Source organism: Streptomyces sp. NPDC041135 (assembly GCF_055592085.1).
Genome location: NZ_JBVIYZ010000004.1, coordinates 168,117 through 389,126, shown reverse-complemented (window position 1 = coordinate 389,126; position 221,010 = coordinate 168,117). Strand labels below are relative to the sequence as shown.

Genomic DNA, 221,010 nt, shown 5'->3' with positions numbered 1-221,010 from the left:
TGTCGCTGCGCGGCAACGCCGAGGAGATCACCGAGAAGCTGGCCGTCGAACTGCACGCGCGCGTGGAGGCGGCCGGGGTGCGGATCATCGAGTCGCGCTTCACCCACCTCGCCTACGCGCCGGAGATCGCCTCGGCGATGCTCCAGCGGCAGCAGGCCGGCGCGGTGGTCGCCGCCCGGCGGCAGATCGTGGACGGTGCGGTCGGCATGGTGGAGGCGGCGCTCGCCCGGATCGCGGAGCGGGACATCGTGGAGCTGGACGACGAGCGGAAGGCGGCGATGGTGTCGAACCTGATGGTCGTGCTGTGCGGGGACCGGGCACCCCAGCCCGTGCTCAACACCGGGACCCTGTACCAGTGACCGACCCGGACCCGGCGCGGGACCCGGACCCGGCCGAGGAGACCGCGCGGCGCCGGCCGCGGCAGCGCAAGCAGGTGCTGCTGCGGCTGGACCCGGCGGTGCACGACGCCCTGGCGCGCTGGGCCGGGGACGAGCTGCGCTCGGCCAACGCGCAGATCGAGTTCCTGCTGCGCAAGGCGCTGGCGGAGGCGGGCCGGCTGCCGAAGGACACCGGACCGCTGCCCCGGCGCGGCCGGCCGCCTGTTTCGGAACCGTGACAATCGCCCCCGACCTGCGGGGGCGCACCCGGCGGCACGGACTGGACACTCGACGTATACACACCGCGTATACACGGTGTGTAGAGTGCGGAGCATGTCCATCGGTCACACCCTTCTAGGACTCCTGGAGTCCGGCCCCCGACACGGTTACGACCTGAAGCGGGCCTTCGACGACAAGTTCGGTCACGACCGGCCGCTGCACTACGGCCAGGTCTACTCGACGATGTCCCGCCTGCTGAAGAACGGGCTGGTCGAGGTCGACGGCATCGAGGCGGGAGGCGGCCCGGAGCGCAAGCGGTACGCCATCACGGATGCCGGGATCACCGACGTCGAGCGCTGGCTGGCGACACCGGAGAAGCCGGAGCCGTACCTTCAGTCGACGCTCTACACCAAGGTCGTCCTGGCCCTGCTCACCCGGCGCGACGCGGCCGACATCCTCGACACCCAGCGCGCCGAGCACCTGCGCAGCATGCGCATCCTGACCGACCGCAAGCGCAAGGGCGACCTGGCGGACCAGCTGATCTGCGATCACGCGCTGTTCCACCTGGAGGCGGACCTGCGCTGGCTGGAGCTGACGGCCGCGCGGCTGGAGAAGCTGCGGGCGGTGGTGTCCGCATGACCGGCACCCCGCCCCCCGGCTCCCTGCTCACCGCCCGCGACCTGCGCAAGGCCTACGGCCCGACGCTCGCCCTGGACGGCGCCGACTTCTCCATCCACCCCGGCGAGGTCGTCGCCGTCATGGGGCCCTCGGGATCCGGCAAGTCGACGCTGCTGCACTGCCTGGCCGGCATCGTGCCGCCCGACTCCGGCTCCATCACCTACGCCGGCCGCGAGCTGGCCACCCTCGGCGACACCGGGCGCAGCGCGCTGCGCCGCACCGAGTTCGGGTTCGTCTTCCAGTTCGGTCAGCTGGTCCCGGAGCTGACCTGTGTGGAGAACGTCGCCCTGCCGATGCGGCTGAACGGCACCTCCCGCAAGGAGGCCGAGCGGGCCGCGCTGTCCTGGATGGAGCGGCTGGAGGTGGACGACCTCGCGGGCAAGCGACCCGGTGAGGTCTCCGGCGGCCAGGGTCAGCGCGTCGCGGTGGCGCGGGCGCTGGTCACCGGCCCCCGGGTGCTGTTCGCCGACGAGCCGACCGGCGCGCTGGACTCCTACAACGGCGAGCGCGTGATGGAGCTGCTGACCGACGCGGCCCGCTCGACCAACGCGGCCGTCGTGCTGGTCACGCACGAGGCCCGGGTGGCCGCCTACTCCGACCGCGAGATCGTCGTGCGTGACGGCCGGTCCCGGGACATGGAGCGGGTCGTATGAGGGTCCGGCAGTGGGCCAGGGACCTGGGTCTGGGGGCCCGGTTCGCCTTCACCGGCGGGCGCGAGGGCTGGGTCCGGATGCTGTTGACGGCGGTCGGCGTCGGCCTCGGCGTGGCGCTGCTGCTGCTGACGACCGCACTGCCCACCGCGATGTCGGCGCGGCACCAGCGCGACGACGCCCGGCTGGACTACACCTACGGCCCGCCGCGGGCGAAGGCCGCCGACACCCTGGTGATCTCGGACGTGGACACCACGTTCCGGGGCAAGGACGTGCGCGGCCGGCTGGTCGAACCCGAAGGGCCCAGGGCCCCGCTGGCACCGGGCCTCTCCGCCTACCCGGCGCCCGGCGACATGGTCGTCTCCCCCGCGCTGAAGGAGCTGCTCGGCTCGGCCGGCGGCCGGCTGCTGCGCGAGCGGCTGCCGTACCGGGTGACCGGCACGATCGCCGAGGAGGGCCTCATCGGCTCGCGGGAGCTGGCCTACTACGCCGGCGCCGAGCACCTCGCCGCACGCGTCAACGGCTCGCAGACGGCCCGGATCACCGCGTTCGGGCGTCCGCAGGCGACCCCGCCGGACAGCGCCGACCCGGTGCTGATCCTGCTGGTGCTGATCGTGTTCGTGGTGCTGCTGATGCCGGTCGCGGTGTTCATCGCCGCGGCCGTGCGGTTCGGCGGCGAACGGCGCGACCGCAGGCTGGCGGCGCTGCGGCTGGTGGGCTCCGACAGCCGCATGACCCGGCGGATAGCGGCCGGCGAGGCGGTCACCGGCTCGCTGCTCGGGCTGGTCTTCGGCACCGGCTTCTTCCTGCTGGGCCGTCAGGTGGCCGGTTCCGTCGAGGTTCTCGGCATCAGCGTGTTCCCCAGCTACCTCGACCCCACCCCCGCACTGGCGCTCCTGGTCGCGGTCGCCGTCCCGGCGGCGGCGGTGCTGGTGACGCTGTTCGCGCTGCGCGGGGTGGTCATCGAACCGCTGGGCGTGGTGCGGACGGCCCGGCCCGCGCGCCGGCGGCTGTGGTGGCGGCTGCTGCTGCCGGTGGGCGGCCTCGCCCTGCTGGCCCCGATGATCGGCCACGGCCGGACGAACGGCGCCTTCAACGAGTACCTGGTCATCGGCGGTGTCCTGCTGCTGCTGGTCGGTGTGACCGCGCTGCTGCCCTGGGCCGTCGAGGCGTTCGTGGCCCGGCTCGGCGCGGGCGGGGTCGCCTGGCAGCTGGCGGTACGGCGGCTCCAGCTGAGCAGCGGTACGGCGGCCCGGATGGTGAACGGCATCGCCGTCGCCGTGGCCGGGGCGATCGCCCTGCAGATGGTGTTCGCCGGGGTCGAGGGCTCGTACTCCAAGTCCACCGGCGAGGACACCGCCCGGGCCCAGATGCAGGTCGACCTCTCGCGCGGGGCGGCGCTGCGGCCGGCCGCCGAGCGGTTCACCGCGACCGAGGGCGTGCGCCGGGCCACCGCGCTGGCGAGGATCACGCTCGGCGCGCACCGCTGGAGCGACGAGCAGACGGAGAACACCTCGACCAGTGTCACCGTCGGCGACTGCGCCTCCCTGCGCGAGGTGGCCCGGCTGGACTCGTGCCGCGACGGGGACGTCTTCACCGCGACGGGCGGTGACTCCGACGCCGACGTGACCGCGCTCGCCCGTCCGGGCCGCAGGCTGCACTTCGACACCAGCTACGGCGCCGCGCAGGGCCCGGACCTCACCTGGACCGTCCCCGGCGGCCTGAAGGACGCCCGGGTGATCGAGGCACCCGACGGGAGCCGGGGCAGCGGCCTGCTGATGACACCGGCCGCCGTGCCCGCCCGGGTGACGCCGCTGCTCAGCCCCGCGGTCTACGTCTCGCTGCGGCCGTCGGTGCCGGACGCGCACGAGCACGTGCGCAACACCGCCGCCGCGATCGACCCGCTGGCGCACGCCTGGGTGTGGTCGGAGACCGAGAGCGCGCGGAAGTTCACCTCCATCCGCACCGGTCTGTTCGTCGGCGCGGTGTGTGTGCTGGCGCTGATCGGGGCGAGCCTGCTGGTCTCCCAGCTGGAGCAGTTGCGCGAGCGGCGCAAGCTGCTGTCGGCGCTGGTCGCCTTCGGCACCCGGCGCCGCACCCTGGGCCTGTCGGTGCTGTGGCAGACGGCGGTCCCGATCGCCCTCGGCCTGCTGCTGGCCTCGGTGGTGGGCCTCACCCTCGGCGTGGTGCTGCTGAAGATGACGGCCACCCCGGTCACCGTCGACTGGGCGAGCGTGCTGTCGATGACCGGCGCCGGCGCGGGAGTGGTGCTCGCCGTCACTCTGCTCAGCCTGCCGCCGCTGATGCGGCTGATGCGCCCGGAGGGGCTGCGGACCGAGTAGGCACCGGCCGCCGGCCGCTCCCACGGGGCGCCGGCTCGGCGGGGCGGGCTCGGCGGGACGGCGCCCCGGCCGGGCCGCTCAGTCCTCCGGGTCGACGACCCGGACCGGCAGCGGGCGCAGGGCCTCGCGGAGGGCGGCGGCCAGTTCCTCGTACTCCGCGCCCCGGGCCGCCCCCGCCCGCATCGCCAGCGCGACCCGGCGGCTGGGCGCGGGCTCGGCGAAGCCGCCCGTCAGGAGCCGGCTGCTGCGGGTCGTCTCCACCTTCAGGGCGGTGCGCGGCAGCAGGGTGCAGCCGAGCCCGCCCGCGACGAGCTGGACCAGCGTGGACAGGCCGGCGGCCGTGGTGGTGACCGGCGCGTCCTCCCGCCCCGCCTCCCGGCAGATGTCCAGGGCCTGGTCGCGCAGGCAGTGCCCTTCGTCCAGGAGCAGCAGGTGCAGCTCCCGCAGGGCCTCGCGCGGGATGCCCTCGCGTCCGCCGAGCCGGTGGTCGAGCGGTGTGACGAGCACGAAGTCCTCGTCGAACAGCGGGAGCTCCACCACCCCGGGGACACCGAGCGGCACGGCGAGCAGCAGCAGGTCGAGGCGGCCGGAGGTCAGCCCGTCGAGGAGGCTGGCGGTCTGCTCCTCGTGCACCTGGAGGTCGAGGTGCGGGTAGCGTTCGTGGATCAGGCGCAGCACCGTCGGCAGCAGGTACGGCGCGACGGTCGGGATGACCCCGAGGCGCAGCGCGCCGGTGAAGGGCGCCCGTACCGCCTCGGCCTCCTCCAGCAGCGCGCCGACCTCGTCCAGCACGGCCTTCGCCCGCACCGCCAGCCGCTCCCCGGCGGGCGAGAGCAGTACCTTGCGCGTCGTACGCTCGAGGAGGGTCACGCCCAGGGTCTCCTCCAGCGCCGAGACCGCTCCGGACAGCGCGGGCTGGCTCATCCCGATCGCGGCCGCCGCGTCCCTGAAGTGCAGGTGCTCCGCGACGGCGGCGAAGGCCCGCAGCTGCGCGAGACTCGGCTGCCTGCGCTTGCCGCCGTTACTGAACGTCACTAATAGCCACCTCCGATCAACACGACCGAGTGTAGCTATTTCTGCAATCAATGCACCCTGTGCCAACATCGACTACGTCCAACCCATGGGAAAGACCCTCAAAAGGGGCTCTTCCTCGCTGCAAGGAGAGCGTGTGCTCACTGTCGGTGACAAGTTCCCCGAGTTCGAACTGACCGCCTGCGTCTCGCTGGAGAAGGGCAAGGAGTTCGAGGCGATCAACCACAAGACCTACGAGGGCAAGTGGAAGGTCATCTTCGCCTGGCCCAAGGACTTCACCTTCGTGTGCCCGACCGAGATCGCCGCCTTCGGCAAGCTGAACGACGAGTTCGCCGACCGCGACGCCCAGGTCCTCGGCTTCTCCGGCGACTCCGAGTTCGTCCACCACGCCTGGCGCAAGGACCACGACGACCTGCGCGACCTGCCGTTCCCGATGATGGCCGACTCCAAGCACGAGCTGATGCGCGCCCTCGGCATCGAGGGCGAGGACGGCTTCGCCAAGCGCGCGGTCTTCGTCGTGGACCAGAACAACGAGATCCAGTTCTCCATGGTGACCGCCGGTTCCGTCGGCCGTAACCCCAAGGAGGTCCTGCGGGTCCTGGACGCGCTGCAGACGGACGAGCTGTGCCCGTGCAACTGGAGCAAGGGCGACGAGACGCTCGACCCGGTCGCGCTGCTGGCCGGTGAGTGACCCATGTCGCTCGACTCGCTGAAGTCCCGCGTCCCTGACTACGCCAAGGACCTGAAGCTCAACCTGGGCTCGGTCATCGGCAACTCCGACCTGCCGGCGCAGCAGCTGTGGGGCACGGTGCTGGCGACCGCGATCGCCTCGCGGTCCCCGATCGTGCTGCGCGAGCTGGAGCCGGAGGCGAAGGCGAACCTGTCGCCCGAGGCGTACACGGCCGCCAAGGCCGCCGCCGCGGTGATGGCGATGAACAACGTCTTCTACCGCACCCGGCACCTGCTGTCCGACCACGAGTACGGCACCCTGCGCGCCGGTCTGCGGATGAACGTCATCGGCAACCCCGGTGTCGACAAGGCCGACTTCGAACTGTGGTCGTTCGCGGTCTCCGCGATCAACGGCTGCGGGATGTGCCTGGACTCGCACGAGCAGGTGCTGCGCAAGGCCGGCGTGGAGCGCGAGGTGATCCAGGAGGCGTTCAAGATCGCCTCCGTGGTCCAGGCCGTGGGCGTCACCCTCGACGCCGAGGCCGTCCTGGCCGAGTAAGGCCCTTCAGGACCCGCCCGGGACCCCGCTCACTGACCGTGGGCGGGGTTCTCGGCGTTCACCGGGGCCTTCGGCTGTTCGGGCACGGCGTCCTCCGGGGCGTCGCCCGGCGCGTCCTCCACCGGCGCCGGTCCCGCGCTCTCTCCGCCGGCCGGCGCCGCCCCGTTCCCGGACCCGGGCGCGCCGGCGGGCGGCGTCCCCGGCCGGGCGGGTGGGTGCGACGCCTGTTCCAGCGAGTACTTCCGCAGATACGTCACCACCGTGTTCGTCACCGCCACCAGCGGTACGGCCACCACCGCGCCGCCGATGCCGGCCACCATGCCGCCGGCCGCCACCGCCAGGACGACGGCCAGCGGGTGCACCCGGACCGCGCGGCCGAGGATGAACGGCTGCAGGACGTGTCCCTCGATCTGCTGGACGGCGAGGACCACCGCGAGGGTCATCACGGCGGTGAACACACCCTGCGTCACCAGGGCCACGACCACCGCCAACGCGCCGGAGGCCACCGCTCCGACGAGCGGGATGAAGGAGAACAGGAAGATGAACACGGCCAGCGGCACGGCCATGGGCACGTCGAGGAAGTAGATGCCGAGGCCGATGAAGATGGCGTCGATCAGGGCGACGATCACCGTGCCGCGCACGTACGCGGTCAGCGTGGACCAGGCCCGCGGGCCGGCGCCGGCCATCGCCGGGCGGGCGGGGGCGGGCACCAGCTTCAGCGACCACTCCCAGATGCGGCGGCCGTCGTAGAGCAGGAACAGCGTGGAGAAGACCGTCAGCAGGATGCCGGTCAGCGCCTCGACGACGACCTGGACGCCCTCCAGGCCCACGGACGTGATCGCGTCGGTGTTGGCGCCGATCGCCTCCCGCAGGTTCTTGGCGATCTGGTTGATCTGCTTGTCGGTGACGTGGAAGGGGCTGTGCAGCAGCCACTTGCGCAGTTCGTCGATGCCGTCCTGTATCTGGGTGGAGAGCGTGTCGATGTTCTCCATGACCTGCCAGGTCACGAACCAGCCCATCAGCCCCATGATGACGAAGCCGAGGACCGCGGTGAGCGCGGTGGCCGGGCCGCGCGGCAGCCCCCAGGACCGCAGCCGGGCGACGGTCGGCTGGAGCAGCGCGGTGATGAGCAGCGCCGCGACGAAGGCCAGCACGACCAGCTGGACGGCGCTGATGACCCGCATCAGCACCCACAGGGTGCCCGCCAGGACCAGCAGCCGCCAGCCCGCCTCGGCCGCGACCCGCATGCCCCAGGGCACCGCCTGGGTGGGGTCGGGGCGGGTGACCGGGACGACGGCCATCGCCACCGCGTGATCGGCGGGCGAGGAGACGCGGTCGGGCGCGGGCGAGGTGACGGAGTGTTCCTTCTCCACCTCGGCACGGCGCTCGTCGAGTCTTTCGCTCATCTCGGTCAACCCGGCACCGATACGGCCGAGCCACCCTGGCACTCGCGACATGATCCGTCCTCTTCCCCCGCGTCCCCGGGTGTACGCCACCACTCCCCCCTGGAGTCGTTCGCGTCCGACCGTACAGGGCGACAGCCCCTCCCCCTAGGACGGGGAGGGGCTGCGCGAGGTTGAGCGGGGGCGGAGACCCGGCCGCCGCGGCCGGATCATCCGCACGGCGGCACCGGGGCCGGGGAGCCCGGCAGGGCCTAGTACCAGTGGTTGGCCTGCCAGAACGTCCAGGCCTGGCAGGGGCTGCCGTACCGGCTGTTCATGTAGTTCAGGCCCCACTTGATCTGGGTGGCCGGGTTGGTCTGCCAGTCGGCGCCGACGGACGACATCTTGGAGCCGGGCAGGGCCTGGAAGAGACCGTAGGCACCGGAGGAGGCGTTCACCGCCCGGTAGTTCCAGCTCGACTCGTGGTCGACGATGTTGCTGAAGCACTGGAACTGCCCGCCCGCCACCATCTGACGCGCCATCGCCTGGATCTGCGCGACGGAGTACGAGCTCTGGACGGGGAAGCTGGAGGAGTCGCGGGCCGCGTCGCGGCTGGCGGCCTGCTTCGCCGCGGCGCGCTCCTTGGCCGCCTTGACCGCCTTCTCGGCCGCCGCCTTCTTGGCGACGGCGGTCTCGGCGGCCGCCTTGCGCGCGGCTGCCTCGGCGTCCTTCTTGGCGCTCGCGTCCGCGGCGATGGCCTGGGTGTCGGCCTGCTGCGTCAGGGACGCGGTCTGCACCTGCGCCTGCTGACCCGCGGGGATGTCCGCGAGGAGCGTCGCGTCGGCTGCCGTCGCCTCGGCGTCGTTGTTCTGCGCCACGCTGCCCGAGGCAACTCCGACGACGCTTCCGACGGCGGTGACCGCGGTGGCCGAGGCCACTGCGAATCCCCGGACCGAAATCCGGCTCACTCGGTTTCCTTCCAGCATCGCCCGCTTCGGTGACCCTGGCGGACGCAATCGTGCCCCTGGCGCTGCCTCCCAACTGAAGGGTCACGGGAGGAACGGGCCCGGTGGGCAACTCCCGCGAGGGGAGCGCCGCGTGGTGCTCGGGCGGCATACGACGACGCTATGGAGTTTGCGGTGGTGCTGCTGTGGTGCCGTACCCCTGCGGGTACAGGTGTGTCGTATGCGGGGCCTGACAGGAAGGAGACTCTGCCGTAACCCGGCGCCGGGTGGCAATCTCGGCTTGCGTGGGAAACGTCACATCCGGTTTGTCCCCCGCACTTTCTGGAAAGCCCCACACACGAAGACGCCGCCCGGCTAGGCTCATGGCCTTTGCCGGACGGCGCCCACAGGGTGTCAGATGTGGCCGTCCTCCAGCATTTCGGTCACCAGGGCCGCGATCTGCGACCGCTCCGAACGCGTCAGCGTGACGTGCGCGAAGAGCGGATGCCCCTTCAGCTTCTCCACGACGGCGACCACGCCGTCGTACCGGCCGACCCGCAGATTGTCCCGTTGTGCGACGTCGTGGGTGAGGACGACCCGTGAGTTCGCCCCGATCCGGGACAGCACGGTGAGCAGCACGTTGCGTTCCAGTGACTGCGCCTCGTCCACGATCACGAAGGCGTCGTGCAGCGAGCGGCCGCGGATGTGGGTGAGCGGGAGCACCTCCAGCATCCCGCGCGCGGTGACCTCCTCGATGACCTCCCGGCCGGCGACCGAGGAGAGCGTGTCGAAGACGGCCTGTGCCCAGGGGCTCATCTTCTCCGCCTCGGTGCCGGGCAGATAGCCCAGCTCCTGCCCGCCGACCGCGTACAGCGGGCGGAAGACCATCACCTTCTGGTGCTGGCGGCGCTCCAGGACCGCCTCCAGGCCGGCGCACAGCGCCAGCGCCGACTTGCCGGTGCCGGCCCGGCCGCCCATCGAGACGATGCCGACGTCCGGGTCGAGCAGCAGGTCGAGCGCGATGCGCTGCTCGGCGCTGCGGCCCTTGATGCCGAACGCCTCCCGGTCGCCCCGCACCAGCCGGACGTTGCCGTCGGCGGTCACCCGGCCGAGCGCCTTGCCGCGCTCGGACTGGATGGTCAGGCCGGTGTGCACGGGGAGGTCGGCGGCCTCCGGGACGTACACGTGCCCCTCCTCGAAGAGGATGTCCACCTGTTCGCCGGGCAGCGTCAGTTCGGACATGCCGGTCCAGCCGGAGGAGTCCGTGATGGCCAGCTCGGCGCGGTACTCCTCGGCGAGCAGGCCCACCGAGGAGGCCTTGATCCGCAGCGGCAGATCCTTCGAGACGACGGTGACGTCGTACCCCTCGGCCTGCAGGTTCCGGGCCACCGCGAGGATGCGGGAGTCGTTGTCCCCCAAGCGGTAGCCGGTCGGCAGCACACTGGGGTCCGAGTGGTTGAGCTCGACACGCACGGTGCCGCCCAGGTCCCCGATCGGGATGGGGGCGTCGAGGCGACCGAACTGCACCCGGTAGTCGTCCAGCAGCCGCAGGGCCTGCCGGGCGAAGTACCCGAGTTCGGGATGGTGCCGCTTGGCCTCCAGCTCGGTGACCACCACGATGGGGAGCACGACCTCGTGCTCGTCGAAGCGGGTCAGGGCACTGGGATCGGCCAGCAGGACGCTGGTGTCGAGAACATAGGTGCGCCGGTCTGGCGTGTGGCGCTTAGTGCTGGTCACCACGGAAGGACGTACCCCCTCGGATGAGGTCGGGGAGCGACGAGAAGGAGACTGGACCGGACAGGCGCGAACCAGTACGCCGGACGGGCGGAAACCGGTGCGGCCGGTCGACGGCCGCACCGCTGCACGGTGGGCCGGGAACCGGCCCTCGCGGCTGCTTCCGTGCAGTGACCACACGGTCGGGCTGGTGCAAAGGGCCTCCCGGGCGGACGGCCCCGTGCCGTCCGCTGAGATCCGACACCCGTGGTTCGGGCGTCGACCTGCATGGGTTATGCCCTCGAACACCCGCCGCCATGCAACGGCATGGCACAGCGAGCCGGTGAACTCCTTGTTACCTCGGGCGCAACCGGGGTATACGGGCGCCTTTCGCCGCGTTGGAGCGGCGGCCTCCCGGGTGGCGTCGCTCAGCCGCCGTAACGCCGGTGACGTGCGGCGTAGTCGCGCAGGGCGCGCAGGAAGTCGACCTTGCGGAAGGCCGGCCAGAAGACGTCGCAGAAGTAGTACTCGGAGTGGGCGGTCTGCCAGAGCATGAATCCGGACAGCCGCTGTTCGCCGCTGGTGCGGATGACCAGGTCGGGGTCGGGCTGGGCGCCGGTGTACAGGTGACGGCCGATCATGTCGATGTCGACGGAGTCGGCGAGGTCCTCCATGGACACGCCCTTGTCGCGGGCGTCGAGCAGCATGGAGCGGACGGCGTCGGCGATCTCCTGGCGGCCGCCGTAGCCGATGGCCACGTTGACCAGTATCCCGTCGACGTGCGCGGTGGCCTCCTCGGCCTCCTTCAGCGTGTGCTGCATCCCGGCGGGCAGCAGGTCGGGGGTGCCGACGTGGTGCACCCGCCAGCGGCCGTCGGCGGCGAGGGTGCGCACGACGTCCTCGATGATGCCGAGGAGCGGGACCAGCTCGTCCTCGGCGCGGTCGAAGTTGTCCGTGGACAGCAGCCAGAGGGTGACGACCCCGACGTCGGTCTCGGAGCACCAGCCGAGGAACTCCTCGATCTTCTCGGCCCCCGCCCGGTGTCCGTGGACGGTGCTGGAGCCGGCGGCCTTCGCCCAGCGGCGGTTGCCGTCCATGATGACGCCGATGTGCTTGGGCACCTGAGCGTGGTCCAGGTGGCCTTCCACCCGGCGTGCGTAGAGCCTGACGAGCAGGCCGCGCAGCTTGTCGCGCAGGTTCACGTGAAGTCAGCCCCTCCGTATGGCGCGGATGCGGGTCCCCGCGAGGGCTGAGCCTACCGCCGCTGGGCTGCGCCGTGCGGTCCGGGTGCGGTCGTGGACGCGCGGGGCGGGAGCGCGCGGGCGCACTGGGCGGGGGCGCACGGCGCACTGGGCCGGGGCGCACGGGCGTGGGGTGGGGACAAAAAAACGGGCCGGTCCGTGGGGGGGGAGACGGACCGGCCCGAGGGGGGGTTTCCACCATAACCCTTTGTGAGGGACGGTGGGTGCATCAGCGCGACACAACTACGCTCCGCAGTCGCCCGGCGACACCGAGGTGGTCGCGGAACACTGGGTTCAGGGGGGTGGAATGGCCGATTCGCAGCGCTTTCCCAGGACACGGGGGCGTATTCGCCAGAGATCATGAGGGTTTGGGCCGTCTTGGGGAACGCTCGGCGAGTTGTCCGCGCGTCCCTCCGATGGGCTACTCCGACCGCGAACGGCCGCTTGACGCCTCCTGAAAGGCGTTCCGGCACCGCGCAGCCCCCTCCACTGCGCGGTACCGCCCGCGCAGCTTTGCTCACGCGAATTCCTCTGGTCCGAACTTACGTGACGGACAGGGCCGCCGAGGGCCACCGCCGATAACGATGTGGAAACCCTGTGAAAATCACGGGAGGCCGCCCGGGCGGGGGTCCACGGCGTCGGTTGTCGCCGCCCGCAGCCGCGTCCTGGGCGCGACGGCGGGTCGGCGGTACGGTCTCGGCATGGGGCGGCGCTGGAGTGACGGACCGGGCAGGCTGATCGTGCACACCGGGGGCGGCGGGGCGGCGGTGAGCGTCCCGCTGGAGATCGCCACGTCGTACCGGGCGCGGACGAGAGGGCTGCTGGGGCGGGACTCGGTGGCGGGGGCGATGCTGCTCAGCCCGGCCGGCGGGGTGCACACCTTCCGCATGCGCATCCCGATCGACGTCGCCTATCTCGACCGGCGCCTCACCGTCATCGCCGTACGCACCATGCCGCCCGGACGCCTGGGCCTGCCCCGGCCGCGGTCCCGGCACGTGCTGGAGGCCGGGGCGGGGGCGATGGCCGGGTGGGGGCTGGTGGCCGGGGCGCGGGTGGAGATCGAACCGGACTCCCTCAGCCGGTGCGGGGGAAGGTGACCTCCACCCTCCGGTTCTTCCTGCGGCCCTCCTCCGACGCGTTGTCGGCGATCGGGTACTGCTCGCCGTAGCCGCGCACGTCGAAGACGATGTCCGGGCTGTTCAGGTCCTGGTCGAGCACCGCCTGTACGGCGTTGGCCCGCTGCCTGGACAGGACGTCGCCGTGCGCGGAGCTGCCGAGGTTGTCCGTGAAGCCGAAGACGCGGACCTGGGTCGCGTGCTGCTTGTCGATCTCCGCGGCGATCTCGGCGATCCGCGACTTGGCCTCGGCGCCCAGCTTGGCGCTGTCCTTGCCGAACAGCACCTCTGCCTGCAGGGCGAACTTCACGTCCGCGTTGGTGTCCTCGCGGCGCTCGTCCCCGCTCTGGTCCTCCACCACCGACTTGATGTCCAGCACCTTGGCCTCGGCGAGGGTGGCGCCCTCGGGAAGCTTGAGGTCCGGGTCGGTGGGGTCGACCCGCACGGGGGCGGCCGCGGAGGGCTCGGTGCCCGGGGGCACGCTCGGGCCACCGTCGTCGGCCCGTGCCGCGGAGGCGCCGCTCAGGTGCGCGGCGAGCAGCAGGGCGGCGGCGGAGAGGGTCAGGGAGAGACGCGGAGTGGTGGTGACGGTCACTGTGGCCTCACCCGGAGATCTGGATCGTGCCGCTGGAGAACGTGGGGAGCTGCAGGGTCACCTCGGCGGTGCCGGCGGGAGGGGCGGGGAACTGCATGAAGACGGGCAGCGACTGACCTCCCTGGAGCGTGCCGAGGCCCGTCGTGGTGAGCGGACGGCCCTCCGTGTCACGCAGGACGTAGTAGCGCTTCTTGCCCTTGGAATCGACGAGGGTGGCGCCACCGAGCGAGAGGCCGTGCTTGATGATCTCCGTCTCGTCCCCGCTCAACTGCGGCGGCACCACCGTGGATTTGGCTCCGTCGTTCTTCAAGTTGCCGTTCACGGTGACGAACCCTCCGGAGTCCCGCTGGGCGGAGGTGATCTGGAGCAGCAGCCCCTCGGTTCCCCTGAGTTCGGCCATGGGAGTGTCGGACTGGCCCTCCTGAGCACTCGGATCGGACCCGTCGGACTTGGTGACCGAGGCTGACGCCTGCGGCTTCTCATCCTTTCCGACGTCGCCACCGCTTCCGCAGCCGGCCACGCCTACGGCCAGGCCGGCCGCGACGGCCAGCGCGACCACGCCCCTGCGAGCTTTCGCAGTGAACCGAATGCTCATCGCTCCGCTTCCTTCATCGCTCATCGTTCGGTGATCAGTCGTCGGCCAGGTGGACGTCGAAGAGGTCCTCGGGCTCCGGGAGACCAGTCAGGTCATCGGGGTCGAGGGTCCAGACCTTGTCGTCCTTGCAGGTGAGTTCCGGCAGTGTGTCGCCCTTGGCGGCGGAGAGGTCGAAGGAGCAGAGCGACTCGATCACAGCCGTGGCGGACGCGTGCGACTTGATGGACTCGGTTCCGGGGACGACCGAATCGCCGACCGGCTTCTTCGCCTGAACCTCGACCTGATAACCCAGCGGCTTCGCTGGTATGAGTACGCAACCCTCCACGTCGGCGTCGTTCTGCGCCGCCAGTTCCCCTGCGCGCCCGCACGAGGGCGCGACCGGCGACTTCTCGTCGAAGATGTCCTGCCACTTCGTCGGGTCGAGCACGTCCTGAACCCACAGTTCGGCGAGCTGGTCCCGGGTGTCCTGGGCCGCCGCGAGCGCGGCCGCGTCCGCCGCGGTCTGGGCGCCGTTCCGGTTGGCCGCGGCCTGGCCGACCGCGAGGTAGGCGAGCGCAAGAAAGAGCAGGCCCGCCACCACCGTGATGTAGATGGGGAAGGCCTGCCCTGCGTCGAAGTGCCTGCGCGGAAGCGTCAGGTGATCTCGTTGATCTTGGTGAGGATCTTCTGCATGATCGTCTGCCCGATGCTCGTACCCGTCACCGCCAGCACGATCGCCACCACCACCGCGATGATCCCCAGGTACTCGACCGCGGTCTGCCCCTTGTCGTTCGCACGGCGCTGCATCGCGACGATCATCTTCAGCATCAGGTCGCTCATGGTGCTCCCCTCGGGGTTCGCTTACGACGACCGAACCGTAGGGCCGGGTGCCGCGGTCCGGGAAGGGTCCCTGGGCCCAACGGTGGGCCCGTGACGGGCCCGGGGCGGGCTGTCGCGGGGCCATCTCACGCCACCCCCAGCCACTTCGCGGCCGCCTGTGAGCGGCTGGTGCTGTGGAGCTTGGCGAAGATGCGGTTGATGTGGTTCTTGACCGTCTTCTCGCTGATGAAGCAGGTGGCGGCGATCTGCTGGTTGGTCATGCCGGTCGCGATGAGGTCCATGATCTCCGCCTCCCTCGTGCTGAGTTGGCACCGCACACGGTACGACTGTCCCACATCGGGTTGCAGTTGCGAAAGGTTTTGGCGGGGAATTCCCGGTAAAGCACGGGGGCGTTGGGTGGGCGGATGTGCAGTTGCATGCTCTCGGTGATGGCTGCGCAACGCTTTCGCCGCCGTCGGTGTGACGTGCGGCCGGCCCTCCCTGACGTCTCGTACCGCGCGGATCAGCTGGTCGGTGGTGAACTCGCCGTGCACCAGGTAGCCCCCCGCTCCCAGGCGGAGCGCCTCCCGCACGGTCTCCGTCTCGTGGCTGTAGGTCAGCATCATGACGGGTGCCAGCCGTACGAGGTGGGGAAGTGCCGAGATGCCGTCCACACCGGGCATCCGGACGTCGAGCAGGATGACGTCGGGACGGTGCCGTTCGGCCGCCTCGCAGGCCTCCCGGCCGTCCGCGGCCTCCGCCACCACCGTCAGGTCGTCGCGGCCGCTCAGCAGGGCCGTGAGGCCCGCCCGGACGACCGGGTTGTCGTCGGCCACCACGATCCGCACGGGTGCGGACGGGGCGTCCCGGTAAGGGTTCTCGTGCGTGGTGCGCGTGGCGTGCTGCATCGGGTGCCTCCTCTCATGCCTCTGGGGTCAGTGCGGTCAGGGGGAGTTCCACACGTACCTCCGTCCCCTTGGCGCCGCCGCGTCCGATGCGGATGCGGGCGCCCAGGGACGTGGCCCGTTCCACCATGCCGAGCAGGCCGAAGTGGCCGGAGCGGCGCAGGTCTTCGAGGGTGAGGTCGGCCGGGACGCCGCGGCCGTCGTCGTGGACGGTCAGCAGCAGCCGGTCGCCGTCCGTGCCGACGCTCACGTCCACCCGGGTGGCGTGGGCGTGGCGGTGGGCGTTCTCCATCGCCTCGGTGGTGATGGACAGCAGGTGCCGGGACACGTGCGGCGGCAGCGGCGGCAGCGGCGTGGCCCAGGTGCTGCCGCAGGTGGCGCGCAGGCCGGTGCGGGCCGTGAAGTCGGCCGCCCGGGCCTGTAGCTGACGCACCAGGTCGGACTCGCCGGTCTCGCGTCTGAGGTCGGTCAGCAGTTCCCGTGACTCCGCCGCCGCCCGGCGGGCCGAGCGGGCCACCAGTTCCGCCTGGCGCCGGATCAGGGCCGGGTCGGGACGGGCGGCCGACGCGGAGGCCGCCAGGCCGTCGGCCGCGAGGGCCACCCCGTGCAGGGTCTTGGCCACCGAGTCGTGCATCTCCCGGGCGAGCCTGGCCCGCTCCGCGTCCACCGCCTCCGTCGCCGCCAGCCGGGCCTGCACCGCGGTCAGGGCCGCCGTCGCGGTGCCGAAGCGGAGCAGCAGGTTGCGCAGGGTGGAGCCCATGGCGCCCGCGATGACGCACAGGCCGGGCAGGAACAGCGTCTCCGCCACGCCGGCGCCGTGGTCCGCCTTCAGGGTGGCGTGGACCAGGAGCAGGATCAGGGACTGCAGGCAGGCGAAGCAGGCCGCGCCGCGCCAGCTGTAGAGGAGGCCGGCCAGCAGCGGGGTGCAGACGCTGACGTAGGCGAGGGTGGTGTCCGGGCCCGCCGAGATCAGCAGCAGGGACGCGCACAGGGTGTCCGCGGCGAGCAGCACGGGGTGGCGCAGCAGGAGGGCGCCGAAGCGCTCCCAGTCGCGGAAGAGAACGTAGGAGACCATGAAGGTGACGACCACGGCCGCGCCGACCAGCCGGACGCCGAGGCCGGGGGCGGCGTTGAGCAGGGCGGCGGGGGCGGCCAGCACGATCATGGCCAGCCGGAAGCCGAAGACCTGCCGGCACATCGCCTGCAACGCGCGGAGCTGGAGCTTCTCGGGGTCGGGCACGTTCGGCTGCCCGGGGTCCAGGGGTGCCTGCGGACCGGGGCCGTGAGCCGGAGCCTGAGCCGGGCCGTAGGACGGGCCGCGGGACGGGCCGTGAGCCGGGTACGCGGTTCCGTCCACTCCGCCGGCTCCGCCCACTCCGCCGGCCCCGTCCACTCCTCCGGTACCGCCCGCTCCGCCGCCACCGCGGACCCCACCGGCTCCGCGCGCCCCGAGCCCGCCGGGGCCGCCCGTACCGCCGTCGCCGGCCGCGGTGGGCGGTGCGCCGGTCGTGGCGTCCGGTGGTGGCCGGCGCCGGCCGCGGCCCGCGCCCTGTCCCGCCCGTACCCTCGCTGTCGTCATCGCCGTCACCCCGCCCGCGCTCCCGTTGCCGTCATCGCCGTCACCTCGTCCGCCTACTCCCCCGTGATCGAGCCGAAGTCCACGCCGGAGCCCAGCAGCAGGCCCGCGCCGAGGAGCAGCATCGTGGCCGGGACCATGAAGGTGGTGATCATCAAGGTGGCCTTGGGGACCGCGCGGGCCGCCTTGCGGCGGGCGTTCTGGGCGTCGGTGCGGCGCATGTCCTTGGCCAGGGCGACCAGGGTGTCGACGATCGGGGCGCCCAGTTCCTCGCCCTGCTGCAACGCCGTGACGAACATCGCCACCTGTTCGGAGTCGTTGCGGCGGCGCAGCTCCGCGAAGGCCTGGCGGCGGCTCATGCCGAGGTCCATCTGGCGCAGGGTGATGCGCAGTTCGTCGGCCCAGGGGCCCTCGTAGCGGGTGGCCACGCGGTCCAGGGCCTGGCGGAAGCCGAGCCCGGCGCTGACGACGACCGCGAGGACGTCCAGGAAGTCGGGCAGCGTCCGCTCGATGACGTCCCTGCGGATGCGGATCGCCGACCAGATGCCGACCTCCGTCCAGAAGGCGCCGAACGCCAGCAGGAGCAGGGCCACGAACCAGTTGCCGCGCGCCAGCATCACCAGGCAGCCGACGCCGCCGAGGGCGCCGTAGACGGCGCGGCGGGCCGCGTAGCGGTCGATGGTGAGGCCGCCGGGGTTGCCGGCCAGGTCGATCCTGCGGCGGTAGCGGGCGACCCGCTTGGGGCCCATCAGGCGCAGCACCGCGGGCGCGTAGCGCATGCCCATGCGGTCGATCAGGGAGTTGGCGGCGCCGGTGCGGGTCGCGCCGACCTCCAGGGCCAGCGTGAGGTCGCCGGGGAGCCTGGCGTCCGCGCGGTACATGCGCAGGCCGGCGAAGGCTCCCCAGACGCTCGCGCCCATCAGCAGGGCCAGCAGCAGTCCCATGTCCGTCCCCCTCACACGTCGATCCGGCTCATGCGGCGGATGAGGACGAAGCCGACCGCGTACAGCGCGAAGGCGATGACCACGCAGGCCTGTCCGACGGGTGAGCCGGTCATCCGGTCCAGCGCGCCCGCCTTGACGCCGTTCATCAGGAACAGGGCGCCGATGCCCAGGACGGGGACGGCGTACGACGTCATCGTGACCTGGGAGAGCTGGGTGCGGATCTCGCGCCGGGTCTCCTTGCGTTCCTCCAGCGTCTCGGTGAGGTTGCGCAGCGCGCTGACGACCTGGCCGCCGGCCCGGTTGGACAGCACGAGGGTGGTGACCAGGACGACGAGTTCGCGGGAGGGCAGGCGGTCGGCCAGCTCGCCGAGGGCGTCGTCCATCGAGTGGCCGACGGCCAGCTGGTCGGCGACCTTGGCCAGTTCCTCGCCCGCGGGGGCCTCCAGTTCCTCCGCCGCCATGCCGATCGCGGTGCGCAGGGCGAGGCCGGCCTGGGTGGCGTTGGCGAGGATGCGGGCGAGTTCGGGCAGCTGGTTGATGAAGCGCTCGATGCGTTTCTGGCGCTGCCAGTTGAGGAACTGCCAGGCCGCCCAGACGCCGAGCAGTCCGGCGATGGGGCCGAAGAAGGGCGCCAGGGTGGCCTGGCCGACGAGCCAGAGGACGGCGACCGCGGCGAGCATGCCGGCGAAGAACTCGCCCGGGGTGACGTCGAGGCCGGTGGCGGCCAGGCGCAGTTCCAGCCTGCGGCCGGGGCGGGTGGCGCGCAGCCGCCGGTCGAGGGTCGGGAAGCGGCGCCGGCGGCCGGTGTGCGGGAGCGGGCCGGTGTGGGTGAGCCGGTCGACCAGTTCCGCCCGCCGGGCCCGGCCGCCGGCGTACACGTGCAGGCCGAGCACGGCCAGGGCGCAGGTCAGCAGGGTGACCGCGGTGGTGAGGGTGACGAGGTGGTCGAGTTCCATCGGGCCTACCTGGCTTCTCGGGTGGTGAGCTGGTCCGCGTGCCGGGCGACGCCGAAGGCCTGGGGCAGGGGCTGGCTCGCCAGGTAGAGGCGGTCGGCGGTGCGGCGGGGCAGCGGGAAGTGCTGGAAGGCGCCGTACACGCGGCCGTCCGGGGTCATGGGCTGCGCGTCGAAGCGGGCCACCGTCGCCAGCCGGTAGGGCTCGCCGCCGTGGCTGTCGAGCAGGGCGATCTCGGTGATGCGGCGGGCGCCGTCGGCGAACCGGGTGAGCTGGACGATGACGTCGACGGCGCTGTTGATCTGGTCGTGCAGCGCGGCGAAGGGGATCTCGACGTCGGACATGGAGGCGAGGGTCTGCAACCGGGTCAGCGCGTCCTCGGCGCTGTTGGCGTGCACGGTGGCGAGGGAGCCGTCGTGGCCGGTGGACATGGCCTGGAGCATGTCGAGTGACTCGCCGCCGCGGACCTCGCCGACGACGATCCGGTCGGGGCGCATGCGCAGCGAGTTGCGGACCAGGTCGCGGATGCTGACCTGGCCCTTGCCCTCGACGTTCGGCGGGCGGGACTCCAGGCGGACCACGTGGGACTGCTGGAGCTGGAGTTCGGCGGAGTCCTCGATGGTGATGATCCGCTCGTGGGCCGGGATCAGCCCGGACAGGGCGTTGAGCAGGGTGGTCTTGCCGGTGCCGGTGGCGCCGGAGACGATGACGTTGAACTTCGCCTGCACCAGGGCGGCCAGCAGGTACACCATGTGCTCGTCGAGGGAGCCGAAGCCGATCAGCTCCTGGAGGGTGAAGGAGCGCGGGAAGCGGCGGATGGTGAGGATGGGGCCGGTGAGGGACAGCGGCGGGATGATGACGTTGACCCGTTCGCCCGAGGGCAGGCGCGCGTCCACCATCGGGTTGGACTCGTCCACCCGGCGGTTGACCGTGGAGACGATCCGCTCGATGGTCTGCATCAGCTGGTCGGCGGAGACGAACCGCAGCGGCAGCTGTTCGACGCGGCCGCCGCGCTCCACGAAGATCGCGTCGGGGCCGTTGACCATGATCTCGGTGATCGAGGCGTCCTCCAGCAGCGGTTCGAGGATGCCCAGGCCGAGGGCCTCGTCCACCACCCGGCGGATCAGCTGGGAGCGCTCGAGCGTCGACAGGACCGGGCCCTCGCGGCTGATGATGTGCCCGAGCACCCGCTCCAGCCGTGCCCGGCGGTCGGCGGCGGCCAGCGAACTCATCTCCGCGAGGTCGATCTCCTCCAGCAGCTTGGCCCGGTAGGAGGCGACCAGGTGGCCGTCCTCGCCCCGGTTGCCGTGCTCCTCGGGGGCGTTGATGCGTGCCCGCAGACTCATGGGTCGGCTGCTCCTCGCTAGTGGTCGAGCGGCATGGTGGCGGTGCGGTGGGCGTCGCCGAGGTCCCACAGGATCCGGGGGATGTGGACGGTCGCGGTGACGGTGACCTCCTTGTCGCCGTACGCCGGTCCGGAGCAGCTGGTGCCGCCCGCCAGGGAGGCGCTCACCGCGCCCGCGCAGGCCTGTGCGACGTCCTGGCGCAGGGAGGCGGCCCGGGCGCCCGCACGGGCCGCCGTGCCGGCCTGCTGGACGGCGTAGGCGACGACGCCGATCTGGATGCCGGCCAGCGCGACGATGAGCAGGACGGGGATGAACCCCAGGTACTCGATGGCTACTTGGCCGCGGTCGCGGCGGCCGCTGCGGTCACGGGACATCTCACTCCTTCACCTCCTCGACGGCACCGGCGTGGCCGTGCACGGTGACGGGGAACGCGACGAAGCCGGGGAACAGGACGGGGACCTTGAGGGAGACGTCCGCCGTGACGTAGCCGGCGCCGCCGCACGTCACCGAGGCGCCGCTTCGCCACGCCGCGGACAGGTGCTCCAGCCCCGCCTGCTCGCAGGCGCCCTGGCGTGCCCCGCGCGGTACGGCGGTGCCCGCCCGTACCGCCTCGTCGGCGGCGTTCCCGGCGAGCGTGCAGGTGTATCCCGCGAGGACGCACTGCCACATCAGTACGAGGGTCAGGGCGATCAGCGGTGTCATGCCGAGGAACTCGATCGTGACCTGTCCCCGGTCGCCGTGCGGACGTCTCACCGGTCTCACTCCTTCCGCCGCCGCAGACCGGCGGGCCCCCGGCCGCCGCCCCGGTGGGTGGTTTCGGGCGCCCGGGCCAGGCCCAGTTCCCCGGCGAGGGCCCACAGCGCCTGCTTGACCGTGCTGCGGCCGTCCAGTTCGTGGACGCGTCCGGCGTCCACGACGGCCTGGAGTTCCTTGAAGTTGGCGGGGACGGTGGTGCGGGCCAGCGCGGTGCCGGTGATGCGCTGGACGAGGGCGGGCTGGATCTCGGTGGAGCGGGTGTGGCGGTTGACGACGACGGTGGTCTCCTCGGCCTTGCGGATCTGCAACCGGTCCCACATCCGTACGGTGCGCCGGGCGGCCCGTACGGCGACCACGTCCGGGGTGGTGAGCAGCAGGGCGGTGTCGGCCATCTCCACGGCGGCGGCGCTCGCCGAGCTGAGCTGGGCGCCGCAGTCGACGACGACCAGTTCGTAGCGGGAGCGGGCGGCGCGCACGATCTGGCGGGCGGCGCGGTCGGTGACCTCCTCGCCGCGTTCGCCCTCGGCGGGGGCGAGCAGCAGGGCGAGGCCGCTGTCGTGGCGGAAGACGGCGTCGGCGAGGACGCGGGGCGAGAGGTCGGTGATGCCGGCCAGGTCGACGACCGAGCGGCGGAACTGCACGTCCAGGTAGGAGGCGACGTCGCCGGTCTGGAGGTCGAGGTCGATCAGGGCGGTGGCGCGGCCCGAGGCCTGGGCGGCGAGGGCCAGCTGGACGGCGGTGAAGGTGGTGCCGACGCCGCCCTTGGCGCCGCTGACCGTGACGACGCTGCCGCCGGCGCCGCTGAACACGTCGGCGCCGTGCCCGAGGTGGCGCCGTACGCCCAGCGACCACTGGGCGACGGCCTGGACGCGGTGGGTGAGTTCCTCGTAGCCCAGCGGCAGGGAGACCAGGCCGCGGGCGCCGGCGTCCATCGCGGCGGCGAACAGGCCGGGGCCGGTGTCGCTGCTGACCAGGATGACGCCGGCGGCGGGGAAGCGCAGGGCGACCTCGCGGATCAGCTCCAGGGCGGGGACGGGGCCGATGCGCTCGTGGACGATGACCACTTCGGGCAGTTCGTCGACCGACTCGGCGGCGAGGCGGGCCAGGGTGTCGACGAGCTGGGTGGAGTCGGCCACGGGGGCGCCGGGTTCGGCGTCGGGCAGCTGGCTGAGCAGGGTGGTCAGCGAGCGGGCCGCGTCCGGGTCCGCGACGGCGGGGAGGATCCTGATGGGCATGGGGGCCGCCTCTACTTGTCCGTCGCGAGTTCGTAGGTGCGGTCCTTGTCCGGGACGGCCGTCTCGCCGCCGGGCGCGACCAGCGCCAGCCGGACCCGCTGGGCGAAGGACTCGGCGTAGGTGATGCGCTGGGCGTCCAGGGTGGACAGCGCGAAGGTGATGGGGACGGCCTCGGTGGGCTGCCGGCGGTCGCGGGTGTCGGGGTCGAGGGGGGTGAGCCGGCCGACGGCGAGGACCCGGGCGTCGGTGACGATGATCTTCGACTGGTCGGGGTCCTCCTGCTTCTTGCCCTGGAAGGTGGCGTAGACGTTGACGCGGGAGCCCGGGGTGATCTTGCCGGCCACGCCGGTGGCCGCGTCGATCATGATGGCGACCTCCTGCTGCCCGGGCTGGAGCGCGGGCTGGTCGACGATCATGTCGGTCTGGAGCAGGGAGCCCTTGTGCAGGGTGGTGACCGCGATCTTGCCCCGGATCTGCCGGAGGTCGGTGACGGCGTTGTCGGACAGCCACCGCTCGGGCATCTTGATCTTCTCGAACTGGCCCGTGCTCAGGGCGGTGTAGGGCGCCACCTCGGAGCCGATCCGGTAGGCGGTGACCTCGGGACCGACCTCGGACCGCACGTCGTCGATGACGGAGAGCACGCCGGCGAACGCGCCGAGCGCGCACAGGACCGACAGGATCAGGAGTATCACGCCGCGGCGCTGACGGGAGTTCATGGACCGTGCAACCTCATTGGGGGAATCGGTCGAGCGGGATGTGAGCGGGTGCGGGCGGGGCGGGTCAGGCGGGGGTGCGCTGTTCCAGGACGCGCGGGGTGTCGGGCTCGTGGTCCGGCGGAGTGGCGGAGCAGAAGACGCAGCGGTCGCCGATGACGGCCAGGCCGCACCAGTGGCACCGGCTCTGCCGTACGGAGGTGACCAGTTGGTACAGCACGGACAGGTCGGCGAGATAGCTGCAGAACTCGGTGATCCGGTCGGTGCCCCACCAGCGGGCGGACTCCTCCGGCAGCGGGGTCTCGCGCAGTCCGTGCACGTCCCAGGACGTGGCCAGGGTGGTGGTCCACTCGGACTGGAGCCGGCCCTTGGCGACCAGCATCCAGGTGCTGAACTCCGGCCCCGTGAGGACGGCTTCGGGGCCGATGCGGACCAGCTGGGGTTCGGGGTGGGCGACGACGCCGAACTGGCTGCCCGGCATCCACGACTTGGCGTGCGCCTTCAGTCCGACGGGCACCCGGTCCAGCTTGGTGACGGAGCCCAGTACGGCGCCGCAGTGGACGTAGTGGGTGAGCAGCCGTCCGGCCGAGGCGAGGACGCCGGGGCTGAGGTCGCAGGAGGCGAGCTGCCGCAACTGCCGGGCCAGCACGGCGATCCCCAGCGGTGGCAGGGCGGGCCGGAAGACGGCGATGCGGTCGCTCTCCATCAGCCGGCGCAGGGTGTAGATCCGCCGCAGGACCGTCTCGGGCACCGCCTCGGAGCAGACGACGACGAGGTATCCGTGCTGTTCGAGGAGGAGGTGGAGGTCGGCGAGGGCGTGCTCCAGCGGGCGCCGGTCGAGGTCGCGCAGGACGGCCGCGGGCATGGTCCGTTCGTCCTGCGCCGGCAGTGCCAGGTCGGCACTGGTCACGGCAATGGCAGTTGGCACGCGCAGCTCCCCGCTCTTCACACCCGCCGGCCCACCGGGGTCACTCCCATGCGCCAGGACGACTTCATTGCGTGACTACCCGAGCACTGTATCCACGCCCCTGTGACCGGAGAACAGCGTTTGTGTAGCTCGTAGGGAACTGGCTCTGCGCACAACGCGCCAAAACAGGACAGGTTGAGCATCCGGGCTCCGGCATATTTGGTCTGGACCTCTTGACAGTGGGATTGGTCTGGACCAACTTGGTGGCGAGCGGTGGCCACCGTCCTCTCCCCCTCTCCCCGCCAACTCCCCTCCCCGGAGGTCCCAGTGGACCGCGCACCAGGCATACCCGGACGCAGACGGCTGCGCACATGGTCGGCCACGGCCGTGCTCGCCCTCTCGGTGGCCGGCCTCGCCGCCACCCCCGCGTCCGCCGCGGACGTCAACAACGTCAAGAACGCCGGCTTCGAGTCGGGCCTCGCCAACTGGACCTGCTCCGCGGGCAGCGGCACGACGACCGCCTCCCCGGTGCACACGGGCACGGCCGCCCTCAAGGCCACCCCCGCCGGGCAGGACAACGCCCAGTGCACCCAGACGGTGGCGGTCAGGCCCAACTCCACCTACTCCCTCGGCGCCTGGGTCCAGGGCGGCTACGCCTACCTGGGCGTGACCGGCACGGGCACCACCGACGTGTCGACGTGGACCCCGGACACGGCCGCCTGGAAGCAGCTGACCACCACCTTCACCACCGGCGCCGCGACCACGTCCGTCACCGTGTACACCCACGGCTGGTACGGCCAGCAGCCCTACTACGCCGACGACATCACCGTCCAGGGCCCCGACGGCGGCGGGGGCGGCGACCCGGCCCCCACGGTCCCGGCCGCGCCCTCCGGTCTCGCGGTCTCCGGCACGACGTCGTCCTCGGCGTCCCTGTCCTGGTCGGCGGTGTCCGGCGCGACCGGCTACAACGTCTACCGGGGCGGCACCAAGGTGACCTCGGTGACGGGCACCTCGGCGACGGTGACCGGCCTGTCGGCCTCGACGTCGTACTCCTTCCAGGTCACCGCCACCAACGCGGCCGGGGAGTCGGCGAAGTCGGCGGCGGTGACGGCCACCACGGCGGCGACCGGTGGCGGCGGAGGCGGAGGCGGCGGCACGCTGCCCAAGCACGCCGTGACGGGCTACTGGCAGAACTTCAACAACGGGGCGAAGGTCCAGAAGATCTCCGACGTCCCGGCCGCCTACGACATCATCGCGGTGGCCTTCGCCGACGCGACGTCCACGCCGGGCGCGGTCTCCTTCAGCCTCGACTCCGCCGGGCTCGGCGGCTACACGGCCGACCAGTTCAAGGCCGACATCAAGGCCAAGCAGGCGGCCGGCAAGAAGGTCATCATCTCGATCGGCGGCCAGAACGGCACCGTGTCGATCAGCGACGCGACGTCCGCGGCCAACTTCGCGAACTCCGTCTACGCGCTGATGCAGACCTACGGCTTCGACGGCGTCGACATCGACCTGGAGAACGGCCTCAACGCCACCTACATGACGCAGGCGCTGCGCTCGCTGTCGGCGAAGGCGGGCTCCTCGCTGATCATCACCATGGCCCCGCAGACGATCGACATGCAGTCGACCTCGAACTCCTACTTCCAGACGGCCCTGAACATCAAGGACATCCTCACGGTCGTCAACATGCAGTACTACAACAGCGGTTCGATGCTGGGCTGCGACGGCAAGGTCTACAGCCAGGGGTCGGTGGACTTCCTGACGGCCCTGGCCTGCATCCAGCTGGAGGGCGGACTCGCCCCGTCCCAGGTGGGCCTGGGCCTGCCCGCCTCGACCAGCGGCGCCGGCAGCGGCTACGTCTCCCCGACCGTGGTGAACAACGCCCTGGACTGCCTGACCAAGGCCACCGGCTGCGGCACCTTCAAGCCGTCGCGGACCTACCCGGACCTGCGCGGCGCGATGACCTGGTCGACGAACTGGGACGCGTCGGCCGGCAACGCCTGGTCCAACGCGGTGGGAGCGCACGTGCACGCGCTGGGCTGACCTGACGTACGCGCACGACGCGGTGACGCCCGGGCCCCCTGGGTCCGGGCGTCACCGCGTTCCCGGCCGTCCCGCCGGTCGACGCCGGGCGGCCGCCGCCCAGGGCCTGGGCCAGGGCCCACTACGACGGCTGGTCCGCGGCCGCCTCGCTCGCGGCCGGGGCCACGGTGTCGGCGTCACCGGCGTCGGTGGTGGCGGCCTCGTCGTCGAAGTAGGCGTCGAGCACCGCGTCCAACTGCGCCTCCCACTCCGCGAAGCGGCTCCTGGCCGGTGCCTCGATCTCGATGGGGTACCAGCGGCGGTCGGGGGTGTGCACCGTGACGGTGAACCGCTTGCCGAAGCGGGCCGACTCGGTCTCGACGGCCCCGATCTCGTCCCAGCGGAACTCGCAGGCCTCCTCGTCGAGGCTGAGGCGCACGCCCCGGCCGTCGGCGACGATCCGCGCCCGGCGGTCACCGGCCTCGAAGACCGGGCCCTCCGGCACCGCGTCGGAGTCCTCCGCCTCCGCGGCGGCGGGCTCCGCCGCCGGCGCGCCCTCGGCGGCCTCGGCGTCCTTGTCGTCCCCGGGTACGGCGTCCTCCGGCTGGGCCGTCGCCGGGGCGGTGATCCCGGGGATGAAGGCCGGGTCGAATCCGGCGCCCAGCACGGGCTCGCCCTTGAGGGGCTGGCTGTTCGATCCTATGCGCTGCTCCACGGCGGCAGTATGGACGACTTCCCTGTGCCGTAACCAGTCAGCCCGCGTTTCTCCCGGTTCCCGCGGGTCACTCGCGCGGCTCGTCCGTCCGGCACGGAGTGCTCCCTGACGGGAGGTGACGGCAGGTCACGGGAGCCGCGGGCCTACACGAACACGCTCACCACCGCCGCGACCGCGAACCCCGCCACCGACAGCACGGACTCCAGCACCGTCCAGGTCCGCAGGGTGTCCCGCTCGCTGATGCCGAAGTACTTGGCGACCATCCAGAAGCCGCCGTCGTTGACATGCGAGGCGAAGATGGACCCGGCCGAGATCGCCATGATGACGAGGGCCGTGAAGGCCTGGGAGTGGTGGCCGTCGGTGAGCAGCGGGGCGACGATGCCGGCCGTGGTGACGATGGCGACCGTCGCCGAGCCCTGGGCGACGCGCAGCACGAGGGAGAGCAGGTAGGCGAGCACCAGCACCGGCAGGCCGACGTCGTGGAAGGTGTCGGACAGCGCCTGGGCGACCCCGCCGGCCTTGAGGACGGCGCCGAAGACACCGCCGGCGCCGACGACGAGCAGGATGTTGCCGACCGGCTTCAGCGAGGCGGTCGACACCCGCTCCAGGGACGTGCGGGACCAGCCGCGCCGGATGCCGAGCAGCCAGTAGGCGAGGAACAGGGCGAGGGTGAGGGCGACGAAGGGGTGGCCGAAGAACTCCAGCACCGAGCGGAGGGTGGAGGGGTCCAGGGCGATCGAGGAGAAGGTCGCGGCGAGGATCAGCACCAGCGGTGTGCCGATGATGGCGAGGACCGTGCCGAGCGGCACCGGGTTCTCGCGCGGCTCGCCGCCCTGCGCGCGCTGCTCGTCCAGGACGGCCTGCCGGGCCTCCTGCGCGGCCTCGGCCATGTCCTGCGGTACGGGAACGAAGATCCGCCGGCCGATCCAGGCGGCGTACGCCCAGGCGGCGAGCACGGCGGGCAGGCCGCAGACGGCGCCCATGAGGATGATCCAGCCGAGCTGGACGTGCAGCAGTCCGGCGGCGGCGACCGGGCCGGGGTGCGGCGGCAGGAAGGCGTGGGTCATCGACAGGCCGGCCAGCAGCGGCAGGCAGTAGAGCAGGATCGACTTGCCGCGGGGGGCGCCGCCGGGACCGTCCTCGCCGGAGTTCCGGGGAAGCCCGGCGGCCGCGTAGACGATCGGGGCGAGGACGAAGATGCCGACGTCGAAGAAGACCGGGATGCCGAAGATCAGGCCGGTCAGGCCCATGGCGAGCGGGGCGCGCCGCTCGCCGAAGAGGCCGAGCAGCCGGGCCGCCAGCACCTCGGCGCCGCCGCTGACCTGGAGGATCGCGCCGAGCATGGTGCCCAGGCCGATGATGATCGCGACATGGCCGAGGATGCCGCCCATGCCGGACTCGACGGTCGACACGGCGTCCGACCGCTGGACGGTGCCGAACAGTTCGGTGACCGGCAGCCCGGCCAGCAGGCCGACGGCTATGGAGACGGCCAGCAGGGCCACGAAGGGCTGGAGCTTGACCTTGATGATCAGGCAGAGCAGGAGGGCGATGCCGAGCGCGGCGACGAGGAGCAGTCCGGCGGTGCCGTCGACGAGGAGGAGCAGGCCTCCGGTGTGGGGTGGCGCGGCGGGGGCGGGGGCGGCGAGCGGGAGGGGCATAAGGGGTCCTCTGGCTGAATGCAGGGTGCTTCCGGGCAGGGGGGATCGCGGCACGGCGGCCCGGGATACGGGGCGCCGCCGTGCCGTGAAGGGCGTACGGGTGCGGGAGTCGACGTGCGTGCGGGGTGCGGGGTGCGGCGCGCGGGCGGCCCCGGTCAGCCGCTCAGCGCCGGCTCAGCGGCGGCTCAGCCGAGGACGGCGAGGGCGTCGATCTCGATGAGGAGGCCGGCCGGCAGACCGACGTAGACGGTGGTGCGGGCGGCGGGCGGCTGGGTGAGGCCCTGCTCGTCGAAGTAGGCGTTGTAGATCTCGTTCATCTCCGCGAAGTGGTCCACGTCGGTGAGGTAGACGCGGATCATCATCACGTCGTCCCAGCTCGCGCCGCCCTCCTCCAGGATCGCCCTGACGTTGGCGAGGGTCTGCAGGGTCTGCTCGCGCAGGGTGGGACCGGCGGGCGTGGGGGGCTTGCCGTCCTCGGCGGGCAGGAAGCCGACCTGGCCGGCGACCTGGAGGATGTTGCCCTTGCGCACGCCGTGCGAGAACCGCGCGGGCGGGGTGGTGTGCGTCTTCGGGGTGAGCGCGGTCTTCTCGGTCATTCGGCGGACCCTTTCGCGGTCGTTCTTCCGGAGTACTCGCCGCTGATGGCGTCCGCGGTACGGCGCACCTGCGGGAGCAGGGTGAGCAGTTCGTCGGCGGTGACGACGACGTTGGGCGCGGAGACCGACATCGCGGCGACGACGCGGCCGTCGGCGCCCCGGACCGGTGCGGCCACGCAGTTGATGGACTCCTCGTGGCCGCCGAGGTCGGTGGCCCAGCCCTGTTCGCGCACCTGGGCCAGCTCGCGCGCGAACGCGGCGGCGTTGGGGGTGGAACGGGCCGTGTAGAGGGGGTAGTCGAGCTTCTCGGCCAGTGCCCGGCGCTCGGGCTCGGGCAGGTCGGCCAGCAGCAGCTTGGCGACGGCGGCGACGGTGATGGCGACGGGCCGGCCGATGCGCGAGTACATGCGCACGGGGTAACGGCTGTCCACCTTGTCGATGTAGAGGACCTCGCCGTCCTCGTACACGGCGAGGTGCACGGTGTGCCCGCACTGCTCGTTCAGCCGGACCAGGTGGGGGTGGGCGATCTCCCGGACGTCGAGGTTCTCCATCGCCTCCTGGGCGAGCGCGAACAGCCGGGCGCCGAGGCGGTAGCGCTGGTCTGACTGGCGGTAGACCAGACCGTGCTCGTGCAGGGTGCGCAGCAGCCGCAGCGCGGTGGACTTGTGCACGCCGAGCCGGTCGGCGACCTGGCCGAGGTCGGCGGGGCCCTCGGCGAGCAGCGGCAGGATGCTCAGGGCGCGGTCGACGGTCTGGCTCATGGCGTACGTACCTCCTCCTCGGCCCGATCGACGGCTCGGTCGGCGGCGCGCGTCCAGCCGGGGCCGAGTCGCAGTCTCCCCCACGCGTCCTCGTCCAGGGCGGCCAGCCGGTCGGCGTGGTCCCGGGCCGGGGGCGGGGCGAGGTCGCCGGGGACGGTGAGGGCGGCGGCGGCCATGAGGTGCCCGTGCCGCAACCGGTCCCGGACGGGCAGTGCGCGCAGGGTCGCGGAGAGGAACCCGGCGGCGAAGGCGTCCCCGGCCCCGACGGGGGCGACGACGGCGACCCGGAGCGCGGGCACGAAGGTGACGCGGTCGGCGGACCGGAGGCCGCCCCCGGACTCCCGGGAACCGGACTCGCGGCAACCGGACTCGCGGCAACCAGACTCGCGAAGGCCGGGCTCACCGGATCCGGGACCACGGGCACCGGGCTCACCGGGACCGGGCTCCCGGGGACCGGACTCGCGAAGGCCGGGCCCGTCGGAGACGGCGGCCGGGGCGGGCGCGTCGCCGTCCGCCGGTGGGTGTTCGAAGACCGTGGCCCCGCGCCCGCCCTGCTTGACGACGAGCACCGGCGGCTCCGGCAGGACCTCGCGGACGGCGCTCGGGCCGCCGGTGACGCCCCAGGCGGCCTCCGCCTCGTCCTCGCCGACGAACACGATGTCGGCCGAGCGGGCGAGGTCCAGCAGGACCCCGGTCCCGGCCGGGTCGGGCCACAGGCCGGGGCGGTGGTTGACGTCGAAGGAGACGAGCGGCCGCCCGGGGCGGGGCGCGGTCAGTTCGCGCAGCAGGTCCCGGCACTGCGGCGACAGCGCGGCCGTGATCCCGGACAGGTGCAGCACCCGCCCGGCCCGCACGGCCGCCAGGTCCACCGAGCCGGTGCTCATCGCGGAGGCCGCGGAACCGGCCCGGTAGTACGCCACTTCGTGCGCGTCGGTGGCCCGGTCCCCGGCCGTGCGGAAGTAGACGCCGGTGGGGCGCTCCGGGTCCCGCCGGACCGCGCCGACGTCGACGCCGTAGGCCGCGATCGCCGCCACCAGGTGGTCGCCGAAGCCGTCCGCGCCGACCCGGCCGACCCAGCGGGCCGAGTGGCCGGCCGCCGCGAGCACGCAGGCCACGTTGGACTCGGCGCCGCCGATGGACCGGTCGAAGGAGGGGACGTCGGCGAGGCGGCCGGGCCGGCCGGGCAGGAAGGCGACCATGGACTCGCCGAGCGTGACGACGTCCACGACCTCGGGGGCGCCGGGGGCGTTGCGGGGTCCGCTGACGGTCACGATCGTCGTACTCCTCGGCCGGGTGCGGGTCTCGGGTGGTTTCCGTTGACCCCGCGTCGGCCGAGATGTTAGACAGCGGTCAGCGACATACGCAATGGTCGTTGCATATCGTGCAACGGACCGGATCAGGAGGCTTCCATGGCCCGCGACACCGGCGCCGAGGCGCTCGCCCGGCTCGCCGAGGAACGCGTCGACCACCGTTTCAAGGGTCTCCCGCCGGACGCCGAGGGCCTCACGGTCGGCGAGCTGGCGGCCCAGCGCCGCAACCTGTTCACCGGCGGCTTCACCACGCCCGTGCTCGCCCTGTCGGCCGAGCGCCTGGAGCACAACCTGGCGCTGATGGACACGTACGCCGCCCGGCACGGTCTCGCCTTCGCCCCGCACGGCAAGACCTCCATGGCGCCGCAGCTCTTCCGGCGCCAGCTCGAGCGCGGCGCCTGGGGCATCACCCTCGCGGTGCCGCACCAGGTGCGGGTGGCCCGCGCGTACGGCGTCCGGCGCGTCTTCCTCGCCAACGAGCTGGTGGACCCGGCCGCCCTGCGCTGGATCTCCGCCGCGCTCGACGCCGACGACGGCTTCCGCCTCGTCTGCTACGTCGACTCGGTCGCCGGGGTGAAGCTGATGGACCTGGCCCTGCGCACCGCCCGCCGCCCGGTGGACGTGGTGGTGGAGCTGGCCGCCGGCGAGGACGCCCGCACCGGGGTGCGCACGGAGGCGGAGTGCGCCGAGGTCGCCGACGCGGTGGCCGCGGCCCCGGCCCTGCGGCTGGTCGGCGTGGCCGGGTACGAGGGCGAGGTACCGCGGGCCACGCCGGAGCGGGTGCGGGACTGGCTGCGGCGGCTGGTCGCGCTGGCCGCGGACCTCGACCGGGCCGGGCGGTTCGCCAGGACGGAGGAGATCGTCGTCAGCGCCGGCGGCAGCGCCTGGTTCGACGCGGTCGCCGACGTCTTCGCGGAGATCCCGCCGCTGAGCCGCCCCGTGCTGAAGCTGCTGCGCTCGGGCGCCTACGTCTCGCACGACGACGGCCACTACCGCAGGCTCACCCCCTTCAACCGGGTCCCGGCGGAGGGCGGACTGGAGCCGGCCTTCCGGCTGTGGGCGCAGGTGGTCTCCCGCCCGAACGCCGGGCAGGCCTTCGCCAACGCGGGCAAGCGGGACGCGGCACACGACCTCGACCTGCCCGTCGCCCAGGTGGTGCGCCGGGGCGACGGCGAACGCCCGGCCACCGGCATCTCGGTCACCGGCCTGTCCGATCAGCACACCTGGCTGCGCACGGACGCCGGGGCCGACCTCAGGGTGGGCGACTGGGTGGGCCTGGGGCTCTCCCACCCCTGCACGTCCTTCGACAAGTGGCAGCTGATCCCGGTGGCCGAGGCGGACGGCACGGTCGTGGACTACGTCCGCACGTTCTTCTGAGCCCCACCGGGACCCACCGAGCCCCACCGGGACCCATCGAGTCCCGCCAAGACCCCTGGAAGGAGCCCCGCCGTGGAAGAGCTGGTCATCCGGGACGCGGACGTCGTCGACGGCAGCGGCGAGCCCGCGTACCGGGCCGACGTGGTGGTCGGCGGCGGCCGCGTCGTGTCGATCGTCAAGGAGGCGGCGGCCGCGGGCTGCCAGCGCCCCACCGCCCGGCGCGAACTGGACGCCGAGGGGCTGGTCCTCGCGCCCGGCTTCATCGACATGCACGCCCACTCCGACCTGGCGCTGCTGCGCGACCCCGACCACAGCGCCAAGGCCGCCCAGGGCGTCACCCTGGAGGTCGTGGGCCAGGACGGGCTGTCGTACGCGCCGGTCGACGACCGCACCCGGGAGGAGGTGCGGCGGGCGATCACCGGCTGGAACGGCTACGGCGACGACCTCGACTGGGACTGGCGCTCGGTCGGTGAGTACCTGGACCGCCTCGACCGCGGGATCGCCGTGAACGCGGCCTACCTCGTCCCCCAGGGCACGGTCCGCGCGCTCGTCGTCGGCTGGGAGGACCGCGAGGCCACGCCCGCCGAGCTGGAGCGGATGCGCCGGCTGGTCGCGGAGGGCCTGGAACAGGGCGCGGTCGGCATGTCCTCCGGGCTGACCTACACGCCCGGCATGTACGCCGAGGACGCCGAACTCACCGAGCTGTGCCGGGTGGTGGCGTCGTACGGCGGCTACTACTGCCCGCACCACCGCTCCTACGGCGCCGGCGCCCTCGCGGCGTACGCGGAGATGGTGGAGCTGGCCCGGGAGGCGGGCTGCCCGCTGCACCTGGCGCACGCCACCATGAACTTCCGGGTCAACGAGGGCCGCGCGCCCGAGCTGCTGGCCCTGCTGGACGAGGCGCTGGAGCGGGGCGCCGACATCACCCTGGACACCTACCCCTACACGCCCGGCTGCACGACGCTGGCCGCGCTGCTGCCGAGCTGGGCGAGCGAGGGCGGCCCGGAGGCGGTGCTGGCCCGGCTCACCGACCCGGCCACCGCGGCCCGCGTCCGGCACGCCATGGAGGTGACCGGCTCCGACGGCTGCCACGGGGTGCCCGTGGAGTGGGACACGGTCGAGATCTCCGGCGTGCACGACCCGGCGCTCGCCGGACACGTGGGCCGTACCGTCCAGGAGTCGGCCGACCTGCGCGGCGAGGAGCCGTGGGAGACCGCCCGCCGGCTGCTGGTCGGCGACCGGCTCGGCTCGACCGTCCTCCAGCACGTCGGCCACGAGGAGAACGTCCGCGCGATCATGCGCCACCGCGCGCACACCGGCGGCTCGGACGGCATCCTCCAGGGCGCCAAACCGCATCCGCGCGCCTACGGCACCTTCCCGCACTACCTGGGCCGCTACGTGCGGGAGCTGGGCGTGCTCTCGCTGGAGGAGTGCGTCGCGCACCTCACCGCGCGGCCCGCGGCCCGGCTGCGCCTGCCGGACCGCGGGCTGGTGCGCGAGGGGTACCGCGCCGACCTGGTCCTGTTCGACCCGGGGACGGTCGCGGCGGGGTCCACCTTCGAGCAGCCGCGCGCGCTGCCCGTCGGCATCCCCCACGTCCTGGTGGACGGCCGCTTCGTGATCGAGGACGGCCGCCGCACGGACGTCCTGGCGGGGCGGGCGGTGCGCCGCACTCCGGTGTGAGCGCCCGCCCCGCCGGTGCCGCTACGGCCGGGGCAGGGTGCAGCCGCTGCGGGTGAGGTCGAGCCGGTTGCCGGTGGTGAAGCAGGCCGGGATGGTGTAGGTCTCCTCGGCGTAGTTGATGCCCTGGCGGACGGTGACGGTGCCGTTGGCGTCGACCTCGCACGGGTTGTTCTCCGTGCAGGTCTCGCCGTCCTCGTTGCCGGTGTTGTTGACGGCGACGACCCGGCCGGTGGCCGTGTCGACGACCGGCGAGCCGGAGGTGCCGCCGATGGTGTTGCAGGCGGAGGTGTAGCGGACCGAGTCCTTCCAGGTCCAGCCGCCCTCCTTCAGGCGGTACACGAACCCGTCGACGTTGCAGCTGTAGATCCGCTTCCAGTAGCCGGAGACAACCTTGATGGCGGTGCCGGCCACCGGGTGGGTGTCGTTGACGGTGAGCGCGCTGATGCCGTAGCTGCTCTTGATGGCCGCGTACGTGGTGGTGGTGCGGTAGATCGTGACGTCCGTGTCGGTCATGGTCGAGTACACGACCTGGTTGGCGCGGAGCGTGGCGACCCTGGTGCCGGCGGAGTTGAGCAGGCCGAAGGAGCGGCTGGAGGACTGGCCGGTGATGACCTCACCGGGGTCCGGGAAGCCCGTCTCCAGGCAGTGGCCGTTGGTGAGCACCAGCGCCGGGTCGGTGTCGGCGGAGGCGGGGAAGCGGATCACGGAGCCGGAACAGTTGCTGAGCGAGACGGTGCCGGCGTAGTTGACGGTCACCGCGGCGGCCGCCTTGGCCTGCGGCACGGCGACCGCCGGGACCGCGCCGAGCCCGGCGATGGCCAGGCCCGAGAACGCGGCAAGGAGAGGCTTCTTCATGTGGGGGTCCCCTCGTCAGACGTGAGCGACCGGAGATCTTCCGGTCGCCGCCTGAACTTGTCATGTGCATTCTGATGTGCACAAGGGGGCGCGGCAAGAAGCCCGCCGCCGGCGGAGCGCGGCCGACTCCCGCCGCGCTGGGCCTACTTGGGACGCTTCGCGCTCCCCCGGCCGTGCCCCCGGCCGGGAGAACCGGTCGGCGCCGGGCTGGTGGGAGCGGGAGCCGGGGCCGTCACGGAGGATGTGGTCGTGGCGGAGGCCGTGGCCGGGGCGGACGGGTCCGCGGAGGCCCCGGCGCTCCCGGACGGGCCGGTCGCGGCGGCACCCGGGGGCGCGTCCGCCTCCGTCGCCGCGGGCGCGCCCGCCCCCGCCGCCGGGACGCCCGGCTCCGTGGTGCGCACCCCGGTGCCCCCCGAGGAGGACGAGGCCCGCGCGGAACCCGGCCGGTCCGGCGCGGCGGAGGCGTCCTTCCCGGCCGCCGGCCCGGTGCGGTCCGCTCCGGCCGGCGGGGCGGAGGACGACCCCGACACGGCGACGCCGACGAGCACGGCGGCGAGGGACACCGCGCCCACCGCCCCGGCGACGGCCACCGCACGGCGCGGGCCCCGGCCGGCGGACCGCCCGCGCGCGGCACGTGCCGCGTCCCGGCGCCGCTCGGCCCGCCCGCCACCGAAACCGTCCGCGCCGGAGGCCTCGTATCCGTCCACCATCACGGCGGGCAGCCGCCGCGTGTCGCCGTAGGCGTCCTGCCAGCCGTGGGCGGCGGCCGGATCGGTGTACTCGTCGTACACCGGAGCGGCCCCGGCGGACGGGTGGTACACGCTGGGCACCGGACGGGACTCGGCTCCCGGCGGATACGGGGGAGGGCTCGACATGGCGAGCGATTCTAGGGACGGGAGAGGCTGTTGGGACAGTTACCGGCGATAAGGGAGCAAAGCGACTCGTCTCACGTGGCGGGAAACACGGCGCGCGGGGCGTTACCGGGCCGTAAGCTCGCGGGCATGCAGGTGATCCAGTCGACGAAGCTCGCCAACGTCTGTTACGAGATCCGCGGCCCGGTGCTCGAGGAGGCCATGCGGCTGGAGGCGGCCGGTCACCGCATCCTGAAGCTGAACACCGGCAACCCGGCCGCCTTCGGCTTCGAGTGCCCCCCGGAGATCCTGGAGGACATCCTCCGCAACGTCTCCACCGCCCACGGCTACGGCGACGCCAAGGGCCTGCTGGCGGCCCGGCGGGCGGTCGTCATGCACAACCAGACCATCGGCATCGAGACGGACGTCGAGCACGTCTTCATCGGCAACGGCGTCTCCGAGCTGATCGTGATGGCGATGCAGGGCCTGCTGGACGACGGCGACGAGGTGCTCGTCCCGGCCCCCGACTACCCCCTGTGGACGGCGGCCGTCTCCCTGTCCGGCGGCACCGCGGTGCACTACCGCTGCGACGAGCAGGCCGACTGGATGCCCGACCTCGCCGACATCGAGCGCAAGGTCACCGACCGCACCAAGGCCCTCGTCATCATCAACCCGAACAACCCCACGGGCGCGGTGTACGACGAGGCGATGCTCAAGGGCCTGACCGACATCGCCCGCCGCCACAACCTGCTGGTCTGCTCGGACGAGATCTACGACAAGATCCTCTACGACGGCGCCACCCACACGCCCACCGCCTCGGTCGCCCCCGACCTGCTGACCCTCACCTTCAACGGCATGTCGAAGGCGTACCGGGTGGCCGGCTACCGCGTCGGCTGGATGTCGATCTCCGGGCCGCGCGCCCACGCCGACTCCTACATCGAGGGCCTGACGATCCTGGCGAACATGCGCCTGTGCGCGAACATGCCGGGCCAGCACGGGGTGGTCGCCGCGCTCAGCGGGCGCCAGACCATCAAGGACCTGGTGCTGCCGGGCGGCCGGCTCAAGGAGCAGCGCGACGTGGCGTACGAGCTGCTGACCCAGATCCCGGGGGTGACGTGCGTGAAGCCGAAGGGGGCGCTGTACCTCTTCCCGCGGCTCGACCCGCAGGTGTTCAAGATCAAGGACGACCGCCGGATGGTCCTGGACCTGCTGCGCCAGGAGAAGATCATGGTGGTGCAGGGCACCGGCTTCAACTGGCCGGAGCCGGACCACTTCCGGGTGGTGACGCTGCCGACGGCCGGGGACCTGCGGGACGCGGTGACCCGGATCGGCACCTTCCTGGACGGCTACAGCCAGCCCTGACCTCACCGTCCGTGGGCAGCGGGGGCCAATCTGTGATCGGGTCAACTTTAGACGAGATCTAAGCTAGGATGGTTTCCTGTCAGAGCACAGGAGGCCTCCCCCATGTACGAACCGATCCGCACCAAGTCGGTCCACAGCACGAGGGCCGGCGCCGCCTCCGACTTCCCCCACCGCTCGCGCGAGGAGGAGCTGGACATCCAGCTCGCCGGGCATCTCGCGGCGCTGCTCGCGGTCACCGACGAGCTGCGCTCCCGCACGCCGTCCGCGGATCTGGACGCCGCCGCCGAGCGCCTCGCCTGCCAGGTGACCCGCCTGCGCGGCGGCCGCGCGCCGGTGCGTACGGCGTCGCCCTCGGCCGTCCTGCCCGACGCGCTGCACCGGCGGGCGCACGCGCTCGCGGGCCGGGCCCTCGTCGTCGCCGCCTCCCGCGCGGACACCGCGGCGGCCATCCTCGCGGCCGAGCGCATGGACGCCCACACCGCCGCGCTGGCGGAGCCGAAGCAGCTCAGCTCCGCCCGCTGACCCGCCCGAGGGTCCCCCGGTCGGCCCCGGTCCGCGTGCACCCACAGCGACGCGCGGACCGGGCGCCACGAACGCCGCGCCCGGCGGAGTGTGCCCGCGGCCGGCCGTGACGATCGCTGGTCAGGGCGTGACCGGCCGCGGAGTCGGTGCGGGGACGGCTCAGCCCAGGCGCTCCACCAGCGCGCGGTACTCGTCCCACAGCTCCTTCGGGGTGTGCTCGCCGAAGGTGTTGAGGTGCTCGGGGACCAGGGCGGCCTCCTCGCGCCAGACCTCCTTGTCGACCGTCAGGAGGAAGTCGAGGTCGGAGTCGGCCAGTCCGAGACCCTCGGTGTCCAGGGCGTCCCGGGTCGGCAGGATGCCGATGGGGGTCTCCACACCCTCGGCCGTGCCGTCCAGGCGCTCCACGATCCACTTCAGCACGCGGCTGTTCTCGCCGAAGCCCGGCCAGACGAAGGCGCCCTCGTCGTTCTTGCGGAACCAGTTGACGTAGTAGATCTTCGGCAGCCTGGACTGGTCCTTGTCCTTGGCCACGTCGACCCAGTGACCCATGTAGTCGCCCATGTTGTAGCCGCAGAACGGCAGCATGGCGAACGGGTCGCGGCGCAGCTCACCGACCTTGCCCTCGGCGGCGGCGGTCTTCTCGGAGGCCACGTTGGCGCCGAGGAAGACGCCGTGGTTCCAGTCGAAGGACTCGGTCACCAGCGGCACCGCGGTGGCGCGGCGGCCGCCGAAGAGGATCGCCGAGATCGGCACGCCCTTGGGGTCCTCCCACTCGGGAGCGATGATCGGGCACTGCGACGCGGGCACGGTGAAGCGGGCGTTGGGGTGGGCGGCGGGCGTGCCGGAGGCCGGCGTCCAGTCGTTGCCCTTCCAGTCGGTCAGGTGGGCGGGCGGCTCCTCGGTCATGCCCTCCCACCACACGTCGCCGTCGTCGGTCAGCGCGACGTTGGTGAAGACCGCGTTGCCCCAGAGCGTCTTCATCGCGTTGGCGTTGGTGTGCTCACCCGTGCCGGGCGCGACGCCGAAGAAGCCGGCCTCGGGGTTGATGGCGTACAGCCGGCCGTCCTCGCCGAAGCGCATCCAGGCGATGTCGTCGCCGATGGTCTCCACCGTCCAGCCGGAGACCGTGGGCTCCAGCATGGCGAGGTTGGTCTTGCCGCAGGCGCTCGGGAAGGCCGCGGCCACGTACTTGGACTCGCCGTGCGGCGGGGTCAGCTTCAGGATCAGCATGTGCTCGGCGAGCCAGCCCTCGTCGCGGGCCATGACCGAGGCGATGCGCAGGGCGTAGCACTTCTTGCCGAGCAGGGCGTTGCCGCCGTACCCGGAGCCGTAGGACCAGATCTCGCGGCTCTCGGGGAAGTGCGAGATGTACTTGGTGGAGTTGCAGGGCCAGGGCACGTCCTGCTGCCCGGGCTCCAGCGGGGCGCCCAGGGTGTGCACGGCCTTGACGAAGAAGCCCTCGTCGCCGAGTTCGTCCAGCACCGCCTGTCCCATGCGGGTCATCGTGCGCATCGACACCGCGACGTACGCCGAGTCGGTGATCTCCACGCCGAGCGCGGAGAGCGGGGAGCCCAGCGGGCCCATGCAGAACGGCACGACGTACATCGTGCGGCCGCGCATCGAGCCGCGGAACAGGCCGCCCCGGCCGTCGCCCGAGCCCTGGAAGATCTCCCGCATCTCCGCGGGCGCCTTCCAGTGGTTGGTCGGGCCGGCGTCCTCCTCCTTCTCGGAGCAGATGAACGTCCGGTCCTCGACGCGGGCGACGTCGGTGGGGTCGGACGCCGCGTAGTAGGAGTGCGGGCGCTTGATCGGGTCGAGCCTGCGGAAGGTGCCCTTGCCGACGAGCTCCTCGCACAGGCGCTCGTACTCGGCTTCGGAGCCGTCACACCAGACGACGTTGTCCGGTTGCGTCAGTTCGGTGATCTCCTGGACCCAGGACACGAGTTCCTGGTGACGGGTGGGGACGACGGTGGGAGCCGCGATGTCGCGCGCCACGATTGCTCCTAAGTGAGGGATTTTGTCCTGTTAAGGCCCCGTGGGGGCTGCGACCCGGATGCCTTCGTAGCCCGCTCATCCGGTGTCGACCGCACTCATTTGATCATCCGATGGTAGTGCCCATCTGTCCAGAGGGCATCACAGGTGAGCGGCGTGAGGTAGGCCACGGTTTGTCCGCATCCCCGCGCTCCCCTGCTGTTTCGCCCCGCCCGCCGCTGCCGCACCGCTCGCAGTCTTTGCGGAGCCATGGAGTCCGGCTGACGGACTCTTTGCGCGGGCGCCCCCGTCCGGGCCCGCCGCGTCCGGCGTGGGATCATGGCCGCGACCGGGCGGTCACCGACCCGCCCTCATCCGTGACTTACGGTTCCGTAGGTACCATTCGGGGCATGACTGCGCCCGTTCCCGACGCGCCCACGGACACGCCGGCCGCCGGTGCCGGTCCCGTCGCGCTCTCCCTGCCGCACCCGGTCAAGCCCAAGCTGCGCGGCTGGCTGCACCTCGGTATGTTCCCGGCCGCACTCATCGCCGGCCTGGTGCTCACCGCCCTCGCCGACTCCAGCCGCGGCCGCCTGGCCTGCGGCATCTACGCCCTGACGGCCTGCCTGCTCTTCGGTGTCAGCGCCCTCTACCACCGGGGCGACTGGAGCCCGCGCATGGACCGCCTGCTGCGCAGGCTCGACCACGCCAACATCTTCCTGATCATCGCCGGGACCTACACCCCGCTGGCCCTCCTGCTCCTGCCCGCCTCCACGGGGCGGTGGCTGCTGAGGGGCATCTGGTCGGCGGCCGCGGCCGGCATCGTCTTCCGGGTCTTCTGGGTCGGCGCCCCGCGCTGGCTGTACACGCCCTGCTACATCGCGATGGGCTGGGCGGCCGTCTTCTTCCTGCCGGACTTCCTGCACGCCGGCGGCGTCGCCGTCCTGGTCCTGGTGATCCTCGGCGGCCTCCTCTACAGCGCCGGCGGCGTCATCTACGGCATCAAGCGCCCCAACCCCTCACCGCGCTGGTTCGGCTTCCACGAGGTCTTCCACTCCCTGACCCTGGCGGCGTTCATCGCCCACTACGTCGGCATCTCGCTGGTGGCGTACCAGCACACGTAGGGCCTCTCGTCCGGATCGGGCCGGGCGCGGACCCAGCGGCCGGGACCGCGCCCCGCATGCCATCCTGACCAGGTGAACGGTCCCGAGATCCTCCTCGAAGTCGCCCCCGAGCTGCGGCTGTTCGTCCCGCACGCCCGGCGCCTCGGCGTCACCGCGCTGGCCACCGACGGCGTCTCGACGCTCGGTCACGCCGTCGAGTCCCTCGGCGTGCCGCTGACCGAGGTCGGCGCCCTGGTCGTCGATGGCCGCGAGGTGCCGGTCTCGCACGTCCCGGCGGCCGGCGAGCGGGTGTCGGTCCGGGCGGTCACCCGGCCCCAGCGCGTTCCCGGCGCCCCGCCGCGCTTCCTCCTCGACGTCCACCTCGGCACCCTGGCCCGGCGGCTGCGTCTGCTCGGCGTCGACACGGCGTACGAGTCGACCGACATCGGCGACCCCGCCCTGGCGGCCCGCTCGGCGGCCGAGCGGCGGGTCCTGCTCAGCCGCGACCGGGGCCTGCTGCGCCGCCGCGAACTCTTCGCGGGCGCCTACGTCTACAGCACCCGCCCCGACGACCAGCTCGACGACGTCCTCGGCCGGTTCGCCCCCGTCCTGGCGCCCTGGACCCGCTGCACCGCCTGCAACGGCCCGCTGAAGGAGGCCACCAAGGACGAGGTCGCCGACCAGCTCAAGGGCGGCACCCAGCGCTCCTACGACGTCTTCGCGCAGTGCACGGAGTGCGGCCGGGCGTACTGGAGGGGCGCGCACCACGAGCAGCTGGAGGCCATCGTCGAGCGCGCCCTCGCCGAGCACACCCGGCCCGCCTGACCCCGCCGCGGGTCAGCCGTTCAGGGCCGCGGTCAGCCGCTGCGGATCGGTCGTCGGGGCGTCGCAGGTGAAGTGCCGGCAGACGTACGCGGTCGGCTCGCCGCCCAGCAGCGGCCGGTCCGCGAGCAGCGGGAACTCCTCGCTGTCCGCGGTGCCCACGGCGACGACCGCGCCGGGAGCGGTGCCGAGCAGCGCCGTGCGGTGCAGGACGGCCGTCCGCTCGTCCGCGGGACCGGGGCCGACGACCGCGACCTCGCGCGGCCCGTCGAGCAGGGCCTCCGCGACGGCCAGCCCCCAGCCGACGAACCGCGGCACCCGCGGCCCGAGCGTCCGGACGATCCCCAGCGCCCGCTCGGCGGCGCTGCGGTGGGCGTCGGACCCGGTGTGCGCGGCGTAGCTCAGCAGGGCGCCGGCCGCGGCGGTCCAGCCCGAGGGGGTGGCGTTGTCGGTGGGGTCCTGCGGGCGCCGGATGAGCTGCTCGGCGTCGGCCGCCGTGTCGTACAGGGTGCCGTCCTCGGGGTCGGTGAACCGCCTGAGCACGTGGTCGAGGAGCAGCCCGGCGAAATCCAGCCAGACGCCCTCGCCGGTGACGGAGGCCAGCGCCAGGAAGCCCTCGGAGACGTCGGCGTAGTCCTCCAGCACGCCCGCGTGGGCGCCGGCCCGGCCGTCGCGGCTGGTGCGGGCCAGCCGGCCGTGCTCGTCCAGGTGCAGCCGGACCAGCAGGTCGGCGGCGCCGACGGCCGCCTCGACCAGGTCGGGGCGGTCGAAGTAGGCGCCGGTCTCGGCGAGCGCGGCCACGGCGAGGCCGTTCCAGGCGGCGACGACCTTGTCGTCCCGGCCGGGGGCGGGCCGCTCCCGGCGCGCGTCCAGCAGACGCCGGCGGACGGAGGCGATCCGCTCGGCGTCCACCACCTCGTCGCGCTGCGGGAGCTGCAGGACGGACTGGCCCTCCTCGAAGGTGCCCTCCTCGGTCACGCCGAAGTACCGGGCGGCGAGCTGTGCGTCGTCCTCCCCGAGCACCTCGCGCAGCTGCCCGGGCGTCCAGACGTAGTACGCGCCCTCGACGTGCCGCCCGCTGCCGTCGTCGCTGTCGGCGTCGAGCGCGGAGGCGAACCCGCCCTCGGCGGTGCGCAGCTCGCGGACCAGGAAGTCCGCGGTCTCCAGGGCGACCCGGCGGGCCAGGTCGGAGCCCGTGGAGCGCCACAGGTGCGCGTAGACCCGGCACAGCAGGGCGTTGTCGTACAGCATCTTCTCGAAGTGCGGCACGATCCAGTCGCGGTCCACGGAGTAGCGGGCGAAGCCGCCGCCGAGCTGGTCGTAGATACCGCCCCGGGCCATCCGCTCGCAGGTGTCCTGGGCCATCTGCAGCGCGCCCTCGGCGCCGGTGCGGGCGTGGTGGCGCAGCAGGAACTCCACGACCATGGACGGCGGGAACTTGGGCGCGCCGCCGAATCCGCCGCGCTGGGGGTCGTACTCCCGGGTGAGGCCCAGCAGGGCCTGGGACAGCTCCTGCTCGCCGGGGGCCTCGGCGGCGTGGCTGCCGATCTGGCGCTGGGAGAGGTCGCGGACGATCTTCCCGGCGACCTCGGTGACCTCCTCGCGGCGGTCCCCCCAGGCCTGCCGCACGCCCTCCAGGACCTGGCGGAAGGAGGGCATGCCGTGCCGGGGGGCGGGCGGGAAGTAGGTGCCGAAGTAGAACGGCTCGGCGTCCGGGGTGAGGAACACCGTCATCGGCCAGCCGCCCTGCCCGGTGGCCGCCTGCACCGCCTCCATGTAGACGGCGTCCACGTCCGGCCGCTCCTCGCGGTCGACCTTGACGCTGACGAAGTGCTCGTTGAGGTAGTCGGCGGTCTCCCGGTCCTCGAAGGACTCGTGGGCCATGACGTGGCACCAGTGGCAGCTGCTGTACCCGACGCTCAGCAGGACCGGCCGGTCCGTCGCTCGGGCCGCCTCGAAGGCCTCGGGCGACCACGGCCACCAGTCGACGGGGTTGTCGGCGTGCTGGAGCAGATACGGGGACGTCTCATGGGCCAGTCGGTTCACCGTTCCACTCTGCCACGCGAGCGGGCCCGGCGGAGCGGCGCACGGACCCCGGGCGCGCCCCGCACCGGGCGGCGCCCGTTCGCACCGGGCACCCTCGCTGCCGCCGGGCCCGGGAACACCTCAGGGCGCCCGGGCGGGGGCACGGGGGCGCGGGTACGTACGTGCGGACGCGCCGGCCGCCGCGCCACTCGGCGCGGCGGACCTCCGCGCGGCCCGCCGCTGCGCGGAGCGCCGGCGGGCGGAGCGCCGGCGGGGCTCAGCCCTGCCGGGGTTCGGTCCGGCTCGCGGTCGCCTTGCCGGCCTTCTTCCCGGCGGGCTCCGCGGGCTCCCCTTCCTTGAAGTCGACCTTCTGCATGTGCTTGCTCATGGACTTCATCAGTCCCCACACCGCCAGGGCCATCACCGCGAACACGATGAAGCCGAGGATGCCGGGGGTGACCTTGTTCTCGTCCACCTCCTTGGCCAGAGGGACGAGGTGCGTCAGTGCCAGGCTTGCGCTCATGTCAGGCATTGTCGCGGATGCCCGCAAAGAGGTCGTCCTCGGGGAGGGAGGTATCGACGAGCGACTTCGCCAGCTCGTACTCCTCCGTCGGCCAGACCTCCTTCTGGAGCTCCAGCGGCACCTTGAACCAGCCGCCGTCCGGGTCGATCTGCGTGGCGTGCGCGATCAGCGCCTTGTCACGGATCTCGAAGAACTCGGCACACGGAACGTGCGTGGTCAGCGTGCGCTCGACGCGCTCGAACGTCGTCCAGCGCTCCAGCCACTCCCCGTAGGGCGACTCCAGGCCGCGCGCCAGCATCGCGTGGTGCAGCGCCTCGGTGCGGGGCCGGTTGAACCCCTGGTTGTAGTACAGCTTGAGCGGCTGGTGGGCGGGGCCGAACTCGCTCTCGGGGTACTTCTCGGTGTCCGCCGCGCCCTCGAACGCCACCATCGAGATCTTGTGCGTCATGATGTGGTCGGGGTGCGGGTAGCCGCCGTTCTCGTCGTAGGTGGTGATCACCTGGGGGCGGAACGAGCGGATCTGCCGCACCAGCTCACCGGCCGCCTTGTCGACGTCCTCCAGGGCGAAGCAGCCCTCCGGCAGCGGGGGCAGCGGGTCGCCCTCGGGCAGCCCCGAGTCCACGAACCCGAGCCACTCCTGGCTGACGCCGAGGATCTCGCGGGCCTCGTCCATCTCCTTCTTGCGCACCTCGTGGATGTGCTCCTCGATGTACGCGTCGCCCTGCAGCTTGGGGTTGAGGATGGAGCCGCGCTCCCCACCGGTGCAGGTCACCACCAGCACGTCCACCCCCTCGGAAACGTACTTCGCCATGGTGGCCGCCCCCTTGCTCGACTCGTCGTCGGGGTGCGCGTGGACGGCCATCAGTCGCAGCTGGTCAGTCAAGACTCAATCCTCAGTAAGTCGGCGCCCGGTGTGCGTCGGCGCGATCGGCGGCTTCTATAGTGACCGAATCGGGGGGCGAAAAATTCCGGGGTCCGGCCCCGGAGCCCCTTGCCGGGACCGCGGTCCCGGCCCCTGCCGAGAGGACGATCATGAGCACGGCGAGCACGCGGCTGCCCGAGGGCCGCTACGGCCGTTCCTCGGACGGGCGTGCCGACCGCCGGCTCAAGGCCGCCGCGGCCGCCTTCGGCGCGGTCCTGCTCGCGCTGCTCGGCTACTTCGGGTACCACTATGTGGTCCAGAGCCGCATCAGCGCCACGGTGATCGCCTTCCAGGCCTCCGACGACGCCGTGCGGGTGCATCTGGAGGTGCGCAAGGACTCCGGTGCCTCCGGCTACTGCACGCTGCGCTCCCAGTCGGCCGACGGCGCCGAGGTGGGCCGGGCGGACTTCCGGTTCGGCGCGGGCGCCGGCCGCATCGACAAGGTCGTCACCCTGCGGACGACGGCCCGGGGCTCGACGGCCGAGCTGCTCGGCTGCCACGCCGACTGAGGCTCCGGGCGGTCGCCGTTTCGGTCCCGCGGGGGCTGACACGGGGGGCATGACCCGGAATAGGGAGTGCCTGAGCTGGGTTGACGCGAGTCTGGTGGCTTATGTCCTCCCCCTTCAGCCGCGGAATTGTTAGGCTCGTGGTTTCGCCCTTCCATCAAGGAACATGCTTCTGGTAGGGCGATGCTTTGTATTCCCTGTACCGACGAGGAGCACCCTGTGACCCAGACCAGCGAGAACGTCACCTGGCTGACCCAGGAGGCGTACAACAAGCTCAAGGACGAGCTTGAGTACCTTACTGGTCCCGCGCGCACCGAGATCGCCGCCAAGATCGCGGCCGCGCGCGAGGAGGGCGACCTGCGTGAGAACGGCGGGTACCACGCCGCCAAGGAGGAGCAGGGCAAGCAGGAGCTGCGGGTGCGCCAGCTGACCCAGCTCCTGGAGAACGCCAAGGTCGGCGAGGCCCCGGTCTCCACGGACGGTACGGTCGCCCCCGGCATGGTCGTCACGATCGCCTTCGACGGCGACGAGGACGACACGATGACCTTCCTGCTGGCCTCCCGCGAGTACGCCAGCTCCGACATCGAGACCTACTCGCCGCAGTCCCCGCTGGGCTCCGGCGTCATCGGCCACAAGGTCGGCGAGGACGCCGAGTACGAGCTGCCCAACGGCAAGAAGGCCTCGGTCAGGATCCTCAAGGCCGACCCCTACTCGGGCTGATCCCGCCGGCCGCGCATGTTCCCGGCGCGCCCCCGGTGCCGACTCGGCACCGGGGGCGTCGTCATGTCCGGGGGCTCAGGCGGTGGCCGAGCGGTACTTGCGCACCGCCAGGGTGCGGAAGAGCAGGACGATCGCCACGGACCAGATCAGCGAGGCCCACACGGGGTGCTGCATGGGCCAGGCGTCGGGCGTCTTGAACCCCGGGGGCAGGTTGCCGAACAGCTCGCGGCACGCCTGCACGGTGGCGCTGAAGGGGTTCCACTCCGCGATGTGCCGCAGGAAGGTCGGCATCTGGTTGGCGTCCACGAAGGCGTTCGAGATGAACGTCAGCGGGAACAGCCAGATCAGGCCGCCCGAGGTCGCCGCTTCGGGGGTGCGCACGGACAGGCCGATGAGCGCGCCGATCCACGAGAACGCGTAGCCCAGCAGCAGCAGGAGACCGAATCCGGCGAGCACCTTGCCGATGTTCTCGTGCGTGCGCCAGCCGACGAGCAGGGCGACGATCGCGAGGACGACCAGGGTCAGCGCCGTCTGGACCAGATCGGCGAGGGTGCGCCCGGTGAGGACCGCGCCGCGTGCCATGGGCAGGGAGCGGAAGCGGTCGATGAGTCCCTTGTGCATGTCGTCGGCGATGCCCGCGCCGGCGCCCGCCGTGGCGAACGTGACGGTCTGGGCGAAGATGCCGGCCATCAGGAACTCGCGGTAGGCCTGGGTGGAGCTGGACGCGCCGACCTGGATCGAGCCGCCGAACACGTAGGTGAACAGCACCACGAACATGATCGGCTGGATCAGTCCGAAGATCAGCATCTCCGGGATGCGGCCCATGCGGATCAGGTTGCGCCGGGCGACGATCAGCGAGTCGCGGATCGAGCGGCCGACGGGGTTGCCGGGCGCGGTGACGCGCGGGGCGTCGGTGACGGTGGTCATTTCACGGCCTCCTTGCCGCTCGTGCCGCTCTGTACGGCCGTGTCGTCGTCCGCCGCCTCGGCCGCGTGGCCGGTCAGGGAGAGGAAGACGTCGTCGAGGGTGGGGCGGCGCAGCCCGATGTCGTCGATCTCGATGCCGCGGCCGTCCAGTTCCCGGATGACCTCGGCGAGCAGCTTGGCGCCGCCGGTGACGGGGACGGTGAGCCTGCGGGTGTGCTCCTCGACCGCGGGCTCGCCCTTGCCGAAGCCGCGCAGCACCTCGACGGCCGTGGCGATGCGCTCGCGCTCGTGCACCACGACCTCGACGCGCTCGCCGCCGGTGCGGGCCTTGAGCTGGTCGGAGGTGCCCTGGGCGATGACGCGGCCCTGGTCGACGACCGCGATGTCGTGCGCCAGGTGGTCGGCCTCCTCCAGGTACTGGGTGGTGAGCAGCAGCGTCGTACCGCCGGAGACGAGCTGTTTGATGACCTCCCACAGCTGCTGCCGGTTGCGCGGGTCGAGACCGGTGGTGGGCTCGTCCATGAACATCACGGGCGGCGAGACCACCAGCGCGGCCGCGAGGTCGAGGCGGCGGCGCATGCCCCCGGAGTAGGTCTTGGCGGGCCGGTCGGCGGCGTCGGCGAGGTGGAACTGCTCCAGCAGCTCCGCGGCGCGGGCCTTGGCCGCCTTCGCGCGCATCTGGTAGAGCTGGCCGACCATCTGGAGGTTCTCGCGGCCGGTGAGGTATTCGTCGACGGCCGCGAACTGGCCGGACAGGCCGATCGAGCGGCGCACGGCGTCGGGATGGCGCAGCACGTCCACGCCCGCGACGACGGCCCGGCCGCTGTCCGGGCGCAGCAGCGTCGTCAGGCAGCGCACGGCCGTCGTCTTGCCGGCGCCGTTCGGCCCGAGGAGGCCGAGCACCGTGCCCTCGGGGACGTCGAGGTCGACGCCGTCCAGTGCTCTCACGTCGCCGAAGGTCTTCACCAGGCCTTCGGCATGGATGGCGCCTGGCATATCAGTTCTCCGCGTCTCGGGGATCGTCAGGGATGCGTGGGGGGGCGGCGCCGTCGGCGGGGTGTGGCGCGACCCGCACGAGCGGCACCGGCACACCATAACGCGATGTATCGCGTCTCTCAACGGATTTTCCCAGGAACGCCCGAACGGATGACGGGGAGTGCGGCGAGGCCGTCCGAGGGGCCCGCCCAGCCGGTGACCGGGTGGCCCGCGCGGGTCAGTCGATGACCGTGTAGCCCGCCTCGCGCAGGGCCCGGCCGACCTCGGCGCAGTGCACCGGGCCCTTGGTCTCCAGGTGCAGCTCCACCTCCGCCTCCGTCAGGCCCAGCCGGGGATCGGTCCGTACGTGGCTCACGTCGAGGACGTTGGCGTCGGCCGCCGACGTCACCCCCAGCAGCGTCGCCAGCGCGCCCGGCCGGTCCGTCAGCCGCAGCCGTACCGCCAGGTAGCGGCCCTGCGCGGCCATGCCGTGCCGCAGCACGCGCTGCATCAGCACCGGGTCGACGTTGCCGCCGGACAGCACCGCCACCACCGGGCCGGGGAAGGTGGCGGGCTCGCCCAGCAGGGCCGCGACGGGGCTCGCGCCGGCCGGTTCGACGACCAGCTTGGCGCGCTCCAGGCACAGCAGCAGCGCGGCGGACAGCTGGTCCTCGGTGACCGTGCGGACCTCGTCGACCAGCTCGCCGACGATCCCGAACGGCACCCGGCCGGGCCGCCCGACCTTGATGCCGTCGGCCATCGTCGCCGGGTTCTCGATCGACACCGGGCGCCCGGCCGCGAGCGAGGGCGGATAGGCCGCCGCGCCCTCCGCCTGCACCCCGACGATCCGCACGTCGGGCCGCAGCGCCTTCACCGCGACCGCGATGCCGGCCGCGAGACCGCCGCCGCCGATGCCGACGACGATCGTGCGCACCTCGGGGCACTGCTCCAGGATCTCCAGGCCGACCGTGCCCTGGCCCGCGATGACGTCGGCGTGGTCGAAGGGGTGGATGAACACCGCTCCGGTCCGCTCCGCGTAACTCTGCGCCGCGGCCAGCGTCTCGTCGACCACCTGGCCGTGCAGGCGCACCTCGGCGCCGTACTCCCGGGTGGCGCTGATCTTCGGCAGCGGGGCGCCCTTCGGCATGAACACCGTCGCCCGCACGCCGAGCAGCGACGAGGCCAGCGCCACGCCCTGCGCGTGGTTGCCGGCGCTGGCGGCCACCACCCCGGCGGCCCGCTCCTCCGGCAGCAGCCCGGCGATGCGCACGTACGCGCCGCGCAGCTTGAAGGAGCCGGTCCGCTGGAGGTTCTCGCACTTGAGGTACACCGGCCGGCCGACCAGCTGGGACAGGTGCCTGCTGCTCTCCATCGCGGTCGTCCGCGCCACGCCCGAGAGCATCTTCTGGGCGCCGCGCACATCGTCGAGGGTGACGGAGCGCAAGGAGTCAGCCGTGCCGTAGCTCATGACCCAAGTCTCGCAGTTCAGCGTCCCCCGTGAGCGGTGTGACCAAGCTCCGAGACCGGTTTGCGCAGCGCCGGTACGACCCGCCCCCCGGCCGCGTACCCTGTCCCCCAACCCAGCACCCCTCATGAAGCGAGCCCCCGGCCATGCCCACAACACCTGAAATGTCGATGGACATGACGACCGTCGGTGACACCGGTCTCCTCGACACCCTCCAGCACGAGGTGGCGGTGTTCGCCCGCCGTGCCGAACAGACCCGGCTCGGCGGCGTCGGGCAGGTGCGCAACTCCATGGACCGCGCCGCGTATCTGCTGCTCAACCGCCTCGACAACGAGGGTCCGATGGGCGTCAAGGCACTGGCCGCGAGCATGGGCATCGACTCCTCCACGGTCACCCGGCAGGTGGCACCGCTGGTCGACACGGGCCTGGTCAAGCGCACCTCGCACCCGGAGGACGGACGGGCGGTGGTGCTCCAGCTGTCGCCGCGCGGGGCCGCCCGGCTGGAGGAAGTGCGCTCCTCGAGGCGTCAGTTGATGGCCGAGCTGACCCACGACTGGGCACCGGGGGAGCGCGAGGCGTTCTGCGCGCTCCTGACGCGCTTCAACGGCGCGCTCTCCGCCCGGATGAGCGTCCAGCCGGTGTCGCCCGCGGAGTCCTCCCCCGCTTCCTGAACCCCGCTCCGCACGGCTCTTGACCGCGGGCCCGCCGCTGGCCTCAGATGAGACGCGGGCCCCGGGGGCCCGGTCGGGCGGGGAGGCGCGGTGCGGGAACGGCAGGCCGGTCGGGACGCCCGCGGCGCACGGGAGTTCGAGGCGTTCGTCGCGGGCGCCGGAGGACGGCTGCTGCACACCGCCACCCTGCTGACGGCGGAGGCGCCGGACGCCAACCCGCGCGCGCGGCGGCTGCTGACGCTCGCCCTGGCCCGCACCTACGCCGGCTGGGACCGGCTGCGCGGCGAGGACCCCTACGACCACGCCCGCCGCTGCCTGACCACCCGCTTCGCGCACGGGCTCTGGCACCACTACGGCGCCCCCGGCCGCGCCCGCCCGCACCCCGGCAGCCCGCTGGCCGCCCTCTCCCCGCTCGAACGCCTCGTGCTGGTGCTCCGGCTCTACGAGGGCGTCGCCGAGGAGCAGACGGCGGCCCTGCTGGGACTGCCCGCCGAGCAGGTGCACACCGTGTGCGACCGGGCGACGGCCACGCTGCTGCACCCGCGCCGGGAACTGCCGGGAGCGCAGGCGCGGGTGGCCCGGCCGTGAACCGGCCCCAGCGCGAGGCGGCCGCACGGCGGATCATGGAACGGACGCCGGTGCCGGTCCCGGCGGAGCTGTACGCCGAGGCGGTCCGGCGCGGCGGCCGCATGCTGCGTCGCCGCAGGGCGCTGCGCCGGGTGCTGTGGCTGCTGCTGTGCGCCGCCGCCGTCGCGCTCACCGTGTGGGCGGTGACGGCCCGGCCGTGGGTGGAGCCGCCGTCCCGGACGACCCCGCCGGTGACCGGCTGGTGAGCCCCGGCCGGGGACGGGCGGCCTCCCGGCCCGGGACGCTTTCCGGCCCGTCCGGGCCGGGAGGGCCGCCCCGCGCCCGGTGCGCCGGCTCAGCCCAGGGCCTGCTGGAGGTCCTCCAGGAGGTCGTCGGCGTTCTCGATGCCCACGGAGAGGCGCACCAGGTCGCCCGGGACCTCCAGCAGCGAGCCCGCCGCCGAGGCGTGCGTCATCCGGCCCGGGTGCTCGATCAGCGACTCGACGCCGCCCAGCGACTCGCCCAGCGTGAACACCTGCGCGCGGTTGCAGACCTCGACGGCCGCCTCCTCGCCGCCCTGCACCCGGAAGGAGATCATGCCGCCGAACGCCCTCATCTGCTTGGCGGCGACCTCGTGCCCCGGGTGCTCGGGCAGCCCCGGGTAGAGCACGCTGGTCACGCGCGCGTGCCGGCTCAGCATGTCGGCGACCTTGGCCGCGTTCTCGCTGTGCCGGTCCATGCGCACCGCGAGCGTCTTGGTGCCCCGCAGCACCAGCCAGGAGTCGAAGGGCCCGGCGACCGCGCCCATCGCGTTCTGGTGGTAGGTCAGCTCCTCGGCCAGCCCCTGGTCGGAGACGATCAGCGCGCCGCCGACCACGTCCGAGTGACCGCCCATGTACTTGGTCAGGGAGTGCACGACGACGTCCGCGCCGAGGGACAGCGGCTGCTGGAGGTAGGGCGTGGCGAAGGTGTTGTCGACGACCAGCCGCGCGCCCGCGTCGTGGGCGACCTGGGCGACGGCGGCGATGTCGGTGATGCCGAGCAGCGGGTTGGAGGGGGTCTCCACCCACACGGCCTTGGTCTTGGGGGTGATCGCCTCCCGCACGGCCGCCGGGTCGCCGGTGTCGGCGACCGACCACTCCACGCCCCACCGGGTGGCGACCTTCGCGAACAGCCGGAACGTGCCGCCGTAGGCGTCGTTCGGGATGACCACGTGGTCGCCGGGGGTGAGCAGGGTGCGCAGCAGGGTGTCCTCGGCCGCCAGGCCGGACGCGAACGCCAGGCCGCGGCGGCCGCCCTCCAGCGCGGCGAGGTTCTCCTCCAGGGCGGCCCTGGTCGGGTTGGCGCTGCGGCTGTACTCGTAGCCGCCGCGCAGCCCGCCGACGCCGTCCTGCTTGTAGGTCGAGACCTGGTAGATCGGCGGGACGACCGCGCCGGTGAGGGGATCGGCGGTGTTGCCCGCGTGGATCGCCAGGGTCTCGAAGTGCTGACTGATGTGCCTGTCGCTCATGAGCACCGAGCGTAGTGCGCCCGCCGCCCTGCTGCCGTACGGCGGGACTGCCGCCGCCGGTGAGCAGGGTTTTCCCTCGATGCACGGCACCCCGGCCGAGCGGGGCCCGGGAGTTTTCCACAGGCCGGCGGACGGGGTTGGCCAAGTGTCGGCGGTGTCTGGTTCGCTGGAGGCATGCAGATTCTCTGGGTCCTGATGGCGCTGGTCATGCTGGTCTTCGTGCTGCGCCCGCTGCTGCGCTCGCGGCTGCGGCGGACGTCCGTCGCGCCGGCCCCGCTGGTGCCCCGGCTGCGCCGGAACGCCCGGCTTGAGCTGGTCTCCCCGGACCACCCGGACGCCGCGGACCCGGCGGACTACGGCTTCGTGCGCCAGGAGGAGCTGGACGTCCGCATGCCCGGCCCGGACCAGGACCTGCTGGACGTCCTGGAGCTGGTGCAGCGCACCCAGGACTACCGCGCGGCGGCTCAGCTGCTGGCGGGCACCGCCGCCGAGGGCGAGGTGCGCTGGCAGCGGGTGCAGGCCTTCGCGGGCGCGGCGGCCCTGGAGCTGCAGCAGCGGCCCGGCGGAGTCTCCGAGACACCCGGCGGGCAGTGGCTGCGGGTGTGGCGGGCCGAGCAGCCCAAGGACGCGGGCGGCGCGGCCGTGCACGCGGAGTTCCTGGTGCAGCAGGCGTGGCGCACGTCGGTGCCGGGGACGGACGACTTCCGCATCATCATGGAGGAGGCTCTCGACGCCTGCGAGCAGGCGGCGCTGCTGGCCCCGGACGATCCGGTGCCGCACATCGTCGAGCTGTCCGTGGCCCGCGGCCTCGGCTACCCGCGTCCGGACTTCGAGAAGCTCTGGCTGCGCATCCTCGACCGCGCTCCGGCCCACATGGGCGCGCACCTGGCCGCGCTGCACTACTGGTGCGAGAAGTGGCACGGCTCGCGCGCCCTCGCCCAGGAGTTCGCGGAGGCCGCCGCCGCCCGCGCGCCGCGTGGCTCGCTGCTCGCCGCGATGCCGCTCTTCGCGGTCTTCGAGCACCTCCCCGAGGTCAACCTGGTGCACGGCTTCTACCAGAGCGAGGTCGTCACCAAGGCGATGCACGGCGCGCTGCACGCGGTGCACGCCGCCCGCGCGGACGACCCGATGCTGGCCCACGTGCGCCATCTGCTGGTCTTCTTCCTGGTCAGCGCCGAACGCTGGACCGAGGCCATGCACCAGCTGGTCCACGTCGACGGGCACGTCGGCGCCCTGCCCTGGACGCTGTCCGCGGACCCGGCGGCCGAGTTCGCGGTCTTCCGCGCCCTGGCAGTGGCGGGGTACGAGGCCAACGGCGGCAGCCCGGCGACCCTGCCCGGTTGACCACCGCCCCGGCCGGCACCGGCCCGGCACGTCCACCGGGCGCGCCAACCGACCGCCGTTGCATCGGGATTGCCGTCCTGACCTGGGGTAGGGCATACTCCCCATCCCCCCACATGCCCTTTCTTGCCGCTTTCTTTGCTGTCCGTTGCCTCGTTGTCTCGACGTTTGTGATGCCCGGAAAAGCCCGGATTCTCCGGAGTCCGCCGGGTCGTGTGGGGGGATCCGCCCGATGGGCACCACTCTGCGCGCGCTGCGCGCCCTCGTCCTGCTGTCCGGTTTCTATCTGCTGAGCCTCGCGCTGCTGGCCGCGCTCGCCGCTGTCGACGCGGCGGCGATCGCCTGGGCGCACGGCGCCGTCGCCGTCAAGATCCTCATCGTCTCCGTGCTGCTCGGCCTGCCCATCGTCCGCGGCGTGTTCATGCTGCGCACCCCGCGCGGGGAGGAGCCGCCCGGCATCTCCGTCACCGAGGCCGACGAACCCCGGCTGTGGGCGCTGGTCCGTGAGCTGGCGCGGGCCACCGGCACCCGCGCCCCCGACCGCATCGTGCTCACCGGCGACGTCAACGCCGCCGTCTCCGAGCGGCCCCGGCTGCTCGGCCTGCTCCCCGGCCCGCGCCGCCTCTACCTGGGCGTGCCGCTGCTGACCGGGCTCACCGAGGGTCAGCTGCGGGCCGTCCTGGCCCACGAGTACGGCCACTTCACCGGCGGCGACACCCGGCTGGCCGCGCTCGTCGTCCGCGGCCGGGTGCAGATCGCCCGCGTCGTCGGCCACTTCCACGCCAAGGCCGACGGCAAGGCCGCGGCCGAGCGCGCCAAGCAGGAGCAGGCCGCCGCCAGGCGGCTGGCGAAGGGCAAGAAGGCCAAGCAGATCGACACCGCCGGCGCCGGCATCACGTACCGGATGATGGCGGCGGTCTACACCCGCTACGGCCACCTCTACCTGCGCGCCTCCCTGTCCACCGCGCGCGGCCAGGAGTACACCGCCGACCTGACCGCCGCCCGGATCGCCGGGCGCGAGGCGACCGCCTCGGCGCTGCGCGAGATACCCGCGCTCGCCTCGGCCCACGACTACTACCTCGACTCCTACGCCACCCTCGGCGTCCAGGCCGGTCTGCTGCCGCCGCGCGGGGAGTTCTTCGGCGGATTCGGCCGGATGCTCGCCGCCCGGCAGGACGAGCTGGCCGGGCTGCGCGCGAAGCTGCCCACCGAGCCGGAGTCGCCGTACGACTCGCACCCGCCGATCGCCGACCGGGTGCGCCGGATCGAGGCGCTGCCCGCCGACGGCCGCGCCGACGAGGCCCGGGGTGCCGCGCTGGACCTGCTCGCCGACCCGGAGCGCACCCTGGCCGCGCTGGAGCGGGCGGTGCTGACGCACCAGGTGGCGGCGATGCGGCACACCGAGGGGTGGCAGGACCTGCTGGACACCGCCATGGCGCGGAATCTCACCGGCATGGAGACCCCGCTCCACCGGGCGCTGGCCGCGTACACCGGGCAGCCGGCGACACTGCCGGCGCTGCTGCGGCTGATCGACGACGGCCTGCTGTGGCAGCTGGCGCGGCGGCTGCCGCTGTCCGAGCAGGCGGCGGCCGCCACGGGCCGGGTCTTCCGCGAGTTCGCCCGTCCCGTGCTGCGCTCGTCCCTGCGCAGCATGGTGCTGGCGGAGTTCAGCGCCCGTTCGCTGCTGCGGTGGGAGTTCTCGTGGGCGCGGCCGGCCACGATCCGGCTGCCCGGCCCGGAGCCGCGGGACGGCTCGGACGCGAGTCCCGAGCAGACGCTGGAGGCCGCCGTGGACGCCGCGCTGGCCGACCGCCCCGACACGGCCCCGCTGCGGGCCCTGCTGCCGCCGGACCGGCAGCCGGCGTGACCCCGCGACGGGCGCGCCCCCGCCCCTCGGCGCCCCCGGCGTCACGGCACCCGACCTCTCGACGAACGGATCGCACCCCCCATGACCGTCCTGCTGTGGATCCTCGGCATCCTGGCCCTCCCCGTGGTGATCGCCGCGGTGTGGTTCACCGGTGTGTTCGTGAAGGAGCTGTTCTCGCCCAGTCCGCCGGACCCCGACAAGGGTGCGGAGGCCGCCGAGCGGCTGGGTCTGCTGCCCGCCGAGCGGCAGAACACCGAGCTGTCCGCGGCGCTGCCCGGGGAGTGGGCGGCCGCGCTCACCGCGGTGCGCGGCGGTGACTGGCAGCCCGCCGCCGAGCTGCTGCGCGGCATCGGCCGGGACTGGGAGCGCCGGACGACGGTCACCGGACTGCTGGCCGAGCTGGCCGCCAAGGAGGACGACTGGCTGCTGGCGTGGGAGGCCGCGCGCCCCGAGGACCCGGACGCGGCCCTGGTCAGGGCGCAGAGCACGGTGAACCTCGCCTGGGAGCTGCGGGGCGCGAAGAAGGCGCAGTACACGACGCGCGAGCAGTTCGAGGGCTTCCACCGGACGCTGAAGGGCGCCCGCGACGACATCGCGCGGGCGGCCGCCCTCAATCCGGACGACCCCACGCCGTACATCACGGAGATCTGGGTGGCGCTGGGCCTGGGCTACCCGCAGGCCGAGATGGACAGGCTGTGGGCGCAGATCGTCACGCGCGCCCCGCACCACTTCGGCGCCCACTACTCGGCGCTGCAGTACTGGTGCGCGAAGTGGCGCGGTTCTAAGGAGCTGGCGTTCGCCTTCGCCGAGAGCGCGGCCGCCGCGGCACCGCCGGGCAGCCTGCTGACGATGCTGCCGCTCGTCGCGCACTTCGAGCACGACGACTCCGACGACGCCGCGGTCGACAACACGCCCGAGATGGTGGCCCGGGTGGACGCGGGCCTCGCCGACGCGGCCGCCGCGGACCCCACGCACCCGGGGCTGGCGGGCCTGCGCCACCTGCTGGCGTTCTACCTCCACCTCCAGGACCGGCACGAGACGGCGCTGGAGCAGTTCACCCTGGTCGACGGCTACGTCGACGCGCTGCCGTGGAACTACCGGGCCGACCCGGCCGCGTACTACTGCCGGGTCCGCAACGAGACGGTGCTGGCGGCCGCGCCCACGGCCTGACCGGGACGCGGGAGGCCACCTCTGTTCCCGCGGCCGCGATCACGGCCGCGGGCACGAACCGGCGGCGGTCAGCTCTGCGCGCGGGCGGGCAGCCGCCATCCCGGGCGCGGGAAGTGGCAGGTGTAGCCGTCCGGGTAGCGCACCAGGTAGTCCTGGTGCTCCGGCTCGGCCTCCCAGAAGGGGCCGGCCGGCTCCACCTCGGTGACGACCTTGCCCGGCCACAGGCCGGAGGCGTCGACGTCCGCGATGGTGTCCTCGGCGATCCGCTTCTGCTCGTCGTCCACGTAGTAGATCGCCGAGCGGTAGCTGAGGCCGATGTCGTTGCCCTGGCGGTTCTTCGTGCTCGGGTCGTGGATCTGGAAGAAGAACTCCAGCAGGGCGCGGTAGCTGGTCTCCTCCGGGTCGAAGAGGATCTCGATGGCCTCGGCGTGCGTGCCGTGGTTGCGGTACGTCGCGTTCGGCACGTCACCGCCGGTGTAGCCGACCCGGGTCGCCGTCACGCCCGGGAGCCGGCGGATCAACTCCTGCATCCCCCAGAAACATCCGCCCGCCAGCACGGCCCTCTGCGTCTGCGCAGCCATTCCGGCCCCTCCTAGAACTCGTCGGCTTGATCACTCGGGCCGCCCGGCTCACCACCACCGGCCTGCGCCGCCCACCACCTCAACGCGCGAGGTCCCCGAGCGATTCCACACCCGCCCGGTGGGCCCCTTCGCGGAGGCTGCAACGTCTCGGCGCAACAAATTCCGAATGCCCGCAGACGTCGGACGCGCTTACCAGCAGCAGTCACCTCCACGCCTCGCGCCCCGGTTCGGCGGCCCGGCGGCGCGCGAGGCCTTCCGGCTCGGGCCGGGCCCGTAATCCGGTCGACGGGAGCCCCGTCGGGGCGTATCTTCGCCGGTCACGACGGGACAGGGGAGGGTGCCGGTGGCCGGGAGGACGTTTTTGCTGGGCGGGGGGTGGGGCTTCGCCGGGATGTACGAGGGGTTCGTGCGGGCGGCGGGCCGGGGCGGGAGCGTGGCGCCGCGGATCGGGTGCGTGATCGTCGACGAGGGGGACGGCGCGGAGCAGTTCGCCCGGTACGCCGGTGCGCTGGCGGCGGCCGGTGACTGCACGGCGGTGCCGCTGCTGGTGCCGCTCGGCGGGCGGTTCGCGGTGGGGGCGGTGGCGGACGTGGACGGGCTGCTGGTGTGCGGCGGGCTGACGCCCGCCTACCAGGAGGCGTTCGCCCCGTGTCTGGACCGGCTGCCGCGTCTGCTGGGCGAGCGCGGGGTGCCGTACGCCGGGTTCTCCGCGGGCGCGGCCCTCGCGGCGCGGCGGGCCGTGGTCGGCGGGTGGACGCTGGACGGGGCGCCGGTCTGCCCGGCGGACGCCGGGGAGGACCTGGAGGAGATCGAGGTCCGGCCAGGTCTGGGCCTGGTGCCGTTCGCGGTGGACGCGCACGCCGCCCAGTGGGGGACGCTGCCGCGGATCGTCGCCGCCGTGGCCCACGGGTACGTCAGCCACGGCGTGGCCGTCGACGAGCACACCGTGCTGGAGGTGTCCGGGGACGGGCGGGCCCGGGTGAGCGGCCGGGGGCGGGTGCACGTGGTGCGGCCGTCGCGGCCCCGGGACGGGGACGGTCCCGGGGCCGGTGCCGCGGTGCGGGTGCACCGGGCCGGGGAGTCGTTCGCGGTGGCGTGACGCCCGCCCGGCCCGGAGCGGCTCAGATGGTGGCGTTGTCGATGACGAACCGGTACCGGACGTCGCTCGCCAGCACCCGCTCGTACGCCTCGTTGATCTGGTTGGCGTCGATCAGCTCGATCTCGGCGCCGATGCCGTGCGCGGCGCAGAAGTCCAGCATCTCCTGGGTCTCCCGGATGCCGCCGATGCCGGAGCCGGCCAGCGTCTTGCGGCCGCCGATCACCGAGAACAGGTTGAGCGACACGGGCTCCTCGGGGGCGCCCACGTTCACCAGCGCGCCGTCCGTCTTCAGCAGCGACAGGAACGCGCCGAGGTCCAGCGGCGCCGACACGGTCGAGATGATCAGGTCGAACGTGCCGCGCAGCTGCTCGAAGGTCGCCGGGTCGCTGGTGGCGAAGTAGTGGTCGGCGCCCAGCTTCAGACCGTCGTCCTTCTTGCGCAGCGACTGCGACAGCACCGTCACCTCGGCGCCCATGGCGTGCGCGAGCTTGACGCCCATGTGGCCGAGGCCGCCAAGACCGACGATCGCGACCTTCTTGCCGGGACCGGCGTTCCAGTGCCGCAGCGGGGAGTAGGTGGTGATGCCGGCGCAGAGCAGCGGGGCGGCCACGTCGAGGGCGAGACCGTCGGGGATGCGGACGACGAAGTCCTGGTCGACGACTATCTGCTCGGAGTAGCCGCCGTAGGTGACCTCCCCGTCCTTGCCGACGGCGTTGTAGGTGCCGACGTTGCCCTCGAGGCAGTACTGCTCCAGACCCTTGCGGCAGTTCTCGCACTCGCGGCAGGAGTCCACCATGCAGCCGACGCCCACCCGGTCGCCGACGGCGTACTCGGTGACGCCGGGGCCGACGGCGGAGACGACGCCCGCGATCTCGTGGCCGGGGACCATCGGGAAGATCGCGGTGCCCCAGCCCTCGCGGGCCTGGTGGATGTCGGAGTGGCAGATGCCGGCGAACTTGATGTCGATCAGGACGTCGTGCTCGCGGACCTCACGACGCTCGATGGTGGTCCGCTCGAGCGGAGCCTTCGCGGCGGGGGCGGCGTACGCAGCGACAGTGGTCATGCCTGGGGTTCTCCTAGCAGAGGGGTCGCGCCCGGCCGGCTTGTGACCGGGTACGGGTTCCAGCCTGCCCCGATCGGCCCGGATCACCCAGACCACGGCTCTGCGTACGTCCGCCGTGCCTACCACTGGCGGGGACAGGCTGGCCGGCGTACGACCACCGCGGGCGTCCGATACTGGGCGCATGGACGAACAGCCCGAGGTGTCGGGACGCCCGCTGGACCGGCGGGCCGAGCTGAGCGAGTTCCTGCGCACCCGGCGGGCGCGGCTGAAGCCCCACGACGTGGGCCTGCCCGACGTCGGCCGGCACCGCAGGGTACCGGGGCTGCGCCGGGAGGAGCTGGCGCAGCTGGCGGGGGTGTCGGTGGCGTACTACACGCGGCTGGAGCAGGGCAACGGGCGCAACGTGTCGGCGGAGGTGCTGGACGCGATCGCGCGGGCGCTGCGGCTGACGGACGCCGAGCACGCGCACCTGACGCACCTGGCCAAGCCGAAGGCGCACAAGAAGCGGCCGGCGGGGCGGGCGCAGCAGACCCGGGCGTCCATCGGCCGGCTGCTGGACACGATGGAGGGCGTCCCGGCGTACGTCGTCGGGCGGCGCGCGGAGATCCTGGCGTGGAACCGGATGGCGGCGGCCGTCTTCGGCGACTGGGCGGAGCTGCCCGCGGCGGAGCGGAACTGGGCGCGGCTGGTGTTCCTGGAGCCCGCCTACCACGACCTGTTCGTCGACTGGGAGCAGAAGGCGATCGACCTGGTGTGCGCGCTGCGCATGGACGCCGGCTGCTACCCGGACGATCCCCGGCTGTCCGCGCTCGTGGGCGAACTCTCGGTCAAGAGCGAGGAGTTCCGGCGGCTGTGGGCGACGCACGACGTGAAGGAGAAGAGTCACGGCGTGAAGCGGCTGCACCATCCGCTGGTGGGTGAGCTGTCGCTGAACTTCGAGTCGTTCAAGGTGATGGACGACGCCGACCAGAGCCTGGTCGTGTACCACGCGGAGGCGGGTTCGCCGTCGGCGGAGGCGCTGCGGCTGCTGGCCAGCTGGGGCGCGGACGCGACGCGGGTGGCGCTGCGCCCCGCCCAGCCCTGACCGGGGCGCGGCCGGGCCCCGTACCGCCACGAAGGGCCCGTCGGAAGCAACCTTCCGACGGGCCCTTCGCTCTCCGCCCGCGAGCTGAGCCGCTCAGCCTCTCAGCCTCTCAGCCGCTCACGCGCCCGGGCGGTGCGGCGCTCACTTGCCGTAGTAGGCGTTGTAGATGGTGAGGGCCGACTTGTTGTTCTTCTTGTCGGTGATGTGGGCGCGGAACGAGATGCTCTTGCCCTTCGCCGGGTTCTTCACGGTGATCTTGCCGTGCGAGACGGTGACCTTCTTCCAGGTCTTGCCGCCGTCGTAGGACACGTCCACGGAGAGGGACTTGAGGTTGCCGCCCGCGGCCGCGCCCTCCACGGTGACCGGGAAGGTCACCTTCTGGCCGGCCGTGACCTTGCTGTCGAGGCCGGTCTTGGCCCCGAAGCGCAGGCTGGAGGCCGGGAGCTTGCCGATGTCGCCGCCGGCCGGCTTCTTCGAGCGGAAGGTCCAGCTCGCGTCGATCCGGGAGGAGGCGGCGGCGACCTTGGCCGAGCGCTTGACCGAGGTGGTCAGCTTGTAGGCGGCGTCGCCGGCGGGCACCTTGAAGGACTCCTCGCCGAACAGCGGGTCCTTGTTGGAGCCGACCTTGGTGCCGTTGCGGTACAGGGTGGTGTTCACCGAGCTGAAGACCGAGGAACCGGCGTGCGTGGCGCCGTCGGCGAACAGCGGCAGGCTGCCGTAGATGTCGTTGCCGTCCCGGAACAGACCGAAGTAGCTGTTCAGGTGCGGGCCGAAGACCGCGGTGTTGAAGGTCTTCGTGTACGTCTTGCCCGCCGCGAAGGACTGCGAGTCACCGAGGGTGTAGTACGCCTCGGAGATCGGGAAGCCGTCCGCGTCGACGCCGCCGGACTGCTCGAAGTCCAGGCCCCAGCGCACGCCGCCCTGCGTGGACAGGTGCAGGGTGCGGGTGCCGGGCAGGTTCTGCGGGATGCCGACGGAGGAGCCGCTGGAGCTGCCCGGGAGCCAGCCGACGGCGTTGACGGCGCCCTTCTTGCCGCTCGCGGAGGCGCCGAGCCGGGCCTTCACGGTGGCCAGGTCGCCCGCCTTGTAGTGCTTGGTGTAGCCGGTGGCGAGCTGCTTGACCCCGGCGCCGCTCACGACGTCGTACTGCTGGGTGTCACCCTTGGTCCAGTGCCCGTCCCACTGCTGGTAGAGCGAACCGTCGGTGAGCTTCGGGCCGAGGCCCGCGGTGTGGAAGTTGGCGTACGTGTCGAGGAACCAGCCGAAGCCGTACTGGCCGTCCGCCACCGCGACGTCGAACTCGGGCGAGGCGAAGACCGACGTGGCGCCGGTGTCGGGGACGGTGATGTCCACCGGCTTGGCCTTGCGGGCGTCCAGCGTGATCGTCTGGTTCTTGGTGACGTTCAGCTTGGGCTGGGCGATCCAGTCGATGCCCTTGGTGGCGTCCTCCGGGTCCGCGAACAGCGAGGTGTTGAGGATGTACGTGCCCTTGGGCGCGCGCACCTTCACCGTGCCGGACGGGTCGTAGGGGTTCAGCCACCTGCCGTTGGCCAGACCGGCGACGCCGGCCAGGTCGACGTTGTAGTAGGGCGCCGGCTTGCCGTCACGGCCGACGGCCTTCAGCGTGACGTCGTAGGACTCCACCTCGCGCTGCACCGCGGCGGCCGTGCGGACGCTCTGCCCGCCGCCGGTCGCGGTGACGTAGGCCGAGTAGGCGCCGTCGAGGGTGCCGCCGGGCTTGGTGTTCACGGTGAAGCCGACGGAGGCCGTGCCGTGCGCCGGGACGGTCACCTTGGTCTTCGCCAGCTTGAAGAAGCCCGCCGGGGCCGCCTGGCCCTTGGGGTTGCTGGTGGTGGCGGCGAGGTCGAGCGTGACGTCCTTGGCGCTGAGGTTGCGGTACGTCAGCTGCTTGGTGACCGGCTTGTCGTCGGTGTGCGGCCACTGCTGGGTGCCGAAGCTCACCGACACCGGGTCGGCGATCACGGCCTGCTTGATGGCCTTGTCGACCTGGATACGGCCCGAACCCTGCTGGAACGGCGTGTACTTGCCGCCCTTGGCGGAGCCGGTCAGGGCCCCCTTCAGCTCGGCGTAGCCCCAGTCGGGGTGCTCCTGCTTCAGGATGGCGGCGGCGCCCGCGACGTGCGGGGTCGCCATCGAGGTACCGGAGATCGTCAGGTAGCCCTCGGGCTTCTCGCCGACCTCCTCGTCGATGACGCTGCCCTTGGCCGCAGCGGCGGTGATGTCGACGCCGGGCGCGGTGACGTCCGGCTTGATCGCGCCGTCACCGGCGCGCGGGCCGGTCGAGGAGAAGTCGGCCAGCTTGTCCTTGCCGTCGACGGCGCCGACGGTGAGCGCGGCGTCCGCGCTGCCGGGCGAACCGACCGACTCGGGGCCCTCGTTGCCCGCGGCGATCGCGAACAGCACGCCCTTGTCGGCGGAGAGCTTGTTGACCTCGGCCTCGAGCGGGTCGATCTCGGGCGTGTCGTAGCCGCCCAGGCTCAGGTTGATGACGGAGGCGCCCTGCGCGGCCGCCCACTCCATGCCCGCGAGGATGCCGGAGTCGTCACCGGAGCCGGTGTCGTCGAGGACCTTGCCGTTGAGCAGCTTGGCGTCGGGTGCGACGCCCTTGTACTTGCCGCCCGACTTGGCGCCGGTGCCCGCCACGATGGAGGCGACGTGCGTGCCGTGGCCGAAGTGGTCGGTGGCGTCGGCGGCCGAGGTGAAGTTCTTGGCCGCGATCACCTGGGTCTTCAGGTCCGGGTGGGTGGCGTCCACACCGGTGTCGAGGACGGCGACCTTCACGCCCTTGCCGGTGAAGCCGGCCGCCCACGCCACCGGGGCGCCGATCTGCGGCACGGACTTGTCGAGGCTGGCCTTGCGGACGCCGTCGAGCCACACGTGGGCGATGCCGGAGGCCGACCGGTCGCCGTTGGTGACCGCCTTCCACAGCTCGGACGTGTCCGTGGCCGGGGTCTGCACGGCGTCGGCGTTCAGCGTCTTCAGGGCGCGGCGCAGGGTGCCGGCGTCGCGGACGTCCGCCTTGGCGGCGGACGCGGTGCCCCGGTAGCCGACGATGACCTTCAGGCCGTGCTGCTGGGCCTTGCGGGTGGCGGCCTTGTTCAGCTCGGTGACGTCGAACAGGCGCTGGTCGAGCGTGCCGGAGGCGACCAGGTGGGCCGCGTCGGCGGGTATGACGAGCGTGTGCCCCTCGGCCTTGCGGACCTGGAAGGGTATGTGCTCCCGCCCCTTGGCCCGGTTCAGGCCGACGACGCGGCCCTTGGCGTCCAGGGCGACACGGTCGCCGGTGATCAGGGTGACGTGGTGCTTGGCGGTGAGCGAGGCGGCAGCGGCCGGGGCACGCTGCTCCGACTTCGCCGACGCCGGGCTGGTCATGCCGGCGGCGAGGGCGACGGTCGCGGCAGTGGCCACGGTGGCCGCGGCCGCTCTTTTCACTTGTGTGCGCAAGACTCCCCCTGCTGATGGAGTACCGGGCGAATTCCCCGTTCACCCGGCCGGGGGCAGTCTCGTACGCATGCACGTCATCCCCCCGGATTCCGCAGTATGCCGGGGGGCGATCGGGCGGCTCAAGGGATGTCGGGGCGGGATGGAGCAGGTCCGGAAACTGTTACGCCTCAGGGGGGACATCGTTACGTAACCGCGAAGTCGGAAGGGAACCTTCGGTGTTAAGGGCCGCTCAGGCCCCGGCGTTCTCCTTGACGGTGATCCTGCCCTTGCGGATGGTCGCCACGCGCGGTGCCTTCCGCGCGATCGCGGAGTCGTGGGTGACCATGATGAAGGTCAGCCCGTGCTCCTTCCACATGCTCTCCAGTACGTCCATGATCTCGTCGCGCATGCTCTCGTCGAGGTTGCCGGTCGGCTCGTCGGCGAGCAGCACCGTGGGCTGCTTCACCAGCGCCCGGGCGATGGCGACGCGTTGCTGCTGGCCGCCCGACATCTCCGACGGCAGGTGCGCGAGCCGCTCGCCGAGACCGACCGACCGCAGCGCCTCCGCGGCCCGTTCGCGCCGCTGACGTCCCTTCACGCCGAGCGGCACGAGGGCGGTCTCGACGTTCTCCTGCGCGGTGAGCGTCGGGATGAGGTTGAAGGACTGGAAGACGAAGCCGATGTTCGCGCTGCGCACCCCGGTCAGCCGGGCCTCCGACAGCCTGGCCAGGTCGGTGCCGTCGAGCACGACCTCCCCGGAGGTGGGGCGGTCGAGGCCGCCGAGCATCTGCAGCAGCGTGGACTTGCCGCCGCCCGTGGGGCCCTGGATGACCAGCCGGTCGCCGTCGCCGATGGTCAGGTCGACGCCGTCGAGGGCGTGCACGGTGTCCTTGCCCCGGGTGTAGCGCTTGGTGACGTTTCTCAGTTCGTACATGGTGGCTCCTGGGTGGGTTCGGGGTTGGTCCGCGCCGGACCGGGCCGCGGGCGGGCGGGGGCCGGCGGCGCGGTCGTCCGCGGGCGGGCGGCCGGCGCCGGCGGGTCGTCGGAAGGCGTCACTCGACGCGGCGCAGGGCGTCCGCCGGGCGCAGGCGCGAGGCGCGCCAGCCGCCGAAGGCGCCCGCGACCAGGCCGCCGGCCACGGCGAGGGCCACCGCCAGGACGATCGTGGTGACGCTGACCGGCGCGGTGAGCGCGACCTCCAGGGTCTTCGCGGCCGCCTGCCGGCCGGGCCCGCCGAAGCCGCCGGGGCCGCCGCCCGGGCCCCCGGTGCCCGAGCCGGTGGCGCCCAGCTGTGCCTGGAGGGTGGGGCTGACGGAGGTGACGGCGTACGCGCCGGCCAGGCCGATCGCGATGCCGAGGGCGCCGCCGACCAGGCCGTTGACCATGGCCTCGCCGGCCACCTGCCGGGTCACCCGGCCGGACTTCCAGCCCAGTGCCTTGAGCGTGCCGAACTCGCGCACCCGGCGGGAGACGGCGGAGGAGGTGAGCAGGCCCGCGACCAGGAACGCGGCCACCAGCACGACGACCGACAGCCACCGGCCGACCTTGGTGGCGAGGCTGGAGGCGGTGGACAGCGAACCGGAGACGGTCTTGGCGAGGTCGGAGGAGGTGGTGACGGTGGTGCCCGGGACGTTCGCGCGGATCGTGCTCTTGACGTCGTCGATGCGCTGCGAGTCGGTCGCCTTGACGTAGATCGTGGTGACCTTGTCCTTCTCACCGGCCAGGGTCTGCGCCCGCTTCAGCGGGACGTAGAGGTCGGCGGCCGCGTCCCCGCTGCTGGCGGTGGCGATGCCGATCACCGTGAACGTCACGCCCTTGACGGTGACGGTGGAGCCCACCTTGTACTTCTTCTCCTTGGCGTAGGCGGAGTCGGCGACGGCCACCTTCGCGTTCGTCTCGGTCGCCTCGAAGGCACGGCCACTGGTGATCTTCGACGAGGTCAGCGGGCCGAGCGTGCCGTGGGTGACGTCGGTGCCGAAGACGCTGTACTGGTTGACGTCGAAGTCGGCGCCGCCGCCGCGCACCTCGCCCTGCGGCTGCCCGGTGCCGCCGCCCGGACCGCCCTGCCGCCCGGTGGAACCGCCCTCCTGCTGGAACTGGCCCCGGGTGAACTGGCCGCTGACCTTGATGACGTTGAGGCTCAGCCCGCCGACCGCCGACGACACGCCCCGCTGGCCGGCGACCTTGGTGACGGTGGAGGCGGCGAGGGTGGTGAAGCCCTGCACCCGGACCCGGTCGCTGCTCTGGCTGCCGGCGTCGTCGTCACCCCGGGCGTCGAACTGGAAGCGGGGCTGCTGCGCGCTGCCGGCGGTGGGGGTGGCCGCCTTGGTGACGGTCATGTCCGTGCCCAGTCCGTACAGCGACTGGAGGACCTTGTCCTGCGCCTTCCCCATGCCGCTGGACACGGAGCTGACCACGATGACGAGCGCGATGCCCAGGGCGAGGCCGGAGGCGACGACGAGGGCCGCCTTTCTGCGGCGGCGCAGTTCGCGCCTCAGGTAGGTGAAGAACATGCGCCGCAAGCTAGGTACGGCGCGTGATGACTCGATAAGGCCGAAATAAGAGAAGCATGAGAAGGCTGTGGCGGGGCCCGGAAAGACCGGTGCCGCCCCTGGGGGCGGCACCGGTCGGCAGTCTGGCAGGTCGAAAAGGTGTCAGACGGCGGAGCCGGCCTTCCACTGCGCCCAGTTCATGTTCCAGCCGTTGAGGCCGTTGTCGGGGGCGACGGTCTTGTCACCGGTGTTCCGCACGACCACCACGTCACCGACGATGGAGTTGTCGTACATCCACGCGGCCGGCGTGTTGGGGTCGCCCGCGCCCTTGGTGTCGGACAGGCCCACGCAGCCGTGGCTGGTGTTGACGCTGCCGAAGATGGACTTCGCGGCCCAGTAGTTGCCGTGCAGGAAGGTGCCGGAGCTGGTGAGCCGGATGGCGTGCGGCACGTCCTTGATGTCGTACTCGCCCTTGCCGTCGTCGTCGGTGAAGCCGACCGTCGCCCCGTTCATCCGGGTCTGCTTGAACTTCTCGGACATCACCATGACGCCCTCGTAGGTCGTGTTGTCGGGCGAACCGGCGGATATCGGTATGGTCTTGACGGTCTTGCCGTCCCGCGTGACCTTCATCTGCTTGGTCTTGGCGTCGACGTAGGAGACCTGGTTGCGGCCGATGTGGAAGGTGACCGTCTTCTGCTGCACGCCGTAGACGCCGCTCGCGCCCTCGACACCGTCCAGGGCCAGCTTCAGCGTGACGGTGGAGTTCTCCTGCCAGTACTGCTCGGGGCGGCAGTCCATGCGGTTGGCGCTGAACCAGTGGCAGACGACCTCCTGGCCGCTGCTGGAGGTGACCGTGACGCCCTTCTGGACGGCGGCCTTGTTGGTGATCGCCTTGTCGAAGGTGATCGACACGGGCATGCCGACGCCGACCGTGGAGCCGTTCTCCGGCGTGAAGTTGCCTATGAAGCTGTTGGCCGGGGAGACCGTGGTGAAGGAGGCGTTCTCGTGGGCCACGCGGCCGTCGGAGTCCTTGGCCTCGGCGGCGACCTTGTAGGTGGTCGAGCGCTCCAGCTGGGCGGTGGGCTTCCAGCTGGTCCGGTCGGCGGACAGCTCGCCGGTGACGGCCTTGCCGTCGGCGGTGGTCATCGTGACGCCGGTCAGCGTGCCCTCGGCGACCTTGACGGTGGCGGAGTTGTTGATGGAGGCGTTGGCGGAACCGTCCTTGGGCGTGATGGTGATCTGCGCCTCGGAGGACTTCTGGGCCGCCGCCTCGTCCGTCCGCGTCTGCGAGGTGTCGCCGCCGCCGGAGGAGGCGTCGCTGTCGCCGCCGGAACAGGCCGTGAGCACCAGCACACCGCCGAGCAGCGCGGTCGCGGCCCGCAGGCCCCTGAGCCGCTTACTGTCCGTCATCACACGCTTCTCCATCTTGCCGAGTCCGCACATAACCGCGAGATTCCCCGTCGACAGTCCTCAACGCCCGGACCGGTGGGTGCCGTTCCGGATGCTTCGGATGTGTGGGGTACACCACGTCCGCCGCGGCGGGTGGCCACGGCGGGTGGTGCGAGGCGGGCTCGCGCGTCCTTGAGACGCCGAGACCCCGGACGGCGGTCGCCGTCCGGGGTCTCACGTTCCCCGGGCCGCTCAGCCGATGCCGTCCTCTTCCTCGTCCTCGTCGCGGCCATCATCCTCGTCGAGATCCCACTCGGGCGAGTCAGGGTCGTAGTCGATCCGCTCACTCGACCAGGAAGCCTGCTGGAGCTCCACTCCGGGCACCTCACTGACCAGGTCGAACGGGTCGACGAGATAGGCCAGCGCCTCCGCGGTGTCTTCCGTCACAGCGCCCTCGGCATGGGCCCGCTCAGCCTCGGGCAGCTCCGGGTCGCCGGCCAGCCGGCGCAGCGCCGCCTTGGTGACCGCGTCCTCGTCGCCGACCTCGATGACCAACTCCACCCGAAGTCGCACAAAACGTGATGTCTCTGAAGTGCTCATGCGGGGAGCGTACGGCCGAAACCTCCCGTGACTTTCCCGTGACCCGCGAATTTCACTAACATCGCCCCACACGGCCAATTCGCCAGCGTCACAAGGGGATCGATATTCCGTGTCATCCGCTCGCCGCTCGTTGCTGACCGCCACCGCCGCGGGCACCCTCCTGGGCGCCCTGTGGTTCGTCCCGTCCGCGAACGCCTCCTCACAGACCTCCGCGGACACCCCGGCGTCGGCACAGGTCTCCCACCACGTCACGCGGCAGGCGAAGGCGGCGCCGGGGACGGCCACCGCGGTCACCACCGAGATCACCGCCCGCTCCGCCGCCGGTACCCCGGCCGACGCCGCCGGCGCGGCGACCGCGGTCGCCGCGCGGGACGCGGCCGGCCTGTCCGCGGCCGACGGCACGCGCCTCGCCGACACCGGCAGCTTCGACACCACGCCCTACGTCGTCGGCGGGACGCTCTTCCTCGCCCTGGGCGCCGGATTCGTGGTGTATTCGGTGCGCCGGGAGCGCCTTGGCTTTTAATAGATTTGACGTGCCCTTGACGTTTCTCTCATAGTCCGCTCATGAAGAGATCATCGGGCGTGCGGTTGTGCGCCACCGCCGCAGTGAGCGTGCTGTCGCTCGCCCTTGTCACGGGCTGTTCCGATTCCGGCTCGGACGCCGGATCCGACGGCGGGTCGAAGGGGGCCAAGGAGTCCGCCGCGGCGTCGTCGGTCAAGGCGCTGAGCGTCGCCGAGCTGAAGCAGCTGATCGTCGCCCCGGGCGAGGTCAAGGGCTACAAGGTCACCTCGGCCGGCAAGACCGTGCCGGCCAAGAGCGCGGTGAAGGCCGACAAGGCCGCGTGCGAGCCGCTGTTGTACGCCATGAGCGGCGTCGCCCCGGGTGACGCGGGGAGCGAGACCAACCGCCTGGTCACCGAGGACAAGAAGGACCCCACGGACGACGCGACGTCCATGGACGACCTCGCCGACGGCAAGTTCGAGGACGCGCTGAAGGAGTCCATGGACCGGGACACCACGGTGGTGGGCCTGTCCTCGTACGACGGTGACGGCGCCCAGCGGGCGGTGCGGTCGGTCTCCGACGGGATCGGCGCCTGCAAGGGCGGCTTCACCGGCACGAGCGGCAGCGAGAAGCAGAAGATCACCGCCGTCGCCGCGGAGAAGCCGGCCACCTCGGGTGACGAGGCGGTGGCGTTCGCCGCGACCGCCGACCTGGAGGACGGGGACACCGCCCCGGTGCACGTCGTGGTGGCGCGGCACGGCAACACGGTCGCCACGTACTACACGATGAACATCGGCGCGATGATGGCCAAGAAGGCCTACGCGGTGCCCTCCGCGGTCGTCGACGCCCAGGCGGCCAAGCTGAAGTGACGCCGTGACGGGACGGAGGTCCGGCCACGCGGTGGCCGGACCCCCGTCCCGTCTTTCGGGGCAGGTCCAGGGCCTGCCGTTCGGATCATGTCGGCGTCGCGGGGCTCGGGTCGGCCGAAAGGCGCAGTTCCTCTCAGCCGACCTGATCCAGACGACAGGCCCTAGCGCAGCGGGCCGGTGACCGTCTCGGCGGCGGCGACCAGTGCGCCCTCGCGCACGAAGGCGTCGGCGGCCGCGAGGTCGGGCGCGAGGAACCGGTCCGGGCCGGGGCCCTGGACGCCGGCGGCGCGGACGGCGTCGATGACGGCGCGCGAGGCGGGCGCGGGCTCCAGGCCGTCGCGCAGCTCGATGGCGCGGGTGGCGGCGTACAGCTCGACGGCGACGATCCGGGTGAGGTTGTCGACGGCGGTGCGCAGCTTGCGCGCGGCCGACCAGCCCATGGACACGTGGTCCTCCTGCATCGCGGAGGACGGGATGGAGTCCGCGGAGGCCGGCACGGCGAGCCGCTTCATCTCGCTGACCAGCGCGGCCTGCGTGTACTGGGCGATCATCAGCCCGGAGTCCACACCGGCGTCGTCCGCGAGGAACGGCGGCAGGCCGTGGCTGCGGTTCTTGTCCAGCAGCCGGTCGGTGCGGCGCTCGGCGATGGAGCCGAGGTCGGCGGCGGCGATGGCGAGGAAGTCCAGGACGTAGGCCACGGGCGCGCCGTGGAAGTTGCCGTTGGACTCCACCCGTCCGTCGGGCAGCACGACCGGGTTGTCGACGGCCGAGGCCAGCTCGCGCTCGGCGACCAGGCGGGCGTGGGCGAGGGTGTCGCGCCCGGCGCCGGCGACCTGCGGGGCGCAGCGCACCGAGTAGGCGTCCTGGACGCGGGGGGCGCCGTCCTGGTGGTGGCCGGTGAGCTGGGAGCCCTGGAGCACGGCGAGCATGTTGGCGGCGGCGGCGCCCTGTCCCGGGTGCGGGCGGATGGCGTGCAGCTCGGGCGCGAGGACCTTCTCGGTGCCGAGCAGCGCCTCCAGGCTGAGGGCGGCGGTGATGTCGGCGGACTTGTAGAGGGTGTCCAGGTCGGCCAGGGCCATGATCAGCATGCCGAGCATGCCGTCGGTGCCGTTGAGGAGGGCCAGGCCCTCCTTCTCGCGCAGTTCGACGGGGGCGATGCCGTGCTCGGCGAGCAGCTCGCCGGCCGGGCGCACCGCGCCGTCGGGGCCCTCGGCGTCGCCCTCCCCCATCAGGGTCAGCGCGCAGTGGGACAGCGGGGCGAGGTCGCCGGAGCAGCCGAGGGAGCCGTACTCGTGCACGACCGGGGTGATCCCGGCGTTGAGCACGTCGGCCATGGTCTGGGCGACCTGGGGCCGTACGCCGGTGTGCCCGGAGCAGACGGTCTTCAGGCGCAGGAACATCAGGGCCCGCACGACCTCGCGCTCCACCCGCGGGCCCATGCCGGCGGCGTGCGAGCGGACGATGTTGCGCTGCAGCTGGGCGCGGAGTTCCTGGCTGATGTGCCGGGTCGCCAGGGCTCCGAAGCCGGTGCTGACGCCGTAGACCGGGTCGGGCTTGGCCGCGAGCGCGTCCACGATCTCGCGGGCGGCCGCGAGGGCCGCCACGGCCTCGGCGGAGAGTTCGACCCGGGCGCCGCCGCGCGCCACGGCGAGGACGTCGGACGCGGTGACCCCGGACGTCCCCACCACCACAGTGTGCATATCCATATTCAGGAGCGTACGCATTGAATGCGGCGGTGTCACTAGTGGGGACCCCTGTTGCCCCTTACGCCGCCTGTGGTCCGCGCCACCTCACCGGGCGCCGCACCCGCGGTTCCTCACGGGTGGCGGCCGCGGAAGCGGCGCCGGTCGGCCCGCTCGGGCGCGGGCTCGTCGGCGAGCCGGACGACCGGGTCGTCGGGGCCCGCCCGCCCGGCCACCACCGGCCGGTCCGCGCGCACCGCCTTGGCCCGGTACTGCGCCGCGTCGGCCAGCCGGAACAGCCGGCGGGCGTCACCGACCGGGCCGATCGGGTCGTCGGTCGAGGCGACCCCGCAGGCGACGCCCTCGCCCAGCTCCAGCTCGGCCGCGCGGCGGCACAGCTCGTCGGCCGCCTTCACCACCTCGTCCGCGGGCGCCCCCACCGCCAGCAGGCAGAACTCGTCCCCGCCCAGCCGCGCCGCGAGCGCGCCGGGCAGCATCGCCCCGCACAGCGACAGCACCGAGCCGAACCGTTCCAGCAGCCGGTCGCCGACCGCGTGCCCCTGGGTGTCGTTGACCCGCTTGAGCCCGTTGAGGTCGCAGACGACGAGGCTGACCGGGGCGCCGTCCCGGCGGTGGCGGTCGATCGCGGCGTCCAGCCGGGCGTCGACGGCGCGGCGGTTGGCCAGGCCGGTGAGGGCGTCGGTGAACGCCAGCCGGCGGGCCTCCTCCAGCCGCTCGGTCTGCGCGAGGCCCGCGGCGACGACGGCCGCGAGGACGGTGGCGAAGTCGGCGTCGGAGCCGTCGAAGACGGGTGTACCGGTCGCCCGGGCGACGTACAGCTCCCCCCAGGCGCGGCCGTGCAGCACCACCGGCGCGACCACGCAGCAGCCGCGTCCGCGGCGGCGCAGGGCGGCGACGCGCTGGTGGAAATAGCCGGGGGTGCCGGCCGCGGTGCCCTCGGCGGTCTCCACCCAGGCGTTGGGGCCGCCGCCGCCCGCCCACCGCTCGTGCAGGAACTCGGTGATCTCCGGGAACTGGTGCACCGGGTAGGCCTCGGACTCCGGGAACTCGTCCTCGTCCGACGCCCGGTCCCCCACGTTGACCAGCACGCGCAGCCGTCCCAGGCCCCGCTCCCACACCGACAGCGCGGCGAAGCTGCCGTCCAGCGCCCGGCACGCCCCCCGGGCGGCGGCGTGCCACGACTCCCGGGGGGTGTGCGCCGCCGCCATCCCCTGAGCCAGCGCCACCACGGCGGCAAGCCGCTTGTCGTCACCCATCACCCCAGATTAAGGACGATCGGAACGAACGGGGACATCGGGGCGGGATCGGCCCGGGGGTCGGTCAGGCGGGCCGCACCGCCCCGGGGCCGCCCCCGCTCACTCGCCCGGCCACTGCGGCCGGCGCTTGTCGTTGAACGCCGCGACGCCCTCCGCCCGGTCCCCCGAGAACGCCACCGACCGCCAGGCCGCGTCCTCGACCTCCAGACCCGCCCGCAGGTCGAGGCCGTGCCCGAGCCGCAGCGCCCGCTTGGCCGCCCGCAGGCCCACCGGCGAGTTCCCGGCGATCCGCGCGGCCAGCGCCAGCGCCTCCTCGCGGTCCCGGCCCTCCTCCACCAGCTGGTCGACGAGCCCCAGCTCACGGGCCTCGGCCGCCGCCACCCGCCGCGCCGAGAAGATCAGCTCGGCGGCCCGCGCCGCCCCGACCCGCCGGGGCAGCAGCTGGGTGCCGCCGCCGCCCGGGATCACGCCCACCGACACCTCGGGCAGCCCCACCACCGCCGTGGGATCGGCCACGATCAGGTCGCAGGACAGCGCCAGCTCGAACCCGCCGCCCAGCGCGAACCCGTGCACCGCGGCGATCGTCGGCATCGGCAGCTCCAGCACGCCCGTGTACGCCCCCCGCGCCACCGGGCGCTGGCGCACCAGGTCGGCGTCGCTGAAGGAGTTGCGCTCCTTCAGGTCGGCGCCGACGCAGAACGCCCGCTCGTGCGAGGAGGTCAGCACGACCACCCGGGCGTCCCGGTCGGCGGCGAGCGCGGCGCAGGCCCCGGCGAGGGAGCGGGCCATCCCGGTCGACACGGCGTTCATCGCCTTGGGCCGGTCCAGCACCAGTTCCGCGACGTACTCGTGCCGCCGCACCAGCACGAACTCCCCGAACCGCTCCTCGCTCATGACATCCTCCGGTTAACGCGGGTTAACTCACTGTCGGGCCGATCATCGCAGCCCCGGTCCGGCCGGGAAAGAGGCGCCCCCCAGACCCCCGTTCGGGTGACATCCGGACCGTCCGGCCGCGGCCCGCCCGTCACGGCGCATAGCGTGCGCTCTCGCCCCGGCGCGTGCGGGGCGCACCGCGGAAGGATCGCCATGACGGCACAGACGCGCACCGGGACCCGTACGGACATACCCGCCGGGGCGGCCGCCGGACCGCCCGCCGTACGGCGCGGCCGGCACCGCAGGCGGCGCCCGCGCGGGATGCTGCTGGCCGCCGGGGGCCTGGCGCTGGCGGCCGGGGTGCTGAGCCTGGTCCGGGTGGCACCGGAGTCCGGGGTGGGCACGGCGGAGGCCGAGCCCCGCCCCGGCGCGGCCGGCGGCCCCGGCGACCGCGCCGCGCACACCGCCGCCACCGCCGGTACGGCCGAGGCGGCCCGGCCGTCGGCGACCTCCGTCATGGGCGGCGCGAGCGGCCCGGCGGACCCCGGCGCCGGCGGCCCGGCGCACCCGGCCGGGCCGGCCTCGCTCCCCGGGTCCGTCTCCGCCCGGGGCACGGCCCCGGGCACCGTCCCGGCCCCGCTTCCCGGGCCGGCGCGCACCCCGGCGGCGCCCGGCACCCCGCCCGCCGCCACGGCCACCCCGACGGCCGCCCCGCGCCCGACCCCCACGGCCGGCCCGGCCACGACCGCACCGGCGCCGGGCCGCAGCGACCGCCCGGGCGGGGGCGGCACAGGCGGCGGTGGCGGGGCCATCTGCGTGCCGGTGATCGGGCTGTGCGTGGACCCGCTGGAGGCGAGGCACAGCGCCCCCGTACGTCCGTAGCCCTGCCGTGCGGGGTGTGTCAGGACTCGCTGTCGCGGCGGGAGAGCAGCCAGGGCTCGACCACGCCGAGCCCGCGCACCGGCCGCTGCCACATCGGCTGGAGCGCGAAGCGGTACACCGGCGGCTCCTCGCCCTCCTTCTCCGCGGCGGCCGCGGCCTCGGCCGCCTCCGCCTCCGAGGCGGGGGCCTCGCCGGTGCGGATCAGCTCCTCGGCGAACGCGCTGTCCACCAGCACGGCGTCGCGCGGGGCTATCGAGGTCAGCCGGGAGGCGAGGTTGACGGTGGTGCCGAAGACATCGCCCATCCGGGTGGTGACCGTGCCGAACGCCATGCCGACGCGCAGCTCGGGCATCGTCTCGTCGTTGCTCATCGTCTCGACCAGGCGCAGCGCGATGTCGGCGGCGATCCCGGCGTCGTCGGCGGCGTAGAGGACCTCGTCGCCGAGGGTCTTGATGAGGCGGCCGCCGCGCGCGGCCACCAGGTCGGCGGCGGTGGTCTCGAACGCCTCCACCAGCTCGCCCAGCTCCTCCTCCTCCATGCGGCGGGTCAGCCGCGTGAAGCCGACGAGGTCGGCGAAGCCGACGGCGAGCCGCCGGTCGACCATCTCCTCGTCGTCGGCGGCCTGCACGACCCGGCCGGCCGAGGCGGCGAGCTGGCGGCGCCACACGTAGACGAGGAACTCCTCCAGCTCGGGCAGGAGCAGCTCGACGATCGGGTACGTCACCTCGGTGCGGGTCATGCCCGGCTCGGGCGGCTCGGTCAGCCCCTCCAGGAAGGAATCGATCTGCCACTCCGCCAGCCGGGCGGTGGTCTGCCCGGTGGAGCGCGCCACCTGCACCGCCATGGCCTCGCTGAGCAGCCCCGCCTCCACCAGACCGGCGAGGCGGCGCAGCGCCAGGACGTCCGCCTCGGTCAGCGCCTTGGCCTGCCCTATGTCGGCGAAGCCCATCGCGCGCCAGAAGCGGGACGCCAGCTCCATGGAGACGCCCGCGCTGCGGGCGGCCTGGAAGGGGGTGTAGCGGCGCTCGGCGCCCAGGATGAGCTGCTCCAGGCGCAGGGCCAGCGGGTCGTCGCCGGGGTCGGCGGCAAGGGGATCCTCCCGCTCGAGCGGAGCCGAGCGTGGAGGAGGGTTCACCCGGCCGTCCGCGTCCGCGCCGGAGCCCGTGTCGTCGACGGTCACGCCTGCTGCCCTTCCGATCTGCCACGGTCAGGTATCGACCGGCCTCAACTCTACGGCAGGTGTGCGCCAGCTCACTCCGCGAGCCGGACCGGGCCGGGCGCGGCGCCACCGCCCGCGCACGCCGCCCGGCACCCGCCCCGGCCTGCTCTCACGCGGGCCGCAGATGGACGATGTCCCCCGCGCCCACCGGCTCGGTGACCCCTTCGCCGGTGGCCAGGACCAGCCGTCCGTCGCCGTCGACGGCGACCGCCTCGCCCACCACCGACCGGTCCCCCGGCAGCTCCGCCCGCACCGTGCGGCCGAGCGTGGCGCAGCCCGCGGTGTACGCCTCCTGGAGGCGGCTGGCGGCCGGGTCGCCGCCCGCCTCGCGCCAGCGGCCGTACCAGTCCTCGATCGAGCGCAGCACCGCCCGCAGCAGCGGGTCCCGGTCGGTGCCGGCGGCCCCGGCCAGGGCCAGCGACCCGGCCTGGGGCACCGGCAGCTCGTCCTCGCGCAGGGTGACGTTGAGGCCGGCGCCGATGACGACGCCGTCGGGGCCGGCCCGCTCCGCGAGGATGCCGCCGGCCTTGCGCTCCTCGCCGCCGACGGTCACCAGCAGGTCGTTGGGCCACTTCAGGGCCGTGTCGACGCCCGCCGCCCGGGCCAGGCCCGTCGCCACGGCCACGCCGGTGAGCAGCGGCAGCCAGCCCCAGCGCGCCACCGGCACCTCGGTGGGGCGCAGCAGGACGGAGAAGAACAGCCCGGAGCGCGGCGGCGCCGTCCACTGCCGGTCCAGGCGACCCCGGCCGGCCGTCTGCTCCTCCGCCACCAGGACCGCGCCCTCGGCCGCCCGCCCGGCCTCCGCGCGGGCCACCAGGTCGCTGTTGGTGGAGCCGGTGCGCTGCACCACGTCCACCTCCGTCCACAGGCCGCCGGACCGGACCAGGGCCCGCCGCAGCGCCGCGGCGTTGAGGGGCGGCCGGTCCAGGTCGGACCACCGGCTGTCGTTCGGGTCTGAGGCATCTCGCGGCGTCATGCAAGCCACCCTAGGTGTGGTAAACGCCGCAGTGCTGATCGCTGGGCGCGCCACTACGCTACGGATGAGTAACCGTCCCCCCTTTTGAGCAGGCAGGGAGCCGCATCCCGATGTCCGAGCCGGAAGAGATCGACATTCACACGACCGCGGGCAAACTCGCGGATCTTCAGCGCCGTATCCAGGAAGCGACGCACGCCGGTTCGGAACGCGCCGTCGAGAAGCAGCACGCCAAGGGCAAACTGACGGCCCGTGAGCGGATCGAGCTGCTGCTCGACGAGGAGTCCTTCGTCGAGCTCGACGAGTTCGCCCGGCACCGCTCCAGCAACTTCGGCCTGGACACCAACCGCCCCTACGGCGACGGCGTCGTCACCGGGTACGGCACCGTCGACGGCCGTCCCGTCGCCGTCTTCTCGCAGGACTTCACCGTCTTCGGCGGGGCGCTCGGCGAGGTCTACGGGCAGAAGATCGTCAAGGTCATGGACTTCGCGCTGAAGACGGGCTGCCCCGTCATCGGTATCAACGACTCCGGCGGCGCGCGCATCCAGGAGGGCGTCGCCTCGCTCGGCGCCTACGGCGAGATCTTCCGCCGCAACACCCACGCCTCCGGCGTGATCCCGCAGATCAGCCTGGTCGTCGGCCCCTGCGCCGGCGGCGCGGTGTACTCGCCGGCCATCACCGACTTCACCGTCATGGTCGACCAGACCTCGCACATGTTCATCACCGGCCCCGACGTCATCAAGACGGTCACCGGCGAGGACGTCGGCTTCGAGGAGCTGGGCGGCGCGCGCACCCACAACTCCGCCTCGGGCGTGGCCCACCACATGGCCGGGGACGAGAAGGACGCCATCGAGTACGTCAAGCAGCTGCTGTCGTACCTGCCGTCCAACAACCTCAGCGAGCCCCCGGCCTACCCGGAGGAGGCGGACCTGTCCGTCACCGCCGAGGACCGCGAGCTGGACACGGTCGTGCCGGACAGCGCGAACCAGCCGTACGACATGCACACGGTGATCGAGCACGTCCTGGACGACGCCGAGTTCTTCGAGACCCAGCCGCTGTTCGCGCCGAACATCCTCACCGGGTTCGGCCGGGTCGAGGGGCGCCCGGTCGGTGTCGTCGCCAACCAGCCGATGCAGTTCGCCGGCTGCCTGGACATCGACGCCAGCGAGAAGGCGGCCCGGTTCGTGCGGACCTGCGACGCCTTCAACGTCCCGGTCCTCACCTTCGTGGACGTGCCCGGCTTCCTGCCCGGCGTCGACCAGGAGCACACCGGCATCATCCGGCGCGGCGCCAAGCTGATCTACGCCTACGCCGAGGCGACCGTCCCGCTCATCACCGTCATCACCCGCAAGGCCTTCGGCGGCGCATACGACGTCATGGGCTCCAAGCACCTGGGCGCCGACCTCAACCTGGCCTGGCCCACCGCGCAGATCGCGGTCATGGGCGCGCAGGGCGCCGTCAACATCCTGCACCGCCGCACCATCGCCGAGGCGGCCGAGACGGGCGAGGACGCGGAGGCGGTGCGCGCCCGGTTGATCCGGGAGTACGAGGACACCCTGCTCAACCCCTACGTCGCGGCCGAGCGCGGTTACGTCGACGCCGTGATCATGCCCTCCGACACCCGCGCCCACGTCGTACGCGGCCTGCGTCAGCTGCGCACCAAGCGGGAATCCCTGCCTCCGAAGAAGCACGGCAACATCCCCCTCTAGGCCTGCTGGGAGCCGGCATGAACATCAAGGTCGTACGGGGCAACCCGACCCCGGAGGAGCTGGCCGCCGCCCTGGCGGTGGTCCGCGTCCGCGCCGCGGCGGCGGCAGCCGCGCCGCCCGGCGCGCCCGGCCCCCGGGACACCTGGGCGGACCCCGCCCGTATCGCGGCCCACCGCCTGCCCGCGCCGGGCCCGGCGTCCTGGTCGCGCACCTACTGGCCGGGCTGAGCAAACCGGCGCGCCGGGCCGGGCGCGAAAAGCTGAGTACGTGTACTCAGGCGCCCGGCCCCGGCCTGCGGCACGCTGGAGCCATGCTGTGGTCCGACCCGGAGAACGAGCCGCCCGAGGAACTGCGCGAGATGCAGGCGATGTTGCGGCGGCTCGGCCTCCTCATGTCCCTGGCCATGGTGGCGATCATGATCGTGATCGGGCTGAGGTGAGCGCGGTGCGCCCCGCGGCTACGCTGACCGCATGACCGCTCAGCCGCGCCGCCGCCTCGTCCTCGCCTCCCAGTCCCCCGCCCGGCTCGGGCTGCTCCGCCAGGCCGGACTGTCCCCCGACGTGATCGTCAGCGGCGTCGACGAGGACGCCGTCAGCGCCCCCACGCCCGCCGAGCTGGCCTTGGCGCTGGCCGAGGCCAAGGCGTCCGTCGTGGCGGCCCGGCCGGACGTGCGGGGCGCCCTGGTGATCGGCTGCGACTCCGTGCTGGAGCTGGACGGGCAGGCGCTGGGCAAGCCCGCCGACGGCGAGGAGGCCACCGCCCGCTGGAAGGCGATGCGCGGGCGCGCCGGTGTCCTCCAGACGGGCCACTGCGTGTGGGACACCGAGCGCGAGCGCCACGTGTCCGCGACCGCCTCCACCGTCGTGCGGTTCGGCGAGCCCACCGACGACGAGATCAGCGCCTACGTCGCCTCCGGCGAGCCCCTCCACGTCGCGGGCGCCTTCACCCTGGACGGCCGGTCGGCGCCGTTCATCGAGGGCATCGACGGCGACCACGGCAACGTCATCGGCCTCAGCCTGCCCCTGCTGCGGCGGCTGCTGGCGCGACTGGGCGTCGGGATCACGGAGTTGTGGGCGCCGCCGGCGGTATGACCGGCTTGGCGGGCGGCCCGGCCGGGGCGGGGCCGGGCACGGCGTCCTGCGGCTCCTCCCGGGGCCCCTCCGGCGCGCTCCCGGGCAGCTCCCGGTCCTGCGGCCCCGCGCCGGTGCCGGCACCGGGCGCCGCCCGCCGCGCGCCCTCCACGCGGTCGTAGGTCATCAGCAGCAGCACGATCAGCGCGAGCACCACCACCATGAACAGGAACGCCGTCCAGCCGACCAGGCCCCACGCGAAGGCGCCCAGCAGGCCGTGCACCACGGCCACGCTGATCAGCAGGATGCGGCCGAGGCCCGCGGGGGCGCGGTCGCGGACCGCCACCAGCAGGGCCACCAGGGCGCACAGCGCGAAGTAGAGCCCGAAGACCACTCCACCGATCTTCGAGGACGTCGACATGACGTCCGGGTCCAGGCCGGCCAGGGACATCTTCTGGCGGTCGACCACGATCCCCAGGAACCAGTTCAGCGCCGCGATGACGAACGCCTCGGCGAAGAGGACGAACGCCACGATCCACGCCACCGGTCTGCGCACCACCGGTCCCCACCCACTTTCGACCGCAACCCGAGCCGAGCTGCTGTTACCTGAAGTACGTTCCAGTCATCGCGAACGCTACTAACGGGTAAACCTCGGGACAAGGGTTCGGGCCGCGGCAAAGATTCGTTGGGCCATTCGTAGGGACTCGACAAAGAATCAGAGTGGGCCGCAGCACCCCCTCACAGAGACCTTGACCACATGACAGGGCTAGGGTTTCCCGGAGGAGTTCCTGCCTACCGAGGTACGACAAGGGCTTTCGCGGGTCGAGCGAGCCTCGAATCACGCTCCGTGTGGGCAAGCTCACCATTGGGGACGGGTCGAAGTGCCGTGTCGGCAGTCCCTAAACTCGGCTTGTTTCAAGGAGGGAGCCTCAATCGTGCGCAAGGTGCTCATCGCCAACCGTGGCGAAATCGCTGTCCGCGTGGCCCGGGCCTGCCGGGACGCCGGGATCGCGAGCGTGGCCGTATACGCCGACCCGGACCGGGACGCTCTGCATGTCCGCGCCGCGGATGAGGCGTTCGCCCTGGGCGGTGACACCCCGGCGAGCAGCTACCTGGACATCCAGAAAGTGCTGAACGCCGCCAGGGAGTCCGGCGCGGACGCCGTCCATCCCGGCTACGGCTTTCTCTCCGAGAACGCCGAGTTCGCCCAGGCCGTGCTCGACGCGGACCTCATCTGGATCGGCCCGCCCCCGCAGGCCATCCGCGACCTCGGCGACAAGGTCGCCGCCCGGCACATCGCCCAGCGGGCCGGCGCGCCCCTGGTCGCCGGCACCCCCGACCCCGTCTCGGGAGCCGAGGAGGTCGTCGCCTTCGCCAAGGAGCACGGCCTGCCCATCGCCATCAAGGCCGCCTTCGGCGGCGGCGGCCGCGGCCTGAAGGTCGCCCGCACCCTCGAAGAAGTACCCGAGCTGTACGACTCCGCCGTCCGTGAGGCCGTCGCCGCCTTCGGACGCGGCGAGTGCTTCGTCGAGCGCTACCTCGACCAGCCCCGCCACGTGGAGACCCAGTGCCTGGCCGACACCCACGGCAACGTGGTCGTCGTCTCCACCCGCGACTGCTCCCTCCAGCGCCGCCACCAGAAGCTGGTGGAGGAGGCCCCGGCGCCGTTCCTGTCCGAGGCACAGGTCCAGGAGCTGTACGCCTCCTCCAAGGCGATCCTGAAGGAGGCCGGCTACGTCGGCGCCGGCACGGTGGAGTTCCTCGTCGGCGCGGACGGCACGATCTCCTTCCTGGAGGTCAACACCCGCCTCCAGGTCGAACACCCGGTCACCGAGGAGGTCGCGGGGATCGACCTGGTGCGCGAGATGTTCCGCATCGCCGACGGCGAGGAACTCGGCTACGGCGACCCCGAGCTGCGCGGCCACTCCTTCGAGTTCCGCATCAACGGCGAGGACCCGGGCCGCAACTTCCTGCCCGCCCCCGGCACCGTCACCCGTTTCGACCCGCCCTCGGGCCCCGGCGTCCGCCTGGACGCGGGCGTGGAGTCGGGCAGCGTCATCGGCCCCGCCTGGGACTCCCTGCTGGCCAAGCTCATCGTCACCGGCCGCACCCGCAAGGAGGCCCTCCAGCGCGCCGCCCGCGCCCTGGAGGAGTTCCAGGTCGAGGGCATGGCCACCGCCATCCCCTTCCACCGCGCGGTCGTGAAGGACCCCGCCTTCGCCCCCGAGCTGACCGGCTCGGACGAGCCCTTCACCGTCCACACCCGCTGGATCGAGACCGGCTTCGTCAACGAGATCAAGCCGTTCGCGGCTCCCGCGGACACCGAGGCGGACGAGGAGACGGGCCGCGAGACGGTCGTCGTCGAGGTCGGCGGCAAGCGCCTCGAGGTCTCCCTGCCGTCGTCGCTGGGCATGTCCCTGGCCCGCACCGGCCTCGCGGCCGGCGCCAAGCCCAAGCGCCGCGCGGCCAAGAAGTCCGGCCCCGTGGCCTCCGGTGACACCCTCGCCTCACCCATGCAGGGCACCATCGTCAAGATCGCCGTCGAGGAAGGCCAGGAGGTCAAGGAGGGCGACCTGGTCGTCGTCCTGGAGGCCATGAAGATGGAACAGCCCCTCAACGCCCACAAGGCCGGCACCATCAAGGGCCTCACCGCCGACATCGGCGCCTCCATCACCTCGGGCGCCCCCATCTGCGAGATCAAGGACTGACCCCACCCCACCCACGACCGAGCCCGGTGGCCCAGCCACCGGGCTCAGTCGTACCCCGCCCACCAGGGGCGCGAGGAACTGCGCGACCAGCGCACGCGGCCCCGCACCCACAAACGACCGCCACCCCCACCCCCTCAGGGGCGCGGGGAACTGCGCGACCAGCCCGAGCGGACCCGCACCCAAGAACTACCGCCGCCGCAGATCAGCGACGCGCCCCCGTTCGGCCCCGGCCCCCGCCTCGAGCACGGACGCCGCCCGCAGCCCACCCCCCGCCACCTGCCCCGGCCCGGACCCCGGCCCCCTCCGCGGCCCCGGCAGCGGAGCACGCCGCGCCGGGACCTGGTCACCCCCCGGGCTCCCCGCCGCCCCGGCCACGGCGATCTGCACCCCCTGATCGGCAAGGGCCTGCAGCTCGGTCCCGGCACGGTCGTCGTGCGCCGGAGGTTCGTCCGTGACGAGCCGGGTGATGAGGTCCGTGGGGACGGTCTGGAACATGGTGTCCGTGCCCAGCTTGGTGTGGTCGGCGAGGACCACGACCTCCGCGGCCGCCTGCACCAGCGCACGGTCGACGGACGCCGACAGCATGTTGGACGTGGACAGCCCGCGCTCGGCGGTCAGACCGCTGCCGGAGAGGAAGGCCCGGGAGACCCGCAGCCCCTGGAGGGACTGTTCGGCGCCGGAGCCGACCAGGGCGTAGTTGGAACCGCGCAGGGTGCCGCCGGTCATCACGACCTCGACCCGGTTGGCGTGCGCCAGGGCCTGGGCGACCAGGAGCGAGTTGGTGACGACGGTCAGACCGGGCACCCGGGCGAGCCGGCGGGCCAGCTCCTGGGTGGTGGTCCCCGCCCCGACGACGATGGCCTCGCCCTCTTCGACGAGTCCCGCGGCGAGGTCGGCGATGGCCGTCTTCTCGGCGGTCGCGAGATGCGACTTCTGCGGAAAGCCGGATTCTCGCGTGAACCCGCCCGGCAGTACCGCACCGCCGTGCCGGCGGTCGAGGAGTCCTTCTGCCTCCAGTGCGCGCACGTCCCGCCGTACGGTCACTTCGGAGGTCTGGACGACGCGGGCGAGTTCACGGAGCGACACGGCCCCATTCGCTCGCACCATTTCGAGGATCAATTGGCGACGTTCTGCAGCGAACACGAAACTGACAGTAACCCCAACGACCGTCTGGTTTCAGCAGTTTGCGCCGAATAACAGAAGTTGTTCGTACGGCAGAGACGCAAGTGGTATAGGGCCTACGCCCGGCGCCTATGCCGCACGCATGCTCGACAACTCCGCGTGACCAGCGGGGACGCGGTCGCGGCCGTCAGGCCTCGCCGGTCGCCTTGCGGTTGTGCAGCTGGCGGGCGACCTCCGCGATCGACCCCGAGAGGGACGGGTACACGGTGAAGGCGTTCGCGATCTGTTCCACCGTCAGATTGTTGTCGACGGCGATCGAGATCGGGTGGATGAGTTCCGAGGCGCGCGGCGCCACGACCACGCCGCCGACCACGATCCCGGTGCCCGGGCGGCAGAAGATCTTCACGAAGCCGTCCCGGATGCCCTGCATCTTCGCGCGCGGGTTGCGCAGCAGGGGCAGTTTGACCGCCCGGGCGTCGATCTTGCCCGCGTCGACGTCGGCCTGGCTGTAGCCGACGGTGGCGATCTCGGGGTCGGTGAAGACGTTGGAGGAGACGGTCTTGAGGTTCAGCGGGGTCACCGCGTCGCCGAGGAAGTGGTAGACGGCGATGCGCCCCTGCATCGCGGCGACGGACGCCAGGGCGAAGACGCCGGTGACGTCACCGGCCGCGTAGACGCCGGGCGCGGTCGTGCGGGAGACCTTGTCGGTCCAGATGTGCCCGGACTCGCGGACCTTGACGCCCGCCTCCTCGAGGCCGAGGCCGGCGCTGTTGGGGATGGCGCCGACCGCCATCAGGCAGTGCGAGCCGGTGATGACCCGGCCGTCGGCGAGGGTGACCTCGACGCGGTCGCCGACCCGCTTGGCGGACTCGGCGCGGGAGCGGGCCATGACGTTCATGCCGCGGCGGCGGAAGACGTCCTCCAGGACGGCGGCCGCGTCCGGGTCCTCGCCGGGCAGCACGCGGTCGCGGGAGGAGACCAGGGTGACCTTGGAGCCCAGGGCCTGGTAGGCGCCGGCGAACTCGGCGCCGGTGACGCCGGAGCCGACCACGATGAGTTCCTCGGGCAGCTCGGTGAGGTCGTAGACCTGGGTCCAGTTCAGGATGCGCTCGCCGTCGGGCTGCGCGTCGGGCAGCTCGCGGGGGTGGCCGCCGGTCGCGATCAGGACGGCGTCGGCGGTGAGGGTCTCCGCGGTGCCGTCGGCGGCGGTGACGACGACCTTGCGGGAGCCGTCCAGGGCCTGCATGCCCTCGAGCCGGCCGCGGCCGCGCATGACGCGGGCGCCGGCGCGGGTCACGGAGGCGGTGATGTCGTGGGACTGGGCGAGCGCCAGGCGCTTCACCCGCCGGTTGACCTTGCCCAGGTCCACGCCGACCACCCGGGCCGCCTGCTCCAGCGGCGGGGTGTCGTCGGCGACGATGATGCCCAGCTCCTCGTAGGAGGAGTCGAAGGTGGTCATCACCTCGGCCGTGGCGATCAGGGTCTTCGACGGCACGCAGTCGGTGAGCACCGACGCCCCGCCCAGGCCGTCGCTGTCGACGACGGTCACCTCCGCGCCGAGCTGCGCGGCCACCAGCGCCGCTTCGTATCCGCCGGGTCCGCCACCGATGATCACGATCCGAGTCACGTACTCCATTCTCCCGCACGCCGCGCCGTGCTTCCGCCCGGGGCCGGTCCGGCGGGCCCCCGGGCCGGTGCCACCGGCCCCGGAGGGGGACTCCCGGGTGGCGGGCGGGACGTCCGGGGGCCCTGTTCTCCGCGTGGCGCGGGGGCGCCCTGCCGTAGTCTCGTCGCATGTCGCTCTATGCCGCGTACGCCGGCAACCTGGACGCGCGGCTGATGTCCCGCCGCGCCCCCCACTCGCCACTGCGCGCCACCGGCTGGCTGAACGGGTGGCGGCTGACGTTCGGGGGCGAGCAGCTGGGCTGGGACGGCTCCCTGGCGACGATCGTCGAGCACCCCGGCGGCCAGGTCTTCGTCGGCCTGTACGACCTGTCGCCGCCCGACGAGGAGTCCCTGGACCGCTGGGAGGGTGTCGCGCTCGGCATCTACCGGCGTGCGCGGGTGCGGGTGCACACGCTGGAGGGCGAGGAGTCCGCGTGGCTGTACGTGCTCAACGGCTACGAGGGCGGCCTGCCCTCGGCCCGGTACCTGGGCGAGGTCGCGGACGCCGCGGAGTCCGCGGGGGCGCCGCACGACTACGTGATGGAACTGCGCAAGCGGCCCTGCTGACCGGGCGCGCCTTGGTCGGAAACGACAAGACAACGATCGCGATCCCGTGGGCTCCGTCATCTACGCGCGTAGGCGAAGACCGGCTACGCTCATGCGCGTGAACGCATCTCTTCTTCCGGACGACACCCAGGGCGACCCCTACGCCGCCGCCGACGCGGCCGCCGCGCGGCTGCGCGCACTCACGGGCGCCGAGACCCACGACGTCGCCCTCGTGATGGGCTCCGGCTGGGCGCCGGCCGTCGACGCCCTGGGCGCACCCGACGCCGAGTTCCGGGTCACCGAGCTGCCCGGTTTCCCGCCGCCGGCCGTCGAGGGACACGGCGGCACGGTCCGCTCGTACGCCACGGGTGACAAGCGCGCGCTGGTCTTCCTCGGCCGCACCCACTACTACGAGGGCCGCGGCGTCGCCGCCGTCGCGCACGGCGTCCGCACGGCCGTCGCCGCCGGCTGCAAGACCATCGTGCTGACCAACGGCTGCGGCGGTCTGCGCGAGGGCATGCGTCCCGGCCAGCCGGTGCTGATCAGCGACCACATCAACCTCACGGCGACCTCCCCGATCGTCGGCGCGAACTTCGTCGACCTCACCGACCTGTACTCGCCGCGGCTGCGCACCCTCTGCAAGGAGATCGACCCCAGCCTGGAGGAGGGCGTCTACGCCCAGTTCCCCGGCCCGCACTACGAGACGCCGGCGGAGATCCGCATGGCCCGGGTGATCGGCGCCGACCTGGTGGGCATGTCGACGGTCCTGGAGGCGATCGCCGCCCGTGAGGCCGGCGCCGAGGTGCTGGGCATCTCGCTGGTCACCAACCTCGCCGCGGGCATGACCGGCGAGCCGCTGAACCACGAGGAGGTCCTCCAGGCCGGCCGCGACTCGGCCGCCCGGATGGGCTCGCTGCTGGCCCAGGTGCTCGGCCGGCTGTAGGACCCGCCGGCCGGGCCCGGGGGCCCGGCGCCACGGCGACGCGACAGGTACGACGAACGAGAGGTTGACCCCACCGTGCACGACGATCTCATCGCCCGGGCCCAGGCGTGGCTGGCCGAGGACCCCGACGCGGAGACCCGTGAGGAACTCGCGAAGCTGATCGACGCCGGGGACGTCACGGAGCTGTCCGCGCGCTTCGCCGGCACGCTCCAGTTCGGTACGGCGGGGCTGCGCGGCGAGCTGGGCGCCGGGCCCATGCGGATGAACCGCTCGGTCGTGATCCGTGCCGCCGCCGGACTCGCCGCCTATCTGAAGCGGCACGGCCACGGCGCGGGCGAGGGGGAGCCCGGGCTCGTCGTCATCGGCTACGACGCCCGGCACAAGTCCGCCGACTTCGCGCGGGACACCGCCGCCGTGATGGTGGGCGCCGGGCTGCGCGCCGCGGTGCTGCCCCGGCCCCTGCCGACCCCGGTGCTGGCGTTCGCGATCCGGCATCTCGGCGCGGTCGCGGGCGTGGAGGTCACCGCCAGCCACAACCCGCCCCGGGACAACGGGTACAAGGTCTACCTGGGCGACGGCTCGCAGATCGTCCCGCCCGCCGACGCCGGTATCGCCGCCGAGATCGACGCGGTCGCCTCGCTGCACGACGTCCCGCGCCCGGACGCGGGCTGGCAGATCCTCGACGACTCGGTCCTGGACGCCTATCTGGCCCGTACCGACGCCGTCCTCGAGGCCGGCTCCCCGCGTACCGCCCGCACGGTGTACACGGCCCTGCACGGCGTCGGCCAGGACGTGCTGCTCGCCGCGTTCGCCCGGGCCGGCTTCCCGGCGCCGGTTCCGGTGGCCGCGCAGGCCGAGCCGGACCCGGACTTCCCGACCGTCTCCTTCCCCAACCCGGAGGAGCCCGGCGCGATGGACCTGGCGTTCGCGCAGGCCCGGGAGAGCGACCCGGACCTGGTCGTCGCCAACGACCCGGACGCCGACCGCTGTGCCGTCGCCGTCCGGGACGGCGCCGACTGGCGGATGCTGCGCGGGGACGAGGTCGGCGCGCTGCTCGCCGCCCACCTGGTGCGGCGCGGCGTGCGGGGCACCTTCGCCGAGTCGATCGTCTCCTCCTCCCTGCTCGGCCGGATCGCCGAGCGGGCGGGGCTGCCGTTCGAGGAGACCCTCACCGGGTTCAAGTGGATCGCCCGCGTGGAGGGGCTGCGCTACGGCTACGAGGAGGCCCTCGGCTACTGCGTCGACCCGGACGGCGTACGCGACAAGGACGGCATCACCGCGGCGCTGCTGATCACCGAGCTGGCCTCGGAGCTCAAGGAGCAGGGCCGCACCCTCCTGGACCTGCTGGACGACCTCGCCGTCGAGCACGGGCTGCACGCCACCGACCAGCTGTCGGTGCGCGTCCAGGACCTGTCGGTGATCTCCGACGCCATGCGCCGGCTGCGGGAGCGGCCGCCGGCCGAGCTGGCCGGCCTCGCCGTCACCCGGGCCGAGGACCTGGCCCTGGGCACGGACCGGCTGCCGCCCACCGACGGCCTGCGCTACACCCTGGACGGCGCCCGGGTCGTCGTCCGGCCCAGCGGCACCGAGCCCAAACTGAAGTGCTACCTGGAGGTCGTCGTGCCGGTCGCCACGCACGCCGGCCTGCCCGCGGCCCGCGCCCGCGCCACCGAGCTGCTCTCGGCCGTCAAGCGCGACCTGTCCGCGGCCGCGGGTATCTGACGCGGCCTGGGCGCCCCGGACCGGGGCGCCCAGGACCCTCCCCGGCTCGTCTCAGCCCGTCGCGAGCAGGACCGCCAGCAGGACCGCCCCGGCCAGCGCCGGTGCCACGACCTCGTAGGCCCAGCGGACCGTGACCTGTCCCTGGGCGCTCTTCTCGGCGCCCCGGGTCTCCAGCAGCTCGCGCAGGTCGTCCATGATCTTGTCGGTCTCGGCGCGCGTGGGGCCGTCGGTCTCGACCGTCCCGCCCGGCGTGCCGCCGAAGCCGAACCCGCCGCCGAGGCCGAACCCGCCGCCGGCCCCGCGGGCCGGGCGGCCGCCGCCGCGTGCCTCGGCCGCCGCCCGCGCCTGTCTGTGGGCGGCCTTCTTGCGGGCGCGCAGGGAGACCGGGATGGCCCACAACTGGTAGCGGGCGCCGGACGTGAGGACGACCTCGTTGGAGTAGCCGGAGCGCAGGGCGGCGACCTCGCCCCAGGGCAGGGTGATCACCCGGAACGGGTTGCGCACGCGCAGCCGGTCGGGGTCGACGAAGACGGCCGGGCGCAGGGTGAAGGCGACCACCAGCGGCACCAGCAGGATCAGCCCGGCCAGCGCCAGCCACGGCGTCCGGTCGTGTCCGCTGACGATCGCGTCGACGCCGAGCCACCCGACGATCACGAGCAGCAGCACGCCACCCGCCAGCGCCATGGGCGAGCGGTAGATGCGGTCCCTGGCGGCAGGGGGCGGCGGTGGCGCGGGTGACTGGTGGTCCGGGGTCGTCATGGTCCGATTCTGCCCGACGCCGCCGGCGACGCCCGTCCCCGGTGCCGGAGCGGGAGCCGGGCCCGGGGCTGTACAGCCGCTACGCGCGTAGATATGCTCGTCTGGTGACCATGCCCACCACTGCACCCGCTGCATCCACAGCTCATGCTCTCGTCGGCGTCACCGCGTCCGACAGCACGCTGCGCCGCTTCCTCCACGGGCTGCCCGGCGTCGACGCGGTCGGCCTGGAGGCGCGCGCCGCCTCTCTCGGCACCCGTTCCATCAAGACGACCGCGAAGGCGTACGCCATCGACCTGGCCATCTCGATGGTCGACCTGACGACGCTCGAAGGCGCGGACACCCCCGGCAAGGTCCGGGCGCTCGGCGCCAAGGCGGTCCGCCCCGACCCCACGGACCGCACGACGCCCGCCACCGCCGCGGTCTGCGTCTACCCCGACATGGTGCCCGCGGCCCGGGAGGCCGTCGCCGGCTCGGACGTGAAGGTCGCCTCGGTCGCCACCGCCTTCCCGGCCGGCCGCGCGGCCCTCGCCGTGAAGCTGGCCGACGTCCGCGACGCCGTGGCCGCGGGTGCCGACGAGATCGACATGGTCATCGACCGCGGCGCGTTCCTGGCGGGCAAGTACCTGAAGGTGTACGACGAGATCGTCGCCGTGAAGGAGGCCTGCGGGGCGAGCGCCCGTCTGAAGGTCATCTTCGAGACGGGCGAGCTGTCGACGTACGACAACATCCGCCGGGCCAGCTGGCTGGGCATGCTGGCGGGCGCCGACTTCATCAAGACGTCGACCGGCAAGGTGGCGGTGAACGCCACACCCGCCAACACCCTGCTGATGCTGGAGGCCGTGCGCGACTTCCGCGCCCAGACCGGCGTCCAGGTCGGTGTGAAGCCGGCCGGCGGCATCCGCACCTCCAAGGACGCCGTCAAGTTCCTGGTCCTGGTCAACGAGACCGCCGGCGCGGACTGGCTGGACAACCACTGGTTCCGCTTCGGCGCCTCCTCGCTGCTGAACGACCTGCTGATGCAGCGCCAGAAGCTGGCCACCGGCCGCTACTCCGGCCCCGACTACGTGACGGTGGACTGATCCCCCATGGTTTTCGAGTACGCACCCGCGCCCGAGTCGCGCGCGATCGTCGACATCGCCCCCTCCTACGGCCTGTTCATCGACGGCGAGTTCACCGACGCGGCCGACGGCAAGGTCTTCAAGACGGTCTCCCCGAGCACCGAGGAGGTGCTGTCGGAGGTCGCCCGGGCCGGTTCCGAGGACGTCGACCGGGCCGTGCGGGCCGCCCGCACGGCGTTCGGCACCTGGTCCGCGCTGCCCGGTGCGGAGCGCGCCAAGTACCTCTTCCGCATCGCCCGTGTCATCCAGGAGCGCAGCCGCGAGCTGGCGGTCCTGGAGACGCTGGACAACGGCAAGCCGATCCGGGAGACCCGCGACGCCGACCTGCCCCTGGTCGCCGCGCACTTCTTCTACTACGCGGGCTGGGCCGACAAGCTGGACCACGCCGGGTTCGGCCCCTCGCCGAAGCCGCTGGGCGTGGCCGGCCAGGTCATCCCGTGGAACTTCCCGCTGCTGATGCTGGCGTGGAAGATCGCCCCGGCGCTGGCCACCGGCAACACGGTCGTGCTGAAGCCGGCCGAGACGACCCCGCTGTCGGCGCTGTTCTTCGCGGACGTCTGCCGCCAGGCGGGCCTGCCCCGCGGCGTCGTCAACATCCTGCCCGGGTACGGTGACGCGGGCGCCGCCCTGGTCGCCCACCCGGACGTGAACAAGGTGGCCTTCACCGGTTCCACGGCCGTCGGCAAGGAGATCGCCCGCACGGTCGCCGGCACCCGCAAGAAGCTCACCCTGGAACTCGGCGGCAAGGGCGCCAACATCGTCTTCGACGACGCCCCCCTCGACCAGGCCGTCGAGGGCATCGTGAACGGCATCTTCTTCAACCAGGGCCAGGTCTGCTGCGCGGGCAGCCGGCTGCTGGTCCAGGAGTCGGTGCAGGACGAGCTGCTGGACGCGCTCAAGCGGCGCCTGTCGACCCTGCGGCTGGGCGATCCCCTCGACAAGAACACGGACATCGGGGCGATCAACTCCGCCGAGCAGCTGGCGCGCATCTCCACGCTCGTCGAGCAGGGCGAGGCGGAGGGCGCCGAGCGCTGGTCCCCGCCCTGCGAACTGCCGTCCTCCGGGTACTGGTTCGCGCCGACGCTGTTCACCGGCGTCACGCAGGCGCACACCGTCGCCCGCGACGAGATCTTCGGCCCGGTGCTGTCGGTCCTCACCTTCCGCACCCCGGAGGAGGCCGTCGCCAAGGCCAACAACACCCCCTACGGCCTGTCCGCGGGCATCTGGACGGAGAAGGGCTCCCGCATGCTGGCGGTGGCGGGCCGGCTCCGCGCGGGCGTGATCTGGTCCAACACGTTCAACAAGTTCGACCCCACCTCGCCGTTCGGCGGTTACAAGGAGTCGGGCTTCGGCCGCGAGGGCGGCCGCCACGGCCTGGAGGCGTACCTCGATGTCTGATCGGCTTTCCGTACTGAAGACCTACAAGCTGTACGTCGGCGGGAAGTTCCCGCGTTCCGAGAGCGGCCGGGTGTACGAGGTGACGGCGAAGAGTTCGGCGGCTGACGCGGCGGACGGGGGCAGGTGGCTGGCCAATGCGCCGCTGTCGTCCCGCAAGGACGCCCGGGACGCGGTGGTCGCCGCGCGCAAGGCGTTCGGCGCCTGGTCCGGGGCCACGGCGTACAACCGGGGCCAGGTCCTCTACCGCGTCGCGGAGATGCTGGAGGGCCGCCGCGGCCAGTTCGTCCGCGAGGTCGCCGACGCCGAGGGCCTGTCGAAGTCGAAGGCCGCCGCCCAGGTGGAGGCCACGATCGACCGCTGGGTCTGGTACGCGGGCTGGACCGACAAGATCGCCCAGGTGACCGGCGGCGGCAACCCGGTCGCGGGCCCGTACTTCAACCTGTCCTCCCCCGAGCCGACGGGCGTGGTCGCGGTCCTGGCGCCGCAGGAGTCGTCCTTCCTCGGCCTGGTCTCCGTGCTCGCCCCGGTGATCGCCACCGGCAACACGGCCGTGGTGGTCGCGGGCGAGCGGGTCCCGCTGCCCGCGCTCTCCCTGGGCGAGGTGCTGGCCACCTCCGACGTGCCCGGCGGCGTGGTCAACATCCTCTCCGGCCGTACGGCGGAGCTGGCGGCGCCGCTGGCCGCCCACCAGGACGTCAACGCCATCGACCTCGCGGGGGCCGACGAGGCGCTGGCGAAGGAGCTGGAGATCGCGGCGGCGGACAACCTCAAGCGCGTCCTTCGTCCACAGCCTGTGGACGACTGGACGGCGACGCCCGGCACCGACCGCCTGACGGCGTTCCTGGAGACCAAGACCGTCTGGCACCCCACGGGCTCGCTGGGCGCCTCGGGCTCGGCCTACTGAGCCACGCCCACCTGAACGAGCCGCGCCGCCCCTCCGTCCGGGGGCGGCGCGGCTTCTCGTTCGCCGGGTGCGCTCAGCCCAGCGGGGCGGCGGCGCCGCGGAGCCCGGTGACCTGTCCCACCACCGGTACCGCGCCGAGCGACGGGGCCTGCGCCACCGGAGCGGTCACCATCTGCGTCGTCAGCGGCTTGAAGTCGGCCACCTGGGTGCCGACGCCGTTGTCGAGGGGGTCGACGCCGGTGCCCGCGAGCGGGTTGGGCTTGAGGCCGGCGATCGGGCCGGTGGCGTAGCCGACCGTGCCGGTGAGGACCGTGAGGCCGGCCTGCGGGTCGGTCCGGCCGAGCGAGCTGGGGCGCCACGGCGCGTCCACCACCGGGGCGGTGGCCGCCTCGGCGGCGCCGGCGCCGGCACCGAGGGCGGCGCCCGCGGTGGCGAGGGCGATCAGGGCGCGCTGCGCGGTGGAGTTCCGGGGGGAGGCGAATCGTGCCATGTGCTGATGCCACCTTCGGGGCGCGGAGTAATCGGGTCGACACGAAGGGTAGTTGACGTGTGACGCGTGCTCCAAAGCCGACCCGCGGGGTCGGCAGGAGGCGCTCCATGCCTCAAACTGGTGTCCCGTGAGCATCCATCCACCGTCACCTGCCCGGGTCGTGCTGCTGAGCGGCCCCTCGGGCTCGGGCAAGTCCCTCGTCGCCGCCCGTTCCGGGCTCCCCGTGCTGCGCCTCGACGACTTCTACAAGGAGGGCGACGACCCGACGCTGCCCCTGGTGGACGGGAGTTCCGACATCGACTGGGACCACCCGCTGTCCTGGGACGCGGACGTCGCGGTCGAGGCGATCACCCGGCTGTGCGCCACGGGCGCCACGCCCGTCCCGGTGTACGACATCTCGCTGAGCGCCCGTACCGGCGAGGAGACGCTGCACCTGGGCGGTGCCCCGGTGTTCATCGCGGAGGGCATCTTCGCCGCCGAGATCGTCGGGCGCTGCCGGGAGCTGGGCGTGCTGGCGGACGCGCTGTGCCTGACCCGGGGCGCGGTCACCACCTTCCGGCGGCGCTTCCTGCGCGATCTGAGGGAGGGCCGCAAGTCGGTGCCGTTCCTGCTGCGGCGCGGCTGGCGGCTGATGCGCGCGGAGCGGTCGATCGTCGCCCGCCAGGTCGCGCTGGGCGCCCGTGCCTGCGGCCGCGAGGAGGCCCTGGGGCGGCTGGCGACCGCCGCGGACGGGAACCGGCCCCGGGCCCGTTCAGCGGCCTAGCGCTTGCGTCAAGGCCCTGCCGGATATCACCCGGAGGGCGTACACACGAACGGGACCGGACGGACCCCCCGGCCCTCCGGTCCCGCTTCCCCCGTGTTTCCCCGTGTTTCCCCCGTGCTCCCCGGGTGACCCCCGTCACCTGCTTCCCCCGGGGTACCGCTCCCCCCGTACCTTCAGGCGACCAGCTCCCCGAAGGCGTGCTCCTCGTCACGGCCGAAGCTGAGGACCTCGTCCTCGCGCAGCCGGCGCAGCGAGCGCCAGATGCTGGACTTCACCGTGCCGACACTGATGCCGAGTATCTCCGCGATCTCCGGGTCGGTGCGGCCCTCGTAGTAGCGCAGGACCAGCATCGTCCGCTGGAGTTCGGGCAGCCGGGCCAGCGCCTGCCACAGGACCGCGCGCAGCTCGGTGCCGCGCATCGCGTCCGTGTCGCCGGCCGTCTCCGGCAGTTCCTCGGTCGGGTACTCGTTGAGCTTGCGGCGCCGCCAGGCGCTGATGTGCAGGTTGGTCATGGTGCGGCGCAGGTAGCCGCCGACCGCGGCCTTGTCGCTGATCCGCTCCCACGCCCGGTAGGTCGAGAACAGCGCGCTCTGCAGCAGGTCCTCGGCCTCGAAGCGGTCACCGGTCAGGTGGTAGGCGGTGGCGTACAGGGAGGCGCGGCGCTCCTTGACGTAGGCGGTGAACTCCGCCTCCGTCAGGGAACGGCGCTCCCCCGTGCCCTCCCCGTACGTGCCTCCCCCGTGCGTGCCCGGCGCCGCGGGCTCCCCCGTACACGCGTCAACCACCGTCAGGTACACGGTCTGCTGACGCCCGGCGCCGCGAGCGCACCCCCGTCCGATCACGGCGCCGGACTTCTCCGCTCCCCGCCCCCCGTGCACGTCGTGCAGCCGCGTGATCACTGCGCTGGTGGTGGTGCCGTGCAGCGTGTTCATCTCGCGCCCCCCGTCGTGGACTTACCGGTGGTCCGGCTTGCCGGTCGTGCCAGGCGATCGCTTCCCCGCCTGTGCCGAGAAGCTTGCCGAGAGCACTTCATGGCCGTGTCCGCCGACTGTCACAGACCTGTCACAGGGACCGGGCACGGCGCGGTCACCGGCCGGCACAGGCGGTGGCGGTGGAAGGGTTCCACGGGCGACGGGCCGCACAGGTCGTACGGAAGCCCCTCCATGGGCCAGAATGAGCCCCGTGCCTTCCCTGTTGCTGATCGAGGACGACGACGCCATCCGTACGGCCCTGGAGCTCTCACTGACGCGCCAGGGGCACCGGGTGTCCACCGCTGCCACCGGTGAGGACGGCCTGAAGCTGCTCCGCGAGCAGCGGCCGGACCTGATCGTGCTGGACGTGATGCTGCCCGGCATCGACGGCTTCGAGGTGTGCCGCCGCATCCGGCGCACGGACCAGCTGCCGATCATCCTGCTCACCGCGCGCAGCGACGACATCGACGTGGTGGTGGGCCTGGAGTCCGGCGCCGACGACTACGTCGTCAAGCCGGTGCAGGGGCGGGTGCTGGACGCCCGCATCCGGGCCGTGCTGCGGCGCGGCGAGCGCGAGTCCAGCGACTCGGCCACCTTCGGCAGCGTCGTCATCGACCGCTCGGCGATGACCGTGACGAAGAACGGCGAGGACCTCCAGCTGACGCCGACCGAGCTGCGGCTGCTGCTGGAGCTGAGCCGGCGCCCCGGCCAGGCGCTGTCCCGGCAGCAGCTGCTGCGACTGGTGTGGGAGCACGACTACCTGGGTGACTCCCGGCTGGTGGACGCGTGCGTGCAGCGGTTGCGCGCCAAGGTGGAGGACGTGCCGTCCTCGCCGACCCTGATCCGTACCGTGCGTGGTGTCGGCTACCGCCTGGACGTCCCTCAGTGACCGAACGGCACAGGGGGGTCCGCGGCTGGGCCGCGGGGCGCGGCGGAAGCCTGTCGCGGCTGCGTTTCACCAGTCTGCGACTGCGGCTGGTCGTGGTGTTCGCCCTGGTGGCGCTCACCGCGGCGGTGTCCGCCTCGGCCATCGCGTACTGGCTGAACCGGGAGGCGGTGCTCACCCGCACCCAGGACGCGGTGCTGCGCGACTTCCGGCAGGAGATGCAGAACAGGGCGGGCGCGCTGCCCGTGCACCCCACCCAGGACGAAGTGCAGCGCACCGCGGGCCAGATGGCGAACAGCAGCCAGCGCTTCAGCGTGCTGCTGGTCGCGCAGGACACCGGCGGCAAGACGGTCTACGGCAGTTCGGGCGGCCTGAACGGGTTCTCCCTGGAGGACGTGCCCGCCTCGCTGCGGGCCGCGGTGGACAAGCAGCAGAAGACCGGCGACGGCGACCGGTCCCCGTACCACCTGTACTGGCAGCGGGTCGTCGACCGGGGCACCCCGTACCTGGTGGCGGGGACGAGGGTGATCGGCGGCGGGCCGACCGGGTACATGGTCAAGTCCCTGGAGCCGGAGGCGAAGGACCTCAACTCGCTGGCCTGGTCGCTGGGGATCGCCACCGGGCTGGCGCTGATCGGCTCGGCGCTGCTGGCGCAGGCCGCGGCCACCACCGTGCTGAAGCCGGTGCACCGCCTCGGGGTGGCCGCCCGGCGGCTGGGCGAGGGCCGGCTGGACACCCGGCTGGAGGTGTCCGGCACGGACGAACTGGCCGATCTGTCACGGACGTTCAACAAGGCGGCCGAGGCGCTGGAGAAGCGGGTCGCGGACATGGCCGCCCGCGACGACGCCTCCCGCAGGTTCGTCGCCGACATGTCGCACGAGCTGCGGACACCGCTGACCGCCATCACCGCCGTGACGGAGGTGCTGGAGGAGGAGCTGGACTCGGAGGCCGGCGGGATGGACCCGATGATCGAGCCGGCGGTACGGCTCGTGGTCAGCGAGACGCGGCGGCTGAACTCCCTGGTGGAGAACCTGATGGAGGTCACCCGCTTCGACGCGGGCACCGCCCGCCTGGTCCTGGACGACGTCGACATCGCCGACCAGATCACCGCCTGCATCGACGCCCGCGCCTGGCTGGACGCGGTGGACCTGGACGCCGAGCGCGGCGTGCACGCCCGGCTGGACCCGCGCCGCCTGGACGTCATCCTCGCCAACCTGATCGGCAACGCGCTCAAGCACGGCGGTTCGCCGGTGCGGGTGGCCGTGCGCATCGACGGCGACGAACTCGTCGTCGGCGTCCGCGATCACGGTCCCGGCATCCCCGAGGACGTCCTGCCGCACGTCTTCGACCGCTTCTTCAAGGCCAGCGCCTCCCGGCCGCGCTCCGAGGGCAGCGGCCTCGGGCTCTCCATCGCCATGGAGAACGCCCACATCCACGGCGGTGCCATCACCGCCGCCAACTCACCCGACGGCGGCGCGGTGTTCACGCTGCGGCTGCCCCGGGACGCCTCGTCGCTGACCGAGGAGAGCGGCCCCGGCGGGCCGGGCGGCGCGGACCCCGCCGGCGGTACCCGGAAGGAGGGGGCATGAGGACCGGCCGCCGCCTCTGGGCGCTGCCGCTGCTCGCGGTGGTGCTGACCGGCTGCGGCATCCGGGCCACCGAGGTCCCGACGGACTTCGGCGGGGCGCCCTCCCGGGTGCCGTGCTCGCTGACCGGTCCCGACCCGTCGGCGAGCGCGCACGGGGTGCCGGTGCAGGTGTTCCTGCTGTGCGGGGCGTCGCTGGTGGCCGTCGACCGGACGGTGCGCGTCCCCGAGGGCACGCCGGACGCGCGGCGCCGGGTGATCGTCGCGCAGGGGCTGCTGGACCAGCTCGCCGCGGCGCCGTCGCCGACCGAGAAGGGCGCCGGCTACACCACGTACGTCCCCGGCGGGGTGGGCGTGAGCGGGCCGCGCCCCGGCGACCCGGAGGAGACCCTGCGGCTGAGCACCGCGCCGGAGCGGCTCACCTCCTACGCCCTCGCGCAGGTGGTGTGCACCCTGTCGGACTCGGCGGCCGCCGAGGGCGACGGCTCGGTCGTCCTGGGCGGCACGGGCGCCGGGGCACTGCGCCGTTACGAGTGCACCGACGAGGTCCGCTCCCGGCCCGGCACCACCGAGCCGCCGTCCGGCGAGGTGGCCCGGCACTGACGCGGTCCGGTGCCGAGGCGGCGCCCTGCGTACGCGCGCGTGCCGCGGGCGGAACCGATCGCGCACGGGGGCGCGTCTAGGGGGGCGTGCAGCGTCAAGGCTCCATCGGCGGCAGCGCCGCGATCAGCGTCCGGGCGACAGGGGGTGTCCTCCTGGTCGCGCACCTCGCGTTCGTCGCCTGGCTGATGCTGCGGCCGCTGGACGTGCCGTGGGTGATGCCCGCCAATCTGCGCCCGTTCGCCGGCATCCGCGCGGACCTGGCGCTGGGCGGGACGCGGGCGGCCGTCCGGATCGGCGAGGGGCTGGCCCTGCTGGCGCCGCTCGGCGTGCTGCTGCCGACGGCCCACGGCAGGCTCGACGTCTCCCCGCTGGCCTCGCTGCTGCGGACGGCGGCCGCCGGCGCCCTGTTGTCGCTGGGCATCGCCCTGCTGCAGACCGGGGTGCCCGGCCGGGTCGTGGACGTCGACTCGCTGCTGCTGAACACGGCCGGTGTGGCGCTGGCCCACCTCGCCGTCGTACCGGCCGGACGGGCGCTGCTGCGCCGCCGGGGGGCGCGCGGGGGCGTGCCGGCACTGCCGCCGGAGGAGGCGGCTCAGGGTCGGACCCCGACGATTCCCAGGGTCGGGATCGCCCCGTGGAGCGACGCTTCGTCCCACCCTGTTCCCTAGTGTGGAGGTCAGACGGGCACACCGGCCCGCCCGCCCGGGCACCGGCCGGACCCGAGACAAGGAGCGTCGACATGACCGCCCTCGCCCGCCCCACCGACGGCCGCGTGATCGGCGGAGTGTGTGCCGCGCTGGCACGGCGCTTCGGCACCTCCGCGACGACGATGCGGGTCGTCTTCCTGCTGTCCTGCCTGCTGCCGGGCCCGCAGTTCCTGCTCTACATCGCCCTGTGGATCTTCCTGCCGGCGGAGGACCGGGCGCGTACCTGGTGACCGGCGCCGACGGGGCGCGCCCGGAGATCCGGGGCGCCTCGGCGGGGTGGGCCGGCCTCAGCCGATCGCGATGCCGTTGACCGGGATGCCGTGCGTGGGCGCGCCCTTGACGGGCAGTCCGCCGAGCAGTCGGGCGAGCGGGGCTGCCGGGCCGTCGGCGAGCACCTCGCGCCCGGCCGGCTGCGCGGCGGTGAGCCCGGCACCGAGGGCGCCCTGACCCTGGGTCAGCGCCTCACCGGCACCCGGCAGCGCGTTGCCTGCGTTCGCGGCCGGCAGCGTCCGGGTGGCGGTGTCCAGGGCGTGGGCGGCGTCCGGGACGGCCGGGGCGGCGCTGGCGGCGCCCGCGCCGACGGCGGCGAAGGCGGCACCGAGGGCGGCGACACCGAGGGTCTTGGCGGCAGACTGCTTCATGGTGAGTGCGTCCTTGAGAGCGGAGACGGGAGTCGGAACGGTCCGAGCGGTTTCCGACCGTAAACATGCCGGACCACCGGCCGCAAACACCGAAATACGGACGGCCGACGGCGGGCCGTCCGCACTCCGCCGCCCCCTCCGGGGCGCCGCTAGCCCTCGGACCGGGCAGATCCGCTGGTGGAGGCGGTCTGCCGGAACAGCCATTCGGACTTCAGTTCCGCGTATCCCGGCTTGATCACGTCATTGATCATGGCCAGTCGTTCATCGAAAGGAATGAACGCTGATTTCATCGCATTGACGGAGAACCACTGCATGTCGTCGAGCGTGTAGGCGAATGCCTCGACGAGGTGCTCGAATTCCCGGCTCATGGTGGTGTGCGACATCAGGCGGTTGTCCGTGTTCACGGTGGCGCGGAAGTGGAGCCGGCGCAGCAGCCCGATCGGGTGCTCGGCGTAGGAGGTGGCGGCCCCGGTCTGCAGGTTGGAGCTGGGGCACAGCTCCAGCGGGATGCGCTTGTCGCGGACGTAGGAGGCGAGCCGGCCGAGGGTGACCGAGCCGTCCTCGCGCACCTGGATGTCGTCGATGATCCGCACCCCGTGGCCGAGCCGGTCGGCGCCGCACCACTGCAGGGCCTGCCAGATGGACGGCAGCCCGAAGGCCTCGCCCGCGTGGATGGTGAAGTGGTTGTTCTCCCGCTTCAGGTACTCGAAGGCGTCCAGGTGCCGGGTGGGCGGGTAGCCGGCCTCGGCGCCGGCGATGTCGAAGCCGACGACGCCCAGGTCCCGGTAGCGGTTGGCGAGTTCGGCGATCTCCAGGGAGCGGGCCGCGTGCCGCATGGCGGTCAGCAGGGCGCCGACGCGGATGCGGTGGCCGGTGTCCCGGGCGAGCCGCTCGCCCTGCCGGAAGCCCTCGTTGACCGCCTCGACGACGTCCTCCAGGCTCAGCCCGTCCGCCAGGTGCTGCTCCGGCGCGTAGCGCACCTCGGCGTACACGACGCCGTCCCGCGCGAGGTCCTCGGCGCACTCCCGGGCCACCCGGACCAGCGCCTCACGGGTCTGCATCACCGCGACGGTGTGCGAGAACGTCTCCAGGTACCGCTCCAGCGAGCCGGAGTCGGCGGCCTCGGCGAACCAGGTGCCGAGCTTGCCGGGGTCGGTCTCGGGGAGGTGGGAGTAGCCCGTCTCCCGGGCCAGTTCGACGACGGTCGCGGGGCGGAGCCCGCCGTCGAGGTGGTCGTGCAGCACGACCTTGGGGGCGCGGCGGATCTGGTCCGGCGTCGGAACGTTCCCGCTGGGTGCGGTGTGGCGCGGTGCGGTCTGGCTCGTCATCTGCGCACCCTAACTCCTACGCGCGTAGATGGCGCGGTGTACGAATCCGTCGATACGTAACGGTGACCGCACGGACGGGTTTCGTACACCGTGGCTTCTGACACTGTTCTGTCATGGGACAGCAAACGGCGCCGGCCCGAACGGCCAGGCTGGGAAGGGCAGTCGGCCAGGCGCCGGCAGCGGTGAGCGGGGCGGTGCTGCTGCTCCCCGGCGGCGAGGAGGTGTCCGCCCGCAGACCCTCCGCCGTCCGGGGGACGGGCTTCGTCCGCTCCCTGGCCCGCCGGCTGGCCCGCGTGGCACGCGAGGAGGAGCTGGCCGTCCACACGGTGCACTACCGCTACCGGGGCTGGAACGGCGGCGAGGCGCACCTGGCGGGCGACGCGTCCTGGGCCGCGGACGAGATCGTACGGCGGTACGGGGACGTGCCCGTGTGCCTGGTGGGCGTGGACATGGGCGGCCGGGCGGCGCTGCGGGCGGGCGGCCACGAGGCGGTCAACTCCGTGGTGGCCATCGCCCCCTGGCTGCCCCCGGAGGACGTGGCGCTGCCGCCGGAACCGGTGAAGCAGCTGGTGGGGCGCCGGGTGCTGGTCGTGCACGGCACCAACGACGAGCGGGCCGACCCCGAGCTGTCCTTCCGGCTCGCGGCGCGGGCGAAGAAGGCGAACCGCGAGGTGTGCCGGTTCGAGGTGCACTCGGACGGGCACGGGCTGCACCAGCACCGCGACGAGGTGTGCGGCCTGGCCGCGGACTTCGCGCTGGGCGCGCTGTTCGGGCACCCGGTCGCGCGGCCGGTGGAGGACGCGCTGGCCGCGCCGCCGCCCATCGGGCTGCGCATGCCGCTGGCCGCCGGGTTCGGCTCCGGGCGGCGGCGGTAGGACCGGTCCCGGCACGGCCGGCGCGGGCCGCAGGGGTCCGCGCGGGTCGCGCCGGGCGCGGCTTCGTCAGCCGGAGAAGCCCGGCGGGTAGCCCTCGGGGCCCAGGCCCAGGTAGAGGTCGTTGAGGCGGGTGTGGGCGGGTGTGTCGAGCGCGGTGAGGATCAGGCCGGCCACGAGGTCGGGCTGGTTGAGGTGCTGCGGCTCGTAGGGGAAGCCGAAGCCCTCGCGCACGGCCCGCTGCATGCCGGTGGCCACGCACGCGGGGAAGACGGAGGTGACGCGTACGCCGTTGCCCGCCTCCTCCCCGCGCAGCGACTCCGCCAGCGCCTTGAGCCCGAACTTGCTCGCCGCGTACGCCGACCAGTACGGCTTGGCGGTCGGGCCGGCGTTGAAGTTGATGAAGACGACGTGGCCGCGCGCGGCGCGCAGGGCGGGCAGCACGGTACGGGTCAGCTCGGCGGGGCCGGTCAGGTTGACGGCGAGCTGGCGGGCCCAGGAGTCGGGCGTGGCGTGCTCCAGGCCGGCGAGGTGGATGACGCCGGCCGCGTGGACCACCGCGTCGAGCCGGTCGACGCCGGCCGTGCGCACCGCCGCCTCGATGCCCGCGGGGTCGGTGAGGTCCAGCACCAGCGGGCGGGCGTCGAGCCGCTTGAGGCGCTCGGCGTCGCGGCCCACCGCGATCACCTCGTCACCGCGCTCCCGCAGCAGCCGTACCACCTCGGAACCGATGCCGCCGGTCGCGCCGGTGACCATGATCGATGCCATGCCTGACTCCTCGGGGTCGCTCAGACGAAGCGGGGGAAGGTGTTCAGCTCGAAGACGTTCAGCGCGTCCGCGCAGGCGTTGTAGGTCCCCTCGGTCAGCAGCTCGCGGGTGGCCCGGTCGGCGGCGGTGTAGGCCGCCTGCGCCAGTGCCGTGCCGACGCTGATCCGGCGTACGCCGGTCTCCCGCAGCTGGGCGACGGTGGGGCCGCCGGGCAGCGCCATGACGCTGATGGGCAGCGGTGCCTCGGCCACCAGCCGGGTCAGCGCCGCGGGGTCGAGCAGCAGCGGCACGAACAGCAGGTCCGCGCCGGCCTGGGCGTAGACCTTGGCCCGCTCCAGCACCAGGTCGAACCGCTCGCCGGGCTCCCCGGCCTGGGCCATGTACACATCGGTGCGGGCGTTGATCACGAGGTCCGGGACACCGGCGGCGACGGCCGCCTCCCGGGCCGCGGCCAGGCGCCCGGCCTGCTCGTCCGGTGCGAGCAGCGGGGCGCCGCCGGTGCCCGGGGCGTCCTCCAGGTTGATCCCGGCCGCCCCGGCGCCGGCGACCTCGGTGACGGTCCGGGCCACGTCGGCGGCGGCGGGGCCGTAGCCGCTCTCGACGTCCGCGGTGACCGGGATGTCGACGGCGGCGGCGATCCGGGCGACCGCGGCCGTCATCTCCTGCCGGGTCAGGTGCTGGCCGTCGGGACGGCCCAGGGACCAGGAGACGCCGGCGCTGGTGGTGCCGACGGCGCGGGCGCCGGCGCGCTCGATCACGACGGCACTGCACGCGTCCCAGGCGTTGGGCAGCACGAGCAGCTCGCCGTCGGCGTGGAGGGAACGCAGCAGCGCGGCCCTGGAGTTGTCGGGGTGTGCCATGGGATACGGCCTCTGCAATCCGTCTCGGTGTGCGGGGCTGCGGGGCTGCGGGACGCTGATCGGGGTGGGTCAGGCGGGCGTGTCGGCGTCCGTGGAGAGCGCGGTCTCCCGCTGCTCCTCCAGTTCGTCCAGCCGCCGGCGCAGCGCGTCGTGGGTGAGCGCGTACGCGTCGCTGCCCAGGACCAGGCGCAGCGGGGGCTTCTCCAGTCCGGCGACGTCCGCCACGGCCAGGGCGACCTTGCGGGGGTCGCCCGGCGCGGGGACGGCTCCCTGCTCGAACACCCGGCGGACGAACCCGGCGGGCGTGTCCGCGTAGGCGTCCAGGGCGGGGGCGGTGTCGCCGCTGCGGCCGGTGAAGTCGGTGCGCACGGAACCGGGTTCGACCAGCGTGACCCGTACGCCGAAGGCTTCCACCTCCGAGCGCAGGGACTCGAAGAAACCCTCCACGCCCCACTTGGTGGCGTGGTAGACGCTGAGGTGCGGCAGGGTGGTCAGCCCGCCGACGCTGGAGATCTGCACGAAGTGGCCGCCGCCCTGTTCCCGCAGCAGCGGCAGCACCGCCCGGGCCAGCCGGATCGGGCCGAGCAGGTTGGTGGCCAGCTGCCGCTCGATCTGCTCGTCGGTGACCTCCTCGGCGGCGCCGAACAGGCCGTACCCGGCGTTGCTGACCACCACGTCGATCCGGCCGAAGGCGCGGTGGGCCGCCGCCACGGCGTCGGTGACGGCGGCGGGGTCGGTCACGTCCAGGGTGACCGGCAGCAGCCGGTCACCCGCGGACGCGGTGAGCGCGGCCAGCGCCGCGGGGTCGCGGACGGTGGCCGCCACCCGGTCGCCGCGCTCCAGCAGCACTTCGGTCAGGGCCCGTCCGATGCCGGTCGACGTGCCCGTGACCAGCCAGGTGCGTTGCGACATCGTGACGTCTCCCTAGGTCGGGACCCTGGCGGCAGGGCCTGGAACCGGTGGTGCCGGACGGCGTTCGGCCGGGTGGCGGCCGGGTGGCGGCCGGGTGGCGGCCGGTCGGTAACTGTACGTACGATCGTGCTTTTAGTCTACACGCCGGCCTCCCGTCCGGCGCCGACGCGTACCGGCAGCGCCGGGCGTCGGCGCGGCGAGCGCAGGGCCCGCAGCAGGACCGAGGGACGCATCAGCTCCTGCGGCCGCGCCCGCATGTTGACCACGTCGAGGAACGCGCGGTGCACCGCCACGTCCGTGATGGCGCCGTCGATCAGCCGGTCCCGCAGGCGCAGCCGCAGGCCCTGAAGCGGCGTCAGCCGCTGGGTGACGTGCGGCAGCAACAGGTCCTGGAGCGCGGAGGTCGCCCAGGCGTCGTCGACGACGGCGGCGACCCGCCGGAAGTACCCGGCCGCGGGCCGGTCCGGGTCCGGCCCGGTCTCCAGCCACCGGCCCAGCGCATCGGCGTGCAGGGCCGCCGACGTCATGCCCTGGCCGTAGACGGGGTTGAAGGAGGCCACCGCGTCGCCGAGTGCGACGAGTCCGGCCGGGAACCGCTCCAGCCGGTGGAAGTCCCGGCGGACACTGGCCGGGAAGCGGTACACCGCCACCTCGCCCAGCGGCTCGCAGGTGTCCACCAGCTCCCGCATCGGCGGCGCGTCCGCACGGCAGCGCGCGGCGAACTCGTCGTGCCCCCGGCCGGGCCGGTCGGCGGCGAAGCCGGTGATCAGCGCCATCCACCGGCCGTCCTCGACCGGGTTGAGCGACGCGGCACCCGGCCGCCCGGAGCGCAGGGTGCGCATCGAGTGCGCGGCGCGCACCCCGGCCAGCCGCTGTCCCGGCTCGCGTCGGAAGAAGCAGGTCGCGTAGCCGATGTCGGTGTCCACCCGGTGCTGCGCCGGGGCCGGGAAGCCGGCCTCGCGCAGCCAGTCGCCGAGCCGGCTCGCGCGCCCGGTGGCGTCGACGACCAGGTCGGCGGCGATCCGCTCCGACCGGTCGGGACCGGCCGCCCCGGTGGCGTCCACCCGGGCGATCCGCACCCCGTCCACCCGGTCCCCGGTGAGGGTCAGCGCGGCTGTGCGGGCGCGCACGGCGCGGACGTTCGCCAGCGCGAGCACGGAGCGGCGCAGGTGCCACTCCAGGAACGGCCGGGTCATGCTGAGCATGTCGTCGCCCGGTACGGCGACGCGCCGCAGCCCGTCGGCGTACCAGCCGCCGTCCCGCTCGAAGTCGAGCAGTTCGGCGCCGGCCTCGGCCATCTCCCGGCACAGGCCGGGAAAGAGGCCGTCGAATATCTGCCGGCCCTTGCCGAGCAGGATGTGTGAGTGCGCGCCCTGCGGCACCCCCCGCCGGTGCCGGGGACGCGCGTCGGTCAGGTCGTCGGGTTCGATGATGACGACGTCGTCGGCGTGGTCGCTGAGGACCCGGGCCGCGAGCAGGCCCGCGATCCCGCCGCCGAGAACCAGAGATGTGTGCATGGGACTCCTTCCGCCGTCCCTCGGTCCCGCCGGGGACGGACGTGGCGTTCCCCCCCTCGTCTGGCGCTTGTCTGGACCTCCTTCTCCGTCAGCTGTCCGTCCGGTGTCCCGCCGGGTCCCGCGGTGCGGGGACCTCAGCCCCCGGCGCCGGGCGTCTTCTCCCCCAGTGCCCGGTCGACGAGGGCCCCGGCGGCCCCGGTGTAGTGCGCGGGGTCCAGCAGGTCGGCGACCTGCTCCGCGGTCAGGGCCCCGGTCAGCTCCGGCGCCTCGCCCAGGACCTCGGCGAACGGCCGCCCCTGGTCGGCGGCGCGCAGCGCGGCCCGGCTCACCACGTCCTTGGCCGCCGCCTTGCCCAGCACCGGGGCGAGCACGACCGCCAGCCGCTCGGAGACGACGAGTCCGCCGGTGAGGCCGAGGTTGTCCCGCATCCGGCGCGGGAAGACCCGCAGCCCCTCGGCCAGTTCGCGGGCGGTGGCGGCGGCGCCGCCGGTCAGCCGCAGGCACTCGCGCAGCGGCAGCCACTCGGCGTGCCAGGCGCCGGCCGACCGCTCGTCCTCCGAGAGCATGGCGTGGGTGAGCACCGAGGCCAGGGCCGGCACCTGGAGCGCGGCGGAGCGCACCAGGGTGGCCAGCGCGGGGTTGCGTTTGTGCGGCATGGCCGAGGACACGCCCCGCCCGTCCGCGGCGGGCTCGGCGACCTCCGCCGTCTCGGTGCGCGACAGGCTCTGCACGTCCACCGCCATCTTGCCCAGCACGCCCGCGGTGAGGGCGAGTTCGGCGGCGAGGGCGGCGACGGGGGTGCGCTCGGTGTGCCAGGGCAGCACCGGCTCGGCGAGCCCGGTCTGGCGGGCGTACTCGGCGATCAGCCGCTCGGCGAACGGCCCCGCGGCGAACGGCGGGGCGCCCGGCTCCCCGGGGCCGTCCAGGCGGGCGTACTCGAGGTAGCCGGCCAGGGTGCCGGCCGCGCCGCCGAGCTGGACCGGGAGGCGGGTGCGGCGCAGGGTGCGCAGCCGGTCCGACGCGTCGGTGACGCCGCGCAGCCAGCCGGCCGCCTTGAGCCCGAAGGTGACCGGTACGGCGTGCAGCGCCAGGGTCCGTCCCGGCATCACCGTGTCGCGGTGGGCGGCGGCCAGGGTGCGCAGGGCGGCCGCGGTGGAGTCCAGGTCGGCGATCAGCGGGCCCAGGGTGCGGTGGGCGACCAGCATGGCGGCGGTGTCCATGATGTCCTGGCTGGTGGAGCCGCGGTGCACGTACTCCGCCGCGGCCGCGTCGCGGGCGGCGACCACCTGGGTGAACGCCCGCACCAGGGCGACCACCGGGTTGGCGGCGCCGCGGGCCCGCCGGGCCAGCTCCACCGGGTCCAGCAGCTCGGCCCGCGCCAGTTCGGTGATGGTCCGGGCGGCGGGGCCGGGGACCACACCGAGCGCCGCCTGGGCCCGTACCAGCGCGGCCTCCGCGTCCAGCAGGGCCTGCAGCCAGGCCTCGTCGGTCGTCGCGGCCGCCGCGGCGGTCCCGGCCGACACCGGGCTGAGCAGCCCGGCGTCGGTGGCGGCGCGGGCGGGCGGCCCGCCCGCCGTGCTCACGGCGCCACCGCCCCGGCCGCCTCGGGGCTGCGGCCGTCGCGGCCGTCCCGGCCGGCGTCCGCCTCCGGCAGCGCGAGCAGCCCGCGGGCGATGGCGTCGGCGTCGGCGAGCGTCACCGAGTTGACGCCGGGGCGTATCCCCGCGGCGGTCGCCCAGTGGACGGCCTCCGTGGGCACGCCGTAGGCGAAGCGCCGGGGGTGCGGGCGGCCGGCCGCGTCCAGCAGGTTGAAGGGGCGCGCGGACACCGCGAGCCCGCCCGTCTCGTGGCGCAGCCCGTCGGGGCCGGTGACCACGTGCGGGCGGCACTGGCCCTGCTCCAGGAGGGAGATGAGCAGCGGGTCGGCGGTGGTGCGCAGGTCGACGGCCGGCAGGCGGGCGTCGATCAGGACGCCGGCCGCGGTCCGGGTGCCCGGTACGCGCGCCGACTCCAGGACGAACGCCCCCGCGGCCTCGTCGGCGCGGGCGGTGGTGTCGGGGCCGAGGACCCGCAGGACGCCCGCCTCGATCAGCGCGACGGCCTCCTCGATCCGGCGGGCGGGCGGGCCGATGGAGAGGAACGCGTTGAGCGGCGTGTACCAGCCGTCGAGGTCGTCGCGGTGGGAGGTGCCGGTCAGCCCGTCGTGGTCCACCAGCAGCCGCACCTCGTTGCGCAGGTCGCGCAGCACGTCCAGGGCGGCCTTCAGCGGCCCCTCGACGTTGCCGGCGTGCGCCGCGGCCACGTCGGCGCGCAGGTGGCCGAGGAGCCAGTCGTGGAACTCGGCGTGCGAGGCGAAGTCCCGGCCGGCGTCGGGCCGGGCGATGCGCTCCCAGTCCCAGCGCTCGGCCGGGGCGATGCCGGCCGCGGTCAGCAGCCGGGCCTCCTCGGCGGAGCCGGCCGGGGCGGCCGGGTAGGCGGCGCGCAGCGACTCGGCCTCCCCGGTGCGGCCGCGGGAGGTGAGCAGGGCCGTGTAGTAGACGGTCTCCACCTCCTTGGCCACCAGTGGCCACACGGCGGTGCGGAAGTCCAGGCCGCCGTGCGCCGCGGCGCGGTCCCGCAGCGCGGCGATGGTCCGCTCGGTCAGCAGCAGCGGGGTGTGCCGGCCGTGCGGGCCCTTCTGGTTCTCACCGCGCGCGTGGAAGGGCAGGCCGCGGCGGGACCCGGCGGTCAGCCGCGGTTCCAGGCCGGAGGGGACGTAGACGAGCCGTCCGTCCTCGCGCCGGTAACTGCCGCCGCGGCCCTCGGTGAGCAGCGCCATGTGGTCGAAGAAGTTCAGGCCCAGGCCCAGCAGCGCCACCTCCTCGCCGGAGCGGATGCCGGACAGGTCGACGTCGGCCGGGTTGGCCGGGGCGACGTAGCGCAGGCCGTGCCGGTCGGCGAAGGCGGCGAGCCGGCGCTCGCGCGGTGAGCGGCGCAGCGGCAGGTGGCCCTGGGCCATCACCACGGCGTGCAGTCCGGTCAGGACGACGCCGTTGTCCAGGCGCACCCACTGGCTGTCGCCGGGGCTCTCGTCGCGCAGCGCGACCGCCCGGGCCCGGTGGACGACGATGTCCACCGAGTGCGGGGCGGTGGAGCGCACCCGCCGGAACACCCACTGGAGGTAGTGCCCGCAGAAGGCGCGGGTGGGGTAGGAGTCGGGGGTCAGCGCGCGGGCCTCGGCGAGCACCGGGGCGGGCAGCGCCGGGCCCTCGTCCTCCAGGCCCAGGGCGCTGAAGCGCGCCCATTCGTAGAGGCTGGGCCCCTTGACCAGGGGTCCCTCCAGGTCCACGCTCTCGTCGGTGAACACGGTCGTCTGGGACGCCACGGTGTTGGTGAGCAGCCGCCGGGGCTGAGCGGTGCGCCAGACCCGTCCGGCGCCCGGCGGGTAGGGGTCGATGACGTGCACCGTCACCGCCGCGCCGGGGGCGACCTGGGCCGCGTTGGCGCAGATCCGTTCCAGCACCGCCAGTCCGCGGGGGCCCGCGCCGATCAGGCAGACGGTCAGCCGTCGGGTGTTCATGGGTCGCTCCTGGGTTGGGGAGTGTGCCGGTCTGCCCGGCGGTGCTCTGCCGTGGTGCGGGCGGGCCGGATCTCAGCCGCCGGTCACCGTGCCACGCCGCCGGGTACGGCGGTCCCGGCCACCTCCCGGCCGGTGGCGCCGGGCAGGCCGGCCGCGGCGTCCGCCGGCCGGGCGGCGGGTGCGGGTGCGGGGCGCGGGGTGTCCGCGGGGCCGGGGACGATCCGCTCGCGGCCGGTGACGCCCCGGGCGAGGACGGACCGCAGCACGGCCAGGCCGTCCTCCGGTGCCGTGCCGCCGGGCCGCAGCCGGTGCAGCGCCGCGACCACCTCGGTGAGGTCGTCGGCGAGTCCGGCCAGCACCGCGTGCACGGCCTCGGCGTTGCTGCCGAGGATGTCCGTCCACAGCCCGGGGTCGCCCGCGGCGATCCGGGTGGTGTCCCGCAGCCCCTGCCCGGCCAGCTGGAGCCGCTCCGGCGCGACGTCGGCGAGCCGGGCGGCCAGCAGGCTGGACAGCAGGTGCGGGGCGTGCGAGACGAGGGCCACCGCGCGGTCGTGCTCGGCCTGGTCCATCAGCACCGGCCGGGCCCCGCACAGTTCCACCAGCTGCCGGGTGCGGCGCAGCGCGTCGGCGCCGGAGAACCGGGACGGGGTGAGCACCCAGGTCCGGTCGTGGAAGAGGTCGGTGCGGGCGGCCAGCGGCCCGGACCGTTCGCTGCCGGCCATCGGGTGTCCCCCGACGAACCGGGTCAGGTCGCAGCCGCCGGCGGTCATGTCGCGGTGCGGGCCGGCCTTGACGCTCGCCACGTCGGTGTAGCTCTCCGCCAGGCCGCGCCCCTGCCATTCGGCGAGCGCGTCCGCCGTACGGCTCGGCGGTACCGCGATGACCGCGAGGTCGACCGGGCCGCGCGGCACGCCCGCGATGCCCGCGCCGATGCGCTCCGCGGCGCGGGCCGCCTCCGCCGTCCGGTCCACCAGGTAGGTGGTCACTCCCCGCGACCGCAGGGCCAGCGCCACCGACGTGCCGATCATGCCGGTACCCACCACGGCGACGGAGCGCAGCGCGGTCCGCTCGCGGCACCCCCCGGTCAGGAGTGCCACAGCACCGGGCAGTAGTCGGGATCGGCGTAGTCGGGGGTGCCGGCGGGGGTGCGGCGCACCAGCGTGTCGTGGTTGTAGGACACCTGCGAGCCGTCCGAGCGGCGGAACTCCCGGTAGCGGTTGGCGCCGTCCTGGAGGTGCAGGGAGACGGCCCGGCGCGGACGGTCGGCCCGGTTGGCGCCGCTGCCGTGGTACGTGCGGCAGTGGTGGAAGCTCATGTGGCCGCGCGGGATCTCCATCGGGATCTTGCGGACGTCGGTGTTGTTGAACGCCGCGTTCTCCTCGAGCATCACCTCCAGCTGGCCGCGGTCGCGTTCGGCGAAGTGCAGCGAGGTCTGGTCGTTGACCGCGGTCTCCTTCCAGCGGTGGCTGCCGTCGACCATGGTGATGGTGCCCAGCTGCTCGTCGCAGTCGTGGAAGGGGATGAACGCGGTGAGCATGCTCTCCGAGGTGCACGTGGCCCAGTAGTGCTTGTCGAAGTGCCACGGCACGAGGTTGCTCTCCTCCTCGGGCCGCGGCGGCTTGTAGATGAGGGTCGACTGGAAGACGCGTATCTCCTCGGCCTGCGCCAGCCGGGCGGCCACCGCGCCGATCAGCGGTTTGCGCAGGATGCGGCCGATGGTGTCGTCCTCGTAGTGGATGTAGTCGTTGTGCCGCTGGACCGGTCCGGCCGCGGGCTCCCAGTAGGCGAGCTTGGGCGGGCGGGCGGGCAGGGTGCGGTCGCGGTGGCCGGCGTAGAACCGCTCGCTGGCCTCGAGGAGCTGGTCCGTCTCCTCGTCGGTGAGCAGCTTCTGCGACAGGTACCAGCCGTGCTCCAGGTAGTGGTCGATGTCGGCTTCGGTGGGCAGCAGTGCGCGTTCCGCCTCGGTCAGGTCGAAGCGGAGCGGGTCCGGTGCAGTCACGGAGTTCCTTTGCGGTGTGGGGGGGGTGCGGGTGTCGCCGTGCCGGTCCGTCAGACGCGTGCGTTGTCCTCGCGGGCGACGGCCTCGTAGAGCGCCTTGATGTTGCCGCTGCCGAAGGTGCGGGCGCCGTGGCGGTCGATGATCTCCCAGAAGTACGTCTGGCGGACGTGCATCGAGCTGGTGAAGATCTGGAAGACCTCGCCCCAGTGGTCGCGGTCGACCAGGACGTTGGTGCGGCGCAGGTCGTCCAGGACCAGGTCGGTGCGGCCCAGGCGCTTCTCCAGCTCGTCGTAGTAGGTGCCGGGCGTGTCCAGGAACCGCACGCCGCGGTCCTGGAGCGTCTCCACGGTGGCGACGATGTCGTCGGTGAGCAGCGCGAGGTGCTGCACGCCGGCGCCGCCGTGCCGGGCGAGGAAGCCATCGATCTGGCCGGGGCGGCGGCCGGCCACGGGCTGGATCAGGGTGAAGGTGACCTTGCCGGAGGGGCTCTGGACCACCTTGGAGTCCATGGCCTGCTCGCCGACCTCGATGAACTCCTCGAAGATCTGGGTGAAGCCGAAGGCCTTCTCGTAGAAGGCGACCGTCTCGTCGAGCTGTCCGGCGGGCAGGCACACCGCGGCGTGGTCGACGACGCTGACCAGCGCCTCCGGGCCGTCGGGGTCGGGGGCGAACATGTCGAACACGCCCGGCAGGAACTCGTCGCCGGCGCCGACGCGCTGGACGAGGGTGTGGGCGACGTCGCCGAAGGCCCGTATGGACGCGGTGACCACCTCGGCGCCGCAGCGGGCGTGGGTCACCGGCTCCGCCAGGGAGACGCCCCCGGCCCGGACGGCCGCGGCGTGCGCGGCGGCCGCGTCGTTCACCTCGAAGGCTATGCGCGCGACGCCGTCACCGTGCTCGCTGACGTAGTCGGCGACCGGGTCGGCGGCGGTCAGCGCGGAGGTGAGCACGATACGGGTGCCGCCCTGGGTCAGCAGCAGCGAGCGCCGCCCCTCCAGACCGGTCTCCGGGCCGGCCTGGCCGACCAGGCGGAAGCCGAAGGCGGTGCACAGGGAGAAGGCCCACTGCTGGGCGTCCCCGACGTAGAACTCGACATGGTCGATCCCGTCGATGTTCACGGAGTTCACGGAAGATCCTTTCCCATCACTGGTGGTGCGTTCGGCGGCGGTGGCGCCGCGGGCCGCGCGGCCGGCGCACGCGGTGTCACCGGCCGGCGGGTCACCGTGCGCGGCGCGAGCCGGCCCGGCCGAGCAGCAGGCTCACGTTGTGGCCGCCGAAGGCGAAGGAGTTCGACAGCGCGGCCTCGACGCGTGCGGGCCGGGCGCCGCCGCGCACGTGGTCGAGTTCGCAGTCGGGGGCGATGTCCTCGAGGTTGTGGGTGGGCGGCAGCTGCCCGCCGCTGAGGGCGAGCGCGCACACCACCGCCTCCACGGCACCGGCGCCGCCGAGCAGGTGCCCGGTCATCGACTTGGTGCTGCTGACCGCGGGACCGTCGTCGGCGCCGAAGACCGCGCGCACGGCGCGGGCCTCGGCGATGTCGCCCAGCCGGGTGGCGGTGCCGTGGGCGTTGACGTAGCCGACGTCGTCGGGGGTCAGGCCGCCCGAGGCCAGGGCGGAGCGCATGGCCTGGGCCGCGCCCTCGCCGTCCGGCCGCGGCGCGGTCGGCTTGTAGGCGTCGGTGGACACGCCCCAGCCGAGCAGGTCGGCGTAGCCGGCGGCGCCGCGCGCGTCGGCGTGGTCGGTGCGCTCCACCACCAGCACCCCGGCGCCCTCGGCGAGGACGAAGCCGTTGCGCCGCCGGTCGAACGGGCGGCTGGCCGCCGTCGGGTCCTCCCAGCCGTGCGCGAGGGCCCTGGCGTGCTTGAAGGCGAGGGCGGAGGTCGGGTTGAGCGGGGCCTCGGTGCCCCCGCAGACCACCACGTCGGCCTCGCCGTGGCGGATCAGCCGGGCCGCCTCCACCACCGCGTGCGCACCGGCGGAGCAGGCGGTGGCCATGGCCGAACTCCAGCCGCGGATGCCGTACTTGATGGCGACCCGGGCGGCGGCCATGTTGGGCAGCATGCCCGGCAGCAGATAGGGGCTGACGGCCGTGGGGCCGCGTTCGCGGCGGGCGTGCGCCTGCTCCTCGTAGGTGGTCAGGCCCCCGGCGCCGCTGGAGAGCACGACGGCCACCCGGGTCGGGTCGACGTCCGTGCCGACCCGCAGTCCGGCGTCGGTCATGGCCTCGTCGGCGGCGGCCAGCGCCATCAGCGCGTACCGGTCCACCATCCGCTCGCCGGGGGGCAGCACCTCGGCCGGGTCCAGCTCCGGGGCGATGCCCGCGACGTCCAGCGATCCGGCCAGCAGATGGCCCTCGGGCGGCCGGCTCAGCCCCGACTTGCCGCTGCACAGCGCGTCGAACAGCTCCGCCGCGCCGCGGCCGAGCGAGGTGAAGGTGCCCAGGCCCGTGACGGTCGCCCCGGGCCCGGTGGCGGCGGGGCTCATGAGGCGAGCACCGTCCCGTCGGTGGCCGGCGGTTCGGGGGCGAACCGCTCGCCCGCCAGGAACCGCTCGCGCAGCAGGACCTTGCGGACCTTGCCGGTGGGACCGAGCGGGATGCGGTCCTGGTCGACGACGACGACCCGCTCCACGGTGGCGGCCACGTGCTCCTCCAGCGCGGCCAGCACCTCCTCGCGGCGGTCGCGTTCGCGGTCGGCCTTGTCGCCCACGATGAGCAGCACGGTGGTGGTGACCCGGTCGTCCTCCCGGACGGCGACGACCGTGCACTCCAGGACGTCGTCGCAGGCGGCGAGGACACGTTCCTCGCTCTGCGCGGTGAACAGCCGCTTCCCGCCGGGCAGTTCGACGGCGTCCACGGCACGGTCGACGTGGTAGAAGTAGCCGTCCTCGTCGTGGTGGACGAGGTCGCCGGTGAGGAAGAAGCCGTTCCGGCGGGTCCGGTACGTGGTGACGGAGTCGTTCCAGTAGCCGAGGGCCAGCGTGGGCGCCTTGATGCCGAGCTGTCCCACCTCGCCGGGGCCGAGCGGTTCGCCGTCGTCGTCGAGCACGGCCACGGTGGAGAACGCGTGCGGCCGGCCGATGCACCGGCCGTAGCGCTCGGTGGTGGGTCCGTGCGTGATGAAGAACTGCGAGTGCCCCATCTCGGTGGAGCCGAGGCCGTCCACGAAGTGCGAGCCCTTGGTACGGCGGATGCCCTGCGGGGTCAGCGACTTGCGGCTGCCGACCGCGACCAGCCTCCGGATGTGCGCCTCGTGGGCGCAGTCACCGGTGTTCCACCACACGCCGACGGAGTCCAGGTCCCACTGGGACAGGTCCTCGGCGGCCAGTTCCGACCAGGTGGCCGCGAAGCCGAGCACGCTCTGCGGCTTCCAGCGCTCGATGCCCTCCAGCACGGTGGTGCCGTTCTGCTCGGAGAGCACGGCGAGTTCCACCCGGTTGCACAGCGCGAGGTTGACCGCGATCACGGTGGCCGCGTGGGCGCTGGGCAGGGCGCTCAGCATGCGGTCCAGCCCCTGGCCCTTGGGCAGGGAGAGCCGGTGGCGCACGGAGGCGAAGAGGCCGTGGTGGGAGTGGGCGACGGCCTTGGGCAGGCCGGTGGTGCCGGAGGAGTGGGTGATGACCACGGGCTCGTCGGCGTGGTGCCGGTAGAGCTTCGGGGCCCGGGCGGGGTCGCCGGCGCCGAGGTCCGCGACGTCCGCGAGATGCGGTGTCTCGAGCCCGTGCGGGGCCAGCTCGGCCCGGTGGGCCGCGTCGGTGAGCACACCGGTGGCGCGCAGCCGGCGGATGTACTCGGCCGCCGTCGCGCCCGGCACCCGGGCGTTGAGCAGGGCCGGGATCGCGCCGATGCGGGCCAGGGCGAGGTAGCTGAGGACCATGTCGGCGCCGCTGCTGACGTACACCGCGACGCAGTCGCGCGGGGCGACGCCGAGGACGTGCAGGGCGGCGGCGCGGGCCGCCACCCGCTGGTCCAGCTCGTGCAGCGTGAGGGCCTGCCAGGCGGGGTGGCCGTCGACGTCGGTGTCGAAGGTCAGGGTGGGCCGGTCGAGTCCGGTCCCCCTGCCGGCGAGGGACGTCAGGACGTTGCCTACGCCGAGTTCCTGATCGACCGCCAGCTGGGCGCGGTCGTTGACGGGTTTCATTGCGCGGGGCTCCTCGTGGGCCGGGTTTCGGGTGGGGGGAGGAGCCGGGCTCAGTCGGTCAGGGCGGCGGAGGCGGAGGCGCGCTTGATGATCTCGTCGACGAGGCCGGAGATGGTGAACAGGGCCACGTTCTCCATCTCGTCCTCCTCGAAGCGCACGCCGTAGGTGTCCTCGACCTGGATCGCGATTTCGGCCACGGAGAGAGACTCCAAGTCCAGTCCGGCGGGGCCCAGCGGGGTGTCGGGGGTGACGTCCGACACGTCGTAGTTCATGTTCGTCAGGGCGTCGAAGATGAACTTGGTGACGTCGTCCTTCTGCATGTGTTTGACTCCCAATTCATGTGGGGTGGACCGGGATCGGACCCGGGTGGTGTGGTCGTCCGGTGGTCTGGGGCCGACGGTGACGCACGGCGTGCGGCACGTCGGCTGGCACTGCGCACCGCGGCCGAGGTGCTCGGTGTGGAGCCGGCGGCGGTGTGGATCTCGCACGCGGCGAGCGGCCGGCCGCTGCTGGAGGGGGCGGGCCGGGGCATGCAGCTGAGCGTCAGCCACGGCCGCGGGGCGGTGGCGGTCGCGCTATGCGGGTCTTCGCGGGTTCGCGTGGGTGTCGATGTGGAGACGGTGCGGCCGGTGCCGGCGCTGGCGCTGGCCCGCGGCTATCTCGCGCCGGCCGAGGCGGACTGGCTGGGCGGCCTCGACGCGGCCGAGCGCGACCGGGCGTTCCTGTGGCTGTGGACGCAGAAGGAGGCGGTGGGCAAGGCGCTCGGGGTCGGGCTGCGCGGCGGGGGCATGAGCCGCCCGGTGCCGGTTCCCGTCCGCTGGCCGCCGGCCGGCGGTGCGCCGTGCCCCGCCGCGCTGCCGGGCGACCCCGCGACCGCGGCCGCGGCCGCCCTGGTCGACGGCGGCCGCCGGGTCCTGGGCCTCGCCCTGCACGCCCCGGCCGGCCGTCCGCTGCCCGCGGGGATCGCGGTGGACGTGCGGCAGGAGCACTCCGGCGCGCTGCCGGACGCCCGGTAACGGGGTGGCGGCGGTCACCGGCCGACCTCCGCCCGGGCCGCGGCCCGCAGGGCGTCGGCGCTGCGCAGGGGCTTGCCGGTGGGAGTGCGCGGGATGGCGGACAGGACGTAGAGGCGGCGGGGGCGCTTGTAGGCCGCGAGCCGGGCCGCGGTCTCCCGCCCGAGGGACTCGCCGGTCACGGTCGGCTCGCTCACCGCGACGTACGCCTCGATGCCGGCGCCGTGCACGACGACGGCCTCGCGGACGCCGGGCAGCCGGCTGATCAGGTCCTCCACCTCGGCGAGGTCCACCTTGAGCCCGCCGACGGACACCTGCTGGTCGAGGCGGCCGTGCACGGTGAGCAGTCCGGTGGCGGCGTCGAGGGTGCCCGCGTCCTTGGTGCGCAGCCGTCCGTCGACGTACCGGGCGGGGTCGGTCAGGCCGACGTAGGGGTTCGCGGGCAGGGCGAGGTGGATCTCGCCGTCCACGACGGTCACGGTGTGGCCGGGGGCCGGGGTGAGGGAGGGGGCGGTGGCGCCGGTGAGGTCGGTGGCGATGACGCCGGCCTCGGTCATGCCGTACATCGCGCCCAGCGGGACGCCGTAGCGGGTGGTGAACCGCTCGCGGACCTCGGGTTTGACGCTCTCGCCGCCGGTGATCATCCCGGTGAGCTGCGGGAGCCGGGGCGGGGCCTTCACGGCGGAGAGCAGGGCTGCCTGGGAGGGCACGCCGAGCAGGGTGGTGGGTGCCCGGCCGGCGGCGACCGCGGCGGCGACGGAGGCGGCGGTGTGGCTGCTGGGCAGGGTCAGTGGAATCCGGTTGTGCAGCCCGTACAGCAGTCCGCCGACCAGGCCGAGGACGTGAATCACGGAGGCCAGGACGACTATTCGTCCGCCGTTTTTCGGGAAGTCATTCAACAATGCATAGCGTTCCACTTCCTCCATAAGGCTCCGGGCGGTTCGCCCGATCACCTTGGAAGGTCCGGTGGAACCGGAGCTGAGTTGCAGGAGAACATGGTCCGTGCGCGCAGCCTCACCGCCTTCGCGGGGCGTCGCCACCGAATCCGTCGAGAAATAGCCGCGCAGTCTTCCGCTGATTTCCCGGTCCGGTTCCACGATCACCTGCGGGTTTAATCGCCCGATCGCCGCGCCGGCCTCGTCACCGGTGAGCCGGTGATCGACGAGCGCGCACTGGGCCCCGGTGCGCCAGGCGGCCAGCAGTGTGGTGACGAGGGCCAGGGAAGGGGGCAGCCGCAGCGCGACCGAGCCACCGGGGGTCAGTCCGGCCTCACCGAGCTGCTTCTGCCGCACCTGGACCTCGGCACGCAGTTCGCCCCGGGTGACCGTCGCCTCCAGCGTCAGCACTTCTTCCTCGGCTGGACCGGCGAGCAAGAATGCGTCGACCCATTCGCCATTCAAGAGAACCGCTCCCCGTCCACTCGGTAAAGCTGTGCGGATTGTCTGTGCGGGCTGACCCGTCTCCATCACAACAGATCCGGGGTGCGCACACAAGTAAAAGCTTCCTGACGCGTTGGTGATGGATTGCACACCGGAGGGCCTGCAAACGGTGTCTGCCCTTTTGTTCGGGGCAGCGCGAATCGCGCCGCACGAATGCGTGGGCGAAATGCGGCCGTTCTCGGTCGGTTTTTTGGCTGGTTTCTTCGGGCGGTCGGAGCGGGCGGTCAGTCCGCGCCGGGCCGGGTCACGCCCGCGCGTCCCAGCGCGCGGACGTCGGGGGCGCCCATGAGGGCCATGGTCTCCTCGACCTCGTCGAGCACCGTCTGCAGGACGGCCGTGGCTCCCTCGTCCCCGGAGTCCGCGAGTCCCCACAGCAGCGGTCTGCCGAGCAGGGCGGCGTCGGCTCCGAGACATCGCGCCTTGACCACGTCGGCGCCGTGGCGCACGGAGCCGTCGACGAGGATCTGGACACGGCCGCCGACCGCGTCCGCGATCTCGGGCAGCGCGGCGAAGGCGGGCTGGGCGAAGTCGAGCTGGCGTCCGCCGTGGTTGGAGACGACCACGGCGGCGGCCCCGTGGTCGTGGGCGAGCCGGGCGTCCTCGGCGGTGAGGATGCCCTTCAGCACCAGGGGCAGGGAGGTCCGCTCGCGCAGCCAGGCCAGGTCGGCCCAGGTGACGGAGGCGTCGAACTGCTCGCGCGCGTGGCGGGCGACGGCGGAGCTGCCGGCCTGTCCGCCGTAGGAGGCGGACATCAGCTCCGGGTCGATGTTGACGGCGCGGACGTCGTCGGGGAGCGCGAAGCCGTTGCGCAGGTCCCGGGGCCGGCCGGCCATCCGCGGCGCGTCCACGGTGAGCATCAGCGCCCGGAACCCGGTGTCCTCGGCGCACCGGATCAGGTCCAGCAGCGCCTCGCGCCGGCGCAGCCAGTACAGCTGGAGCCACAGCGGGCCCTGGGCCGCCTCCGCGATGTCCGCCAGGGTGCGGCTGGCGAACATGCTCACCGTCAGCGGCACCTGGGCCTTGCCCGCGGCACGCGCCGCGGCCACCTCGCCCTCGGGGTGGACCAGCCGGTGGTACGCCATGGGCGCGATGCCGACCGGTGCGGCGGCCTCGCTGCCCAGCAGGGTGGTGCGGGTGTCGACGTGGGAGACGTCGACGAGCGTGCGCGGCCGCAGCCGCACCCGGTCGAGGACGGCCCGGTTGGCCGTCAGCATCGACTCGGTGCCGGCGCCACCGGCGATGAAGTCCCAGACGGCGTCGGGCAGTCGGGCACGGGCCGCCTGTTCGTAGGCAGCGAGATCGGGACGACTCACAGAGGTACCCCCGTTGTGTTCCTTGTGGCCGATCGTTCGTACGATAACATTCTTAGCGCACGACCGTGCGGTTACTGGACGACCGTGCGCGAATTTCAGGTGAACCGAGGGACGTGACATGGTCGCCGAGACCCCCGTGGCCAAGAAGGCGGCCAAGCGCGCCGACGGCCGCATCCTGCGGGGCAACCAGACCCGGCAGCTGATCCTGCGCCGCGCCGTCGACGTGGCCTCCGTGCGCGGCCTCGACGGGCTGTCGCTCGGCCAGCTCGCCGAGGAGGTCCACGTGAGCAAGAGCGGGGTCTTCTCCCTGTTCGGCTCGAAGGAGGAATTGCAGCGCGCGACCGTGCGCACCGCCATCGCCGTCTTCCTGGACCACGTCGTCATCCCGGCCCGCCGCCTGCCGGCGGGGGTGGCGCAGATCCGCCGGCTGTGCGAGAAATGGCTCGACTACTCCCGGACCCGGGTCTTCCCCGGCGGCTGCTTCTTCTACTCCGTCACCGCCGAGTTCGACGCCCGGGTCGGGCCCGTCCGCGACGAGATCGCCGCGGCACAGGCCAACTGGCGCCAGTTCGTGGAGCAGATGATCGACGAGGCGCGCGCGGCCGGCGAGATCCGCGCCGGGACCGACACCCGCCGGCTGGCCTTCGAACTGATCGCCTTCATGGAGATGGCCAACGGCGAGTCCCTGCTGTCCGGGGACGACGACGTCTACCGTGTCGCCTCCGCGTGCGTACTCGACCGGCTGCGCGCCGCCGCCACCGACCCCCGACTGCTGCCCGACACCCCCTGAACTCGAGCGGGAGACCATGGCTCTCGATCCACAGGCCGAAGCCCTGCGCGCCCGGCGCGCCGCCGACGGCACCCCGCCCCTCTACACCCTGACCCTCCGACAGGCGCGCGCGGCCGACCTGGCCGACATCCGCGCCGCGTCCGGCACCCCGCTGCCGGTGCACGACGTCACCGACGTCGAGATACCCGGACCCGACGGGGCCCTGCCCGGCCGCGTCTACCGCCCCGCCGGCGAAGGGCCGCTGCCGGTCCTGCTCTACCTGTTCGGCGGCGGCTGGACGCTCGGCTCCATCGACACCTCGGACGCCATCTGCCGCGCGCTGACCCGTGCGGCCGGCTGCGTCACCGTGTCGGTGGGCTACCGGCTCGCCCCCGAGCACCGCTTCCCCGCGGCCGTCGAGGACTCCTACGCCGCTCTCGGCTGGATCGCCGCACGAGCGGGCCGGCCGGGCCCGCTGCGGACGGCCGACCCGGACCGGATCGCCGTCGGCGGGGACAGCGCGGGCGGCAACCTGTCCGCCGCCGTGACCCTGCTGGCCCGGGACCGCCAGGGCCCCGGCCTGGCCGCGCAGCTGCTCGTCTACCCCAACACCGACCACCGCGCCGACACGCCCTCCCGCCGGGAGAACACCGACCCGGCGCTGTTCAACGACAAGTCGGTCGCCTGGTACTGGGACCACTACCTGGCCCGGCCCGAGGACGGCGGCCACCCGCTCGCCTCACCGCTGCGCGCCGACCGGCTCGACGGCCTGCCGCCGGCCCTGGTCATCACCGCCGAGCACGACCCGCTGCGCGACGAGGGCGAGGCGTACGCCGACCGGCTGCGCGCCGCCGGGGTCCCGGTCACGCTGACCCGCTACCCCGGCATGATCCACGGCTTCTTCGCCATGGCCGGGACGCTGGACGCGGGCCGCCGGGCCCAGGACCAGGCGGCCGCGTTCCTGCGCGCGGCGTTCGCCCCCACCGGTGGCCGCGAGGCCGCCGCAGACCACGGACAGCGAGGACGGCCGACACCATGAGCCTGATGAACCCGCCCCAGGCGTTACCGCCCCAGGAGCCGGTGGCGCTGCGGGGGCTGCACGGCAGTCTCACCGACCCCGTGCTCGACGCGATGAACTTCCTCAACGAGGTCGTCTCCCGCTTCCCCGACGCCCTCTCCTTCGCCCCCGGGCGGCCCTGGGAGGGCGATTTCGAGCCGGAGGACCTCGCCCGCCACCTGCGCTCCTACACCGACCACCTGGAGAAGGACCTGGGCTGGTCGCGCGAGCGGGTGCGCACCCAGCTGTTCCAGTACGGGCGCACCAACGGCGTCATCCACGAGCTGATCGCCCGCACGCTGGGCAACGACGAGGGCATCGACGTACCGGCCGAGGCGGTGGTGGTGACCACCGGCGCCCAGGAGGCCATGCTGCTGGTGCTGCGCGCCCTGTTCGCCGAGCCCGCGGACACGCTGCTGATCAGCACGCCGGCCTACGTCGGCATCACCGGCGCGGCCCGGCTGCTGGACCTGCGCGTGCACCCGGTGCCGGAGGGGCCCGCGGGCCTGGAGCCCGGCGCGGTGGCGGCCGCGGCGGCCGAGGTGCGGGCGGCGGGCGGCCGGCCGCGCGCGCTGTACCTGGTGCCGGACTTCGCCAACCCCTCCGGCACCAGCCTGCCGCTGGACGCCCGCCACCGGCTGCTGGAGCTGGCCGCGCAGGAGGACCTGCTGCTGCTGGAGGACAACCCGTACGGGTTCTTCTCCCGCACCGGCACCTCGCTGCCCACGCTGAAGGCGCTCGACCGCGGCCGCCGGGTGATCCACCTCGGCTCGTTCGCCAAGACGGCGCTGCCCGGCGCCCGGGTCGGCTACGCGGTGGCCGACCAGGAGGTGCTCGGGCCCGACGGCACCCGCACCCCGCTCGCCGAGGGCCTGTCGAAGATCAAGAGCATGACGACGGTCAACACCTCCGCCATCAGCCAGGCCGTCGTCGGCGGCATCCTGGTCGAGGCGGACTGCCGGCTGCGCGAGGCCAACGCCGCCGCCGTCGCCCACTACGCGGCGAACATGAACGCCCTGCTCGACGCCCTGGACCGGCACTTCCCGGCCGCCGGGGCGGACCGGCCCGAGGTGTCCTGGAACCGGCCGGACGGCGGCTTCTTCCTGGTGATGCGGGTGCCGTTCACCGCCGACGTCGCCGCCCTGGAGCGCTCGGCGCGCGACTTCGGCGTCCTGTGGACCCCGATGGACAGCTTCTTCCCCGGCGGTGGCGGCACCCGGCTGCTCCGGCTGTCGTGCAGCGCGCTGGACCCGGAGCGGATCGAGGAGGGCGTACGCCGGCTGGCCGCGTTCGTCGCCGCCCAGGCGTCCTGACCCGGCGGGGGCCGGTGGCGCACCGCGCGCCGCCGGCCCCCGCCGACAGCCCGTCAGGCCGCCGTACCGCCGCCGTCAGGCCCCGATCGCGTGCACCCCGCCGTCCACGTGCACGATCTCGCCCGTGGTGCTGGGGAACCAGTCCGACAGCAGGGCCACCACCGCCCGGCCGGCCGGCTCCGGGTCGGTCACGTCCCAGCCCAGCGGGGCGCGTTCGGTCCAGACGTCCCGGAACGTGGTGAACCCGGGGATGGACTTGGCCGCCATGGTCCGGATCGGGCCGGCCGCCACCAGGTTGCAGCGGATGCCCCGCTCCCCCACCTCACGCGCCAGATAGCGGGAGGTCGACTCCAGCGCCGCCTTGGCCACGCCCATCCAGTCGTACGCCGGCCAGGCCACCCGGGCGTCGAAGGTGAGCCCGACGACCGCGCCGCCCCGCGGCCCGAACAGCGGCAGACAGCTGACCGTCAGCGACTTCAGCGAGTACGCCGACACCCGCAGCGCCGTGGCGACGGAGTCCCAGGGGGTGTCCAAGAACGTACCGCCGAGCGCGTCGGGGGGTGCGAAGGCGACCGAGTGCACGATGCCGTCGAGGACCGTGCCGTCGTCCTCCGCGTCCCCGAGCGCCTCGCGTATCCGGTCCGGGAGGCGGTCGAGGTGCTCGGGGTCGGTCACGTCCAGCTCGATCACCGGGGCGGGCTCCGGCAGCCGGCGGGCGACCCGTTCCACCAGGGAGAGCCGCCCGTAGCCGGTGAGCACCACCCGCGCGCCCTCCCGCTGGGCGAGCCGGGCGGCGTGGAAGGCGATCGAGGAGTCGGTCAGCACCCCCGTCACCAGCAGCCGGCGCCCGGCGAGCAGTCCGCTCACAGGCCGGCCACCGGGACCTCGGCCGGGCCGTCCTGCGCGGCCGTCACGAAGTCCAGGGCCGCCTCGATCACCGCGGGGTCGGCCAGGATCCTGCGGTGACCGAGGCCCCGGGTGGTGACCAGGCGGGCCCGGCCGCCGAACGCCTCGGCCATCCGGCGCGCCTGCTCCACGCCGACCATCCGGTCCTCCTCGTCGTGCAGGATCAGGATCGGCACGGTGATCCGCTCGGGCTCGTACGACGTGGAGAAGTGCCGCCAGATGTCCGTCTCCCGCGGGAACAGCCGCTGCTCCATGCGCCGGCGCAGCTCCTGGCGCAGCCGCGGGCGCAGCGCCAGCTGCCCGCAGAACTCGTCGAAGAGGTGGGTGAACTCGCCGACCTGGCTGATCGCGACGAGCCGCCGGGCCCGCACTCCGGACCGCAGGGCCAGCACGGACGCCATGACGCCCACCGAGTGGCTGATGATCGCCTCGAACTCGCCGTGCTCGTCGGCGAGTTCGCGGATCACGTCACGGAACGCCAGCACGGTGGTGGTGGAGCCGGTGGCGGCGCCGTGCGCGGGCGCGTCGAAGGCGACGGGGCTGTACCCGGCCGCCAGCAGCCCCGGCACGAAGTGCTCGAAGCAGGTGCCGCGGGACTGCCAGCCGTGGGCCAGCAGCACGGGCCGCTCCCCACTGCCCCAGCGGTAGGTGACGGCCGTCTCGCCGTCCACCCGGATCTTCGCGACGTGCGCCCGCTCCAGCAGCTCCTTCTCGCCGTCCCGCAGCCGGGCCCGCCGCAGGGGGAGCCGGAAGACGCGGTACGTGGTCTCGCCGGCCAGCCAGGGGCTGAGCAGGGAGACGGTGTTGAGGGCTGTGCCGGTGAGGGCCGTGGCCTTTGTCATGTCCGTCCTGTCGGTGTTCGTCGCGGCTCCGGCCGGGCGGTCCTGCCGCCGCCGGACTGTCGTGGTCCCGTGCACGAGCGGGCCCGGTCAGCGGCCGGAGCGCTCGGCCCTCCTGCGGGTGGTGCGGGCCACGGTGAAGGCGAGTTCGGCCAGTTCGTCGCGCTGCCAGCCGAGCGCCCCGGCCGGGCTCATGCCGTCGCCCTCGTTGTTGTGCGCCAGCTCCACGGAGTACAGGTCGACGGTGCCCCGGCGCAGCAGCCGCTCGCGCAGCTCCTCGGCGGGTACGTCCGTGAGGTGGCGGTGGGAGACGGTCAGCGGGCCGTAGGCGTGGCTCCACTCCGGCTGGAGCAGGTGCAGCACCTGCGTCTGCCGGTCGGCGGCGACCGCGCCCTGGGTCTCGCGGTAGGTGCGGATGACGGAGTGGCCGCCGTCGACCAGCCGGAAGACGCTGACGTTGCCGGCCGGGAGCCGGTCGTAGAGCACCGCCTGCTGCACCAGCGTCGGCACGATGTCGGGGACCAGGGCGCTGGCGCCGTCGCCCACGAAGGCCAGCACGTTGTCGTCGCGGGTGACGGCCACCGCGGGCACCGCCTGGAGGGCGTCGCCCATCAGGGCGCGGCCGTACCAGCCGGAGAAGCCGGGGCCGGTGCGCGGCAGGTTGCGCACGGCGGAGATGCCGCCGCGCCCCACGTCGTACAGGCCGGTGTAGGTGTAGCCCTGACCGGTGATCAGCTCTTCCAGCAGTTCGCCGAGGCGGTGGAAGAAGTAGTTCGGGCTCATCGGCCGCAGGGGCAGCCGGTGCAGCACGTCGGAGGCGCTGTCGCGGGTGGACTCGATGGCCGCGCGGCGGCCGGCCAGCACCTCCGGGTCGACCGCGAGCCGGTCGCGCAGCGCCCGCAGGAAGTCCCTCGCGTCGGCGACCACCGGGTGGTCGGTGAACGGCGCCACGTGCTCCGGGGTGTCGGTGACCTGGACGATCCGCAGCTGCCGTTCCAGGGCGCGGGGCGCGAACGGCGTGGACAGTTCCGTGATCCGGCTCTTGAGGAAGAACAGCGCCTGGTCGGCCCTGGCCCGCAGTCGCTCCTCGTGGTGCAGGAAGGCGTGCACCCGGGCCGAGCAGCCCATCATGCCGAGGGTGCCGAGGTACTCGGGGACCCGGGCGCCGTCGTGGTGGCGGCTGACGGTGCCGGGGCGGGTCAGCGAGTCGGCGAGCGCGATCCCGGCCGACCGGGCGAGGTCGAGGGTGAGCGCCCGTTCCTCCGCGTCGAGCCGGCCGCACTGCCACAGCAGCCGGGCGGGCTCCTCGTTGACCAGCCGCAGCACGGGCGTGAGGGCGCTCTCGGTGACCTGGGCGCGGGCCGCCGGGGGTGCGCCGGGCGCCGGGTGCTCGCCGGTGGCGGGCGCGTTGAGCACGGCCGGGGTGGCCAGCAGGACGACCGGGCCGGTCCCGGCGTCGTAGGCGGCCTGGGCGGCGGCGAGGTCCTGGGGCAGCCGGGCGGGGTCGTCGAGGTGGAAGGTGGGCAGGCCGCGGGCGCGGAGCACCTCGAGGGCGTCCTCGTCCTGGTGGACGGTGCCCTGGAAGGGGAACCAGCCGCCCGGGTCGGGGTCGCCGCAGACGATGAAGCCGCGTGCCCGTGTCTCGCGCAGGTTGGCCAGGGTGCCCTTGAACTCGTCGACCATGCCGTTGGTGACGACGATGAGGAACGGCGCCTCGTCCAGCTGCCAGCGGGCCATCGCCCCGCAGGCCAGGCCGTGTTCGGAGGGCCCGCGCAGCACCGGGTTGCCGGAGCGCTCGGCGGCGTCCTCCAGCTCGCCGATCAGCCCGGTCACGATGGAGCCGGTGTAGTAGTGCAGCCCCCAGGTGTCCGCGGCGCGGGCGGTGAGGAAGGAGTGCAGCCACTCGGCGAGCATCCGCCGCGGCGCGGACTCGGCGCGGATGACCTGGGCGGCGTGCCGGTACTGCGCCTGGTCGGCGAACGCGCAGATGACGTCGGCGGCCAGCAGCCAGGGCCGGTCGGGCAGCTGCTTGAGCGCGTACGGCCGGCCGAGCCGCACCGGTGAGCGCTCCAGCCGGTCGTAGACGTGCACGCTGTACGCCGACCCCTCGGCGGTGACCCGTTCGGGCAGCTCGGCCAGGAACTCGGCCAGGGCGGGCTGGACGGTGTCCCCGAGCGCGTCGGTGGTGAGGCCCGCGGCCGGCGCGTCCACCAGCAGCAGGGCGAGGCTGACGGTGCCCGCGCCGGCGGCCTCGGCGCGTACCGCGGCCGCCGCCTCGGGGAGCGTGGCGGCGGTGACGACGGCGGTCTCGTCGCCCTCCAGGGTGCGGGCCAGGAAGCGGTGCGCGCGGCGGGCCGTCTCCTGGTAGGCGTCCGGCCAGCCGTCCTCGGTCGCGGTTTCCGTCGCGGCCCCGGGGCGGGGGCCGGTGGTGGCGTCGGCCAGGGCGGTGCGCACGGTGTCGTGGAACTCCGGCCGCGCGCCGACGCTGACCACCAGCAGCCGGTCCACGGCGGTGGCGCGCTGCCGGGGCGCGGCGGTGGTCGTGGAGGTGTTCACCGGCTCTCCCCCTCCGCCGGACGGGGCGCGTCGCCCACGGGCACCGCCTCGATGACGCGTTCGGCGCGGTCGGAGCGCGCCTGGGGCGCGTGCACGGCCCGGACCTCGAAGCCGGCACCCTCGAGCAGGGTCCGGTACTCGTCCTCGGAGCGGTCCCAGCCCTGGAGCATCACCAGCATCAGCAGGTCGATCAGCCGTTCCTGGACCGCCTGCGGGGAGAGCGCGGCGTCCTGGGGCACCGGGGACTCCAGCCGCTCCAGGACCAGCAGCCGGCCGTGGGTGGGCACGGCCTCGCGGACCCGGCGCAGGATCTGCCCGGCCCGCTCGTCGTCCCAGTTGTGCAGGACGCGGGAGAGGACGTAGACGTCGCCGCCGGCGGGCAGCGGGTCGAAGAAGCTGCCCTCGACCAGGTCGGTCCGGTCGGCCAGGCCCAGCGCGGCCAGCCGCTCGCGCGCCGGGCCGATGGCCTCCGGCAGTTCGGCCAGCACCCCGCGCAGGTCCGGGTGGCGGGGCAGCAGCTTGGCGAGCAGGTTGCCCTCGCCGCCGCCGACGTCGACCAGTGTGCCGACGCCGGTGAGGTCGACCTTGCCGAGGGCGGACGGGACGGGCGCGGTGCCCATGGCGGCGGTGAACTCGGCGGCCACCTCGGGGCGCTCCGCGAGGTAGTCGTAGAACGGCTGCCCGTACAGCGAGTCGAAGGCGGGGCGGCCGGTCTCCAGGGTGTGCAGGATGCCGCCGAAGGAGCGGTGCACCTCCTCGCCGAACAGGACGGCGGCCGGGCGGCTGGAGCGCGTGGTGCCGGTGCACAGCAGCCGGCCGGCCGGGGTCAGCGCGAAGACGGCCGGCTCGGGCTCGCTCACCACGCCGACCGCGCTCAGCACGCGCAGCAGGCGGCGGACGGCGCGGGCGTCGGCGCCGGTCGCGTCGGCGAGTTCGGCGGCCGGGCGGGGTCCGCCGGCCAGCAGGTCGGGGATGCCCAGCTTGGCCAGGGCGTAGCAGGCCTGGGCCGGCCAGCCGCCGGTCAGCACGGTCATCAGCGCGAGCCGGTCGCGTATGGAGGGCGCGGCGGCGGCCCGGTCGGGGCCGGTCCGGTCCGGGGTGGTGCGGTCCGGGGTGGGCCGGTCGGGACTCGTCCGGTCGGGGGTCGTCGTCATGCCACACCGTTCCTCACGCCGGTCCGGTCCAGGTAGGCGCCGAGGGTGCGGATCGCCTCGGCGGCGGCGATGGCGTGGCCGCGCCGGTTGGCGTGCCTGCCGTCGGCGCTGAGCAGGCCGTCCTCGCCGGCGACCGGGTGGTCGAAGAGGTCGACGTGGACCGTGCCGAGGTCGGCGGCGATCCGGCCGGTCACGTCCGACAGGTCGCGCAGCCGTGCGGCGAACCGTTTCCGCACGCCCTCGGGCACCCGTGGGTCGCGGGATCCGTCGATCATGCTGACGGTGACGACCGTGCAGTCCCGCTCCCTCAGCGCGGTGACGATGGCCCGTAACTCGGCGCCGACCCGCTCGGCGTCGAAGCCGGGGACGAGGGTGTCGTAGCCGCCGCAGGCGACCAGGGCCAGGTCCGGCTGGAAGTCCAGCGCCTTGGCCAGCTGGGTGGAGCGGACGAGGGCGGCGCGGGTGTTGCGCCGGCCGAGGTTGCGGTACGCCAGGCGGGGCGTGGGCCGGCGCAGGGCGGTGGCGAGCCGGTGCGCCCAGGGCTCGTCGCGGTAGCCCGGCACCGGATCGCCGAGCCCCTCCGCCACGCTGTCCCCGCAGGCCACGAACCGCTTCCACGGGTGACCGGCCAGCAGCCGGTCGGCTTCCTCTTCCGTCAGGCAGTACGGATCGACCCGTTCCGCACGTGCGCTCTCGCTGTCGTCGGGCATCAGGTGGCCGCAGTCCCTTCTCGCGATTCAGGCGGTCCGGCCGTCCCCAGAAAGGTGCACGACCGTGCACATTCTTTCCATGAACCGGCCCAACAATCAATACGATCGACCGTGCTAATATCTTCGCCGCCACCCGCCCGCCCTTCCCCCCGGGGTCCGGAGCAAGGGAGAACTGTCATGCCCACACCCATCGAATCCGCTCCGGCCGGCTTACCGCCCCGGGCGTCCGGCGGGGCCGCCGTCGTGCTGAGCCTGGCCGCCGCCGCGATGGTCGTGTCGATGATGCAGACGCTGCTGGTCCCGATCCTCGGCGTCATCCAGTCCTCGCTGCACACCTCGGCCTCCGCCGTGAGCTGGGTCAACACCGCCACCCTGCTGTCGGCCGCCGTCTTCACCCCGCTGCTCGGCCGGCTGGGCGACCAGCACGGCAGGAAACGCGTCCTGCTCGCGGTCACCGTGGTCCTGCTCGCCGGCTCGCTGCTGGCCGCCCTGACGCACTCCCTGCCCTGGCTGATCGTCGCCCGCGTACTCCAGGGCAGCGCCACCGCGATCTTCCCGCTGGCCCTGGCCGTCCTGCGCCGGGAGGTCCCGCACGACCGGCTGCCCGGCGCCATGGCCCTCGTCAGCGGCATGCTCGGGATCGGCAGCGGGCTGGCCCTGGTGCTCACCGGTCTGCTGACCCAGGACGCCGGCGCCGACTACCGGCGGGTGTTCTGGCTCTCGGTCGGCCTCGCCGCCGCGACCCTCGCCGCGGTGGCCGCGTGCGTCCCGGCCGACCGCGACCACCCCGGCGGCCGCACCGACGTGCTCGGGGCGCTCACCTTCAGCGCCTTCCTGGTGCTCCTGCTGCTGCCCGTATCCAAGGGCCAGGAGTGGGGCTGGTCCTCCGCCGCGACCGTGGGCTGCTTCGCAGCGGCGGCGGCCCTCGCGGTCGCCTGGTGGGTGACCGAGAGCCGGGTGCGCGAACCCATGATCGACCTGCCGACCTTCGTCCTGCGCCCGGTGGCCAACACCAACCTGGCCGGACTGCTCGTCGGGTTCGTGATGTTCGCCCAGTTCATCGCCCTCTCCTTCCTCGCCCAGATCCCCGAGTCGCTGGCCGGTTACGGGTTCGGCGCCTCCACCCTGCGCGCCTCGGTGGTCTACCTGCTGCCCGGCACCGCGTTCTCGCTCATCGGCGCCCCCGTCGGCGGCGTCCTGGTCAAGCGGCACGGGCCCCGACTGGTGCTGGGCCTGGGCGGGGCGCTCGGCGTGCTCGGCTCCGCCTGGCTGGCCGCCGCCCACTCCACCACCGCCTCGGTGATCGCCGCCAGCGTCGTCAACGGCGTCGCCATCAGCTTCGCCTACGCGGCGATGCCCGCCCTGATCGTCACCGGGGTGCCGCCGGAGAAGACCGGCATCGCCAACGGCATCAACTCCATCTCCCGCTCGGCCGGCAGCGCGATCGGCAGTGCCGTGATCGCCACGCTGATGGCGGCCAGGACCATTCACGGGCTGCCGCCCGGGGTGCCGCCCCTGCCCGCCGAGAGCCAGTTCACCCTGACCTTCGTCCTGGGCGCGGTGGCCTGGCTGCTCGTCGTCGTGGTCGCCGCCGCGGGCCTGCCGTCCCGGTCCGCGGCCCCGGCCGCCGCCACCGGCCCCGACCCGGCGGGCGGCCCCGCCCCCCGGGTCGGCGCGGGCGAACGGCCCACCCCCTCCTGACGAAGCGCCCGCCCGGTCCCGCGTCCGCGCGGGTCCGGGCATTGATCTTCGGCTGGCAGACTGGGACCGTGAACACCGGGGACACCTCCGGTTCACCCGGCTGTCCGCCGCGGGGCACCGCGCGGGCCGTACGGAGGCCGCCCCCGGCTTCCGCAGGAGGACGCCGGCCCAGGCCCTAGGAGGACATCGCCATGTCTCGCCTCGACGGCAGGATCGAACGGGGCAACCGCTCCCGGCAGCTGGTGCTGCGCCACGCCGTGGACATCGCCTCCGTCGAAGGGCTGGAGGCGCTGTCCATCGGGCGCCTCGCCACCGAGCTGGGCCTGAGCAAGAGCGGTGTCTTCGCCCTGTTCGGGTCCAAGCAGGAACTGCAGCTGGCCACCGTGCGCGAGGCCGCCCGCATCTTCACCGACGAGGTCGTGCGCCCCGCCGCCGAGGCCCCGCCCGGCATCGCCCGGGTCTGGCTGCTGTGCACCGGCTGGCTGGAGTACTCGCGCGGCCGGGTCTTCCCCGGCGGCTGCTTCTTCTACGAGGTCATCGCCGAGTTCGACGCCCGCTCCGGGCCGGTGCACGACGCCGTGCTGGACGCCCAGCGGGGCTGGACCGCCTACGTGGAGGGCACGGTCGCCGAGGCCCGCACGGCCGGCGAACTGCGGCCCGACACGGATGTCGCGCAGCTCTCCTTCGAACTGGTCGCGCTGATGGAGACGGCCAACGTCCTCTCTGTCCTGCACGACGACATGGAGAGCGCCTACCGGCGGGCGCGCACCGCCATCGCGGCCCGGCTGCGCACGGTCGCCGTGGACCCGTCCCGGGTGCCCGAGGCGGACTGACCCCGCGGTGCCGGCGGGGCGGCCGGGGCCTCGTCCGGGTCTCGTCCGGCGTCTCGTCCGGCGTCTCGTCCGGGCAACCATCTAGCACGATCGTTCGTGAAGTTTTACCCTGATCCCATGACTGTCACCGAAGCGGACTTCGTCGCGCTCGACCGGACCGCCGTACGGGAGGCGACCCGCGTCGTCGACCTCGCCCAGGACGACGACTGGGAGCGGGACACCCCCTGCGCGGGCTGGACCCTGCGCCGGCTGGTGGGCCACATGACCGCGCAGCACCGCGGTTTCGCGGCGGCCGCGCACGGCGTGGGCGAGGAGCCGGAGCACTGGCGCGAGGACGAGGCACCGGCCGAGCCGGCGGCCGAGCACCGGGCGGCCGCGGTCGCGGTCCTCGACGCCTTCGCCGGACCGGGCGCCACCGAGCGGCAGTTCGCGCTGCCGGCGCTGGGCGGCAGCTTCCCCGGCCGGATGGCGATCGGCTTCCACTTCATCGACTACGTGGTGCACGCCTGGGACGTCGCCGCCACGCTGGGCGTGGACCTCCGGCTGCCGGACGACCTGCTGGACGCCGCCCTGGTGGTGGCCCGCCTGGTCCCCACGGACCCGTCCTACCGCGCGCCGGGCTCCGCCTTCGCACCCGCGCTGGAGGTGCCCCGGGGCGCCGGCTCCCTCGCCGAGGCGCTCCTGCTGCTGGGCCGGGACCCGGACTGGCGGGGAGCCGACGCCAAGCCCTAGGTGTGCAGCTGACCGACGACAACGCCGTAGATGTGCGTGCCATCCCCGCGACGCCGACATGATCCGAACGACAGGCCCTAGGCGAGCAGGTTGCCGCGCCGGGAGAGCAGGAACTTTTTGAAGGCGGCCACCGGCGGGGTGTCCGGGTGACCGTCCAGCCAGGCCACGCCGATCTCCCTCACCGCCCGCGGCGCGGTGACCGCCAGCTCCACGACCCCGGGGCGGGGCACGGCCGGCGGCGGCAGCAGGGCCACGCCCAGGCCCGCCGCCACCAGGCCCCGCAGGGTCTCCGCCTCCTCCCCCTCGAAGGCCACCCGGGGCCGGAAGCCCGCCTCCTGGCACAGGTCGTCGGTGATGCGCCGCAGGCCGTAACCCGGCTCCAGGGTCACGAAGTTCTCTTCGGCCGCCTCGCTGAGCCGGATGCGCCTGCGGCCGGCCAGCGGGTGGTCGGCGGGCACGACCAGGCGCAGCTTCTGCTCGTCCAGCCGCCGGGCGACCAGGTCGGGGGCGTCCGGGACGGGAGAGGTCAGGCACAGGTCCAGGTCCCCCGCGCGCAGCCCCTCCAGCATCGCCTCGCCGTAGTTCTGCACCAGGCTGAAGCGGACCCGCGGATGGTCGGCGCGGAAGGCGTGCAGCAGGCCGGGGACGGTCTCGGCGCCCATGGTGTGCAGGAAGCCGAACGCGACCTTGCCGGTGGCCGGGTCGGCGTCGGCGCGGACCTCCTCGGCGGCGCGCTCGACCTCGGCGAGGGCGCGTTCGACGGAGGCGAGGAAGGTGCGGCCGGCGGTGGTGAGGGAGACGGTGCGGCCGCGGCGGGCGAACAGCTCGACGCCGAGGTCCTGTTCGAGCCGGACCATGGCCCGCGAGAGCGTCGACTGCGGGACGTTCATCTCCTGCGCGGCGCGCGTGACGTGCTCGGTGCGGGCCACCCCGGCGAAGTACGCCAGGCGGGGCGCCAGCACTCTCGACATGTCGGCCGTGTCGTGTGTGTCACCGGACGGTGACAGGCGCGGCTGTGACCTCTGCTGATGCTGCATGGGAACGATTATGGCGATTCCATGCATTGGACGGATGAAACCGGGGTCCGTAGCGTCGAAGCATGACTCCCGCCGATACCGGGGCGTCCACCGCAGTGGGCGCCGCTTCGACCGTCCCCGCCCCCGATCCGCGCTCCGACTCCCGGCTGGCCCCGGGCGGTCCCGGCTACCGCCGGATGAGTTTCGCCCTCTTCCTGGCCGGCGTCGCGACCTTCGCCCTGCTGTACTCGACGCAGGCCCTGCTGCCGCTGATCTCGGGCGAGTTCGGGGTGGCGGCGGGCGAGGCGAGCTGGACGGTGGCGGCCGCGACCGGTGGCCTGGCGCTGTTCGTGCTGCCGATGAGCGCCCTGTCGGAGCGCTTCGGCCGCCGTACGGTGATGACGGCCTCCCTCGCGGTGGCGGTGGGCGTCGGCGTGCTGGTGCCGTTCGCGCCGTCGATCGGGGTGCTGGTGGTGCTGCGGGCGGTGCAGGGCGCGGCGCTGGCCGGGCTGCCGGCCTCGGCGACGGCCTACCTGGCCGAGGAGGTCCGGCCGACGGCGCTGGTCACCGCGATCGGCCTGTTCGTCGCCGGCAACAGCGTCGGCGGGATGAGCGGCCGGGTGATCACCGGCTGGGTGGCGCAGGAGTGGGGCTGGCGGGTCGCCGTCGGAGTGATCGGCGTGCTCGCGGTGGCCTGCGCGGTGGCGTTCCGGCTGCTGCTGCCCGCCCCGCGGCACTTCCGGGCCGGCTCCCTGCGGCCCCGGGTGCTGGCCGGCACGGTACGCGGCCACCTGTCCGACCCGCTGCTGCGCCGCCTGTACGCGATCGGCGCGCTGTTCATGACGGTGTTCGGCGGCGTGTACACGGTCATCGGCTACCGGCTGACCCAGGCGCCCTTCTCGCTCCCGCAGGGCATCGTCGGCTCGATCTTCCTGGTCTATCTGGTGGGCACGGTGTCGGCGTCGACGGCGGGCCGCCTGGTGGGCCGGCTCGGCCGCCGGGGAGCGCTGTACCTGGCGGGCGGCACGACCGCGGCGGGCCTGCTGCTCTCCCTGGGCACCTCCCTGGTGCCGGTCCTGCTGGGCCTGGTGCTGATCACGGCGGGCTTCTTCGCGGGCCACGCCGTCGCCTCCTCGGCGGTCAGCAGGACGGCGACCACGGGCCGCGCCCAGGCCTCGGCGCTCTACCAGTCCGCGTACTACATCGGCTCCAGCGCCGGCAGCACCGTCGGCGCCCTGGCCTTCCACGCGCGCGGCTGGTCCGGGACGGTCGGGGTGGGCGTCCTCGCGGTGCTCGGCGTCGTCGCCATCACGGCGCTGGGCACGCGGGCGGCCCGCGTGGCGGCCCGGCGGACCCCGGCCGCGGCGCACTGAAGGCTCCCGAGCACTCCTGCACGCCCCCCGTGTGAACTGGGCGTTCTCCCACTCCGGGGGCCGTTGTCAGTGGCCTGCGGTAGCTTCCCAAGTGCTGGGGCGCGACGACGCGCGACAGGTACGGCCACAGGGGTGGGTGGACGATGGGCAACGGCACGGCGACGGCGGACCTGGACGTCGCACTGGAGAAGCACCGCACCGAGCTGACGGGGTACTGCTACCGCATGCTCGGTTCGTCCTTCGAGGCCGAGGACGCGGTGCAGGACACCCTGGTGCGGGCCTGGCGCAGCTACGACAAGTTCGAGGGCCGCTCCAGTCTGCGTTCCTGGCTGTACCGCATCGCGACCAACGTCTGCCTGGACATGCTGACCGCGGGGAACAAGCGGGCCCGCCCGATGGACCTCACCGAGTCGACCCCGCTGGCCCGCGCGGCACTCTCGCCGCGTCCCGACACCACCTGGCTGGAGCCGATGCCGGACGCCCGGGTACTGCCGACGGTCCAGGACCCGGCGGAGGCGGCGGTCGCCAAGGAGAGCGTGCGGCTCGCCTTCATGGCCGCCCTCCAGCAGCTGCCGCCCAAGCAGCGGGCGGTGCTGATCCTGCGCGAGGTGCTGGCCTGGCGGGCGAGCGAGGTCGCCGAGCTGCTGGACACGTCGGTGGCGTCGGTCAACAGCGCCCTCCAGCGGGCCCGGGCGACGCTCGCCGAGCGCGCGGACACCGGGGCGGCGGGGGCCGTCTCCGATCCGCTGGACGAGGAGCAGCAAAGGCTCCTGGAGCGGTACGTGAAGGCGTTCGAGGGCTACGACATGACGGCGCTGACGGCGCTCCTCCACGAGGACGCCATCATGACGATGCCGCCGTTCGACCTGTGGCTGCGCGGCACGGACGACATCACCGGGTTCATGACCACCCTCGGCGCCTCGTGCGCCGGCTCCCGCCTGCTGCCGGTGCGGGCCAACGGCCTGCCGGGCTTCGCCCACTACAAGCCCGACCCGGAGCGGGGCGGTCACACGCCGTGGGCGGTGCAGGTGCTGGAGCTGTCAGACGGCCGGATCACCGGTTTCCACTTCTTCCTCGACACCGCGCGCTGGTTCCCCCTCTTCGACCTGCCCCTCCACCTCGAAGCGGAGTCCGACGAGGGCCAGCAGGGCCAGTAACGCAGGCTCGGCGCCCCGCAGCCGGGTCCGGCCCCCGGCCCGCCGGGCGGCCAGCTCCAGCCGGGCCAGCAGGTCGACGGCGCCGAGACCCGGGGGACCGAGCCCGGCCACGTCGCAGACGACGACGCCGGCACCGGTGGACTCCAGCAGCCCGCGCACGTCACGGCAGAGCCCGGCCACCTCGTCCCCGACGACGGGTCCGGCCAGCACGAGCACAGCAGGTGTCCTGGCATCCACATCCGGTAGACCTCCGCCCTGCCCGTAACTCATCGGGCGGGGCAGGGCCTACGCGGCGGGGAAGGTGCTCGTGTCGATGACCACGTCGAAGGGAGCGGGCAGCTTGACGCCCTCGCCGAACTTGACGGCGCTCAGCACTCGGTAGACGTCACCCTTGGGCTCGCCGTAGAGCGTGACCGTCGGGCCACCGGGGGCCCAGCTGTCGACGAGGAGGTAGAGCGGGATGCCGGCGGCGGCGTAGGCGGCGGGCTTGCTGACGCGGTCGTGGCGGGCATTGGCCCGGGAGGTGACCTCGACGACGAGTTCGGCGAGGGCGGCGGGGATGTGGGTCTCCGTCTCCGCGCACTCGGGCACGGGAGCCACTACAAGGTCCGGGATGAACATGCCTGAACGTGCGGGCACGGCGATCGCGAGCGTCTGGAAGACCCCCCAGTCTTCCGGAATGACGCTGTACAAGCGGCGCTGAATGCGTTCCGCGATCACGTTGTGGCGGGAGGCGGGAGCAGGTGACACGGTGACGATCCCCTCAATGATCTCCACCTTGCTGCCCTCGGGCCGTTCCATCTCCTCCCAGAACCGGACGAGGTCGTCCCAGCTCTGCTCGGGGTCCTGGCCCACGGTGAGTGCGCTCATGGCGGTCTCCTATCGATGTGTCACCGATCCCAGCATGCCGAACGGGACCGGTGGCGGTCCACCGGTCCCGTTCACCCGAACGGTGAATGCCCAGGTCAGGCGATACGTTCCAGCACGACCGGGGAGGGCGCGAAGGGGGTGCCGGGGGCTTCGACGTCGAAGGAGTTCTCGATCGCCTCGAGGGCGTACGCGAAGCGCTCGGGGGTGTCGGTGTGCAGGGTGAGGAGGGGCTGGCCCGCGGTGACGGGGTCGCCGGGCTTGGCGTGCATCTCGACGCCGGCGCCGGCCTGCACCGGGTCCTCCTTGCGGGCGCGGCCCGCGCCCAGGCGCCAGGCGGCGATGCCGATGTCGTAGGCGTCCAGGCGGGTCAGGACGCCCGACGACGGGGCCTCCACCACGTGCTGCTCCTTGGACGTGGGCAGCGGGGCGTCCGGGTCGCCGCCCTGCGCCGCGATCATGCGGCGCCAGACGTCCATCGCCGAGCCGTCGGCCAGCGCCTTCGCCGGGTCGGCGTCCTTCACCCCGGCCGCGTCCAGCATCTCCCGGGCCAGCGCCACGGTCAGCTCGACGACGTCCGCCGGGCCGCCGCCCGCGAGGACCTCGACCGACTCGCGGACCTCCAGGGCGTTGCCCGCGGTGAGGCCGAGCGGGGTGGACATGTCGGTGAGGAGCGCGACCGTCCGCACCCCGTGGTCGGTGCCGAGGCCGACCATGGTGGAGGCCAGCTCCCGGGCGTCCTCGACGGTCTTCATGAAGGCACCCGTGCCGACCTTGACGTCCAGGACCAGGGAACCGGTGCCCTCGGCGATCTTCTTCGACATGATCGAGGAGGCGATCAGCGGGATGGCCTCCACCGTGCCGGTCACGTCGCGCAGCGCGTAGAGCTTCTTGTCCGCCGGGGCCAGGCCGTCGCCCGCCGCGCAGATGACCGCGCCGGTGGTGTCCAGGACGTGCAGCATCTCCTCGTTGGAGAGCAGGGCGCGCCAGCCGGGGACCGACTCCAGCTTGTCCAGGGTGCCGCCGGTGTGGCCCAGGCCGCGGCCCGACAGCTGGGGGACGGCCGCGCCGCAGGCCGCGACCAGCGGGGCGAGCGGGAGGGTGATCTTGTCGCCGACGCCGCCGGTGGAGTGCTTGTCGGCGGTCGGGCGGGACAGGGAGGAGAAGTCCATGCGCTCGCCGGAGGCGATCATCGCGGCGGTCCAGCGGGCGATCTCCCGGCGGTTCATGCCGTTGAGCAGGATCGCCATGGCGAGGGAGGACATCTGCTCGTCGGCCACCTCACCGCGCGTGTAGGCGTCGATGACCCAGTCGATCTGCGCGTCGCTCAGCTCGCCGCGGTCCCGCTTGGTGCGGATGACGGAGATGGCGTCCATGGCCATGGCGTTCCTTCCGGTGTGGTGCGAAAGACACGGCCCCTCCGACCTGGTCGAAGGGGCCGCGGGGAGTTACTTGGTGAGGTGCTCCGGGCCGAAGGCCTGCGGCAGCATCGCGGACAGCGGCAGCACACCCGCCGGGGTGTCCAGCAGCAGGCCGGGGCCGCCGAACTCGTACAGCAGCTGGCGGCAGCGGCCGCACGGCACGAGCAGCGCGCCCGTGCCGTCCACGCAGGTGAAGTGCGTGAGGCGGCCGCCCCCCGTGCGCTGGAGCTGCGAGACGAGCCCGCACTCGGCGCACAGGCCGATGCCGTAGGAGGCGTTCTCGACGTTGCAGCCGGTGACCGTGCGCCCGTCGTCGACCAGGGCCGCGACGCCGACCGGATAGCCGGAGTAGGGGGCGTAGGCGTGGGACATGGCCTCGCGTGCCTCGGCGCGCAGCGCCTCCCAGTCGACGCCGGCGGCGGGGCTCACTTGCCCTGTCCCTTCCGGTACGGCAGGCCGTCCGCCTTCGGCATCCTGAGGGACTGCGCGGACAGCGACAGCACCAGCAGCGTGACGAGGTACGGGGTGGCCGTCACCAGCTGGCGCGGCACCTCGTCGGTGGAGGCGTACCAGAGGAACATCAGGGCCGCGACGACGACCGTGACGACGGCGGGGACGTACTTCTTGCGCCAGGCCAGGTAGGCCGCGCCGAAGACCAGCAGGATCGCCAGCAGCAGGATCAGCGCGTGCACGTTCACCGTGCCGCCGCGCAGGTTGAGGCTGTCGGTGTAGCCGAACAGGCCCGCGCCGAGCGCGAGGCCGCCCGGCATCCAGTTGCCGAAGATCATCGCCGCGAGGCCGATGTAGCCGCGGCCGGCGGTCTGGCCGTCGAGGTACACGTTCGAGGCGACGATGGACAGGAACGCGCCGCCGAGACCGGCGAAGCCACCGCTGATGATCACCGCGATGTACTTGTACTTGTAGACGTTGACGCCGAGGGACTCGGCCGCCACCGGGTTCTCGCCGCAGGAGCGCAGCCGCAGCCCGAAGGCCGTGCGCCACAGCACCCACCAGGTCAGCGGGACCAGCGCCACCGCGATGACGGTGAGCGGCGACAGGTCGGTAACCAGGCCGCCGAGCAGGCCGGCCAGGTCCGAGACGAGGAACCAGTGCTTGCCGTTGAGGGTGTCCAGCCAGCCGGACAGCCCCGGGATGCTGAAGTCGCCGAGCGAGTCGATCGGCGGGGACTGCTTGGAGGAGCCCTGCGGGGCGTCGGCGAAGGTGAACTTCGACAGGTACCGGGTGGTGCCCAGGGCCAGGATGTTCAGCGCCACACCGGAGACGATGTGGTTGACGTTGAAGGTGACCGTGGCGATGGCGTGCAGGACGGCACCGAGCGCGCCGCCGATGATGCCGAGGGCGACACCGGCCCACGGGCCCCACTGGTAGCCGGCCCAGGCACCGAACCAGGTGCCGAGGATCATCATGCCCTCGAGGCCGATGTTGACGACGCCCGCCCGCTCGGCCCACAGGCCGCCGAGGCCGGCGAGGCCGATCGGCACGGCCAGGCGCAGCGCGGTGGACATCTGGCCGGTCGAGGTGATGCCGTCCGCGCCGGTGATCAGGCGGACGACCGAGGTCAGCACCAGCACGCCCGCGATGATCAGCAGGAGTACCGGGAGCGACATGCGGCGGCCGCCCGTGCCGGACTGCTTCGCCTGGGTCTTGTCGATGGTCGCGGTGGACATCAGGCCGCCACCTCCTTGTCGGTGTTCTGAGCGGCGGCCGCGGCCAGCTCGGCGCCGACCTGGCGCTGCTGGCGGCGCAGACCCCACTGGCGGACGGCCTCGTACGAGATGACGACCGCGAAGACGATCAGGCCCTGCATGATCGTGGCGATCTCCTTGTCGTACGCCACGGGGCTCGCGTAGTCGAGGGCGGGCGAGGCCTTGTCGAGGAAGGCCCACAGCAGGGCGGCGAGGGCGATGCCGCCGGGGTTGTTGCGGCCCAGCAGGGCGATGCCGATGGCGGTGAAGCCGAGGCCGGCCGGGAAGTTGAGGCTGTAGGTGTGGGTGGAGCCCAGCAGCAGCGGCAGACCGGACAGGCCCGCGATGGCGCCGGAGATCAGCATGGAGATCAGCACCATGCGCTTGGCGTCGACGCCGGAGGCCGCGGCGGCGGTCTCGGAGGCACCGGTGGCGCGCAGGTCGAAGCCGAAGCGGGTGCGGTTGAGGACCAGCCAGTAGCCGACGCCCAGCACCACGGCGAGGAAGACCAGGCCGTAGATCTCGCCGACGTCCGAGCCCAGGTCGATGCCGGGGAACCAGCCGGACTTCTTCATGATGCCGGTCGTCATGTTGTTGCCGACCTGCACGCCCCAGACGTCGCCGAGAGTGACGTAGGCGATGACGCTGGTGGCGATGGCGTTCAGCATGATCGTGGCGACGACCTCGCTGACCCCTCGGGTGACCTTCAGGACGCCCGCGATGCCCGCCCAGAAGGCGCCGGTGGCCATCGCGACGACGAGCAGCAGCGGGATCTGCAGGAAGCCGGGCAGGGCGACGTGCGCGCCGACCACGGCCGTCATCACCGCGGCGAGCCGGTACTGGCCGTCGACGCCGATGTTGAACAGGTTCATCCGGAAGCCGAGGGCGACCGCGATGGCGGCGATGTAGTACAGCGACGCCTGGTTGATGATCAGGACCTGGATGTCGGAGTAGGGCAGCTGCTCCAGCATCAGGCTGTAGGGCTCGAACGGGTTCTTGCCCGAGGCGAGCAGCACGACCGAGGTCAGCACGATCGCCAGGAGGAGCGCGATGACCGGTCCGGCCACCGCGAGGAGCACCCGCTCCTTGTCGAACTTCTTCATCGGGCCTCGTCCTCCGGACCGGCGTTGTCGTCACCCTCGGGGGCGGTCTGTGCGTGCTCCAGGTGGCCGGACGCGGCGCCCGTCATGGCCGAGCCCAGTTCCTCCGGGGTGACGGTGGCGGGGTCGGCGTCCGCGACCAGGCTGCCGTTGTAGATCACCCGCAGGGTGTCCGACAGGCCGATCAGCTCGTCGAGGTCGGCGGAGATCAGCAGCACGGCCAGGCCGGCCCGGCGGGCCTCCCGGATGCGGTCCCAGATCTGCGCCTGGGCGCCGACGTCCACGCCGCGGGTGGGGTGGGCGGCGATCAGGAACTTGGGGTCGTGGCTCATCTCGCGGCCGACGATCAGCTTCTGCTGGTTGCCGCCGGAGAGGGAGGCGGCGGTGACGTCGATGCCGGGGGTGCGGACGTCGTACTCCTCGACGATGCGCCGGGTGTCGGCCTGGGCGCCCTTGATGTCCAGCCAGAAGCCCCTGGCGTTGGGCTTCTCGGTGACGTGGCCGAGGATGCGGTTCTCCCACAGGGGCGATTCCAGCAGCAGGCCCTGGCGGTGGCGGTCCTCGGGGATGTAGCCGACGCCGTGCTCGCGGCGCCTGCGGGTGGGCCAGGGGGTGATGTCCTCGCCGAGGAAGACGATCCGGCCGGAGTCGGCGTGCCGGGTGCCGATCAGGGCGTCGATCAGCTCGGTCTGGCCGTTGCCCTCGACGCCGGCGATGCCCATGACCTCACCGGCGTGGATGGTGAAGGTGACGTCGTCCAGGACGCGCTTGGCCTCGTCGGCCGGGGCGAACTCGGTCAGTCCCTCGCCCGCGGGCTCCGCCTCGGTGCCGAGGGAGGCGCCGGCGGCGTAGACGGTGAGGTTGTGCACCTCGAGCACCGGCCGGTCGGTGACGGTGGACTCGGCGGTCTCCGGGGTGGGCAGCTCGCTGCCGACCATCATCTCGGCCAGCTGGCGCGAGGTGGTCTCGGCGGGGACGGCCGTGCCGACGGTGGTGCCGCGCCGGATGACGGTGATGTCGTCGGCGACCGAGAGGACCTCGCCCAGCTTGTGGGAGATGAAGATGACGGACAGGCCCTCGGACTTCAGCTCGCGCAGGTTGGCGAAGAGCGCGTCGACCTCCTGCGGGACCAGGACCGCGGTCGGCTCGTCGAGGATCAGGGTGCTGGCGCCGCGGTAGAGGACCTTGAGGATCTCCACGCGCTGGCGGTCGGCGACGCCGAGGTCCTCGACCAGGGCGTCCGGGCGGATGCCGAGGCCGTAGCGGTCGGAGATCTCCTTGATCTTCCCGCGGGCGCCGGCGCCGATGCCGTAGAGCTTCTCGCTGCCGAGGGCCACGTTCTCCAGCACGGTCAGGTTGTCGGCCAGCATGAAGTGCTGGTGGACCATGCCGATGCCGCGGGCGATGGCGTCGGCGGGGCTGGCGAAGCTGACGTGCTCGCCGTCGACGGTGATGGTGCCCTCGTCCGGCTTCTGCATGCCGTAGAGGATCTTCATCAGGGTCGACTTGCCCGCGCCGTTCTCGCCGACCAGGGCGTGGACGGTGCCCTTGCGGACGGTGAGGTGGATGTCGTGGTTGGCGACGACACCGGGGAATCGCTTGGTGATGCCCGCGAGCTCTACCGCGACTGTCGACAAAGCGGTGAGCGGAGGGCTGCTGGACGCGTCGATGGCGCACTCTCCTCGGGAAAGGGGCCGCTCTACGCGCGTAGCGCCCCTGCTTTAAATAGTGCCCGGACCTGACCGGCCGTGACCACGGCCGATCCGTTCCGAGCATTCTGCCGCGCGAACGGGGTGCGCCCGGGCCATCCTTGCCGCACCCCGTTCCGTGGCCGTAACGCTGCCATTACAGCGCTCCGCGGCCAATGCCTCCGGCCGAAAAGGTCAGGAGGTCTTGACCTTGATGCTGCCGTCCTTGATGCCGTCCGCGGCCTTCTTGATCGCGGCCTGGAGGGCGGCGTCCTTCTTGAAGACCGGGTTGGAGTCGGCCAGGCCCACGCCGCCGTTGTCCAGCGAACCGCGGATCTCACCGGACAGCGGCTTCTTGTCCTTGATCACGGACTTGGACAGGTCGTAGACCGCGCCCTGCACGTTCTTCAGGGCCGAGGTCAGGATCGAGGCCTTGTACGCGGCGAGCGCCGACTGCTTGTACTGGTCGGAGTCGACGCCGATCGCCCACACCTTGTGCGCGGCGGCGGACTTGATGACGCCCTGGCCGGAGAGGCCGGCGGCGGCGTAGACGACGTCGGCACCGGCGTCGATCTGGCCGTTGGCCGCGTTCTCGCCCTTGTCGGGGCTGGAGAAGCCGCCCTCCTGGGCCGTCTGGGTCAGGTACTGCTTCTCGATCTTGATCTTCGGGTTGACCGACTGCGCGCCCTGGACGAAGCCCGCCTCGAACTTGTGGATCAGCGGGATGTCCACGCCGCCGATGAAGCCGATGTGGTTCTTCTTGGTGGCCTTGGCGGCGGCGACACCGGCGAGGTAGGAGGACTCCTCCTCGTGGAAGACCAGGTCCGCGACGTTCTTGGCGGTGATGGTGTTGTCGTCGACGATGCCGAAGGTCACCTTCGGGTACTTCGCGGCGACCTCCTTCACGGCCGGCGCGTAGGAGTAGCCGACACCGATGATCGGGTTGTAGCCGGCCTTGGCCAGCGTCTCCAGACGCTGCACCTTGTCGGCGTCGGACTCGCCGTCCTGCGGCTCGATGTCGCGGCCGCCGACACCGAAGTCCTTCTGGGCCTTGTCGAAGCCCGCGTAGGCGGCGTCGTTGAAGGACTGGTCGCCCTTGCCACCGACGTCGTACGCCAGGCCGATGCCCTTGGACTTGCTGCTGCCCGAGGACGAGGTGGACGAGCTTCCGCAGGCGGAAACGGTGACGGCGAGGGCTGCAGTCGCAACTCCCGCAACGGCGATTCGGGACACCCGGCGCATGGAACGTGACTCCTTTGTGCAAGCGCCCAAACCAGGCGCTGGTTCCGCGGCAGCGTAACGCGCGTAGACCTGACGGAAAACCCCATCTGTCCGGTCCGTTACCGAGCTGTGGCCACAGTCACGTCCCAAGGTTACGGACAGCACTACGCCCCTTGCTGGACGCAAGGGGCGTGCGACTGCAACGGCGTCCGGGAGGTCGTTGCGGGGTGATTCGTCCCGGATCACTTGCTGGTGACGGTGACCTTGCCGTCGATGATGTCCTGCTTGGCCTTGTCCACCGCGGCCACGACCTTGGTCATCGCCTTGTACTTCGGGTTGGTGTCCGCGAAGCCGACGCCGCCGGACTTCAGGGTGCCCTCCACCAGGCCGCTCTCCGGCTTGCCCTCGTAGACCGACTTCACCAGGTCGTAGACCGCGCCGCCGACGTTCTTCAGGGCCGAGCCGAGGATGTGGTCCTTGTACGCGGCGAGCGCCGACTGCTGGTACTGGTCGGAGTCCACGCCGATCGCCCACGCGTTGTGCGCGGCGGCGGCCTGGATCACGCCCTGGCCGGAGAGACCGGCGGCGTGGTAGATCACGTCGGCACCGGCGTCGAGCTGGCCCTGCGCGGCCGCCTTGCCCTTGTCGGGGCTGGAGAAGCCGCCCTCCTGGGCCGTCTGGGTCAGGTACTGGGACTCGATCTTGATCTTCGGGTCGACCGACTTGGCGCCCTGGACGAAGCCCGACTCGAAGGTCTCGATCAGCGGGATGTCCACCCCGCCGATGAAGCCGATGTGGTCCTTCTTGGTGGCCGACGCGGCGGCGACACCCGCGAGGTAGGAGGACTGCTCGGCGGCGAAGACCAGGTCGGCGACGTTCTTCGCCTTGATGGTGGAGTCGTCGATCATGCCGAAGGTGACCTTGGGGTACTTGGCGGAGACCTGCTTCACGGCCGGCGCGTAGGAGTAGCCGACGCCGATGATCGGGTTGTAGCCCGCCTTGGCCAGGGTCTCCAGGCGCTGCACCTTGTCGGCGTCGGACTCGCCGTCCTGCGGCTCGATGTCCCGGCCGCCGATCTTGAACTCGTCCTCGGCCTTCTTGAAGCCCGCGTAGGCGGCGTCGTTGAAGGACTGGTCGCCCTTGCCGCCGATGTCGTAGGCCAGGCCTATGCCCTTGCCGGAGTATGTGCCGTTGCCGTCGTCGGACGAGCTGCTGGAGTCACTGCTGGACTTGCCGCATCCGGCGGCCGCGAGGGCGACGACCGTGACGGCCACCGCAGCGTGGGAGAACCTGGTCCTCCGAGAGATCAGACGCACAGCAAGCACCCTTCATCCCCACGGCACCGTCACCGGCCCGCTTCCCCAATGTGCCGCCAGTGGTGGCGATTTCGGCGCACAGTAACGCGCGTAGACGGGGAGGGGAACGGTGTTTCGCCGGGCCGTTATCGAACCGTGCCGACCTCCGGTTACAGCCGGGGCCGGCCGGTTACGGCCGGGTGACACAAGGGTGCGAAACGGTGCCGAGCGGACGGTGAGGGCCGCGCGGGACCGCGTGGGCCGGGGCGCGCGGGACCCCGGCCGTGGGCGGGCTACTCGATGCCGTCGAGGGAGGTGTCCCGTTCCGCGCCGCCCAGCAGGGCGGCCGCCGTGAACAGCTCCACGCCGACCTTGATGGCTTCCTCGTCGACGTCGAAGTCGCCCTGGTGCAGGTCGCGCACGGTGCGCTCGCCGGGGACGCGCACCCCGAGGCGGGCCATGGCGCCCGGGACGTGCTCCAGGTACCAGGAGAAGTCCTCGCCGCCCAGGCTCTGCTCGGTGCCCTCGACCGCGTCCGCGCCGCGCCGGGCGGTCATGGCCTCGCGCAGCAGCTCGGTGACGGCCACGTCGTTGACCACGGGCGGCACGCCGCGGACGTAGTTGATCTCCGACTTGGCCCGGTGCAGCGTGGCGACCTCGTCGATGGCGGCGTGCACGATGTCGGGGGCCAGGCGCCAGGCCTCCAGGTCCAGGCAGCGCACGGTCCCGGACAGCTCGGCGTGCTGCGGGATGACGTTCGGGGCGTGGCCCGAGTCGATCCGTCCCCAGGTCACGGCGAGCCCGGCCCGGGTGTCGACGCGCCGGGCGACCAGCGCGGGCACGTCGACCACGACCCGGGCGGCGGCGGTGACCAGGTCGGTGGTCAGGTGCGGGCGGGCGGTGTGGCCGCCGGGGCCGTCCAGCGCGATCTCCAGGCGGTCGCAGGCGCTGGTGATGGGCCCGTGCCGCAGCCCGATCCGCCCGGCGTCCACGCGCGGGTCGCAGTGCACGGCGAGGATCTGCGCCACGCCCTGGAGCGCCCCGCTCTCGATGGCGTCGCCGGCGCCGCCGGGCAGGACCTCCTCGGCGGGCTGGAAGACCAGCCGCACCGGGCGCGGCAGCAGCCCCTGGCGGTGCAGCTCGGCGAGGACGAGACCGGCGCCCAGCACGACGGTCGTGTGCACGTCGTGGCCGCAGGCGTGCGCCCGGTCGGGGACGGTGGAGCGGTAGGCGCACTCCTTGGTGTCCGGGATGGGCAGGGCGTCGATGTCGGCCCGCAGGGCGAGGATCCCGGTGACGCCCTCGTCCCCGGCCCCGCCGATGTCACAGATGAGCCCGGTCCCGACGGGCAGGACCCGCGGCTTGAGCCCGGCCCCCTCCAGCCGCTCCTTGATCGCGGCGGTCGTGCGGAACTCCTGGTAGCCCAGCTCGGGATGCATGTGCAGATCGCGCCGGAAGGCGACGAGTTCGGCATGCAGCGTCTCGCTCAGGGTGCCGGGGAGCACGTCCCCGGCGAGGTCGGCCTCGGACTCTCGGGACATCAATTGGTTCACCCTCTGAAGGGTAGGACGCCCGGCCGGTCGGCTGACCCTCGATCAACAAAAGTTCAACCCCTTCGGGGGAAGAAAATCTGACCGGCGGACGCATGGGTGCGGACTGAGGTGGGTAAAGACCTTTTTCTTCTCCTTCCACCGATACCATGCCCGACCGTATTCCCGCTGGAGCCGTCCACGTTACGGGACCGGTTCCGCAGGAGCACGCGCCCCCGCCCCGCCGCTCCTGCCGGTCTCAGGCGGGCATGACGGCGGCCAGGCGGTGGGCGTTGCGCGCCGTGCCGGTGACGCCCGAGAGGAAGCCCTGCGCCCGGGGCGAGGCGGTCTCCGTCAGCCAGCTGGGGTCGATGTCACAGACGGCGACGCGGACGCCGGTGCCCGCCAGGGCGAGCGGCAGGGTGTGCACGACCGTCGACGGGAAGCTGAGGACCGTACGGCCGATCGGGCCGCGGCGGGCGATCAGCTCCAGCGGCAGGTCGGGGCGGACGACCTCCAGCCCCGACTCGCCGGCCAACCGGTGCAGCTTGTCGGTGCTCTCGCGGCGGTGGGCGAAGTAGCGGGAGGCGCCGTGCGTCCTGGCCAGGTGCTGCACGGCCGCCAGGTACCGGTCGCCGTCCACCACGCCGGTCTCCACCAGGGAGGTGCCGACCAGGTCGGCGCCCCGGGTGATGCGGGGCGGGCCGAAGCGGGCGCGGGTCCAGCCGAAGTCGTTGGCGGTGACCATCACCCCGTCGGGGGTGGCGTCCATCGGCATGGAGGAGAAGATCTCCACCCGGCGCCCGGCGCCCGGGGTGAGGCGGCGGCGCGCCGAGCCGGACACCGGCGCGAACAGCAGGTCGCGCGGGCCGGGGCGGCCGCCCTTGCGGTGCCAGCGGACCAGGCGCTCGCCGCGGGCGAGCTGGGCGACGAACTCCATGGTCGCCGTGCCGTCGTCGACGACCACCAGGTCCCTGGCCCGGGTGATGGTGAGCAGCAGCTGCACATAGCGGGAGAACGGGTCGCCCATGACGATCCGGTCCGCCCGGCGCAGCGGCCCGGTGAGGGAGCCGATGGTGTGGAAGGGCGCGGCGGTGCCGCCCCGCGCCTCCTCCCAGCGCACCCGGTAGCCCTCGTCGCGGGCCAGGTCGGCCATGCGGCGCAGCTGGCCGCGGGTCATGGGGTCGGTCGGGGACAGCACGACGAGGGTGAGGTCCGCGCCGGTGCCGGCCGGGGACCCGGCCGGCCGCCGCCGGCCCCGCGCGGGCGGCGGTCCGGCCTGTTCCGCACCGCCGAGGTCGCGCAGGTGCGCCCACTCCAGCACGTTCAGCAGCTGGACGGGGCTCTCCACGAAGGCGAGCGTGCGGTGGGAGGGGCCGGGGTGTCCGGCGCGGGGGCTCATCGGCGTACGACCGTCCCGTAAGGCAATCAAGGCGACTCGGTCAGGATCTTGCGGACTCAGACCGCGACCGGTTCGCCCGCCGCCGCCGCGATCTCCGCCTCGGCGACGACACCGGCGACCCGGCGCAGCTTCTTCATCGGGCCCAGCTCGGAGTCGTAGACCTTCTTGACGCCGTCGCCGAGGGAGGCCTCGATGGTGCGGATGTCGCGGACCAGCCGGGTCAGGCCCTGCGGCTCGACGGAGGCGGCCTGGTCGGAGCCCCACATCGCGCGGTCGAGGGTGATGTGGCGCTCGACGAAGGCGGCGCCGAGCGCGACCGCTGCGAGGGTGGTCTGCAGGCCGGTCTCGTGGCCGGAGTAGCCGATGGGCACGTTCGGGTACTCGGCCTGGAGGGTGTTGATCACGCGCAGGTTCAGCTCGTCGGCCTTGGCCGGGTAGGTGGACGTGGCGTGGCAGAGCAGGATGTTGTCCGAGCCGAGGACCTCGACGGCGTGCCGGATCTGCTTCGGGGTGGACATGCCGGTGGAGAGGATCACCGTGCGGCCGGTGGCGCGCAGGGCGCGCAGCAGCTCGTCGTCGGTGAGGGAGGCGGAGGCGACCTTGTGGGCGGGCACGTCGAACTTCTCCAGGAACGCCACGGCCTCGGTGTCCCAGGGGGAGGCGAACCAGTCGATGTTCTTGCTCTTGGCGTACTCGTCGATCTGGCGGTACTCGTCCTCGCCGAACTCCACGCGGTGGCGGTAGTCGATGTAGGTCATGCGGCCCCAGGGGGTGTCGCGCTCGATGTCCCACTGGTCGCGCGGGGTGCAGATCTCCGGGGTGCGCTTCTGGAACTTGACGGCGTCGCAGCCGGCCTCGGCGGCGGCGTCGATGAGCTTGAAGGCGTTCTCGAGCTCGCCGTTGTGGTTGATGCCGATCTCGCCGACGACGTAAACGGGGTGGCCGGGGCCGGCGGTCTTCGAACCGAAGGTGCGCAGACGGGAGTTGGCGCTCATGGCGGAGAGGTTCCTTACTTGTCGAGGGAGTCGAGAGAGGGGCCGAGGATCCAGCTGGCGATCTCTCGGATCGCGCCGTCGCCACCGGGCACGGTGGTGACCGCGCGTGCGGCGCCGCGCACGACGTCGTGGGCGCTCGCGACCGCCACCGGCCAGCCGACCAGGGCGAAGCACGGGAGGTCGTTGACGTCGTTGCCGACGTAGAGCACGCGCTCGGGCGCGATGCCCTGCTCCTCGCACCACTGCTTGAGGGCGAGGTCCTTGCGGTCGATGCCGTGCAGCACCGGGAGCCTCAGCTTCCGGGCGCGGGCGGCGACGACCGGGTTCTGTTCCGTGGACAGGATCAGCATCCGCAGTCCGGCGCGGCGCAGCGCGGCGATGCCGAGGCCGTCGCCGCGGTGCACGGAGACGAACTCGCGTCCGTCGGAGTCGATCAGCACCCGGTCGTCGGTCTGGGTGCCGTCGAAGTCGAGGACGACCGCGTCGATGTCGGCGGCGGTCGGCAGGGCGCCGGGCCGGCCGGCGTCGAACAGCGGCGCGAGGGCCCGGGCGCGGGCCAGGTCGTGCGGGTCGTCGATCTCCAGCACCCGGGCCGGGTCGGTGCGGACCGGCTCGGTGCGGCCGAAGAAGCGGTGCTGGTGCTCGCGGAAGCCGGCCGCGTCCATGGCGTAGGCGGCGCCGGTCTCCAGCAGGTCCTGGGGGCGGTCCTGGCGGCGGGGGCGGACGGACTTGTCGTGGTTGACGCCGTAGCCGCCTTCACCGGCCGGCGCGGCGGCCGGCGGGTCGTCGGCCGCGTCCCGCCAGACGAAGCCGTGGAAGGGCGCCACGGTCACGGCGGTGTCGGCGCCGCCCTCCACGACGGCGGCCGCGACCCCGTCCACGTCCTCGCGGACCAGGAACGGGCTGGTGCACTGCACGAGCAGCACGACGTCGACGGGCGAGCCGTGCAGCGCCTCGTGGGCGTCCATGGCGTGCCGGACGGCGGCCTCGGAGGTCGCGGTGTCACCGGCGATGGCGGCGGGGCGCAGCACCACTTCGGCGCCGGCCTGGCGGGCGACGGCGGCGATGGCGGCGTCGTCGGTGGAGACCACCACGTCGGTCACCAGCCGGGCGGCGCGGCACTCGCGGACCGCGCGGGCGACCAGCGGGACCCCGCCGACGGGTGCGAGGTTCTTGGCGGGCACGCCCTTGGAGCCGCCGCGGGCGGGGATCACCGCGAGGACGCGGCGGACCGCGGGGGCGGGAGCCGCCCCGGGATCGGCGTCGGGCATGGGCTGTACTCCTTGGGGTGGGGTCCGGCCGCTCACAGCTCCCCCATCCGCCGGATCACCGGGGCCACGCGCTGGACGCCGTGGCGGTAGGCGCCGCGGGCGGCCCGGCGCACGATCTGGCGGACCGGGCCCGGTGCCGTGTCGGCGGCCGGGGCGCCCGGCAGCGGGGCGCCGTCGGGGCCGAGGTGGTGGCGGGCGAGGATGCCGGGCAGATAGCCGGGCGCGGTCTCGGGCGTGTAGTAGGGGCTGAGCGGCGGGAGGCCGCCGGGGCGGTCCAGCAGCCGGGTGATGCGCTCGCGGGCCGCGTCGAAGGCGGTGGCGTACGGCCCGCTCCCGGTGGAGGTGTCCTGTGCGGCGACGCCCGACCGGGCCAGCCACTCCTCGTCGGGCCGCGGGCGGTGCCCGGCGTCGAGCCGGTCCCAGGAGGCGAGGCAGCCGGAGCCGGTGAAGTGGTGGTTGCCCAGCGCCTCGCGCACGCCCAGGTCGGTCAGGACGGCCGTCGGGATACGCCGGTGCAGCGCCTCCAGGGCGGCCGTGGAGCTGACCGTGACCAGCAGGTCGGTGCGGTCCAGCACCTCCCCCATGTGCCCGTACACCAGGCGCAGGTTGGCGGGCAGGTCCCGGCCCTGGGCCAGCTTCTGGTAGGGCAGCTCCTCGATGTGCGTGGTGTGCTCGCCGGGCCGGGAGCGCAGCTTGAGCAGCACCTCCCGCTCGGGGTGCCTGCGGGCGTGCCGGATCAGGCGGTCGAGCAGGTAGGTACGGTCCCCTCGGCCGGCGGGGACGGAGGGCTGGGCGGCGAACACCACCGTGTAGGGCCGCTGCGGCTCCGCGGACGCTTCGGGCCCGCCGGTGTAGGGGGCGCCGCCGAGGAAGGGCAGCGCGACCTCGGTCACCGCGGCGGAGTCGGCGCCCACCCCGTCGTACACGGCCCGGAAACGCTCCGCGTCGTGGCGGGAGTTGGCGAGGACCAGGTCCGCGCCGTGCCGCAGCAGCAGTCCGTCGGCGAGCTTCTCGTAGACGACGCCGACGTAGCCGGTGACGACGACGGGGCGCCGGACCGAGCCGGCCCAGGCGTTGCGCAGTCCGTGCAGCATCGCCTGGACGCCGCCGCCGACCAGGGCGAGGACGACGACGTCGTAGCCGGCGCCGTCGCCGAGGGCGCGCAGGAACTCCACGCCGGTCACCTCGCGCAGGGAGTCGGCGTGGACGCCGACCTCCTGGAGCTGACGGGGCGTCGGGGTGGCACGGCCCCGCAGGAGGTAGCCGTCGAGCCGGAGTTCCGCACCGGTGGGGGTGACGCGCTGCGCGGTGAGCGCGCCCCATTTCCACCGGGTGTCGGAATCGGCGAGGACGGCGATCCGCAGGGAGTTCGCTGGACTTACTGGCACGCCCAAGACGCTAGGAAGGCATTCCGAGGTTCCGCCCAACCCGAACGCAACAAACGGTTAACAGCACATCGCCGAATGGCGAATCGGGCCCGGAAAACGCGGCGGGACATCCCGGTTCACGGCATCGCCACGCGTCGTTCACCTCGCATCAAGGCGGCGGTCAGGGCGAATGACGGGCCGCGCCCTACCGTCGCCCACGTGGTCAAGCTCTCCGTCATCGTGCCGTTCTACAACGTGCAGCAATATGCGCCCGACACCCTCAGGAGCCTCCTCGCGAATGCGCGGGAGGACATCGAATTCATTCTCGTCGACGACTGCTCCCGCGACGGGACACCCGGCCTCCTCGCGCGTGCGGAAAGCGAGGTGCCCGGTGCGGTCCTCGTCCGGCACGAGCAGAACGGAGGGCTGGCGACCGCGCGGAACACCGGCATCGACCGCGCCCGCGGCACCTACCTGACCTTCCTGGACGGCGACGACTGGCTCGCCCCCGGCTACTACCCGCGGCTGCTCGCCGCGATCGAGGAGCTGGGCTGCGACTTCGTGCGCACCGACCATGTGCAGTGCACCGCGCGCTCGCGCACCGTGTTCCGGGTGCCGCACGGCCGGCGCAACGTGGTGCTGAACCCGCGCGAGGCGATCCTGCCCGCCGAGCGGACGACCTCGGTCGACTACGCCTACGCCTGGGCGGGCGTGTACCACCGGCGGCTGGTGGAGCGGGGGCTGCTGCACTTCACCGACGGGCTGCGCACGGCCGAGGACCGGCCGTGGATCTGGAAGCTGCACCGGGAGGCGGACTCCTTCGCCGTGGTGAACCTGCTCGGCGTCTTCTACCGGCGCGGCGTGGCGTCATCCCTCACCCAGATAGGCGATGTGCGCCAGCTGGACTTCCTCCGCGCCTTCGACCAGGTCGTCGAGGAGACCGCGCGGGACAAGGAGGCGGACCTGCTGCTGCCGAAGGCCGTGCGCACCTACTGCGCGATCATCTCCCACCACCTGGCGTCCTCCGAGAGGTTCGAACCCGCGGTGGCGAGGAGACTGAGAACGCTGAGCGCGGCCGCCCTGCGGCGCATGCCGCAGCGCGTGCTGGACGAGGCGCTGAACTCCATGGACCACCAGCGCGCCGGCCGCCTGCGCCGCCTGCGCCGCCGCCCGGTCCCCGCGGGGGCCGCCGCGTGAGCACCCAGATCTTCCAGGCGTCCACGCTGTACGGCACGGCCACGCTGGCCGCCGCCCTGGACTCCGGCTGCTTCCCGCCGGCCGACCGCCGCATCCTGCTGGTCTGCAACAACGCCGCGACACCCGAGACGACGCCGGGCCTGGACACGGCACCGGGCTTCGAGCGGCTGCGCGGGCGCTTCGACGACGTGCTGTCGTACAACGACACGATCTTCCCCTTCCACCCCGGCGGCTGGTCCCCGCGCACCGAGGACCTCCCGCTGTGGGAGCGGTATCTGCGGCTGGAGTGGGGCATCGGCGACGACGACGTGTCCCTGGCCGTCGAGTCGATTCAGGTGGACCCCGCGCTCAGCCTCGCCCGGATGTTCACCGGGGCACCGGTGACCGTCTACGCGGACGGCCTGATGAGCTACGGCCCCACCCGCAACAAGATCGACCCGCTGGTCGGCACCCGGGTGGACCGGCTGCTCCACCTCGACCTGGTGCCGGGCCTGCGGCCGCTGCTGCTCACCGAGTTCGGGGTGGCGCCGCAGATCGTGCCGACAGCCCGCTTCACCGAGGTGCTGGCCGAACTCCTGCCCGCCGCAGACGGCCTGCCGCAGCTCGAGGGCCCGGCGCTGCTGCTGGGCCAGTACCTCTCCGCGCTCGGCATCCTCACCGCCGAGCAGGAGGAGGACCTGCACGTGCGGATGCTGAGGGGCGTGGCCGCGCTGGGCCACACCCGGGTGGTGTTCAAACCGCACCCGGCCGCCCCGGCCCGGTTCACCGGCACCCTGGAGGAGGAGGCCGGCCGGCTCGGCGTCGACCTCACGGTCGTCGGCACACCGGTCCTGGCCGAGGTGCTCTACCAGCGGATGCGTCCCGCGCTGGTCGTCGGCTGCTTCTCCACCGCGCTGCTGACCGCCTCCGCGCTGTACGGCCTGCCGACCGCCCGGCTGGGCACCGGCACCCTGCTGGACCGCCTCTCCCCGTTCGAGAACAGCAACCGGGTCCCGGTCACCGTCGTCGACGCGCTGCTGCCCGACCTGACGGACCGGGAGGCGGTCGCCGAGCGGCGTCCGGGCATGTCCGCCGGGGAACTGGGCGCGCTGGTGCGGGCGGTGGGCTTCGCGATGCAGCCGAAGATCCTGCCGGGGCTGCGCGCGGAGACCGAGCGGTATCTGGCGGGCCGCCTCGACGAGCGGACCCTGCGCTACTTCAAGCGCAAGCGCCTGACCTCGCTGGCGCTGCCCGGCGGAGTGCCCGCCCAGCTGTCGTTCATCCCGCGCAACGCGACCGTGCGCCGGGTGGCGCGCACGGCCCGCTCCCTGCGCCGGGCGGTACGCCGCTGACGGCCGCCCGCCGCTGCGGGCGCGGGGCGGCTTCCGGTCACCGGAAGCCGCCCCGCGCCCGTCTGCTCACCGGCCCAGGATCTCCTTGATCCGGGCCGCGTTCTCCTGGGTCGCCTTCCACAGCGGCCGCTGGCGGTCGTGCACGTCGGCGACGGTCCGCTCGTGGTGGTCCAGGATGTGCAGGGCGCGCTCGGTGAGCACCTTTCCCAGGTCGCGCTCGTGCACGGAGACACCCCACTCGGGCCGCTCGATGTCGCTCAGGAAGTACGCCATCTTGGGGTGCGAGACGAGGCTGAGGATGGGCGTGCCGACCCCGAACGGGATCATGCCGGCGTGCCCGCGCATCCCGATGACCAGCCGGGTTCTGGCGTACGTCTCCCGGATCTCGTCGTTGGAGAAGTCGTACATCGGGATCACCGGCAGCGAGATGCCGTGGGTGCGGCGCAGGTCGAAGGCGATGCGCTCGTCGTCCAGGGAGTGGGCGACGCACTTCACCCGGGTGTGGGCGTCGATCGCGCGGACCGCCTCGGCGATCTGGCCGAGGAAGTGGCCGTAGTCGTGCCCGAAGCGCAGCCCGGCGCGGTCGTAGGCGGCGTTCAGCAGGACGGTGTCCTCGCGGTACGACGGGTCGCTCCAGCCGGCGATCAGCTGGCGGCTGACCGTGGTCGGGCAGGGCTGGAAGACCACCTTGTCGTGCAGCTCGGGCGGCAGCAGCGAGCGGACCTTGTCGATGGAGCCGTGGTTGCGCAGCCCGAAGAAGGCGGCCTTCTCCACCAGCAGGCGCAGGCTCTCGTTGAACCGTCCGGCGCGGTAGGACTGACCGTCGAAGGCGTTGAAGCCGACCGCGTACACCATGATCGGCACCTCGACGGCGCGCAGGTGCTCGTCGGGGACGTTCCACTGCCAGGCGCTGTTGCCGTTGGGCATGGTGTCCGGGATGAACAGGCCGCCGCCGCCGATGACCAGGCCGCGCCGGGCGTTGACCCGCTCCAGGGCGGCCGCGTCGAACAGCCGGTGGGCGTGCACGGAGTGCCAGCGCCGTGAGCTGGTGTCGGCGCCGAAGCCCAGCCGGACCGTCTCGGGCAGCAGCTTGTCGCCCGCGTTGCCCTGCCGGTCCATGTAGAACGCCACGTGCGCCAGCTGGTCCTCGGGGGCGCCCTGCTCCTGCGCGGGCACGGCCGCCGCGCGCTGCGCCCACAGGCGGCTGGAGCGGTGGGTGGGGTCGACGGACAGGCCCTCGGTGGCGTACTTCAGGGCGCCGGCGTTGTCGCCGTGCACCCAGGCCAGCTGGGCGAGGCGGGCGTAGGCGGTGGCGGCCCGGTTGGGGGCGGCGGTGGCCAGCAGCAGCTGCGTCCTGGCCTCGTCGTAGCGCGAGACGCTCATCAGGGCGTGGCCGAGCACCTCGTGCGGCCAGGCCGCGTCCAGGCCGATGCGGACGCCGCCGAGGATGTCGACGGCCTCCTGGTACTCGCCGGCCGCGATGTGCGCGGCGGCGACCTTGCGGGCGGCCTCCACGTCGCCGGTGCGCCGGACGTGCGGGGTGCCGTAGTGCACGAGCAGGTCGTGGTGGGGCGAGCGGCCCTGGGCGAGGAAGGCGGCGTGGAACTCGGCGTCGGACAGCTGGAACCGGCGCCAGTGCTCCTCGGCCTGCCCGTAGCCCGACTCGCCGCCCTGCCAGGGCTTGTGGCGGCCGGTGAAGTGCAGGATCGCGGTGTCCTCGGGAACCGGCAGGTCCCCGGACAGGCGCCGCTTGACGAAGTTGTAGCGGGCGTCGAGGCGGACGAAGTCGCCGTCGAGGACGGCGTTGAGGATGCCCTGGTCGTGCTTGTCGAGTTCGTAGGCGCCGTTGCGGCCGACCTGGTCGATCTTCGCGCAGAACGCGTCGGACAGGTACTCGCGCTGGATCACCAGCAGCCCGGAGTTGAGCTTGTGCTGCCCGTGGAAGAACTGCGGGACGGCGGCGAGTCCCTCGCGCAGCTTGAGCAGTTCGCCGAGGTCGCCGAGGACGACCATGTCGGTGTCCAGGGTGACGACCGTGTCGTACCCGCGCAGCCGGAAGACGTCGAGGATGAAGTACGCCTTGCGGACCAGGTAGTTGTCCTGGTCGCCCTTGACGTAGGAGTCGTAGCGTTCCGCGTCGACGCGCTGGAGCACGATGCGCGGGTGCAGGGCGCGGATGCGGGCGATGGAGGAGGGGCGCAGGTCGTCGTGGAGGACGACGAAGTCCTCGCACACGCCGGGGTTGGACAGCGCCAGGCTGCGCAGCAGGACGAGGAAGCCGGGCAGGTAGTTCTCGTCGACGAAGCTGGCGAAGGCGATGCGCCGCTTGCCGGTCAGGGCGCGGGCGTCGGTCGCCGGGACCACCGCGCGGGTGGTGCTCGGGGAGGTCGTGGTCATCGCAGGGATATCCTCATGTCGCTCACGCTCTGGGCCCGCTGCATGACCCATGCCTTCTCGCTGGTGTATTCGTGCACGGAGGTGATGGCCAGTTTCATGGCCTCCTGGACGCGGTAGGCGCCGCTCTCGTAGAAGTCGAAGCCGATCAGGTCGAGGGTGGGGCTGACGTCCAGGAAGTCCAGCAGCCACAGCATGTTGAAGCCGGTGGTGGGGATGCCAGACCAGGCGTCGGCGCCGACCTGGCCGATGGTGCGCAGCGGCCAGCGCAGCGACTCGTCGCCGAGGTACTGCTGGGCGCCGGGCACCAGGCGGTTGCGCAGCGAGTGCTTCCAGTCGCCGGAGATCCCGCCGAAGACGAGCCGGGTGGTCACCGGCTGGTCCCAGTTGAAGCCGTGCTTGTGGATGGTGGCGTGGATGTCGGTACGGCTGCCGGTGTGCCGGGGGTCGATCCGGTACGAGTTGAAGCGCACCACCAGGTCGTAGTCGTCGATCTGCCGGCCCAGTGAACTCGTGCCCACACGGCCGGAGTTGGCGATCAGGCAGATCGACTTGCCGGCGATCTGGTTGCGGAACTCGCCGAGGCCGATCCACCGCACCCCGCCGACCGTGGGGTCGGTGACGGGGCCGCGCATGCGGACGCGGCGCTGCTCGGCGTAGAGCGCGACGACCTCGGTCAGCTCGGTCAGGTCGGTGCCGGGCAGGCCGGTGCGCAGGTCGAGGTACTGGCTGAGGGCTTCCTGCCGGTCGGTGACCGGCGCCTCGTCGGCGGCCAGTGCGAGCAGGGCGCCGACCAGCCGGGGCTCGGCCGCCTCCCAGTCCCCGAGGGCGTGCAGGGCCAGGCCCTCGGCCCACACGTCGGTGGCGGGGCCGGCGGCGAACTCGGCGGCGCGCGGGCACCGGCGCCGCAGCAGCTCGAGCAGGTCGCGCTCGCGCTCGGCGGCCCGGCGCAGTCCGGCGACCCGGGCGGCGACGCCGAATCCGTCCTCGGTGGTGAGCGCGAGGTAGCGCTCGTAGGCCTCGACGGCCTCGCGCTCCTCGCCGAGCGCCTCCAGGACGCGCGCCCGCAGCCGCCAGCCGGCCCGGGAGTTCCTGCGCTGGGCGAGGACGGTGTCGGCGATCGACAGGGCGAGGTCGAGTTCGTCGGAGTAGCCGCACTCCAGGGCCTTGTTGGCGACCGCGAGCAGGGCGTCGAGCAGGTCGCCTCCGATGCCCGCGGCCGGGGTGGCGGCGCCCTTGACGGCCCGCTTCAGCAGGGCGGTGGCGCCGGCGGCCGGGGCTGGGGCGGGCGCGGCCGGGCCGGCGGCGACCACGACGAGCAGCCGGCGCAGCTGCTCGGCCAGTTCGGTACGGCGACGGTCGAGGCTGCCCACGAGCTTGCCGCTGTGCACGGCGCAGGCGCGCAGGCAGTCGTCCAGCTCCCCTCCACCCGCAGGTGCCCGCCGGTTCTGGACCCTCGTCATAGCTCTCCTGATTTTGCCCAGCGACAAGATGTTTTCCCTGCCCGATGCCGCGGGTTTTCCCGGACATGGGGATGGATGGAGAAACTAGGAAGGCAAAACGACCAGCCGGTTAACTCACCGGTACCGGGGGAAGAATCGTTCGCCCGTCAACCGCGCGGGCGGTCCGGGCCGAGTCCGTGAAGCGCCTCGACACCGGCGACGACGAGGTCGAGGCCGGCCTCGAAATGCCGGTCGTAGTCCGTGAACAGCTCCGCGCCGGCCGCCGCCGCCAGCGGGTAGCCGGCCAGCAGGCGGGCGCGGTCCTCGACGCCGTAGCCCTCCCGGCGCTCGCCGGGCAGCGGCTGCACGCCCTGCTCCTCGATGACGAAGCCGATGGTGTAGAGGTACGCCGTCCGGCCCGCCTGGACCGCCTGGGCCAGGGTGAGGCCGCTCGCCGTGAAGCAGGCCAGGTCGGCCTCCAGCCCGCGGGCGTGGTCGGTGCCCGTGAAGCGGGTGCCGCTGAAGACCTCGGGGTCCGGCTGTTCGACGCGTTCCGCGGGCCGCACTGGACGCTGCTGGGCGCGCGGGCGGTGCCCGGGCTCCCGGAGCCGGTCCGGGCGCTCCCGGCCGCCCCGCGCTCCTACGGCCCCGGCGTCTTCCTCGTCCGGCCGGACGGCTACGTCGGCTGGGCGGGCGACTCCACGGCCGGACTGGACGCCTACCTGTCCCGGACCGGACTGCGCCGACCGCGCGCCCTTGAGGCGTGACCCGGGCGTTGGTCCCAGTGGCTCCTAGGCGCTGGCCAGCGACAGCTTCACCGCGAAGCCGAGGAACAGGGCGCCGGCCGCCGAGGTGGCCGTCGCCGACAGCCGCTTGCGGCGCCGGAAGGCCGCGGCCAGGCGGGTGCCGCCGAATATCAGCGCGGTCAGGTACAGGAAGCTGGCGAGCTGGGCGAAGGTGCCGAGCACGACGAAGGACAGGGCCGGGTAGGCGTAGCCCGGGTCGACGAACTGGACGAAGAAGGCGACGAAGAACAGGATCGCCTTGGGGTTGAAGAGGCTGACCACGAGGGCCCGGCGGAAGGGCCGCTCGTCGGCGGCGGTGACGGGCTCGGCCGCGTCGGCGGTCTGCTCGCGCCGCGTCAGCCACGTCCGCCGGGCGGCCCGCAGCATGCCGATCGCCAGCCAGGTCAGATATCCGGCGCCCGCGTACTTCACGATCCCGAACAGCAGCGCGTTCGCCTGCAGCAGCGAGGCGACCCCGGCCGCCGACAGCGTCATCAGCACGGCGTCCCCGCACCACACCCCGGCCGCGGCGGTGTACCCCGTGCGCACCCCGCGCCGGGCGGCGACGGAGAGGACGTACAGCGAGTTGGGGCCGGGCAGCAGGATGATCAGCACCAGGCCGGCCAGATAGGTGGGCAGATCGACGACACCGAGCATGACAGCGAGTGTCGCACGGGGCTCTGACACCCAGCCGCCGAGGACGGCGTCCGATGCCGGGGAGCGGCCCGGCTCAGAAGGTGTCCGACGGGACGTGGCTGCCCCAGACCTCGCGCAGCGCCCCGCACACCTCGCCCACCGTCGCCCGGCCGCGCAGCGCCTCCCTCATCGGGTGCAGGACGTTGTCCTCGCCCTGCGCCGCCTTCTTCAGCGCGTCCAGTGCCGCGCTCACCGCCCCGCCGTCCCGTCCGGCGCGCAGCCGGGCCAGCCGTTCGGCCTGCCGGGCCTCGATCGCCGGGTCGACGCGCAGCGGTGTGTACGGCTCCTCCTCGTCCAGCCGGAAGCGGTTGACGCCCACCACCACCCGCTCCCCGGAGTCCGTCTCGAGGGCGATGCGGTAGGCGTTGCGCTCGATCTCCTGCTTCTGCAGGCCCCGCTCGATCGCCGCGACCGCCCCGCCGGCGTCCTCCACCCGCCGCATCAGGTCCAGCGCGGCCTCCTCCACGTCGTCCGTCATCCGCTCGACCGCGTAGGAGCCGGCGAACGGGTCGACGGTGGCCGTCACGTCCGTCTCGTGGGCCAGCACCTGCTGGGTGCGCAGGGCCAGCCGGGCGCTGACGTCGGTGGGCAGCGCGATGGCCTCGTCGAAGGAGTTGGTGTGCAGGGACTGGGTGCCGCCGAGGACGGCGGCGAGGGCCTGCACGGTGACCCGGGCCAGGTTCACCTCCGGCTGCTGGGCCGTCAGCTGGACCCCGGCGGTCTGGGTGTGGAAGCGCAGCATCAGGGACTTGGGGTTGCGGGCGCCGAACTCCTCCTTCATCACCCGGGCCCAGATCCGGCGCGCGGCGCGGAACTTGGCGACCTCCTCCAGGAGCGTCGTGCGGGCCACGAAGAAGAAGGACAGGCGGGGCGCGAAGTCGTCGACGTCCATGCCGGACGAGACCGCCGTACGGACGTACTCGATGCCGTCGGCGAGGGTGAACGCGATCTCCTGCGCGGGCGACGCGCCCGCCTCGGCCATGTGGTAGCCGGAGATGGAGATGGTGTTCCAGCGGGGCATCCGGGCGCGGCAGTACTTGAAGATGTCCGCGGTCAGCCGCAGGGAGGGCTTGGGCGGGAAGATGTACGTGCCCCGCGCGATGTACTCCTTCAGCACGTCGTTCTGGACGGTGCCCGTCAGCCGGTCCGCCGCCACCCCCTGCTCCTCGGCCACCAGCTCGTACATGAGCAGCAGCAGCGCGGCCGGCGCGTTGATCGTCATCGACGTGGAGACCTGGTCCAGCGGGATGCCGGCGAACAGCTCCCGCATGTCCTCGACGGAGTCGACCGCCACGCCCACCTTGCCGACCTCGCCGTGCGCGAGGGGCGCGTCGGAGTCATGGCCCATCTGGGTGGGCAGGTCGAAGGCGACCGACAGGCCGGTGGTGCCGTGCGCGATGAGCTGCCGGTAGCGGGCGTTGGACTCGGCGGCGGTACCGAACCCGGCGTACTGGCGCATGGTCCAGGGGCGGCTGGTGTACATCGTCGGGTACACGCCCCGGGTGAACGGGTACGCGCCCGGCTCGCCCAGTTTCCGTCCCGGGTCCCAGCCGGTCAGGTCCGCCGGTCCGTAGACCGGTTCGATCGGCAGGCCGGACTCCGACTCACGCGCCATGTGGGTGCCTCCGCAGTACGTGTGCCACTCAGCAGTCGCCCCCCGCGTACTCCTCACCATGCCCCGTAGTTCGGCGGCGGTCACGCGGGGGAACATCCCCGGCATGACAATCAGGGGGAAGGCCGTCGCCGTACTCGCCTCGGCCGCCGCGCTCGGCGCGCTCTGCGGCTGCACCGTGCGGGCGCCGGACGGGTCGGGTGAGCACCGCTCGCCGGTGCACATCAGCTTCCCGGACGACGACCGCGCGGGCCGGGGCCGGGCGGCCGCGCGGACGCCCGCCTCCCCTGCCGCGCCCTCCCCCGCGGCGCCCTCCGCCGTCGCGCCCCCGGTGCTGTGGTCGCGCGGCGACACGGGCCCGGCGGTACGGGAGCTCCAGGCCCGGCTGCGCCAGGTGCAGTGGCTGTTCGACGGGCCGACGGGGAGTTACGACGACCTGACCGAGCGGGCCGTGCGGGGGTTCCAGGGCAAGCGCGGGCTGCCGCGGACCGGCGCGACCGACACCGTCACCTGGCGGCGGCTGCTGGCGATGACGCGGGAGCCGGGGACCTGGGAGCGGTACCTGATGGGCGGTCAGCCGGCCGCCGCGCCGGACCCGCGGTGCCTGGCCGGGCGGGTGCTGTGCATCAGCAAGACCAGCCGGACGCTGCGCTGGATGGTCGACGGGCGGACGGTGTCGACGATGGCGGTCCGCTTCGGCGCGCAGTACAGCCCCACCCGGGAGGGTGTCTTCCACATCTACTGGAAGTCTCGGCACCATGTGTCGACGCTCTACCACTCGCCGATGCCGTACGCGATGTTCTTCAGCGGCGGTCAGGCGGTGCACTACTCCTACGACTTCGCGGCCCGCGGCTACGCCGGTGGCTCGCACGGCTGTGTGAACGTCCGGGACGAGACGGCGGTGGCGTCGCTCTTCGCGCAGGTGCGGGACGGCGACAAGGTCGTCGTGTACTGGTGACCGGGCCGGCGTGCGCGCCGGTGGAGTGCGCGGGGCGCGGGGAGGTGTGCGGGGCGCGGGCGGGACCGGGGGAACGTGTCCCGCCCGCGCCAGGTGCACGAGCCGAAGGTACGGGGGGAACCCCGGCTCAGTGCGACGGCCGATGACCAGTCGGCTCACTCAGTACTGCGCCGCCGGGGCCGAAAACGTCACACCCTGCCCGGAAAAGTTTTTGTGATTGACATCCGTGCAGGTCAGAGCTGTTCGACGGGTCTACAGGGCGGTGTACGTGGGGCTCGGAGAGGGCAGCGGCGCGTCCGGCCCCGGGCTCGCCGCCGAGCCGTGCCCGGGCCGCGGCACCAGCGGGGAGAGGGCGGTCGGGCGCGGGGTGGCGGTACGGCCGTGGTGGCCGCCGTGGCCGTGACCGCGGCCTATGTGGCCCTCGTCACCGCCGCCCGGGTCGCCGCCCGCCCCTTTGCCCTTGCCGTCGCCCTTGTCCTTCCCGTCGCCCTTGTCCTTGCCGTCGCCCGTGCCGCTGTCGCCCTTGTCCTTGCCGTCGTCGCCCTTGCCCTGCTCGGCCGAGCCCTCGGCGACGGCCAGGACGGTCCTGCAGTACGTCTGCACCCGGGCCGGTCCGCCCGCCACCGTCTCCAGGTGGCGCTTGCGGCCGGCGCCCAGGGTCTTGCCGTCCCGGATGTCCCGGCAGGCCTTCTCGGCGCCGTTCCACCAGCCGCCGGCGCTCCCGCCGGGCGCGACGGCGGCGCCCCTGTCGCTCCTGCCGTCGCCCTTGCCGCCGTCGGTGGCCCCGGTCCGGCCGGGCGCGCCGGACGCCGGGCCGCCGTCCGCGGTGGCGCCCGGTGTCCCGCCGGGCGTCGCGGTGCCCCGGCCGCCGGTGGCCCGCGGGGAGGCGGGGGCTTCCGGACGCTGCCCGGTCACGCCGGCCGTGACCGACGCCGCCGGTCCGGGGTCGCCGCCACCGAGCGGACCCGGCAGCACACCGGTCCCGGCGGCCATCGCGACGCCGCCCAGCATGCCCGCCGCCACCGCGGCGGCCAGCGCCAGCCGGACCGGGCGGGCCCGGCGCGGACGCCACCCGGACGCTCCGGTTCGGGCTCGCGCGCCGATCCGCACCAGTCCGGCGTCGGAGGCGTGCGCGGGCGCGCCGGGGTGCGCGGCGGAGCCGCCGGGGTGCTCCCCGGCGGCGCGCTCGGCGGCGGCGGCCTCGCGGACCTTGCGGAACGCGGCCAGCGCGGCCGCCTCACCGGGGAGTTCGGCGCCGTCCGGTGCCGGGTCCACGGAGAGCGCGCCGAGCACCTTGGCGAGCCGTTCTGCCTGGTCACGGGCGCGGTCGTCGACGGCTTCGAGTGACTCGCCGCGCAGCAGACGGTCCGCCGTCGCACGGTCCAGCCACGGGTACTGCTCGTCGGCCATCACATGTCCTTCTGCGTCCGCGCGCGCGTATGCGTCACACTCGCGGACGTCACCGCGCGACCGCGCGGTTCTCGCTGGGGCGGCAGTGCCTCTAGCCTGGCCGCCGATTCCGGATCCTCGCCCAGCAGCTCCGCGAGCCGCTTCAGACCGCGGTGCGCGGCGGTCCGTACGGCGCCGGCGCGCTTGCCGAGCGTCTCGGCCGCGGTCTTGGCGTCGAGGCCCACGACCACGCGCAGGACGACCGCCTCGGCCTGGTCCTGCGGCAGGCGCGCGATGAGGGAGAGGGTGCTGTCGGTGGCCAGGGCCTCCATGGCCTCGCCCGCGGTGTCGGAGTCCGCGGCGCGGCCGGTCAGTTCCGTCTCGTCGCCGCCGATCGCGGGGCGGCGGCCGCGCATCCGTATGTGGTCCAGGGCGCGGTTGCGGGCGATCCGGGCGGCCCAGCCGCGGAAGCGGTCCGCGTCGCCGCTGAACCGGTCCAGGTCCCGGGCGATCTGCAGCCAGGCCTCGGACGTCACGTCCTCGGCGTCCGGATCGCCGACCAGTGTCCGCGCGTACCCGAGCAGCCGTGGATGCACCGCGCGGTAGACGGTCCGGAACGCGGTCTCGTCCCCGGCCTGTGCCGCAGCCACCGCGGCGGTCAGCTCCGCGTCGTCCCCCAGCACCCTGTGGTTCCTCGATAGATGGTCGCGGCTTCGACGCCGCCGATCGTTGTAATGATCATGCATTCGCGCTCGACGCGAAAGGCACGTTACGACCTGAAACCACTCCTCGTCCATGTCCGTACAAGATGCAACTAACTCGTGACGCTGTGGACGGTCTCTGGGTGTGACAGAAAACGCACTCATGGCGCTGGAACAAGTACGGGCCGCCGCGCGGCCCGTACCGCGCGACGGCCGGGGCCTCTCCTGTGGGGGGTGGCGGCCCCGGCCGTTGCCTCGGCCCACCCCACGACGCCCGAAGCGGCCCCGGGGGCCCCGCCGGAACCGCCGTCGCCCGAGGGCGGCGTCAACTACTCTGACGCCAGGTGCATGGCCCGCGTCAGCAACCCGGGATCAAGGCCCCTGACCGCTCCCTTTGCAGCGCATGGAGGAAGCCGTGACCGCCGAACTCCCCGACTGGATGACTCCGCCCAGGCCCAGCGGCTGGGAAGCCGACGACCTCGACCACCTTCCCCAAGCGCCGCGGCACACGGAACTGATCGACGGAGCCCTGATCTTCATGATGTCGCCGCAGCGGTCCTGGCACTCCCGGCTCGTGGAGAACATGACCTTCGCCCTGCGGCGGGCAGTCCCCCAGGGCTACGAGGTCGAGCGCGAGATGACCGTGCGCCTCGACAACAAGAGCCGGCCCGAACCGGACATCCTGGTCACCACCGCCGCGTACGACCCCGACCGCACCTGGTACGCACCCGGCGACGTCGCTCTCGTCGTCGAGGTCGTCTCGGAGGAGTCGGCCGACCGCGACCGGTCCCTCAAACCCTTCAAGTACGCACAGGCCGGGATCACCCACTTCTGGCGCGTCGAGGACGAGTCCGGCGCCCCCGCCGTGCACGCCTACGAACTCGACAGGATGACCAGCACCTACGTGCCGACCGGCATCCACCGGGGCCGGCTGAGGACGTCCGTGCCGTTCCCGCTCGACGTCGGTCTCGACGCCCTCGTCCCCACAGCCTGACCGACGGCCACCGGGCCCGGGACCGCCGTGCCGCTGACGCGAGTTCGCTTCCGTGCCGGCCCCGGCGCCGCTCATCCCGGCTCACGCGGCGTCCGGGGGCCGTCGCCCGTCGCGTCCGTGCCCCCGTCCGCCGGGGACCTGGGGGTGAGGCGGCGGGCGAGGCGGCGCAGGCCGCGATGGGCGGCCGTGCGGACGGCGCCGGGGCGTTTGCCCAGGACGCGGGCGGCGGCCGGGCCGTCGAGGCCGACCACCACCCGCAGCAGCACCGCCTCGGCCTGGTCGCGCGGCAGGGCGCGGACCAGTTCCAGCGCGCGCTCGGTGGAGAGCGCCTCCATCGCCTCGTCGTGCGTGGTGCGCGGTCCGGGCAGCTCCAGCACGTCCTGCCCCAGCACCGCCGTGCGCGGCCGCACGCGCTGCCGGCGCAGGTGGTCCAGGGCGCGGTGGCGGGCGATGGTCGCGGTCCAGCCGCGGAAGCCCGCCCCGTCGCCCCGGAACCTGCCGAGGTCCCGGGCTATCTCCAGCCAGGCGTCGGACGCCACGTCCTCGGCGTCGTCGCCGACCAGGCCGCGCAGGTAGCCGAGCAGACCGGGCTGCACCAGCCGGTAGGCCACCGCGAAGGCGCTCTCGTCGCCGCCCTGGGCCCGCGCGACGGCCGCGCCCAGCTCCCCGTCGTACGCCTGCGCGCGTCGGGGCTCCCCTGACTGGCCCAAGACCGTCCCCGTGTGCCGTTTTCGTGCGGCCGTGTCCCCCGCCCTCACGGTCATCAGCGCCGGGGCGCACAGAAGTGTCACAGCTTGTCAGGCGGTGTCGGGCGGTCCGGCGGGAGCCGCCCGGGCGGACCGCTCACCCGGAGGCGGTCGCGTCCCGGCACAGCAGGCGCAGCGAGCCGTGTCCGCCGAAGCAGCGCCGGGCCTCGTCGATGGGGTCCCAGAGCCGTCCGCCGGGCGTGCGGATCCAGTGGTCGCCGCCGGTCGCCCACCACTCGGCGCCGGTCTGGCGGACGACGACCTCACCGGCGTACGCCCCGAAGCCGCGCAGCACGCTCTCCACGGCCTCGTACGGCGCCCCCTCCCGTCGTATCTCCTCGATCATCCGGTCGACCCGCCACAGGCTCTGCGCGGAGTAGTCGAGCCGTACCCGCGCGCCCTCGCGCATCGTGGCCACCGCGTCCGCCGCCCAGCGCGCCGGTTTCGCCGCGGCGTGCGGCCTGGTCTGCTGCTGCTCTTGCTCTGCTGTCACGTAGTGGGCTGTCACATAAGAAGCAGCGGACCGGGCGCGGCCGGTGTCACACGTTCCGCAGGCCGGCCGGCAACCGGCGCAGGACTGCCGCACCGTGCCCGCACGACGCTCACAGGACTTCCCCCCGCGACCGGGTTTGAGCACCGGGCAGGGGCGGAAGGGTGCGGCAGCGACCGGGGTGGCCGAGCGGGTGCAGAAACGTTACGCCCGCCCGCGCGCCCGGCGGGACACCACCGCGCGCAGCACCCGCCGCCCCTGCGTCGACACCTCCAGCGCGCGGCGCAGGCCACCGGGGCCGTGCGCGGCGAGCAGTTCCAGGACGGTGACCTGGCGGCGCAGCTCGGCCGCGACCAGGTGGGACAGTTCCTGCGCGCCGCCCGCACGGTCCACCGGGGCGGCGGCCGCGGCGGTGCCGTCGTCGGCGGGGTCGAGGAGGCGGTGGATGCGCAGCGCGGCGACGGAGCAGGTGTCGACCCAGTCCCGCAGCGCGGCGGCGTCGAGGCCGTCGGGAGCCTCGGCCAGCATCCGGCGGGCGAGTTCCGTGGCCTCGTCCGGCACCGGCTCGCCGCCGGGCTCCGCGTCCCCGGGGGCGGACGCCGCGAGCGCGCCGCGGGCCTTGTCCAGGCTCTGCGCCCAGCCGGGCCGGTCGGGGCCGTCGGCGAGGCTCGCCCACAGCGGCCGCAGCACCTCGTCGTCACCGCCCAGCAGCGGCACGCACCGCTCCAAACAAGCCAGCCCGCCGGCCGCCAGTCCCCGTTCGTCGGCCTGCGCGATCAGGTCCACCAGGCTCATGCACGCCTCCTCGCCGCGGCACCGACCTGTACGGAGCCCGCATTTCCCCTTACTGCGTGCGACGACCCAGGAGTGTCACAGTGAGCGGACGGCATCCCGGCGGGCACGGCCGAGCGCAGCTTTTCGGCCACCGGTCGGCGTGCGGCCACCGGGCACCGGCCCTCAGTCACGGCCGGCCGCCGTCACCCCGCGGCCGGGGCCGGCGCACGGCCGGGACCACCGCGGACCACCGCCGCGGTCAGAGCGCGGCCGGGACCGCTCCCGCGAGCGCCTTGCGGCGCTGCATCGCGGTCAGCCGCAGGACGACGGCCATGGCGAGGGCGGCGGCCGCGATGTCGAGGGCGTCGGCGAACAGCATCCGGCCGACGGCGGCGTGCAGCTCCGCCGCCCCTTCGGCCCGGTCGTACCCGCGCACGGCGATCCGGTCGGCGAACAGGGAGCCGAGCCACAGCGTCCACCAGCAGTTGACCAGCCCGTGTGCGGGCCGGGCGCCCCACGGCAGGCTGGCGTCCCAGATGTCGAGGGTGATCCGGCGCGGCCACCACAGGTTGACCACCGGGGTGAACCAGCCGCCGATCGCCCAGCCGCGCCTCTTGCTCTGCCCGTGCGGGTGGAACACCTCGGCGTTCTCGCGCACCCGGTGGAACCAGCACAGGAACATGGTCACCGAGGCCATCAGCGCCGCCGCCTGGCCGGCGCCGGAGGCGCCGTACGCGCTGTCGGCACGCTCGGCCCGGTCGGTCAGGCCGGCGCCGAACCGGCCGTCGGCCAGCTCACCGGTGACCTCCAGCTGGAGGGCGTCCGCCCAGACCGCGAACAGGTCGGCGGCGATCACCAGCCCCAGCATCGCGGCGGCGGCCCGGCCGAGCCCCACCGGGTTGCGCAGCCACACGCCGGGCGCCCCCGGGAGCGGCGGGGCGGGCGGTGGCGGCACGGCCGCGCAGCCGGCGCACAGGGCGGTGCCGCGCACGGCGGCGGCACGCTGACAGCGGACGCAGATCACGACGAGGTTCCCCCGGGACGGTGACACAGGCGCGCGGCTCTCCCCTGGGCCTGACGCGCGGCTCCCGGAACATACGGTTCGGCTCGGCCGTCCGTCCACTCGAATCCGCGCCGCCCGGTCCGGGCGGCCGGGGGCGGCCGTCAGCCCAGCCGGTCCGCCAGGGCCTTGAACTCGGTCCAGGTCAGCGCCGGTGTGCCCGGGTCCCACAGCTTCTGCACGGTGGCCCGCAGCGGCATGCGGATGCCGGCGGCGACCTGGTCCTGGGTCTGGGAGTTCGCCAGGTCGCACCAGACGGCGAAGGAGCCGCCGAGGATCTGCCCGTCGTAGCGCGCCGGGACGGGCGTCGTGCCGCGCAGCACCCGCGGGTTCCACTGCTCGTAGATCCGCTGACCGGTCGGGTAGACGAAGGTCTGCGGCTGCCCGAGGACGTAGTACAGGAACTCGTCGTTGTAGTTGAGGACCTTGCGGCCGGCGGCGAGGTACTCCGCCGGCGGGCGGGCACCGATCTCCTTGCCCGTCCAGTAGGCGACCTGGAGGTCCGGCGCGGGCCGTACGGAGGCGTCCTTGAAGAAGCCGTCGTTCCACGCCCGCATGGTCCGGTGGTGGGCGCGCACGGTGTCGGCGCGGCCGTTGAGCCACCCGGTGGTGAGGTCCGCGACGGTGCCGCCGGCGCCGTAGGCCTGCCGGGCGGCGGCGGCCAGCTGCGGGTAGGAGGCCTGTGGGTCGGCGACGGTCAGCGCCGCGTACTCGTCGCCGCCGAGGTGCCACTGGTCGCCGGGGAAGACACCGGCGTACTCGTCGAGGAGGTCGTCGATCAGGTCGGCGGCGGCGGGGTTGGCGATGTCGATCGCGCCGTGCGTGGCCACGCCCTGCGCGTTGCGCAACTGGAGGTCGGGGTGGGCGGCGATGACCGCGCCGAGGTGGCCGGGCGAGTCGATCTCGGGGACGACCGTGATGTGCCGGCTGGCGGCGAGGTCCACGATGTCCTTGACCTGCGCCTTGGTCAGGTGGACCGGGTCGACGATCTCGGGGTGGCTGGTGGACTCGACGCGGAAGCCCTGGTCGTCGGAGAAGTGCAGGCCCAGCTCGTTGTACTTCAGGTCGCCCAGTTCCCGGATGCGGTCCTCTATCCAGTCCGCGGTGAACGGCTTGCGCGCGATGTCGAGCATGAATCCGCGCCGCGGTTTGGCGGGCTGGTCGCGCACCACGCCCTCGGGGGCCGTGCCGCCGCCGTGCACCTCCTGCTTGAGGGTGCGGGTGCCGTAGAAGACGCCCGTGTCGGCGGGGGCGCTGATGTCGACCCGCCCGGAGCGGACGGTCAGGGTGTACGACTCCGGGCCGCCGCTGCCGCCGAGGGCCAGCCGGACGTCCCCGGCCTTCACGCCGGTCGTCCGGCCGGCGTAGGCCAGTCCCAGCTCGCCGGCCAGCAGGCGGCCCTCGTCGGCCAGCCGCTCGTCGCCGACCACCACGCGCCCCCCGCTGCCGGGACGCCAGCCGGGGCCGCGTGCCGGGGTGTGGGAGCGCACCGCGGGAATCGTGCGCGGGGCCTGGGAGAGCGGGTAGGACCGGCTCGGCGAGGGGCTGGGGGTGGCCGCGCCCGCCGGGTCGGCCCCGGTCCTGCTCACCGACGGCTGCCGGGTCGCGCCGGCCGGGCGGCCGTCCCCGCCGTCCCCGGCGGCCCACACGCCCACGCCCACCCCGAGCGTCACGGTCCCGGCGACCACGGCCGTCACCACGGCCCGCTTCCGCCTCACCTGCCGCGCCGCGGTCCGGCGCCTGTGCTGGCTCACTCTGCCAACCTACGACCGATCGACGGGACATCCGTCATCGAGAACATCCGAAACTCTCCCGTTCGGGTGAAATTCGGTTATCCGACGGACAGAGAGTGACCGCTCCCGATAACCTGGTCACATCTTTCACACGATCCCTGCCACACCCACATGTGACGCGAGGACCCCCTGCCTGCGCACCGTCTCCCGTACCTCCCCGAGCAGCTCCACCCACAGGCCTCGCCTGCCCTGCTCGCGGGATTCAACACCGCGCCCGCCGACGAGGTCCACGCCCTCCTGCTGTCCTGCCTGCGCAGCGCCCGCTGGGCCCACCGGCTGGCCGACCACCGCCCCTACCCGGACCTGGGCTCCCTGCTGGCCGCGTCCGACGAGGCGGCCTACGACCTGACGCCCGGGGACCTGGCGGAGGCGCTGGCGAGCGAGTCGCTGCCCGAGCTGCCCGAGGACACCTACTCGGCGGCCCACACGGCCCTGAGCGCGGCGCACGCCGCCTACGAGGCCCGGTTCGGACACGCGTTCGTCATCTACCTGGGCGATGTGCACCCGGACGAGGCCCTGGACCGCATCCTGGAGGGCATCCGCTCCCGGCTGGCCGACGATCCGGACGAGGAGCGGGTCGTGGCCGCGGAGGAACTGCGGCGCCTGGCCCGCGCCCGACTCGCCGGCCGCCTGACGGAGACCGGCCGCCCGGCGGAGACCGGCGGCCCGGCGCACACCGGACGGTGCCCGGCGCCGGGACCGCCGCGGGGCGCGGCGCCCGGCCTCCGTACCACCGCACACGGCGGACAACCGGACAAAGTGCTGTATACACCGCATCTCTAGCCCGTCCGGTGCCACTTTGATCACACTAGGTAGGCCCCCCGTCAGGCACGGCGCGGGGCCTCGCTACGATGCTGGGGGCCGGAGGACCGTACCCGGCCGGGCCCGACCGACACCCAAGCCGGCGCGGCCCTAGTCCCCGCTCCCGGAGGGTTCTTCCGTGCCGGCTGGAACGCTGTACCGCGGCCGGGAAGGAATGTGGTCCTGGGTGGCTCATCGAGTCACCGGCGTCCTCATCTTCTTCTTCCTGTTCGTCCACGTGCTGGACACCGCTCTCGTCCGTGTCAGCCCCGAGGACTACGACAAGGTCGTAGCCACCTACAAGACGCCGGTCGTCGCGCTGCTGGAGTACGGCCTCGTCGCCGCCATCCTCTTCCACGCGCTCAACGGCCTGCGTGTCATCGCCGTCGACTTCTGGTCGCAGGGGACCCGCTACCAGAAGCAGATGCTGTGGTCGGTCGTCGTCGTCTGGGTGGTGCTGATGGCCGGGGCGGTCTACCCCGTCCTCGGCCACGCCGCCCGTGTTCTGTTCGGGAGCTGACGCCCATGTCCACCACCGAAACCACCCCGTCCGGCGTCGGACCCGTCGAAGGCCCCCCCGCCTACGGCGTCGACAACCCGGCCCCCCTGATCGAGGCCCCGCGCCTGCGCACCAAGAAGTCCCCGAAGTCCACTCGGGGCAACTTCGAGATGGCCGCCTGGCTGTTCATGCGCCTGTCCGGCATCGTGCTGGTCGTGCTGGTCCTCGGCCACCTGCTGATCCAGCTCGTGCTGGACGGCGGTGTCTCGAAGATCGGCTTCGCCTTCGTGGCCGGCCGCTGGGCCTCCCCCTGGTGGCAGGTCTGGGACCTGGCCATGCTGTGGCTCGCCATGCTGCACGGTGCCAACGGTCTGCGCACGGTCGTCAACGACTACGCGGAGCGGCCGAACACCCGGCTGTGGCTGAAGGGCCTGCTCTACACCGCCACGGTGTTCACCATCCTGCTGGGCACGCTGGTGATCTTCACCTTCGACCCGAACATCCGCTAGGCACGGGGCTGCGAGAATCATGAAGATCCACAAGTACGACACCGTCATCGTCGGCGCCGGCGGCGCGGGCATGCGCGCGGCCATCGAGTCGACGAAGCGCAGCCGCACCGCGGTCCTGACCAAGCTCTACCCCACCCGCTCCCACACGGGCGCCGCGCAGGGCGGCATGGCCGCGGCGCTGGCCAACGTGGAGGAGGACAACTGGGAGTGGCACACCTTCGACACGGTCAAGGGCGGTGACTACCTGGTCGACCAGGACGCCGCCGAGATCCTGGCGAAGGAGGCCATCGACGCCGTCCTCGACCTGGAGAAGATGGGCCTGCCGTTCAACCGGACCCCGAACGGCACCATCGACCAGCGCCGCTTCGGCGGCCACTCCCGCAACCACGGCGAGGCCCCGGTCCGCCGGTCCTGCTACGCCGCGGACCGCACCGGTCACATGATCCTCCAGACGCTGTACCAGAACTGCGTCAAGGAGGGCGTGGAGTTCTTCAACGAGTTCTACGTCCTGGACCAGCTGATCACCGAGGTCGACGGCGTCAAGAAGTCGGCCGGTGTCGTGGCGTACGAGCTGGCCACCGGTGAGATCCACGTCTTCCAGGCGAAGGCCGTGATCTACGCCTCGGGCGGCTGCGGCAAGTTCTTCAAGGTGACCTCCAACGCGCACACGCTGACCGGTGACGGCCAGGCCGCCGTCTACCGCCGCGGGCTGCCGCTGGAGGACATGGAGTTCTTCCAGTTCCACCCGACCGGCATCTGGCGCATGGGCATCCTGCTGACGGAGGGCGCCCGCGGTGAGGGCGGCATCCTGCGCAACAAGGACGGCGAGCGCTTCATGGAGAAGTACGCGCCGGTCATGAAGGACCTCGCCTCCCGCGACGTCGTCTCGCGCTCCATCTACACGGAGATCCGCGAGGGCCGCGGCTGCGGTCCCGAGGGCGACCACGTCTACCTCGACCTCACGCACCTCCCGCCGGAGCAGCTGGACGCCAAGCTGCCCGACATCACCGAGTTCGCGCGCACCTACCTCGGCATCGAGCCCTACACGGACCCGATCCCGATCCAGCCCACCGCGCACTACGCCATGGGCGGCATCCCGACCAACGTCGAGGGTGAGGTCCTGGCGGACAACACCACCGTCGTGCCGGGTCTGTACGCGGCCGGCGAGGTCGCCTGCGTGTCGGTGCACGGCGCCAACCGCCTGGGCACCAACTCGCTGCTGGACATCAACGTGTTCGGCCGCCGCGCGGGCATCGCCGCCGCCGAGTACGCGGCGAAGGCCGACTACGCGGAGCTGCCGGAGGCCCCGGAGGCCTTCGTGGTCGAGCAGATCGAGCGGCTGCGCAGCTCGACCGGCACCGAGCGGGTGGCCACGCTCCGCCGCGAGCTGCAGGAGACCATGGACGCCAACGTCATGGTGTTCCGCACCGAGCAGACGATCAAGACGGCGGTCGAGAAGATCGCCGAGCTGCGCGAGCGGTACCGGAACGTGGCGATCCAGGACAAGGGCAAGCGGTTCAACACCGACCTGCTGGAGGCCATCGAGCTGGGCAACCTGCTGGACCTGGCCGAGGTCATGGCCGTCTCCGCGCTGGCCCGCAAGGAGTCCCGCGGCGGTCACTACCGCGAGGACTACCCGAGCCGCGACGACGTCAACTTCATGCGTCACACCATGGCGTACCGCGAGGTCGGCGCCGACGGCTCGGAAACCGTCCGTCTCGACTACAAGCCGGTCGTCCAGACCCGCTACCAGCCGATGGAGCGTAAGTACTGATGGCTACCCCTGTTCTGGACAAGGCGGACGCGGCCGGCCGGCCCGAGCCCGGTTTCGCCGACTCCCCCTACATCACGATCACCCTCCGGGTCCGCCGGTTCAACCCGGAGATCGCCGCCGAGGCGGCCTGGGAAGACTTCCAGCTGGAGATCGACCCCAAGGAGCGGGTCCTCGACGCCCTGCACAAGATCAAGTGGGACGTCGACGGCACGCTCACCTTCCGCCGCTCGTGCGCGCACGGCATCTGCGGCTCGGACGCGATGCGGATCAACGGCAAGAACCGCCTCGCCTGCAAGACGCTGATCAAGGACATCAACCCCGAGAAGCCGATCACGGTCGAGCCCATAAAGGGCCTGACGGTGCTGAAGGACCTCGTGGTCGACATGGAGCCGTTCTTCCAGGCGTACCGCGACGTGATGCCCTTCCTCATCACGAAGGACACCAACGAGCCGACGCGCGAGCGCCTTCAGTCGGCCGAGGACCGCGAGCGCTTCGACGACACCACGAAGTGCATCCTCTGCGCCGCCTGCACGTCCTCGTGCCCGGTCTTCTGGAACGACGGCCAGTACTTCGGCCCGGCCGCGATCGTCAACGCGCACCGCTTCATCTTCGACTCGCGTGACGAGGCCGGTGAGCAGCGGCTGGAGATCCTGAACGACCGCGACGGCGTCTGGCGCTGCCGCACGACCTTCAACTGCACGGACGCCTGCCCGCGCGGCATCGAGGTCACCAAGGCGATCCAGGAAGTGAAGCGGGCGCTGATCACCCGCCGCTTCTGACGGGACGCCCGCGACGGCACGAGGGGCCGTTCCTCCCGGTGACGGGAGGAACGGCCCCTCGGCCGTGTCCGGAGGCGGACCACGGGGTTGCCCGCACCTGCCGGAGCGGGAGCTGGCAGGATGAGGGGCTGATCGAATCAGCCCGATCCCGCAGGGCTGAGAAACGGGGGACAACAGCATGACCGGGTCGAATCCGTACGACAGCGGCGCTCCGCAGTGGGGGCCCGGGCATCAGCCCACGCAGCCCGCCGTGCCGCTGCCCGCGCAGCCGCCGGGCCCGCCCGGCTACGGCTACCCCGCTCCCGCTCCTGCTCCCGGGCAGGGCTACGGCTACCCCGGCGCCGAGCAGGGCTACGGCTACCCCGGCGCCGAGCAGGGCTACGGCTTCCCCCAGCAGCCGGCGGGCCCGGCGCCCTCGGGCGGGGCCCCGCTGCTGTCCATCGGGGACATCACCGTGCTGAGCGACCAGATCATCACCCCGGCCGGCCCGCTCCCCCTGCGCGGCGCGGTGTGGAACGCCACCGACATGTCGCACACCGAGGAGAAGATCCCGGCGCACGCGATCGTGCTGGCGATCCTCTTCTTCCTGTTCTGCCTGCTCGGCCTGTTCTTCCTGCTGATGAAGGAGAAGAGGACGACCGGCTACATCCAGGTCACCGTGACCAGCGCGGGCCGGCACCACTCCACCATGCTCCCGGCCCTCGGGCCGCAGACCTTCCCGGCGGTCATGGGCCAGGTCAACTACGCCCGCTCGCTGAGCGCCATGTAGGCACGCCGGCCCGCCCGGCCGGCCGGCGCCGCCTCCCTGGCCTCAACGGGTGACCGCGCCACCGCCCGCCCGGACGGTCGCCGGGATGTCCCGCACCGGGCGCTCTAATGTGACGACATGTCAGACGATGAGTCGTACGAACTGCTCGGTTTCGACAACGTCCTGCTCCCCGTCGGCGACCTGGGCGAGGCCGTCGCCTTCTACGAGCGCACCGGGTTCGCCCTCGCGTTCCGGTTCGACGACGCCGGGATCGCGCTGCTGAGGGTCGGGGGCGAGACCCCCGGCATCCTGCTGCGGTCGGAGGAAGGGCTGGACCCGCGGCCGCCCTCCTGGCCCTCCCCCCGCCTCTGGCTGGAGGTGCCGGACGCGCGGACGGCCGCGCGCGAGCTGGCCGCCGCCGGGATCGCCACCCTCGACACCCCCTTCTCCGGGGCCACCGGCTGGACGGTCGAGTTCGCCGACCCCTGGGGCAACCTCGTGGGCTTCACGGACTACTCCAAGCGCCCGGAGCTGGGGCGCCTGGGCTGAGACCCCCACCACACACCCTTTGGTTGAACACGTTCAAAAACAGGGCTACAGTCATTCCTGTCAGCGTTTTGAACGCGTTCAAGAAGGGGTGGGGCATGGACCGCACCGTCATCGCCTACGTCATCTACCTGGTCGTCAGCATCGCGCTGACCATCTGGGTGGCCCGCACGCTCAGCCGCAACGGGCGGGTCTTCCTCGCCGACGTGCTGCGCGGCAACGAACAGCTCGCCGAGGCCGTCAACCACCTGCTGGTGGTGGGCTTCTACCTCGTCAACCTGGGTTTCGTGGCGCTGTACCTCAGCGGCGACGGCCGCATCGAGGACACCCGGGGCATCTTCGAGGCGCTGTCGACGAAGCTGGGCGTGGTCCTGCTGGTGCTCGGCGCGATGCACCTGGCCAACGTGTACGTGCTCAACCGCATCCGGCGGCGCGGGGCGATGGAGCGGGAGCAGCTGCCGCCGGTCGCCCCGCAGGGCTGGATCGCGCCGCCGGCCGGGGCGTGAGCGCGATGACCGCCACCGCGGCCACCGCGGACCGGGACGCCGCGCGCGTCCCGGTCCGCGGGCTCACCGTGCTGTACGACGCGGACAGCCCGCTCTGCGTCCACCTGCGCGACTGGCTGGTACGGCAGTCCCAGCTGGTGCCGCTGGAGCCGGCGCCGGCCGGCCGGGACGCCGCCGGGGAGGAGATCACCGTGATCGGGGACGCCGGGCAGGTCTACCGGGGCCCGGCCGCCTGGATCGTCCTGCTGTGGGCGCTGCGCGAGCACCGCCCGCTCGCCCACCGGCTCGCCGCCCCCGCCCGCGCCGCGGTGGCCCGCGGGGCGCTGCTCGGGGCGGCGAAGTGGCGGGGGCCCCTGTGGAACGGCCGCCCGGGCACGCGGCCCGGCGGCCGGTGGGGCGGCCAGGTCTACGGGCGCTCGGACGGCTGGTCCTACGATCCGGCCCAGGGCTGGAGCCACGATCCGCGGTCCCGCGCCGACGGGGCCCGCGCCACTGGCTAAGGTCGTGTCCGTGTCCGCGAAGAACGACGGCCCCGACGCGGCCGGTACCCCGAGCAAGTCCGAGCAGACCCGCGCGCTGATCCTGGAGACGGCGATGCGCCTGTTCCAGGAGCGCGGTTACGACAAGACGACCATGCGGGCCATCGCCCAGGAGGCCGGCGTCTCCGTCGGCAACGCCTACTACTACTTCGCGGGCAAGGAGCACCTGATCCAGGGCTTCTACGACCGGATCGCCGCCGAGCACCAGGTGGCGGTCCGGGAGGTGCTGGCCCGGGAGACCGACCTGGAGGCGCGGCTCGCCGGTGTGCTGCGGGCGTGGCTCGACGTCGCCCGCCCGTACCACGAGTTCGCGGTGCAGTTCTTCAAGAACGCCGCCGACCCGGACAGCCCGCTCAGCCCCTTCTCACCGGAGAGCGAGCACGCCCGGGTGCAGGCCGTCAGCGTCCACCGGCAGGTGCTCGCCGGGTCGAAGACCAAGGTCGCCGAGGAGTTGCGGGACATCCTGCCGGAGCTGATGTGGCTCAGCCAGATGGGGCTGGTGCTCTACTGGATCTTCGACCGGACCGAGGACCGCGAGCGCAGCTACCGGCTCGCCGAGCGGGGGGCGCGGCTGACCGCGCGGGGGGTGTCCCTGGCCCGGTTCCGGGTGCTGCGGCCGCTGGTGCACGAGGTGCACGAGCTGTTCACGGACTTCCTGCCCGGGATGACCCGGGCGCTGCCCGACCCCGCCGCCGGGAAGCGGCGGGACGGGTGAGCCGCCCGGGCCGTCCGGTCAGATCCGGTTCAGCCGCCACAGCCGGAACACGCCGGTGCCGTCCGTGAGGTACTGGCCGCCGCCGATGTCCTCGTTGCTGAGCACGTACTCCTTGCGCTGCCACAGCGGGATCAGCGGCACGTCCTCGGCCACGTCCGTCTGCAGCGCGCGGAAGTCCCGCGCGGCGCGGGTGCGGTCGGCGTAGCGCCGGCTGTCCTGGATGAGGTGGTCCACGATCTTGTTGGTGTAGCCGGTGGCCATGGTGGAGTCGGTGCCGACCAGCGGTTCACCGAAGGTGTCCGGGTCGGGGTAGTCGGCGACCCAGCCGACCGCCCAGGCGTCCATCTTCCCGGCCGCCCAGCGCTTCTGGAAGTCGGTCCACTCGTAGCCCTCGACGTCCACCTGGAACAGGCCGCCGGCCTCCAGCTGCTGCTTCAGCTGGGCGGCCTCCTCGGCGCCCGCGCCCCGGCCCCTGCCGTAGCCGAAGGTGAAGCGCACCGGGAGCGACACGCCCGCCTCGGTGAGCAGCTCCCGCGCCTTCTTGGTGTTCTGCGTGGGGTAGTTGTCGAAGAAGGAGGTGGTGTGGCCGGTGAGACCGGCCGGGATGAGCGAGTACAGCGGGTCGACCGTGCCGTCGTAGACGGTGGCCGCCAGCTTCTCCCGGTTGACCAGCCAGGCCAGCGCGCGGCGGACCCGGGCGTCGTGCAGCGGTGAGCCGGCCCGGGTGTTGAGGTAGAGGTTGCGGGTCTCGGAGCTGTCGGACTCGGTGAGGCGCTGACCGGGGTCGCTCGGGGAGAGGGCTGACAGCTCGGCGGGCGGCAGGGTGCGGGTGGCGACCTCGACCTGCTTGGCCTTCCAGGCGCTGTTCAGCTGCGCGGAGTTGGCGTAGTAGCGCAGCTCGACGGGCGCCCCGGTGCCGCTGACGGCTCCTTCGTAGTGCGGGTTCGGGGCGAGGACGGCGGCCCGGTCCGCGGTGTACGAGGTCAGTGTGTACGGGCCGCTGCCGTCGGCGCGGGAGCCGGAACGCAGGCCGTCGGCCGGGTACTTGTCCTTGTCGACGATCGATCCGGCGCCGGTGGCCACCTTGAACGGGAAGGTGGCGTCCGGCGAGGACAGGTGGAAGGTGACGGTGTTCCCGGCGGCGCCGACCGAGCCGAGCGTGGAGAACAGGGACGCCGGGCCGACGTCGGAGTTGATCTTCTTGACCCGGTCGAAGGAGTACTTCACGTCCTCGGCGGTCACCGGCCGTCCGCCGGAGAAGGTGAGCCCCTCGCGCAGCGTGCACCGGTAGGTCGTCAGCGCGCTGCCCACGAAGGCGCAGCCGCGCGCCGCGTCCGGCACCGGCTGCACGCCGCCCGGCTCGAAGGTCAGCAGCGACTGGAAGATGTTGCTGAACAGCGCCCAGGAACCCGCGTCGTAGGCGCCGGCCGGGTCGAGGGACGTGATGGCGTCCGTCGTCCCGACGGTGATGGTGTCCTTCTTGTCGTCCTGCGACGGCAGCAGCTGCCAGCCGCCGATTCCCACGACCGCCAGCACGAGCAGCGTCACGAGAATCCGCATGCGAACAGATCGCATGGTGGTGCCCTCCCCAGGCCCGTCCGGGCCCTACCCCTGGTCCAGCGCAAGCGCCACTCCCCCGGGGTCCCGTCCGACAGGCCCACATGGCGCGGCTCACCTAATCACACGTGTTTCACGTGGGGGAAGGGCTTTCCGGTGAGATGAGCAAGAACTTGCCCATGGACCGTTTCCACCGGGTTTCACAGCCCCTTCACAGCCGGACGACGGCCACCGTGCCGTGTCCCGCCGTCCCGTGACCGGGATCGCCGTATATCCCTGAGGTGCGGTACGCGCGCTACCGGGTTCGGCGCAGTGCGCGCACTCCGCGCAACCCGATGACCCCGACGACCGTCCCCAGTACGAAGGAAACGATCGCGAGCAGCAGGTGCACCCAGAAGTACGCCGTGGGGTGCCCGTCGTCGAACGCGAGCCCGCTTCCGTCCTTGATCAGGTTTTTGACGAAAGTGACCCAGATGATCCAGCTCCACACCCCGAAGGCGAGCAGGAACCAGGAGACCGGGCGGCTGAGCTTCATGGCACCAGTATCGCCGGTGGCCGGACGGCTCCCGTCGCGGGGTGGGAGGGGGCGCGGGACTTCGCGGCCCGCGCCCGGTACGTTCTCGTCCGTGCCCGCTCCCCTGAAGACCGTACGGCGGTCGCTGCTGGTCACGTCCGCCACGCTGCTGACCCTGTCCGTGACCGCGCCCGCCGCGCTCGCCGCCCCGTCCTCCCCGGCCGCGCCCTCGGCGAGCCCGTCGGCCACTCCCCCGGCACGGATGTCGGCGGTGGGCGGCAGCCGGCTCGCTCGGCCCGGCACCCAGGTGAACCTGGACAGCGGGGTCCCGGTGCTCCCCAAGGGCCTCACCGCGCGCTCCTGGATCGTCTCCGACGCCGAGTCGGGCGAGGTGCTCGCCGCGCACAACGCGCACTGGCGGCTGCCGCCGGCCAGCACGCTGAAGATGCTGTTCGCGGACACCGTGCTGCCGAAGTTCCCGAAGTCGACGCCGCACACGGTGATCCCCTCCGACCTCGCCGGGATGGGCGCCGGCTCCAGCCTGGTCGGGATAAGGGAGAACGAGGCCTACACCGTCCATGACCTGTGGCTGGGCGTCTTCCTGCGGTCCGGCAACGACGCCGTGCACGTGCTGTCGGCGATGAACGGCGGCGTCCAGCAGACCGTCAAGGAGATGCAGGAGCACGCCGCCGACCTCCAGGCCCTCGACACCCACGTGGTCAGCCCCGACGGGTACGACGCGCCGGGCCAGGTGTCCTCCGCGTACGACCTGACGCTGTTCGCCCGTTCGGGGCTGCAGAAGAAGGACTTCCGGGAGTACTGCTCCACCGTGCGGGCGAAGTTCCCCGGCGGCACGGCGAAGAACGCCAAGGGCAAGCAGGTCCGCGGGACCTTCGAGATCCAGAACACCAACCGGCTGCTGAGCGGTGACGCCGACGTGCCCGTGTACCGGGGCATCGCGGGCGTGAAGAACGGCAACACCACCAACGCGGGCGCCACCTTCACCGGTGTCGCCGAGCGCGACGGCAAGGTCCTGCTGGTCACGGTGATGAACCCGGAGAAGAACGAGCACAACGAGGTCTACAAGGAGACCGCCAGGCTGTTCGACTGGGGCTTCGAGGCGGCCGGGAAGGTACGGCCGGTCGGCGAGCTGGTCCCGCCGCGCGGCGCCGTCGGCTCCTCCGCCCAGCCGGGTCCGGCCACCGGCGACGGGCAGGCGGGCCGCGCCGGGAGCGGCGGCGCGGCCACCCGGCCGGCGGACGCGCGGCCGGTGGCGGGACCCGGCTCGGGGCGGGGTTCCGGGATCACCACCGCCCTGGTGGTCGCCTGCGGGCTGCTGGTGCTGCTCGGGGGCGGCGCGTTCCTGATCAACCGCCGGTGGCCGCTGCCCGACCTGATGCGCCGTCGTACGCGCTCCTGACCTCGGCCTCCTTGCTTCCGGTCGCCGTCCAGGAGGCGCAGAACAGCACCAGTTTCGCGGTGAAGTTGATCCACAGCAGCAGGGCCACCGGGACCCCGAACGCGCCGTACATGCTCTTCGCGGCGACTCCCTGTATGTAGCCGCTGAGCAGCAGTTTCAGCAGTTCGAAGCCGATCGCGCCGGTGAACGCCGCCACGATCAGACGGCGGCGCGGCGGTTCGACGCCGGGCAGCAGGGTCAGCACGTAGAGCAGGACCAGGAAGTCCGCGAGCACGGCCACGGCGAACGCGATGAGGCGCAGCAGGAAGGTGCCCCAGCCGTGCTCGTCGAGGCCGGCCCGGCCCGCGACCCAGCCCACCGCCGCGGAGGCGACAGTGGAGGCGGCGAGCGTCACCAGGAGGGCGCCGCCGAGACCGAGCAGGATGCCGGCGTCCTTGGCCTTGGCCACGAACGGGTTCTCGTCGTGGTCGGGCAGGTCCCACACCACCCGCAGGCAGTCGCGCACCTGCCCGACCCAGCCGATGCCGGTGAACAGCAGGACGGCGCCCGCGATCACCCCGACGGTGCCGGCGTTCTGCACCAGGGAGTTGACGTCGAGCTGGTCGGAGAGGCCGGGGAACTGCTCGGCGATCTTCTGCTCGACGCTCCTCTGCCCGCCGGGGCTCAGCGTGGCGGCGGCGACGGCGGCGGAGACGGTCAGCAGCGGGAACAGCGCCACGAAGCTGACGAAGGTCATGGCGGCGGCCAGCCGGGTCCACTTCACCCGGTCCAGCCGCTCGTACGACCGCCACGCGTGCGTGATCGTCAGCCGGGCGACGACCGGCCCGATGCCGGGGAGTCTCTTCAGCCAGTCCATGATCCGTCTCTGCCCTCGTCGCGGAACACCCATGTGCGGGTACCCCAGAAGCGCAGAACAGTGGCGAGCGCCATGCCGACCCCGGCGCCGGAGACGATGTCGGCGCGCCGCGAGGTGAGCCCGAGGCCGTAGTGGCTGGCGGCCAGGCAGAGCAGTTGGAGGAGGACGCCGGCGAGGTTGACGGCGAGGAAGGCGGCGCAGGGGCGCAGGCCGGCGGGGCGGGTGCGGCGGTAGGTGCCGAGCGCGTTGCCCGCGTAGGCGACCGCGCAGCCCGCGACGAAGGACAGCGCCTTGGCGCTGAGCGGACCGAGGCCGGCCGGGCCGCGCAGCCAGCTGAACAGGGCCAGGTCGGCGGCGTAGGCGAGCAGCCCGACGGCGGCGAAGCCGAGCAGTTCGCCGGGGCGTGGGCGGGCCGGGGCCCTCACCAGTCGGCCACCGCGAGGGCGTACATCGCCAGCCAGACCAGGGCGATCAGGGCGAGCGCCCGGTCGCGCAGGACCACCTCCTCGGGTTCGCCGGCCGTGCCCCGGTCGGCGAAGACGGCGTAGCGCAGCACGGCGAGGATGAACGCCACCATCGACAGCTGCCGCCAGGGCAGCACGCTCGTGTGCGGCACGCCGCCCGCCTCCAGGGCCCACAGGCAGTAGCCGAGCACGGCGACGGCGGCGGCGAGCTGCCAGACGAAGCGGAGGTAGCCGGTGGTGTACTCGGTGAGCAGCGCGCGGGTGGCGCCGGCCCGGCCGGTCATCTGCACGGCTTCGGAGTAGCGCTTGGCCGACACCATGAACAGGGCGCCGAAGCCGGTCGTGATGAGGAACCAGCGGGAGAGCGGGATGCCGAGCGCGGCCCCGCCGATCACGGCCCGCAGGAGGAAGCCGGTGGTGACCACGGCAAGGTCGACGACGAGGACGTGCTTGAGGCCGACGCAGTAGGCGAGCTGCATGACGAGGTAGGCGGCCAGGAGGGCCGGGACGGCCGGCGGGGTCAGCCAGGCCGCGCAGGCCGGTGCGAGCACCGCGAGGGCGCCGCCCACGGCGTAGGCGACGGGCACCGGGACCTGCCCGGCGGCGACGGGGCGGCGGCACTTGGCGGGGTGGGCGCGGTCGGCCTCCGCGTCGCGGGCGTCGTTGACCAGGTAGACGGCGGCGGCGCAGGCCGTGAACAGGGCGAAGACCAGGGCGACCCGGGTGAGCGCGGGCTGGCTGAAGAGGCGTCCGGCGGCGGCCGGGGCGGCGGCGACGAGGGCGTTCTTCACCCACTGGCGCGGGCGGGTGGCCCGGAGCAGGCCGGTCAGCAGGGCGCCGGGCGTGACGGCGGTGGCCGGCGGGAGGGGGCGCCGCTCACGGCGTGCGGCGCCGGCGGCGGCGCGTGCCGGGTCGTCCAGGGGCGCGACCTCAGTCACGGGGGCTCCCCGCGGTCCGGTGCGCGCCCAGGCGTGCCGTGAGCGCTCCCAGGGCCGCGCCCGCCGCCACGTCCGAGGGGTAGTGCACGCCGGCGACGAGGCGGGACAGGCACATGGCGGCGGCCAGCGGCAGCGCGGCGCACCGCACGCCCCTGCCGAGCGCCCCGAAGGCGACGGCGGCGGCGGCCGCGGAGGCGGCGTGCGAGCTGGGGAAGGAGTGCCGGCCGGCGGTGCGCACCAGGGGCTCGAGGTGCGCGGGGCGCGCCCGGCGCACGATCCGTTTGACGACCGCGCTGGTGAGGTGCGCGCCCGCGACGAGCGCCGTGCCGCGCAGCCACGCACCGCGCCGGGCGCGGTCCGCCGCGGCCGCGGTGACGCCCGCCGCGAGCCAGCAGGCGCCGTGCTCGCCGGCCGCCGACAGGGCGCGTGCGGCGGACGCGACGCGCGGATCGGCGCCGAGGGCGTGGCAGGCGGCGAGGAGCCGGTGGTCGAGTTCGTCCATGTGGACCCACTGTTCACCGTGGCGGCCCCGGAATGATGAACACACCGCACGACATCCCACTAATCACCCGTTTCGGGGAGGCACCCGATGTTCCCCGACTAATCCCTCATAGGCGGGCGATACGGTCACCGACATGCCTGGAGACCCCGTTTCCGACACCGCCCCCCACCCCGCCGCCGCCCCCGTTGCCGACGGCGCCTCCGAGGCCGTTCCCGGTTCCGGGGCGGACGTCGTCACCGTCACGGGATGGGGCCGCACCGCTCCCACCGCCGCCCGGCTGGTGCGCCCGCGCGACTACGCGCAGGCCGTGGCGGCCGTCCGGGGCTGGGGGGCGCGCGGTGGCATCGCGCGAGGCCTGGGGCGGGCGTACGGGGACGCGGCGCAGAACGCGGGCGGCGCCGTGCTGGACATGACGGGCCTGGACCGGGTGCACGCCGTCGACGCGGCCGGCGGCACCGTCCTGTGCGACGCGGGTGTCTCCCTGCACCGGCTGATGGAGGTCCTGCTGCCCCTGGGCTGGTTCGTGCCGGTGACGCCCGGCACCCGCCAGGTCACCGTCGGCGGGGCGATCGGCGCCGACATCCACGGCAAGAACCACCACGTCTCCGGCTCCTTCTCCCGCCATGTGCTCTCCTTCGAACTGCTCACCGCCGACGGCGAGATCCGCACCGTCGGCCGCGGCGAGCCCCTGTTCGACGCGACGGCGGGCGGCATGGGCCTGACCGGGGTGATCCTCACGGCCACCGTGCGGCTGCTGCCGGTGCAGACGTCGTACGTGTCGGTCGACACCGAGCGCGCCACCGACCTCGACGACCTGCTCGCCCGGCTCACCGCGGGCGACCACCGCTACCGCTACTCGGTCGCCTGGATCGACCTGCTCGCCCGCGGCGCGGCGACCGGGCGCGCGGTGCTCACCCGCGGCGACCACGCGCCCCTGGAGGCGCTCGGCGCGGGCACCCGCGCGCGCGGGCGGCCGCTGTCCTTCCGCCCCCGCCGGCTCCCGGCCGCCCCCGCCCTCGTCCCCGGGGGGCTGCTCGGCCGCACCACCGTCGGCTTGTTCAACGAACTCTGGTACCGCAGGGCGCCCCGCGCGCGTACCGGGCAGCTCCAGCCGATCCCCGCCTTCTTCCACCCCCTGGACGGCGTGCCGCACTGGAACCGGATCTACGGCCCGGGCGGCTTCGTGCAGTACCAGTTCGTCGTCGGGCACGGCCGGGAGGAGACCCTGCGCCGGATCGTGCACCGGGTCCACCGGCACCGCTGCCCCTCCTTCCTCGCCGTCCTCAAGCGCTTCGGTGAGGCCGACCCCGGCTGGCTGTCCTTCCCGGTGCCCGGCTGGACACTGGCGCTGGACATCCCGGCGCGCCTGCCCGGGCTCGCCGCCCTCCTGGACACCCTGGACGAGGAGGTCGCCGCGGCCGGCGGACGCGTCTACCTCGCCAAGGACGCCCGGCTGCGCCCGGAGCTGCTCACCGCGATGTACCCACGGCTCGACGAGTTCCGCGCCCTGCGCGCCCGGCTGGACCCGCGCGGGGTCTTCACCTCGGACCTCTCCCGCCGGCTCGGCATCTGAGGCCGTCCCCATCCCACCGACCCCAGGAGTTGTCGTGAAGGACGCCTTCGGCCTCCCCCAGTCCCTGCTCGTGCTCGGCGGCACGTCCGAGATCGCGCTGGCCACCGCCCGCCGGCTGATCGCACGCCGCACCCGCACCGTCTGGCTCGCGGGCCGACCCTCCCCGGCGCTGGAGGAGGCCGCCGGACAGCTGCGCGCCCTCGGGGCGGACGTGCGCACCGTCGGATTCGACGCCCTCGACCCCGAGTCCCACGAGAGCGCCCTCGGCAAGGTGTTCGCCGAAGGGGACATCGACCTGGTGCTGCTCGCCTTCGGCATCCTCGGCGACCAGGCGACCGACGAGCGGGAGCCGGTGAACGCGGTGCGCGTCGCCCAGACCAACTACACCGGCGCGGTGTCCGCGGGGCTCGTCAGCGCCCGCGCGCTCCAGACCCAGGGACACGGCTCCCTGGTGGTGCTCTCCTCGGTCGCCGGTGAGCGGGCCCGGCGCGCCAACTTCATCTACGGCTCCAGCAAGGCCGGCCTGGACACCTTCGCGCAGGGCCTGGGGGACGCCCTCCACGGCACCGGTGTGCACGTCATGGTCGTACGCCCCGGGTTCGTGCGCTCCCGGATGACGGCCGGCCTGCCCGAGGCCCCGCTCGCCACCACGCCCGAGGCGGTGGCCACGGCGGTCGAACTCGGCCTGCGCCGCCGCTCGGAGACGGTGTGGGTGCCGGGCGCGCTGCGCCTGGTGATGGCGGCGCTGCGCCACACCCCGCGGCCCCTGTTCCGCCGCCTGCCGCTCTAACGGCTGGGGATCGTGCCCCGGTCCGCGGGCGTCGCCTGCTGGGGCACCACGGGGCCGCCGCCGAAGGCGTACTCGCGCAGCTTGCGCCAGACGCCGTCGGGGCCCTGCTCGTACAGCGCGAAGCCGGTGCACGGCCACCGCGCCTCGAAGCCGGCCAGTTCCTCGAAGGCGCGGTCCATCGCCGCGTCGTCGATGCCGTGGGCGACCGTGACGTGCGGGTGGTACGGGAAGTGCAGCTCGCGCGCCACGGGCCCGGAGGCGTCGCGGATGCGCTGCTGGAGCCGGGCGCAGGACTCGGCGCCGCGGACCACCTGGACGTAGACGACCGGCGAGAGCGGGCGGAAGGTGCCGGTGCCGGACAGCCGCATCGGGAAGGGGCGGCCGGCCGCGGCGACCCGGGTGAGGTGCTCCTCGACGGCCGGCAGGTCGGCCGCGTCGACCTCGGTCGGCGGCAGCAGCGTGACGTGGGTGGGGATACCGTGAGCCGCGGCGTCGCCGAAGCCCGCGCGCAGCTCCTGGAGCAGGCTGCCGTGAGGCTCCGGGACCGCGATCGACACGCCGATCGTTACGGTCCCCACGTCGTCTCCTGTCGTCGCGTCTGTGTTCTTCCCGGCCGTTTGCCCGGCCGTCCGGCTATCGACTGTACGGCCACGGCAGTCCCGTGGGCAGGCGCAGCAGAAGTGATGTGCAGCGCTCCGCCCACGAGCCGGTAGTACGCGTGTGCGGTCGTGCGCCCGCGGGCCGCCGGCCCGCGCGGCCGTCAGTGCTTGGCGGGCAGGAAGCCCATGCGGTCGTAGGCCTGCGCGAGCGTCTCCGCGGCGACCGCGCGCGCCTTCTCCGCGCCCTTGGCGAGGATCGAGTCCAGCGTCTCGGTGTCGTCCAGGTACTGCTGGGTGCGCTCCCGGAAGGGCGTCACGAACTCGACCACCACGTCGGCGAGGTCGGTCTTGAGCGCGCCGTAGCCCTTGCCCTCGTACCTGGCCTCCAGCTCGGTGACACCGGTCCCGGTGAGCGTCGAGTAGATGGTGAGCAGATTGCTCACGCCGGGCTTGTCCACGGCGTCGTAGCGGATCACAGTGCCGGTGTCCGTGACGGCGCTGCGGACCTTCTTCGCCGTGACCTTGGGCTCGTCGAGGAGGTTGATGAGGCCCTTCGGCGTGGACGCCGACTTGCTCATCTTGCTCGACGGGTCCTGGAGGTCGTAGATCTTCGCCGTCTCCCGCAGGATGTGCGGCTCCGGGACGGTGAAGGTCTCGCCGAAGCGGCCGTTGAAGCGCTCGGCGAGGTCGCGGGTCAGCTCGACGTGCTGGCGCTGGTCCTCGCCCACCGGGACCTCGTTGGCCTGGTACAGCAGGATGTCGGCGACCTGGAGGACCGGGTAGGTGAACAGGCCCACGGAGGCGCGGTCGGCGCCCTGCTTGGCGGCCTTGTCCTTGAACTGGGTCATGCGGCTCGCCTCGCCGAAGCCGGTGAGGCAGTTCATCAGCCAGGCCAGCTGGGCGTGTTCGGCGACGTGGCTCTGCACGAACAGCGTGCACCGGTCCGGGTCGAGCCCGGCCGCGAGCAGCTGGGCGGCGGCCAGCCGGGTGTTGGCGCGCAGCTCCGCGGGGTCCTGCGGGACCGTGATCGCGTGCAGGTCGACGACGCTGTAGAACGCGTCGTGGGTCTCCTGCAGGGCGACCCACTGGCGGACGGCGCCGAGGTAGTTGCCGAGGTGGAACGAGCCCGCGGTGGGCTGGATTCCGGAGAGCACACGGGGACGGTCAGCTGAGGCCATGCTTTTCATTGTCGCAGAGAGTACGGGGGGTCCGTGCGTGGGGAACCGCGCGCCCGTCGTGGCCGGGCGCGCGGTCGTCCACTGCGCTCGGGGCGTCTCAGCCGAGGTCGATCTCCGGGTACAGCGGGAAGCCCGCGACCAGGTCCGTCGCCCGCTGGGAGATCTCCTCCGAGACCTTCGGGTCCAGGACGTGCGCGGCCTTGGAGGGGGCGCCCGACTTGGTGGTGCCCGGCTCGGTGGCGGTCAGCACGCGGTCGATCAGGCCCGCGACCTCGTCCATCTCGGCGGTGCCCAGACCCCGCGTGGTCAGCGCCGGGGTGCCGACGCGGATGCCGGAGGTGTACCAGGCGCCGTTGGGGTCGGCCGGGATCGCGTTGCGGTTGGTGACGATGCCGGAGTCGAGCAGGGCCTGCTCGGCCTGGCGGCCGGTGAGGCCGTAGGAGGAGGCGACGTCGATCAGGTTGAGGTGGTTGTCGGTGCCGCCGGTGACCAGGGTGGCGCCGCGGCGGATCAGGCCCTCGGCGAGCGCGCGGGCGTTGTCCACGATGCGCTGGGCGTAGTCCTGGAACGCGGGCCGGCGGGCCTCGGCCAGGGCGACGGCCTTGGCGGCCATCACGTGCGGCAGCGGGCCGCCGAGGACCATCGGGCAGCCCCGGTCGACCTGGTCCTTAAGGGAGTCGTCGCACAGGACCATGCCGCCGCGCGGGCCCCGCAGCGACTTGTGGGTGGTGGTGGTGACGATCTGGGCGTGCGGGACCGGGTCGAAGTCGCCGGTGAGGACCTTGCCGGCGACCAGACCGGCGAAGTGCGCCATGTCCACCATGAGGGTGGCGCCGACCTCGTCGGCGATCTCCCGCATGACGCGGAAGTTCACCAGGCGCGGGTAGGCCGAGTAGCCGGCGACGATGATCAGGGGCTTGAACTCGCGGGCCTGGGCGCGCAGGGCGTCGTAGTCGATCAGGCCGGTGGCCGGGTCGGTGCCGTAGGAGCGCTGGTCGAACATCTTGCCGGAGATGTTCGGGCGGAAGCCGTGGGTGAGGTGGCCGCCGGCATCCAGGGACATGCCGAGCATGCGCTGGTTGCCGAAGGCCTGGCGCAGCTCGGCCCAGTCGGCGTCGGTCAGGTCGTTGATCTGGCGGACGCCGGTCTTCGCCAGGAAGGGCGCCTCGACGCGGTCGGCGAGGACGGCCCAGAAGGCGACGAGGTTGGCGTCGATGCCGGAGTGCGGCTGGACGTAGGCGTGGCGGGCGCCGAACAGTTCGCGGGCGTGCTCGGCGGCGAGCGCCTCGACGGTGTCGACGTTGCGGCAGCCGGCGTAGAAGCGGCGGCCGACGGTGCCCTCGGCGTACTTGTCGCTGAACCAGTTGCCCATGGCCAGCAGGGTGGCCGGGGAGGCGTAGTTCTCGGAGGCGATCAGCTTGAGCATCTCGCGCTGGTCGGCGACCTCCTGGCCGATGGCGTCGGCGACCCGCGGCTCGACGGCGCGGATCACGTCGAGGGCGGAGCGGAAGGCGGTGGACTCGGTGGAGAGGGAACGCTGCTCTGGCATGTCGGTCGGCCTCCGGATGGCGTGGCTCTGCGGTGCACGGTTCACGGTTCGGCCCAGGCGCACGGCACTCGCTGTCGCAAGGCCGCTCCCCGATGGTCGGTCCCATCCCAGCGCGCCAGTCACGGCCCGTTGATCAGCCTACCCGCCGGACCGGGCCGCGGGGCGGCCGCGTCCACGGGGCGGACGAGGTTAGGGGGTGGGAAAGGGGCACCCCACTGTCCGGTCCCCTCGGCGGCCGTTCGCGGCTGTCGGCGGCTGTCGGCGGCTAGAGGATCACGTGAGGCAGGAAGCGGGCGTACTCGTCGGTGACGAAACCCGCGGACTCACGGATGCCGAGGCCGGCGGACTCGCCGTCCACGACCCAGGCGCCGAGGACGACGTGGTTGCCGTCGAAGGCGGGCAGCGGGGCCAGCTCCTGGTAGCAGCAGGCCTCCGTCCTCGGCGGCGCGGCGCCGGCGCCGGGCGGGTGCAGGGTGACGCCCTCGCCCTCCCGGCCCAGCAGCGGCTTGGCGACGTAACCGGCTCCGGCGGCCAGCTCGCGGGGCCCGTCGAGGTGGGCCGGGAGCAGGCTGGGGTGGCCGGGGTACAGCTCCCACAGGACGGCCAGCAGGGCCTTGTTGCTCAGCAGCATCTTCCAGGCGGGCTCGATCCACAGGGTGCTGCCGGTGCCGCCGCCGTTGTCCAGGGTGTCCAGGACGTGGCCGGCGAAGGGGTCGGTGGTCAGCCACTCCCAGGGGTACAGCTTGAAGACGCTGCGGATGAAGCGCAGCTCGGTGTCGACGAAGCGCCCGGTGAGGGTGTCCCAGCCGATCTCCTCCATGGAGATCCAGTCGGTGTCCAGGCCGGCCTGCTCGGCGGTCTCCTTCAGGTAGGCGACCGTCATCAGGTCCTCGCCGAGTTCGTCGGCCGAGGAGTGCGCGAAGTACAGCGGGCCGCCGGGCGGCAGCAGCCCGGCCTGCCGGCGCCAGGCGGCGACGAGCCGCTCGTGCAGGGAGTTCCACTGGTCGGCGCCGGGGAAGCGGTCCCGCATCCAGAACCACTGCGGACTGGCCGCCTCCACCAGGGAGGTCGGGGTGTCGGCGTTGTACTCCAGCAGCTTCGCCGGGCCGGTGCCGTCGTAGCGGAGGTCGAAGCGTCCGTAGAGGGAGGGGAGTTCGGCGCGGCGGTGCCAGGCCTCGGTGACGGCGCGGGCGACGCGCGGATCGGTGATGCCGAAGTCGGCCAGCCGGCCGGCCTCGACGATGTGGGCGGCCGCCGCGAGGCACATGGCGTGCAGCTCCTCGACGGTCTCCTCCAGGGCCTCGACCTCGTCGAGGGTGAAGACGTAGTACGCGCTCTCGTCCCAGTAGGGGCGCAGACGGCCGTCGGGGTGGCGGGTGAGCGGGTAGACGAGGCCCTGCTCCTCGACGGTCCGCTGCCAGTGCGGGCGGGGGGTGATCGTCCGGCGTTCCATGGGGTTCCCGGTCAGCCGCCGGAGCCGCCCTTGCCGCCGCCGAAACCGCCGCGGTGCACGCCGCCGTGGCCGCCCGAGCCCTTGCCGGGCTTGGTGAAGGAGCCGTCGCCGACCCAGCCGGACTTCTTGTTCCCCCCGTAGTACCAGGTGCCGTGACCGGCGGACCCGGAGGCGCAGTTCTTGTCGGAGACGACCTTGTAGCCCTTGCCGAGGCGGTAGCTGTCGCGGTCGACGCAGCGCTTGTCGGGGTCCGAGGAACAGGCGGTGAGCGCGGTCGCGAGGAGGCCCACGCCCCCGAGGACGACCGTCGTGGACCGCAGGTGCCGGCGTGCGCGCGCCATGTCTCGTCTCTCCCCCGTCGAGGCCGTCTCGTCGCTGACGTCCGAATCGCTGACGTCTTGTCGCTGTCCTGTCAGCTTAGAGCGTGCCCGCCGGGGCGCCCTGACCGGGACCCGCCGACCGGGCCGGGGCGGGCGTGCGGCGGCCGTGTGATCTTCGGCTGCCCTACAGTCGCCCTGTGCTCTTCGGGATGGTGTGCGCCCTGGGCGCGGCGGTCTGCTTCGGTACGGCGACGGTGCTGCAGGCCATGGCCGCGCGGTCGGTGGACGCCGGGGGCGGCGGGGACGCCGCGCTGCTGCTGCGGGCGCTGCGGCAGTGGCGCTACCTCGCCGGGCTGGCGCTGGACGGGCTGGGCTTCCTGCTCCAGATCGCGGCGCTGCGGTCGCTGCCGATCTACGCGGTCGGCGCGGCCCTCGCCGCCAGCCTCGCGGTGACGGCGGTGGTCGCGGCCCGGCTGCTGCGGGTGCGGCTGAGCGGGACGGAGTGGGCCGCGGTGGCGGTGGTGTGCGCGGGGCTGGCCATGCTGGGGCCGGCGTCCGGCGCGGAGGGCGACCGGGAGGGTCCGGCCGCCCTCGGGTACGTGACGCTGGCGACGGCCGCCGGGGTGCTGCTGCTGGGCGCGGCCGGCGGGCGGCTGCCCGGGCGGGGTCGGGCGCTGCTGCTCGGTCTGGGCGCGGGGTTCGGGTTCGGCGTGGTCGAGGTGGCGGTACGGCTGATCGACTCGCTCCGCCCGGCCGGCCTGGTCACCGACCCGGCGGCGTACGCCCTGCTGATCGGCGGCGTGGCGGCCTTCCTGCTGCTGACCTCGGCCCTGCACCGCGGCTCGGTGACGACGGCGACCGCCGGGATGGTGATCGGGGAGACCATCGGCCCGGCGCTCGTGGGCGTGGTCTGGCTCGGCGACCGCACCCGGGAGGGCCTGGCCTGGCTGGCGGTCCTGGGCTTCGCGGTGGCGGTGGCGGGCGCGCTGGTCCTGGCCCGCTTCGGCGAGGCACCCGCGGCGGACGCGCCGGTCGCCACACCGGCGCAGGCATCCGCGGAGCGCTGAGGCGGGCAGCCCGTGCCCCGGCCGCTCACGGCAGCACCCGGCACAGCGCCTCCAGGGCGCCTGCCCACGCGCTGTCCGGCGGGGTGCCGTAGCCGACGACCAGGGCGTCCAGCGGTTCGGCGACCGCCTGTTCGTGCCGGTGCCAGGCCAGGCCGTGCAGCGCGAGGCCCTGCCAGGCAGCGGCCTGCACCACCGACTGCTCGGTGCCCGGCGGCAGCCGCAGCACGGCGTGCAGCCCGGCGGCGATGCCGGTGACGCGGACGTCGGGGGCGCGCTCGGCGACGGCGGCGGTGAGCGCGTCACGGCGCCGCCGGTAGCGCAGCCGGGCGGAGCGGACGTGCCGGTCGTAGGCGCCCGACACCAGGAACTCGGCCAGGGTGAGCTGGTCCAGCACCCCGACCGTGTCGGTGCTCCCCTTGGCCGCGGCCGCCTCCTCGGCCAAGGACGAGGGCAGCGCCGTCCAGCCCAGCCGCAGACCGGGGGCGAGGGACTTGCTGGCGGTGCCGAGGTGCACGACCCGCTCGGGGTCGAGGCCCTGGAGGGCGCCGACCGGCTGGCGGTCGTAGCGGAACTCGCCGTCGTAGTCGTCCTCCAGGACCAGCCCGCCGGTGCGCCGCGCCCAGTCGACCACGGCGGCCCGCCGGTCGGGGTGCAGCGGCACGCCCATCGGGAACTGGTGGGCCGGGGTCAGCAGCACCGCCCCGGCGTCGCCGAGCGGCCCGGTGTCCGTGCCCAGCTCGTCGTAGGGCAGCGCGGGGGTCGCCAGCCCCGCGTCCCGCAGCAGCTGCCGGTGCTCGTCGAGCCCGTACGACTCGACGGCGACCGCCCGCACCCCGCGGGCCCGCAGCACGGCGCCCAGGATGCGCAGGGCGTGCGAGAAGCCGGCGGTGACCAGGACGCGGTCCGGGTCGGTGCGGACGCCGCGGGCGCGGGCGAGGTAGCCGGCGAGGGCGGTGCGCAGTTCGGGGCGGCCGCGCGGGTCGCCGTAGCCGAGGGCGTCGAAGGGGGCGGTGGCCAGGGCGCGGCGGGCGGCCTTGAGCCACTCGGCGCGCGGGAAGGCGGCGAGGTCGGGGGTGCCGGGGACGAGGCTGTGGACGGGGCCGCCGGGCACCCGGCGCCGGGGTGCGGCGTCGGCCTGCGGAGCCACGGCCCGGTCCGCGACCCGGGTCCCGGAGCCCTGGCGGGCGGTCAGCCAGCCCTCGGCCACCAGGTCGGCGTAGGCCTCGGCGACGGTGTTGCGGGCGATGCCCAGGTCGGCGGCGAGGCTGCGGGAGGACGGGAGCCGGGTGCCGGGGGCGAGCCGGCCGGTGCGCACGGCGTCGCGCAGCGCGTCGGTCAGGCCGCGCCGCAGCCCGCTGGAGCCGGCCGGTTCCAGGTGCAGGTCGACGCCGAGAGTGGCCCAAGGATTCGCCATGGAAATGGACCATACCGCTGGGCTTCCCGGCTCCTAGGGTCGAAGCATGAGTACTGCACAGGAAGTCACGGAACACACCGAGGGCACCGAGCACGCCCGGACCGCCGGGAAGGCCGGGTACGCCCCCGAGCACGCCCCCCGGCTGCGCTGGGCGGAGCACGCCCCCGACGTCTACAAGGCGATGGTCCGCCTGGACGGCGCCGCCAGGCAGGGCCTGGACCCCGCGCTGTACGAGCTGGTGAAGATCCGCGCGTCGCAGCTCAACCACTGCGCCTTCTGCCTGGACATGCACACCAAGGACGCGCTCGCCGCCGGGGAGAGCGTGGAGCGGATCGTGCAGCTCAGCGCGTGGGAGGAGTCGCGGCACTTCTACACGGAGAAGGAGCTGGCGGCGATCGAGCTGACCGAGGCGATCACCGTGCTGACCGACGGCTTCGTCCCCGACGAGGTGTACGAGCGGGCCGCCGCGCACTTCGAGGAGGCCGAGCTGTCCCGGCTGATCGCCGCGATCACGGTGATCAACGCCTGGAACCGGTTCGGCGTGGCCACCCGCATGGTCCCGGGCCACTACCAGCCGGGGCGGCACAAGTGAGCCGTACCGCACCGGGGAGCCGCCGGCCATGAGCGCCGTGGACGCGTTCCGCGCACTGCACCTCACCCGCGCGCAGGGTGACCCCCTGGTGCTGCCCGGGCCCTGGGACGCGGCCAGTGCGCGGGTGTTCGCCGAGGCCGGGTTCCCGGCGCTGGCCACCCCGAGCGCGGGCGTCGCCGCCTCCCTCGGCCACGCGGACGGGGCGGTCCCGGCCGGGGAGATGTTCGCGGCCGTGGCCCGGATCGCCCGGGCGGTGGACGTGCCGGTGTCGGCGGACGTCGAGGACGGGTACGGGCTGGCGCCGAAGGAGCTGGTGGAGCGGCTTCTGGAGGCCGGCGCGGTGGGCTGCAACCTCGAGGACTCCGCGGGCGGCGTCCTCAAGGACCCGCACGCGCACGCCGAGTTCCTCGCCGACGTGCGCTCGGCCGCCGCCGGCGCGCTGTTCGTCAACGCCCGCGTCGACACCTTCGCGCACGGCGACGGCGACCCGGAGCGGGCCATCGAGCGGGCCGCGCTGTACCGGGCCGCGGGCGCCGACTGCGTGTACCCGATCCTCGCCCCGGTCACGGTGCTGCCGCTGCTGCGGGCCGGGATCGAGGGCCCGCTGAACATGCTGGCCCGGCTGGACGGCAACGGCCCCTCACCCGCCGCGCTCGGCGGGCTCGGGGCCACCCGGATCACCTTCGGACCGGGCCTCCAGCGGCGTGCCGCGCAGGCGCTGCGGGAGATCGCGGCCGGTCTGGGCTGACGGTCAGGACAGCCACTCCTTCCACACGGCGGGGTGGCTGTCCACCCACTTCTTCGCCGCCTCCTGGGGGGTCAGCTTCTGGTCGGCGATCATCAGGGAGACCGCGTTCTGGTCCTCGGTGCTCCATCGGAACCGCTTCAGGAACCGGGCGGCCGCGCCGCCGGACCTCGCGAAGCCGGCGTTGAGGAACTTCCGCAGCGGGGTGTGCGGGTAGCCGCAGGCCACCTTCGCCGCGTCCGCGTCGCAGCCCTCCCTGTGCGGCGGCAGCCTCACCTCCGTCATGGGCACCTTCCTGAACAGCCACTGGGGCGAGTACCAGTAGGTGAGGAAGGGCTTCCTCTCCTTGGCGAACTGCTTCATCTGGGTGATCTGCGCGGCCTCGGACCCTGCGAAGACGACCTGGTAGTCCAGTTTCAGGTTGGTCACCAGCGCCTTGTCGTTGGTGACGTAGGACGGGGAGCCGTCCATCAGCTGGCCCTTGCCGCCGCTCTCCGCGGTGCGGAACAGGGAGGCGTAGCGGTCGAGGTTCCGCCAGTCGGTGATGTCCGGGTGCCGCCGGGCGAGGTAGGTGGGCACGAACCAGCCGATGTGCCCGTTCACCCCGAGGTCGCCGGCGTAGCGGATCGTCTTCTTGTCGTGGACGTAGCGCTTCTCCTGGTCGGGGTGACCCCAGTCCTCCAGCAGCGCGTCGACGCGGCCCTGGCTGAGCGCGTCCCAGGCCGGGACCTCGTCGACCTGGACGGTGTCGACGCGGTAGCCGAGCTTGTGCTCCAGCAGGTACTGGGCGACGGCCACGTTCGACTGGGCGCCGACCCAGGACTGCACGGACAGGGTGACCGTCCTCGCGCCCCGGGCGTTCGCGAACGGGCTGGCCTGCTTGGTCATGTCGGCGGCGCCGCAGCCGGTCAGCAGCACCAGTGAGCCCGCCACGGCGGTGGTACGCAGTCGCATGTCACGCTCCCTTCGCCGTACGGCGTGCGGTCGGCTGGGTCACCCGGTCGAGCATCAGGCCCAGGCAGACGATGGCCGCGCCGGCCACCAGCCCGGTCGCCAGGTCGCCCTGGGCGAGGCCGAAGGCGACGTCGTAGCCGAGGGCGCCGCCGCCGACCAGGCCGCCGATGATCACGACGGCGAGGACCAGGACCACGCCCTGGTTGACGGCGAGCAGCAGCGAGCGGCGGGCCAGCGGCAGCTGGACCTGCCACAGCTGCTGGCGGCCGGTGGCGCCGAGCGAGCGCGCCGACTCCAGCGCGGCCGGGTCGACCTGACGCAGCCCTTGCGCGGTGATGCGGACGACGGCCGGGAGGGCGTAGACGACGGCGGCGGCGACGGCGGGGGCGCGGCCGACGCCGAACAGGGCGACGACCGGGATCAGGTACACGAACTGCGGCATGGTCTGGAAGACGTCCAGGACGGGGCGCAGCACGCGGTCGACGCGGTCGCTGCGGGCCGCTGCGATCCCGGTCGCGAAGCCGGTGACGAGGGTGACGGCGACCGCGGCGAGCACCTGCGAGAGGGTGTCGAGGGACGGCTCCCACACGCCGAGGACACCGGTCGCGGCCATCGCGAGGACGGCCGTCAGGGCGGTGCGCCAGGTGCCGATCAGCCAGGCCAGGGCGGCCACCACGAGCAGCACCGACCACCAGGGCAGCCACAGCAGCCCGGCGCGGACGGGGTCGAGGACCCAGGTGGTGAAGTGTCCCGCCCAGTCCGCGGTGCCGCCGACGACCGGGACGCCGGAGTAGAGGTGGCCGGTCATCCAGTCGACGGCCCGGTCGACGGGCTGGGCGATGTCCGCGCTCCAGCCGGCGGGCCAGTCGAGGCGGCCGAGGAGGCGGCCGGCCAGGGCGACGGCCGCGGTCACGGCGAGCGCGTACGGCCAGCCGACGGTCCGGCCGGCCGTCCCGGTCGCGTCCCCGGCCGCCCGGCCGGCGGCCGCGGTGACGCGGTCCAGGACGACCGCGAGCAGCACGATCGGGATGCCGGCGGCGAGGGCCGCGCCCACGTCGACGGAGGCCAGCGCCTGGTAGACGCGGTCGCCGAGGCCGCCGGCGCCGATGACCGAGGCGATGACGGCCATGGACAGCGCCATCATGATCGTCTGGTTCAGGCCGAGCAGGAGTTCCCTGCGGGCCAGCGGGAGGCGGGCGGTGAGCAGCCGCTGGCGGGCGGTGGCGCCGAGCGAGTCGACGGCCTCCAGGACCTCCGGGTCGGCCCCGCGCAGGCCCAGCGAGGTGAGGCGGGCCATCGGCGGGGCGGCGTACACGACGGTGGCGAGGACGGCGGCGGGCACGCCGATGCCGAAGACCAGCACCACGGGCAGCAGGTAGGCGAACGCCGGGAGCACCTGCATGGTGTCCAGGACCGGCCGCAGGGCGCGGTCGAGCCGGTCGGAGAGCCCTGCGCCGAGGCCGAGCAGCACACCGGCGGCCACCGAGGCGAGGACGGCGACGGCCATCAGCGCCAGGGTCTGCGTAGTGGGCACCCACATGCCGAGGACGCCGCAGGTCAGCAGGGCGAGGGCGGTGCCGAGCGCGAGGCGCGGGCCGCCGTACCGCCAGGCGGCCAGGGCGCCGAAGGCGGTGACGCCGGCCCAGCCCGCCGCGAGCAGTGTCAGGTAGACGCCGCGTACGCACAGCACGACGGCGTTGCTGATGTAGCCGAAGAAGTAGAGGAACAGCGGGTGGCTGTCGCGGTGGTCGACGATCCAGTCGCCGGCGCTCGCCAGGGGGCTGGTCAGGTCGACGGTGAGCGGGTGCGGCCAGCTGCCGCTGCCCCAGCGGCCGTCGGCCAGCGGCACCAGCACCGCGGCGACGGCGGCCAGCGCGAGCAGCTTGGCCACGGCGGGCCGGCGCAGCGGGCCGGGGAGCGCGGGGCGGGCGGGGGACGCGGTGGGGGCGGTGGCCGTCACGCGGCCCCCTCGGGCCGCTGTGTGCCGGCCACGACCGCGAGCAGCCGCTCGTGGTCGACCACTCCCAGGCAGCGGCCCCGTTCCATCACCCGGGCGGGGGAGCCGGTGCGGGCCACCGCCTCGATGGCCTGGGCGACGGTGGCGTCCGGGGTGACGGCGGGGCCCTCGCCGGCCTCGCCGGGGGCGGCGGGCCGCATCGCGGTGCGGCAGGTGACGACCTGCTCGCGCGGGACGTCCCGGACGAACGCGCGGACGTAGTCGTCGGCCGGGGAGTTGACTATCTGCTCGGGGGTGCCGAGCTGGACCACGCGGCCGTCGCGCATCAGGGCGATGCGGTCGCCGAGCCGCAGGGCCTCGGCGAGGTCGTGGGTGATGAAGACCATGGTGCGGCCCTCCTCGCGGTGCAGCCGGGCCACCTCGTCCTGCATGTCGCGCCGGATCAGCGGGTCGAGGGCGCTGAACGGCTCGTCGAACAGCAGCACCTCCGGATCGACGGCGAGTGCGCGGGCGAGTCCGACGCGCTGGCGCTGACCGCCGGAGAGCTGGCCGGGCCGGCGCTTCTCCATGCCCTCCAGGCCGACCTTGGCGACCACCTCGGCGGCCCGCTCGCGCCGCTCGGACCTGCCGACGCCCTGGATCTCCAGGCCGTAGGCCACGTTGTCGAGGACGGTGCGGTGCGGGAGCAGGCCGAAGTGCTGGAAGACCATGGCGGCGCGGTGGCGGCGCAGCTGGCGCAGCCGGGTGCGGTCCATGGAGCGGACGTCCTCGCCGTCGATGGCGATGGTGCCGGCGGTGGGCTCGACGAGCCGGGTCAGACAGCGCACCAGGGTGGACTTGCCGGAGCCGGACAGGCCCATGACGACGAACACCTCGCCCTTGCGGACGTCGAAGGAGACGTCCCGGACGGCGGCCGTGCAGCCGGTGCGCGAGCGCAGGTCGGCGGGGCTGAGCGCGCCGAGTTCCGGGTCGGCCGGGACGCGGCCGGCCTTCGGGCCGAAGACCTTCCACAGCCCGTCGACCGAGAAGACGGGGTTGTCGCCGGCGGCGGGGGCGGGAGGTTTGCGGGTGGGGACCGTAAGTGTCATCGGGCGTCTCCTGCGATCAGGTCGACGGCCTTCTCCCCGACCATGAGCACCCCGATCATCGGGTTCACGGCGGTCATGGTCGGGAAGACGGAGGCGTCGGCGATGCGTATGCCGTCGAGACCGCGGACCCTGAGCCGCGGGTCGACCACGGCGAGCGGATCGTCGGCGGCGCCCATCCGGCAGGTGCCGGCCGGGTGGTACACGGTGTGCGCGGCCCTGCGGGCGTACTCGCTCAGCTCGGCGTCGCCGGTGACCTGCGGGCCCGGGCAGACCTCGCGCTTGAGCCAGCCCGCCAGCGGTTCGGTGCGGGCGACCTCGCGGGCGAGGCGGATGCCGTCGACCAGGGTCCGCGCGTCGTAGTCGTCCTCGTCGGTGAAGTACCGGAAGTCCAGGGCGGGCTTCACGGACGGGTCGGCGCTGGTCAGGTAGAGCCGGCCGCGGCTGCGCGGCTTGGGGATGTTCGGGGTCATCGAGACGCCGTGGGCGGGCCGTTCGTAGCCCAGGCGCTCGGGGTTGTCGGTGAACGGGATCTGGTAGAAGTGGAACATCAGGTCCGGGCCGGGCTCCCCGGGGTCGCGGCGCACGAACAGGCCGGCGTCGGAGTCCATCGCCGAGTTCTCCGGGATCGGGCCGTGCGTCTCCCAGACGACCACCGACTCGGGGTGGTCCAGCAGGTTCTCGCCGACGCCGGGCAGGTCGTGGACGACGGGGATGCCGAGCGCCTCCAGGTCGCGGCGCGGGCCGATGCCCGAGTGCAGCAGCAGCCGCGGGGAGTCCACGGCGCCGGCGCACAGCACGACCTCCTCGCGGGCCCTGACCAGCAGTTCCGCGCCGTCCCCGGTGCGCACCCGGACGCCCGTGGCACGGGTGCCGTCCAGCTCCAGGCGGTACGCCCAGGTCTCCAGGTACAGGCGGAGGTTGGGGCGCTCGTCGAACACCGGGTGCAGGTACGCCACCGAGGCGGAGGAGCGCTTGTTGTCCTCCGGGTGGTAGGCGAGGTCGAAGAAGCCGGCGCCCTCGGTGAACGGCCGCCGGTTGAAGCCCTCGACGCGGGGCACCCCGAGGGCCGACTCCGCGGCGTCGACGAAGTCGCGGGCGATGGCGTTGCGGTCCTTCTCGTCGACGGTGACGATGTTGTTCCGCAGCCGCCCGAAGTAGGGCTCCATGGCCCCGGCGCCCCAGCCCTCGGCGCCGCCGCGCTCCCACTCGTCCCAGTCGGACGGGAGCGGCTTGAAGGAGATCAGGGTGTTGTGCGAGGAGCAGCCGCCGAGGACCCGGGCCCGGCTGTGCCGGATGCGGGAGTTGCCGCGGGGCTGCTCGGTGGTCGGGTAGTCGTAGTCCAGCTCCCCGCCCAGCAGGCCCATCCAGCGGCGCAGGGTGAGGACGTCGTCGCGGCCGACGTCGCTGGGGCCGCCCTCGATGACGGCGACGGTGACGTCCGGGTCCTCGCTCAGACGGGAGGCGATGACGCAGCCCGCGGTGCCGCCGCCGATGACGACGTAGTCGAAGTCGTGTGTGTGATCGGGCATCGGGTGGTTACTCCTGGGGGGTGGGAGGTCGTACGGAGTCCGGGAGCGGGGAGTGTGGGGCCCCGCTCCCGGACCTGGGCGGCCCCGGCCGCGCGGCCCGAGCCGTGCGGTCGTGACACGTGCCCGGGCGGGCCGTGCGTGCGTGAGGCCCGGGTGGGCCGCGGCCTCACGCACGCTGCCCCGGGCGGGCGCAACCGCGTGCGCGGAACCCGTCTGCGCGAACGGCGGGGTGAGCCGCCGGCCGGCGCCGGGCGCCGGCCGGGCGGAGGCTCAGCCGGCGAACCAGCGCACCGGCTTGGGGGCGAGGTTCTGGTAGATGTGCTTGGTCTCGCGGTACTCGGCGAGCCCGGCGGGCCCCAGCTCGCGGCCCGTGCCGCTGCGGCCGAAGCCGCCCCACTCCGCCTGGGGCAGGTAGGGGTGGAAGTCGTTGATCCACACGGTGCCGTGGCGCAGCCGGCCCGCGACCCTGCGGGCCCGCCCGGCGTCCGCGGTCCAGACGCCGCCGGCCAGGCCGTACTCGGTGTCGTTGGCGAGGAAGACCGCCTCGTCCTCCGTGCGGAAGGTCTCCACGGTCAGCACCGGCCCGAAGACCTCCTCCCGGACGACCCGCATCTCGCGGTGACAGCCGTCCAGGACGGTCGGCTCGTAGAAGTAGCCGGACTCCGGGCGGACCCCGCTCGGTTCCGGCCGCTTGCCGCCGGCGCGCAGCACCGCGCCCTCGGCCAGTGCGGACGCCACGTACGCCTCGACCTTCTCGCGCTGCCCGGCCGAGACCAGCGGGCCGCACTCGACGCCGTCCTCGGTGCCGCGGCCGAGCCTGATCAGCCGGGCGCGGCGGGCGAGTTCGGCGACGAAGCGTTCGCGTACCGGTTCCTCGACGATGAGCCGGGCGCCCGCCGAGCAGACCTGGCCGCTGTGGATGAAGGCGGCGTTGAGGGCCTGGTCGACGGCCGTGTCGAAGCCCTCGTCGGTGGCGCAGGCGTCGGCGAAGACCACGTTGGGGTTCTTGCCGCCGAGTTCGAGGGCGACCTTCTTGACGGTGGGGGCCGCCGCATGGGCGACCTTGGTGCCGCTTGCCAGGCCGCCGGTGAAGGAGACCAGGTCGACGTCGGGGTGCTCGGCGAGCCGGGCGCCGACCGTGTGGCCGGGGCCGGTGACCAGGTTGGCCACGCCCGCCGGGAGCCCCGCCTCGGTGAGCAGTCCGATCAGCGCGATCGTCGTCATCGGGGTGATCTCGCTGGGCTTCACCACGAAGGTGTTGCCCGCCGCGAGCGCCGGGGCGATCTTCCAGCTGGCTTGCAGCAGGGGGTAGTTCCAGGGCGTGATCAGGGCGCAGACGCCGACCGGCTCGTGCACGACGACGCTGTGCACGTCGGGTGAGCCGGCGTCGACGACCCGGCCGGGGGCCTCGGCGGCGACCAGGTCGGCGAAGTACCGGAAGGCGTCGGCGACGCAGTCGATGTCGACGCGGCCCTCCTCGGCGGTCTTGCCCGCGTCCCGGCTCTCCAGCAGGCCGAGTTCCTCCCGGTCGCGCATGAGCAGACCGGCGACCCGGCGCAGCAGCGCGGCGCGTTCGGCGGCCGGGGTGCGTGGCCAGTCGCCGGTGTCGAAGGCGCGGCGGGCCGCGGCCACCGCGCGCTCGGCGTCCTTCTCGTCGCCCTCCGCGACCACGGCGAACGGCCGGGCGTCGGCGGGGTCGAGGATCTCCCGCGTGGCCCCGGAGACCGCGTCCAGCCACTCCCCCGCGGCGTGGATGGTGGCCCGGGCCTGTCGTTCGGTTCTCTCCGCCATGTTTCCGGTGTCGCCTTCCGTTCCTGTGCAGCTCCCGTGCGTCACACACGTGCGTCGTCCGAGGACCGTGGCCGCCTGCCCGGGCGCGGAGGACCCCATGCGCGATCCGTGTCCCGGAGTGGCCCGGGTCACGGACGTCGCGGGCGAAAGGGGGCGCAACCGGGGCGCGACCGGGAGCGGTGGCACGGACGCGCGGTCGTCCCATCACGGTTGCGTGGCGTGCAATGACTCCTTACCAACGTTGCACTGGATGTGGGTCCGGGGGCGCGCCTACGGTGGCGTCGGTCCCCCTTTCAACCCTTCCGCTCCCTGGAGGAGCCGTGCCCCCGCCTGCCGTGAGACGTTCCACCCTGCTCGTGCTGTGCGCCTGCGTCCTGGTCGCCCAGAGCATGGTCGCCGCCGTCAACCTGCTGATACCGCAGCTGGCCGCGTCGTCCCTGCACCTCTCGTCCAGCGAGGTGCTGTGGACCGTCGACGCCTACGTCATCGCCTTCGCCGGCCTGCTCGTCCCGGCCGGCGCCCTCGGTGACCGCCACGGCCGCAAGGGCGCCCTGCTCGCGGGGCTCGGCGTGTTCGCGGCGGGCGCCGCCACCAGCGCGCTCGCCACCGGCCCGGCCCTGCTGATCGCGGGCCGCGGGCTGTCGGGCGCGGGCGCCGCGCTGATCACCCCGGCCACCATGTCGATCCTGCTGCACCTGTCCGCGCCGCAGCGGCGGGCCCGCGCCATGGCCGCCTGGACCCTGGCGATCGGTCTCGGCGGCGCCGCGGGCAACCTCGGCGGCGGCCTGGCCGGCCAGTACCTGTCCTGGCGCGCCCTGTTCGCGGTGATGGTCCCGCTCGCCGCGCTGCTCGCCGCGGCGGTCGCCGTCACCACCCCGCGCACGGAGCGCGCCGCCCGCGGCAACCCCGACCCGCTCGGCACCGTGCTGCTCACGGGCGCCCTGGTCGCGGTGCTGTCCGGCATCATCGAGGGCCCGGCCCACGGCTGGACCTCGGCCGGCATCCTCGGCGCCTTCGCGGCGGGCGCGGTGCTGGCCGCCGCCTTCACGGCGCACGCCCTGCGCTCCCCGGCGCCGCTGTTCGACCCGCGCGTCTTCGCCTCGGCCCGGCTGCGCTCCGCCACCCTGGGCACGGCCACCGGCTTCTTCGGCCTGTTCTCCCTCTTCTACGTCAACTCGCAGTACCTGCAAGGCGTCAAGGGCTTCGGCGCGGCCCTGACCGGCGTCGCGATCATGCCGCTGACGGTCGGTATGGCGCTGGTCCCCCGGTTCGCCGCCCGCTGGGCCGACCGCCCGCGGCCGGTCGTCGGGACCGGGCTCACCCTGATCGGCACCGGCCTGCTCGGCGCGTCCACCGCCGGCGCCGGCACGCCGTACGCGGGGTACGCCTGCTGGCTGCTGGTCATCTCGGCCGGCACCGGACTGGCGATGCCCGCCCTGACCCTCGGCGTGGTCACCTCGCTCCCGCCGCACCAGGCGGGCCTCGGCTCGGGCCTGGGCACCACCGCACGGGAGATCGGCGCGGCCCTGGGTGTCGCGGTCACCGGTACGGTCCTGTCCGCCCACCCCGGCCTCGCCGCCGGCTTGGGCCCGGCCCTGCGCACGGCGGCCCTGCTCGTGCTGGCGGCGACGGCGTTGGTCGTCGCCGGGTACGGCGGCCGCCCCGGGCCGGGCACCGCCCCGCCCGGCCGCACCCGGAAGCCGTCCCGCCCGGCCCGGGTCGCGCGGCCGTAGGGACGAGATACGGGCGCGGGCCCCCTTCCGGCGGAGAACCGGAAGGGGGCCCGAGGCCGTGGTACGGCTACCCGGGTCGCTGGTCGCGGATCCCGGGGCGACGGTCGCTCAGAGGAGGCCGAGACCGCGGACCGCCTCGCGCTCCTCCGCCAGCTCCTGGACGGAGGCGTCGATGCGGGCGCGGGAGAACTCGTTGATGTCCAGGCCCTGGACGATCTCGTACGAGCCGTCCTTGGTGGTGACCGGGAAGGAGGAGATCAGGCCCTCCGGGACGCCGTAGGAGCCGTCCGACGGGATGCCCATGGAGGTCCAGTCGCCCTCGGCGGTGCCGTTGACCCACGTGTACACGTGGTCGATGGCGGCGTTGGCGGCGGAGGCGGCGGAGGACGCGCCACGGGCCTCGATGATCGCGGCGCCGCGCTTGGCGACGGTCGGGATGAAGTCCTCGGCCAGCCACTTCTCGTCGCTGACGACCTCGGCGGCGTTCTTGCCGGCGACCGTGGCGTGGAAGATGTCGGGGTACTGGGTGGCGGAGTGGTTGCCCCAGATGGTCAGCCGCTTGATGTCGGCGACCGTCGAGCCCGTCTTCTTCGCGAGCTGGGTCAGCGCGCGGTTGTGGTCCAGGCGGGTCATCGCGGTGAATCGCTCGGCCGGTACGTCCGGGGCGGCGGCCTGGGCGATCAGGGCGTTGGTGTTGGCCGGGTTGCCGACGACGAGGACCTTGATGTCGTCCGCGGCGTGGTCGTTGATGGCCTTGCCCTGCGGCTTGAAGATGCCGCCGTTGGCCTCCAGGAGGTCACCGCGCTCCATGCCCTTGGTGCGCGGGCGGGCGCCCACGAGGAGGGCGACGTTGGCGCCGTCGAACGCGACGTTCGGGTCGTCCGTGATGTCGATGCCCTGGAGCAGCGGGAACGCGCAGTCGTCCAGCTCCATGGCGGTGCCCTCGGCGGCCTTGAGCGCCGGGGTGATCTCCAGCAGGCGCAGCTTGACCGGCACGTCCGCGCCGAGCAGCTGGCCGGAGGCGATGCGGAAGAGCAGGGCGTAACCGATCTGGCCGGCCGCGCCGGTGACGGTGACGTTCACGGGAGTGCGGGTCATGGCGTTCTCCGTATGACAGCTGGCGGTGGGGCGTCCCTGCCCCTGGTGGGACGTACAAATGATCGATCTCTTGGTATCAAGAGAGATCCAGCGGTCAGGCTATCGCGCCCGCGGGACGCCCGACGTCCGGGTGCGTGTGGCCCAGCCCACAAGTCACCGTCACCCGCGCGGAAGACGCCGCCGTGCGCGGCGCGTCCCGCATACGGAGGGCGGCCGCCGGTCCCGGGGGGGGTGGGACACGGCGGCCGCCTGGCGGGGTTCCGGTTCCGGACTCCCGTGGGGGGGGGTACCTTGCGACTGCCCGGAATCCGCACGGGTATGCACGTCTCCGTCGCGCCCGACGCGTGCGCCTCGTCCGCCCCGTCCGGCGCATCCGCCGCTGCCTGGTCCCTCCCTGACCGGGGTCGCTTTCGGCCAGGGGGCGGTGGTCAGTTCGTGCAGCCGGTCTGCCCGGAGGCCAGCGTCGCGCAGGCCCTGGCCTCCGCCGCGCTCCTCACCGCCACCATCGGGGTGTACGCGATCGGGTCGCCGACGGCCGTGATGTCGCCGGTCTGCCTGACCTTGCCGACGCTCACCTCGACGCTGTCGCCCTGCGCCGCCCCGGTGATCCGCCCCCAGGCGGCGGCGCAGGTCCTGCTGTAGCGGACCTCCAGGGTGACCGCGCCGACCGTGGCCGTCCGGGCCGTGGTGACCAGGTCGCCGTCGCTGCACCCCGTGCTCTCGGCGTCCTTGCCGGTGCAGGACGCGCCGCTGCACTTCACACCGGCGGGCAGCTTGGGCTTGCTGCTCGGCGACGGGGAGGGCGACTTGGCGGCGTTCCCGTCGCCCTTGCCGCCCCCGGTCAGGACGAAGACCGCCGCGATCACGACGAGCACCCCGCCGACGCCCGCGAGAAGCATCGTCCGGCGCCGCTTGCCCGCGGAACCCGGTCCGGAGGGGCGGGCGGGAGCGGCCTGGCCGGGCCTGCCGCGCTTACCAGACTTGCCAGGCACACTGCCCGGGCCGGTCGGGCCGACGGGACCACCAGGGCCACCGGCGACAGGGGTGACAGCAGTGACGCCGGGGCCACCGGCGGGGCGTGCGCCCGCGGGCGGGCGGCCGTACGGGGCCGGGGCGCCCGGGGGCCGGCCGGAGCCGTCCACCGGGGGCCGGACCCCGGTGGGCGCCGGGCCGCGGTACCCGGCCACCTTCCAGGAGTTGCCCCCCGTGCCCGGGGCGGTGCCGGTGGCGCGTCCGGTCTCCTCGCGCGCGCCGGTGCCCGGTACGGCCGGCCGGGCCGGGGCCGACGGCGGGACGGCGCCGGGAGCGGCAGCGGAAGCGGCGGCCGCGCTGTCGTCAGGGCGAGCCGCCCGGCCACCGCCCGGACCGGCCTGGGGACCGGCTTTCGGGCCCGCCTGCGGATCGGTCTCCAGGCCGCCGAACTCGCCCAGCGCGGCCCGCGCCTGGGAGATCCGGAGGGCCTCGATGGTCATGTCGTGCCGCGTCTCCGAACGGCTCCACGCGCGCTCGGCCAGCTCCCACATCGTCGTCAGATGGACCGGGTGGGTACCGGTGACCTCGGCAAGCGCGATGATCGCGCCCTTGGGGGCGAGCAGCCTGCCGTTGAGATAGCTCTCCCACGACCCCTTGCTGTAGCCCGTGCGGTCGGCCAGCGCCGCGATGTCCAGGCCGCTGCGGTCCACGAGCCGCCGCAGCTGGCCGGCGAACTCCTTGATCTGCGGATCGAGTTCGTCCGGCAAGGCTTTCCAACGAGGCATCGCTGTCCCCCTACTCCCCCCCGGTCGTGCTGTCTTCTCCGTCGCGCCCCCGCGCGCGGCCCTGCGCCGGTCCCCGTTCCGGGCACCAGCGAAGATGCGTTCCCCAAGGATCGCAGTTCCCGGCGGCCCGCCGGACCGCCCCCGGTCCACCGGGCCGACCCGGCCGGGCACGTCACCCCGGCCGCGGAGGGATGCGAGGACGGTGGCGGAACGGTCACTTCCGTGCCACAGCGCACCGCCAGGCGTTGAACAGGCGGTGCGGGGCGCGGGAACGTGGGTGCGGCGGCGGCCCGTCCTTGCTCGGGGGAGGGGGCGGGCCGTCGTCGCGGACCGGCGGAACGGGCCTGGAGGTCCGGGGCCGAGGGGCCAGGAGCCGGGGGCCAAGGGCCGGGGGGCCGGGGTCAGTTGTTCATGGTGAAGTGCAGGGTGTCCTTCAGGAACGGGATCTCCAGCCACGGCTTCGGCTGGGCCATCATCGCCAGCAGGACTATCACCAGGCCGAGCACGCCGTAGGTCACGATGTCCGTGAAGCGGGAGCGCACCGCCAGCATGCCGACGCCGGGCAGGGCGAAGCGCAGGGCCGCGCCGGCCAGCAGCGCGGCACCGATCAGCAGCGTGCCGACCCGGACCACGTCGAGCGAGATCAGCAGCAGGCCCAGCGCGACCGAGCAGAGCACGACCAGCAGCGGCCACTGCCGGGCGGGCGCCGGGGCGTCCCCGGACGCCGCCCGGCCGCCGCCCTCGGGACGCGCGGTGTCCCGCGTGAACAACGGGAAGCGGCGGGTGGCGCGCCGGGGCCGCCCGTCGGCGTCAGGGGCGCTGATCGGGTCGCGGACGGTCGGTTCCGCGGCGCCGCGGGGGTCCTCAGCCGGCACTGCGCTCCGCCGCCTCGACCACGTTGACGAGCAGCTGCGCGCGGGTCATCGGGCCCACGCCGCCGGGGTTGGGGGAGATCCAGGCGGCCACCTCGGCGACGCCGGGGTGGACATCGCCGACGATCTTGCCGTCGGCGTTGCGGGAGACGCCGACGTCCAGCACGGCCGCGCCCGGCTTGACGTCCTCGGGGCGGACGAGGTGGCCGGAACCGGCCGCCGCGATGATGATGTCGGCCCGCTTGAGGTGGGCGGACAGGTCACGGGTGCCGGTGTGGCACTGGGTCACGGTGGCGTTCTCACTGCGGCGGGTCAGCAGCAGCGGCATCGGGCGGCCGATGGTCACACCGCGGCCGACGACCACGACCTCGGCGCCCTTGATCTCCACGCCGTGGGCGCGCAGCAGGGTGAGGATGCCGTTGGGCGTGCAGGGCAGCGGGGCGGGCTCGTTGAGGACCAGACGGCCGAGGTTCATCGGGTGCAGGCCGTCGGCGTCCTTGGCCGGGTCCATCAGCTCCAGGATGCGGTTCTCGTCGATGCCCTTGGGCAGCGGCAGCTGGACGATGTAACCGGTGCAGGCGGGGTCGTCGTTCAGCTCGCGGACGACGGCCTCGATCTCCTCCTGGGTCGCGGTGGCGGGCAGTTCGCGCTGGATGGAGGCGATGCCGACCTGGGCGCAGTCGCGGTGCTTGCCGGCGACGTACTTCTGGCTGCCGGGGTCGTCCCCGACCAGGACCGTGCCGAGGCCGGGCGTGACGCCCTTCTCCTTCAGCGCCGCCACCCGGGCGGTCAGGTCGGACTTGATCGCGGCTGCGGTGGCCTTGCCATCGAGAATCTGGGCGGTCATGGCCCCATCCTCGCGGATGACGGGCCCCCGGTTCCACTCCGGGTGGCCCCAGACCGCCCCCGGGATCCGCCCCACGGCTCACCTAGGGGTCGGTGCTCGCGTCCGCGATGTCCGCGCATGATCCATGATGTTGCACTTGCACAACACCTGAGGAATCCGGCTGGACAAGACCTTGTGTCTCCACAACGATGAGCGGCGCAGTACCGCGGTCCGGTGGGGGGCAAACCGCTCAAAGATGACGATCCTCCGTGCCTTCCGCGTCGTCCCCGCATTGTCCAACGGAGGAAATCCGCCATGAGTTTCGGCTCCCCCAACCCCTACGGCCAGCAGGACCCGCAGCAGCAGCCGGGTTACGGCTACCCGCAGGGTCAGCAGGCCCCGCAGGGCGTCCCGCAGCAGGGCTACGGCTACCCGCAGCAGCCCGGCGGCTACCCGGGTTACCCGCAGCAGGCGGGCTACGGCGCCCAGCCGCCGTACGCGAACTGGGGTCAGCGGTTCCTCGGCACGCTGGTCGACGGCCTGGTGTTCCTGGTCCCCTACCTCCTGATCATCTTCGGCAAGAACACCCCGGTGCTCACGGTGATCGGCGCCATAGCCCTGCTGGGCCTGGCGATCTGGCAGCTGATCCAGGAGGGCCGCACCGGCCAGACGGTCGGCAAGAAGGCGCTGGGCATCCGCCTGGTGAAGGAGGCCACCGGCCAGCCGCTCGGCGTCGGCATGGCGTTCGTCCGCCGTATCGCCCACGCGCTGGACAGCCTCGCCTGCTACCTCGGCTGGCTGTGGCCGGCGTGGGACGCCAAGAAGCAGACGTTCGCCGACAAGGTGTGCGGCTCGATCGTCATCCGCTCCCAGTGAGCCACTGACACGCGTCGGACGACCGACAGGCCGAGGGCCGTGTCCCCCCGCTCAGGGGGACACGGCCCTCCGCGTTGCCGGACTCAGTGGAAGAAGTGCCGCGTGCCGGTGAAGTACATCGTCACGCCCGCCTTCTTCGCGGCCTCCACGACGAGTTCGTCGCGGACCGAGCCGCCCGGCTGGACGATCGCCCGGACACCGGCGCCGATGAGGAACTCCGGGCCGTCGGGGAACGGGAAGAACGCGTCGGAGGCGGCGAAGGAGCCGCGCGCCCGCTCCTCGCCCGCCCGCTCGACGGCGAGCTTGCAGGAGTCGACGCGGTTGACCTGGCCCATGCCGACGCCGACCGAGGCGCCGTCCTTGGCGAGCAGGATCGCATTGGACTTCACCGCCCGGCAGGCCCGCCAGGCGAAGGCGAGCTGCGCCAGCTCGTCGGCGGACAGCGCCTCGCCGCTGGCGAGCGTCCAGTTGGCCGGGTCGTCGCCGTCGGCCTGCAGCCGGTCGGTGCGCTGGAGCAGCACTCCACCGTCGACGGCCTTGACCTCGACGGGGTTGGCCGGCCCGTCCGGGGCGCGCAGCACCCGGATGTTCTTCTTCTTGGTGAGGGCCTCCAGGGCGCCCTCCTCGTAGCCGGGCGCGACGATGACCTCGGTGAAGATCTCCGCGACCTGCTCCGCCATCTCCTTGCTCACCGGCCGGTTGACGGCGATGACCCCGCCGAACGCGGACAGCGGGTCGCAGGCGTGCGCCTTGCGGTGCGCCTCGGCGACGTCCGCGCCGATCGCGATGCCGCACGGGTTGGCGTGCTTGATGATCGCGACGCAGGGCTCGTCGTGGTCGTACGCGGCACGGCGGGCGGCGTCCGTGTCCGTGTAGTTGTTGTACGACATCTCCTTGCCGTGCAGCTGCTCCGCCTCGGCGAGGCCGACGCCGCTGCCGTCGACGTAGAGGGCGGCGGGCTGGTGCGGGTTCTCGCCGTAGCGCAGGGTGTGCGCGCGCTCCCAGGTGGCGCCCAGGAAGTCGGGGAAGTCGGAGTCGTCGACCGGCGCGTAGGACGACGCGAACCAGGACGCCACGGCGACGTCGTAGGCGGCCGTGTGCCGGAAGGCCTCGGCGGCCAGCCGCTTGCGGGTGCCCAGGTCGAACCCGCCGCCGCGGACGGCGCCCAGCACGTCGGCGTACCGCTCGGGGCTGGTGACCACGGCGACCGAGGGGTGGTTCTTGGCGGCGGCGCGGACCATGGAGGGCCCGCCGATGTCGATCTGCTCCACGCACTCGTCGTCCGAGGCGCCGGAGGCGACGGTCTCCCGGAACGGGTAGAGGTTGACCACGACCAGGTCGAACGGCTCCACGCCCAGCTCGGCCAGCTGCTCGCGGTGGCTGTCGAGCCGCAGGTCGGCGAGGATGCCCGCGTGCACCCGGGGGTGCAGGGTCTTGACCCGGCCGTCCAGGCACTCGGGGAAGCCGGTCAGCTCCTCGACCTTGGTGACGGGGACGCCGGCGGCGGCGATGCGGGAGGCGGTGGACCCGGTCGAGACGAGTTCGACACCGGCCTCGTGCAGCCCGCGGGCCAGGTCCTCGAGCCCGGTCTTGTCGTAGACGCTGACGAGCGCGCGGTGGATGGGCCGCTTGGTGCTCTCGGCGGTGGCGGTCACTGGATAACTACCTTTCGTCCCTCAATGCGATGGCCGTGGCGGGCGAGCCGCCCCACGACCTCGACGAGCAGCCTTCGCTCGACGTCCTTGATGCGCTCGTGCAGCGCGCTCTCGTCGTCCTCGTCCCGGACCTCCACCACGCCCTGCGCGATGATCGGCCCGGTGTCGACGCCGTCGTCGACGAAGTGGACGGTGCAGCCGGTGACCTTGGCGCCGTACGCGAGCGCGTCCCGAACGCCGTGGGCCCCCGGAAAACTGGGCAGCAGGGCAGGGTGGGTGTTGACGAACCGCCCGCCGAACCGCGCGAGGAACTCCTTGCCGACGATCCTCATGAACCCCGCGGAGACCACGAGGTCGGGGTCGTGGGCGGCCACGGCCGCGGTGAGCGCGGCGTCCCACTCCTCGCGGGTGCCGTGGTCGCGCACCCGGCACACGAACGTCTCCAGTCCGGCCCGCTCGGCGCGGGCGAGCCCCTCGATGCCGTCGCGGTCGGCCCCGACGGCGACGACCCGGGCGCCGTACTCCTCGGCTCCGGTGCGCTCGATCTCGTCGAGGAGCGCCTGAAGGTTGGTGCCGGAACCGGAGACCAGCACGACGAGGCGCTTGACCGCTGGGCCAGCGGGGGTGGCGGCCACGGTGGGGCCCTTTCTCGGGGAAGCGGTTGGTCCGGCCGGCGTTTTGTACAGTCCTACGAATGCGTCGCGCCCCCTGATACGGGGAAGTCTACGAAGCGGCCGACCGTCAGCAACGATACCGGCACACCGGACGGCCCCCACGGGACGGGGGCGGGGCCGGAAGGTAGCGTCTGGGTGGAGCCGGCCGGGGAACGGGCGGGAACGCGGTCGACGCGTGGCGCGTTCCCCCAGTGACAGCTCACGTCGGACAGCCGTATCGATCTAGGGGAAGACGCTCACTTTGATGCCGGACCGCAGCCCGCGACTCCTCCCGTTCCCCCCGCACCCGGCCCGGGCGCAGGCGGGGGCCGCCGTGCTGCTGCGGGAGCGGCCGGCCTCCCCGCCCGAGGCGCCTTCGGGCGGCCCGGGCGGCGGCGGACAGGGCGGCAGCGGCTCCGCACACGACGGTTCCGGTTCCGGGCAGGGCGGCTCCGGTTCCGGGCAGGGCGGCTCCGGACAGGACGACAATCCGTTCGCGCCGCCGCCGGAGGGCTCGCCGGACCGGCCGTGGCAGCCGAGGCGCCCCGCTCACGGCGCCGGGGACCAGCACGGCTCCGGCTGGGGCAGCCAGTGGAGCGACCGCCAGCCCGGCCGCTCCCCCGGCGGCTTCGGCGAACGCCCCGGCTCCGGCCCCGAGGGGCCCGGGCAGGGACCTGGCCAGGGTTCCGGGCAGGGCCCCGGCCCCGGCGTGCGCTGGGACCCGACCGACCCCACGCAGCGCCGGGCGCGGTACGCGCTGCTGTGCGGCATGTGGGCCTTCTTCTTCGTCCTGTTCGGCTGGCCGTACGTGGCCCTGCTGCTGGGCGCGCTGGCCGTGTACTGGGGCATCAGCGGTCTGCGCGCCAAGCCCCGCTCCGCCGACCCCGACTCCCCCGCCCCGGCCCCCAGCAGCCGCCCGCAGACCTCGGCGGCCATCAGCGGCCTGGTCACCGGGGGTGTGGCGCTGGCCCTGGTCGCCGCCACCTTCACCGCCCAGCTGGTCTACCGCGACTACTACACCTGCGTCGGCGACGCCCTGACCAGCGAGGCCAAGCAGTCCTGCGACCAGCTCCTGCCGCACGAACTGCGCGGCATGCTGGGCACCGGCGACAACTGAGCCGGCCTAGGTGTATCAACCCTGCGGGTCAATACACCTAGGCGGGGGGCTCCGGCGCGTCCGCGCGGTCGGCGGGGTGAGGCGATTCCGGGTCCGGTTCGGGGTCTGACTCGGGTTCGGGGTCCGGCTCGGGTCGCGACTCCGCCGTCGGTGCTGCCGCCGCGTCCGGGACCGGGGCGGAATCCAGGTCCGGCTCCCGCTCCGGGCCCAGGTTCGGTTCCTCGGAGACGACCGGCTTCGACGGGGTGAACGGCTCCGGGGAGTCCTCGGGCTCGCGGGAGCCGGGCGCGCCAGGGGAGGACGACGACGCCTTCAGGGCCGCCCACCGGGAGGCCCGGATCATGTCGTCGTGCCACTGCGCGGCGGGGTCCTCGGCGGGCAGGACGCCGTACGCCTCCTCCGCGTCCCGGTCGCACCCCGTGCCCCGGGCGGCCCCCGGCGCCGGGCCGGTGACCACGGCCGCAGGCCGCACCGCCGCCTCCGCCGCCGCGACGGCCGCCGCACCGGCCAGGCCCGCCCTGCCCCCCGTCGTCGTACCGCCCGCCGTGCCCGCCGCCGGCGCCGTCCGCCCACGGGACCGCCAGGCCCGCAGCACCATCGCCACCGGCGTGCCGACCACCGCGAGCCAGACTCCCGCCGCGCCGCCCGCCTGCCACCACACCGGTCCGAACCGGGCCAGCGCGGCCACGCCCAGCGGCCCGCCCGCCAGCTCGGCGAGCAGCGCGAACCCGGCCGCGCACACCCCGGCCGCCAGTACCGTCACCCCGGCCGTCCAGCCGGCCGACCGGTGCACCGCGACCGCCCGCTGCCCGGACTCCCCCGGCTCGCCCCGCCGTACCGCCGCCCGGGCCACGAACCAGGCGACCGTGATGCCCGCGGCGACCGGTACCAGCGCGGCCGGCCAGGCCGGCGAGGTCGCGGGGCCCGGGTCCGGCACCGCGGCCAGCAGCGGGAACGGTGGCAGCAGCGGGGCCGGATCGGAGGCGAACGGGTCCACCGTGTGCCCGGCGCCGAGGGTGAACCCGGGGCCGAGGGCGTAGGACGCCGCCCACACCACCGCGTTCGGGATCAGCGCGACGCCCAGCAGCAGCACCGCGAACCGGCCCGACCAGCCCTCCGTCAGCTGGACGAAGGAGGCCCGCGCCGCCGTGCCGTGCCACACCAGCGAGGTCCCCAGCAGCAGCGCGCCGCCGCCGGTGAGGACCAGCGTCCCGGCGCCCGCGGCCCGTACGGCCGCCGCCGTACGGGCCCATCCGCCGGAGCCGGGCACCGGCCGGCGCGGGAAGCCCGGCAGCAGCGCCAGCGCGCTCCGCAGGGGCTCGTGCGGACGGCCGTACGCCGCCCACACCCCGGCACCGGCCGCGGCCGTCGCGACGAGCGGCAGACGCAGCGCCACCCCGTCCCAGTCGGGCCGCAGGTCACCGCCGGAGCAGTACAGGGCGGCGGCCGCGCCGACGGCCAGATAGCCGAGGACGACACCCGACCAGGCGGTGCGCGCGCCCACCGGAGGAGGGCCGTCGGCGTCGGTGTCGGCGGGCGCGTCGGTCGCGTCCCGGGCCGCCCGGTACAGCAGCAGCACCGGCAGCGCGAGCAGCAGCAGCGGGGACAGCCCGACGGGCAGGGGGGCGCCGGTGAGCGTGTCGGTGCGGGTCAGTTCGACGCCGTGGCCCAGCAGCCACAGGGCGGCCGCGATGTGCAGGGCGCCACCGGGACCGCTGTCGGGATACGGGGAGCTGATCCACAGGGCCAGCACCAGCACGGCGAGGCAGCCGAGGCCGAGTCCGGCCGCGACCGCACCGGCCAGCAGGCTCCCGGACAGGCCGGGCGAACGGTCGCGCATCCGCAGGAGCAGCAGCGACAGCGACGGTCGGCGAGCGGTCAACAGAGTCACGCCCGCCATGCTCCCAACGACACGCGCTTTCCCGTCGTAACAGGCGAACCTCCGTAGTGTCGCCCAATATACGTTTATGTACTTTTTCGTACGAAGGGGGGACCTGTGACACAGACCCCCGCCAACCCGCCGCCACCGCCCAAGGGCCGCCGAAGCCCCTGCCCGTCCCGGTCGCTGACGCAGGGTCAGGCTCAGGCTCAGGCCGCCGTACGAGCCGGAACCGGCCGCGCGAAGGAGGACCCGGACCGGGCGAGCCCCGAGCACCGTGCCCCGGAGCCGGAGGGGACCGCGCCGCTGACGCCCGCTCAGGCCTTCGACGCGCTCTACGCCTTCTGCGCACCCGCGCTCGTCCGGCAGGCGTATCTGCTCACCGGGCGCCGGGAGACCGCCCGGCAGGCGGTCGAGCGGGCGTTCCAACAGGCCTGGCAGCGCTGGCCCGAGGTGGCCCGGGACCGGGACCCGGCCGGGTGGGTGCGGGCGCTGGCGTACGAGTGCGCCCTCTCCCCCTGGCAGCACTTCCGGCTGCGCCACCGCGACCCCGACCCACCGCCCGCCGACCCCGCCGACCGCGCGCTGCTGCACGCCCTGCTCCAGCTGCCGCCGTCGTACCGCCGCACCCTGCTGCTGTACGACGGCGTCGGCCTCGACCTGCCGGAGACGGCGGCGGAGACGGAGGCGAGCACCCCGGCCGCCGCGAGCCGGCTGACCCGCGCCCGGGAGGCCGTGGCCGCGCACGTCCCCGAGCTGGCCGACCCCGCCGCGCTGCACCGGCGGCTGACCGAGCTGGCCTCGACGGAGCGGCTGAGCGCCGCCAAGCCGCGCACGGTCCGGGTCTGCGGTGAGCGGCGCAGCGTGTTCTGGACGCGGGCCGCCATCGCGCTGACCGCCGCGATCGTCGGCACGACGACGCTGACCCTGCGCACCGCCCCGACGCACTACGACCCCCCGCTCGCCCCGCCGCAGGCCGTGCAGGGCGTCCCGCCGAGAGCGGCCCTCGGCCCGCTCTCGCAGCGGGAACTGGCCCTGCGGGCGAAACTGCGCCGGGAGTCGGCCGGCGGACCGGAAAGGGTGATGCCCCAGCCCCGCTGACCCGCACGGCACCACGGACCCTCGTCGCGCGCGCGGGCGCGCGAGTGGGCGTGCGCGCAGGCGCGTGCTCAGGCGCGTGCGTGGGCCGGGAAACGCCGCGGGCCCGCCCCCGGAGCGGGGACGGGCCCGTCGGCGTCAGCCGACGCCGGGCGTGACCGGCGGTCAGCCGGCGAGGATCTCGCGGGCCAGCTTGGCCGTCTCGGTCGGCGTCTTGCCGACCTTGACGCCGGCGGCCTCGAGGGCCTCCTTCTTGGCCTGCGCGGTGCCGGAGGAACCGGAGACGATGGCGCCGGCGTGGCCCATGGTCTTGCCCTCGGGCGCGGTGAAGCCCGCGACGTAGCCGACGACCGGCTTCGTCACGTTCTTGGCGATGAAGTCCGCGGCCCGCTCCTCGGCGTCGCCGCCGATCTCGCCGATCATGACGATCAGGTCGGTCTCGGGGTCGGCCTCGAACGCGGCGAGCGCGTCGATGTGCGTGGTGCCGATGATCGGGTCACCACCGATGCCGACGGCCGTCGAGAAGCCGATGTCCCGCAGCTCGTACATCATCTGGTACGTCAGCGTGCCGGACTTCGAGACCAGGCCGATGCGGCCCGGCTTGGTGATGTCACCCGGGATGATGCCGACGTTCGACTGGCCCGGGGTGATGATGCCGGGGCAGTTCGGGCCGATGATCCGGGTCTTGTTGCCCTTCTTGCCGGCGTACGCCCAGAAGGACGCCGAGTCGTGCACGGCGATGCCCTCGGTGATCACGACGGCCAGCGGGATCTCGGCGTCGATGGCCTCGACGACCGCGTCCTTGGTGAACTTCTCCGGCACGAAGATGACGGAGACGTTGGCGCCGGTCTTCTCGACGGCCTCCTTCACGGTGCCGAAGACCGGTACCTCGGTGCCGTCGAAGTCCACGGCCTGACCCGCCTTGCGCGGGTTCACGCCGCCCACGACGGTGGTGCCGTCACCGAGCATGAGCTTGGTGTGCTTCATGCCCGTGGCGCCCGTCATGCCCTGGACGATGACCTTGCTGTCCTTGTTGAGCCAGATAGCCATGGTGTGTTGTGTCCTCGTCCTGAGTGCTTACTTGGCGGCGTGGGCCAGCTCGGCGGCCTTGTCGGCCGCGCCGTCCATGGTGTCGACGCGCTGCACGAGCGGGTGGTTGGCGTCGGTGAGGATCTGCCGGCCCAGCTCGGCGTTGTTGCCGTCGAGGCGGACGACGAGCGGCTTGGTGACTTCCTCGCCGCGGTCCTCGAGGAGCTTCAGGGCCTGCACGATGCCGTTGGCGACCTCGTCGCAGGCGGTGATGCCGCCGAAGACGTTGACGAACACGGAACGGACGTCCGGGTCGCCGAGGATGATCTCGAGGCCGTTCGCCATCACCTGGGCGGAGGCACCGCCACCGATGTCCAGGAAGTTGGCGGGCTTGACGCCACCGTGCTTCTCACCGGCGTAGGCGACGACGTCCAGGGTGCTCATGACGAGACCCGCGCCGTTGCCGATGATGCCGACCTCACCGTCGAGCTTGACGTAGTTGAGGTTCTTCTCCTTGGCGGCCGCCTCGAGCGGGTTGGCGGCGGCCTTGTCGTGCAGTTCCGCGTACTCGGGGTGCCGGAACTCGGCGTTGTCGTCCAGCGACACCTTGCCGTCGAGGGCGATGACCTCGCCCGAGGCGACCTTGGCCAGCGGGTTGACCTCGACCAGGAGGGCGTCGGACTTGATGAAGGTGTCCCAGAGCCTGACCAGGACGTTGGCGACCTTGTCGGCGACCTCGGCCGGGAACTTGGCGGCCGCGACGATCTCGCGGGCCTTGGCCTCGTCCACACCGTCGATGGCGTCGATCGGGGTCTTGGCGACGGCCTCCGGACGGGAGACCGCCACCTCCTCGATCTCCATGCCGCCCTCGACGGAGGCGATGGAGAGGAAGGTGCGGTTGGCACGGTCGAGGAGGAAGGAGACGTAGTACTCCTCGACGATCTCCGGAGCGGTCTCGGCGATCATGACCTTGTGGACCGTGTGGCCCTTGATGTCCATGCCGAGGATGTCCGTCGCCCGGGCGACGGCCTCGTCCGCGGAGGCGGCCAGCTTGACGCCACCGGCCTTGCCGCGACCACCGACCTTCACCTGCGCCTTGACGACGGACTTGCCGCCCAGCCGCTCGGTGATCTCGCGCGCCGCCTCAGGCGTGTCGATGACTTCACCGGCCAGCACCGGTACATCGTGCTTGGCGAAGAGGTCCCTCGCCTGGTACTCGAACAGGTCCACGCGCTTCCGTCCCTATCAGTGATCTCGCGGTTCGTTGGATGCGTGGGCGTGCCGCGAAGGGCAACGTGACGTCCGCTGTGTCACAAGGGATGCGCACACGGTGTCCGAGCGCGCGGCATGTCCGTCTCGCAGGTTATCGCTGCTTGCTGGGGGCCTCTAAATCGCGGGTCACACCTCAGCGGTGATACCTGTCACATGATGCCGGATTTCCTGGCACGCCGTGCCTACCTGCGGCGTCTTCCCGCGGTGTCCGCCGGACCGGTCCGCGAGGCCTCACCGGGTTGGGGTCGACCCGGTGAGGCCTCAGGTACGGCCCCGGGGGCCGGTGGCGGCCGGCCACCACCCCGGGGGGCCGGCCTGCCGAACCGTGGGATCGCGACCGGACCAGCCGACGGCATTCGGCTGTCCGGGCGCTTTCGGTCCACGGAGTCGCTGCGGACGCGTCCGGGGGCAGGGCCATGTCCGCACGCCTTGACCCTTGCCCCCGTACGCGCCGCGCACGCCGCCGGCACGTCGTCTCCGGCTCGGCTCACGTCCCGTCGGGTATCGGCAGCGGGCGCTTCTCGAGCGCCGCCGCCATCACCTCCGGGAACAGGTCCGGTGTGCAGGCGAAGGCCGGCGCCCCGAGCGCGGCGAGCGCGGCCGCGTGCTCCCGGTCGTACGCGGGCGCCCCCTCGTCCGACAGCGCGAGCAGGGCCACGAACTGCACCCCCGACGCCTTCATCGCCCCGACCCGCTTGAGCATTTCGTCCCGGATGCCGCCCTCGTAGAGGTCGCTGATGAGCACGACCACCGTGTCGGCCGGACGGGTGATCCGTCCCTGGCAGTAGGCGAGCGCCCGGTTGATGTCGGTGCCGCCGCCGAGCTGGGTGCCGAACAGCACGTCGACCGGGTCGTCGAGCTGTTCGGTGAGGTCGACCACGGCCGTGTCGAACACGACGAGTCGGGTGGCGATCGACCGCATGGACGCCAGGACCGCCCCGAACACGGCGGCGTGGACGACGGAGGCGGCCATCGACCCCGACTGGTCGATGCAGAGGACCACCTCCTTGCGCACCGAACGCGCGGCCCGCCCGTAGCCGATCAGCCGCTCCGGCACGACCGTGCCGTGCTCGGGCAGGTAGTGCTTGAGGTTGGCCGCGATCGTGCGGTTCCAGTCGATGTCGTGGTGGCGCGGCCGGGTGACCCGGGCGCTGCGGTCGAGGGCGCCGGTGAGGGTGGCCCGGGTGCGCGTGGCGAGCCGCTTCTCCAGGTTGTCGACGACCTTGCGCACCACCGCGCGGGCCGTCTCCCTCGTCGTCTCCGGCATCGCCTTGGTGAGGGAGAGCAGGGTGCCGACCAGATGCACGTCCGCCTCGACCGCCGTCAGCATCTCCGGTTCCAGGAGCAGGGCGGCGAGCCCCAGGCGGTCGATGGCGTCCCGCTGCATGACCTGGACGACGGAGGAGGGGAAGTAGGTGCGGATGTCCCCGAGCCAGCGGGCCACCGAGGGCGCGGACGCCCCGAGCCCGGCGGAACGCTCCCGCCCCGCCGCCGGCCGGCCGGTGTCCCCGGTGCCGTAGAGGGCGGCCAGGGTCGCGTCCATGGCGGCGTCCCGCCCCGACAGGGCGTGTCCGGTGCCGTCGGCCGCCTCGCCGCCGAGCACCAGCCGCCAGCGCCGCAGCCGCTCCCCCGCCGGGTCGTCCGGGCTGTCCGGGCTGTTCGCGCTGTTCGGGCTGTCCGGCTTCTGGTCCCGCGTCGTCGGCCCGGTCGTCATGCGCCCACCCCCACGGACTCGTCGTCGGCCGCCCCGCCCGTGCCGGGGCCGCTGCCGTTTTCGGTGCCGCCATCGGTGCCGGTGCCGAGCAGGAGCCGCAGGACCGGCAGGACGGCGTCGGCGCGCGCGGTGTCCGGTTCGGCGGCGAAGCCGGGCAGGCCCCGGCCGTGGCCCACGGCGGCCACCCGCTCGCCCGGGCCGCGCCGCACCAGCTCGCCGAGCGTCCTGCGCACCCCCGGCTCGTACGCCGAGAAGGTGCGCCGCAGCAGCGGCAGGACGTCCCGGAACGCCTCCGCCGGCACCCCGCCGAGCCAGGTGTCGACCAGGCCGAGCAGCCGCTCGTCGTGGACGAGCAGCATGCCGCCCCCGCCTCCCCCGCCGACGAACCCCTCGATCCAGGCGGCCGCGTCCGCCGGTGGCGTCCCCGGTGACAGCACGAGCCCCATCAGCCGGGCCGCCTCCTCCTGCGCCACCTCCCCCTCGTCCAGCAGCAGCCGCGCGGCCCTGCCCCGGACGACACCGGGCACGGCGTCCCGGTCGGACAGGGTGCGCAGCACGGCACGCCAGCGGCTGCGCAGGTCGCCCTGGCCGGTGCCGCCCGCCGCTGCCCGGGCCCCGGCGAGGAGTCCCACCGCGCCGTGCACCGCGTCCACCTGGCGGCGCATCTCCTCGGCCGCGTCCGGGTCGAGGCCGGCGCACGCCGGGGGCAGGCCGACGAAGATCCGCTCGGCGAGCCCCGCGGCGACCTCGGCCAGCGCGCGCGTGTCGGTGCCGCGCACGTCGCCGTAGCGCAGGGAGCGGACCAGGGCGGGCAGCGCCCGGGCGAGCCCGCCGACGTCCGTGTCGAGCGCGGCGCGGTCGGCCAGCGCCCGCATCACCGGCGGCAGCGCGTCCGGCAGTGCCGCCAGCAGGCACTGCTCGGCCAGCCCGGTGACCTCGGCGAGGGACCGGGCGTCCGCCGCGGCCGCGTCGGCCCTGGCCGTCGCCGCGGTGAGCACGGTCGTGCCCCACACCCCCGCCTCGGCGACCCGCACCGCCAGCTCCGGCTCCCAGCGCAGCCGCCAGGTCTCCCGGAAGGTGCCCGTGCCGCCCCGCGAGGGGGCCGGTTCACCCCAGCCGACGCCGAGCAGCAGCAGCCGGTGCAGCAGCCTGCTGCGGCCGGCGTCGGTGTCCTTGCGCAGGTCCAGCTCCAGCTCCCGCTCCGGTGCCTCCGGACGGAGCCGCAGCCGGCGCTGCTCGCGGGTCAGGTCGCGCTGCAACGGGACCGCGGGCGCGCCCTCCGGCACCTCGCCCAGGACGTCCCCGACCACCAGCCGGTCGCGCACCAGCGCCAGCGGCACGTCCGAGCCCTCGCACATCACCGCGTGCACGGCGTCCGTCGTCTCGCTCAGGCCGGGCAGCGGGCGGCCGCGCAGCACGGCGAGCGCCTCGGCGAGCCGGACCGCCTCGATGACGTGGGCCGGGGAGACCGTCCGGTCCTCCGCCCGCAGCAGGCCGGCCACCTTGGTCAGCCACCGCTCGACCGGCCGGTCCGGGGCGTCGAACAGGTGCGCGTACCAGCCCGGCGACTCGATGCCCGCGCCGTAGCCGCTCGCCCGGGCCAGTCTGCGGTGCGTCCAGGGCACCCAGGTCAGGTCGGCCTTGACCCGGGGCAGCCCTTTCAGCAGCGCCCGGTCGGCGGCGACGGTGGTCCGGTGCCGCAGCGCGGGCACGTGCCAGGCCCCGCA

Annotated in this window: 207 protein-coding genes, 1 pseudogene and 1 riboswitch (2 of these 209 running past the window's edge); of the genes and pseudogenes, 80 read left to right on the top strand and 128 right to left on the bottom strand. The window is 73.4% G+C overall.

Annotation, left to right across the window (positions count from 1 at the left end; genetic code table 11):
* The 5 genes from ACZ6CZ_RS12915 to ACZ6CZ_RS12895 form a co-directional block, all read left to right on the top strand.
* Nucleotides 1-359, top strand: partial view of an SPFH domain-containing protein gene (locus ACZ6CZ_RS12915; RefSeq protein ID WP_469018799.1) — the 3' portion only. The gene continues 577 nt to the left of window position 1, outside the view; only the last 359 of its 936 coding nucleotides appear in the window; its start codon lies beyond the left edge, outside the window; it ends in the stop codon at nucleotides 357-359.
* Nucleotides 356-616 carry a type II toxin-antitoxin system antitoxin gene (locus ACZ6CZ_RS12910; RefSeq protein WP_469018797.1) on the top strand — a complete coding sequence of 87 codons (261 nt, stop codon included), beginning with the start codon at nucleotides 356-358 and terminating at the stop codon, nucleotides 614-616. The genes ACZ6CZ_RS12915 and ACZ6CZ_RS12910 overlap by 4 nt, the downstream gene beginning before the upstream one ends.
* 94 nt (nucleotides 617-710) lie before the next feature.
* Nucleotides 711-1,235 (top strand): PadR family transcriptional regulator, encoded by a 525-nt coding sequence (locus ACZ6CZ_RS12905; protein ID WP_469018795.1) that lies wholly within the window; start codon nucleotides 711-713, stop codon nucleotides 1,233-1,235.
* Nucleotides 1,232-1,927 (top strand): ABC transporter ATP-binding protein, encoded by a 696-nt coding sequence (locus ACZ6CZ_RS12900; protein ID WP_469018792.1) that lies wholly within the window; start codon nucleotides 1,232-1,234, stop codon nucleotides 1,925-1,927. Before ACZ6CZ_RS12905 ends, ACZ6CZ_RS12900 begins: the two co-directional genes overlap by 4 nt.
* Nucleotides 1,924-4,266: an ABC transporter permease gene (locus ACZ6CZ_RS12895; protein ID WP_469018789.1), complete on the top strand. Its 2,343-nt coding sequence runs from the start codon at nucleotides 1,924-1,926 to the stop codon at nucleotides 4,264-4,266. Before ACZ6CZ_RS12900 ends, ACZ6CZ_RS12895 begins: the two co-directional genes overlap by 4 nt.
* A 78-nt stretch (nucleotides 4,267-4,344) precedes the next feature.
* On the opposite strand, the gene ACZ6CZ_RS12890 is transcribed toward ACZ6CZ_RS12895, so the two are convergent.
* Complete coding sequence (locus tag ACZ6CZ_RS12890) at nucleotides 4,345-5,301, bottom strand: LysR substrate-binding domain-containing protein (RefSeq protein ID WP_469018786.1); 957 nt, start codon at nucleotides 5,299-5,301, stop codon at nucleotides 4,345-4,347.
* 133 nt (nucleotides 5,302-5,434) lie between these two features.
* Between ACZ6CZ_RS12890 and ACZ6CZ_RS12885 the strand changes: the two genes are divergently transcribed.
* Nucleotides 5,435-5,989, top strand: coding sequence for a peroxiredoxin (locus tag ACZ6CZ_RS12885; RefSeq protein WP_469018783.1), 555 nt, complete (start codon nucleotides 5,435-5,437; stop codon nucleotides 5,987-5,989).
* Between the two features lie 3 nt (nucleotides 5,990-5,992).
* Entirely contained in the window at nucleotides 5,993-6,526 is a 534-nt protein-coding gene (locus ACZ6CZ_RS12880; RefSeq protein WP_469018780.1) for an alkyl hydroperoxide reductase, read from the top strand.
* A 29-nt stretch (nucleotides 6,527-6,555) separates the two neighbouring features.
* On the opposite strand, the gene ACZ6CZ_RS12875 is transcribed toward ACZ6CZ_RS12880, so the two are convergent.
* From ACZ6CZ_RS12875 to ACZ6CZ_RS12860, 4 genes are all read right to left on the bottom strand, one after another.
* Nucleotides 6,556-7,983, bottom strand: coding sequence for an AI-2E family transporter (locus ACZ6CZ_RS12875; protein WP_469018778.1), 1,428 nt, complete (start codon nucleotides 7,981-7,983; stop codon nucleotides 6,556-6,558).
* Between the two features lie 197 nt (nucleotides 7,984-8,180).
* Nucleotides 8,181-8,894 (bottom strand): aggregation-promoting factor C-terminal-like domain-containing protein, encoded by a 714-nt coding sequence (locus tag ACZ6CZ_RS12870; protein ID WP_469018775.1) that lies wholly within the window; start codon nucleotides 8,892-8,894, stop codon nucleotides 8,181-8,183.
* A 372-nt stretch (nucleotides 8,895-9,266) separates the two neighbouring features.
* Nucleotides 9,267-10,592 carry a PhoH family protein gene (locus tag ACZ6CZ_RS12865; protein ID WP_469018773.1) on the bottom strand — a complete coding sequence of 442 codons (1,326 nt, stop codon included), beginning with the start codon at nucleotides 10,590-10,592 and terminating at the stop codon, nucleotides 9,267-9,269.
* A gap of 401 nt (nucleotides 10,593-10,993) precedes the next feature.
* A complete protein-coding gene (locus ACZ6CZ_RS12860) occupies nucleotides 10,994-11,767 on the bottom strand; it encodes an isoprenyl transferase (protein WP_469018770.1) in 774 nt (257 codons plus the stop codon).
* Nucleotides 11,768-12,507: 740 nt separating this feature from the next.
* On the opposite strand from ACZ6CZ_RS12860, the gene ACZ6CZ_RS12855 reads away from it, so the two are divergent.
* Nucleotides 12,508-12,903 (top strand): DUF192 domain-containing protein, encoded by a 396-nt coding sequence (locus ACZ6CZ_RS12855; protein ID WP_469018768.1) that lies wholly within the window; start codon nucleotides 12,508-12,510, stop codon nucleotides 12,901-12,903.
* Here the strand turns inward: ACZ6CZ_RS12855 and ACZ6CZ_RS12850 are convergent.
* The 14 genes from ACZ6CZ_RS12850 to ACZ6CZ_RS12785 form a co-directional block, all read right to left on the bottom strand.
* A complete protein-coding gene (locus ACZ6CZ_RS12850; RefSeq protein WP_469018765.1) occupies nucleotides 12,881-13,516 on the bottom strand; it encodes an OmpA family protein in 636 nt (211 codons plus the stop codon). The genes ACZ6CZ_RS12855 and ACZ6CZ_RS12850 overlap by 23 nt on opposite strands.
* Nucleotides 13,517-13,523: 7 nt before the next feature.
* Nucleotides 13,524-14,111 carry a hypothetical protein gene (locus ACZ6CZ_RS12845; RefSeq protein ID WP_469018762.1) on the bottom strand — a complete coding sequence of 196 codons (588 nt, stop codon included), beginning with the start codon at nucleotides 14,109-14,111 and terminating at the stop codon, nucleotides 13,524-13,526.
* 34 nt (nucleotides 14,112-14,145) lie between these two features.
* On the bottom strand, nucleotides 14,146-14,748 hold the full coding sequence (locus tag ACZ6CZ_RS12840; RefSeq protein WP_469019111.1) for a pilus assembly protein TadG-related protein: 603 nt from the start codon (nucleotides 14,746-14,748) through the stop codon (nucleotides 14,146-14,148).
* Complete coding sequence (locus ACZ6CZ_RS12835; protein ID WP_469019108.1) at nucleotides 14,745-14,930, bottom strand: hypothetical protein; 186 nt, start codon at nucleotides 14,928-14,930, stop codon at nucleotides 14,745-14,747. Before ACZ6CZ_RS12835 ends, ACZ6CZ_RS12840 begins: the two co-directional genes overlap by 4 nt.
* A gap of 125 nt (nucleotides 14,931-15,055) precedes the next feature.
* The gene (locus tag ACZ6CZ_RS12830; protein WP_469018759.1) at nucleotides 15,056-15,817 is read right to left on the bottom strand and encodes a response regulator; all 762 of its coding nucleotides are present in this window, start codon (nucleotides 15,815-15,817) and stop codon (nucleotides 15,056-15,058) included.
* A 13-nt stretch (nucleotides 15,818-15,830) separates the two neighbouring features.
* The gene (locus tag ACZ6CZ_RS12825) at nucleotides 15,831-17,393 is read right to left on the bottom strand and encodes a sensor histidine kinase (protein ID WP_469018756.1); all 1,563 of its coding nucleotides are present in this window, start codon (nucleotides 17,391-17,393) and stop codon (nucleotides 15,831-15,833) included.
* A gap of 53 nt (nucleotides 17,394-17,446) precedes the next feature.
* Nucleotides 17,447-18,334: a DUF5936 domain-containing protein gene (locus ACZ6CZ_RS12820; protein ID WP_469018753.1), complete on the bottom strand. Its 888-nt coding sequence runs from the start codon at nucleotides 18,332-18,334 to the stop codon at nucleotides 17,447-17,449.
* An 11-nt stretch (nucleotides 18,335-18,345) separates the two neighbouring features.
* On the bottom strand, nucleotides 18,346-19,290 hold the full coding sequence (locus ACZ6CZ_RS12815; RefSeq protein ID WP_469018751.1) for a type II secretion system F family protein: 945 nt from the start codon (nucleotides 19,288-19,290) through the stop codon (nucleotides 18,346-18,348).
* Between the two features lie 5 nt (nucleotides 19,291-19,295).
* On the bottom strand, nucleotides 19,296-20,633 hold the full coding sequence (locus tag ACZ6CZ_RS12810) for a CpaF family protein (RefSeq protein ID WP_469018749.1): 1,338 nt from the start codon (nucleotides 20,631-20,633) through the stop codon (nucleotides 19,296-19,298).
* Nucleotides 20,634-20,650: 17 nt separating this feature from the next.
* The gene (locus ACZ6CZ_RS12805; protein ID WP_469018747.1) at nucleotides 20,651-21,007 is read right to left on the bottom strand and encodes a TadE/TadG family type IV pilus assembly protein; all 357 of its coding nucleotides are present in this window, start codon (nucleotides 21,005-21,007) and stop codon (nucleotides 20,651-20,653) included.
* Nucleotide 21,008: 1 nt separating this feature from the next.
* The gene (locus tag ACZ6CZ_RS12800) at nucleotides 21,009-21,386 is read right to left on the bottom strand and encodes a pilus assembly protein (RefSeq protein ID WP_469018744.1); all 378 of its coding nucleotides are present in this window, start codon (nucleotides 21,384-21,386) and stop codon (nucleotides 21,009-21,011) included.
* 5 nt (nucleotides 21,387-21,391) lie between these two features.
* Nucleotides 21,392-22,624: an AAA family ATPase gene (locus tag ACZ6CZ_RS12795; protein WP_469018742.1), complete on the bottom strand. Its 1,233-nt coding sequence runs from the start codon at nucleotides 22,622-22,624 to the stop codon at nucleotides 21,392-21,394.
* An 11-nt stretch (nucleotides 22,625-22,635) separates the two neighbouring features.
* Complete coding sequence (gene cpaB / locus ACZ6CZ_RS12790) at nucleotides 22,636-23,340, bottom strand: Flp pilus assembly protein CpaB (RefSeq protein ID WP_469018739.1); 705 nt, start codon at nucleotides 23,338-23,340, stop codon at nucleotides 22,636-22,638.
* Between the two features lie 64 nt (nucleotides 23,341-23,404).
* The gene (locus ACZ6CZ_RS12785) at nucleotides 23,405-24,265 is read right to left on the bottom strand and encodes a hypothetical protein (RefSeq protein WP_469018736.1); all 861 of its coding nucleotides are present in this window, start codon (nucleotides 24,263-24,265) and stop codon (nucleotides 23,405-23,407) included.
* Between the two features lie 306 nt (nucleotides 24,266-24,571).
* Between ACZ6CZ_RS12785 and ACZ6CZ_RS12780 the strand changes: the two genes are divergently transcribed.
* Nucleotides 24,572-26,287, top strand: coding sequence for a chitinase (locus ACZ6CZ_RS12780; protein WP_469018733.1), 1,716 nt, complete (start codon nucleotides 24,572-24,574; stop codon nucleotides 26,285-26,287).
* Nucleotides 26,288-26,408: 121 nt separating this feature from the next.
* Here ACZ6CZ_RS12780 and ACZ6CZ_RS12775 read toward each other — a convergent pair whose 3' ends face one another.
* The 5 genes from ACZ6CZ_RS12775 to ACZ6CZ_RS12755 all read right to left on the bottom strand — a co-directional run bounded on the left by ACZ6CZ_RS12775 (nucleotide 26,409) and on the right by ACZ6CZ_RS12755 (nucleotide 31,267).
* Nucleotides 26,409-26,981, bottom strand: a complete 573-nt coding sequence (locus ACZ6CZ_RS12775) for a hypothetical protein (RefSeq protein WP_469018730.1) — start codon at nucleotides 26,979-26,981, stop codon at nucleotides 26,409-26,411.
* A gap of 143 nt (nucleotides 26,982-27,124) precedes the next feature.
* Complete coding sequence (locus ACZ6CZ_RS12770) at nucleotides 27,125-28,639, bottom strand: GntP family permease (protein ID WP_469018727.1); 1,515 nt, start codon at nucleotides 28,637-28,639, stop codon at nucleotides 27,125-27,127.
* 185 nt (nucleotides 28,640-28,824) lie between these two features.
* On the bottom strand, nucleotides 28,825-29,235 hold the full coding sequence (locus ACZ6CZ_RS12765) for a RidA family protein (protein ID WP_469018726.1): 411 nt from the start codon (nucleotides 29,233-29,235) through the stop codon (nucleotides 28,825-28,827).
* Entirely contained in the window at nucleotides 29,232-29,996 is a 765-nt protein-coding gene (locus tag ACZ6CZ_RS12760) for an IclR family transcriptional regulator (protein WP_469018724.1), read from the bottom strand. Before ACZ6CZ_RS12760 ends, ACZ6CZ_RS12765 begins: the two co-directional genes overlap by 4 nt.
* Nucleotides 29,993-31,267, bottom strand: coding sequence for a sugar kinase (locus tag ACZ6CZ_RS12755; RefSeq protein ID WP_469018721.1), 1,275 nt, complete (start codon nucleotides 31,265-31,267; stop codon nucleotides 29,993-29,995). Before ACZ6CZ_RS12755 ends, ACZ6CZ_RS12760 begins: the two co-directional genes overlap by 4 nt.
* 138 nt (nucleotides 31,268-31,405) lie before the next feature.
* On the opposite strand from ACZ6CZ_RS12755, the gene ACZ6CZ_RS12750 reads away from it, so the two are divergent.
* Nucleotides 31,406-32,683 (top strand): alanine racemase, encoded by a 1,278-nt coding sequence (locus ACZ6CZ_RS12750; protein ID WP_469018719.1) that lies wholly within the window; start codon nucleotides 31,406-31,408, stop codon nucleotides 32,681-32,683.
* Between the two features lie 72 nt (nucleotides 32,684-32,755).
* Complete coding sequence (locus ACZ6CZ_RS12745; protein ID WP_469018716.1) at nucleotides 32,756-34,366, top strand: N-acyl-D-amino-acid deacylase family protein; 1,611 nt, start codon at nucleotides 32,756-32,758, stop codon at nucleotides 34,364-34,366.
* 21 nt (nucleotides 34,367-34,387) lie between these two features.
* On the opposite strand, the gene ACZ6CZ_RS12740 is transcribed toward ACZ6CZ_RS12745, so the two are convergent.
* Both ACZ6CZ_RS12740 and ACZ6CZ_RS12735 read right to left on the bottom strand, forming a co-directional pair.
* Entirely contained in the window at nucleotides 34,388-35,221 is an 834-nt protein-coding gene (locus tag ACZ6CZ_RS12740) for a S1 family peptidase (protein WP_469018713.1), read from the bottom strand.
* 143 nt (nucleotides 35,222-35,364) lie between these two features.
* The gene (locus ACZ6CZ_RS12735) at nucleotides 35,365-36,096 is read right to left on the bottom strand and encodes a hypothetical protein (RefSeq protein ID WP_469018710.1); all 732 of its coding nucleotides are present in this window, start codon (nucleotides 36,094-36,096) and stop codon (nucleotides 35,365-35,367) included.
* A gap of 126 nt (nucleotides 36,097-36,222) precedes the next feature.
* Between ACZ6CZ_RS12735 and ACZ6CZ_RS12730 the strand changes: the two genes are divergently transcribed.
* Nucleotides 36,223-37,434, top strand: coding sequence for a pyridoxal phosphate-dependent aminotransferase (locus ACZ6CZ_RS12730; RefSeq protein WP_469018707.1), 1,212 nt, complete (start codon nucleotides 36,223-36,225; stop codon nucleotides 37,432-37,434).
* Nucleotides 37,435-37,536: 102 nt separating this feature from the next.
* Nucleotides 37,537-37,956 carry an SCO4983 family protein gene (locus ACZ6CZ_RS12725; protein ID WP_469018704.1) on the top strand — a complete coding sequence of 140 codons (420 nt, stop codon included), beginning with the start codon at nucleotides 37,537-37,539 and terminating at the stop codon, nucleotides 37,954-37,956.
* Nucleotides 37,957-38,115: 159 nt separating this feature from the next.
* Here the strand turns inward: ACZ6CZ_RS12725 and ACZ6CZ_RS12720 are convergent, their stop codons facing one another.
* On the bottom strand, nucleotides 38,116-39,951 hold the full coding sequence (locus ACZ6CZ_RS12720) for a phosphoenolpyruvate carboxykinase (GTP) (protein WP_469018701.1): 1,836 nt from the start codon (nucleotides 39,949-39,951) through the stop codon (nucleotides 38,116-38,118).
* 386 nt (nucleotides 39,952-40,337) lie between these two features.
* Here ACZ6CZ_RS12720 and trhA point away from each other — a divergent pair, with 386 nt between their 5' ends.
* Nucleotides 40,338-41,051 (top strand): PAQR family membrane homeostasis protein TrhA, encoded by a 714-nt coding sequence (trhA, locus tag ACZ6CZ_RS12715; protein ID WP_469018699.1) that lies wholly within the window; start codon nucleotides 40,338-40,340, stop codon nucleotides 41,049-41,051.
* Nucleotides 41,052-41,123: 72 nt separating this feature from the next.
* On the top strand, nucleotides 41,124-41,855 hold the full coding sequence (locus tag ACZ6CZ_RS12710) for a Mut7-C RNAse domain-containing protein (protein ID WP_469018696.1): 732 nt from the start codon (nucleotides 41,124-41,126) through the stop codon (nucleotides 41,853-41,855).
* A gap of 12 nt (nucleotides 41,856-41,867) precedes the next feature.
* Here the strand turns inward: ACZ6CZ_RS12710 and ACZ6CZ_RS12705 are convergent, their stop codons facing one another.
* From ACZ6CZ_RS12705 to mca, 3 genes are all read right to left on the bottom strand, one after another.
* Nucleotides 41,868-43,898 carry a thioredoxin domain-containing protein gene (locus ACZ6CZ_RS12705; RefSeq protein WP_469018694.1) on the bottom strand — a complete coding sequence of 677 codons (2,031 nt, stop codon included), beginning with the start codon at nucleotides 43,896-43,898 and terminating at the stop codon, nucleotides 41,868-41,870.
* Between the two features lie 256 nt (nucleotides 43,899-44,154).
* Complete coding sequence (locus tag ACZ6CZ_RS12700) at nucleotides 44,155-44,400, bottom strand: hypothetical protein (protein WP_469018691.1); 246 nt, start codon at nucleotides 44,398-44,400, stop codon at nucleotides 44,155-44,157.
* Nucleotide 44,401: 1 nt separating this feature from the next.
* The gene (gene mca, locus ACZ6CZ_RS12695) at nucleotides 44,402-45,283 is read right to left on the bottom strand and encodes a mycothiol conjugate amidase Mca (RefSeq protein WP_469018688.1); all 882 of its coding nucleotides are present in this window, start codon (nucleotides 45,281-45,283) and stop codon (nucleotides 44,402-44,404) included.
* Between the two features lie 149 nt (nucleotides 45,284-45,432).
* Between mca and ACZ6CZ_RS12690 the strand changes: the two genes are divergently transcribed.
* Nucleotides 45,433-45,831, top strand: coding sequence for a DUF4307 domain-containing protein (locus ACZ6CZ_RS12690; protein WP_469018685.1), 399 nt, complete (start codon nucleotides 45,433-45,435; stop codon nucleotides 45,829-45,831).
* A 216-nt stretch (nucleotides 45,832-46,047) separates the two neighbouring features.
* The gene (gene greA, locus ACZ6CZ_RS12685; protein ID WP_469018682.1) at nucleotides 46,048-46,548 is read left to right on the top strand and encodes a transcription elongation factor GreA; all 501 of its coding nucleotides are present in this window, start codon (nucleotides 46,048-46,050) and stop codon (nucleotides 46,546-46,548) included.
* A gap of 75 nt (nucleotides 46,549-46,623) precedes the next feature.
* Here the strand turns inward: greA and ACZ6CZ_RS12680 are convergent, their stop codons facing one another.
* The 3 genes from ACZ6CZ_RS12680 to ilvA form a co-directional block, all read right to left on the bottom strand.
* Entirely contained in the window at nucleotides 46,624-47,475 is an 852-nt protein-coding gene (locus ACZ6CZ_RS12680; protein WP_469018679.1) for an ABC transporter permease, read from the bottom strand.
* Complete coding sequence (locus ACZ6CZ_RS12675; RefSeq protein WP_469018676.1) at nucleotides 47,472-48,470, bottom strand: ATP-binding cassette domain-containing protein; 999 nt, start codon at nucleotides 48,468-48,470, stop codon at nucleotides 47,472-47,474. The genes ACZ6CZ_RS12680 and ACZ6CZ_RS12675 overlap by 4 nt, the downstream gene beginning before the upstream one ends.
* Before the next feature lie 217 nt (nucleotides 48,471-48,687).
* On the bottom strand, nucleotides 48,688-49,917 hold the full coding sequence (ilvA, locus tag ACZ6CZ_RS12670) for a threonine ammonia-lyase (RefSeq protein WP_469018674.1): 1,230 nt from the start codon (nucleotides 49,915-49,917) through the stop codon (nucleotides 48,688-48,690).
* Between the two features lie 161 nt (nucleotides 49,918-50,078).
* On the opposite strand from ilvA, the gene ACZ6CZ_RS12665 reads away from it, so the two are divergent.
* From ACZ6CZ_RS12665 to ACZ6CZ_RS12655, 3 genes are all read left to right on the top strand, one after another.
* Nucleotides 50,079-50,585, top strand: coding sequence for a MarR family winged helix-turn-helix transcriptional regulator (locus ACZ6CZ_RS12665; protein ID WP_469018671.1), 507 nt, complete (start codon nucleotides 50,079-50,081; stop codon nucleotides 50,583-50,585).
* Nucleotides 50,586-50,675: 90 nt separating this feature from the next.
* A complete protein-coding gene (locus tag ACZ6CZ_RS12660; protein ID WP_469018669.1) occupies nucleotides 50,676-51,173 on the top strand; it encodes a SigE family RNA polymerase sigma factor in 498 nt (165 codons plus the stop codon).
* Nucleotides 51,170-51,418, top strand: coding sequence for a hypothetical protein (locus tag ACZ6CZ_RS12655; RefSeq protein WP_469018667.1), 249 nt, complete (start codon nucleotides 51,170-51,172; stop codon nucleotides 51,416-51,418). Before ACZ6CZ_RS12660 ends, ACZ6CZ_RS12655 begins: the two co-directional genes overlap by 4 nt.
* An 89-nt stretch (nucleotides 51,419-51,507) precedes the next feature.
* Here ACZ6CZ_RS12655 and ACZ6CZ_RS12650 read toward each other — a convergent pair whose 3' ends face one another.
* Complete coding sequence (locus tag ACZ6CZ_RS12650; protein WP_469018664.1) at nucleotides 51,508-52,662, bottom strand: cystathionine gamma-synthase; 1,155 nt, start codon at nucleotides 52,660-52,662, stop codon at nucleotides 51,508-51,510.
* A gap of 174 nt (nucleotides 52,663-52,836) precedes the next feature.
* Between ACZ6CZ_RS12650 and ACZ6CZ_RS12645 the strand changes: the two genes are divergently transcribed.
* The 3 genes from ACZ6CZ_RS12645 to ACZ6CZ_RS12635 all read left to right on the top strand — a co-directional run bounded on the left by ACZ6CZ_RS12645 (nucleotide 52,837) and on the right by ACZ6CZ_RS12635 (nucleotide 57,040).
* Complete coding sequence (locus ACZ6CZ_RS12645) at nucleotides 52,837-54,006, top strand: hypothetical protein (protein ID WP_469018661.1); 1,170 nt, start codon at nucleotides 52,837-52,839, stop codon at nucleotides 54,004-54,006.
* A 229-nt stretch (nucleotides 54,007-54,235) separates the two neighbouring features.
* The gene (locus ACZ6CZ_RS12640; protein WP_469018658.1) at nucleotides 54,236-55,870 is read left to right on the top strand and encodes a M48 family metalloprotease; all 1,635 of its coding nucleotides are present in this window, start codon (nucleotides 54,236-54,238) and stop codon (nucleotides 55,868-55,870) included.
* Nucleotides 55,871-55,951: 81 nt separating this feature from the next.
* A complete protein-coding gene (locus ACZ6CZ_RS12635) occupies nucleotides 55,952-57,040 on the top strand; it encodes a hypothetical protein (protein WP_469018655.1) in 1,089 nt (362 codons plus the stop codon).
* Nucleotides 57,041-57,108: 68 nt separating this feature from the next.
* Here ACZ6CZ_RS12635 and msrA read toward each other — a convergent pair whose 3' ends face one another.
* Nucleotides 57,109-57,621, bottom strand: a complete 513-nt coding sequence (msrA, locus tag ACZ6CZ_RS12630) for a peptide-methionine (S)-S-oxide reductase MsrA (RefSeq protein ID WP_469018652.1) — start codon at nucleotides 57,619-57,621, stop codon at nucleotides 57,109-57,111.
* A gap of 343 nt (nucleotides 57,622-57,964) precedes the next feature.
* Between msrA and ACZ6CZ_RS12625 the strand changes: the two genes are divergently transcribed.
* On the top strand, nucleotides 57,965-58,720 hold the full coding sequence (locus tag ACZ6CZ_RS12625) for a type 1 glutamine amidotransferase family protein (protein WP_469018649.1): 756 nt from the start codon (nucleotides 57,965-57,967) through the stop codon (nucleotides 58,718-58,720).
* A 22-nt stretch (nucleotides 58,721-58,742) separates the two neighbouring features.
* Here ACZ6CZ_RS12625 and ACZ6CZ_RS12620 read toward each other — a convergent pair whose 3' ends face one another.
* Nucleotides 58,743-59,783 (bottom strand): NAD(P)-dependent alcohol dehydrogenase, encoded by a 1,041-nt coding sequence (locus ACZ6CZ_RS12620; protein WP_469018646.1) that lies wholly within the window; start codon nucleotides 59,781-59,783, stop codon nucleotides 58,743-58,745.
* A gap of 181 nt (nucleotides 59,784-59,964) precedes the next feature.
* Between ACZ6CZ_RS12620 and ACZ6CZ_RS12615 the strand changes: the two genes are divergently transcribed.
* Nucleotides 59,965-60,867, top strand: a complete 903-nt coding sequence (locus ACZ6CZ_RS12615) for a helix-turn-helix domain-containing protein (protein ID WP_469018644.1) — start codon at nucleotides 59,965-59,967, stop codon at nucleotides 60,865-60,867.
* A 141-nt stretch (nucleotides 60,868-61,008) separates the two neighbouring features.
* Here the strand turns inward: ACZ6CZ_RS12615 and ACZ6CZ_RS12610 are convergent, their stop codons facing one another.
* From ACZ6CZ_RS12610 to ACZ6CZ_RS12590, 5 genes are all read right to left on the bottom strand, one after another.
* On the bottom strand, nucleotides 61,009-64,320 hold the full coding sequence (locus ACZ6CZ_RS12610) for a S8 family peptidase (protein WP_469019105.1): 3,312 nt from the start codon (nucleotides 64,318-64,320) through the stop codon (nucleotides 61,009-61,011).
* Nucleotides 64,321-64,561: 241 nt separating this feature from the next.
* Entirely contained in the window at nucleotides 64,562-65,245 is a 684-nt protein-coding gene (locus ACZ6CZ_RS12605) for an ABC transporter ATP-binding protein (RefSeq protein ID WP_469018641.1), read from the bottom strand.
* A gap of 118 nt (nucleotides 65,246-65,363) precedes the next feature.
* The gene (locus tag ACZ6CZ_RS12600) at nucleotides 65,364-66,824 is read right to left on the bottom strand and encodes an ABC transporter permease (RefSeq protein WP_469018638.1); all 1,461 of its coding nucleotides are present in this window, start codon (nucleotides 66,822-66,824) and stop codon (nucleotides 65,364-65,366) included.
* Nucleotides 66,825-66,965: 141 nt separating this feature from the next.
* A complete protein-coding gene (locus ACZ6CZ_RS12595) occupies nucleotides 66,966-68,213 on the bottom strand; it encodes a L,D-transpeptidase (protein WP_469018636.1) in 1,248 nt (415 codons plus the stop codon).
* Nucleotides 68,214-68,444: 231 nt separating this feature from the next.
* Nucleotides 68,445-68,792: a hypothetical protein gene (locus tag ACZ6CZ_RS12590; protein ID WP_469018633.1), complete on the bottom strand. Its 348-nt coding sequence runs from the start codon at nucleotides 68,790-68,792 to the stop codon at nucleotides 68,445-68,447.
* A gap of 109 nt (nucleotides 68,793-68,901) precedes the next feature.
* Here ACZ6CZ_RS12590 and ACZ6CZ_RS12585 point away from each other — a divergent pair, with 109 nt between their 5' ends.
* Together ACZ6CZ_RS12585 and ACZ6CZ_RS12580 are read left to right on the top strand one after the other, a co-directional pair.
* Nucleotides 68,902-69,315: a cell wall protein gene (locus tag ACZ6CZ_RS12585; RefSeq protein WP_469018632.1), complete on the top strand. Its 414-nt coding sequence runs from the start codon at nucleotides 68,902-68,904 to the stop codon at nucleotides 69,313-69,315.
* Between the two features lie 41 nt (nucleotides 69,316-69,356).
* On the top strand, nucleotides 69,357-70,163 hold the full coding sequence (locus ACZ6CZ_RS12580; RefSeq protein WP_469018630.1) for a hypothetical protein: 807 nt from the start codon (nucleotides 69,357-69,359) through the stop codon (nucleotides 70,161-70,163).
* 161 nt (nucleotides 70,164-70,324) lie between these two features.
* Here the strand turns inward: ACZ6CZ_RS12580 and hutH are convergent, their stop codons facing one another.
* The 3 genes from hutH to ACZ6CZ_RS12565 all read right to left on the bottom strand — a co-directional run bounded on the left by hutH (nucleotide 70,325) and on the right by ACZ6CZ_RS12565 (nucleotide 74,016).
* Complete coding sequence (gene hutH / locus ACZ6CZ_RS12575) at nucleotides 70,325-71,863, bottom strand: histidine ammonia-lyase (RefSeq protein WP_469019103.1); 1,539 nt, start codon at nucleotides 71,861-71,863, stop codon at nucleotides 70,325-70,327.
* A 116-nt stretch (nucleotides 71,864-71,979) separates the two neighbouring features.
* Nucleotides 71,980-73,122 carry a GGDEF domain-containing protein gene (locus tag ACZ6CZ_RS12570; RefSeq protein ID WP_469018627.1) on the bottom strand — a complete coding sequence of 381 codons (1,143 nt, stop codon included), beginning with the start codon at nucleotides 73,120-73,122 and terminating at the stop codon, nucleotides 71,980-71,982.
* Nucleotides 73,123-73,221: 99 nt separating this feature from the next.
* Nucleotides 73,222-74,016: an enoyl-CoA hydratase/isomerase family protein gene (locus ACZ6CZ_RS12565; RefSeq protein ID WP_469018625.1), complete on the bottom strand. Its 795-nt coding sequence runs from the start codon at nucleotides 74,014-74,016 to the stop codon at nucleotides 73,222-73,224.
* Nucleotides 74,017-74,208: 192 nt separating this feature from the next.
* On the opposite strand from ACZ6CZ_RS12565, the gene ACZ6CZ_RS12560 reads away from it, so the two are divergent.
* Nucleotides 74,209-74,877 carry a hypothetical protein gene (locus ACZ6CZ_RS12560; RefSeq protein WP_469018623.1) on the top strand — a complete coding sequence of 223 codons (669 nt, stop codon included), beginning with the start codon at nucleotides 74,209-74,211 and terminating at the stop codon, nucleotides 74,875-74,877.
* 19 nt (nucleotides 74,878-74,896) lie between these two features.
* On the opposite strand, the gene ACZ6CZ_RS12555 is transcribed toward ACZ6CZ_RS12560, so the two are convergent.
* Together ACZ6CZ_RS12555 and ACZ6CZ_RS12550 are read right to left on the bottom strand one after the other, a co-directional pair.
* Complete coding sequence (locus tag ACZ6CZ_RS12555) at nucleotides 74,897-76,057, bottom strand: adenylate/guanylate cyclase domain-containing protein (RefSeq protein ID WP_469018620.1); 1,161 nt, start codon at nucleotides 76,055-76,057, stop codon at nucleotides 74,897-74,899.
* Nucleotides 76,058-76,205: 148 nt separating this feature from the next.
* Entirely contained in the window at nucleotides 76,206-77,072 is an 867-nt protein-coding gene (locus ACZ6CZ_RS12550; RefSeq protein ID WP_469018618.1) for a biotin--[acetyl-CoA-carboxylase] ligase, read from the bottom strand.
* A gap of 110 nt (nucleotides 77,073-77,182) precedes the next feature.
* Between ACZ6CZ_RS12550 and ACZ6CZ_RS12545 the strand changes: the two genes are divergently transcribed.
* The 4 genes from ACZ6CZ_RS12545 (at nucleotide 77,183) to ACZ6CZ_RS12530 (ending at nucleotide 79,869) form a co-directional block, all read left to right on the top strand.
* Nucleotides 77,183-78,778: an acyl-CoA carboxylase subunit beta gene (locus tag ACZ6CZ_RS12545; protein WP_469018615.1), complete on the top strand. Its 1,596-nt coding sequence runs from the start codon at nucleotides 77,183-77,185 to the stop codon at nucleotides 78,776-78,778.
* 17 nt (nucleotides 78,779-78,795) lie between these two features.
* A complete protein-coding gene (locus ACZ6CZ_RS12540; RefSeq protein ID WP_469018612.1) occupies nucleotides 78,796-79,005 on the top strand; it encodes an acyl-CoA carboxylase epsilon subunit in 210 nt (69 codons plus the stop codon).
* An 83-nt stretch (nucleotides 79,006-79,088) separates the two neighbouring features.
* Nucleotides 79,089-79,217, top strand: a complete 129-nt coding sequence (gene mmpB / locus ACZ6CZ_RS12535) for a morphogenic membrane protein MmpB (protein ID WP_469018609.1) — start codon at nucleotides 79,089-79,091, stop codon at nucleotides 79,215-79,217.
* Between the two features lie 31 nt (nucleotides 79,218-79,248).
* Entirely contained in the window at nucleotides 79,249-79,869 is a 621-nt protein-coding gene (locus tag ACZ6CZ_RS12530) for a nucleoside triphosphate pyrophosphatase (protein ID WP_469018606.1), read from the top strand.
* On the opposite strand, the gene ACZ6CZ_RS12525 is transcribed toward ACZ6CZ_RS12530, so the two are convergent.
* The gene (locus ACZ6CZ_RS12525; protein WP_469018603.1) at nucleotides 79,838-80,407 is read right to left on the bottom strand and encodes a hypothetical protein; all 570 of its coding nucleotides are present in this window, start codon (nucleotides 80,405-80,407) and stop codon (nucleotides 79,838-79,840) included. The genes ACZ6CZ_RS12530 and ACZ6CZ_RS12525 overlap by 32 nt on opposite strands.
* A 376-nt stretch (nucleotides 80,408-80,783) precedes the next feature.
* On the opposite strand from ACZ6CZ_RS12525, the gene ACZ6CZ_RS12520 reads away from it, so the two are divergent.
* Nucleotides 80,784-82,556: an acetyl/propionyl/methylcrotonyl-CoA carboxylase subunit alpha gene (locus ACZ6CZ_RS12520; protein ID WP_469018600.1), complete on the top strand. Its 1,773-nt coding sequence runs from the start codon at nucleotides 80,784-80,786 to the stop codon at nucleotides 82,554-82,556.
* A 186-nt stretch (nucleotides 82,557-82,742) separates the two neighbouring features.
* Here ACZ6CZ_RS12520 and ACZ6CZ_RS12515 read toward each other — a convergent pair whose 3' ends face one another.
* Both ACZ6CZ_RS12515 and ACZ6CZ_RS12510 read right to left on the bottom strand, forming a co-directional pair.
* Nucleotides 82,743-83,675 (bottom strand): DeoR/GlpR family DNA-binding transcription regulator, encoded by a 933-nt coding sequence (locus ACZ6CZ_RS12515; protein ID WP_469018597.1) that lies wholly within the window; start codon nucleotides 83,673-83,675, stop codon nucleotides 82,743-82,745.
* A 190-nt stretch (nucleotides 83,676-83,865) separates the two neighbouring features.
* Nucleotides 83,866-85,314, bottom strand: coding sequence for an NAD(P)H-quinone dehydrogenase (locus tag ACZ6CZ_RS12510; RefSeq protein ID WP_469018595.1), 1,449 nt, complete (start codon nucleotides 85,312-85,314; stop codon nucleotides 83,866-83,868).
* 158 nt (nucleotides 85,315-85,472) lie between these two features.
* On the opposite strand from ACZ6CZ_RS12510, the gene ACZ6CZ_RS12505 reads away from it, so the two are divergent.
* From ACZ6CZ_RS12505 to ACZ6CZ_RS12495, 3 genes are all read left to right on the top strand, one after another.
* A complete protein-coding gene (locus ACZ6CZ_RS12505; RefSeq protein ID WP_469018592.1) occupies nucleotides 85,473-85,910 on the top strand; it encodes a gamma-glutamylcyclotransferase family protein in 438 nt (145 codons plus the stop codon).
* 97 nt (nucleotides 85,911-86,007) lie between these two features.
* Complete coding sequence (locus tag ACZ6CZ_RS12500; protein ID WP_469018589.1) at nucleotides 86,008-86,832, top strand: purine-nucleoside phosphorylase; 825 nt, start codon at nucleotides 86,008-86,010, stop codon at nucleotides 86,830-86,832.
* 75 nt (nucleotides 86,833-86,907) lie between these two features.
* Nucleotides 86,908-88,554, top strand: a complete 1,647-nt coding sequence (locus tag ACZ6CZ_RS12495) for a phospho-sugar mutase (RefSeq protein WP_469018587.1) — start codon at nucleotides 86,908-86,910, stop codon at nucleotides 88,552-88,554.
* A 51-nt stretch (nucleotides 88,555-88,605) separates the two neighbouring features.
* Here the strand turns inward: ACZ6CZ_RS12495 and ACZ6CZ_RS12490 are convergent, their stop codons facing one another.
* A complete protein-coding gene (locus ACZ6CZ_RS12490; protein ID WP_469018584.1) occupies nucleotides 88,606-89,313 on the bottom strand; it encodes a PH domain-containing protein in 708 nt (235 codons plus the stop codon).
* A gap of 110 nt (nucleotides 89,314-89,423) precedes the next feature.
* Here ACZ6CZ_RS12490 and deoC point away from each other — a divergent pair, with 110 nt between their 5' ends.
* From deoC to ACZ6CZ_RS12475, 3 genes are read left to right on the top strand one after another with little or no spacing between them, the layout of a single operon-like run.
* Nucleotides 89,424-90,392 carry a deoxyribose-phosphate aldolase gene (deoC, locus tag ACZ6CZ_RS12485; protein WP_469018582.1) on the top strand — a complete coding sequence of 323 codons (969 nt, stop codon included), beginning with the start codon at nucleotides 89,424-89,426 and terminating at the stop codon, nucleotides 90,390-90,392.
* 6 nt (nucleotides 90,393-90,398) lie between these two features.
* Entirely contained in the window at nucleotides 90,399-91,829 is a 1,431-nt protein-coding gene (locus ACZ6CZ_RS12480) for an aldehyde dehydrogenase family protein (protein ID WP_469018579.1), read from the top strand.
* Nucleotides 91,822-92,733, top strand: coding sequence for an aldehyde dehydrogenase family protein (locus ACZ6CZ_RS12475; RefSeq protein WP_469018576.1), 912 nt, complete (start codon nucleotides 91,822-91,824; stop codon nucleotides 92,731-92,733). Before ACZ6CZ_RS12480 ends, ACZ6CZ_RS12475 begins: the two co-directional genes overlap by 8 nt.
* 73 nt (nucleotides 92,734-92,806) lie before the next feature.
* Here the strand turns inward: ACZ6CZ_RS12475 and ACZ6CZ_RS12470 are convergent, their stop codons facing one another.
* Nucleotides 92,807-93,223 (bottom strand): hypothetical protein, encoded by a 417-nt coding sequence (locus ACZ6CZ_RS12470; RefSeq protein WP_469018573.1) that lies wholly within the window; start codon nucleotides 93,221-93,223, stop codon nucleotides 92,807-92,809.
* 127 nt (nucleotides 93,224-93,350) lie between these two features.
* On the opposite strand from ACZ6CZ_RS12470, the gene ACZ6CZ_RS12465 reads away from it, so the two are divergent.
* Nucleotides 93,351-93,986, top strand: a complete 636-nt coding sequence (locus tag ACZ6CZ_RS12465; RefSeq protein ID WP_469018571.1) for a uridine kinase family protein — start codon at nucleotides 93,351-93,353, stop codon at nucleotides 93,984-93,986.
* Between the two features lie 173 nt (nucleotides 93,987-94,159).
* Here the strand turns inward: ACZ6CZ_RS12465 and ACZ6CZ_RS12460 are convergent, their stop codons facing one another.
* Nucleotides 94,160-94,918: a SigE family RNA polymerase sigma factor gene (locus ACZ6CZ_RS12460; RefSeq protein ID WP_469018568.1), complete on the bottom strand. Its 759-nt coding sequence runs from the start codon at nucleotides 94,916-94,918 to the stop codon at nucleotides 94,160-94,162.
* 250 nt (nucleotides 94,919-95,168) lie between these two features.
* On the opposite strand from ACZ6CZ_RS12460, the gene afsQ1 reads away from it, so the two are divergent.
* The 5 genes from afsQ1 (at nucleotide 95,169) to ACZ6CZ_RS12435 (ending at nucleotide 98,968) form a co-directional block, all read left to right on the top strand.
* Nucleotides 95,169-95,846 carry a two-component system response regulator AfsQ1 gene (gene afsQ1 / locus ACZ6CZ_RS12455; protein ID WP_469018565.1) on the top strand — a complete coding sequence of 226 codons (678 nt, stop codon included), beginning with the start codon at nucleotides 95,169-95,171 and terminating at the stop codon, nucleotides 95,844-95,846.
* Nucleotides 95,843-97,432: an ATP-binding protein gene (locus ACZ6CZ_RS12450; protein ID WP_469018562.1), complete on the top strand. Its 1,590-nt coding sequence runs from the start codon at nucleotides 95,843-95,845 to the stop codon at nucleotides 97,430-97,432. Before afsQ1 ends, ACZ6CZ_RS12450 begins: the two co-directional genes overlap by 4 nt.
* On the top strand, nucleotides 97,429-98,031 hold the full coding sequence (locus ACZ6CZ_RS12445) for a hypothetical protein (protein WP_469018559.1): 603 nt from the start codon (nucleotides 97,429-97,431) through the stop codon (nucleotides 98,029-98,031). The genes ACZ6CZ_RS12450 and ACZ6CZ_RS12445 overlap by 4 nt, the downstream gene beginning before the upstream one ends.
* A gap of 86 nt (nucleotides 98,032-98,117) precedes the next feature.
* On the top strand, nucleotides 98,118-98,699 hold the full coding sequence (locus tag ACZ6CZ_RS12440; protein WP_469018557.1) for a VanZ family protein: 582 nt from the start codon (nucleotides 98,118-98,120) through the stop codon (nucleotides 98,697-98,699).
* A 71-nt stretch (nucleotides 98,700-98,770) separates the two neighbouring features.
* Complete coding sequence (locus ACZ6CZ_RS12435) at nucleotides 98,771-98,968, top strand: PspC domain-containing protein (RefSeq protein ID WP_469018554.1); 198 nt, start codon at nucleotides 98,771-98,773, stop codon at nucleotides 98,966-98,968.
* Nucleotides 98,969-99,025: 57 nt separating this feature from the next.
* Here the strand turns inward: ACZ6CZ_RS12435 and ACZ6CZ_RS12430 are convergent, their stop codons facing one another.
* Nucleotides 99,026-99,379 (bottom strand): ATP-binding protein, encoded by a 354-nt coding sequence (locus ACZ6CZ_RS12430; protein ID WP_469018552.1) that lies wholly within the window; start codon nucleotides 99,377-99,379, stop codon nucleotides 99,026-99,028.
* A 149-nt stretch (nucleotides 99,380-99,528) separates the two neighbouring features.
* Nucleotides 99,529-100,707 (bottom strand): adenosine deaminase, encoded by a 1,179-nt coding sequence (locus tag ACZ6CZ_RS12425; RefSeq protein WP_469018549.1) that lies wholly within the window; start codon nucleotides 100,705-100,707, stop codon nucleotides 99,529-99,531.
* 113 nt (nucleotides 100,708-100,820) lie between these two features.
* On the opposite strand from ACZ6CZ_RS12425, the gene ACZ6CZ_RS12420 reads away from it, so the two are divergent.
* Nucleotides 100,821-101,582, top strand: coding sequence for a dienelactone hydrolase family protein (locus ACZ6CZ_RS12420; RefSeq protein WP_469018546.1), 762 nt, complete (start codon nucleotides 100,821-100,823; stop codon nucleotides 101,580-101,582).
* A 66-nt stretch (nucleotides 101,583-101,648) separates the two neighbouring features.
* Here the strand turns inward: ACZ6CZ_RS12420 and ACZ6CZ_RS12415 are convergent, their stop codons facing one another.
* From ACZ6CZ_RS12415 to ACZ6CZ_RS12360, 12 genes are all read right to left on the bottom strand, one after another.
* Nucleotides 101,649-102,347, bottom strand: a complete 699-nt coding sequence (locus ACZ6CZ_RS12415) for an SDR family oxidoreductase (protein WP_469018543.1) — start codon at nucleotides 102,345-102,347, stop codon at nucleotides 101,649-101,651.
* A 20-nt stretch (nucleotides 102,348-102,367) separates the two neighbouring features.
* Nucleotides 102,368-103,207 carry an isocitrate lyase/PEP mutase family protein gene (locus ACZ6CZ_RS12410; protein ID WP_469018540.1) on the bottom strand — a complete coding sequence of 280 codons (840 nt, stop codon included), beginning with the start codon at nucleotides 103,205-103,207 and terminating at the stop codon, nucleotides 102,368-102,370.
* A 69-nt stretch (nucleotides 103,208-103,276) separates the two neighbouring features.
* Entirely contained in the window at nucleotides 103,277-104,119 is an 843-nt protein-coding gene (locus ACZ6CZ_RS12405; protein WP_469018538.1) for an SDR family oxidoreductase, read from the bottom strand.
* Between the two features lie 137 nt (nucleotides 104,120-104,256).
* Nucleotides 104,257-105,636 carry an FAD-dependent oxidoreductase gene (locus ACZ6CZ_RS12400; RefSeq protein ID WP_469018535.1) on the bottom strand — a complete coding sequence of 460 codons (1,380 nt, stop codon included), beginning with the start codon at nucleotides 105,634-105,636 and terminating at the stop codon, nucleotides 104,257-104,259.
* 134 nt (nucleotides 105,637-105,770) lie between these two features.
* Nucleotides 105,771-107,219 carry a nitrosuccinate lyase gene (locus ACZ6CZ_RS12395; protein ID WP_469018533.1) on the bottom strand — a complete coding sequence of 483 codons (1,449 nt, stop codon included), beginning with the start codon at nucleotides 107,217-107,219 and terminating at the stop codon, nucleotides 105,771-105,773.
* Nucleotides 107,216-109,195: an FAD/NAD(P)-binding protein gene (locus tag ACZ6CZ_RS12390; protein ID WP_469018530.1), complete on the bottom strand. Its 1,980-nt coding sequence runs from the start codon at nucleotides 109,193-109,195 to the stop codon at nucleotides 107,216-107,218. The genes ACZ6CZ_RS12395 and ACZ6CZ_RS12390 overlap by 4 nt, the downstream gene beginning before the upstream one ends.
* 83 nt (nucleotides 109,196-109,278) lie before the next feature.
* Nucleotides 109,279-110,292 carry a prephenate dehydrogenase gene (locus tag ACZ6CZ_RS12385; RefSeq protein ID WP_469018527.1) on the bottom strand — a complete coding sequence of 338 codons (1,014 nt, stop codon included), beginning with the start codon at nucleotides 110,290-110,292 and terminating at the stop codon, nucleotides 109,279-109,281.
* A complete protein-coding gene (locus ACZ6CZ_RS12380) occupies nucleotides 110,280-111,194 on the bottom strand; it encodes a phytanoyl-CoA dioxygenase family protein (protein ID WP_469018524.1) in 915 nt (304 codons plus the stop codon). Before ACZ6CZ_RS12380 ends, ACZ6CZ_RS12385 begins: the two co-directional genes overlap by 13 nt.
* Before the next feature lie 50 nt (nucleotides 111,195-111,244).
* Nucleotides 111,245-112,321 carry a 4-hydroxyphenylpyruvate dioxygenase gene (gene hppD / locus ACZ6CZ_RS12375; protein WP_469018522.1) on the bottom strand — a complete coding sequence of 359 codons (1,077 nt, stop codon included), beginning with the start codon at nucleotides 112,319-112,321 and terminating at the stop codon, nucleotides 111,245-111,247.
* Nucleotides 112,322-112,412: 91 nt separating this feature from the next.
* Entirely contained in the window at nucleotides 112,413-113,678 is a 1,266-nt protein-coding gene (locus ACZ6CZ_RS12370; RefSeq protein ID WP_469018520.1) for a beta-ketoacyl-[acyl-carrier-protein] synthase family protein, read from the bottom strand.
* Nucleotides 113,675-115,333, bottom strand: a complete 1,659-nt coding sequence (locus ACZ6CZ_RS12365; RefSeq protein ID WP_469018517.1) for a class I adenylate-forming enzyme family protein — start codon at nucleotides 115,331-115,333, stop codon at nucleotides 113,675-113,677. Before ACZ6CZ_RS12365 ends, ACZ6CZ_RS12370 begins: the two co-directional genes overlap by 4 nt.
* Nucleotides 115,334-115,383: 50 nt before the next feature.
* Nucleotides 115,384-115,653 (bottom strand): acyl carrier protein, encoded by a 270-nt coding sequence (locus tag ACZ6CZ_RS12360; protein ID WP_469018515.1) that lies wholly within the window; start codon nucleotides 115,651-115,653, stop codon nucleotides 115,384-115,386.
* Between the two features lie 138 nt (nucleotides 115,654-115,791).
* On the opposite strand from ACZ6CZ_RS12360, the gene ACZ6CZ_RS12355 reads away from it, so the two are divergent.
* Nucleotides 115,792-116,349 (top strand): 4'-phosphopantetheinyl transferase family protein, encoded by a 558-nt coding sequence (locus ACZ6CZ_RS12355; protein WP_469018512.1) that lies wholly within the window; start codon nucleotides 115,792-115,794, stop codon nucleotides 116,347-116,349.
* Between the two features lie 14 nt (nucleotides 116,350-116,363).
* Here ACZ6CZ_RS12355 and ACZ6CZ_RS12350 read toward each other — a convergent pair whose 3' ends face one another.
* Both ACZ6CZ_RS12350 and ACZ6CZ_RS12345 read right to left on the bottom strand, forming a co-directional pair.
* Nucleotides 116,364-117,719: a class I adenylate-forming enzyme family protein gene (locus ACZ6CZ_RS12350; protein ID WP_469018509.1), complete on the bottom strand. Its 1,356-nt coding sequence runs from the start codon at nucleotides 117,717-117,719 to the stop codon at nucleotides 116,364-116,366.
* Between the two features lie 290 nt (nucleotides 117,720-118,009).
* Nucleotides 118,010-119,098 carry an alpha-hydroxy acid oxidase gene (locus ACZ6CZ_RS12345; protein WP_469018506.1) on the bottom strand — a complete coding sequence of 363 codons (1,089 nt, stop codon included), beginning with the start codon at nucleotides 119,096-119,098 and terminating at the stop codon, nucleotides 118,010-118,012.
* Nucleotides 119,099-119,216: 118 nt separating this feature from the next.
* Here ACZ6CZ_RS12345 and ACZ6CZ_RS12340 point away from each other — a divergent pair, with 118 nt between their 5' ends.
* Genes ACZ6CZ_RS12340 through ACZ6CZ_RS12330 form a run of 3 tightly spaced genes read left to right on the top strand, consistent with a single transcriptional unit; the run spans nucleotide 119,217 to nucleotide 122,237 of the window.
* The gene (locus tag ACZ6CZ_RS12340) at nucleotides 119,217-119,888 is read left to right on the top strand and encodes a TetR/AcrR family transcriptional regulator (RefSeq protein ID WP_469018503.1); all 672 of its coding nucleotides are present in this window, start codon (nucleotides 119,217-119,219) and stop codon (nucleotides 119,886-119,888) included.
* 16 nt (nucleotides 119,889-119,904) lie between these two features.
* On the top strand, nucleotides 119,905-120,906 hold the full coding sequence (locus ACZ6CZ_RS12335; RefSeq protein ID WP_469018500.1) for an alpha/beta hydrolase: 1,002 nt from the start codon (nucleotides 119,905-119,907) through the stop codon (nucleotides 120,904-120,906).
* Complete coding sequence (locus tag ACZ6CZ_RS12330; RefSeq protein WP_469018497.1) at nucleotides 120,903-122,237, top strand: aminotransferase-like domain-containing protein; 1,335 nt, start codon at nucleotides 120,903-120,905, stop codon at nucleotides 122,235-122,237. The genes ACZ6CZ_RS12335 and ACZ6CZ_RS12330 overlap by 4 nt, the downstream gene beginning before the upstream one ends.
* A 75-nt stretch (nucleotides 122,238-122,312) precedes the next feature.
* On the opposite strand, the gene fabI is transcribed toward ACZ6CZ_RS12330, so the two are convergent.
* From fabI to ACZ6CZ_RS12305, 5 genes are all read right to left on the bottom strand, one after another.
* Nucleotides 122,313-123,104: an enoyl-ACP reductase FabI gene (gene fabI / locus ACZ6CZ_RS12325; protein ID WP_469018495.1), complete on the bottom strand. Its 792-nt coding sequence runs from the start codon at nucleotides 123,102-123,104 to the stop codon at nucleotides 122,313-122,315.
* Complete coding sequence (locus tag ACZ6CZ_RS12320; RefSeq protein ID WP_469018492.1) at nucleotides 123,101-123,985, bottom strand: alpha/beta hydrolase; 885 nt, start codon at nucleotides 123,983-123,985, stop codon at nucleotides 123,101-123,103. Before ACZ6CZ_RS12320 ends, fabI begins: the two co-directional genes overlap by 4 nt.
* An 87-nt stretch (nucleotides 123,986-124,072) precedes the next feature.
* A complete protein-coding gene (locus ACZ6CZ_RS12315; RefSeq protein WP_469018489.1) occupies nucleotides 124,073-126,538 on the bottom strand; it encodes a hypothetical protein in 2,466 nt (821 codons plus the stop codon).
* Nucleotides 126,535-127,692 carry a methyltransferase gene (locus tag ACZ6CZ_RS12310; RefSeq protein WP_469018486.1) on the bottom strand — a complete coding sequence of 386 codons (1,158 nt, stop codon included), beginning with the start codon at nucleotides 127,690-127,692 and terminating at the stop codon, nucleotides 126,535-126,537. The genes ACZ6CZ_RS12315 and ACZ6CZ_RS12310 overlap by 4 nt, the downstream gene beginning before the upstream one ends.
* Complete coding sequence (locus ACZ6CZ_RS12305) at nucleotides 127,689-128,402, bottom strand: SGNH/GDSL hydrolase family protein (protein WP_469018484.1); 714 nt, start codon at nucleotides 128,400-128,402, stop codon at nucleotides 127,689-127,691. The genes ACZ6CZ_RS12310 and ACZ6CZ_RS12305 overlap by 4 nt, the downstream gene beginning before the upstream one ends.
* Before the next feature lie 177 nt (nucleotides 128,403-128,579).
* Here ACZ6CZ_RS12305 and ACZ6CZ_RS12300 point away from each other — a divergent pair, with 177 nt between their 5' ends.
* The 3 genes from ACZ6CZ_RS12300 (at nucleotide 128,580) to ACZ6CZ_RS12290 (ending at nucleotide 131,668) form a co-directional block, all read left to right on the top strand.
* On the top strand, nucleotides 128,580-130,103 hold the full coding sequence (locus ACZ6CZ_RS12300; protein ID WP_469018481.1) for an MFS transporter: 1,524 nt from the start codon (nucleotides 128,580-128,582) through the stop codon (nucleotides 130,101-130,103).
* Between the two features lie 185 nt (nucleotides 130,104-130,288).
* Nucleotides 130,289-130,936, top strand: coding sequence for a TetR/AcrR family transcriptional regulator (locus ACZ6CZ_RS12295; protein ID WP_469019100.1), 648 nt, complete (start codon nucleotides 130,289-130,291; stop codon nucleotides 130,934-130,936).
* A 117-nt stretch (nucleotides 130,937-131,053) separates the two neighbouring features.
* Complete coding sequence (locus ACZ6CZ_RS12290) at nucleotides 131,054-131,668, top strand: TIGR03086 family metal-binding protein (RefSeq protein WP_469018479.1); 615 nt, start codon at nucleotides 131,054-131,056, stop codon at nucleotides 131,666-131,668.
* Nucleotides 131,669-131,745: 77 nt separating this feature from the next.
* Here the strand turns inward: ACZ6CZ_RS12290 and ACZ6CZ_RS12285 are convergent, their stop codons facing one another.
* Nucleotides 131,746-132,705, bottom strand: a complete 960-nt coding sequence (locus ACZ6CZ_RS12285) for a LysR family transcriptional regulator (RefSeq protein ID WP_469018477.1) — start codon at nucleotides 132,703-132,705, stop codon at nucleotides 131,746-131,748.
* Nucleotides 132,706-132,767: 62 nt separating this feature from the next.
* Here ACZ6CZ_RS12285 and ACZ6CZ_RS12280 point away from each other — a divergent pair, with 62 nt between their 5' ends.
* A complete protein-coding gene (locus tag ACZ6CZ_RS12280; protein ID WP_469018474.1) occupies nucleotides 132,768-134,057 on the top strand; it encodes an MFS transporter in 1,290 nt (429 codons plus the stop codon).
* 143 nt (nucleotides 134,058-134,200) lie between these two features.
* Nucleotides 134,201-135,214, top strand: a complete 1,014-nt coding sequence (locus ACZ6CZ_RS12275) for a sigma-70 family RNA polymerase sigma factor (RefSeq protein ID WP_469018471.1) — start codon at nucleotides 134,201-134,203, stop codon at nucleotides 135,212-135,214.
* Here the strand turns inward: ACZ6CZ_RS12275 and ACZ6CZ_RS12270 are convergent.
* The 14 genes from ACZ6CZ_RS12270 to ACZ6CZ_RS12205 form a co-directional block, all read right to left on the bottom strand.
* Complete coding sequence (locus ACZ6CZ_RS12270) at nucleotides 135,098-135,484, bottom strand: STAS domain-containing protein (RefSeq protein ID WP_469018468.1); 387 nt, start codon at nucleotides 135,482-135,484, stop codon at nucleotides 135,098-135,100. The genes ACZ6CZ_RS12275 and ACZ6CZ_RS12270 overlap by 117 nt on opposite strands.
* Nucleotides 135,485-135,499: 15 nt before the next feature.
* Nucleotides 135,500-136,084: a Uma2 family endonuclease gene (locus ACZ6CZ_RS12265; RefSeq protein WP_469018465.1), complete on the bottom strand. Its 585-nt coding sequence runs from the start codon at nucleotides 136,082-136,084 to the stop codon at nucleotides 135,500-135,502.
* Between the two features lie 95 nt (nucleotides 136,085-136,179).
* A complete protein-coding gene (locus tag ACZ6CZ_RS12260; RefSeq protein ID WP_469018463.1) occupies nucleotides 136,180-137,463 on the bottom strand; it encodes a thymidine phosphorylase in 1,284 nt (427 codons plus the stop codon).
* 66 nt (nucleotides 137,464-137,529) lie between these two features.
* Nucleotides 137,530-137,931, bottom strand: coding sequence for a cytidine deaminase (locus tag ACZ6CZ_RS12255; protein ID WP_469018460.1), 402 nt, complete (start codon nucleotides 137,929-137,931; stop codon nucleotides 137,530-137,532).
* Nucleotides 137,928-139,190 (bottom strand): ABC transporter permease, encoded by a 1,263-nt coding sequence (locus ACZ6CZ_RS12250; protein WP_469018457.1) that lies wholly within the window; start codon nucleotides 139,188-139,190, stop codon nucleotides 137,928-137,930. The genes ACZ6CZ_RS12255 and ACZ6CZ_RS12250 overlap by 4 nt, the downstream gene beginning before the upstream one ends.
* A complete protein-coding gene (locus ACZ6CZ_RS12245) occupies nucleotides 139,190-140,311 on the bottom strand; it encodes an ABC transporter permease (protein ID WP_469018454.1) in 1,122 nt (373 codons plus the stop codon). Before ACZ6CZ_RS12245 ends, ACZ6CZ_RS12250 begins: the two co-directional genes overlap by 1 nt.
* Nucleotides 140,308-141,945, bottom strand: coding sequence for an ABC transporter ATP-binding protein (locus ACZ6CZ_RS12240; RefSeq protein WP_469018451.1), 1,638 nt, complete (start codon nucleotides 141,943-141,945; stop codon nucleotides 140,308-140,310). Before ACZ6CZ_RS12240 ends, ACZ6CZ_RS12245 begins: the two co-directional genes overlap by 4 nt.
* Nucleotides 141,946-142,191: 246 nt before the next feature.
* Complete coding sequence (locus ACZ6CZ_RS12235) at nucleotides 142,192-143,238, bottom strand: BMP family lipoprotein (RefSeq protein WP_469018448.1); 1,047 nt, start codon at nucleotides 143,236-143,238, stop codon at nucleotides 142,192-142,194.
* A gap of 221 nt (nucleotides 143,239-143,459) precedes the next feature.
* Nucleotides 143,460-144,524, bottom strand: a complete 1,065-nt coding sequence (locus tag ACZ6CZ_RS12230; protein WP_469019098.1) for a BMP family lipoprotein — start codon at nucleotides 144,522-144,524, stop codon at nucleotides 143,460-143,462.
* A gap of 281 nt (nucleotides 144,525-144,805) precedes the next feature.
* The gene (locus ACZ6CZ_RS12225) at nucleotides 144,806-146,053 is read right to left on the bottom strand and encodes a M20 family metallopeptidase (RefSeq protein WP_469018445.1); all 1,248 of its coding nucleotides are present in this window, start codon (nucleotides 146,051-146,053) and stop codon (nucleotides 144,806-144,808) included.
* A 247-nt stretch (nucleotides 146,054-146,300) separates the two neighbouring features.
* Nucleotides 146,301-147,443, bottom strand: a complete 1,143-nt coding sequence (locus tag ACZ6CZ_RS12220; RefSeq protein WP_469018442.1) for a hypothetical protein — start codon at nucleotides 147,441-147,443, stop codon at nucleotides 146,301-146,303.
* A 56-nt stretch (nucleotides 147,444-147,499) separates the two neighbouring features.
* Nucleotides 147,500-148,438: an N-acetylneuraminate synthase family protein gene (locus tag ACZ6CZ_RS12215; protein ID WP_469018440.1), complete on the bottom strand. Its 939-nt coding sequence runs from the start codon at nucleotides 148,436-148,438 to the stop codon at nucleotides 147,500-147,502.
* A gap of 14 nt (nucleotides 148,439-148,452) precedes the next feature.
* On the bottom strand, nucleotides 148,453-149,709 hold the full coding sequence (locus ACZ6CZ_RS12210) for a cytidylyltransferase domain-containing protein (RefSeq protein ID WP_469018437.1): 1,257 nt from the start codon (nucleotides 149,707-149,709) through the stop codon (nucleotides 148,453-148,455).
* A 32-nt stretch (nucleotides 149,710-149,741) separates the two neighbouring features.
* Nucleotides 149,742-151,097: a DUF6716 putative glycosyltransferase gene (locus ACZ6CZ_RS12205; protein WP_469018434.1), complete on the bottom strand. Its 1,356-nt coding sequence runs from the start codon at nucleotides 151,095-151,097 to the stop codon at nucleotides 149,742-149,744.
* Between the two features lie 198 nt (nucleotides 151,098-151,295).
* Here ACZ6CZ_RS12205 and ACZ6CZ_RS12200 point away from each other — a divergent pair, with 198 nt between their 5' ends.
* Nucleotides 151,296-152,273, top strand: coding sequence for a glycosyltransferase family 2 protein (locus ACZ6CZ_RS12200; RefSeq protein WP_469018432.1), 978 nt, complete (start codon nucleotides 151,296-151,298; stop codon nucleotides 152,271-152,273).
* The gene (locus ACZ6CZ_RS12195) at nucleotides 152,270-153,604 is read left to right on the top strand and encodes a polysialyltransferase family glycosyltransferase (RefSeq protein WP_469018430.1); all 1,335 of its coding nucleotides are present in this window, start codon (nucleotides 152,270-152,272) and stop codon (nucleotides 153,602-153,604) included. The genes ACZ6CZ_RS12200 and ACZ6CZ_RS12195 overlap by 4 nt, the downstream gene beginning before the upstream one ends.
* Nucleotides 153,605-153,670: 66 nt before the next feature.
* On the opposite strand, the gene ACZ6CZ_RS12190 is transcribed toward ACZ6CZ_RS12195, so the two are convergent.
* The 3 genes and pseudogenes from ACZ6CZ_RS12190 to ACZ6CZ_RS12180 all read right to left on the bottom strand — a co-directional run.
* Nucleotides 153,671-156,001, bottom strand: a complete 2,331-nt coding sequence (locus ACZ6CZ_RS12190) for a glycosyltransferase (protein ID WP_469018427.1) — start codon at nucleotides 155,999-156,001, stop codon at nucleotides 153,671-153,673.
* Nucleotides 155,998-157,461 (bottom strand): glycosyltransferase family 29 protein, encoded by a 1,464-nt coding sequence (locus tag ACZ6CZ_RS12185; RefSeq protein ID WP_469018425.1) that lies wholly within the window; start codon nucleotides 157,459-157,461, stop codon nucleotides 155,998-156,000. Before ACZ6CZ_RS12185 ends, ACZ6CZ_RS12190 begins: the two co-directional genes overlap by 4 nt.
* Nucleotides 157,462-157,607: 146 nt before the next feature.
* Nucleotides 157,608-157,970 (bottom strand): annotated as a pseudogene (locus ACZ6CZ_RS12180) (TetR/AcrR family transcriptional regulator C-terminal domain-containing protein); the annotation flags it as partial.
* 60 nt (nucleotides 157,971-158,030) lie between these two features.
* Between ACZ6CZ_RS12180 and ACZ6CZ_RS12175 the strand changes: the two are divergent.
* A complete protein-coding gene (locus ACZ6CZ_RS12175; RefSeq protein ID WP_469018422.1) occupies nucleotides 158,031-158,207 on the top strand; it encodes an aromatic-ring hydroxylase C-terminal domain-containing protein in 177 nt (58 codons plus the stop codon).
* A 24-nt stretch (nucleotides 158,208-158,231) separates the two neighbouring features.
* Here the strand turns inward: ACZ6CZ_RS12175 and leuE are convergent, their stop codons facing one another.
* Together leuE and ACZ6CZ_RS12165 are read right to left on the bottom strand one after the other, a co-directional pair.
* Entirely contained in the window at nucleotides 158,232-158,882 is a 651-nt protein-coding gene (gene leuE / locus ACZ6CZ_RS12170; protein WP_469018419.1) for a leucine efflux protein LeuE, read from the bottom strand.
* A 73-nt stretch (nucleotides 158,883-158,955) separates the two neighbouring features.
* Nucleotides 158,956-160,536, bottom strand: coding sequence for an acyl-CoA mutase large subunit family protein (locus tag ACZ6CZ_RS12165; protein WP_469018417.1), 1,581 nt, complete (start codon nucleotides 160,534-160,536; stop codon nucleotides 158,956-158,958).
* 103 nt (nucleotides 160,537-160,639) lie between these two features.
* Between ACZ6CZ_RS12165 and ACZ6CZ_RS12160 the strand changes: the two genes are divergently transcribed.
* Nucleotides 160,640-161,491 (top strand): L,D-transpeptidase family protein, encoded by an 852-nt coding sequence (locus tag ACZ6CZ_RS12160; RefSeq protein ID WP_469018415.1) that lies wholly within the window; start codon nucleotides 160,640-160,642, stop codon nucleotides 161,489-161,491.
* Between the two features lie 252 nt (nucleotides 161,492-161,743).
* Here the strand turns inward: ACZ6CZ_RS12160 and ACZ6CZ_RS12155 are convergent, their stop codons facing one another.
* On the bottom strand, nucleotides 161,744-162,901 hold the full coding sequence (locus ACZ6CZ_RS12155) for a hypothetical protein (protein WP_469018413.1): 1,158 nt from the start codon (nucleotides 162,899-162,901) through the stop codon (nucleotides 161,744-161,746).
* Entirely contained in the window at nucleotides 162,901-163,563 is a 663-nt protein-coding gene (locus ACZ6CZ_RS12150; protein WP_469018411.1) for an RNA polymerase sigma factor, read from the bottom strand. Before ACZ6CZ_RS12150 ends, ACZ6CZ_RS12155 begins: the two co-directional genes overlap by 1 nt.
* A gap of 421 nt (nucleotides 163,564-163,984) precedes the next feature.
* On the opposite strand from ACZ6CZ_RS12150, the gene ACZ6CZ_RS12145 reads away from it, so the two are divergent.
* Complete coding sequence (locus ACZ6CZ_RS12145) at nucleotides 163,985-164,575, top strand: Uma2 family endonuclease (protein ID WP_469018408.1); 591 nt, start codon at nucleotides 163,985-163,987, stop codon at nucleotides 164,573-164,575.
* Nucleotides 164,576-164,646: 71 nt separating this feature from the next.
* On the opposite strand, the gene ACZ6CZ_RS12140 is transcribed toward ACZ6CZ_RS12145, so the two are convergent.
* The 5 genes from ACZ6CZ_RS12140 to ACZ6CZ_RS12120 form a co-directional block, all read right to left on the bottom strand.
* Nucleotides 164,647-165,285, bottom strand: a complete 639-nt coding sequence (locus ACZ6CZ_RS12140) for an RNA polymerase sigma factor (RefSeq protein ID WP_469018405.1) — start codon at nucleotides 165,283-165,285, stop codon at nucleotides 164,647-164,649.
* A gap of 133 nt (nucleotides 165,286-165,418) precedes the next feature.
* On the bottom strand, nucleotides 165,419-165,730 hold the full coding sequence (locus ACZ6CZ_RS12135; RefSeq protein WP_469019095.1) for a hypothetical protein: 312 nt from the start codon (nucleotides 165,728-165,730) through the stop codon (nucleotides 165,419-165,421).
* Nucleotides 165,731-166,015: 285 nt separating this feature from the next.
* Nucleotides 166,016-166,606 (bottom strand): hypothetical protein, encoded by a 591-nt coding sequence (locus ACZ6CZ_RS12130; RefSeq protein WP_469018403.1) that lies wholly within the window; start codon nucleotides 166,604-166,606, stop codon nucleotides 166,016-166,018.
* Nucleotides 166,607-166,844: 238 nt separating this feature from the next.
* A complete protein-coding gene (locus ACZ6CZ_RS12125; protein ID WP_469018400.1) occupies nucleotides 166,845-167,609 on the bottom strand; it encodes a DUF4328 domain-containing protein in 765 nt (254 codons plus the stop codon).
* Nucleotides 167,610-167,749: 140 nt separating this feature from the next.
* Nucleotides 167,750-169,399 carry a beta-N-acetylhexosaminidase gene (locus tag ACZ6CZ_RS12120; RefSeq protein WP_469018397.1) on the bottom strand — a complete coding sequence of 550 codons (1,650 nt, stop codon included), beginning with the start codon at nucleotides 169,397-169,399 and terminating at the stop codon, nucleotides 167,750-167,752.
* A 168-nt stretch (nucleotides 169,400-169,567) separates the two neighbouring features.
* Here ACZ6CZ_RS12120 and ACZ6CZ_RS12115 point away from each other — a divergent pair, with 168 nt between their 5' ends.
* The 10 genes from ACZ6CZ_RS12115 to ACZ6CZ_RS12070 all read left to right on the top strand — a co-directional run bounded on the left by ACZ6CZ_RS12115 (nucleotide 169,568) and on the right by ACZ6CZ_RS12070 (nucleotide 176,854).
* A complete protein-coding gene (locus ACZ6CZ_RS12115) occupies nucleotides 169,568-170,221 on the top strand; it encodes a 2-oxo-4-hydroxy-4-carboxy-5-ureidoimidazoline decarboxylase (protein WP_469019092.1) in 654 nt (217 codons plus the stop codon).
* A gap of 157 nt (nucleotides 170,222-170,378) precedes the next feature.
* Complete coding sequence (sdhC, locus tag ACZ6CZ_RS12110; RefSeq protein ID WP_469018395.1) at nucleotides 170,379-170,759, top strand: succinate dehydrogenase, cytochrome b556 subunit; 381 nt, start codon at nucleotides 170,379-170,381, stop codon at nucleotides 170,757-170,759.
* A gap of 5 nt (nucleotides 170,760-170,764) precedes the next feature.
* Nucleotides 170,765-171,247 carry a succinate dehydrogenase hydrophobic membrane anchor subunit gene (locus ACZ6CZ_RS12105; protein ID WP_469018394.1) on the top strand — a complete coding sequence of 161 codons (483 nt, stop codon included), beginning with the start codon at nucleotides 170,765-170,767 and terminating at the stop codon, nucleotides 171,245-171,247.
* Between the two features lie 19 nt (nucleotides 171,248-171,266).
* Complete coding sequence (gene sdhA / locus ACZ6CZ_RS12100; protein ID WP_469018391.1) at nucleotides 171,267-173,021, top strand: succinate dehydrogenase flavoprotein subunit; 1,755 nt, start codon at nucleotides 171,267-171,269, stop codon at nucleotides 173,019-173,021.
* Entirely contained in the window at nucleotides 173,021-173,800 is a 780-nt protein-coding gene (locus ACZ6CZ_RS12095) for a succinate dehydrogenase iron-sulfur subunit (protein WP_469018389.1), read from the top strand. The genes sdhA and ACZ6CZ_RS12095 overlap by 1 nt, the downstream gene beginning before the upstream one ends.
* Nucleotides 173,801-173,978: 178 nt before the next feature.
* Nucleotides 173,979-174,569, top strand: coding sequence for a hypothetical protein (locus tag ACZ6CZ_RS12090; protein ID WP_469018386.1), 591 nt, complete (start codon nucleotides 173,979-173,981; stop codon nucleotides 174,567-174,569).
* A gap of 117 nt (nucleotides 174,570-174,686) precedes the next feature.
* A complete protein-coding gene (locus ACZ6CZ_RS12085) occupies nucleotides 174,687-175,097 on the top strand; it encodes a VOC family protein (protein ID WP_469018383.1) in 411 nt (136 codons plus the stop codon).
* A gap of 95 nt (nucleotides 175,098-175,192) precedes the next feature.
* Nucleotides 175,193-175,600: a hypothetical protein gene (locus ACZ6CZ_RS12080; RefSeq protein WP_469018381.1), complete on the top strand. Its 408-nt coding sequence runs from the start codon at nucleotides 175,193-175,195 to the stop codon at nucleotides 175,598-175,600.
* A gap of 5 nt (nucleotides 175,601-175,605) precedes the next feature.
* Nucleotides 175,606-176,100, top strand: a complete 495-nt coding sequence (locus ACZ6CZ_RS12075; protein ID WP_469018379.1) for a thiol-disulfide oxidoreductase DCC family protein — start codon at nucleotides 175,606-175,608, stop codon at nucleotides 176,098-176,100.
* Nucleotides 176,101-176,110: 10 nt separating this feature from the next.
* Nucleotides 176,111-176,854 (top strand): TetR/AcrR family transcriptional regulator, encoded by a 744-nt coding sequence (locus ACZ6CZ_RS12070; RefSeq protein WP_469018377.1) that lies wholly within the window; start codon nucleotides 176,111-176,113, stop codon nucleotides 176,852-176,854.
* A gap of 18 nt (nucleotides 176,855-176,872) precedes the next feature.
* Here the strand turns inward: ACZ6CZ_RS12070 and ACZ6CZ_RS12065 are convergent, their stop codons facing one another.
* Together ACZ6CZ_RS12065 and ACZ6CZ_RS12060 are read right to left on the bottom strand one after the other, a co-directional pair.
* Nucleotides 176,873-178,414: an ABC transporter substrate-binding protein gene (locus tag ACZ6CZ_RS12065; RefSeq protein WP_469018374.1), complete on the bottom strand. Its 1,542-nt coding sequence runs from the start codon at nucleotides 178,412-178,414 to the stop codon at nucleotides 176,873-176,875.
* Between the two features lie 292 nt (nucleotides 178,415-178,706).
* The gene (locus ACZ6CZ_RS12060) at nucleotides 178,707-178,946 is read right to left on the bottom strand and encodes an SCO4848 family membrane protein (RefSeq protein ID WP_469018371.1); all 240 of its coding nucleotides are present in this window, start codon (nucleotides 178,944-178,946) and stop codon (nucleotides 178,707-178,709) included.
* Nucleotides 178,947-179,037: 91 nt separating this feature from the next.
* Between ACZ6CZ_RS12060 and ACZ6CZ_RS12055 the strand changes: the two genes are divergently transcribed.
* Nucleotides 179,038-180,345 carry a D-alanyl-D-alanine carboxypeptidase family protein gene (locus tag ACZ6CZ_RS12055; RefSeq protein ID WP_469018369.1) on the top strand — a complete coding sequence of 436 codons (1,308 nt, stop codon included), beginning with the start codon at nucleotides 179,038-179,040 and terminating at the stop codon, nucleotides 180,343-180,345.
* On the opposite strand, the gene ACZ6CZ_RS12050 is transcribed toward ACZ6CZ_RS12055, so the two are convergent.
* The 4 genes from ACZ6CZ_RS12050 to ACZ6CZ_RS12035 all read right to left on the bottom strand — a co-directional run bounded on the left by ACZ6CZ_RS12050 (nucleotide 180,293) and on the right by ACZ6CZ_RS12035 (nucleotide 183,105).
* Nucleotides 180,293-181,201 carry a YihY/virulence factor BrkB family protein gene (locus ACZ6CZ_RS12050; protein ID WP_469018367.1) on the bottom strand — a complete coding sequence of 303 codons (909 nt, stop codon included), beginning with the start codon at nucleotides 181,199-181,201 and terminating at the stop codon, nucleotides 180,293-180,295. The two genes, ACZ6CZ_RS12055 and ACZ6CZ_RS12050, sit on opposite strands and share 53 nt — an antisense overlap.
* The gene (locus tag ACZ6CZ_RS12045; RefSeq protein ID WP_469018364.1) at nucleotides 181,189-181,626 is read right to left on the bottom strand and encodes a GtrA family protein; all 438 of its coding nucleotides are present in this window, start codon (nucleotides 181,624-181,626) and stop codon (nucleotides 181,189-181,191) included. The genes ACZ6CZ_RS12050 and ACZ6CZ_RS12045 overlap by 13 nt, the downstream gene beginning before the upstream one ends.
* Complete coding sequence (locus tag ACZ6CZ_RS12040; RefSeq protein WP_469019090.1) at nucleotides 181,623-182,498, bottom strand: decaprenyl-phosphate phosphoribosyltransferase; 876 nt, start codon at nucleotides 182,496-182,498, stop codon at nucleotides 181,623-181,625. The genes ACZ6CZ_RS12045 and ACZ6CZ_RS12040 overlap by 4 nt, the downstream gene beginning before the upstream one ends.
* A 97-nt stretch (nucleotides 182,499-182,595) precedes the next feature.
* Nucleotides 182,596-183,105, bottom strand: coding sequence for a phosphatase PAP2 family protein (locus tag ACZ6CZ_RS12035; protein WP_469018362.1), 510 nt, complete (start codon nucleotides 183,103-183,105; stop codon nucleotides 182,596-182,598).
* 133 nt (nucleotides 183,106-183,238) lie between these two features.
* On the opposite strand from ACZ6CZ_RS12035, the gene ACZ6CZ_RS12030 reads away from it, so the two are divergent.
* On the top strand, nucleotides 183,239-184,678 hold the full coding sequence (locus ACZ6CZ_RS12030; RefSeq protein WP_469018360.1) for an FAD-binding protein: 1,440 nt from the start codon (nucleotides 183,239-183,241) through the stop codon (nucleotides 184,676-184,678).
* Between the two features lie 34 nt (nucleotides 184,679-184,712).
* Nucleotides 184,713-185,468, top strand: coding sequence for a decaprenylphospho-beta-D-erythro-pentofuranosid-2-ulose 2-reductase (locus tag ACZ6CZ_RS12025; RefSeq protein ID WP_469018357.1), 756 nt, complete (start codon nucleotides 184,713-184,715; stop codon nucleotides 185,466-185,468).
* On the opposite strand, the gene ACZ6CZ_RS12020 is transcribed toward ACZ6CZ_RS12025, so the two are convergent.
* The 5 genes from ACZ6CZ_RS12020 to ACZ6CZ_RS12000 form a co-directional block, all read right to left on the bottom strand.
* The gene (locus ACZ6CZ_RS12020; RefSeq protein ID WP_469018354.1) at nucleotides 185,465-186,046 is read right to left on the bottom strand and encodes a 2'-5' RNA ligase family protein; all 582 of its coding nucleotides are present in this window, start codon (nucleotides 186,044-186,046) and stop codon (nucleotides 185,465-185,467) included. The genes ACZ6CZ_RS12025 and ACZ6CZ_RS12020 overlap by 4 nt on opposite strands.
* A 182-nt stretch (nucleotides 186,047-186,228) precedes the next feature.
* Nucleotides 186,229-187,254, bottom strand: coding sequence for a tryptophan--tRNA ligase (trpS, locus tag ACZ6CZ_RS12015; RefSeq protein ID WP_469018351.1), 1,026 nt, complete (start codon nucleotides 187,252-187,254; stop codon nucleotides 186,229-186,231).
* Nucleotides 187,255-187,342: 88 nt separating this feature from the next.
* Nucleotides 187,343-188,794 carry a glycine hydroxymethyltransferase gene (locus ACZ6CZ_RS12010; protein ID WP_469018349.1) on the bottom strand — a complete coding sequence of 484 codons (1,452 nt, stop codon included), beginning with the start codon at nucleotides 188,792-188,794 and terminating at the stop codon, nucleotides 187,343-187,345.
* 44 nt (nucleotides 188,795-188,838) lie between these two features.
* Nucleotides 188,839-188,927: riboswitch (ZMP/ZTP riboswitch) on the bottom strand.
* Between the two features lie 132 nt (nucleotides 188,928-189,059).
* Nucleotides 189,060-190,247: a glutathionylspermidine synthase family protein gene (locus ACZ6CZ_RS12005; RefSeq protein ID WP_469018346.1), complete on the bottom strand. Its 1,188-nt coding sequence runs from the start codon at nucleotides 190,245-190,247 to the stop codon at nucleotides 189,060-189,062.
* Between the two features lie 11 nt (nucleotides 190,248-190,258).
* Nucleotides 190,259-190,588: a hypothetical protein gene (locus tag ACZ6CZ_RS12000; protein WP_469018343.1), complete on the bottom strand. Its 330-nt coding sequence runs from the start codon at nucleotides 190,586-190,588 to the stop codon at nucleotides 190,259-190,261.
* A gap of 188 nt (nucleotides 190,589-190,776) precedes the next feature.
* Between ACZ6CZ_RS12000 and ACZ6CZ_RS11995 the strand changes: the two genes are divergently transcribed.
* A complete protein-coding gene (locus ACZ6CZ_RS11995; protein WP_469019087.1) occupies nucleotides 190,777-191,634 on the top strand; it encodes a DMT family protein in 858 nt (285 codons plus the stop codon).
* Between the two features lie 25 nt (nucleotides 191,635-191,659).
* Here ACZ6CZ_RS11995 and pdxR read toward each other — a convergent pair whose 3' ends face one another.
* The gene (gene pdxR, locus ACZ6CZ_RS11990) at nucleotides 191,660-193,048 is read right to left on the bottom strand and encodes a MocR-like pyridoxine biosynthesis transcription factor PdxR (protein WP_469018340.1); all 1,389 of its coding nucleotides are present in this window, start codon (nucleotides 193,046-193,048) and stop codon (nucleotides 191,660-191,662) included.
* Between the two features lie 46 nt (nucleotides 193,049-193,094).
* Between pdxR and ACZ6CZ_RS11985 the strand changes: the two genes are divergently transcribed.
* Both ACZ6CZ_RS11985 and ACZ6CZ_RS11980 read left to right on the top strand, forming a co-directional pair.
* Nucleotides 193,095-193,640 carry a carboxymuconolactone decarboxylase family protein gene (locus tag ACZ6CZ_RS11985; RefSeq protein ID WP_469018337.1) on the top strand — a complete coding sequence of 182 codons (546 nt, stop codon included), beginning with the start codon at nucleotides 193,095-193,097 and terminating at the stop codon, nucleotides 193,638-193,640.
* A gap of 28 nt (nucleotides 193,641-193,668) precedes the next feature.
* The gene (locus tag ACZ6CZ_RS11980) at nucleotides 193,669-194,388 is read left to right on the top strand and encodes an isocitrate lyase/PEP mutase family protein (protein ID WP_469018335.1); all 720 of its coding nucleotides are present in this window, start codon (nucleotides 193,669-193,671) and stop codon (nucleotides 194,386-194,388) included.
* A 3-nt stretch (nucleotides 194,389-194,391) separates the two neighbouring features.
* Here ACZ6CZ_RS11980 and ACZ6CZ_RS11975 read toward each other — a convergent pair whose 3' ends face one another.
* From ACZ6CZ_RS11975 to ACZ6CZ_RS11955, 5 genes are all read right to left on the bottom strand, one after another.
* The gene (locus ACZ6CZ_RS11975; RefSeq protein ID WP_469018333.1) at nucleotides 194,392-195,339 is read right to left on the bottom strand and encodes an ABC transporter substrate-binding protein; all 948 of its coding nucleotides are present in this window, start codon (nucleotides 195,337-195,339) and stop codon (nucleotides 194,392-194,394) included.
* A gap of 1 nt (nucleotide 195,340) precedes the next feature.
* Nucleotides 195,341-197,299, bottom strand: a complete 1,959-nt coding sequence (locus tag ACZ6CZ_RS11970; RefSeq protein ID WP_469018330.1) for an ABC transporter permease — start codon at nucleotides 197,297-197,299, stop codon at nucleotides 195,341-195,343.
* Nucleotides 197,296-198,384: a quaternary amine ABC transporter ATP-binding protein gene (locus tag ACZ6CZ_RS11965; protein ID WP_469018327.1), complete on the bottom strand. Its 1,089-nt coding sequence runs from the start codon at nucleotides 198,382-198,384 to the stop codon at nucleotides 197,296-197,298. Before ACZ6CZ_RS11965 ends, ACZ6CZ_RS11970 begins: the two co-directional genes overlap by 4 nt.
* Entirely contained in the window at nucleotides 198,381-199,913 is a 1,533-nt protein-coding gene (locus ACZ6CZ_RS11960; RefSeq protein ID WP_469018324.1) for a GMC family oxidoreductase, read from the bottom strand. Before ACZ6CZ_RS11960 ends, ACZ6CZ_RS11965 begins: the two co-directional genes overlap by 4 nt.
* Nucleotides 199,914-200,183: 270 nt before the next feature.
* Nucleotides 200,184-201,704 carry an aldehyde dehydrogenase family protein gene (locus ACZ6CZ_RS11955; protein ID WP_469018321.1) on the bottom strand — a complete coding sequence of 507 codons (1,521 nt, stop codon included), beginning with the start codon at nucleotides 201,702-201,704 and terminating at the stop codon, nucleotides 200,184-200,186.
* A 320-nt stretch (nucleotides 201,705-202,024) separates the two neighbouring features.
* On the opposite strand from ACZ6CZ_RS11955, the gene ACZ6CZ_RS11950 reads away from it, so the two are divergent.
* Nucleotides 202,025-203,437, top strand: coding sequence for an MFS transporter (locus tag ACZ6CZ_RS11950; protein WP_469018318.1), 1,413 nt, complete (start codon nucleotides 202,025-202,027; stop codon nucleotides 203,435-203,437).
* Between the two features lie 108 nt (nucleotides 203,438-203,545).
* Here ACZ6CZ_RS11950 and ACZ6CZ_RS11945 read toward each other — a convergent pair whose 3' ends face one another.
* The 4 genes from ACZ6CZ_RS11945 to ACZ6CZ_RS11930 form a co-directional block, all read right to left on the bottom strand.
* Nucleotides 203,546-204,535 carry a malate dehydrogenase gene (locus ACZ6CZ_RS11945; RefSeq protein WP_469018315.1) on the bottom strand — a complete coding sequence of 330 codons (990 nt, stop codon included), beginning with the start codon at nucleotides 204,533-204,535 and terminating at the stop codon, nucleotides 203,546-203,548.
* 428 nt (nucleotides 204,536-204,963) lie between these two features.
* Nucleotides 204,964-206,292, bottom strand: a complete 1,329-nt coding sequence (locus tag ACZ6CZ_RS11940) for a helix-turn-helix domain-containing protein (protein ID WP_469018312.1) — start codon at nucleotides 206,290-206,292, stop codon at nucleotides 204,964-204,966.
* 401 nt (nucleotides 206,293-206,693) lie between these two features.
* Nucleotides 206,694-207,167, bottom strand: a complete 474-nt coding sequence (locus ACZ6CZ_RS11935) for a DUF3017 domain-containing protein (RefSeq protein WP_469018309.1) — start codon at nucleotides 207,165-207,167, stop codon at nucleotides 206,694-206,696.
* On the bottom strand, nucleotides 207,157-208,011 hold the full coding sequence (locus ACZ6CZ_RS11930) for a bifunctional methylenetetrahydrofolate dehydrogenase/methenyltetrahydrofolate cyclohydrolase (protein ID WP_469018306.1): 855 nt from the start codon (nucleotides 208,009-208,011) through the stop codon (nucleotides 207,157-207,159). The genes ACZ6CZ_RS11935 and ACZ6CZ_RS11930 overlap by 11 nt, the downstream gene beginning before the upstream one ends.
* Before the next feature lie 294 nt (nucleotides 208,012-208,305).
* Between ACZ6CZ_RS11930 and ACZ6CZ_RS11925 the strand changes: the two genes are divergently transcribed.
* Nucleotides 208,306-208,866: an RDD family protein gene (locus ACZ6CZ_RS11925; RefSeq protein WP_469018304.1), complete on the top strand. Its 561-nt coding sequence runs from the start codon at nucleotides 208,306-208,308 to the stop codon at nucleotides 208,864-208,866.
* A gap of 83 nt (nucleotides 208,867-208,949) precedes the next feature.
* Here the strand turns inward: ACZ6CZ_RS11925 and purH are convergent, their stop codons facing one another.
* Together purH and purN are read right to left on the bottom strand one after the other, a co-directional pair.
* A complete protein-coding gene (gene purH / locus ACZ6CZ_RS11920; protein ID WP_469018301.1) occupies nucleotides 208,950-210,521 on the bottom strand; it encodes a bifunctional phosphoribosylaminoimidazolecarboxamide formyltransferase/IMP cyclohydrolase in 1,572 nt (523 codons plus the stop codon).
* Nucleotides 210,518-211,156: a phosphoribosylglycinamide formyltransferase gene (purN, locus tag ACZ6CZ_RS11915; RefSeq protein WP_469018297.1), complete on the bottom strand. Its 639-nt coding sequence runs from the start codon at nucleotides 211,154-211,156 to the stop codon at nucleotides 210,518-210,520. The genes purH and purN overlap by 4 nt, the downstream gene beginning before the upstream one ends.
* A gap of 283 nt (nucleotides 211,157-211,439) precedes the next feature.
* Between purN and ACZ6CZ_RS11910 the strand changes: the two genes are divergently transcribed.
* Nucleotides 211,440-212,291 (top strand): hypothetical protein, encoded by an 852-nt coding sequence (locus tag ACZ6CZ_RS11910; RefSeq protein WP_469018295.1) that lies wholly within the window; start codon nucleotides 211,440-211,442, stop codon nucleotides 212,289-212,291.
* Nucleotides 212,292-212,328: 37 nt separating this feature from the next.
* Here ACZ6CZ_RS11910 and ACZ6CZ_RS11905 read toward each other — a convergent pair whose 3' ends face one another.
* The gene (locus ACZ6CZ_RS11905; RefSeq protein ID WP_469018292.1) at nucleotides 212,329-214,191 is read right to left on the bottom strand and encodes a cell division protein PerM; all 1,863 of its coding nucleotides are present in this window, start codon (nucleotides 214,189-214,191) and stop codon (nucleotides 212,329-212,331) included.
* Nucleotides 214,192-214,287: 96 nt separating this feature from the next.
* On the opposite strand from ACZ6CZ_RS11905, the gene ACZ6CZ_RS11900 reads away from it, so the two are divergent.
* Nucleotides 214,288-215,271 carry an RNA polymerase sigma factor gene (locus ACZ6CZ_RS11900; protein WP_469018289.1) on the top strand — a complete coding sequence of 328 codons (984 nt, stop codon included), beginning with the start codon at nucleotides 214,288-214,290 and terminating at the stop codon, nucleotides 215,269-215,271.
* A gap of 162 nt (nucleotides 215,272-215,433) precedes the next feature.
* Here ACZ6CZ_RS11900 and sucD read toward each other — a convergent pair whose 3' ends face one another.
* The 4 genes from sucD to ACZ6CZ_RS11880 form a co-directional block, all read right to left on the bottom strand.
* On the bottom strand, nucleotides 215,434-216,318 hold the full coding sequence (gene sucD, locus ACZ6CZ_RS11895; protein WP_469018286.1) for a succinate--CoA ligase subunit alpha: 885 nt from the start codon (nucleotides 216,316-216,318) through the stop codon (nucleotides 215,434-215,436).
* A gap of 27 nt (nucleotides 216,319-216,345) precedes the next feature.
* Nucleotides 216,346-217,527, bottom strand: a complete 1,182-nt coding sequence (gene sucC, locus ACZ6CZ_RS11890) for an ADP-forming succinate--CoA ligase subunit beta (RefSeq protein WP_469018283.1) — start codon at nucleotides 217,525-217,527, stop codon at nucleotides 216,346-216,348.
* A 529-nt stretch (nucleotides 217,528-218,056) separates the two neighbouring features.
* On the bottom strand, nucleotides 218,057-219,283 hold the full coding sequence (locus ACZ6CZ_RS11885) for a VWA domain-containing protein (RefSeq protein WP_469018281.1): 1,227 nt from the start codon (nucleotides 219,281-219,283) through the stop codon (nucleotides 218,057-218,059).
* A protein-coding gene (locus ACZ6CZ_RS11880) for a DUF5682 family protein (RefSeq protein ID WP_469018279.1) crosses the window boundary here: on the bottom strand, nucleotides 219,280-221,010 show its 3' portion. 705 nt of this gene lie beyond the right edge of the window; only the last 1,731 of its 2,436 coding nucleotides appear in the window; the start codon falls outside the window, past its right edge; the stop codon is at nucleotides 219,280-219,282. The genes ACZ6CZ_RS11885 and ACZ6CZ_RS11880 overlap by 4 nt, the downstream gene beginning before the upstream one ends.

What these genes read in the sequence shown, in the direction of transcription:
- ACZ6CZ_RS12905 (WP_469018795.1), top strand. Translation starts at nt 711, where the DNA reads ATGTCCATCGGTCACACCCTTCTAGGACTCCTGGAGTCCGGCCCCCGA.
- ACZ6CZ_RS12900 (WP_469018792.1), top strand. Translation starts at nt 1,232, where the DNA reads ATGACCGGCACCCCGCCCCCCGGCTCCCTGCTCACCGCCCGCGACCTG.
- ACZ6CZ_RS12895 (WP_469018789.1), top strand. Translation starts at nt 1,924, where the DNA reads ATGAGGGTCCGGCAGTGGGCCAGGGACCTGGGTCTGGGGGCCCGGTTC.
- ACZ6CZ_RS12880 (WP_469018780.1), top strand. Translation starts at nt 5,993, where the DNA reads ATGTCGCTCGACTCGCTGAAGTCCCGCGTCCCTGACTACGCCAAGGAC.
- ACZ6CZ_RS12875 (WP_469018778.1), bottom strand. Translation starts at nt 7,983, where the DNA reads ATGTCGCGAGTGCCAGGGTGGCTCGGCCGTATCGGTGCCGGGTTGACC.
- ACZ6CZ_RS12870 (WP_469018775.1), bottom strand. Translation starts at nt 8,894, where the DNA reads ATGCTGGAAGGAAACCGAGTGAGCCGGATTTCGGTCCGGGGATTCGCA.
- ACZ6CZ_RS12855 (WP_469018768.1), top strand. Translation starts at nt 12,508, where the DNA reads ATGGGGCGGCGCTGGAGTGACGGACCGGGCAGGCTGATCGTGCACACC.
- ACZ6CZ_RS12845 (WP_469018762.1), bottom strand. Translation starts at nt 14,111, where the DNA reads ATGAGCATTCGGTTCACTGCGAAAGCTCGCAGGGGCGTGGTCGCGCTG.
- ACZ6CZ_RS12835 (WP_469019108.1), bottom strand. Translation starts at nt 14,930, where the DNA reads ATGAGCGACCTGATGCTGAAGATGATCGTCGCGATGCAGCGCCGTGCG.
- ACZ6CZ_RS12830 (WP_469018759.1), bottom strand. Translation starts at nt 15,817, where the DNA reads ATGCAGCACGCCACGCGCACCACGCACGAGAACCCTTACCGGGACGCC.
- ACZ6CZ_RS12825 (WP_469018756.1), bottom strand. Translation starts at nt 17,393, where the DNA reads ATGACGACAGCGAGGGTACGGGCGGGACAGGGCGCGGGCCGCGGCCGG.
- ACZ6CZ_RS12820 (WP_469018753.1), bottom strand. Translation starts at nt 18,334, where the DNA reads ATGGGACTGCTGCTGGCCCTGCTGATGGGCGCGAGCGTCTGGGGAGCC.
- ACZ6CZ_RS12815 (WP_469018751.1), bottom strand. Translation starts at nt 19,290, where the DNA reads ATGGAACTCGACCACCTCGTCACCCTCACCACCGCGGTCACCCTGCTG.
- ACZ6CZ_RS12810 (WP_469018749.1), bottom strand. Translation starts at nt 20,633, where the DNA reads ATGAGTCTGCGGGCACGCATCAACGCCCCCGAGGAGCACGGCAACCGG.
- ACZ6CZ_RS12805 (WP_469018747.1), bottom strand. Translation starts at nt 21,007, where the DNA reads ATGTCCCGTGACCGCAGCGGCCGCCGCGACCGCGGCCAAGTAGCCATC.
- ACZ6CZ_RS12795 (WP_469018742.1), bottom strand. Translation starts at nt 22,624, where the DNA reads ATGCCCATCAGGATCCTCCCCGCCGTCGCGGACCCGGACGCGGCCCGC.
- cpaB (WP_469018739.1), bottom strand. Translation starts at nt 23,340, where the DNA reads ATGAACTCCCGTCAGCGCCGCGGCGTGATACTCCTGATCCTGTCGGTC.
- ACZ6CZ_RS12770 (WP_469018727.1), bottom strand. Translation starts at nt 28,639, where the DNA reads ATGCCCCTCCCGCTCGCCGCCCCCGCCCCCGCCGCGCCACCCCACACC.
- ACZ6CZ_RS12765 (WP_469018726.1), bottom strand. Translation starts at nt 29,235, where the DNA reads ATGACCGAGAAGACCGCGCTCACCCCGAAGACGCACACCACCCCGCCC.
- ACZ6CZ_RS12760 (WP_469018724.1), bottom strand. Translation starts at nt 29,996, where the DNA reads ATGAGCCAGACCGTCGACCGCGCCCTGAGCATCCTGCCGCTGCTCGCC.
- ACZ6CZ_RS12750 (WP_469018719.1), top strand. Translation starts at nt 31,406, where the DNA reads ATGGCCCGCGACACCGGCGCCGAGGCGCTCGCCCGGCTCGCCGAGGAA.
- ACZ6CZ_RS12740 (WP_469018713.1), bottom strand. Translation starts at nt 35,221, where the DNA reads ATGAAGAAGCCTCTCCTTGCCGCGTTCTCGGGCCTGGCCATCGCCGGG.
- ACZ6CZ_RS12735 (WP_469018710.1), bottom strand. Translation starts at nt 36,096, where the DNA reads ATGTCGAGCCCTCCCCCGTATCCGCCGGGAGCCGAGTCCCGTCCGGTG.
- ACZ6CZ_RS12730 (WP_469018707.1), top strand. Translation starts at nt 36,223, where the DNA reads ATGCAGGTGATCCAGTCGACGAAGCTCGCCAACGTCTGTTACGAGATC.
- ACZ6CZ_RS12725 (WP_469018704.1), top strand. Translation starts at nt 37,537, where the DNA reads ATGTACGAACCGATCCGCACCAAGTCGGTCCACAGCACGAGGGCCGGC.
- trhA (WP_469018699.1), top strand. Translation starts at nt 40,338, where the DNA reads ATGACTGCGCCCGTTCCCGACGCGCCCACGGACACGCCGGCCGCCGGT.
- ACZ6CZ_RS12700 (WP_469018691.1), bottom strand. Translation starts at nt 44,400, where the DNA reads ATGAGCGCAAGCCTGGCACTGACGCACCTCGTCCCTCTGGCCAAGGAG.
- ACZ6CZ_RS12690 (WP_469018685.1), top strand. Translation starts at nt 45,433, where the DNA reads ATGAGCACGGCGAGCACGCGGCTGCCCGAGGGCCGCTACGGCCGTTCC.
- ACZ6CZ_RS12680 (WP_469018679.1), bottom strand. Translation starts at nt 47,475, where the DNA reads ATGACCACCGTCACCGACGCCCCGCGCGTCACCGCGCCCGGCAACCCC.
- ACZ6CZ_RS12675 (WP_469018676.1), bottom strand. Translation starts at nt 48,470, where the DNA reads ATGCCAGGCGCCATCCATGCCGAAGGCCTGGTGAAGACCTTCGGCGAC.
- ilvA (WP_469018674.1), bottom strand. Translation starts at nt 49,917, where the DNA reads ATGAGCTACGGCACGGCTGACTCCTTGCGCTCCGTCACCCTCGACGAT.
- ACZ6CZ_RS12665 (WP_469018671.1), top strand. Translation starts at nt 50,079, where the DNA reads ATGTCGATGGACATGACGACCGTCGGTGACACCGGTCTCCTCGACACC.
- ACZ6CZ_RS12650 (WP_469018664.1), bottom strand. Translation starts at nt 52,662, where the DNA reads ATGAGCGACAGGCACATCAGTCAGCACTTCGAGACCCTGGCGATCCAC.
- ACZ6CZ_RS12645 (WP_469018661.1), top strand. Translation starts at nt 52,837, where the DNA reads ATGCAGATTCTCTGGGTCCTGATGGCGCTGGTCATGCTGGTCTTCGTG.
- ACZ6CZ_RS12640 (WP_469018658.1), top strand. Translation starts at nt 54,236, where the DNA reads ATGGGCACCACTCTGCGCGCGCTGCGCGCCCTCGTCCTGCTGTCCGGT.
- ACZ6CZ_RS12635 (WP_469018655.1), top strand. Translation starts at nt 55,952, where the DNA reads ATGACCGTCCTGCTGTGGATCCTCGGCATCCTGGCCCTCCCCGTGGTG.
- msrA (WP_469018652.1), bottom strand. Translation starts at nt 57,621, where the DNA reads ATGGCTGCGCAGACGCAGAGGGCCGTGCTGGCGGGCGGATGTTTCTGG.
- ACZ6CZ_RS12620 (WP_469018646.1), bottom strand. Translation starts at nt 59,783, where the DNA reads ATGACCACTGTCGCTGCGTACGCCGCCCCCGCCGCGAAGGCTCCGCTC.
- ACZ6CZ_RS12615 (WP_469018644.1), top strand. Translation starts at nt 59,965, where the DNA reads ATGGACGAACAGCCCGAGGTGTCGGGACGCCCGCTGGACCGGCGGGCC.
- ACZ6CZ_RS12605 (WP_469018641.1), bottom strand. Translation starts at nt 65,245, where the DNA reads ATGTACGAACTGAGAAACGTCACCAAGCGCTACACCCGGGGCAAGGAC.
- ACZ6CZ_RS12600 (WP_469018638.1), bottom strand. Translation starts at nt 66,824, where the DNA reads ATGTTCTTCACCTACCTGAGGCGCGAACTGCGCCGCCGCAGAAAGGCG.
- ACZ6CZ_RS12595 (WP_469018636.1), bottom strand. Translation starts at nt 68,213, where the DNA reads ATGACGGACAGTAAGCGGCTCAGGGGCCTGCGGGCCGCGACCGCGCTG.
- ACZ6CZ_RS12590 (WP_469018633.1), bottom strand. Translation starts at nt 68,792, where the DNA reads ATGAGCACTTCAGAGACATCACGTTTTGTGCGACTTCGGGTGGAGTTG.
- ACZ6CZ_RS12580 (WP_469018630.1), top strand. Translation starts at nt 69,357, where the DNA reads ATGAAGAGATCATCGGGCGTGCGGTTGTGCGCCACCGCCGCAGTGAGC.
- hutH (WP_469019103.1), bottom strand. Translation starts at nt 71,863, where the DNA reads ATGCACACTGTGGTGGTGGGGACGTCCGGGGTCACCGCGTCCGACGTC.
- ACZ6CZ_RS12570 (WP_469018627.1), bottom strand. Translation starts at nt 73,122, where the DNA reads ATGGGTGACGACAAGCGGCTTGCCGCCGTGGTGGCGCTGGCTCAGGGG.
- ACZ6CZ_RS12565 (WP_469018625.1), bottom strand. Translation starts at nt 74,016, where the DNA reads ATGAGCGAGGAGCGGTTCGGGGAGTTCGTGCTGGTGCGGCGGCACGAG.
- ACZ6CZ_RS12560 (WP_469018623.1), top strand. Translation starts at nt 74,209, where the DNA reads ATGACGGCACAGACGCGCACCGGGACCCGTACGGACATACCCGCCGGG.
- ACZ6CZ_RS12550 (WP_469018618.1), bottom strand. Translation starts at nt 77,072, where the DNA reads ATGACGCCGCGAGATGCCTCAGACCCGAACGACAGCCGGTGGTCCGAC.
- ACZ6CZ_RS12545 (WP_469018615.1), top strand. Translation starts at nt 77,183, where the DNA reads ATGTCCGAGCCGGAAGAGATCGACATTCACACGACCGCGGGCAAACTC.
- ACZ6CZ_RS12540 (WP_469018612.1), top strand. Translation starts at nt 78,796, where the DNA reads ATGAACATCAAGGTCGTACGGGGCAACCCGACCCCGGAGGAGCTGGCC.
- mmpB (WP_469018609.1), top strand. Translation starts at nt 79,089, where the DNA reads ATGCTGTGGTCCGACCCGGAGAACGAGCCGCCCGAGGAACTGCGCGAG.
- ACZ6CZ_RS12530 (WP_469018606.1), top strand. Translation starts at nt 79,249, where the DNA reads ATGACCGCTCAGCCGCGCCGCCGCCTCGTCCTCGCCTCCCAGTCCCCC.
- ACZ6CZ_RS12510 (WP_469018595.1), bottom strand. Translation starts at nt 85,314, where the DNA reads ATGGAGTACGTGACTCGGATCGTGATCATCGGTGGCGGACCCGGCGGA.
- ACZ6CZ_RS12505 (WP_469018592.1), top strand. Translation starts at nt 85,473, where the DNA reads ATGTCGCTCTATGCCGCGTACGCCGGCAACCTGGACGCGCGGCTGATG.
- ACZ6CZ_RS12490 (WP_469018584.1), bottom strand. Translation starts at nt 89,313, where the DNA reads ATGACGACCCCGGACCACCAGTCACCCGCGCCACCGCCGCCCCCTGCC.
- deoC (WP_469018582.1), top strand. Translation starts at nt 89,424, where the DNA reads ATGCCCACCACTGCACCCGCTGCATCCACAGCTCATGCTCTCGTCGGC.
- ACZ6CZ_RS12480 (WP_469018579.1), top strand. Translation starts at nt 90,399, where the DNA reads ATGGTTTTCGAGTACGCACCCGCGCCCGAGTCGCGCGCGATCGTCGAC.
- ACZ6CZ_RS12475 (WP_469018576.1), top strand. Translation starts at nt 91,822, where the DNA reads ATGTCTGATCGGCTTTCCGTACTGAAGACCTACAAGCTGTACGTCGGC.
- ACZ6CZ_RS12470 (WP_469018573.1), bottom strand. Translation starts at nt 93,223, where the DNA reads ATGGCACGATTCGCCTCCCCCCGGAACTCCACCGCGCAGCGCGCCCTG.
- ACZ6CZ_RS12460 (WP_469018568.1), bottom strand. Translation starts at nt 94,918, where the DNA reads ATGAACACGCTGCACGGCACCACCACCAGCGCAGTGATCACGCGGCTG.
- ACZ6CZ_RS12445 (WP_469018559.1), top strand. Translation starts at nt 97,429, where the DNA reads ATGAGGACCGGCCGCCGCCTCTGGGCGCTGCCGCTGCTCGCGGTGGTG.
- ACZ6CZ_RS12435 (WP_469018554.1), top strand. Translation starts at nt 98,771, where the DNA reads ATGACCGCCCTCGCCCGCCCCACCGACGGCCGCGTGATCGGCGGAGTG.
- ACZ6CZ_RS12430 (WP_469018552.1), bottom strand. Translation starts at nt 99,379, where the DNA reads ATGAAGCAGTCTGCCGCCAAGACCCTCGGTGTCGCCGCCCTCGGTGCC.
- ACZ6CZ_RS12425 (WP_469018549.1), bottom strand. Translation starts at nt 100,707, where the DNA reads ATGACGAGCCAGACCGCACCGCGCCACACCGCACCCAGCGGGAACGTT.
- ACZ6CZ_RS12420 (WP_469018546.1), top strand. Translation starts at nt 100,821, where the DNA reads ATGGGACAGCAAACGGCGCCGGCCCGAACGGCCAGGCTGGGAAGGGCA.
- ACZ6CZ_RS12415 (WP_469018543.1), bottom strand. Translation starts at nt 102,347, where the DNA reads ATGGCATCGATCATGGTCACCGGCGCGACCGGCGGCATCGGTTCCGAG.
- ACZ6CZ_RS12410 (WP_469018540.1), bottom strand. Translation starts at nt 103,207, where the DNA reads ATGGCACACCCCGACAACTCCAGGGCCGCGCTGCTGCGTTCCCTCCAC.
- ACZ6CZ_RS12405 (WP_469018538.1), bottom strand. Translation starts at nt 104,119, where the DNA reads ATGTCGCAACGCACCTGGCTGGTCACGGGCACGTCGACCGGCATCGGA.
- ACZ6CZ_RS12400 (WP_469018535.1), bottom strand. Translation starts at nt 105,636, where the DNA reads ATGCACACATCTCTGGTTCTCGGCGGCGGGATCGCGGGCCTGCTCGCG.
- ACZ6CZ_RS12390 (WP_469018530.1), bottom strand. Translation starts at nt 109,195, where the DNA reads ATGAACACCCGACGGCTGACCGTCTGCCTGATCGGCGCGGGCCCCCGC.
- ACZ6CZ_RS12370 (WP_469018520.1), bottom strand. Translation starts at nt 113,678, where the DNA reads ATGAGCCCCGCCGCCACCGGGCCCGGGGCGACCGTCACGGGCCTGGGC.
- ACZ6CZ_RS12365 (WP_469018517.1), bottom strand. Translation starts at nt 115,333, where the DNA reads ATGAAACCCGTCAACGACCGCGCCCAGCTGGCGGTCGATCAGGAACTC.
- ACZ6CZ_RS12360 (WP_469018515.1), bottom strand. Translation starts at nt 115,653, where the DNA reads ATGCAGAAGGACGACGTCACCAAGTTCATCTTCGACGCCCTGACGAAC.
- ACZ6CZ_RS12340 (WP_469018503.1), top strand. Translation starts at nt 119,217, where the DNA reads ATGGTCGCCGAGACCCCCGTGGCCAAGAAGGCGGCCAAGCGCGCCGAC.
- ACZ6CZ_RS12335 (WP_469018500.1), top strand. Translation starts at nt 119,905, where the DNA reads ATGGCTCTCGATCCACAGGCCGAAGCCCTGCGCGCCCGGCGCGCCGCC.
- ACZ6CZ_RS12330 (WP_469018497.1), top strand. Translation starts at nt 120,903, where the DNA reads ATGAGCCTGATGAACCCGCCCCAGGCGTTACCGCCCCAGGAGCCGGTG.
- ACZ6CZ_RS12320 (WP_469018492.1), bottom strand. Translation starts at nt 123,985, where the DNA reads ATGACAAAGGCCACGGCCCTCACCGGCACAGCCCTCAACACCGTCTCC.
- ACZ6CZ_RS12310 (WP_469018486.1), bottom strand. Translation starts at nt 127,692, where the DNA reads ATGACGACGACCCCCGACCGGACGAGTCCCGACCGGCCCACCCCGGAC.
- ACZ6CZ_RS12305 (WP_469018484.1), bottom strand. Translation starts at nt 128,402, where the DNA reads ATGCCCGACGACAGCGAGAGCGCACGTGCGGAACGGGTCGATCCGTAC.
- ACZ6CZ_RS12300 (WP_469018481.1), top strand. Translation starts at nt 128,580, where the DNA reads ATGCCCACACCCATCGAATCCGCTCCGGCCGGCTTACCGCCCCGGGCG.
- ACZ6CZ_RS12290 (WP_469018479.1), top strand. Translation starts at nt 131,054, where the DNA reads ATGACTGTCACCGAAGCGGACTTCGTCGCGCTCGACCGGACCGCCGTA.
- ACZ6CZ_RS12285 (WP_469018477.1), bottom strand. Translation starts at nt 132,705, where the DNA reads ATGCAGCATCAGCAGAGGTCACAGCCGCGCCTGTCACCGTCCGGTGAC.
- ACZ6CZ_RS12280 (WP_469018474.1), top strand. Translation starts at nt 132,768, where the DNA reads ATGACTCCCGCCGATACCGGGGCGTCCACCGCAGTGGGCGCCGCTTCG.
- ACZ6CZ_RS12275 (WP_469018471.1), top strand. Translation starts at nt 134,201, where the DNA reads ATGGGCAACGGCACGGCGACGGCGGACCTGGACGTCGCACTGGAGAAG.
- ACZ6CZ_RS12270 (WP_469018468.1), bottom strand. Translation starts at nt 135,484, where the DNA reads ATGAGTTACGGGCAGGGCGGAGGTCTACCGGATGTGGATGCCAGGACA.
- ACZ6CZ_RS12265 (WP_469018465.1), bottom strand. Translation starts at nt 136,084, where the DNA reads ATGAGCGCACTCACCGTGGGCCAGGACCCCGAGCAGAGCTGGGACGAC.
- ACZ6CZ_RS12260 (WP_469018463.1), bottom strand. Translation starts at nt 137,463, where the DNA reads ATGGCCATGGACGCCATCTCCGTCATCCGCACCAAGCGGGACCGCGGC.
- ACZ6CZ_RS12250 (WP_469018457.1), bottom strand. Translation starts at nt 139,190, where the DNA reads ATGTCCACCGCGACCATCGACAAGACCCAGGCGAAGCAGTCCGGCACG.
- ACZ6CZ_RS12245 (WP_469018454.1), bottom strand. Translation starts at nt 140,311, where the DNA reads ATGAAGAAGTTCGACAAGGAGCGGGTGCTCCTCGCGGTGGCCGGACCG.
- ACZ6CZ_RS12235 (WP_469018448.1), bottom strand. Translation starts at nt 143,238, where the DNA reads ATGCGCCGGGTGTCCCGAATCGCCGTTGCGGGAGTTGCGACTGCAGCC.
- ACZ6CZ_RS12225 (WP_469018445.1), bottom strand. Translation starts at nt 146,053, where the DNA reads ATGTCCCGAGAGTCCGAGGCCGACCTCGCCGGGGACGTGCTCCCCGGC.
- ACZ6CZ_RS12220 (WP_469018442.1), bottom strand. Translation starts at nt 147,443, where the DNA reads ATGAGCCCCCGCGCCGGACACCCCGGCCCCTCCCACCGCACGCTCGCC.
- ACZ6CZ_RS12215 (WP_469018440.1), bottom strand. Translation starts at nt 148,438, where the DNA reads ATGAGCGCCAACTCCCGTCTGCGCACCTTCGGTTCGAAGACCGCCGGC.
- ACZ6CZ_RS12210 (WP_469018437.1), bottom strand. Translation starts at nt 149,709, where the DNA reads ATGCCCGACGCCGATCCCGGGGCGGCTCCCGCCCCCGCGGTCCGCCGC.
- ACZ6CZ_RS12190 (WP_469018427.1), bottom strand. Translation starts at nt 156,001, where the DNA reads ATGACCACGACCTCCCCGAGCACCACCCGCGCGGTGGTCCCGGCGACC.
- ACZ6CZ_RS12185 (WP_469018425.1), bottom strand. Translation starts at nt 157,461, where the DNA reads ATGACGAGGGTCCAGAACCGGCGGGCACCTGCGGGTGGAGGGGAGCTG.
- leuE (WP_469018419.1), bottom strand. Translation starts at nt 158,882, where the DNA reads ATGCTCGGTGTCGTCGATCTGCCCACCTATCTGGCCGGCCTGGTGCTG.
- ACZ6CZ_RS12165 (WP_469018417.1), bottom strand. Translation starts at nt 160,536, where the DNA reads ATGGCGCGTGAGTCGGAGTCCGGCCTGCCGATCGAACCGGTCTACGGA.
- ACZ6CZ_RS12160 (WP_469018415.1), top strand. Translation starts at nt 160,640, where the DNA reads ATGACAATCAGGGGGAAGGCCGTCGCCGTACTCGCCTCGGCCGCCGCG.
- ACZ6CZ_RS12155 (WP_469018413.1), bottom strand. Translation starts at nt 162,901, where the DNA reads ATGGCCGACGAGCAGTACCCGTGGCTGGACCGTGCGACGGCGGACCGT.
- ACZ6CZ_RS12145 (WP_469018408.1), top strand. Translation starts at nt 163,985, where the DNA reads ATGGAGGAAGCCGTGACCGCCGAACTCCCCGACTGGATGACTCCGCCC.
- ACZ6CZ_RS12135 (WP_469019095.1), bottom strand. Translation starts at nt 165,730, where the DNA reads ATGCGCGAGGGCGCGCGGGTACGGCTCGACTACTCCGCGCAGAGCCTG.
- ACZ6CZ_RS12130 (WP_469018403.1), bottom strand. Translation starts at nt 166,606, where the DNA reads ATGAGCCTGGTGGACCTGATCGCGCAGGCCGACGAACGGGGACTGGCG.
- ACZ6CZ_RS12105 (WP_469018394.1), top strand. Translation starts at nt 170,765, where the DNA reads ATGTCCACCACCGAAACCACCCCGTCCGGCGTCGGACCCGTCGAAGGC.
- sdhA (WP_469018391.1), top strand. Translation starts at nt 171,267, where the DNA reads ATGAAGATCCACAAGTACGACACCGTCATCGTCGGCGCCGGCGGCGCG.
- ACZ6CZ_RS12095 (WP_469018389.1), top strand. Translation starts at nt 173,021, where the DNA reads ATGGCTACCCCTGTTCTGGACAAGGCGGACGCGGCCGGCCGGCCCGAG.
- ACZ6CZ_RS12090 (WP_469018386.1), top strand. Translation starts at nt 173,979, where the DNA reads ATGACCGGGTCGAATCCGTACGACAGCGGCGCTCCGCAGTGGGGGCCC.
- ACZ6CZ_RS12085 (WP_469018383.1), top strand. Translation starts at nt 174,687, where the DNA reads ATGTCAGACGATGAGTCGTACGAACTGCTCGGTTTCGACAACGTCCTG.
- ACZ6CZ_RS12080 (WP_469018381.1), top strand. Translation starts at nt 175,193, where the DNA reads ATGGACCGCACCGTCATCGCCTACGTCATCTACCTGGTCGTCAGCATC.
- ACZ6CZ_RS12075 (WP_469018379.1), top strand. Translation starts at nt 175,606, where the DNA reads ATGACCGCCACCGCGGCCACCGCGGACCGGGACGCCGCGCGCGTCCCG.
- ACZ6CZ_RS12065 (WP_469018374.1), bottom strand. Translation starts at nt 178,414, where the DNA reads ATGCGGATTCTCGTGACGCTGCTCGTGCTGGCGGTCGTGGGAATCGGC.
- ACZ6CZ_RS12060 (WP_469018371.1), bottom strand. Translation starts at nt 178,946, where the DNA reads ATGAAGCTCAGCCGCCCGGTCTCCTGGTTCCTGCTCGCCTTCGGGGTG.
- ACZ6CZ_RS12050 (WP_469018367.1), bottom strand. Translation starts at nt 181,201, where the DNA reads ATGGACTGGCTGAAGAGACTCCCCGGCATCGGGCCGGTCGTCGCCCGG.
- ACZ6CZ_RS12035 (WP_469018362.1), bottom strand. Translation starts at nt 183,105, where the DNA reads ATGGACGAACTCGACCACCGGCTCCTCGCCGCCTGCCACGCCCTCGGC.
- ACZ6CZ_RS12030 (WP_469018360.1), top strand. Translation starts at nt 183,239, where the DNA reads ATGCCTGGAGACCCCGTTTCCGACACCGCCCCCCACCCCGCCGCCGCC.
- trpS (WP_469018351.1), bottom strand. Translation starts at nt 187,254, where the DNA reads ATGAAAAGCATGGCCTCAGCTGACCGTCCCCGTGTGCTCTCCGGAATC.
- ACZ6CZ_RS12010 (WP_469018349.1), bottom strand. Translation starts at nt 188,794, where the DNA reads ATGCCAGAGCAGCGTTCCCTCTCCACCGAGTCCACCGCCTTCCGCTCC.
- ACZ6CZ_RS12005 (WP_469018346.1), bottom strand. Translation starts at nt 190,247, where the DNA reads ATGGAACGCCGGACGATCACCCCCCGCCCGCACTGGCAGCGGACCGTC.
- ACZ6CZ_RS12000 (WP_469018343.1), bottom strand. Translation starts at nt 190,588, where the DNA reads ATGGCGCGCGCACGCCGGCACCTGCGGTCCACGACGGTCGTCCTCGGG.
- ACZ6CZ_RS11995 (WP_469019087.1), top strand. Translation starts at nt 190,777, where the DNA reads ATGGTGTGCGCCCTGGGCGCGGCGGTCTGCTTCGGTACGGCGACGGTG.
- pdxR (WP_469018340.1), bottom strand. Translation starts at nt 193,048, where the DNA reads ATGGCGAATCCTTGGGCCACTCTCGGCGTCGACCTGCACCTGGAACCG.
- ACZ6CZ_RS11985 (WP_469018337.1), top strand. Translation starts at nt 193,095, where the DNA reads ATGAGTACTGCACAGGAAGTCACGGAACACACCGAGGGCACCGAGCAC.
- ACZ6CZ_RS11980 (WP_469018335.1), top strand. Translation starts at nt 193,669, where the DNA reads ATGAGCGCCGTGGACGCGTTCCGCGCACTGCACCTCACCCGCGCGCAG.
- ACZ6CZ_RS11975 (WP_469018333.1), bottom strand. Translation starts at nt 195,339, where the DNA reads ATGCGACTGCGTACCACCGCCGTGGCGGGCTCACTGGTGCTGCTGACC.
- ACZ6CZ_RS11965 (WP_469018327.1), bottom strand. Translation starts at nt 198,384, where the DNA reads ATGACACTTACGGTCCCCACCCGCAAACCTCCCGCCCCCGCCGCCGGC.
- ACZ6CZ_RS11960 (WP_469018324.1), bottom strand. Translation starts at nt 199,913, where the DNA reads ATGCCCGATCACACACACGACTTCGACTACGTCGTCATCGGCGGCGGC.
- ACZ6CZ_RS11955 (WP_469018321.1), bottom strand. Translation starts at nt 201,704, where the DNA reads ATGGCGGAGAGAACCGAACGACAGGCCCGGGCCACCATCCACGCCGCG.
- ACZ6CZ_RS11945 (WP_469018315.1), bottom strand. Translation starts at nt 204,535, where the DNA reads ATGACCCGCACTCCCGTGAACGTCACCGTCACCGGCGCGGCCGGCCAG.
- ACZ6CZ_RS11940 (WP_469018312.1), bottom strand. Translation starts at nt 206,292, where the DNA reads ATGCCTCGTTGGAAAGCCTTGCCGGACGAACTCGATCCGCAGATCAAG.
- ACZ6CZ_RS11930 (WP_469018306.1), bottom strand. Translation starts at nt 208,011, where the DNA reads ATGACCGCCCAGATTCTCGATGGCAAGGCCACCGCAGCCGCGATCAAG.
- ACZ6CZ_RS11925 (WP_469018304.1), top strand. Translation starts at nt 208,306, where the DNA reads ATGAGTTTCGGCTCCCCCAACCCCTACGGCCAGCAGGACCCGCAGCAG.
- ACZ6CZ_RS11910 (WP_469018295.1), top strand. Translation starts at nt 211,440, where the DNA reads ATGCCGGACCGCAGCCCGCGACTCCTCCCGTTCCCCCCGCACCCGGCC.
- ACZ6CZ_RS11905 (WP_469018292.1), bottom strand. Translation starts at nt 214,191, where the DNA reads ATGGCGGGCGTGACTCTGTTGACCGCTCGCCGACCGTCGCTGTCGCTG.
- sucD (WP_469018286.1), bottom strand. Translation starts at nt 216,318, where the DNA reads ATGGCTATCTGGCTCAACAAGGACAGCAAGGTCATCGTCCAGGGCATG.
- ACZ6CZ_RS11885 (WP_469018281.1), bottom strand. Translation starts at nt 219,283, where the DNA reads ATGACGACCGGGCCGACGACGCGGGACCAGAAGCCGGACAGCCCGAAC.